General features: G+C 63.4%; 220 protein-coding genes, 2 tRNA genes, 1 other RNA gene and 4 pseudogenes (1 of these 227 only partly in view). 89 read left to right on the top strand and 138 right to left on the bottom strand.

What is annotated here, in order from left to right:
- From tolR to NKH41_RS06280, 9 genes are all read right to left on the bottom strand, one after another.
- Positions 1-143: the start of a protein TolR gene (gene tolR, locus NKH41_RS06320; protein ID WP_023677996.1), read on the bottom strand. It extends 316 nt beyond the left edge of the window; only the first 143 of its 459 coding nucleotides appear in the window; the start codon lies at positions 141-143; its stop codon lies off the left edge, out of view.
- A gap of 9 nt (positions 144-152) precedes the next feature.
- Positions 153-863, bottom strand: coding sequence for a protein TolQ (gene tolQ / locus NKH41_RS06315; RefSeq protein ID WP_023677997.1), 711 nt, complete (start codon positions 861-863; stop codon positions 153-155).
- A gap of 294 nt (positions 864-1,157) precedes the next feature.
- Entirely contained in the window at positions 1,158-1,628 is a 471-nt protein-coding gene (gene ybgC, locus NKH41_RS06310; protein ID WP_352767624.1) for a tol-pal system-associated acyl-CoA thioesterase, read from the bottom strand.
- Positions 1,629-1,756: 128 nt separating this feature from the next.
- The gene (gene ruvB, locus NKH41_RS06305; protein WP_352767622.1) at positions 1,757-2,797 is read right to left on the bottom strand and encodes a Holliday junction branch migration DNA helicase RuvB; all 1,041 of its coding nucleotides are present in this window, start codon (positions 2,795-2,797) and stop codon (positions 1,757-1,759) included.
- Positions 2,798-2,840: 43 nt separating this feature from the next.
- The gene (ruvA, locus tag NKH41_RS06300) at positions 2,841-3,461 is read right to left on the bottom strand and encodes a Holliday junction branch migration protein RuvA (protein WP_352767620.1); all 621 of its coding nucleotides are present in this window, start codon (positions 3,459-3,461) and stop codon (positions 2,841-2,843) included.
- A gap of 13 nt (positions 3,462-3,474) precedes the next feature.
- On the bottom strand, positions 3,475-3,897 hold the full coding sequence (locus NKH41_RS06295; RefSeq protein ID WP_352767618.1) for a type II toxin-antitoxin system VapC family toxin: 423 nt from the start codon (positions 3,895-3,897) through the stop codon (positions 3,475-3,477).
- Entirely contained in the window at positions 3,875-4,144 is a 270-nt protein-coding gene (locus tag NKH41_RS06290; protein ID WP_352767617.1) for an AbrB/MazE/SpoVT family DNA-binding domain-containing protein, read from the bottom strand. The genes NKH41_RS06295 and NKH41_RS06290 overlap by 23 nt, the downstream gene beginning before the upstream one ends.
- Positions 4,145-4,200: 56 nt before the next feature.
- The gene (gene ruvC, locus NKH41_RS06285) at positions 4,201-4,713 is read right to left on the bottom strand and encodes a crossover junction endodeoxyribonuclease RuvC (RefSeq protein WP_352767615.1); all 513 of its coding nucleotides are present in this window, start codon (positions 4,711-4,713) and stop codon (positions 4,201-4,203) included.
- 263 nt (positions 4,714-4,976) lie between these two features.
- A complete protein-coding gene (locus NKH41_RS06280) occupies positions 4,977-5,831 on the bottom strand; it encodes an SDR family oxidoreductase (protein WP_352767613.1) in 855 nt (284 codons plus the stop codon).
- 192 nt (positions 5,832-6,023) lie between these two features.
- On the opposite strand from NKH41_RS06280, the gene NKH41_RS06275 reads away from it, so the two are divergent.
- Positions 6,024-6,341 carry a winged helix-turn-helix transcriptional regulator gene (locus tag NKH41_RS06275; protein ID WP_352540307.1) on the top strand — a complete coding sequence of 106 codons (318 nt, stop codon included), beginning with the start codon at positions 6,024-6,026 and terminating at the stop codon, positions 6,339-6,341.
- Positions 6,342-6,379: 38 nt separating this feature from the next.
- Here NKH41_RS06275 and rcdA read toward each other — a convergent pair whose 3' ends face one another.
- On the bottom strand, positions 6,380-6,907 hold the full coding sequence (rcdA, locus tag NKH41_RS06270; RefSeq protein ID WP_352767611.1) for a protease adaptor protein RcdA: 528 nt from the start codon (positions 6,905-6,907) through the stop codon (positions 6,380-6,382).
- Positions 6,908-7,488: 581 nt separating this feature from the next.
- Between rcdA and NKH41_RS06265 the strand changes: the two genes are divergently transcribed.
- Positions 7,489-8,040 (top strand): DUF2269 family protein, encoded by a 552-nt coding sequence (locus tag NKH41_RS06265; protein WP_352767609.1) that lies wholly within the window; start codon positions 7,489-7,491, stop codon positions 8,038-8,040.
- 40 nt (positions 8,041-8,080) lie between these two features.
- Here the strand turns inward: NKH41_RS06265 and NKH41_RS06260 are convergent, their stop codons facing one another.
- Both NKH41_RS06260 and NKH41_RS06255 read right to left on the bottom strand, forming a co-directional pair.
- Positions 8,081-8,851: a sulfite exporter TauE/SafE family protein gene (locus NKH41_RS06260; RefSeq protein WP_352450835.1), complete on the bottom strand. Its 771-nt coding sequence runs from the start codon at positions 8,849-8,851 to the stop codon at positions 8,081-8,083.
- Between the two features lie 101 nt (positions 8,852-8,952).
- Positions 8,953-9,402 (bottom strand): Lrp/AsnC family transcriptional regulator, encoded by a 450-nt coding sequence (locus NKH41_RS06255; protein WP_023678010.1) that lies wholly within the window; start codon positions 9,400-9,402, stop codon positions 8,953-8,955.
- Between the two features lie 132 nt (positions 9,403-9,534).
- Between NKH41_RS06255 and NKH41_RS06250 the strand changes: the two genes are divergently transcribed.
- The 3 genes from NKH41_RS06250 to NKH41_RS06240 all read left to right on the top strand — a co-directional run bounded on the left by NKH41_RS06250 (position 9,535) and on the right by NKH41_RS06240 (position 12,276).
- Positions 9,535-10,419 carry a DMT family transporter gene (locus NKH41_RS06250; RefSeq protein WP_352767607.1) on the top strand — a complete coding sequence of 295 codons (885 nt, stop codon included), beginning with the start codon at positions 9,535-9,537 and terminating at the stop codon, positions 10,417-10,419.
- 176 nt (positions 10,420-10,595) lie between these two features.
- Positions 10,596-11,243, top strand: a complete 648-nt coding sequence (locus NKH41_RS06245; protein ID WP_352450837.1) for a thiamine phosphate synthase — start codon at positions 10,596-10,598, stop codon at positions 11,241-11,243.
- A gap of 1 nt (position 11,244) precedes the next feature.
- Positions 11,245-12,276 carry a tetratricopeptide repeat protein gene (locus tag NKH41_RS06240; protein ID WP_352767605.1) on the top strand — a complete coding sequence of 344 codons (1,032 nt, stop codon included), beginning with the start codon at positions 11,245-11,247 and terminating at the stop codon, positions 12,274-12,276.
- A gap of 42 nt (positions 12,277-12,318) precedes the next feature.
- Here NKH41_RS06240 and NKH41_RS06235 read toward each other — a convergent pair whose 3' ends face one another.
- On the bottom strand, positions 12,319-13,335 hold the full coding sequence (locus NKH41_RS06235) for a zinc-dependent alcohol dehydrogenase family protein (protein ID WP_352767603.1): 1,017 nt from the start codon (positions 13,333-13,335) through the stop codon (positions 12,319-12,321).
- 112 nt (positions 13,336-13,447) lie between these two features.
- Here NKH41_RS06235 and NKH41_RS06230 point away from each other — a divergent pair, with 112 nt between their 5' ends.
- From NKH41_RS06230 to NKH41_RS06200, 7 genes are all read left to right on the top strand, one after another.
- Positions 13,448-14,305 (top strand): LysR family transcriptional regulator, encoded by an 858-nt coding sequence (locus NKH41_RS06230; RefSeq protein ID WP_352767602.1) that lies wholly within the window; start codon positions 13,448-13,450, stop codon positions 14,303-14,305.
- A 138-nt stretch (positions 14,306-14,443) separates the two neighbouring features.
- Positions 14,444-15,010, top strand: coding sequence for an elongation factor P (gene efp / locus NKH41_RS06225; protein ID WP_023678016.1), 567 nt, complete (start codon positions 14,444-14,446; stop codon positions 15,008-15,010).
- Between the two features lie 81 nt (positions 15,011-15,091).
- The gene (locus NKH41_RS06220; protein ID WP_023678017.1) at positions 15,092-15,892 is read left to right on the top strand and encodes an inositol monophosphatase family protein; all 801 of its coding nucleotides are present in this window, start codon (positions 15,092-15,094) and stop codon (positions 15,890-15,892) included.
- Positions 15,893-15,991: 99 nt separating this feature from the next.
- Positions 15,992-16,699 (top strand): PAQR family membrane homeostasis protein TrhA, encoded by a 708-nt coding sequence (gene trhA / locus NKH41_RS06215; protein WP_023678018.1) that lies wholly within the window; start codon positions 15,992-15,994, stop codon positions 16,697-16,699.
- Positions 16,700-16,814: 115 nt separating this feature from the next.
- The gene (locus tag NKH41_RS06210; RefSeq protein WP_023678019.1) at positions 16,815-17,840 is read left to right on the top strand and encodes a MotA/TolQ/ExbB proton channel family protein; all 1,026 of its coding nucleotides are present in this window, start codon (positions 16,815-16,817) and stop codon (positions 17,838-17,840) included.
- 1 nt (position 17,841) lies between these two features.
- The gene (locus NKH41_RS06205; RefSeq protein WP_352683348.1) at positions 17,842-18,873 is read left to right on the top strand and encodes a peptidoglycan -binding protein; all 1,032 of its coding nucleotides are present in this window, start codon (positions 17,842-17,844) and stop codon (positions 18,871-18,873) included.
- Positions 18,874-19,148: 275 nt separating this feature from the next.
- Complete coding sequence (locus NKH41_RS06200) at positions 19,149-19,547, top strand: hypothetical protein (protein WP_352742969.1); 399 nt, start codon at positions 19,149-19,151, stop codon at positions 19,545-19,547.
- 85 nt (positions 19,548-19,632) lie between these two features.
- On the opposite strand, the pseudogene NKH41_RS06195 reads toward NKH41_RS06200, so the two are convergent.
- A pseudogene (locus NKH41_RS06195) lies at positions 19,633-19,971 on the bottom strand (DUF1304 domain-containing protein); the annotation flags it as partial.
- Positions 19,972-20,153: 182 nt separating this feature from the next.
- Between NKH41_RS06195 and NKH41_RS06190 the strand changes: the two are divergent.
- Positions 20,154-21,638, top strand: coding sequence for a carboxypeptidase M32 (locus tag NKH41_RS06190; protein ID WP_352767600.1), 1,485 nt, complete (start codon positions 20,154-20,156; stop codon positions 21,636-21,638).
- 206 nt (positions 21,639-21,844) lie between these two features.
- Positions 21,845-23,872, top strand: a complete 2,028-nt coding sequence (locus NKH41_RS06185; RefSeq protein WP_352767598.1) for a DUF3857 domain-containing protein — start codon at positions 21,845-21,847, stop codon at positions 23,870-23,872.
- A 117-nt stretch (positions 23,873-23,989) separates the two neighbouring features.
- Here the strand turns inward: NKH41_RS06185 and NKH41_RS06180 are convergent, their stop codons facing one another.
- A complete protein-coding gene (locus NKH41_RS06180) occupies positions 23,990-25,792 on the bottom strand; it encodes an ABC transporter transmembrane domain-containing protein (RefSeq protein ID WP_352767596.1) in 1,803 nt (600 codons plus the stop codon).
- A 204-nt stretch (positions 25,793-25,996) separates the two neighbouring features.
- On the opposite strand from NKH41_RS06180, the gene rpmE reads away from it, so the two are divergent.
- Entirely contained in the window at positions 25,997-26,218 is a 222-nt protein-coding gene (gene rpmE, locus NKH41_RS06175) for a 50S ribosomal protein L31 (RefSeq protein ID WP_006327661.1), read from the top strand.
- Between the two features lie 69 nt (positions 26,219-26,287).
- Here rpmE and NKH41_RS06170 read toward each other — a convergent pair whose 3' ends face one another.
- A complete protein-coding gene (locus NKH41_RS06170) occupies positions 26,288-26,929 on the bottom strand; it encodes a TetR family transcriptional regulator (protein ID WP_352767595.1) in 642 nt (213 codons plus the stop codon).
- A gap of 131 nt (positions 26,930-27,060) precedes the next feature.
- On the opposite strand from NKH41_RS06170, the gene NKH41_RS06165 reads away from it, so the two are divergent.
- Entirely contained in the window at positions 27,061-27,540 is a 480-nt protein-coding gene (locus tag NKH41_RS06165) for an anthrone oxygenase family protein (RefSeq protein WP_352767593.1), read from the top strand.
- 27 nt (positions 27,541-27,567) lie between these two features.
- Here the strand turns inward: NKH41_RS06165 and NKH41_RS06160 are convergent, their stop codons facing one another.
- From NKH41_RS06160 to NKH41_RS06145, 4 genes are all read right to left on the bottom strand, one after another.
- On the bottom strand, positions 27,568-27,876 hold the full coding sequence (locus NKH41_RS06160) for an Rdx family protein (RefSeq protein ID WP_352471220.1): 309 nt from the start codon (positions 27,874-27,876) through the stop codon (positions 27,568-27,570).
- Positions 27,873-28,667 carry an RDD family protein gene (locus tag NKH41_RS06155; RefSeq protein WP_352471221.1) on the bottom strand — a complete coding sequence of 265 codons (795 nt, stop codon included), beginning with the start codon at positions 28,665-28,667 and terminating at the stop codon, positions 27,873-27,875. Before NKH41_RS06155 ends, NKH41_RS06160 begins: the two co-directional genes overlap by 4 nt.
- A 66-nt stretch (positions 28,668-28,733) precedes the next feature.
- The gene (locus NKH41_RS06150) at positions 28,734-29,483 is read right to left on the bottom strand and encodes a YebC/PmpR family DNA-binding transcriptional regulator (protein WP_023678028.1); all 750 of its coding nucleotides are present in this window, start codon (positions 29,481-29,483) and stop codon (positions 28,734-28,736) included.
- A 237-nt stretch (positions 29,484-29,720) separates the two neighbouring features.
- Complete coding sequence (locus tag NKH41_RS06145) at positions 29,721-30,044, bottom strand: ArsR/SmtB family transcription factor (protein ID WP_352471223.1); 324 nt, start codon at positions 30,042-30,044, stop codon at positions 29,721-29,723.
- A 51-nt stretch (positions 30,045-30,095) separates the two neighbouring features.
- On the opposite strand from NKH41_RS06145, the gene NKH41_RS06140 reads away from it, so the two are divergent.
- Genes NKH41_RS06140 through NKH41_RS06130 form a run of 3 tightly spaced genes read left to right on the top strand, consistent with a single transcriptional unit; the run spans position 30,096 to position 31,455 of the window.
- Complete coding sequence (locus tag NKH41_RS06140; protein ID WP_352471224.1) at positions 30,096-30,578, top strand: SRPBCC domain-containing protein; 483 nt, start codon at positions 30,096-30,098, stop codon at positions 30,576-30,578.
- A gap of 17 nt (positions 30,579-30,595) precedes the next feature.
- Positions 30,596-30,958 carry a VOC family protein gene (locus tag NKH41_RS06135; RefSeq protein WP_352767591.1) on the top strand — a complete coding sequence of 121 codons (363 nt, stop codon included), beginning with the start codon at positions 30,596-30,598 and terminating at the stop codon, positions 30,956-30,958.
- Between the two features lie 29 nt (positions 30,959-30,987).
- The gene (locus NKH41_RS06130) at positions 30,988-31,455 is read left to right on the top strand and encodes an SRPBCC family protein (protein ID WP_352767590.1); all 468 of its coding nucleotides are present in this window, start codon (positions 30,988-30,990) and stop codon (positions 31,453-31,455) included.
- Between the two features lie 21 nt (positions 31,456-31,476).
- Here NKH41_RS06130 and NKH41_RS06125 read toward each other — a convergent pair whose 3' ends face one another.
- From NKH41_RS06125 to ssrS, 4 genes are all read right to left on the bottom strand, one after another.
- Complete coding sequence (locus NKH41_RS06125) at positions 31,477-32,241, bottom strand: TerC family protein (RefSeq protein ID WP_352767588.1); 765 nt, start codon at positions 32,239-32,241, stop codon at positions 31,477-31,479.
- A gap of 70 nt (positions 32,242-32,311) precedes the next feature.
- Complete coding sequence (locus NKH41_RS06120; RefSeq protein ID WP_023678036.1) at positions 32,312-33,136, bottom strand: TIGR00282 family metallophosphoesterase; 825 nt, start codon at positions 33,134-33,136, stop codon at positions 32,312-32,314.
- Positions 33,137-33,217: 81 nt separating this feature from the next.
- Positions 33,218-33,805 carry a 5-formyltetrahydrofolate cyclo-ligase gene (locus NKH41_RS06115; protein WP_352767586.1) on the bottom strand — a complete coding sequence of 196 codons (588 nt, stop codon included), beginning with the start codon at positions 33,803-33,805 and terminating at the stop codon, positions 33,218-33,220.
- A 141-nt stretch (positions 33,806-33,946) separates the two neighbouring features.
- Positions 33,947-34,102: non-coding RNA, 6S RNA (gene ssrS / locus NKH41_RS06110), on the bottom strand.
- Positions 34,103-34,278: 176 nt separating this feature from the next.
- Here ssrS and NKH41_RS06105 point away from each other — a divergent pair.
- The 7 genes from NKH41_RS06105 to msrB all read left to right on the top strand — a co-directional run bounded on the left by NKH41_RS06105 (position 34,279) and on the right by msrB (position 38,888).
- Positions 34,279-35,118 carry an AAA family ATPase gene (locus tag NKH41_RS06105; protein WP_352767584.1) on the top strand — a complete coding sequence of 280 codons (840 nt, stop codon included), beginning with the start codon at positions 34,279-34,281 and terminating at the stop codon, positions 35,116-35,118.
- Between the two features lie 117 nt (positions 35,119-35,235).
- Positions 35,236-35,682: a GNAT family N-acetyltransferase gene (locus tag NKH41_RS06100; RefSeq protein ID WP_352450857.1), complete on the top strand. Its 447-nt coding sequence runs from the start codon at positions 35,236-35,238 to the stop codon at positions 35,680-35,682.
- Positions 35,683-35,743: 61 nt separating this feature from the next.
- A complete protein-coding gene (locus NKH41_RS06095; RefSeq protein WP_126104508.1) occupies positions 35,744-35,938 on the top strand; it encodes a type II toxin-antitoxin system HicA family toxin in 195 nt (64 codons plus the stop codon).
- Positions 35,939-35,947: 9 nt separating this feature from the next.
- Complete coding sequence (locus NKH41_RS06090) at positions 35,948-36,352, top strand: type II toxin-antitoxin system HicB family antitoxin (RefSeq protein ID WP_254816428.1); 405 nt, start codon at positions 35,948-35,950, stop codon at positions 36,350-36,352.
- Between the two features lie 9 nt (positions 36,353-36,361).
- Complete coding sequence (locus NKH41_RS06085; protein WP_352767582.1) at positions 36,362-37,552, top strand: vWA domain-containing protein; 1,191 nt, start codon at positions 36,362-36,364, stop codon at positions 37,550-37,552.
- On the top strand, positions 37,553-38,374 hold the full coding sequence (locus NKH41_RS06080) for an MBL fold metallo-hydrolase (RefSeq protein ID WP_352450859.1): 822 nt from the start codon (positions 37,553-37,555) through the stop codon (positions 38,372-38,374).
- A gap of 109 nt (positions 38,375-38,483) precedes the next feature.
- Positions 38,484-38,888, top strand: a complete 405-nt coding sequence (gene msrB / locus NKH41_RS06075; protein WP_352767581.1) for a peptide-methionine (R)-S-oxide reductase MsrB — start codon at positions 38,484-38,486, stop codon at positions 38,886-38,888.
- A 3-nt stretch (positions 38,889-38,891) separates the two neighbouring features.
- On the opposite strand, the gene NKH41_RS06070 is transcribed toward msrB, so the two are convergent.
- The 13 genes from NKH41_RS06070 to NKH41_RS06010 all read right to left on the bottom strand — a co-directional run bounded on the left by NKH41_RS06070 (position 38,892) and on the right by NKH41_RS06010 (position 53,461).
- Complete coding sequence (locus tag NKH41_RS06070; protein ID WP_352471234.1) at positions 38,892-39,206, bottom strand: hypothetical protein; 315 nt, start codon at positions 39,204-39,206, stop codon at positions 38,892-38,894.
- A 69-nt stretch (positions 39,207-39,275) separates the two neighbouring features.
- The gene (locus NKH41_RS06065; RefSeq protein WP_352471235.1) at positions 39,276-39,716 is read right to left on the bottom strand and encodes a hypothetical protein; all 441 of its coding nucleotides are present in this window, start codon (positions 39,714-39,716) and stop codon (positions 39,276-39,278) included.
- 61 nt (positions 39,717-39,777) lie between these two features.
- A complete protein-coding gene (locus NKH41_RS06060) occupies positions 39,778-40,038 on the bottom strand; it encodes a DUF2312 domain-containing protein (protein WP_023719653.1) in 261 nt (86 codons plus the stop codon).
- A gap of 161 nt (positions 40,039-40,199) precedes the next feature.
- On the bottom strand, positions 40,200-43,658 hold the full coding sequence (pyc, locus tag NKH41_RS06055; protein ID WP_352767579.1) for a pyruvate carboxylase: 3,459 nt from the start codon (positions 43,656-43,658) through the stop codon (positions 40,200-40,202).
- A 191-nt stretch (positions 43,659-43,849) separates the two neighbouring features.
- Positions 43,850-44,968, bottom strand: a complete 1,119-nt coding sequence (locus NKH41_RS06050) for a branched-chain amino acid ABC transporter substrate-binding protein (protein WP_352471237.1) — start codon at positions 44,966-44,968, stop codon at positions 43,850-43,852.
- A gap of 138 nt (positions 44,969-45,106) precedes the next feature.
- Positions 45,107-45,454 (bottom strand): DUF6867 family protein, encoded by a 348-nt coding sequence (locus NKH41_RS06045; protein WP_352471238.1) that lies wholly within the window; start codon positions 45,452-45,454, stop codon positions 45,107-45,109.
- A 19-nt stretch (positions 45,455-45,473) separates the two neighbouring features.
- On the bottom strand, positions 45,474-46,202 hold the full coding sequence (locus NKH41_RS06040) for an ABC transporter ATP-binding protein (RefSeq protein WP_352471239.1): 729 nt from the start codon (positions 46,200-46,202) through the stop codon (positions 45,474-45,476).
- Complete coding sequence (locus tag NKH41_RS06035; protein ID WP_352540330.1) at positions 46,202-47,368, bottom strand: ABC transporter ATP-binding protein; 1,167 nt, start codon at positions 47,366-47,368, stop codon at positions 46,202-46,204. The genes NKH41_RS06040 and NKH41_RS06035 overlap by 1 nt, the downstream gene beginning before the upstream one ends.
- Positions 47,368-48,996, bottom strand: coding sequence for a high-affinity branched-chain amino acid ABC transporter permease LivM (livM, locus tag NKH41_RS06030; protein WP_352767577.1), 1,629 nt, complete (start codon positions 48,994-48,996; stop codon positions 47,368-47,370). Before livM ends, NKH41_RS06035 begins: the two co-directional genes overlap by 1 nt.
- A gap of 4 nt (positions 48,997-49,000) precedes the next feature.
- Positions 49,001-49,903, bottom strand: a complete 903-nt coding sequence (locus tag NKH41_RS06025) for a branched-chain amino acid ABC transporter permease (RefSeq protein ID WP_352454929.1) — start codon at positions 49,901-49,903, stop codon at positions 49,001-49,003.
- A gap of 335 nt (positions 49,904-50,238) precedes the next feature.
- Entirely contained in the window at positions 50,239-51,240 is a 1,002-nt protein-coding gene (locus NKH41_RS06020; RefSeq protein ID WP_352932270.1) for a 4-hydroxyproline epimerase, read from the bottom strand.
- Positions 51,241-51,268: 28 nt separating this feature from the next.
- Positions 51,269-52,519, bottom strand: coding sequence for an NAD(P)/FAD-dependent oxidoreductase (locus NKH41_RS06015; protein ID WP_352767574.1), 1,251 nt, complete (start codon positions 52,517-52,519; stop codon positions 51,269-51,271).
- A 48-nt stretch (positions 52,520-52,567) separates the two neighbouring features.
- Complete coding sequence (locus tag NKH41_RS06010) at positions 52,568-53,461, bottom strand: dihydrodipicolinate synthase family protein (RefSeq protein ID WP_352471244.1); 894 nt, start codon at positions 53,459-53,461, stop codon at positions 52,568-52,570.
- Between the two features lie 166 nt (positions 53,462-53,627).
- On the opposite strand from NKH41_RS06010, the gene NKH41_RS06005 reads away from it, so the two are divergent.
- A complete protein-coding gene (locus NKH41_RS06005) occupies positions 53,628-54,218 on the top strand; it encodes a GntR family transcriptional regulator (protein WP_502893709.1) in 591 nt (196 codons plus the stop codon).
- A 13-nt stretch (positions 54,219-54,231) separates the two neighbouring features.
- Here the strand turns inward: NKH41_RS06005 and NKH41_RS06000 are convergent, their stop codons facing one another.
- The 3 genes from NKH41_RS06000 to NKH41_RS05990 form a co-directional block, all read right to left on the bottom strand.
- A complete protein-coding gene (locus NKH41_RS06000; RefSeq protein ID WP_352471246.1) occupies positions 54,232-54,546 on the bottom strand; it encodes a hypothetical protein in 315 nt (104 codons plus the stop codon).
- A 303-nt stretch (positions 54,547-54,849) separates the two neighbouring features.
- Positions 54,850-55,146, bottom strand: a complete 297-nt coding sequence (locus NKH41_RS05995) for a hypothetical protein (protein ID WP_352471247.1) — start codon at positions 55,144-55,146, stop codon at positions 54,850-54,852.
- Positions 55,147-55,453: 307 nt separating this feature from the next.
- Positions 55,454-56,950, bottom strand: a complete 1,497-nt coding sequence (locus NKH41_RS05990) for a CoA-acylating methylmalonate-semialdehyde dehydrogenase (protein ID WP_352767571.1) — start codon at positions 56,948-56,950, stop codon at positions 55,454-55,456.
- 375 nt (positions 56,951-57,325) lie between these two features.
- Between NKH41_RS05990 and NKH41_RS05985 the strand changes: the two genes are divergently transcribed.
- Positions 57,326-58,207 (top strand): LysR family transcriptional regulator, encoded by an 882-nt coding sequence (locus tag NKH41_RS05985; protein WP_352613322.1) that lies wholly within the window; start codon positions 57,326-57,328, stop codon positions 58,205-58,207.
- A 37-nt stretch (positions 58,208-58,244) separates the two neighbouring features.
- On the opposite strand, the pseudogene NKH41_RS05980 reads toward NKH41_RS05985, so the two are convergent.
- The 8 genes and pseudogenes from NKH41_RS05980 to rsfS form a co-directional block, all read right to left on the bottom strand.
- Positions 58,245-59,522: pseudogene (locus NKH41_RS05980) on the bottom strand (D-amino acid dehydrogenase); the annotation flags it as partial.
- A gap of 117 nt (positions 59,523-59,639) precedes the next feature.
- Entirely contained in the window at positions 59,640-60,791 is a 1,152-nt protein-coding gene (gene alr / locus NKH41_RS05975) for an alanine racemase (protein ID WP_352767569.1), read from the bottom strand.
- 29 nt (positions 60,792-60,820) lie between these two features.
- Positions 60,821-61,342, bottom strand: a complete 522-nt coding sequence (locus NKH41_RS05970; RefSeq protein ID WP_352767568.1) for an RNA pyrophosphohydrolase — start codon at positions 61,340-61,342, stop codon at positions 60,821-60,823.
- A gap of 1 nt (position 61,343) precedes the next feature.
- Entirely contained in the window at positions 61,344-62,540 is a 1,197-nt protein-coding gene (locus NKH41_RS05965; protein ID WP_352767566.1) for a divergent polysaccharide deacetylase family protein, read from the bottom strand.
- A 203-nt stretch (positions 62,541-62,743) separates the two neighbouring features.
- A complete protein-coding gene (locus tag NKH41_RS05960; RefSeq protein WP_023678065.1) occupies positions 62,744-64,069 on the bottom strand; it encodes a S41 family peptidase in 1,326 nt (441 codons plus the stop codon).
- On the bottom strand, positions 64,070-65,413 hold the full coding sequence (locus NKH41_RS05955) for a murein hydrolase activator EnvC family protein (protein WP_352767565.1): 1,344 nt from the start codon (positions 65,411-65,413) through the stop codon (positions 64,070-64,072).
- Positions 65,414-65,564: 151 nt separating this feature from the next.
- On the bottom strand, positions 65,565-66,047 hold the full coding sequence (gene rlmH / locus NKH41_RS05950) for a 23S rRNA (pseudouridine(1915)-N(3))-methyltransferase RlmH (protein WP_023678067.1): 483 nt from the start codon (positions 66,045-66,047) through the stop codon (positions 65,565-65,567).
- A gap of 61 nt (positions 66,048-66,108) precedes the next feature.
- The gene (gene rsfS, locus NKH41_RS05945; protein WP_023678068.1) at positions 66,109-66,486 is read right to left on the bottom strand and encodes a ribosome silencing factor; all 378 of its coding nucleotides are present in this window, start codon (positions 66,484-66,486) and stop codon (positions 66,109-66,111) included.
- 240 nt (positions 66,487-66,726) lie between these two features.
- On the opposite strand from rsfS, the gene NKH41_RS05940 reads away from it, so the two are divergent.
- Entirely contained in the window at positions 66,727-67,584 is an 858-nt protein-coding gene (locus NKH41_RS05940; protein ID WP_352683305.1) for a mechanosensitive ion channel family protein, read from the top strand.
- A 26-nt stretch (positions 67,585-67,610) separates the two neighbouring features.
- Here NKH41_RS05940 and NKH41_RS05935 read toward each other — a convergent pair whose 3' ends face one another.
- The 5 genes from NKH41_RS05935 to obgE all read right to left on the bottom strand — a co-directional run bounded on the left by NKH41_RS05935 (position 67,611) and on the right by obgE (position 73,215).
- Entirely contained in the window at positions 67,611-68,900 is a 1,290-nt protein-coding gene (locus NKH41_RS05935; RefSeq protein ID WP_352767564.1) for an MFS transporter, read from the bottom strand.
- A gap of 74 nt (positions 68,901-68,974) precedes the next feature.
- The gene (locus tag NKH41_RS05930; protein ID WP_031212055.1) at positions 68,975-69,562 is read right to left on the bottom strand and encodes a nicotinate-nucleotide adenylyltransferase; all 588 of its coding nucleotides are present in this window, start codon (positions 69,560-69,562) and stop codon (positions 68,975-68,977) included.
- A 164-nt stretch (positions 69,563-69,726) separates the two neighbouring features.
- Positions 69,727-71,013, bottom strand: a complete 1,287-nt coding sequence (locus NKH41_RS05925) for a glutamate-5-semialdehyde dehydrogenase (protein WP_352767563.1) — start codon at positions 71,011-71,013, stop codon at positions 69,727-69,729.
- A gap of 13 nt (positions 71,014-71,026) precedes the next feature.
- Positions 71,027-72,181, bottom strand: a complete 1,155-nt coding sequence (gene proB, locus NKH41_RS05920) for a glutamate 5-kinase (RefSeq protein ID WP_352767562.1) — start codon at positions 72,179-72,181, stop codon at positions 71,027-71,029.
- Between the two features lie 2 nt (positions 72,182-72,183).
- On the bottom strand, positions 72,184-73,215 hold the full coding sequence (obgE, locus tag NKH41_RS05915) for a GTPase ObgE (protein WP_352767561.1): 1,032 nt from the start codon (positions 73,213-73,215) through the stop codon (positions 72,184-72,186).
- Between the two features lie 172 nt (positions 73,216-73,387).
- On the opposite strand from obgE, the gene NKH41_RS05910 reads away from it, so the two are divergent.
- A complete protein-coding gene (locus NKH41_RS05910; RefSeq protein ID WP_352767559.1) occupies positions 73,388-74,257 on the top strand; it encodes an endonuclease/exonuclease/phosphatase family protein in 870 nt (289 codons plus the stop codon).
- 10 nt (positions 74,258-74,267) lie between these two features.
- Here the strand turns inward: NKH41_RS05910 and NKH41_RS05905 are convergent, their stop codons facing one another.
- The 3 genes from NKH41_RS05905 to NKH41_RS05895 form a co-directional block, all read right to left on the bottom strand.
- Positions 74,268-74,855 (bottom strand): GNAT family N-acetyltransferase, encoded by a 588-nt coding sequence (locus NKH41_RS05905; protein ID WP_352613307.1) that lies wholly within the window; start codon positions 74,853-74,855, stop codon positions 74,268-74,270.
- A gap of 120 nt (positions 74,856-74,975) precedes the next feature.
- Complete coding sequence (gene rpmA / locus NKH41_RS05900) at positions 74,976-75,245, bottom strand: 50S ribosomal protein L27 (RefSeq protein ID WP_023678077.1); 270 nt, start codon at positions 75,243-75,245, stop codon at positions 74,976-74,978.
- Positions 75,246-75,343: 98 nt separating this feature from the next.
- On the bottom strand, positions 75,344-76,051 hold the full coding sequence (locus NKH41_RS05895; protein WP_352450883.1) for a 50S ribosomal protein L21: 708 nt from the start codon (positions 76,049-76,051) through the stop codon (positions 75,344-75,346).
- 338 nt (positions 76,052-76,389) lie between these two features.
- On the opposite strand from NKH41_RS05895, the gene NKH41_RS05890 reads away from it, so the two are divergent.
- Positions 76,390-76,479, top strand: a tRNA-Ser gene (locus NKH41_RS05890).
- Between the two features lie 76 nt (positions 76,480-76,555).
- Here the strand turns inward: NKH41_RS05890 and NKH41_RS05885 are convergent.
- Positions 76,556-77,131: a DUF308 domain-containing protein gene (locus tag NKH41_RS05885; RefSeq protein WP_352767557.1), complete on the bottom strand. Its 576-nt coding sequence runs from the start codon at positions 77,129-77,131 to the stop codon at positions 76,556-76,558.
- Positions 77,132-77,208: 77 nt separating this feature from the next.
- Complete coding sequence (locus tag NKH41_RS05880) at positions 77,209-77,805, bottom strand: TetR/AcrR family transcriptional regulator (RefSeq protein ID WP_352767555.1); 597 nt, start codon at positions 77,803-77,805, stop codon at positions 77,209-77,211.
- Positions 77,806-78,544: 739 nt separating this feature from the next.
- Between NKH41_RS05880 and NKH41_RS05875 the strand changes: the two genes are divergently transcribed.
- Both NKH41_RS05875 and NKH41_RS05870 read left to right on the top strand, forming a co-directional pair.
- Positions 78,545-79,462: an alpha/beta fold hydrolase gene (locus tag NKH41_RS05875; protein WP_352767553.1), complete on the top strand. Its 918-nt coding sequence runs from the start codon at positions 78,545-78,547 to the stop codon at positions 79,460-79,462.
- Positions 79,463-79,636: 174 nt separating this feature from the next.
- A complete protein-coding gene (locus tag NKH41_RS05870; protein WP_352500791.1) occupies positions 79,637-79,891 on the top strand; it encodes a hypothetical protein in 255 nt (84 codons plus the stop codon).
- A 21-nt stretch (positions 79,892-79,912) separates the two neighbouring features.
- On the opposite strand, the gene recQ is transcribed toward NKH41_RS05870, so the two are convergent.
- The 9 genes from recQ to uxaC form a co-directional block, all read right to left on the bottom strand.
- Positions 79,913-81,748, bottom strand: a complete 1,836-nt coding sequence (gene recQ, locus NKH41_RS05865; protein WP_352767551.1) for a DNA helicase RecQ — start codon at positions 81,746-81,748, stop codon at positions 79,913-79,915.
- 363 nt (positions 81,749-82,111) lie between these two features.
- Positions 82,112-82,450 (bottom strand): cupin domain-containing protein, encoded by a 339-nt coding sequence (locus NKH41_RS05860; protein ID WP_352767549.1) that lies wholly within the window; start codon positions 82,448-82,450, stop codon positions 82,112-82,114.
- Positions 82,451-82,474: 24 nt separating this feature from the next.
- Positions 82,475-83,242 (bottom strand): 2-dehydro-3-deoxy-D-gluconate 5-dehydrogenase KduD, encoded by a 768-nt coding sequence (kduD, locus tag NKH41_RS05855; protein WP_352767547.1) that lies wholly within the window; start codon positions 83,240-83,242, stop codon positions 82,475-82,477.
- The gene (gene kduI / locus NKH41_RS05850) at positions 83,239-84,096 is read right to left on the bottom strand and encodes a 5-dehydro-4-deoxy-D-glucuronate isomerase (RefSeq protein WP_352767545.1); all 858 of its coding nucleotides are present in this window, start codon (positions 84,094-84,096) and stop codon (positions 83,239-83,241) included. Before kduI ends, kduD begins: the two co-directional genes overlap by 4 nt.
- Positions 84,097-84,111: 15 nt before the next feature.
- On the bottom strand, positions 84,112-84,888 hold the full coding sequence (locus NKH41_RS05845) for a FadR/GntR family transcriptional regulator (protein ID WP_352618125.1): 777 nt from the start codon (positions 84,886-84,888) through the stop codon (positions 84,112-84,114).
- Between the two features lie 10 nt (positions 84,889-84,898).
- On the bottom strand, positions 84,899-86,179 hold the full coding sequence (locus NKH41_RS05840; protein ID WP_023678089.1) for a TRAP transporter large permease: 1,281 nt from the start codon (positions 86,177-86,179) through the stop codon (positions 84,899-84,901).
- Between the two features lie 4 nt (positions 86,180-86,183).
- Entirely contained in the window at positions 86,184-86,711 is a 528-nt protein-coding gene (locus NKH41_RS05835) for a TRAP transporter small permease (RefSeq protein ID WP_352767677.1), read from the bottom strand.
- A 103-nt stretch (positions 86,712-86,814) separates the two neighbouring features.
- A complete protein-coding gene (locus NKH41_RS05830) occupies positions 86,815-87,792 on the bottom strand; it encodes a TRAP transporter substrate-binding protein (protein WP_352613284.1) in 978 nt (325 codons plus the stop codon).
- Positions 87,793-87,829: 37 nt separating this feature from the next.
- Positions 87,830-89,239 (bottom strand): glucuronate isomerase, encoded by a 1,410-nt coding sequence (uxaC, locus tag NKH41_RS05825; RefSeq protein ID WP_352767543.1) that lies wholly within the window; start codon positions 89,237-89,239, stop codon positions 87,830-87,832.
- A 175-nt stretch (positions 89,240-89,414) separates the two neighbouring features.
- Between uxaC and NKH41_RS05820 the strand changes: the two genes are divergently transcribed.
- Positions 89,415-90,917, top strand: coding sequence for a mannitol dehydrogenase family protein (locus tag NKH41_RS05820; protein ID WP_352767541.1), 1,503 nt, complete (start codon positions 89,415-89,417; stop codon positions 90,915-90,917).
- On the top strand, positions 90,914-92,092 hold the full coding sequence (gene uxuA, locus NKH41_RS05815; protein ID WP_352778425.1) for a mannonate dehydratase: 1,179 nt from the start codon (positions 90,914-90,916) through the stop codon (positions 92,090-92,092). Before NKH41_RS05820 ends, uxuA begins: the two co-directional genes overlap by 4 nt.
- Before the next feature lie 168 nt (positions 92,093-92,260).
- Here the strand turns inward: uxuA and NKH41_RS05810 are convergent, their stop codons facing one another.
- The 6 genes from NKH41_RS05810 to NKH41_RS05785 all read right to left on the bottom strand — a co-directional run bounded on the left by NKH41_RS05810 (position 92,261) and on the right by NKH41_RS05785 (position 98,065).
- Positions 92,261-92,668, bottom strand: a complete 408-nt coding sequence (locus tag NKH41_RS05810) for a F0F1 ATP synthase subunit epsilon (protein ID WP_023678096.1) — start codon at positions 92,666-92,668, stop codon at positions 92,261-92,263.
- A 119-nt stretch (positions 92,669-92,787) separates the two neighbouring features.
- Positions 92,788-94,353, bottom strand: a complete 1,566-nt coding sequence (atpD, locus tag NKH41_RS05805; protein ID WP_352613276.1) for a F0F1 ATP synthase subunit beta — start codon at positions 94,351-94,353, stop codon at positions 92,788-92,790.
- 67 nt (positions 94,354-94,420) lie between these two features.
- Positions 94,421-95,305 carry a F0F1 ATP synthase subunit gamma gene (locus tag NKH41_RS05800; protein ID WP_352471280.1) on the bottom strand — a complete coding sequence of 295 codons (885 nt, stop codon included), beginning with the start codon at positions 95,303-95,305 and terminating at the stop codon, positions 94,421-94,423.
- Between the two features lie 28 nt (positions 95,306-95,333).
- A complete protein-coding gene (gene atpA, locus NKH41_RS05795) occupies positions 95,334-96,863 on the bottom strand; it encodes a F0F1 ATP synthase subunit alpha (protein WP_352471281.1) in 1,530 nt (509 codons plus the stop codon).
- Positions 96,863-97,423: a F0F1 ATP synthase subunit delta gene (locus NKH41_RS05790; RefSeq protein WP_352767534.1), complete on the bottom strand. Its 561-nt coding sequence runs from the start codon at positions 97,421-97,423 to the stop codon at positions 96,863-96,865. The genes atpA and NKH41_RS05790 overlap by 1 nt, the downstream gene beginning before the upstream one ends.
- Before the next feature lie 246 nt (positions 97,424-97,669).
- Complete coding sequence (locus NKH41_RS05785; RefSeq protein ID WP_352500793.1) at positions 97,670-98,065, bottom strand: AGROH133_08824 family phage infection protein; 396 nt, start codon at positions 98,063-98,065, stop codon at positions 97,670-97,672.
- 217 nt (positions 98,066-98,282) lie between these two features.
- Between NKH41_RS05785 and NKH41_RS05780 the strand changes: the two genes are divergently transcribed.
- Positions 98,283-98,525: a type II toxin-antitoxin system Phd/YefM family antitoxin gene (locus NKH41_RS05780; RefSeq protein ID WP_352479579.1), complete on the top strand. Its 243-nt coding sequence runs from the start codon at positions 98,283-98,285 to the stop codon at positions 98,523-98,525.
- Positions 98,522-98,977 carry a PIN domain-containing protein gene (locus NKH41_RS05775; protein ID WP_352767533.1) on the top strand — a complete coding sequence of 152 codons (456 nt, stop codon included), beginning with the start codon at positions 98,522-98,524 and terminating at the stop codon, positions 98,975-98,977. The genes NKH41_RS05780 and NKH41_RS05775 overlap by 4 nt, the downstream gene beginning before the upstream one ends.
- Positions 98,978-98,991: 14 nt before the next feature.
- Here the strand turns inward: NKH41_RS05775 and NKH41_RS05770 are convergent, their stop codons facing one another.
- Entirely contained in the window at positions 98,992-101,175 is a 2,184-nt protein-coding gene (locus NKH41_RS05770) for a primosomal protein N' (protein ID WP_352767532.1), read from the bottom strand.
- 90 nt (positions 101,176-101,265) lie between these two features.
- On the opposite strand from NKH41_RS05770, the gene fsa reads away from it, so the two are divergent.
- Positions 101,266-101,919 carry a fructose-6-phosphate aldolase gene (gene fsa / locus NKH41_RS05765; RefSeq protein ID WP_352767530.1) on the top strand — a complete coding sequence of 218 codons (654 nt, stop codon included), beginning with the start codon at positions 101,266-101,268 and terminating at the stop codon, positions 101,917-101,919.
- A 72-nt stretch (positions 101,920-101,991) separates the two neighbouring features.
- Here the strand turns inward: fsa and NKH41_RS05760 are convergent, their stop codons facing one another.
- Positions 101,992-102,573: an LPS assembly lipoprotein LptE gene (locus NKH41_RS05760; RefSeq protein WP_352489176.1), complete on the bottom strand. Its 582-nt coding sequence runs from the start codon at positions 102,571-102,573 to the stop codon at positions 101,992-101,994.
- Positions 102,560-105,184, bottom strand: coding sequence for a leucine--tRNA ligase (gene leuS, locus NKH41_RS05755; protein ID WP_352767528.1), 2,625 nt, complete (start codon positions 105,182-105,184; stop codon positions 102,560-102,562). The genes NKH41_RS05760 and leuS overlap by 14 nt, the downstream gene beginning before the upstream one ends.
- Before the next feature lie 146 nt (positions 105,185-105,330).
- Here leuS and NKH41_RS05750 point away from each other — a divergent pair, with 146 nt between their 5' ends.
- Together NKH41_RS05750 and NKH41_RS05745 are read left to right on the top strand one after the other, a co-directional pair.
- Positions 105,331-105,993, top strand: coding sequence for a YggS family pyridoxal phosphate-dependent enzyme (locus NKH41_RS05750; protein ID WP_352767527.1), 663 nt, complete (start codon positions 105,331-105,333; stop codon positions 105,991-105,993).
- A 109-nt stretch (positions 105,994-106,102) separates the two neighbouring features.
- Positions 106,103-107,152, top strand: a complete 1,050-nt coding sequence (locus NKH41_RS05745; protein WP_352767525.1) for an aldo/keto reductase — start codon at positions 106,103-106,105, stop codon at positions 107,150-107,152.
- 41 nt (positions 107,153-107,193) lie between these two features.
- Here NKH41_RS05745 and NKH41_RS05740 read toward each other — a convergent pair whose 3' ends face one another.
- Positions 107,194-108,102, bottom strand: coding sequence for a LysR family transcriptional regulator (locus NKH41_RS05740; RefSeq protein WP_352767523.1), 909 nt, complete (start codon positions 108,100-108,102; stop codon positions 107,194-107,196).
- 137 nt (positions 108,103-108,239) lie between these two features.
- Here NKH41_RS05740 and NKH41_RS05735 point away from each other — a divergent pair, with 137 nt between their 5' ends.
- Entirely contained in the window at positions 108,240-109,421 is a 1,182-nt protein-coding gene (locus NKH41_RS05735; RefSeq protein WP_352767521.1) for an MFS transporter, read from the top strand.
- Positions 109,422-109,477: 56 nt separating this feature from the next.
- Entirely contained in the window at positions 109,478-110,512 is a 1,035-nt protein-coding gene (locus NKH41_RS05730; protein WP_352767519.1) for an aldo/keto reductase, read from the top strand.
- 45 nt (positions 110,513-110,557) lie between these two features.
- On the opposite strand, the gene NKH41_RS05725 is transcribed toward NKH41_RS05730, so the two are convergent.
- The gene (locus NKH41_RS05725) at positions 110,558-110,830 is read right to left on the bottom strand and encodes an usg protein (protein ID WP_023678111.1); all 273 of its coding nucleotides are present in this window, start codon (positions 110,828-110,830) and stop codon (positions 110,558-110,560) included.
- A gap of 306 nt (positions 110,831-111,136) precedes the next feature.
- On the opposite strand from NKH41_RS05725, the gene acs reads away from it, so the two are divergent.
- Positions 111,137-113,092: an acetate--CoA ligase gene (acs, locus tag NKH41_RS05720; protein ID WP_352767517.1), complete on the top strand. Its 1,956-nt coding sequence runs from the start codon at positions 111,137-111,139 to the stop codon at positions 113,090-113,092.
- Positions 113,092-113,834, top strand: a pseudogene (locus NKH41_RS05715) (MOSC domain-containing protein). The gene acs and the pseudogene NKH41_RS05715 overlap by 1 nt, the downstream one beginning before the upstream one ends.
- On the opposite strand, the gene NKH41_RS05710 reads toward NKH41_RS05715, so the two are convergent.
- The 3 genes from NKH41_RS05710 to NKH41_RS05700 form a co-directional block, all read right to left on the bottom strand.
- Positions 113,835-115,103, bottom strand: coding sequence for a class I SAM-dependent methyltransferase (locus NKH41_RS05710; protein ID WP_352767515.1), 1,269 nt, complete (start codon positions 115,101-115,103; stop codon positions 113,835-113,837).
- A gap of 387 nt (positions 115,104-115,490) precedes the next feature.
- Entirely contained in the window at positions 115,491-116,852 is a 1,362-nt protein-coding gene (locus tag NKH41_RS05705) for a pilus assembly protein TadG-related protein (protein ID WP_352767513.1), read from the bottom strand.
- 328 nt (positions 116,853-117,180) lie between these two features.
- Entirely contained in the window at positions 117,181-118,050 is an 870-nt protein-coding gene (locus NKH41_RS05700; RefSeq protein ID WP_352767511.1) for a transglutaminase-like domain-containing protein, read from the bottom strand.
- Between the two features lie 178 nt (positions 118,051-118,228).
- Between NKH41_RS05700 and NKH41_RS05695 the strand changes: the two genes are divergently transcribed.
- A complete protein-coding gene (locus tag NKH41_RS05695) occupies positions 118,229-118,900 on the top strand; it encodes an HAD-IA family hydrolase (protein WP_352451228.1) in 672 nt (223 codons plus the stop codon).
- A 17-nt stretch (positions 118,901-118,917) separates the two neighbouring features.
- On the opposite strand, the gene NKH41_RS05690 is transcribed toward NKH41_RS05695, so the two are convergent.
- Entirely contained in the window at positions 118,918-119,130 is a 213-nt protein-coding gene (locus NKH41_RS05690) for a DUF1674 domain-containing protein (protein ID WP_352451229.1), read from the bottom strand.
- A gap of 116 nt (positions 119,131-119,246) precedes the next feature.
- Between NKH41_RS05690 and htpX the strand changes: the two genes are divergently transcribed.
- The 5 genes from htpX to purH all read left to right on the top strand — a co-directional run bounded on the left by htpX (position 119,247) and on the right by purH (position 125,525).
- A complete protein-coding gene (htpX, locus tag NKH41_RS05685; RefSeq protein ID WP_352767509.1) occupies positions 119,247-120,263 on the top strand; it encodes a zinc metalloprotease HtpX in 1,017 nt (338 codons plus the stop codon).
- On the top strand, positions 120,260-120,586 hold the full coding sequence (locus NKH41_RS05680; RefSeq protein WP_352451231.1) for a hypothetical protein: 327 nt from the start codon (positions 120,260-120,262) through the stop codon (positions 120,584-120,586). The genes htpX and NKH41_RS05680 overlap by 4 nt, the downstream gene beginning before the upstream one ends.
- Complete coding sequence (locus NKH41_RS05675; RefSeq protein ID WP_352767507.1) at positions 120,583-121,929, top strand: RsmB/NOP family class I SAM-dependent RNA methyltransferase; 1,347 nt, start codon at positions 120,583-120,585, stop codon at positions 121,927-121,929. Before NKH41_RS05680 ends, NKH41_RS05675 begins: the two co-directional genes overlap by 4 nt.
- A gap of 146 nt (positions 121,930-122,075) precedes the next feature.
- The gene (locus tag NKH41_RS05670; protein WP_352767505.1) at positions 122,076-123,824 is read left to right on the top strand and encodes a heparinase II/III family protein; all 1,749 of its coding nucleotides are present in this window, start codon (positions 122,076-122,078) and stop codon (positions 123,822-123,824) included.
- 84 nt (positions 123,825-123,908) lie between these two features.
- Entirely contained in the window at positions 123,909-125,525 is a 1,617-nt protein-coding gene (purH, locus tag NKH41_RS05665; RefSeq protein ID WP_352540907.1) for a bifunctional phosphoribosylaminoimidazolecarboxamide formyltransferase/IMP cyclohydrolase, read from the top strand.
- 37 nt (positions 125,526-125,562) lie between these two features.
- Here the strand turns inward: purH and NKH41_RS05660 are convergent, their stop codons facing one another.
- Both NKH41_RS05660 and NKH41_RS05655 read right to left on the bottom strand, forming a co-directional pair.
- Positions 125,563-126,939, bottom strand: coding sequence for an MFS transporter (locus NKH41_RS05660; RefSeq protein ID WP_352767503.1), 1,377 nt, complete (start codon positions 126,937-126,939; stop codon positions 125,563-125,565).
- A 189-nt stretch (positions 126,940-127,128) separates the two neighbouring features.
- Positions 127,129-131,949, bottom strand: coding sequence for an NAD-glutamate dehydrogenase (locus NKH41_RS05655; protein ID WP_352932247.1), 4,821 nt, complete (start codon positions 131,947-131,949; stop codon positions 127,129-127,131).
- 130 nt (positions 131,950-132,079) lie between these two features.
- Here NKH41_RS05655 and NKH41_RS05650 point away from each other — a divergent pair, with 130 nt between their 5' ends.
- Positions 132,080-132,643 carry a peroxidase-related enzyme gene (locus NKH41_RS05650; protein ID WP_352540904.1) on the top strand — a complete coding sequence of 188 codons (564 nt, stop codon included), beginning with the start codon at positions 132,080-132,082 and terminating at the stop codon, positions 132,641-132,643.
- 136 nt (positions 132,644-132,779) lie between these two features.
- On the top strand, positions 132,780-133,103 hold the full coding sequence (locus NKH41_RS05645; RefSeq protein WP_023678126.1) for a YciI family protein: 324 nt from the start codon (positions 132,780-132,782) through the stop codon (positions 133,101-133,103).
- Between the two features lie 9 nt (positions 133,104-133,112).
- Here the strand turns inward: NKH41_RS05645 and NKH41_RS05640 are convergent, their stop codons facing one another.
- Positions 133,113-133,727 (bottom strand): LysE family translocator, encoded by a 615-nt coding sequence (locus NKH41_RS05640; RefSeq protein WP_352540903.1) that lies wholly within the window; start codon positions 133,725-133,727, stop codon positions 133,113-133,115.
- Positions 133,728-134,120: 393 nt separating this feature from the next.
- On the opposite strand from NKH41_RS05640, the gene NKH41_RS05635 reads away from it, so the two are divergent.
- A complete protein-coding gene (locus NKH41_RS05635; protein WP_352767500.1) occupies positions 134,121-134,747 on the top strand; it encodes a DUF1062 domain-containing protein in 627 nt (208 codons plus the stop codon).
- Between the two features lie 110 nt (positions 134,748-134,857).
- On the opposite strand, the gene NKH41_RS05630 is transcribed toward NKH41_RS05635, so the two are convergent.
- Both NKH41_RS05630 and typA read right to left on the bottom strand, forming a co-directional pair.
- Positions 134,858-135,604: a M48 family metalloprotease gene (locus NKH41_RS05630; RefSeq protein WP_352767498.1), complete on the bottom strand. Its 747-nt coding sequence runs from the start codon at positions 135,602-135,604 to the stop codon at positions 134,858-134,860.
- Positions 135,605-135,845: 241 nt separating this feature from the next.
- Positions 135,846-137,675: a translational GTPase TypA gene (gene typA, locus NKH41_RS05625; protein ID WP_352451241.1), complete on the bottom strand. Its 1,830-nt coding sequence runs from the start codon at positions 137,673-137,675 to the stop codon at positions 135,846-135,848.
- 198 nt (positions 137,676-137,873) lie between these two features.
- Between typA and NKH41_RS05620 the strand changes: the two genes are divergently transcribed.
- Positions 137,874-138,155 carry a hypothetical protein gene (locus tag NKH41_RS05620; RefSeq protein ID WP_352451242.1) on the top strand — a complete coding sequence of 94 codons (282 nt, stop codon included), beginning with the start codon at positions 137,874-137,876 and terminating at the stop codon, positions 138,153-138,155.
- Between the two features lie 47 nt (positions 138,156-138,202).
- Here the strand turns inward: NKH41_RS05620 and NKH41_RS05615 are convergent, their stop codons facing one another.
- Both NKH41_RS05615 and NKH41_RS05610 read right to left on the bottom strand, forming a co-directional pair.
- The gene (locus tag NKH41_RS05615) at positions 138,203-139,570 is read right to left on the bottom strand and encodes an alkaline phosphatase D family protein (RefSeq protein ID WP_352932243.1); all 1,368 of its coding nucleotides are present in this window, start codon (positions 139,568-139,570) and stop codon (positions 138,203-138,205) included.
- A 279-nt stretch (positions 139,571-139,849) separates the two neighbouring features.
- Positions 139,850-141,133: an MFS transporter gene (locus NKH41_RS05610; protein ID WP_352767494.1), complete on the bottom strand. Its 1,284-nt coding sequence runs from the start codon at positions 141,131-141,133 to the stop codon at positions 139,850-139,852.
- 82 nt (positions 141,134-141,215) lie between these two features.
- On the opposite strand from NKH41_RS05610, the gene NKH41_RS05605 reads away from it, so the two are divergent.
- Together NKH41_RS05605 and NKH41_RS05600 are read left to right on the top strand one after the other, a co-directional pair.
- Entirely contained in the window at positions 141,216-141,821 is a 606-nt protein-coding gene (locus NKH41_RS05605; RefSeq protein WP_352767492.1) for a TetR/AcrR family transcriptional regulator, read from the top strand.
- Between the two features lie 98 nt (positions 141,822-141,919).
- A complete protein-coding gene (locus tag NKH41_RS05600) occupies positions 141,920-142,510 on the top strand; it encodes a hypothetical protein (RefSeq protein WP_352767490.1) in 591 nt (196 codons plus the stop codon).
- 17 nt (positions 142,511-142,527) lie between these two features.
- On the opposite strand, the gene ppa is transcribed toward NKH41_RS05600, so the two are convergent.
- From ppa to NKH41_RS05570, 6 genes are all read right to left on the bottom strand, one after another.
- Positions 142,528-143,058, bottom strand: a complete 531-nt coding sequence (gene ppa, locus NKH41_RS05595; protein ID WP_352451245.1) for an inorganic diphosphatase — start codon at positions 143,056-143,058, stop codon at positions 142,528-142,530.
- Positions 143,059-143,174: 116 nt separating this feature from the next.
- On the bottom strand, positions 143,175-143,681 hold the full coding sequence (locus NKH41_RS05590; protein WP_023678138.1) for a GNAT family N-acetyltransferase: 507 nt from the start codon (positions 143,679-143,681) through the stop codon (positions 143,175-143,177).
- Positions 143,682-143,798: 117 nt separating this feature from the next.
- Positions 143,799-144,437, bottom strand: a complete 639-nt coding sequence (locus NKH41_RS05585; protein ID WP_352767488.1) for a TPM domain-containing protein — start codon at positions 144,435-144,437, stop codon at positions 143,799-143,801.
- 10 nt (positions 144,438-144,447) lie between these two features.
- Positions 144,448-145,290, bottom strand: a complete 843-nt coding sequence (locus NKH41_RS05580; protein WP_352636960.1) for a TPM domain-containing protein — start codon at positions 145,288-145,290, stop codon at positions 144,448-144,450.
- 52 nt (positions 145,291-145,342) lie between these two features.
- Positions 145,343-146,185 (bottom strand): TPM domain-containing protein, encoded by an 843-nt coding sequence (locus NKH41_RS05575; RefSeq protein WP_352767486.1) that lies wholly within the window; start codon positions 146,183-146,185, stop codon positions 145,343-145,345.
- Positions 146,186-146,352: 167 nt separating this feature from the next.
- Positions 146,353-146,997 (bottom strand): LemA family protein, encoded by a 645-nt coding sequence (locus NKH41_RS05570; protein ID WP_352470713.1) that lies wholly within the window; start codon positions 146,995-146,997, stop codon positions 146,353-146,355.
- A 161-nt stretch (positions 146,998-147,158) separates the two neighbouring features.
- Between NKH41_RS05570 and NKH41_RS05565 the strand changes: the two genes are divergently transcribed.
- The 3 genes from NKH41_RS05565 to NKH41_RS05555 all read left to right on the top strand — a co-directional run bounded on the left by NKH41_RS05565 (position 147,159) and on the right by NKH41_RS05555 (position 149,134).
- Positions 147,159-147,410, top strand: coding sequence for a hypothetical protein (locus NKH41_RS05565; protein ID WP_352701295.1), 252 nt, complete (start codon positions 147,159-147,161; stop codon positions 147,408-147,410).
- A gap of 9 nt (positions 147,411-147,419) precedes the next feature.
- Positions 147,420-148,304 (top strand): pyridoxal kinase PdxY, encoded by an 885-nt coding sequence (pdxY, locus tag NKH41_RS05560; RefSeq protein WP_352470715.1) that lies wholly within the window; start codon positions 147,420-147,422, stop codon positions 148,302-148,304.
- A gap of 62 nt (positions 148,305-148,366) precedes the next feature.
- Complete coding sequence (locus NKH41_RS05555; protein WP_352767676.1) at positions 148,367-149,134, top strand: DUF429 domain-containing protein; 768 nt, start codon at positions 148,367-148,369, stop codon at positions 149,132-149,134.
- Positions 149,135-149,145: 11 nt separating this feature from the next.
- On the opposite strand, the gene NKH41_RS05550 is transcribed toward NKH41_RS05555, so the two are convergent.
- The gene (locus NKH41_RS05550; protein ID WP_352767484.1) at positions 149,146-150,348 is read right to left on the bottom strand and encodes an aromatic ring-hydroxylating oxygenase subunit alpha; all 1,203 of its coding nucleotides are present in this window, start codon (positions 150,346-150,348) and stop codon (positions 149,146-149,148) included.
- Positions 150,349-150,766: 418 nt separating this feature from the next.
- On the opposite strand from NKH41_RS05550, the gene NKH41_RS05545 reads away from it, so the two are divergent.
- Entirely contained in the window at positions 150,767-151,171 is a 405-nt protein-coding gene (locus NKH41_RS05545; RefSeq protein WP_352767482.1) for a hypothetical protein, read from the top strand.
- A gap of 88 nt (positions 151,172-151,259) precedes the next feature.
- On the opposite strand, the gene NKH41_RS05540 is transcribed toward NKH41_RS05545, so the two are convergent.
- Together NKH41_RS05540 and NKH41_RS05535 are read right to left on the bottom strand one after the other, a co-directional pair.
- Positions 151,260-153,347 carry a PAS domain S-box protein gene (locus tag NKH41_RS05540; RefSeq protein WP_352767480.1) on the bottom strand — a complete coding sequence of 696 codons (2,088 nt, stop codon included), beginning with the start codon at positions 153,345-153,347 and terminating at the stop codon, positions 151,260-151,262.
- Positions 153,348-153,386: 39 nt separating this feature from the next.
- A complete protein-coding gene (locus tag NKH41_RS05535; protein ID WP_352767478.1) occupies positions 153,387-154,166 on the bottom strand; it encodes a response regulator in 780 nt (259 codons plus the stop codon).
- A gap of 46 nt (positions 154,167-154,212) precedes the next feature.
- Here NKH41_RS05535 and NKH41_RS05530 point away from each other — a divergent pair, with 46 nt between their 5' ends.
- Positions 154,213-154,899 (top strand): response regulator transcription factor, encoded by a 687-nt coding sequence (locus tag NKH41_RS05530; protein WP_292663715.1) that lies wholly within the window; start codon positions 154,213-154,215, stop codon positions 154,897-154,899.
- A gap of 76 nt (positions 154,900-154,975) precedes the next feature.
- Here the strand turns inward: NKH41_RS05530 and NKH41_RS05525 are convergent, their stop codons facing one another.
- Complete coding sequence (locus NKH41_RS05525; protein ID WP_352767476.1) at positions 154,976-155,143, bottom strand: hypothetical protein; 168 nt, start codon at positions 155,141-155,143, stop codon at positions 154,976-154,978.
- Between the two features lie 601 nt (positions 155,144-155,744).
- Here NKH41_RS05525 and NKH41_RS05520 point away from each other — a divergent pair.
- On the top strand, positions 155,745-156,209 hold the full coding sequence (locus NKH41_RS05520) for a L,D-transpeptidase (RefSeq protein WP_352767475.1): 465 nt from the start codon (positions 155,745-155,747) through the stop codon (positions 156,207-156,209).
- Positions 156,210-156,257: 48 nt separating this feature from the next.
- Here NKH41_RS05520 and NKH41_RS05515 read toward each other — a convergent pair whose 3' ends face one another.
- Entirely contained in the window at positions 156,258-159,344 is a 3,087-nt protein-coding gene (locus tag NKH41_RS05515) for an efflux RND transporter permease subunit (RefSeq protein ID WP_352767473.1), read from the bottom strand.
- Positions 159,341-160,618, bottom strand: a complete 1,278-nt coding sequence (locus tag NKH41_RS05510) for an efflux RND transporter periplasmic adaptor subunit (protein WP_502895634.1) — start codon at positions 160,616-160,618, stop codon at positions 159,341-159,343. Before NKH41_RS05510 ends, NKH41_RS05515 begins: the two co-directional genes overlap by 4 nt.
- A 149-nt stretch (positions 160,619-160,767) precedes the next feature.
- Here NKH41_RS05510 and NKH41_RS05505 point away from each other — a divergent pair, with 149 nt between their 5' ends.
- From NKH41_RS05505 to NKH41_RS05490, 4 genes are all read left to right on the top strand, one after another.
- Positions 160,768-161,304, top strand: a complete 537-nt coding sequence (locus tag NKH41_RS05505; protein ID WP_352683701.1) for a TetR/AcrR family transcriptional regulator — start codon at positions 160,768-160,770, stop codon at positions 161,302-161,304.
- 194 nt (positions 161,305-161,498) lie between these two features.
- Positions 161,499-162,143, top strand: a complete 645-nt coding sequence (locus tag NKH41_RS05500; RefSeq protein WP_352451260.1) for a carbonic anhydrase — start codon at positions 161,499-161,501, stop codon at positions 162,141-162,143.
- A gap of 10 nt (positions 162,144-162,153) precedes the next feature.
- Positions 162,154-162,564 (top strand): nuclear transport factor 2 family protein, encoded by a 411-nt coding sequence (locus NKH41_RS05495; RefSeq protein ID WP_352470724.1) that lies wholly within the window; start codon positions 162,154-162,156, stop codon positions 162,562-162,564.
- A gap of 89 nt (positions 162,565-162,653) precedes the next feature.
- Positions 162,654-164,708, top strand: coding sequence for a M3 family metallopeptidase (locus NKH41_RS05490; protein ID WP_352767472.1), 2,055 nt, complete (start codon positions 162,654-162,656; stop codon positions 164,706-164,708).
- Positions 164,709-165,087: 379 nt separating this feature from the next.
- On the opposite strand, the gene NKH41_RS05485 is transcribed toward NKH41_RS05490, so the two are convergent.
- From NKH41_RS05485 to NKH41_RS05470, 4 genes are all read right to left on the bottom strand, one after another.
- Positions 165,088-166,425: an LGFP repeat-containing protein gene (locus NKH41_RS05485; RefSeq protein ID WP_352540887.1), complete on the bottom strand. Its 1,338-nt coding sequence runs from the start codon at positions 166,423-166,425 to the stop codon at positions 165,088-165,090.
- Between the two features lie 229 nt (positions 166,426-166,654).
- Positions 166,655-169,867 carry an AfsR/SARP family transcriptional regulator gene (locus tag NKH41_RS05480; RefSeq protein ID WP_352767470.1) on the bottom strand — a complete coding sequence of 1,071 codons (3,213 nt, stop codon included), beginning with the start codon at positions 169,865-169,867 and terminating at the stop codon, positions 166,655-166,657.
- A 120-nt stretch (positions 169,868-169,987) separates the two neighbouring features.
- Complete coding sequence (locus NKH41_RS05475; RefSeq protein ID WP_352767469.1) at positions 169,988-170,446, bottom strand: hypothetical protein; 459 nt, start codon at positions 170,444-170,446, stop codon at positions 169,988-169,990.
- Positions 170,447-170,689: 243 nt separating this feature from the next.
- Positions 170,690-170,765 (bottom strand) — tRNA-Ala (locus NKH41_RS05470).
- Between the two features lie 165 nt (positions 170,766-170,930).
- On the opposite strand from NKH41_RS05470, the gene NKH41_RS05465 reads away from it, so the two are divergent.
- From NKH41_RS05465 to NKH41_RS05455, 3 genes are all read left to right on the top strand, one after another.
- Complete coding sequence (locus NKH41_RS05465) at positions 170,931-171,221, top strand: YggT family protein (protein ID WP_023678162.1); 291 nt, start codon at positions 170,931-170,933, stop codon at positions 171,219-171,221.
- A gap of 13 nt (positions 171,222-171,234) precedes the next feature.
- Positions 171,235-171,555, top strand: a complete 321-nt coding sequence (locus tag NKH41_RS05460) for a DUF167 family protein (RefSeq protein WP_352470731.1) — start codon at positions 171,235-171,237, stop codon at positions 171,553-171,555.
- Positions 171,556-171,727: 172 nt separating this feature from the next.
- Positions 171,728-172,441: a haloacid dehalogenase type II gene (locus NKH41_RS05455; protein WP_352767467.1), complete on the top strand. Its 714-nt coding sequence runs from the start codon at positions 171,728-171,730 to the stop codon at positions 172,439-172,441.
- A gap of 16 nt (positions 172,442-172,457) precedes the next feature.
- Here NKH41_RS05455 and NKH41_RS05450 read toward each other — a convergent pair whose 3' ends face one another.
- The 7 genes from NKH41_RS05450 to NKH41_RS05420 all read right to left on the bottom strand — a co-directional run bounded on the left by NKH41_RS05450 (position 172,458) and on the right by NKH41_RS05420 (position 179,623).
- Entirely contained in the window at positions 172,458-173,426 is a 969-nt protein-coding gene (locus tag NKH41_RS05450; RefSeq protein WP_352767465.1) for an ABC transporter ATP-binding protein, read from the bottom strand.
- On the bottom strand, positions 173,426-174,436 hold the full coding sequence (locus NKH41_RS05445; RefSeq protein ID WP_352613542.1) for an ABC transporter ATP-binding protein: 1,011 nt from the start codon (positions 174,434-174,436) through the stop codon (positions 173,426-173,428). The genes NKH41_RS05450 and NKH41_RS05445 overlap by 1 nt, the downstream gene beginning before the upstream one ends.
- The gene (locus NKH41_RS05440) at positions 174,433-175,350 is read right to left on the bottom strand and encodes a dihydrodipicolinate synthase family protein (RefSeq protein ID WP_352767463.1); all 918 of its coding nucleotides are present in this window, start codon (positions 175,348-175,350) and stop codon (positions 174,433-174,435) included. Before NKH41_RS05440 ends, NKH41_RS05445 begins: the two co-directional genes overlap by 4 nt.
- A gap of 18 nt (positions 175,351-175,368) precedes the next feature.
- On the bottom strand, positions 175,369-176,271 hold the full coding sequence (locus NKH41_RS05435; protein ID WP_352767461.1) for an ABC transporter permease: 903 nt from the start codon (positions 176,269-176,271) through the stop codon (positions 175,369-175,371).
- Positions 176,271-177,230: an ABC transporter permease gene (locus tag NKH41_RS05430; RefSeq protein WP_352767459.1), complete on the bottom strand. Its 960-nt coding sequence runs from the start codon at positions 177,228-177,230 to the stop codon at positions 176,271-176,273. Before NKH41_RS05430 ends, NKH41_RS05435 begins: the two co-directional genes overlap by 1 nt.
- 66 nt (positions 177,231-177,296) lie before the next feature.
- Entirely contained in the window at positions 177,297-178,877 is a 1,581-nt protein-coding gene (locus NKH41_RS05425; protein ID WP_352767457.1) for an ABC transporter substrate-binding protein, read from the bottom strand.
- Positions 178,878-178,909: 32 nt separating this feature from the next.
- Entirely contained in the window at positions 178,910-179,623 is a 714-nt protein-coding gene (locus NKH41_RS05420; RefSeq protein WP_352767455.1) for a FadR/GntR family transcriptional regulator, read from the bottom strand.
- 97 nt (positions 179,624-179,720) lie between these two features.
- On the opposite strand from NKH41_RS05420, the gene NKH41_RS05415 reads away from it, so the two are divergent.
- Genes NKH41_RS05415 through NKH41_RS05405 form a run of 3 tightly spaced genes read left to right on the top strand, consistent with a single transcriptional unit; the run spans position 179,721 to position 182,624 of the window.
- Positions 179,721-180,692, top strand: a complete 972-nt coding sequence (locus tag NKH41_RS05415; RefSeq protein WP_352767453.1) for a Gfo/Idh/MocA family protein — start codon at positions 179,721-179,723, stop codon at positions 180,690-180,692.
- On the top strand, positions 180,689-181,684 hold the full coding sequence (locus tag NKH41_RS05410) for a Gfo/Idh/MocA family protein (RefSeq protein ID WP_352767451.1): 996 nt from the start codon (positions 180,689-180,691) through the stop codon (positions 181,682-181,684). Before NKH41_RS05415 ends, NKH41_RS05410 begins: the two co-directional genes overlap by 4 nt.
- Positions 181,674-182,624, top strand: coding sequence for a dihydrodipicolinate synthase family protein (locus NKH41_RS05405; protein WP_352767449.1), 951 nt, complete (start codon positions 181,674-181,676; stop codon positions 182,622-182,624). Before NKH41_RS05410 ends, NKH41_RS05405 begins: the two co-directional genes overlap by 11 nt.
- A gap of 28 nt (positions 182,625-182,652) precedes the next feature.
- On the opposite strand, the gene NKH41_RS05400 is transcribed toward NKH41_RS05405, so the two are convergent.
- The gene (locus NKH41_RS05400) at positions 182,653-183,600 is read right to left on the bottom strand and encodes an LLM class flavin-dependent oxidoreductase (protein ID WP_352767448.1); all 948 of its coding nucleotides are present in this window, start codon (positions 183,598-183,600) and stop codon (positions 182,653-182,655) included.
- Positions 183,601-183,730: 130 nt separating this feature from the next.
- Positions 183,731-183,886: a hypothetical protein gene (locus tag NKH41_RS05395; RefSeq protein WP_023678176.1), complete on the bottom strand. Its 156-nt coding sequence runs from the start codon at positions 183,884-183,886 to the stop codon at positions 183,731-183,733.
- A 266-nt stretch (positions 183,887-184,152) separates the two neighbouring features.
- Between NKH41_RS05395 and NKH41_RS05390 the strand changes: the two genes are divergently transcribed.
- Complete coding sequence (locus NKH41_RS05390; RefSeq protein WP_352767447.1) at positions 184,153-184,920, top strand: SDR family NAD(P)-dependent oxidoreductase; 768 nt, start codon at positions 184,153-184,155, stop codon at positions 184,918-184,920.
- A 14-nt stretch (positions 184,921-184,934) separates the two neighbouring features.
- Here the strand turns inward: NKH41_RS05390 and NKH41_RS05385 are convergent, their stop codons facing one another.
- The 10 genes from NKH41_RS05385 to NKH41_RS05340 all read right to left on the bottom strand — a co-directional run bounded on the left by NKH41_RS05385 (position 184,935) and on the right by NKH41_RS05340 (position 196,028).
- Entirely contained in the window at positions 184,935-185,879 is a 945-nt protein-coding gene (locus NKH41_RS05385) for an ABC transporter permease (RefSeq protein ID WP_023678177.1), read from the bottom strand.
- Positions 185,876-186,931 (bottom strand): ABC transporter permease, encoded by a 1,056-nt coding sequence (locus tag NKH41_RS05380; protein WP_352767446.1) that lies wholly within the window; start codon positions 186,929-186,931, stop codon positions 185,876-185,878. The genes NKH41_RS05385 and NKH41_RS05380 overlap by 4 nt, the downstream gene beginning before the upstream one ends.
- Positions 186,931-188,421, bottom strand: coding sequence for an ABC transporter ATP-binding protein (locus NKH41_RS05375; RefSeq protein ID WP_502895647.1), 1,491 nt, complete (start codon positions 188,419-188,421; stop codon positions 186,931-186,933). The genes NKH41_RS05380 and NKH41_RS05375 overlap by 1 nt, the downstream gene beginning before the upstream one ends.
- A gap of 274 nt (positions 188,422-188,695) precedes the next feature.
- On the bottom strand, positions 188,696-189,727 hold the full coding sequence (locus tag NKH41_RS05370; protein WP_352767445.1) for a BMP family protein: 1,032 nt from the start codon (positions 189,725-189,727) through the stop codon (positions 188,696-188,698).
- 152 nt (positions 189,728-189,879) lie between these two features.
- Entirely contained in the window at positions 189,880-191,085 is a 1,206-nt protein-coding gene (gene pcaF, locus NKH41_RS05365; protein ID WP_352767444.1) for a 3-oxoadipyl-CoA thiolase, read from the bottom strand.
- 142 nt (positions 191,086-191,227) lie between these two features.
- Positions 191,228-191,989: an SDR family NAD(P)-dependent oxidoreductase gene (locus tag NKH41_RS05360; RefSeq protein ID WP_352540870.1), complete on the bottom strand. Its 762-nt coding sequence runs from the start codon at positions 191,987-191,989 to the stop codon at positions 191,228-191,230.
- A gap of 12 nt (positions 191,990-192,001) precedes the next feature.
- On the bottom strand, positions 192,002-192,814 hold the full coding sequence (locus NKH41_RS05355) for an ABC transporter permease (RefSeq protein WP_352767442.1): 813 nt from the start codon (positions 192,812-192,814) through the stop codon (positions 192,002-192,004).
- Positions 192,814-193,677, bottom strand: a complete 864-nt coding sequence (locus NKH41_RS05350; protein ID WP_352767440.1) for an ABC transporter permease — start codon at positions 193,675-193,677, stop codon at positions 192,814-192,816. The genes NKH41_RS05355 and NKH41_RS05350 overlap by 1 nt, the downstream gene beginning before the upstream one ends.
- A 76-nt stretch (positions 193,678-193,753) precedes the next feature.
- Positions 193,754-194,917: an ABC transporter substrate-binding protein gene (locus tag NKH41_RS05345; RefSeq protein ID WP_352451301.1), complete on the bottom strand. Its 1,164-nt coding sequence runs from the start codon at positions 194,915-194,917 to the stop codon at positions 193,754-193,756.
- Positions 194,898-196,028, bottom strand: coding sequence for an ABC transporter ATP-binding protein (locus tag NKH41_RS05340; RefSeq protein WP_023678187.1), 1,131 nt, complete (start codon positions 196,026-196,028; stop codon positions 194,898-194,900). The genes NKH41_RS05345 and NKH41_RS05340 overlap by 20 nt, the downstream gene beginning before the upstream one ends.
- Before the next feature lie 114 nt (positions 196,029-196,142).
- Here NKH41_RS05340 and NKH41_RS05335 point away from each other — a divergent pair, with 114 nt between their 5' ends.
- Complete coding sequence (locus NKH41_RS05335; RefSeq protein WP_352767438.1) at positions 196,143-196,955, top strand: response regulator transcription factor; 813 nt, start codon at positions 196,143-196,145, stop codon at positions 196,953-196,955.
- 8 nt (positions 196,956-196,963) lie between these two features.
- Here NKH41_RS05335 and NKH41_RS05330 read toward each other — a convergent pair whose 3' ends face one another.
- The 5 genes from NKH41_RS05330 to NKH41_RS05310 form a co-directional block, all read right to left on the bottom strand.
- Positions 196,964-199,033 (bottom strand): 3-hydroxyacyl-CoA dehydrogenase NAD-binding domain-containing protein, encoded by a 2,070-nt coding sequence (locus NKH41_RS05330; protein WP_352767437.1) that lies wholly within the window; start codon positions 199,031-199,033, stop codon positions 196,964-196,966.
- A 121-nt stretch (positions 199,034-199,154) separates the two neighbouring features.
- Positions 199,155-200,102: an ABC transporter permease gene (locus NKH41_RS05325; protein WP_352456288.1), complete on the bottom strand. Its 948-nt coding sequence runs from the start codon at positions 200,100-200,102 to the stop codon at positions 199,155-199,157.
- A gap of 2 nt (positions 200,103-200,104) precedes the next feature.
- Entirely contained in the window at positions 200,105-201,079 is a 975-nt protein-coding gene (locus NKH41_RS05320) for an ABC transporter permease (protein WP_352767435.1), read from the bottom strand.
- A 1-nt stretch (position 201,080) separates the two neighbouring features.
- The gene (locus NKH41_RS05315; RefSeq protein WP_352767674.1) at positions 201,081-202,574 is read right to left on the bottom strand and encodes a sugar ABC transporter ATP-binding protein; all 1,494 of its coding nucleotides are present in this window, start codon (positions 202,572-202,574) and stop codon (positions 201,081-201,083) included.
- A 74-nt stretch (positions 202,575-202,648) separates the two neighbouring features.
- Entirely contained in the window at positions 202,649-203,662 is a 1,014-nt protein-coding gene (locus NKH41_RS05310; RefSeq protein ID WP_352767433.1) for an ABC transporter substrate-binding protein, read from the bottom strand.
- Positions 203,663-203,880: 218 nt separating this feature from the next.
- Here NKH41_RS05310 and NKH41_RS05305 point away from each other — a divergent pair, with 218 nt between their 5' ends.
- The 6 genes from NKH41_RS05305 (at position 203,881) to NKH41_RS05280 (ending at position 211,861) form a co-directional block, all read left to right on the top strand.
- Positions 203,881-206,292: a glucan 1,4-alpha-glucosidase gene (locus NKH41_RS05305; protein ID WP_352767432.1), complete on the top strand. Its 2,412-nt coding sequence runs from the start codon at positions 203,881-203,883 to the stop codon at positions 206,290-206,292.
- A gap of 100 nt (positions 206,293-206,392) precedes the next feature.
- Entirely contained in the window at positions 206,393-207,409 is a 1,017-nt protein-coding gene (gene gnd, locus NKH41_RS05300) for a phosphogluconate dehydrogenase (NAD(+)-dependent, decarboxylating) (protein ID WP_352767430.1), read from the top strand.
- Positions 207,410-207,431: 22 nt separating this feature from the next.
- A complete protein-coding gene (gene zwf, locus NKH41_RS05295) occupies positions 207,432-208,808 on the top strand; it encodes a glucose-6-phosphate dehydrogenase (RefSeq protein ID WP_352767428.1) in 1,377 nt (458 codons plus the stop codon).
- Between the two features lie 19 nt (positions 208,809-208,827).
- Positions 208,828-209,532 carry an ROK family protein gene (locus NKH41_RS05290; protein ID WP_352481009.1) on the top strand — a complete coding sequence of 235 codons (705 nt, stop codon included), beginning with the start codon at positions 208,828-208,830 and terminating at the stop codon, positions 209,530-209,532.
- A 164-nt stretch (positions 209,533-209,696) separates the two neighbouring features.
- On the top strand, positions 209,697-210,161 hold the full coding sequence (locus NKH41_RS05285) for a Ros/MucR family transcriptional regulator (RefSeq protein WP_352481010.1): 465 nt from the start codon (positions 209,697-209,699) through the stop codon (positions 210,159-210,161).
- Between the two features lie 458 nt (positions 210,162-210,619).
- On the top strand, positions 210,620-211,861 hold the full coding sequence (locus NKH41_RS05280; RefSeq protein ID WP_352767426.1) for an MFS transporter: 1,242 nt from the start codon (positions 210,620-210,622) through the stop codon (positions 211,859-211,861).
- On the opposite strand, the gene NKH41_RS05275 is transcribed toward NKH41_RS05280, so the two are convergent.
- The 6 genes and pseudogenes from NKH41_RS05275 to hemC all read right to left on the bottom strand — a co-directional run bounded on the left by NKH41_RS05275 (position 211,862) and on the right by hemC (position 218,185).
- Complete coding sequence (locus NKH41_RS05275) at positions 211,862-212,578, bottom strand: glutamine amidotransferase (protein WP_352767424.1); 717 nt, start codon at positions 212,576-212,578, stop codon at positions 211,862-211,864.
- Positions 212,579-212,596: 18 nt separating this feature from the next.
- Positions 212,597-213,076: a tellurite resistance TerB family protein gene (locus NKH41_RS05270; RefSeq protein WP_352470762.1), complete on the bottom strand. Its 480-nt coding sequence runs from the start codon at positions 213,074-213,076 to the stop codon at positions 212,597-212,599.
- Between the two features lie 39 nt (positions 213,077-213,115).
- Entirely contained in the window at positions 213,116-214,726 is a 1,611-nt protein-coding gene (locus NKH41_RS05265; protein ID WP_352613169.1) for a heme biosynthesis protein HemY, read from the bottom strand.
- An 8-nt stretch (positions 214,727-214,734) separates the two neighbouring features.
- Positions 214,735-216,225, bottom strand: coding sequence for a COG4223 family protein (locus tag NKH41_RS05260; RefSeq protein WP_352613167.1), 1,491 nt, complete (start codon positions 216,223-216,225; stop codon positions 214,735-214,737).
- Positions 216,226-216,549: 324 nt separating this feature from the next.
- Positions 216,550-217,257, bottom strand: a pseudogene (locus tag NKH41_RS05255) (uroporphyrinogen-III synthase).
- A gap of 1 nt (position 217,258) precedes the next feature.
- A complete protein-coding gene (gene hemC / locus NKH41_RS05250; protein ID WP_352767421.1) occupies positions 217,259-218,185 on the bottom strand; it encodes a hydroxymethylbilane synthase in 927 nt (308 codons plus the stop codon).
- 101 nt (positions 218,186-218,286) lie between these two features.
- On the opposite strand from hemC, the gene tsaD reads away from it, so the two are divergent.
- From tsaD to NKH41_RS05220, 6 genes are all read left to right on the top strand, one after another.
- Entirely contained in the window at positions 218,287-219,372 is a 1,086-nt protein-coding gene (gene tsaD / locus NKH41_RS05245; RefSeq protein WP_352767673.1) for a tRNA (adenosine(37)-N6)-threonylcarbamoyltransferase complex transferase subunit TsaD, read from the top strand.
- Positions 219,369-220,379, top strand: coding sequence for an NAD(P)H-dependent glycerol-3-phosphate dehydrogenase (locus NKH41_RS05240; protein ID WP_352767419.1), 1,011 nt, complete (start codon positions 219,369-219,371; stop codon positions 220,377-220,379). The genes tsaD and NKH41_RS05240 overlap by 4 nt, the downstream gene beginning before the upstream one ends.
- Before the next feature lie 26 nt (positions 220,380-220,405).
- Positions 220,406-220,702 (top strand): YciI-like protein, encoded by a 297-nt coding sequence (locus NKH41_RS05235; protein ID WP_352704972.1) that lies wholly within the window; start codon positions 220,406-220,408, stop codon positions 220,700-220,702.
- 180 nt (positions 220,703-220,882) lie between these two features.
- Positions 220,883-221,308, top strand: coding sequence for an EVE domain-containing protein (locus NKH41_RS05230; RefSeq protein ID WP_352470769.1), 426 nt, complete (start codon positions 220,883-220,885; stop codon positions 221,306-221,308).
- Positions 221,263-221,961 carry a class I SAM-dependent methyltransferase gene (locus NKH41_RS05225; RefSeq protein ID WP_352767417.1) on the top strand — a complete coding sequence of 233 codons (699 nt, stop codon included), beginning with the start codon at positions 221,263-221,265 and terminating at the stop codon, positions 221,959-221,961. The genes NKH41_RS05230 and NKH41_RS05225 overlap by 46 nt, the downstream gene beginning before the upstream one ends.
- A 48-nt stretch (positions 221,962-222,009) precedes the next feature.
- Positions 222,010-222,426, top strand: coding sequence for a DUF1761 domain-containing protein (locus NKH41_RS05220; protein WP_352509119.1), 417 nt, complete (start codon positions 222,010-222,012; stop codon positions 222,424-222,426).
- 3 nt (positions 222,427-222,429) lie between these two features.
- On the opposite strand, the gene gcvA is transcribed toward NKH41_RS05220, so the two are convergent.
- Positions 222,430-223,350, bottom strand: coding sequence for a transcriptional regulator GcvA (gcvA, locus tag NKH41_RS05215; RefSeq protein ID WP_352767415.1), 921 nt, complete (start codon positions 223,348-223,350; stop codon positions 222,430-222,432).
- A 174-nt stretch (positions 223,351-223,524) separates the two neighbouring features.
- On the opposite strand from gcvA, the gene NKH41_RS05210 reads away from it, so the two are divergent.
- Complete coding sequence (locus tag NKH41_RS05210) at positions 223,525-223,770, top strand: hypothetical protein (protein ID WP_352451326.1); 246 nt, start codon at positions 223,525-223,527, stop codon at positions 223,768-223,770.
- A gap of 124 nt (positions 223,771-223,894) precedes the next feature.
- Here the strand turns inward: NKH41_RS05210 and NKH41_RS05205 are convergent, their stop codons facing one another.
- Positions 223,895-224,431 (bottom strand): L,D-transpeptidase family protein, encoded by a 537-nt coding sequence (locus NKH41_RS05205; protein WP_245274862.1) that lies wholly within the window; start codon positions 224,429-224,431, stop codon positions 223,895-223,897.
- Positions 224,432-224,575: 144 nt separating this feature from the next.
- On the opposite strand from NKH41_RS05205, the gene NKH41_RS05200 reads away from it, so the two are divergent.
- Together NKH41_RS05200 and NKH41_RS05195 are read left to right on the top strand one after the other, a co-directional pair.
- Positions 224,576-225,259 carry a response regulator transcription factor gene (locus NKH41_RS05200; protein WP_023680479.1) on the top strand — a complete coding sequence of 228 codons (684 nt, stop codon included), beginning with the start codon at positions 224,576-224,578 and terminating at the stop codon, positions 225,257-225,259.
- Between the two features lie 125 nt (positions 225,260-225,384).
- Positions 225,385-225,840 (top strand): Crp/Fnr family transcriptional regulator, encoded by a 456-nt coding sequence (locus tag NKH41_RS05195; RefSeq protein WP_352470773.1) that lies wholly within the window; start codon positions 225,385-225,387, stop codon positions 225,838-225,840.
- Between the two features lie 46 nt (positions 225,841-225,886).
- On the opposite strand, the gene NKH41_RS05190 is transcribed toward NKH41_RS05195, so the two are convergent.
- Positions 225,887-226,780, bottom strand: coding sequence for a sugar phosphate isomerase/epimerase family protein (locus NKH41_RS05190; RefSeq protein WP_352767413.1), 894 nt, complete (start codon positions 226,778-226,780; stop codon positions 225,887-225,889).
- Positions 226,781-226,956 lie beyond the last annotated feature (176 nt).

Raw genomic sequence — 226,956 nt, 5'->3', positions numbered from 1 at the left:
ACCATGAAGATGATCAGCAGCACCAGCATCACGTCGACCATCGGCGTGACATTGATTTCCGATATCATCGCGTGATGGCGGCCGCGCCGCCTGTGGCCTCGACCACCGCGTCCTCCGCCACCCGCGCCTACAGACATTCCCATGATCGTTCCTCAGGCCTTCTGCGCGACTTTTTCATCGATTTGGCGCGAGAGTATGGCGGAGAACTCATCCGCGAACCCTTCCATGCGGACGGCGATCTTGCTCGCGTCGGACGACAGCTTGTTGTAGGCGATGACGGCGGGGATGGCGGCGAGCAGGCCGATGGCCGTCGCCAGCAGCGCTTCGGCGATACCGGGCGCGACCACCGACAGGCTGGTGTTCTTCGAAGCGGCGATCGCCTGGAACGAGGTCATGATGCCGATCACGGTGCCGAACAGGCCGATGAAGGGCGCCGCCGAGCCGGTGGTGGCGAGGAAGCCGAGCCGCCCTTCCAGCTTTTCCATCTCGCGGGTCAGCGCCAGATCCATAGCCTTGTCGATGCGGGTCTGCAGGCCGAGCGGCGATTTTGCGCCCTTCTCGAAGCTCTTCTTCCATTCGCGCATGGCGGCGACGAAGATCGCGCTCATGCCGGTCGTCTTGCGGTCGGCGAGCGTGCGGTAAAGCTCTTCCAGCGACTGCCCCGACCAGAACACCTGTTCGAAGCGGTTGAGCGCCAGCCGCATGCGGGCATAGGCGACGAGCTTGTCGACGATGATCGCCCAGGTCCAGATCGAGGCACCAAGCAGCCCGATCATGACCAGCTTGACCACCCAACCGGCCTGCATGAACAAGGCCCAAATCGATAAATGCGCGCCCGGTTCGGCGAGAGCGATGTTTTCCATGTTACGTCCTTAAAGATTTTCCGGGCGTGGCTGGCGGCTGGCCCATGGGCATCCCTTGTGGTCCGTTCGCGTTAAGCTTGCGGAATAACCCCAAATGCACCGTTGGCGGCCTTTTCGGGGCAAATATTGGTGAAAGGAAGGCGCTTGGATTCTTCCAATCTTAACCAATCCCTTCATGGACCGTTATGGTTAAGGATGGGTTAGGACGTACAGCGCGGCGCATTGCCGCGCCCCGACGAGCCGCCCGGTGATGCTGGCCCGGACGGGAGCTCCGGGATCGTTGCCTCTGAACCTTTATTTGCGCGTTCTGGGCATGAAGGCTGCGATCCAGTCCTTGGGAAAGCGCCGCGGCCGTCCATTCTCGCCGACGATCGCCGCTTCGACCCGCGCCTCGACCAGCACTTCGCTGCCGCGTTTCAACTGCTGCGCCATGACGATGCGGGCGCCGGAAATGTCTTCGGTGCGCGTATCGATGGTCAGGATGTCATCCATGCGGGCCGAACCGCGGAAATCGATCTCCATGCGCCGCACCACCCAGACTATTTTCTCGCCATGCTTGCCGTCGGCAAGCTCGGTGTGGTGGACGCCGGCCAGCCGCAGATAGTCGGACCGGCCGCGCTCGAAGAATTCGAGATAGCGCGCGTGGTAGACGACGCCGGAAAAATCGGTGTCTGCATAATAGACCCGCGCCATCAGTCGATGGCCGAATTCCGTCAGCGCGCCGGAAAGCCCGGCGGACAATGCCGATTCACCATGATCGTCCATTGCGCTGTCCTTTTGGCCCGACAGGCCCTGTTTCAAGCAACACCTGTTTTGCGCATAGACCGGCGATGATCAAGACCTGGAGGGCTGGGCCGGGAACTGCCCGCACCGAAGCCATAAGCAGCGGAACTTTACGGTTCTTCCTGGAACAGGCTGATCTGCTGCTGCGCCAGGTCCTTCGGGGCGTCGAGGCCGAGATGCCGCCAGGCATTGGCCGCCAGCACGCGGCCGCGCGGGGTACGCATGATGAAGCCTTGCTGGATCAGAAAGGGTTCGATGATGTCCTCGATGGCATCGCGTGGCTCGGAAAGCCCGGCAGCGATTGTCTCGATGCCGACCGGCCCGCCGCCGAAATTCTGGGCGATCATCGACAGATAACGGCGGTCGAGCGCGTCGAGGCCGAGCCCGTCGACCTCCAGCCGCGTCAGCGCCTCGTCGGCGACCTTGCGGTCGACATGACCGTCGCCGGCAACGCTGGCGAAGTCGCGCACCCGGCGCAACAGTCGGCCGGCGATGCGCGGCGTGCCGCGCGCCCGCCGGGCGATCTCCAAAGCACCGTCGTCGCCGAGCGGCATGGCAAGGATGCGGGCGCCGCGCCGCACGATCTGCTCGAGTTCCTCGACCGAGTAGAAATTGAGCCGCACCGGAATGCCGAACCGGTCGCGCAGCGGGTTGGTCAAAAGACCGAGCCGGGTGGTGGCGGCGACAAGCGTGAAGCGGGCCAGGTCGATCTTGACCGAGCGCGCCGCCGGCCCCTCGCCGATGATCAGGTCGAGCTGGAAATCCTCCATCGCCGGATAGAGGATTTCCTCGACCGCCGGGTTGAGCCGGTGGATCTCGTCGATGAACAGCACGTCGCGGTCTTCGAGGTTGGTGAGCAGCGCCGCGAGATCACCGGCCTTGGCGATGACCGGACCCGAGGTCGAGCGGAAATTCACGCCAAGCTCGCGCGCCATGATCTGCGCCAGCGTCGTCTTGCCGAGGCCGGGCGGCCCGACGAACAGCACATGGTCGAGCGCTTCGCTACGCCCCTTGGCGGCTTCGATGAACACTTTGAGATTGGCCCGCACCGCCGCCTGGCCGACGAAGTCGCCGAGCGTCTGCGGCCGCAAGGTCTGCTCGGCGTCCTCGCCGCGTCTGTCGGGAGCAATGAGGCGTGGCGAAAGGCTCATGCCGCCTTCCTTGCATATGGCAAGGGACCGGACAAGCAACGTCTCACCGTGCCAGCTCCTTCAGCCCGAAGCGGATCAGCTTCGAGGCGTCCGCCTCTTCGCCTGCCGTCTTCAGCGCCGCCGCCACTGCATTGGCGGCGGTGTCTCGCGAATAGCCGAGATTGACCAGCGCCGAGACGGCATCGGTGATCGGCGCCGAGGCGACGCCCTCGCCGAGCTCCTGCTTCAGGCCGATGGTGCCGGAGGCAGTGCCCGCATAGGCCGGCGCCTTGTTCTTCAATTCGGTGACGATGCGCTCGGCGACCTTCTTGCCAACGCCGGGCGCACGGCTGACCATGGCGATATCGCGCAGCGCAATCGCATTGGCGAGGTCGGCCGGCGCCAGCGTCGACAGGATGGCCAGCGCCACCTTGGCGCCGACGCCTTGCACATTGTTCATCAACAGCCGGAACCATTCGCGCTCCAGCACCGACTGGAACCCATAGAGCCGCAGCATGTCCTCGCGCACATAGGTCTCGATGAACAGCACCACCGCCTCGCCGGGCGGCGGCAACGCGGCAAGCGTGCGCGCCGAGCAATAGGCGACGTAGCCGACGCCATGCACGTCAACGACGCAGAAATCCTCGTCGATCTCGTCCAGCGTGCCTTTTAGCTTGCCGATCATTTGAGCTTGCCAATCATGCCGGGTGGGTTTCCGGAGAGATGATATCGAGGTCCGGGAAATAGCTGCGATAGCGCGCGGCATCGCGCGTCAGCAGCCGATGCCCGGCGACAACCGCATGGGCGCCGATAAAGAAATCCGGCAGCGTTCGTTCGCCAATGCCGCCGGCGCGGCGATAGCGCGAGTGCGTGAGACCAGCGAGGAAGGCTGCTTCCCACGGCAGGAATTCGCGATCCATCTTGAGCATGTCGACTGCTTGGCGAAGGGCCTGTTCGGTCGCAATCAACGGCGCGAGCTCGGACCAGACGATTGCATTGATTACGAGTGCGCCGTCGCGCCGGCATGCGGTAATCGCGGATGCCGACCATTTCGTCTCCCGTCCGGCAGGACCCCAAACGTCGATCAGGACATTTGTGTCAATCAATGTCGAGATCTTCACGTGGGCCCCTCAGCCATTCCATATATTCGTCCGTCGTCATGCCCCCCAGATCCAGCGTACCGGCCATGCGGCCGAGCATCTGGCTGAATCTGCGCGAGGCTTCCTCCTCCGACATGTTTTCGTCGACGGCTATGACACGAGCCCCGTCCTCGGTGGGGACGAACTCCACCTCCGAGCCCGGGCCGATACCCAGATGATCCCGTATCTCCTTCGGGATGGTCACTTGGCCCTTGGTGGTAACGCGCATGGTAATACCTCGAAGGTATTACTTATTGCCAACCGGAGAACAAGTCAAGAACAAACTTATCCGGCCAGCGCCGCCATCCTGTAGGCGATGCTCTGCCGGTGATGCGCGTGACAGATGGCGATGGCCAGCGCATCGGCGGCATCATCGCTGTCGAAAGTCGCCTTCGGCATCAGCACCTTGACCATCATGTGGATCTGCTTCTTGTCGCCATGGCCGACACCGATCACCGCCTTCTTGACGGCGTTTGGCGCATATTCGGCAACGACAAGGCCGGCGCGCGCCGGCACCAGCATCGCGATGCCGCGCGCCTGGCCGAGCTTGAGCGTCGCCGCGGCATCCTTGTTGACGAAAGTTTGCTCGACCGCCGCCTCCTGCGGCATCGCGGCATGCAGGACCTCGGCGAGCCCGTCATGCAACTGGCAAAGACGCACCGCCAGGGCGGCCTTGTCGTCGGACCGCACCGTGCCGGAAGCGACGAAGCGCAGCGAATTGCCGAGGCTCTCGACGATGCCCCAGCCGGTGCGCCTCAGCCCCGGATCGATGCCGATGATGCGAATCGCTTCCCCCATCCGTCAAGTCTACCTTCGGGGGACAGCGATGCCAGCGAAATGTGAACAAACCAGAAACAGCAAGCCGAGTCTGTTTAGAGAATGTTTGAGAATCGCTCTGGCGAGACAGATAGCGTGGTTTTCGAGAACCGGAGCGGAGCGTACATAAGTGCGCGAGCACCGGAAGCGCAGAAAGCTGCGCTAGTCTAGTCGTTTGAATAACTGTTGGCGCGAGCGACAGACGGTCCTCTGATCCTTTGGCGGATGTGACAGCCATCTCGGTTTCAACCGCGCAATGCTGCCGCAACGACGCTCTCCAGTGGCGTTGTCGGTCGACCGATCAGCCGGCTCATGGCGCCGCCGTCATCGAACAACGCTCCGCGTGAGGCTGCAATGTCGGCATCGGCCAGGATAGCGGCGAGATCGGCGGGCAGCCCGGCGCCCGTCAACATACCCTCATAGGCCGCCCCGGCAAGATCGTTGTAGGCGATCGCCTTGCCCGATTGCCGCGAGACCTTCGCCGCAAGCTCGGCGAGCGTGAAGGCTTGGTCCGCCGCGAGCTCGTAAATCCTCCCTGCTTGATCCTCGCTTGTCAGCACCACGGCCGCGGCCTCGGCATAATCCTGCCGCGCCGCGGACGAGAAGCGCCCCTCATTTGCGGCGCCGATGAAGGCGCCGTGCTCCAGAGCCGCCGGGAGCGCCATCAGATGGTTCTCGGTGTACCAGCCGTTGCGCAGGATGACGGCGGGTAGGCCGGAGGCCGCGATGACCTCCTCCGTCTGCCGATGTTCGACCGCGAGCCTCGCGGGAGACGTGTCCGCATGCAGCATGCTTGTGTAAGCGATCAGCGAAACCCCCACCCGTTGGGCGGCCTTGATTACTGACCGATGCTGCGGCAAGCGGCCGCTGACTTCGGTCGAGGAAATCAGCAGCAGTCTATCGACGCCGGCCAGCGCCATCGGGAGCGTGTCGGGACGATCATAGTCCGCCTCCCGCACGACTACGCCGCGTTGGACAAGATCGCTGGCCTTTGCCGGATCACGAACCGCCGCAACGATCCGGCTGGCCGGAACTGTCTTCAGCAGTGCGTCGATCACGAGACGGCCAAGCTGTCCTGTTGCTCCAGTTATTGCGTACATCGTTCTGTCCATTTCGTGGTTGGATGGATTGAGAGCCTCAGATAGCGGCTCTCGTTACCATCGGAAACCACGTATCTTGTAGTTACCATCATTTTCCGGTAACCAACTGGAAACTCTCATGGAAGATGCGCCATGGTCCTCAGGATGCGAACGAAGGTGAAGGCGCTTCCCGGCTGCCCCATGTCGAGGTGCATGGCGCTGCTTGGCGGGTGCTGGACACCCGAGGTGCTCTGGTCCTTGAGCGACGGCCCGCGCCGGTTCTCCGAATTGCGCCGCGATATCCCAGCCATTTCGGCGAAGGTGCTGACCGGCAGGTTGCGCGATCTCGAGGAGCGTGGCGTCCTCGCACGCCACGTGATGCCGACATCGCCGCCGACCGTGGAGTATGAGCTGACGTCATTGGGGCAGGAGCTGCTCCCAGCGATCAGGTCTATCGTGGAGGTCGGATCGCGCCTGCTGCTGCGTGATTCTCCCCGCCTGATGATCGCGGGCCCATCCCTTCGCGGTTAGTCTAGATGGCCGCCGGAGTAGAATTATGAAACGTTCTCTCAGCCGCGGGCGAAAGCCGTGTTGAGCAGCGTGATCTGGTCGGAGACCGGATTGAGGCGACGGCTCGACGGCGGCACCTCGGCAAGGCCGCCATAGATCTCCTCGTCCATCCGGCGCACCAGCGCCTGCAGCCGCAGCGAGCGGTTGACGAGATCGATGAAATCCGTCGGCAGCTCGGCCCAGCCGGGCGCCTCGTCATGCGCCGAGGCAGTGTCGAGACGCACCTTGGATTTTTCTGAGGCCACCTGATCGCGGGTCATCTCGCCGGAATTCGCCGCCCGCTGCAAAAGCAGCCACGAGGCGACCTGCATCAGCCTGGTGGTCAGCCGCATCGATTCGGCCGCATAAAGCGTCGCCGCCAGCCTCGACAGCTTCTTGGCCTCGGCGCGGCCCTTGCCGTCGAGATATTCGGCCGCCTGCTCGACCAGGCCCATGCCTTCCTGATAGAGCGGCTTGAAGGATTGGGAGAAAACCCGGCGCTCCGCCAGCTTGATGGTTTTCGCGCTCGCCTTCGAAGGCTCGTTCATCGCTACGCCCCTGCACTTGCCTGACAGCCGGCCGATTCGGCTCTTGGCCGCCATATCCGGCAGCCTAAACGACTGAAGCTTGAAAATGCGCTTCGCTGCCAGCGAAGGCAAGCACATGTTTAACAAACGGTTAACGGACGCATTTAGCCGGAAGGACGCCCATGCCGGCGCACAAAAAAAGAGCCGCGGATAAGGCGGCTCTCAGGAGTTTAACAGGGAGGCGTCAAACAAAGTGGCTCCAACCACTCGGTAAGAATCCAGATCACTGGATGGACATAGTAAACGCCTGTAAAGCTTAACGAAGCCTTAACGCGGGGCATATTTTTTGATCAAGCGCCCAGCATCTGTGCCGTAACAGCACAGCTGACTGGCCACGGCACCCGTTCACACCACCGGCTGGAAAGTCGGGGCGACGCGCTTGCGCCATGTTTCCTCCAGATCGTGACCGACATACCGAAACAGATCCACTCGCCGCGCGACATCGTTCCGAAACAGGCGCCGCGCTAAACGCCCGCTCCTCGCAACGAGGCGGAGCAAACCTTGCGCTCCGGCAAATCATCAAATCTCTCAAGGAGCGAATAATGGACTGGTACTCGGCCGTTAAATTTCTGCATATCGTCTCGGCGATCCTCTGGGTCGGCGGCGGCTTCACGCTGATGCTGCTCGCGGTACGCGCCGACCGCGCCGGGAACGTCGAAGGCATGCTGCAGGCGATGCGCGCTACCGGCGAGCTCGGCAACCGGTTCTTCGCGCCGATGTCGATGCTGACATTGCTTTTCGGCCTCATCATGTGCGGCTTCTGGGTCGGCTTTTCCGATCTGTGGGTGCTGATCGGCCTTGCCGGTTATGCGACGACCTTCTGCATCGGCATGTTCATCTTCAAGCCGACTGCCGACCGCATGACAGGCATGATCGCCAAGGATGGCGTGACGCCGGCAGTGCTTGCCCAGGGCCAGCGCGTCCTCAGCGCCGCGCGCTTCGACTATTCGGTGATGCTGGTGATCGTCGCGGACATGGTGCTGAAGCCGACGCTGCACGACATCACCATTCTGGGCTGCATGGCGCTCGTACTGGCAACCGGCATTGCCCTGGCGCTTGGCAGGACGCGGCAGCTGCTGCCGAGTGCCGCCTGAGGTGTAAGGAATCCGGCGGCGGCCGAATGGGGCCGCCGTCTTACAGGAGGCCGGCGATGCCGTCCCACAGAAGCTTGACCGCGACGACCGCCACGGTCGCATAGGTGAAGGGATAGAACAGCTCCGGCCGCATCCGCCGCACCAGCCAGGCACCGGCGATGGTCGACAGCGGCGCCAGTGGCATCAGCACCGCCGACGCCGTCAAATTGGTGGTGTCGAACTGGCCGAGCGCGAAATAAGGGATGAGCTTCAGCGCATTGGTGACGGCGAAAAAGATCGCCGCGGTGCCCGACAGCACCTTCGGATCGAGCCTGATCGGCAGCGCATAGACCTGAAAAGGCGGGCCGCCGACATGGGCGACGAAGCTGGTGAACCCGGCAACGGTACCCCAGAAGCCGGCGGCGACGCGGTTGGGCTCCGCTGCGTGGCCGGCACCGTGGCGGAGTTGCAAATAGAGCCAGCGCAGCACGAAGATCAGGGCAACCGCGCCGACGATCAGCCGCACCATCTCTTCGGTTACAAGTGCCGCCGTCAGCCAGCCAAGGGCAATGCCGATCACGGCGCCCGGCATCATGTCGGCCAGCATCTTGCGGTCGAAGATACCCCACCACGTCCACACCGAGACAATGTCCATCAGGCACAGAATTGGCAGAAGGATTGCGGCAGCCTGAACCGGCGGCATGGTCAGCGCCATCAACGGCACGCCGACAAAACCGACGGCGCCTCCGAACCCGCCTTTCGACAGGCCGACGAGGATGACGGCCGGAATGGCCGCGGCATAGAACCAGGGATCGACGAGCAGGCCTGACATGGGGAAGGGACGCTGGAGGGAAAGTTGAACTCTGGAATAGACCAGAAATGGCCAGACCGCGACCGCAAACGCAAATATGTGGGCCACGCCACCGAAATCCGTCACATGTTTGGCATGTCGAGCGGCGGCGGGCGTCTCCGGATCGGCTGCGCCTTGATGATGGCGGTGCTGGTTTCGGCCTTGTCGGCGATGCGGTCGAGAATCCCGTCGAGCTCGCCGATCGAGCGGACGAACAGCCGGGCAACGAAGCAGTCATCGCCCGTCACCTTGTCGCATTCGCCGAATTCCGGGATTTCCTCGATCAGCTTCTGGACGATGTGCAGCTTGCCCGGCAATGGCCGGATGCGAACGATCGCCTGCAAGGCGTAGCCGAGCGCCTGCGGATCGATGTCAATGGTGAACGCGCGGATGACGCCGCGATCCTCAAGCCGCCGAAGCCGCTCCGAAACGCTTGGCGACGACAACCCGACCTGCAGCGCCAGTTCCTTCAGCGAGGTCCGTGAATCCTTGACCAGGATATCGAGGAGCTTTCTGTCGAGCTCGTCCAGCATTTTACAATTCCAGGAAAAAGCCGATGTCTACCTAATTAAATGAGGTTCGTCCTGTATATCACCAGCTGCAAGTCATGGAAATACCCGATCCGCCGTGGGATTATAAAATCTCAACGGGTTTCAGGAGCATCCATGGACAACACGGTACGCGGCACGATCGAAATGACGGCGGCGATGGCGATCCTCGGCACGATCGGCTGGTTCGTCGTCCTTTCCGGCCAACCTATCATGGACGTGGTGTTCTGGCGCTGTGCTTTCGGGACGGTAACGCTGCTGATCATCTGCGCGGCGCTGGGACTGCTGCGTGGCAGGCTGTCGCTTCGCATTGTCGCGATCGCGGCTCTTGGCGGTGCTGCCATCGTTATCAACTGGCTGTTGCTGTTCAGCGCGTTTTCCCGCGCGTCGATCTCGATCGCCACGGCCGTTTACAACACGCAGCCCTTCATGCTGGTGGGTTTTGGCGCGCTCTTCTTCTCCGAACGGCTGACGATGACCAAGCTGACCTGGCTCGGCATCGCCTTTGCCGGCATGCTGCTGATCGTGCAGGCCGCGCCCGATGCAGGCGATCATGGTACGGATTACTTTACCGGCATTGCGATGGCGCTGGCCGCGGCTTTCTTCTGGGCCGTTGCGGCTATCGTCACCAAGAAGCTCAAAGGCACGCCGCCGCACCTGATCGCCCTGATCCAGGTCTGCGTCGGCGTTCTCATGCTGGCACCCTTCGCCAATCTCACCCACCTTCCCGTCGATGCGCGGAGCTGGGTCATGCTGGCGACACTCGGCATCGTCCATACCGGTCTGATGTACATCCTCATGTACGGCGCCATCCAGAAGCTGCCGACGCATCTGCAGGGATCGCTGTCCTTCATCTATCCCGTCGTCGCCATCCTCGTCGATGTCGTCGCCTTCGGCCATCGGCTGCATCCGGCGCAGATCGTCGGCGCCGCCGCCATCCTGGTCGCCGCCGCCGGCATGAATCTCGGCTGGTCGCTGTGGAAATCGAAGGTGCCTGCGTAGGGGCCGCAAGCGACCGGCGGGGAGAATTTCGGCCAACGGCAGCCATGCGCCGAGCCCCATAAAATCGTTGACGGCAAACGTGATCCCCCTGCCGCCTGTTCAACTCCCGCACTTTGCTCTATGCCGCAATGCAACCATCTTCGCCCGGCATAGGCGATAACCGGGACCGAACACCAATGAATGACGCAACGCCGCCCAACCGCTGCCGCATCGTGCTGATCGCGCCGCCGAACGTGCCGGCCGAGCGCATCGCCGCGGCCTTCGACGGCGGTGACGTCGCCTCGCTTATCCTGCCGGAAAACGGTATGGACGAGGCCTCTTTCCAAGCCTTTGCCGAGCAGATCGTGCCGGTGGCGCAAGCGGCCGGCATTGCGGTCATCATTGCCGGCGACACCCGCATCGCCGGCCGCGTCCAGGCCGACGGCATTCATGTCGAGGTCGGCAAGGACGAGCTCGCCGAAACGATCGAACACTTCCAGGCCAGGATGATGGTCGGCACCGGCGGCGCCAAGACCCGCGACGATGCGCTGGAACTCGGCGAGGTCAGGCCTGATTACATTTTCTTCGGCCGTTTCGGTTACGACAACAAGCCTGAGCCGCACCCCCGCAACCTGTCGCTCGGGCAATGGTGGGCGGACGTCATCCAGATCCCCTGCATCGTCATGGCCGGATCGGATCTTGCCTCGGTGGAAGCGGTCGCCGCCACCGGCGCCGAATTCGTGGCACTGTCCAGCGCCGTTTTCGCCGACGGCGTCGATCCGAAGATGGCGGTCGCCGCCGCCAACGCGCTGCTCGACGAAACCGCGCCGCGCTTCGAGGACTGACGTGCTCTCGCGGAAAATCCTTTTCAGCGCCTTTCTTGCAACGGCCGTGACGCAGGCGATAGCGGCGGAACCCGTTCCGCTGCCGCAGCCCAGGCCGGATTCCAGCGAACCTGCCGACAAGCCGATCGCCGCACAATTGCCGCAGCCTGCCACCACCACCCCGTTGCCGTCGGCCGACACCATCAACCCCGACCGCTTCGGCGCAAAGCCGTCCGATGCTGCCTACGGCGCCTTTCAGCGCGGGCTCTACAAGACGGCCTACAACCTTGCGCTCTCCCGCGCTCAAAACGGCGATCCGGCGGCACAGACGCTGGTGGCCGAGATATTGTCGCGCGGCCTCGGCGTGCCGGTCGACGCGGCAGGGGCGGCGAAGTGGTATGCGCTTGCCGCCGAGCAGGGCGTCCCGGAATCGCAATTCCAGTATGCGCTGATGCTGCTCGACGGCCGCTACGTCAAAAAGGACGAGAAGGAGGCCTATGCGCTGATGCAGGCCGCCGCCGAGGCCGGCAACCGCCTGGCGCAGTTCAATTTTGCGCAGCTGATGGTCGAACAAGAGCCCGGCGATGCCGGTATTGCCAAAGCCGTATCCTATTACGAGCGCGCTGCCGCGACCGGGCTTGCCGACGCACAATATGCGATGGCACAGGTCTACGCCAATGGCGCCGGCGGCAAGCCGCGCGACGATGTCCGCGCCCGCAGCCTGCTGGCACAGGCCGCGCGGCAGAACTACGACACGGCACAGATCGATCTCGCAACCTGGATGATCGAGGGGCGCGGCGGCGCCCGCGACCTGAAATCCGGCTTCAACTGGATGAAGCAGGCCGCAGAAGGCGGCAATGTCGCCGCCCAGAACCGTCTCGCCAAGCTCTACATGAACGGCATCGGCACCGACCCGGATCTGATTCTCGCCGGCGCCTGGTATGTTGTCGCCCGCCGCGCCGGGCTGATCGACCAAGAGATGGACGATTTCCTGCAGGGCCTGACCGACGAGCAGACGCAGCAGGCGCTGCAACGGGCCAACCGCCTGCCCTGACCGCGGTCTCGCGACTCATCGCACCGGGCTCGTCAGGCGGGCTCATTGCGTATGATCGAGCACGACCTTGCCGAAGGGCGAGCCGTGTTCAAGGTACCGAAAGGCTTCGGCGGCCCGGCTCCATGGCACGACCCGGTCGATCACCGGTCTCAACCGGTTGACGACAATGGCGCGGTTCATCGCCTCGAAGGATTCGCGTGAGCCGACCGGTATGCCTCGCGCCCTGACCTGCCGGCGGAAGATGTCGAGCGGGTTGATGGCGCCGTCACTGCCGCCGAGATAGCCGATGACGTTGATCTGGGCGCCGCGCGCCGCTGCCCTCAGCGATTGTGCAAAACTCTGCGGTCCGCCAACCTCGATGATATGGTCGGCGCCGCGGCCATCCGTCAATCCCAGCACGGCCGATGCCCAATCGGGGACGCTGCGATAGTTCACGCCATCCTGCGCGCCAAGTTGCTTTGCCCGCGCAAGCTTCTCATCGCTGCTCGACGTCACGATGACGCGCGCCCCGGCAGCGGCGGCGAACTGCACCGCAAACAGCGAAACGCCGCCGGTGCCGAGGCAAAGCACGGTGTCGCCGGGTTTGACGCTGCCTTCCGTAAACAGCGCGTGCCATGCCGTCACGCCGGCGCATGGCAGCGTCGCCGCCTCGAGGTCGCTCAGATTGGCCGGCGCCAGCACCGCCGCCTGTTCGTCGAGCCGGGCAAATTCGCTGAGCAGCCCGTCGATCGGGCCGCCACGTTGATAGGAGGGCTCGGCCATCGCGAAACTGCCGCCGACCCAGCGTTGCCAGAACGTGCCGCAGACCCGGTCGCCGATCTTGAACCGGCTGACCTCGGCGCCGATGGCAACGACTTCGCCGACGCCGTCCGACAGCGGCACCAGCGGCAATGCAAACTTCGTGTGATAGCCGCCGCGGACGATCTCGGCATCGCGGTAGTTCAGCGCCGTCGCCTTGACCTTCACAATCATCTCCTGGCGCCCCGGTTCAGGCATCGGCCGCTCGACCATTCTGAGGCTCTTGAGGCCGCCCGGGCTCTGCAATTCGATCGCTTTCATCGTCGTTCCTTTTCAGCTGGATCCTGCCAGAGGAAAATCGCTTGCCATCCATCGGATTTCAAATTCATAATGTTCAGGATAATTATGCTTATCTGACATGTTCGGGTGTGTCGTGCTTGAAGAACTGAAAACACTGGCGCTCTTTGCCGAGGAGGGTTCGATTCAGAAGGTGGCGCAACGCCTGCCATTGACGCAGCCGGCCGTCACCCGCCAGATCCAGCGGCTGGAGGAGATGCTCGGCACGGAATTGCTCGACCGCCGGCTAAAGCCGTCGCGACTGACCCCGGCCGGCGTAGAGGTGCTGGCACGCGGCAAGGACATTCTCGCCGCCGTCGACGCGCTGAGATCATTCGCCAAGGGCGACGAGCCGGGGGGCCTGCTGCGGCTCGGCCTCGCGCATGGACTTTGCGACAAAGCCGTGGCCGCCGCCATTGGTGATGCCGTGGCGCGGTTTCCGAAGGTCTCGCTGCGTCTGAAGAGCGGCTGGAGCCTTGAGCTGGCCGACCAGCACAAGCGCGGACAGCTTGACCTCGCCGTCATCCTGGACGGCAGCAATTCCAAAGCTGGCGACGGCGTTGTCGGAACCGAGGCCCTCGGCGTCATCGCTGCCGAAAGCACTGTCCGGCAAGCCGACGTCAAGACCATGCCCTGGATCCTCAGCCCTGAGCCTTGCGACGCGCGCCGGCGGCTGGCGGCTGCGCTGGCCGAGGGCGGCCACAGGTTGATGGTCGGCGCCGAGATTCAGGACGGCGCGCTGCAGATCGACTGGGTTCGTCGAGGCCAAGGCCTTGGCCTGCTGCCCAGGCGGCTGATGCGGGAAAAGCTGCCTGAGGGCATTGCCCTGGTCGACGCTCCCGGCCTCGAGCTGTCGCTGCGAATTGTCGTGCTGCGTTCGCCGCACCTGCATCTTTTGAGAGAGGTCGCCGACGCGGTGACCGAGGCCGTCACCGCGACTGTCAGGGCGGACTGAGGCCGCCACGCCGCGCTGCCGGGCCAGCTTTGTTCCCGCTTCATCGGAAGGCGCTCCTTGCCTCTGCTGGCGATTTGTGGTCTTGGAGGCGCCAAATTGCCCTTTGCGGCGATCATCTCATTTCCGGATCACCTCACCATGGCCAAGATCAATGGCAACGAAATCCGTCCCGGCAACGTCATCGAGCATGATGGCGGCCTTTGGGTGGCGGTCAGGACCAACACCGTCAAGCCCGGCAAGGGCGGCGCCTACAACCAGGTCGAACTCAAGAACCTGATCAACGGCACCAAGCTCAACGAGCGCTTCCGTTCGGCCGAGACGGTCGAGCAGATCCGGCTCGATCTGAAGGATTTTTCCTTCCTCTACGAGCAGGGCGACGCGCTGGTGTTCATGGACACCGAAAGCTACGAGCAGCTCGAATTGCAAAAGGAGTTCGTCGGCGATCGCGCCGCCTTCCTGCAGGACGGCATGATGGTGACGGTCCAGCTCTATGACGAAAGGCCGATCGGTATTTCGCTGCCCGACCAGGTGACGCTGACCATCACCGAGGCCGACCCGGTGGTGAGGGGCCAGACGGCAGCCTCGTCCTACAAGCCGGCGATACTCGAAAACGGCATCCGCGTGCTGGTGCCGCCGTTCATCGGCTCGGGCGAGCGCATCATCGTCGATACCAACGAAATCACTTACGTGCGCCGCGCCGACTGAGGCGTGATCCCAAAGAGTTGCAGACTTTTTGGATAAGATCATGCGTCAAGGCAGATAGGCGCAGCGACAGGAAGAACAGCAATGGCGCGTTCCGCGATCCTCAATGTCATGGTCCAGGCCGCAATGAAGGCCGGCCGCTCGCTGTCGCGTGACTTCGGCGAAGTGCAGAACCTGCAGGTCTCGATGAAGGGGCCGGGCGACTATGTCAGCCAGGCCGACCGCAAGGCCGAAGACATCGTCTTTGCCGAACTCTCCAAGGCGCGGCCCGGCTACGCCTTCCTGATGGAGGAACGCGGCGTGATCGAGGGCGACGACGGCCAGCACCGCTGGATCGTCGACCCGCTCGACGGCACCACCAATTTCCTGCACGGCATTCCGCTCTTTGCCGTTTCGATCGCGCTGGAGCGCCAGGGCCAGATCGTCGCCGGCGTCGTCTACAATCCGGCGATGGATGAGCTCTATACCGCCGAGCGCGGCGGCGGCGCTTTCATGAACGACCGCCGGCTGCGCGTCGCCGGCCGCACCAAGCTGGTCGATGCGGTGATCGGCTGCGGCATGCCGCATCTCGGGCGTGGCCAGCACGGCAATTTCCTCATCGAGTTGCGCAATGTCATGGCCGAGGTCTCTGGCGTCCGCCGTCTCGGCTCCGCCTCGCTCGATCTCGCCTACGTCGCCGCCGGCCGCATGGACGGGTTCTGGGAAACCGGCCTGTCGGCCTGGGATGTCGCCGCCGGCATTTTGCTGATCCGCGAGGCGGGCGGGTTCGTCTCCGATTTCGCCGGGGGACAGGATGTGCTGAACGCCGGTTCACTCGTCGCCGGCAACGAACTCATCCAGCGCGCGCTGTTGAAGACTATCAAAAGGCCACTCTCAGCCGGCTGATAGAGGCACACCGCGCTGAACCGCCGCAGTCGCAAAACCGCAACCAAAGCTTGAAATACTGTCCCGCGGCCGCCCAGATAAGGTGGCGCAGGATCATCGATGACGAACAGCCGGCCCCAACCCCAGAGCGAACTCTCCCAGCTCGACATTCCCTTTATGGGGCGCTGGCATTACTCGCGCGCCGAGATCATCGCCGACGGCATTGTCCACGCCGTGGGCATCGTGCTGGCGATCGCTGCCGGCTCGACGCTGCTGGCACTGGCCGCCTATCGAACCGGCCCCGGCGAATACGTCGCCGCCGCCTTCTATGTAGTCTCGCTGCTCACCGTGCTGTCGGTTTCGCTGGCCTACAATGTCTGGCCGGTGTCGTCGCCGGCAAAATGGATATTGCGGCGCTTCGACCATGCCGCGATCTATCTGCTGATCGCTGCCACCTACACGCCTTTCCTGGCCCAGCTCGGCGGCTCGCCGCTGGCCGTTTCCATGATCGTCCTGGTCTGGACCGCCGCGGCGGTCGGCATCGCCATCAAGGTCTTTCTTCCCGGCCGTTTCGACCGGCTGGCTATCGTCTTCTACCTAGCCATCGGCTGGAGCGGTATCGTTCTGGTGGAGCCGCTCGTGCGGACGCTGCCGGCGACATCGATCGCGCTCATCGTTGCCGGCGGCATCGTCTACTCCTGTGGCGTGATCTTCTTCGCCTGGAAGGGCCTGCGCTTCCACAATGCGCTGTGGCATGGCTTTGTCGTCACCGGCGCCGGCCTGCATCTGGCCGCCATGGTCGACTGCCTGGTCATCAACCGGCTTTGACCTCCGGTCGCGGACAGTGGCAATATTGCCAAGCGCCATTCAATTTCGTCACAATTCCGTTTAGAGTCGCAAACACAAATTGATCGGCGGCGACGGCATCGGAAACGGGGCACGGATGACTCTTCTCAGATCCTTCGGCATGGGCAGGCGCTCCGACGTTCTGATCTACGATCCGCACAAATTGTCGAGCCCGCAGGTGTTTCTGCTGACCATGGTGATCTTTCTGTTCATCGTGGCCTTTATCGCCGCCATCCTGACGCGCCAGATCTCGACCGCCTTCGTCACCAATCCCGGCCTCAACGGCCTGATCATCGGCGTGCTGGCGGTCGGCATCCTGCTGGCCTTCGTCCAGGTCGGCCGGCTGTTCCGCGAGGTGCGCTGGGTCAACTCGTTCCGCGCCGGCTCCGAAACCACCGAACCGGTGCTGCTGGCGCCGATGAAGGCGATGATCGGCCGCTCCTCGACGATTGCCTTCTCGACCAGTTCGATGCGCACCATGCTGGATTCGATCGCCACCCGGCTCGACGAAAGCCGCGACACGTCGCGCTATCTTGTCGGACTGCTGGTGTTCCTCGGCCTGCTCGGCACCTTCTGGGGCCTGCTCAACACGATCGGCTCGATCCGCGAAACCATCGAGTCGCTCGATCCCGGCACCGGCGATGCCGCGGCCGTGCTCGAATCCCTGAAGCAGGGGCTTTCCGCTCCGTTGGCCGGCATGGGCACCGCCTTCTCGTCCTCTCTGTTCGGCCTCTCCGGCTCGCTGGTGCTCGGCTTCCTCGACCTGCAGGCCGGCCGCGCCCAGACGCGCTTCTATACCGAACTCGAAAACTGGCTGTCCTCGGTCACCGACCTGTCCTCCGACATCGTCGTTGCCGACGCGGCCAAGACCGAACCTTCCGAGGAAATCCGGCTGTTGTCGGAAAAGCTGCGCACTCTGCAGGAGAATGGCGGCGGCTCCAATCCGCGCGTCGCCACCGCCATGGCCAATCTCGCCGACGGCATTTCCGGCCTGGTCAAGAACATGCGTTCGGAACAGCAGATCATGCGCGACTGGGTCGAGGCCCAGTCGGACGAGCAGAAGGCGATGCGCAACACCCTGGAGAAGATCGCCGACGCCTTGAAGAAGCCTGGAGTGCATTGACGTGGCGTTGGCACGAGGCCGGCGCTCCGACCGCCGCATCGATTACTGGCCGGGCTTCGTCGATGCGCTGTCGACGCTGCTGTTGGCGATCATGTTCCTGCTGACTGTTTTCGTGCTGGCGCAGTTCCTGCTCGGCCGCGAGATCTCCGGCAAGGACACGGTGCTCAACCGCCTCAATTCGCAGATCAATGAGTTGACCCAGCTTCTGGCGCTGGAACGCTCGACGACGCAGGACAAGGAGGACACCCTTGCCAATTTGCAGGCATCGCTGTCTGCATCGGAGGCGGAAAAGAGCCGGCTCGAGCAATTGCTGGCGCAAGGCGCCGGTGCCGGCGATGCCGCCAACCAGCGCGCGACGGCACTTTCCGGCGAGCTCGACAGCCAGCGCCAGATCAGCCAGCAGGCGCTGAGCCAGGTCGAGATCCTCAACCAGCAGATTTCGGCGCTGCGCAGGCAGATCGCAGCGCTCGAACAAGCGCTCGACGTGTCCGAAACGCGCGACCGCGAATCCAACACCAAGATCGCCGATCTCGGCCGCCGCCTCAACGTCGCACTGGCGCAACGCGTGCAGGAGCTAAACCGCTACCGCTCCGATTTCTTCGGCCGCTTACGTGAAATTCTTGCCGACCGCGAGAACATCCGCATCGTCGGCGACCGCTTCGTCTTCCAGTCGGAAGTGCTTTTCCCGACCGGCTCCGAGGTGATCAACGATGCCGGCAAGCTCGAGATGAAGAAGCTCGCCGATGCCATCATCGAATTGCAAAAGGAAATCCCGCCGGAGATCAACTGGGTGCTGCGCGTCGATGGCCACACCGACAACAAGCCGCTCTCCGGCACCGGCCGCTACCGCGACAATTGGGAATTGTCGACGGCGCGCTCGACATCGGTGGTCAAGTTCCTGATCGAGAACGGCGTGCCGGCCAACCGGCTGGTCGCGGCCGGCTTCGGCGAATTCCAGCCGCTCGACCCCGCCGATACCGAAGAGGCGCGCAACAAGAACCGCCGCATCGAGTTGAAGCTGACCGAGCGGTGATCTGCAGGCCTTTGGCTTGTATCATGCGCCAGGTCGAGCCGGCTCGAGCCGGCTCAAGTCGGCGGCATTTAGGGCATTGGTGCGGCAGCGGCAAGAGCTGAAAAAATTACCTTTTTTTAATTACACTTTGCCGCCATGGCCTTTTAGCCTTGGTCATGGGCCGAGAACCGCCGGCGGTGGAACCGCTCATCGCGACGCGACGGAACCTGACGGCCCCGCGGCCGGAAGGCAGGACCCTCCCAACCACCGCCTTCCCCAGTAAAGGAGACGCAACCATGCGCTTCTTCGCTCCCACGAATCTCAGGACTGCTACGCTCGCCACACTGCTCCTCGCCGTTCCGTTTGCTGGCGCTTACGCCGGCCCGCGTGCGACGGCCTTGATCAATCAGATCCAGAGTGTGGAGACGGGTATCCAGGGCGCCATCCGGGCGAACAAGCTCGAGCCGGGCGAGGCGCGCGACTTGCGCACGCAGGTCGCTCAACTCGATCGGGCCGCCCAGAGGGCCGCACGCGATGGAACCATGCCGAGCACGCAATATCAGCAGTTGCTGGCGCAGCTCGACGATGTCAGCCAAAAGCTGCGCGCTGACACCGGCAGTGCCTTCCTCATCGGCAACGGCGCCGATGGCGGATACTATCCCAACGGCTACGGCCCAACTTATCCAGGCGGCTGAAATCGGCCGCAGTGCCCGGCAGTGTGGCAATGGATTTTGCGCATGATCCTTTTCCAGCTTTCGGTTCGGGGATCATGCGGCTAGCCAACGCCAGTGCAATCAGCGCCAGCACTGCCGGCACTGTCTCGATGAACAGGATTTTGCGGCCCGCCGTTGCCGCCGTAAAGGCCGGCGACGGCGACGCAGAGCAGGAAGAAGACTACTGAAAACCGGCTTCGCCGAAGTAAAGCCCCCAGGTCAGGCCGGCTGCGAGAAAGCCGTTGTAAAGCCCCTGATTGGCAGCAAGCACTTTCGAGGCCCTGGCGAATTCCGGCGTCAGCCTGAATACCATATGGCCGCGCGGCGTGTCCTACAGCACCATCTCAAGATAGACGATGCAGAGGTGGATCACGGCCACCAGCCCGACCAGCACATTGGCGATCATTTTTCGTCTCCCCCATCGCGGTCTGCCGCCGCCGGACGACATTGATCACGCACGCCACCGCTTCCATAAGATGCTTTCGGCCGTTGCAGCCGGCAGTCGATGCGTCGATCGCGGACGGCTTCGGGGTTGCCAACAGTTTTGCATTGGTATCTTTTCCCGCCGTCAAATCAGCGGAACCCACAATGTCCTTTCAAAAACTCGACGACCTCGGCCACAAGCTCGAAGCGCTGGAACACGCCCTCGCCATCCTCGGCGCCGACGAGGCGACCCATATGGCGGTCGGCGGCGGCGAGAAGCGCGCAGAGGCAATGTCGGCGCTTGCCGGCATGCACCATGCCCGGGCGACTGCGCCGGAGATTGCCGACTGGATCGCGGCGGCCGAGCAGGAGGCGCTGAACGAAGAGCAGCAGGCCGCGGTCAGGGAATTCCGCCGGCAATACACCAACCTGACCTGCCTGCCGGTCGAGTTCGTCGAGCGCCTGACGACCGCGCGCATGCGCTCCGAGCAGCTCTGGCGCGACCTGCGCGCCAAGAACGACTGGGCGGGCTTCCTACCGGCGCTCGAAGGCGTCGTGGCGCTGGTCCGCGAGGAGGCGGCCCTTCGCGCCGAGGTGCTCGGGCTCGAGCCTTACGACGCGCTGATGGAGCAATATGACCCGGGCAATCGCGCCGCCGACATCACGCCTGTGTTTGTCGAGTTGAAGACCTTCCTGAAAGGCTTCGTGCCGGAGGCACTGGCCGTGCAGGAAGAGCGGCTGGCGAAACATCCGCTGAAGCCGCTTTCCGGCAGATACCCCTTGGACAAGCAGCGCGAGCTTGGCCTCGCCATGATGGCGGCGGTCGGCTTCGACCTCACCCACGGCTCGCTGTCGGTTTCGCACCATCCCTTCTGCGGCGGCGTGCCGAGCGACGTGCGCATCACCACCCGCTACAAGACCTCGGATTTCCTCTCGGCGCTGATGGGCGTGCTGCACGAGACCGGCCATGCGCTGTACGAGCAGAACCTGCCGAAGGCGTGGGCGCACTGGCCTCTGGGCAGAGCGCGCGGCATGGCGGTGCATGAAAGCCAGAGCCTGTTCGTCGAAAAGCAGATCGGCCGCAATCCAGAATTCTGGCGCTGGGCGCTGCCGGTGGTCGAAAGACACCTCGGCGAGAGCTGGACGATCGACGACATCCTGCCGCATGTGCACCGGGTCGAGCGCGGCCTGATCCGCGTCGATGCCGACGAGGTCACCTATCCGCTGCACGTCATCCTGCGCTACGAGCTGGAGCAGGAGCTTGTCTCGGGACGGCTGGAAGCAGCCGACCTGCCCGAAGCCTGGGATGCCAAGATGCGCGATTATCTCGGCCTGTCGACATCAGACAATCCGGCTGACGGTCCGATGCAGGACGTCCACTGGCCGGGTGCCGCCTTCGGCTATTTCCCCTCCTACACGCTGGGCGCCATGATGGCGGCGCAGCAATGGGCGGCGCTGACCAGGGATCATCCTTCAGCCGACGAAGACCTCGCCAAGGGAGATTTCGCCGCGATCAACGACTGGCGCCGCAAAAGGATCTGGTCGCAAGGCTCGCGCTGGTCGACACCGGAACTGCTCGAACGCGCTACCGGCGAAAAGCTCGATGCCGCACATTTCACTGACCATCTGAAGAAGCGGTACGGGAACTGAGCCGCTTCGTCTATTCCAGGTTCTTGCCGCGGTGACTGCAGAAATCCGCGAAACTGGCCTTTACTTTGGTGGGAAAGCCTCTGAAAAAGGAGTTCTTCCAAGTTGGGCGAGCGTAGATGTCTGTCTGTTACAGTTTTCATAGGATGAAGTCTTTCTGGCCCCGCTTGGTATTTTTCATCTTATTGATCGGCCTGAGTTCTCCGGCCATGTCCGACGACATGGTTCTCAAGGGTCCGGCAGAAAGCTGGGTAAAGCAGCTTGATATTCCGGCTGCCGATCCCACCCGATCGGATCAAATCAAGAATGGCGTTTCATGGCTGCTCTCGGACGACCAGATCAAGCATCGCGCCGGCGGCTATGTCGAGTACTCGCGCACCGTCTATAAGATCGTCGACCGTCCCGGCCTGGATCGTGGCGCGAGTATCGATCTGCAGTTCGATCCGTCCCGGCACAAGGTCACGCTCAACCATCTTCACATCATCCGCGATGGTGCCGTTCTGGACCGGCTGGAAGGCGTCGAATTCGACATCTTCCGCAGGGAAAGAGACGCCGAGAAGGGTGTCTTCGACGGCTGGCTGACAGCACATGTCAACATCGATGATGTGCGCACCGGCGACATCGTCGACTACGGGTCGACCTATGAGATAACGCCGCTGGTCGGCAAGGACCTTTTCTTCAAGAATTTCTCCACCGAATGGGAAGAGCCGGTAGCGCTTATCCGCACAAGCATCATTTGGCCTTCGGACCAGCCGCTCCAGATCAAGGCAAGGGGAACCCGACTCAAGCCCTCAATCTCCCCGACTGGGCCGGATACCACCTATCTGTGGGAGATTCCAAACCCGAAACCGGTCAATGTCGAGGACAACCTGCCCGTGACCTATCCAGGCTGGGGCTCCATCGATGTCGCGTCAACCGCGAATTGGCAAAGTGTGGTCGATGCCGTTGCGCCCTATTACAAGCCAGCGACCGTTTTTCCCCCGGCTTTTGCCGCAAAGCTCGACGACATCGCTCTGCGGCATCCGGTGCCCGAAGACCGGATGGTCGAGGCAATGCGGCTGGTGCAGGACCAGATCCGCTATGTAAGCCTGTCGATGGGTGCCGGTTCCTACGTTCCGCGTGATCCCGCGACGGTCATCCTGAGCGGGTTCGGTGACTGCAAGGACAAGGCCCTGCTGCTGGTTTCGTCGCTTGTGCGGCTTGGCATTGCTGCCGAGGTCGCCTTGGCCGATCTCGACGAGGGACGGGCCCTGGACCAGCATCTGCCGGCGCTCCGCGATTTCGACCATGCCATCGTCAAGGCAAGGATCGGAGCAAAGACATATTGGCTGGACGCCACGAACTATCTTCAGGGCGGCGGGGCGCACAATCTCGCACAGCCCGACTACGGCTTCGCGCTGCCGCTTTCCAGCACCGGCGGGTTGGAGAAGATGCCGAGCCCTGTGCTTACCAGCCCATCGATCCAGATCGCCGAGGAATTCGACTTTCCGCGGAAACCGGGCGATCCCCTCGTGCTGACGGTCTTCTCGACATATGAGGACGCCGATGCCGATTGGATGCGCGGCAATTTCGCCAGCCGGTCGCTGAGCGAGGTGTCGGACGCCTACCTGAAATACTACAACAAGCAATATCCGGGCATCCAAACCATCGACAAGCCGGAAATCGTGGATCGCCGCGACGGCAACATAGTGAGCGTGAAGGAAAGTTATCGCTTGCCGGCGGAAGCGCTGACGGCCAACGATCTGGCAAAGAATTTCCCGATCCGCGCGGCCGATCTCGGCAACAACTCTCTTCCAACCCCGACAATCGTCGACCGAACCGGGCCCGTCTCCCTCGGCCCCCAGTTCTACCGCCGCCACAAGGTGACCGTGCGCAACCTCAAGGCGAGGTTTTCCGGCGAGTCGATGAAAAACGTCGTGACGCCCTATCTGTCTCTCAAGGCATCCTGGTCCAACACGCCCACCGAATTTCAAGTTGAATGGAACTTTCAGACGCTGGCGACTGAAGTACCGGCCAAGGCGATTGCCGATTATCTGAAAACCGTCGATGACCTCGCAGACCAGGTTCGCTGGCAGTACGATTTTACCTATGAAGAGCCGCCTGCCGATGTGCAGCTCAGCGATCCGGCAAAGGAGCAGCGACAGACCGTCGCCAGCATGCTTTTGTTGTCGTTGCTTGTCGGCGTTCCCCTGTTCATCGCCTATCGACGCGGCAAACGCCGAGCTTTCGGTAGCTGAAGAATCTCGGCCGCCGCGGGGCACCATGATCCCGAAAAGTGGATGCCGGTTTTCGGAAAAGATCATGGTCAAACAAGAAGATGGAGCCTCATCCCGATTTCATCGGATGGAGCGATGCTACTCGGCCGCGCCCCTGAAAGCACTCGCCCCGGTGTCGAACTGCAGCTTGGCCAGCCGCGCATAGATGCCGCCCTTGGCGACCAGGCTCTGATGCGTGCCTTCCTCGACGATGCGGCCGCCATCCATGACCAGGATGCGATCGGCCTTCAGCACGGTTGCCAGCCGATGGGCGATGACGATCGTGGTGCGGCCCTGCATCAGCCGGTCCAGTGCCGTCTGCACCAGCGTCTCGCTTTCGGCATCTAGCGCCGAAGTCGCCTCGTCGAGCAGCAGGATGGGCGCATCGCGCAAAATGGCGCGGGCGATCGCCACGCGCTGGCGCTGGCCGCCCGACAGCGTCACGCCGCGCTCGCCGACCTGGCTGTCATAGCCCTTTTCGAGTTTCAGGATGAACTCGTCGGCAAGCGCGTCCTTCGCCGCCGCCTCGATCTCGGCCTGGCTGGCGCCAGGCCGGCCAAAGCCGATATTGTCGCGCGCGCTTGCGGCAAAGATGGTGACGTCCTGCGGCACGATGGCGATGCGCGCGCGGATCGCCGCCGGATCGGCCTCGCGCAGATCGACCCCGTCGATGACGATCCTGCCGGCCTCCGGATCGTAGAAGCGCAGAAGCAGCGAAAACACGGTGCTCTTGCCGGCGCCCGAGGGCCCGACGATCGCCACCGTCTCGCCGGGTTTGACCTGAAAGCTCAGGCCATGGACGGCGGCGCGGTCGGGCCGGGCCGGATAGGAGAAGGAGACATCGTCGAAGCTGATCGCACCTCTCGCCTTTGCCGGCAGCGGCTTCGGATCGGCGGGCGCCTGGATCGCGGGTTTCTCGGCCAGGATCTCGGTCAGCCGTTCGGCAGCGCCCGCTGCCTGGGACAGTTCGCCCCAGACCTCCGACAGGGCGCCGAGCGCGCCGGCGGCGAACACCGAATAGAGCAGGAATTGGCCAAGCGTGCCTGGCGACAGCGTGCCGTCGAGCACGTCGCGCGAACCGAACCACAGCACCGCCACGACCGAGGAAAAGATCATGAAGATGGCAAAGAAGGTGAGAAAGGAGCGGGCAAAGATCGAGGCCCGCGCCGCTTCGAACGCTGCTTCCACGGCGGATGAAAAATACCCGGTTACAAGCTTCTCGTTGGTGAAGGCCTGCAGGGTGCGCACCGCGCCGATCTGCTCGCTGGCGTAGGCGGTGGCATTGGCCAGAGTATCCTGCGCCAGCCGTGACTTGCGCCGCACCGAGCGGCCGAAGGCGACCAGCGGCAGCACGATCAGCGGAATGGCCGCGATGACCAGGCCGGACAGTTTTGGGCTGGTGAAGACCATCATCGCCACGGCGCCAAGGCCGAGGATGACGTTGCGCAAAGCCACCGAGGCGGTGGCACCGACGGCCGATTTGACCTGTGTCGTGTCGGCGGCGAGCCGCGAGACGATCTCGCCCGACTGGGCCGTGTCGAAAAAGGATGGCGACAGTCTTGTGACGTGGGCAAAGACATCGCGGCGGATATCGGCAACGACGCGCTCGCCGAGCGTGATGACGAAATAGTAGCGGCTGGCCGACGCCGCCGCCAGAACGGCGGCCATCACCACCAGCATGGCGAAATATTCGGCAATGAAGCTGGAATCGGAAGCGGAAAAACCGTGGTCGATCATCCGCCGCACGGCCAGCGGCAGCGCCAGCGTCGTCGCCGCAGCGACGGCCAGCGAGACGATCGCGCCGATGACCATTTTGCGGTAATGCGTAATGTAGGGAAACAGGCGCTGCAGCGGCCTCAGCGAGCGCCTGCGCTCGTCTGCATCGCCGCTGATGTTCGCCATGACCGTTTCCTTTGGCCCTTTGAGGCTTGCGCCATCAATATGCGCTTGCCGCGGCCTTGTGATTCAATTCCGGCTGATGTATAGGCTCGCCGACCGTTTTAGAAGCCGTGGCTCCTCAATAGCTGCGGCTTCGAGTTTTAAAAAGGGGCGCATCGACGCAGGCTTCAGCCCGTCGGCAGCACCCGGCAAGCCAGGAACAGACCCATGAAGACCGATATCCATCCCGACTACCACACCATCAAGGTCGTCATGACCGACGGCACCGAATACATGACCCGTTCGACCTGGGGCAAGGAAGGCGATACGATGAACCTCGATATCGACCCCACCACCCATCCGGCCTGGACTGGCGGCCAGCAGACCCTGCTCGACCGCGGTGGCCGCCTGTCGAAGTTCAAGAAGCGTTTCGAAGGCTTCGGCCTCTAGGCCGCATTGGCGTTTCGCAGATCGAGAAACCCGCCTTCGTGGCGGGTTTTTTGTTGGGAAAATACGGCCCTACCCGCCGAGCAACTCGCGCAGGGCCATCCGCTTGTAGGCCGCGACCAGCCTGTCGCCTTCTTGCCGCCCGACCGAGATCGCCAGCCGCATTGCGGCCTCGCCCATCTGCCAGATGAGGAACGCCGTCGTTTCGAGCGCTTCCGGATCGGCGGATGGCCGCAGCCGTTTCAGCACGGCTGTAAGGAATTCGGCGTTGGCCCGGCTGTCGGCAAGCTCGAGTTCGCGCAGCGCCTTGTCGGCCTGCGTGCCCGACCAGATGTCGCGCATCACCGGCTCCGCCAGGAACATTCCGTAGTAGATATCCACCAGTTCCGAAAATGCCCGGCGCAGGCCTTCGGCGTCATTGACCTCGGCTAGCGTTGCCGCAATGCAGGCCTGGCTTTCGGCGGTGTAGCGTTCGGCCAGCGCCCAGATGATCGCCCTCTTGTCGGGGAAGAACTGGTAGAGCGAGCCAATCGACACGCCGGCCCTCTCGGCCACCTCGCCCATGCGCATGGCGTCGCTGCCTTGCTCGGCGATCAGCGCCGAGGCGGCGGCCAGCATGCGCTCGACCCGCTCGCGGCTGCGCTGCTGGCTCGGTGCCCGGCGCGGCGATGCGATCTGCTCGTTGCGGGAACCCGGTGCAGCGGTGCCTTCCATGACTGTCTCCAGAAAAATGGCTTGACTGAGAAAATACGAGGGTTTATCACGTTTTGCAAATGTGAGGATCATTCATATTTTTAGACGACACACCAATCGAACTGCTCGAATCTGAAGCCGGAGGAACTGACATGATCATGAAACTGCTTCCCACCCTCACCTTCGTCGCTGCCATTGGCTCAGGCGTTGTCGGCGGCGTTTTCTTCGCCTTCTCCAACTTTATCATGCCGGCGCTCGCCCGCTTGCCTGCCGGAGGCGGCATCGCCGCCATGAATTCGATCAACATCACCGTGATTGCGCCGGCATTCATGACCGCGCTTTTCGGCACCGGGCTGGTCTGTCTTGTCCTTGCCGCCGGCGCTCTTATCGGCTGGAGCCAACCGGGTTCGTTCTGGCTCCTCGCCGGCGCCCTGATCTACCTCGTCGGCAACCCAATCGTGACGATGATGTTCAACGTGCCGCTTAACAACGCCCTGGCCGCGGTCGATCCGGCAAGCGCCAACGGCGCCGCGGTATGGGCCACCTATCTCAGGGACTGGGTGATGTGGAACCATGTCCGCACCATCACCGCCATCGTGGCGCTGGGCTGCTTCATCTTCGCATGGCGGTGAATGCAGGACGGAAGTCCTAAAAGGCCGTCAGGCAGGGTCTTTTGACTTATGGCCCTTGCGGTCGGCATGGCCCAGATCGCGATCCGGATCGATGACGTCGCGAACCAGTTGCTTGAGCTTTGCGGCGTCGGGAAAACCGCCGTCACGCTTGCGGTCCCAGACCAGCGTATCATTGCAGGAAATGGTGAAGATGCCGCCCGTGCCGGGCACCAGCGTCACTTCGCCCAGATCGGTGCCGAAGGTGGACAGCAGCTCCTGCGCCATCCAGCCGGCCCTGAGCAGCCACTGGCACTGGATGCAATAGGTGATGCGGACGGTGGGCGCCTGTTCGCTCATGTCTCGGTCTCATCTGCGCGGACTGTGGTTACGGCAAATCGATCGTGTATCGGGTCGTTGCCAAGGGCTATGGATATTGCAATCCAGATCGGCCAGACCATAACCAAGACCAACGCGGCGTATGCACCGACAATCTCCAGCTGGGAGAAGTCCTGCGCGACCCCAGGAGCGCTGCCCCAAGCCTGAAAAGCATACCACCCTCCTGTGAGCATTATAGGCAAAGCGCCGAGAAATTTCATTCCCTGCCGCCGAACAGCCTTTCGTACGGGTAGTCCGATTCTGTTTTTGTCATCCTGGTCATGCACTATGAGCGCCGCGAAGCGCTTGCCGATTGGCTGGCCGGAGGTCAACTCCATGACAAGGAGATAAGACGCGAGAACGATCAGCTCGAGGAAACCCAAATCCAACGCTGCCGGTCGGAAATTGCCCTGCGAATCCAAATCAAATGAGATGGAAGGATTTCCTTCAGACTGTGAGACCGAAGCCGTTCCCAGGGCCCATTCGGCGACCGTCAAACCGAACAGCGACGTTCTGCATACCTGCCAATCGTAACGGGCAAGTGATGGATCACTTGCTCCGTTTAACGAAGCCGCCTGACATATTCTCCAGTTCAACCAAAAGCTGCCTTTGACTCCGCCGTCAGTCAGCAGAAACAAACCCGCTACCAGTGCGTAAAGAGGTATCAGGACGATAAGATAGTCGATGATCGAAGCGAACAGCCGGCGCCATATGCCACCCTGGCGAGGCCAGGACATCGCGTCAGCAAAACGAGCCTCATCAGTGTCAGTCATCCGTCCCCCATCAGTAACTGACAGCTCTAGAAGAAAGATACGTGATCGGTGCGCGGCGTTCTGAACTTACGCCGCGCTGAGCTTTGCCAAGGTCTCCTCGTCGACCTCGAAATTGGCGTAGACGCTCTGCACGTCGTCGTCGTCCTCGAGCGTCGCGACCAGCTTCATCAGTGATTGTGCCCGCTCCTCGTCGACCGCGATATTGGTCTGCGGCTTCCAGATCGGCTTCACCGATTCAGCCTCGCCAAGCGCGCCTTCCAGTGCCTTCGACACTTCGCCGAGATTCTCGAAGGCGCAATAGATCGTGTGGCCTTCCTCGTCCGACTGGACGTCGTCGGCGCCGGCCTCGATCGCCGCGTCCATCACCTTCTCGGCGCTGCCGGCCGATGCCGGATAGTAGATCTCGCCGACGCGGTCCCACATGAACGATACCGAGCCGGTCTCGCCCATCGCTCCGCCCGCCTTGGTGAAGGCAGCGCGCACATTCGACGCCGAGCGGTTGCGGTTGTCGGTCAGCGCCTCGACGATCAGCGCGACGCCGCCTGGCCCGTAACCCTCGTAGCGCACGGCTTCGTAGGTCTCGGCATCGCCCATCGACGCCTTGTTGATGGCGCGCTGGATATTGTCCTTCGGCATCGACACCGCCTTGGCGTTCTGCACCGCAAGGCGCAGGCGCGGGTTCATCGATGGATCGGGCGTGCCGCTCTTGGCGGCGACGGTGATTTCGCGCGCCAGCTTGGAAAACATTTTCGACCGCACCGCATCCTGGCGGCCCTTGCGGTGCATGATGTTCTTGAACTGTGAATGGCCAGCCATGGCACCCTGTCATCTTCTCGGCTAGAGCATCTGCCGCCTGGTGAACCACCCGGCATCTTGCAAAAATGCTCGAATTCAAAATTTCAGAACGTCCTGCTGCGTCCCTGACGGACGGACGGCGCTCGCTGTCGGAATGGCCGGCTTATAGATAAATCGGCTCAATTCGTCCAGCCGCGCCATTGCTGCCGGCACGCAAGGCTTTCAAGATCCGAAAATCGGCAGGCTTCGGCAAACCTTTCATCCCTCAAGATCGGATTTCAGCCGGTCGAGGATGCCGATCGCGTGCGTGGCATATTGACTGATCCAGCGGTCGTGGATGTGCTTGATCGGCAGCGCGTTGAGATGGTTCCAGCGTTCGCGGCCCTCGCGCCGCGCCACGACCAGGTCGGCCTCCTCCAGCACCTTCAGGTGCAGCATGACCGTGCAGCGGTCCATGTCGGGGAAGGCATCGCACAACATGCCGGTGGTCTGCGGCGCATCCTTCAGCCGGTCCAGCAACGCACGCCGGCGCGGATGCGCCAGCGCCTTGAAAACATTGTCGTCTCGCGATTGGCTTGACATGTTATATTTCTATAACATATCCTTGAGCCATTCAAGTAAGGAGCTGTGGATATGTCTCTTGGATTCAGGGTTTCTGGCCGCATCGGCAAACCCGTCGCCGAAGTCTTCGATGCGGTCGTCAATCCGAAGAAACTTAGCGGCTACTTCACCACGATCGGCGGCGCCAGCGCACTGCTGGTGGCGGGCGCCACCGTCATCTGGTGGGGCAAGGTTCCCGTCGAGGTCGACGAGGTGAAGAAAGACAGCCGCATCGTGCTGCGCTGGGACGCCACCGACGCCGACGGCAAGCCAGCCTACAAGACCCGCATCGAGATGAATTTCGAGCCGCTCGACGATGGCGGCACCTTCGTCACCATCGCCGAAACCGGCTGGCACGAGGACGCGGTCGGCCTGAAGAAATCCTACCTCAATTGCGAGGGCTGGTCGCAGATGCTGGCCTGCATGAAGGCCTATGTCGAATACGGCATCAATCTGCGCGACGGCTATTACCGCAGCGAGATGAAGGGCGAGCCGGCCAACGAGAACAACATCTGAGAGCAAATGGAGTAAGAATGACAGCGAAGATCACCGGCGGCATCAACATCGCGATGAAGGTCCCGCCGCATCAATACCAGGCAACGATCGCCTTCTATCGCGACGTCATCGGCCTGAAGCCATTCACGGCCAAACCGCCGGCCGTCGGCTTCGAACTCGGTCCCAATCGGCTGTGGATCGACGAGGCGCCGATGATGAGCCAGGCCGAGACCTGGCTGGAACTGTTCACCGATGATTTTCCGGCCGCTGCGGAGCATCTCGCCAAGGCCGGCGTCGTGCGCTGCGACGCCATCGAGGCACTGGGTGAAGGCTTCCGCGGCGGCTGGATCACCAACCCGGCCAACATCATTCACCTGGTGCGCGAACCCGATGCCTGGTGAACAAGCGGCGCCGTGGAAAGGAGGACGCTATGAAAATCCGTGAAACACCGACCGCCGAAGCCGGCATGCTGATAAGGCGGCCGGTCGCCGACGTATTCGAAGCCTTCGTCGATCCGGCGATCACGACGAAGTTCTGGTTCACCCATGGCAGCGACAGGTTGGACAGCGGCAAGGAAATCAGTTGGGAATGGCGCATGTATGGCGTCTCGACGACGGTCAATGTCAGTGAGATCGTCGATAACAAGAAGATCGTCATGCAATGGAGCGATCCGCCGACCACGGTGGTGTTGACATTTACCGAGATGCCGGGCGGCACGACCTTTGTCGAGGTCCGCAATTTCGGCTTTGCCGGCAGCCCCGATGAGCAGGTCAAGCAGGCGATCGGCTCGACCGGCGGTTTTGCGCTGGTGCTCGCCGGCGCCAAGGCGTGGCTGGAGCAAGGCGTGATGCTCGGCCTGATCGGCGACCGCCATCCGAAGGGTGTGCCGGGGAATTAGGTCAGCCGCGGTGGGCCATCCTCAGTGCCCGCCGCCTTTTGCCTTCTTCCGCCGCCGCGCCAGCATGTTGAGCCCTTCGACCAGTGCTGAAAAACCCATGGCGGCGTAGATGTAGCCTTTCGGCACGTGGTAACCCATGCCGTCGGCGATCAGCGTCGTGCCGATCATCAGCAGGAAGCCGAGGGCCAGCATGACGATGCTGGGGTTCCTGGCGATAAAGTCGGCCAGCGGCCCGGCCGCCAGCATCATCACGCTCACCGCCACGATCACCGCGATGTACATGATCGCGATTTCGTCGGTCATGCCGACGGCGGTGATGATCGAGTCGATCGAGAAGACGAGGTCGAGCAGCAATATCTGGAAAATCGCGCCGGCCAGCGAAAGCTGCAGCGTCTCGCCCATCATGGTGTCCTGGTGATCATCGAGATCAACCGTGTGGTGGATCTCCTTGGTCGCCTTCCAGACGAGAAACAGGCCGCCTGCGATCAGGATCAGGTCGCGCCATGAAAACCCGTGGCCGAAGGCGGTGAATATCGGCGTCGTCAGTTGGACGATGATCGAGATGGTGGCCAGCAGGATCAGCCGCATCACCAGCGCGGCGGATATGCCGAGCCGCCGGGCGCGGGCCCGCTGCGCTAGCGGCAATTTGTTGGTCAAAATCGAGATGAAGATCAGATTGTCGATGCCGAGCACGACCTCCAGCACGACCAGCGTCAGCAGCGCGACCCATGCCGTCGGGTCGGAGACAAAGGCGAAATGCGGCGCCAGGAATTCGACTAGCTGCATGGAGGTCGTCCCCTCTACGATCTAGAGCAGTTTCGCCGGCAATTGGGTATTGCAAGCGTCCATATCAATGTCACGACCAGAAGGATGGCGCCGTTTCCTCCAGCCGCGGGCCGCGGCGAAACGGCGCGATCCGTTCGGTCAGGCCGCTACGGTCGGAAATGTCGACGCCGACGCCGCACAATGTCGCCGGTCCGGTCGACGCCTCGAAGCGGCCTTTCGGCACCTTGGACAAGAACCGGTTGAGCGGCTCCTCCTTGTCCATGCCGAGCGAGGAATCGTAATCGCCGCACATGCCGGCATCGGAAATATAACCGGTGCCGCCATTGAGGATCTGGTGATCGCCGGTCGGCTGATGCGTGTGGGTGCCGACAACAAGGCTGGCACGGCCGTCGACGAAGTGGGCGAAACACATTTTTTCCGAGGTCGCCTCGGCATGGAAATCAATGACGATTGCATCGGCCTGCTCACCAAGTGGACAAGCGGCAAGTTCGCGCTCGCCGGCCTGGAACGGATCGTCGAGCTCGGGATGCATGAACACCCGGCCCATGATGTTGGCGACCAGCACGCGCGCGCCGTTCCTGGCGATGTAGACGCCTGAGCCGCGCCCCGGCGTACCCTTGGGGAAATTGGACGGACGCAGGAAGCGCTCTTCGCGCGGCGCGAAAATCAGCGCATCGCGCTGGTCCCAGACATGGTTGCCGGTGGTGACGACATCGGCGCCGGCCGAGATCGTCTCGCGAAAAATCTCCTCGGTGATGCCGAAGCCGCCGGCGGCGTTCTCGCCATTCACGATGACGAAGTCGAGCTTGAAATCCGAGATCAGGCCGGGCAGTTGTTCCCACACCGCCGTACGTCCTGTCTTGCCGACCATGTCGCCGAGAAAGAGAAGTCTCATATAAACGTGATCCCGAACCGAAGGTCAGCGAAGCAAAAAGCTGCATGACTTTCGGAAAAGACCATGCGTCCAGGAACTTATCTACAATTTCGGCGCGAAGCGACGCAACCCGCTCTCGGTGAGTATTTCCGGAATGATCACGTCATGCGGCTCGTCAGGCACCACGGCCACCTCTTGGCAGTTGAAGGCAATGCCGATCAGCCGCGGCTGCTGCCCCTTGTCGGCCAGCCGCGCGATCGCCCGGTCATAATAGCCGGCGCCGTAGCCGATGCGGTGGCCGCGCGCATCGAAGGCGGCAAGCGGCACCAGCATCAGCTGGGGATCGAGCACCTCGGCTTCCTCGTGTGGCCCGACGGTGCCGAAGCCCATGTCGACCATCGGCGCGCCACGCACCAGTTCGCGAAAGACGATGATGGTTTTGTCGAGAATGGCCGGCAGGCAGAGCCTTGCCCCCTTTTCGCGCAAGGCAAACATCAGCGGCCGGACGTCGACTTCCGAGCGCATCGGCCAGAAGCCTGAGACGATCTGGCCCGGCGCGACGGTGATCCGGTCGCGCGCCGTCTCGGCCATTTCGAGTGCTGCCTCCACCCGCCAGAAAGGATCGAGCGCATCGCGGCGGCCGAGGGCTTGGTTGCGGAGATTCTTTTTCAGGTCTTTCGAGGAGTTCATGCGCCGACGGTAGAAAAGATCAGATTTGGATGGAGTTTTACGAGCGACGTTTTGGAGGAGCGGGGCGAACTTTTCGTTCGTGAGAGCACCGCACAAAGCGGCGCGACGACAAGATCCGCCAGACATGGCCTTTTCGATAGGTGACGATCCACACAACCGGTGGAGAGAGCGATCCCGGGAACCTACAAAGTAGGTGGGCGCCGTATGAGAAAACCCACGGGTCTTCCCAGGGACAGCTCCCTAGGGATCATTAAGGCCCCGGGGAAAATGTTCTCCTGCCGGGAAGCGCAGACCGTCTCCGCCAATATAGGCAGACGGCAGACCAAGCGCCAGAGAGACGACATGTTTCGAGTCTTAAATCGACGCAGAACCGCTCGACGAGGGTCGCGCCGGCAAGATCCCCGCTTTGCCAGCAGCGCCTTGCACAGCGAAGGCCGCCTCCTTAGGGTCGCGCGATGAACCCGGGAGCAAAAATGCGTTTTGAAGGCACGGCAGCCTATGTCGCCGACAAGGATCTGATGGTGGCGGTCAACGCGGCGATCGCGCTCGAGCGGCCGTTGCTGGTCAAGGGCGAGCCCGGTACCGGCAAGACCGAACTTGCCCGCCAGGTGGCGGCGGCGCTCGGCATCGATCTGATCGAATGGCATGTCAAATCGACCACGCGGGCGCAGCAGGGCCTCTATGAATATGATGCCGTCTCGCGGCTGCGCGACAGCCAGCTCGGCGACGAGCGCTTCAACGACATCCGCAATTACCTCAAGCGCGGCAAGCTGTGGGACGCCTTTGCTGCCGGCAAGAAAGTCGTGCTTCTGATCGACGAGATCGACAAGGCCGATATCGAGTTCCCCAACGATCTGTTGCAGGAACTGGATCGGATGGAGTTCTTCGTCTACGAGACCGGCGAGACCATCCGTGCCACCGTCCGGCCGATCGTCATCATCACCTCCAACAACGAAAAAGAGCTGCCGGACGCCTTCCTGCGCCGCTGCTTCTTCCACTACATCCGCTTTCCCGACGTCGAGACGCTGCACAAAATCGTCGACGTGCACTATCCCGGCATCAAGCAGAACCTGGTGCGCGCCGCACTCACGCAATTCTATGAAATCCGTGACGTGCCGGGCCTCAAGAAGAAGCCGTCGACCTCCGAGGCACTCGACTGGATCCGCCTGCTGGTCGCCGACGAGATCGCGCCCGAGGACCTGCGCGCCGACCCGAAGAACGTGCTGCCCAAGCTGCACGGCGCCTTGCTGAAGAACGAACAGGACGTGCACCTGTTCGAGCGCCTGGCCTTCATGGCGAGACGGCAGGGATGAGGGGCCGGTCGGCCGGAAGCCCACGAAGTCACCGGACAGCGCTTTCCCGGTGCTGGACCGTTGCCTCTAGCCGGGCACGGAGGCAGCTTCAGGTTGCCGACTTCAGAGGGAAACGAAATGACCGAGATCACCATCCGCCCATTGGCGCAATCTGACCACGCCGATTGGCGACGTCTTTGGACCGCCTATCTCACCTTCTACGAAACCAAGCTGCCGGAAGAGGTTTACGCCGTCACCTGGAAGCGGCTGTTCACGGCGGGCGAGTTCGAGCCGAAAGGCTTCATCGCCACCCTCGACGGCAAGGCCGTCGGCCTGACGCACTATCTCTACCATCGCTCCTGCTGGTCGCAGATAAACAACTGCTATCTGCAGGACCTGTTCGCCGACCCCGATGTACGCGGCAAGGGCGTCGGCGCCGCCCTGATCGAAGCGGTCAAGCAGGAAGCCGGCAAGATCGGCGTCAAGAACGTCTACTGGATGACCCACGAAACCAACACCACGGCACGCAAGCTCTACGACCACGTGGCGCGGCGGACCGGCTTCATCGAGTACGATCTGCTATGATGAAGCCAACGATTGAAATAATCACCTGTGCGCAATATATTGCGCATGATCAGGGGCGACAGTGCCGCTGATCGAGACCAACACGCGCAAGATTGTCACGAGGCTTTTACGTGACGGCTGGGTGAACGTAGGCGGCGGCAAACACGAGAAGTACGAGCATCCGGAAAGGCCGGAGATCATGATTATCGTGCCGCGGCATCGCGAACAATCTCTGGGTGTTGCGCGGTCGATCGCCCGGCTTGCTGGATGGATTTAAGGACGAATCATGACGCACTATGTCGGAATTCTTGACGGCGCAGATGAAGTCTGGGGAGTGCGGGTGCCTGATCTTCCCGGATGTCACGGCGGTGGCGCAAGTCCCGAAGAGGCGATAGCCGATGCGACTTCTGCCGTTCGCGAATGGGCAGAGACACGAATGGCGAAGAACTTGCCCTTGCCCGCGGCGCGCACTGTGGCAGATCTGCTCCGACTGGGCGAAGTCGATAGCGCTGCCGGTGAATCCGCCGTGATGATCCCTGTGCTGATCGATTCCGGACGGCCTGTCCGGGCCAATCTGTCGCTCGACGCAGGTCTTTTGGCGGCAATCGACGAAGAAGCGGGTCGGCGTGGTCTGACGCGTTCCGCCTTTATCGCCAGCGCCGCACGGGAGAAGATCGAGGGACACAGATAAAGTCGGACCATGTTCATCCCCTTCTTCCTCGAACTGAAGGCAGCGCGGGTTCCGGTCTCGCTCCGCGAATATCTGTCGCTGCTGGAGGGGCTGGAGGCCGGGCTGGTCGACTATGATGTCGAGGGCTTTTACTATCTCGCCCGCGCCGCTCTGGTGAAGGACGAGCGCCACATCGACCGCTTCGACCAGGTCTTTTCGCACATCTTCAAAGGTGTCGAGGCGCAAGCTGGCGAAAACGCGGTCGATGTCGCAAACATCCCGGAGGAATGGCTGCGGAGGCTCGCCGAAAAGCACCTGACCGACGAGGAGAAGAAGCTGATCGAGGCGCTGGGCGGCTTCGGAAAGCTGATGGAGACGCTGAAGAAGCGGTTGGAGGAGCAAAACGGCCGGCATCAGGGCGGTTCGAAATGGATCGGCACCGGCGGCACCTCGCCCTTCGGCGCCTATGGCTACAATCCCGAAGGCGTGCGCATCGGCCAGCACGAAAGCCGCAACCGCCGCGCGGTAAAAGTCTGGGACAAACGCGAGTTCAGGAATTTCGATGACGCCGTCGAACTCGGCACCCGCAACATCAAGGTCGCGCTGAAGCGCTTGCGCCGCTGGGTGCGCGAAGGCGCCGAACAGGAATTCGACCTGCCCGGCACCATCCACGCCACCGCCGAGCACGGTTATCTTGACGTTAAGACACAACCCGAACGTCGCAATGCCGTGAAGCTGCTGATGTTCTTCGATGTCGGCGGCTCGATGGACGACCATGTCAGGAGTGTCGAGGAGCTGTTTTCGGCCGCCCGCGCCGAGTTCCGCCATCTCGAATATTTCTATTTCCACAACTGCCTCTACGAGGGCGTGTGGAAGGACAATCGCCGCCGCCATGCCGAGGTGATTCCGACCTTCGATCTCCTCCATAAATATGGCCCCGACTACAAGGTGATCGTCGTCGGCGACGCCTCGATGAGCCCCTATGAGATCGCTCAACCCGGCGGCTCGGTCGAGCATTGGAACAAGGAGGCCGGCGCCGTCTGGCTCGGCAGGCTGCTGCAGCAATGGCCGAACGCCATTTGGCTCAATCCGGAAGACGCGAAGAACTGGGGTTTTACCCATTCGATTGCCATGATCCGCGATATTTTTGGCGGCCGCATGTTTCCGCTGACGCTCGCCGGCCTCGAAGCCGCGACGAAGCAACTTTCAAGGAAGCACTGAATGGATCCACGCAAAACAGGACGGTCGACCTGTTTCCTTTGCCTGCAATGCGGTGTCCAGTTCGCGGCGACAGCGACGCCGCCGCGACATTGCCCGATCTGCGAGGACGAGCGGCAATATGTGCGCTGGGAGGGCCAGGCCTGGACCACGCCGGAAGAGCTCGCCGCCGGCCATCGGGTCGTGATCAAGGATGATGCCGGCGTGCTCGCCTTCGGCATCGAGCCACGCTTCGCTATCGGCCAGCGCGCATTGCTGGCGCAAACGCCGCACAGCAATGTGCTGTGGGACTGCATCTCGATGGTCAGCGACGAGGCGGTGGCCGAGATCAACCGCCGGGGCGGCCTGGCCGCCATCGCCATTTCGCACTGCCATTATTATTCGGCAATGGTCGAGTGGAGCGAGGCGTTTGGCGGCGTGCCGATTTATCTGCACGCCGATGATCGTCAGTGGATCATGCGGCCGCATCCGGCAATCATCAGTTGGGAAGGCGAGATGCGCGCCATAAACCCGTCGCTGACGCTCATCCGCTGCGGCGGCCACTTTGCCGGTGGCCAGGTACTGCACTGGAAGCGCGACCGCGGCAATGCCATCCTGGCCGGCGACATCCTGCAGGTGGCGCCGACCCGCCGTCATGTCAGCTTCATGTACAGCTATCCGAACTATATCCCGCTCAACGCGACGAAAGTGCTCGGCATCAAGGCCGCGCTGGAGCCTTTCGCGTTCGACCATATCTACGGCGCATGGTGGAACCAGAACGTCATCGGAGACGCAAAGGCGGCATTTTCAGCATCGGTTGCGCGCTATCTCGCCGCCATCGCCTGAGGGATTCTTCGCGGCAGGATACGAAATACGAGCAAACGCCGTAACAAATGCCTATTTCAGGCGAAGTTGCGAAGGCAACCCAAATAGCGACATAAGCTAAGAGGAAAAAATGGACAGCCACACCTACCCCGTTACCCGCACCGATGCCGAATGGCGCGCCCGGCTGACGCCCGAGCAATATGCGGTGATGCGCAACCACGGCACCGAGCGGCCGGGAAGCTGCGCCCTGCTGCACGAGAAGCGCGCCGGCACCTTCTCCTGCGTCGGCTGCGACCAGCCCTTGTTTGAATCCAAGCTGAAATTCGAGAGCGGCACCGGCTGGCCGAGCTTCAACGACCCAGTGCCGGGTTCGGTCGAGACCACCGTCGACCGCAGCTACGGCATGGTCCGCACCGAATGCCATTGCGCCCGCTGCGGCAGCCATCTCGGCCATGTCTTCGAGGACGGCCCGCCACCGACCGGTCTGCGCTATTGCATCAACGGCGTGGCGCTCAAATTCGCGCCGGCCGCCTGATCGTCAGGCCACAACCACCAGGATCAGCCACAACGTGGCGCCAAGCGTCATCAGCGAGGCCATGACGCCACTCGATTTTCCGGCAGTTCGCCAAACGGCAAAGGTCAGGAAGATATTGTAGGGCACCGGCGCGAAATGCACCGCCAGGACGAGCGCAAGCGGCAGCTTCAATCCTAGCAGAATGAGCGCCCCCACCGACGACGCGACGTTGATCGCTGTGCCGACAACGACCAGGTCGCGCCAGAACAGCCGATCGAGCGGCACGCCGCCGAACCAGCGTGAGCGGAAGAAGGCGGCAACGCGCGACATGATCGTCATCGATCGATCGGCTCCCTGGCTGCGCACCAGAGCAACCCTTCCACAAGGATTGCGTCTGGAAACCCTGCTTTATTCCTGACCCAGAACGTCGGCAATCGCGCGCTCGAAACGTGAGGCTTCCGTCACCAGCCAGTCGGTCATCGCCGGCCAATTGTCCTCGGCAAAACAATTCACCCGCCACATCGAATTGATGCCGAGGCCGTCGCAACTTTGTTCTGGCCTGAGCTTCAGCCTGTCTTCGATGGCCGGCTGGAACGGCTTCAACCGCGACCAGGCTTGCGTGGCACCGAACTTCTCGTTGCGGCCGAAGAAGACGCCGACATGATTGTGCGCAGGCGCGACATACATGGAAAGGACCAATGCGAAATCGGGCAGCCCACGCTGCCAGAACCACGGTCCGCGCCTCGCCAACAGAGCCCTTTCATCCGGATGCCGTTCCGCGAACAGCGTCCAGAAGCTGCGTTGGCGGAATTCAGAGGCGCGGTGGGCGCCGAAGTCGAATTCACTCATGGCTGGATTCCATGGTCAGAACCGCTTCTCCCGCGATCGTCTCCGGCGCCGAGGCCGGCCTTTACACCATGCCGAGCGCAGCCTTGTACAGATCGAGGATGGACTCCTCTTCCTGCCGCTCGGCCTGGTCCTTCTTGCGCAGCCGGATGATCGACCGCATCGCCTTGGTGTCGAAGCCAGTGCCCTTGGCCTCGGCGAACACTTCCTTGATGTCGTCGGCAATCGTCTTCTTCTCTTCCTCGAGCCGCTCGATTCGTTCGATGAAGGCGCGCAGCTGGCCGGCGGCAACAGTCTGGCTGGTCTCGGTGATGTCGTCGGCCATATTCTTCTCTCCGCGTCGTTTCTCGCCGCGACTCGGGGTGACCCGAGCGGCGAATTGCAGCGGTTCGATGCCCGACCGGGCGCGGCGGGTCAAGGTACTATCGATGCGGCATGAAGGGCTGCTGCCAGGCGCCGACAAGGCCCTATCGATGCCGGCCTGTTTCACCCGAACGCGATCAGCAGATCCTTGGCATCGATCTGGTCGCCGGCCTTGACCAGCACCTCGGCTATGGTGCCGTCGCGTTCGGCATGCAACGCCGTTTCCATCTTCATCGCTTCGATCGACAGCAGCACGTCGCCGGCCTTCACCGCCTGGCCGGCAGCGACCGCAAGCGCCGAGACGACGCCAGGCATCGGCGCGCCGACATGCGCCTCATTGCCCGGCTCCGCCTTGCGCCGTGCCTTGGCAGCGGACGCGCCATGCGCCCGGTCCGGCACCTTCACCCGGCGCGGCTGCCCGTTGAGCTCGAAGAACACGGTGACCATGCCCTTTTCGTCGACATCGCCGATGGCAAGGCAGCGCACCACCAGCGTCTTGCCTTTTTCGATGTCGACGAAAATCTCGTCTTCCGGCTTCATGCCGTAGAAATAGGTCGGCGTCGGCAGCACGCTGACCGGCCCGTAGGTCTCCTGCGCGGCGGCAAAATCGGAAAACACCTTCGGATACATCAGCCACGACGCGAACTCGAACTCGCTGAGCTTGCGCTCGAGCTTTTCCTCGACCTCCGCGCGACTGGCCTTGAGGTCCGCCGGTTTGAGCAGCGAACCCGGCCGCACCGTGATCGGCTTTTCGCCCTTCAGCACCTTCTTCTGCAATGGCTTTGGCCAGCCGCCCGGCGACTGGCCGAGATCGCCGCGCAACATCGACACCACCGAATCCGGGAAGGCGATGTCCCTCGCCGGATTCTCGACGTCGGCGACGGTCAGGTCCTGGCTCACCATCATCAGCGCCATGTCGCCGACGACCTTGGACGACGGCGTCACCTTGACGATGTCGCCGAACATCAGATTGACGTCGTGATAGGTCTGCGCCACTTCGTGCCAGCGTGTCTCCAGCCCGAGCGAGCGCGCCTGTTCCTTGAGGTTGGTGAACTGACCGCCCGGCATTTCGTGCAGATAGACCTCCGATGCCGGCCCCTTCAGGTCGCTTTCGAAGGCTGAATACTGGTTGCGCACCGCCTCCCAGTAGAACGAGATGTTCCTGATCCACTGCGGGTCGAGGCCCGGATCGCGCTCGGTGCCCTTCAGCGCCTCCACGATCGAACCGAGGCACGGCTGCGAGGTGTTGCCCGATAGCGAATCCATCGCCGCGTCGATGGCATCGACGCCGCTCTCCACCGCCGCCAGCACGGTTGCCGCCGACAGGCCGGATGTGTCGTGGGTGTGGAAGTGGATCGGCAGGTCCGTCGCCTCGCGCAGTGCCTTGAACAGCGCGCGGGCAGCGCTCGGCTTTAGAAGCCCAGCCATGTCCTTGACGGCGATGATATGGGCGCCTGCCGCCTGCAATTCCCTGGCCAGGCCGACATAGTATTTCAGATCGTATTTCGCCCGCGCCGGATCGAGTATGTCGCCGGTATAACAGATCGCCGCTTCGATCAGTCTGCCCTCGGCGCCAACCGCATCCATGGCCACGCGCATGTTCTCGACCCAGTTCAGGCAGTCGAAGACCCGGAACAGGTCGATGCCGCCGGCAGCGGCCTGGCGGACGAAATGCTGGACGACATTGTCGGGATAGTTGGTATAGCCGACGCCGTTGGCACCGCGCAGGAGCATCTGCAGCAGAAGGTTGGGTGCTGCCTCGCGCACCAGCGACAGCCGCTCCCATGGGTCTTCGGTGAGAAAGCGCATGGCGACGTCGAATGTGGCGCCGCCCCAGCATTCGAGCGACAAAAGCTGCGGCAGAGCACGCGCATAGGTGCCGGCAATTCCGGCAATGTCATAGGTGCGCACACGCGTCGCGAGCAAGGATTGATGCCCGTCGCGCATTGTCGTGTCGGTGACCAGCACCTCTTTTTGCTCGCGCATCCACGCGGCGAATTTCTCCGGCCCGAGCACGTCGAGCTTCTGCTTGCTGCCTTGAGGCACATTGCCGTTGAGATATGGCACTACCGGTGGCGCCGCATCGGCCTTTGGCTGCGGCCGGCCGCGCGTCTCGGGATGACCATTGACCGAAACGTCGGCAAGGTAGTTGAGCAGCTTGGTCGCGCGGTCCTGCCGCTTCACACTGGCGAACAGTTCCGGCGTCGTGTCGATGAACTTGGTGGTGTAGGAATTGTCGGCGAAGCTCGGGTGATTGATGATCGCCTCGAGGAACGTGAGGTTGGTCGCCACGCCGCGGATGCGGAATTCGCGCAGCGCCCGGTTCATGCGGGCGATGGTCTCGGCCGGCGTCGGCGCCCACGCCGTTACCTTTTCCAGCAGCGGATCGTAGAAGCGGGTGATGACCGCGCCCGAATAGGCGGTGCCGCCATCAAGGCGGATACCGAAGCCGGTGGCACCGCGATAGGCGGTGATGCGGCCATAGTCGGGGATGAAATTATGCTCGGGATCTTCCGTGGTGATGCGGCACTGCAGCGCGTGGCCGTTGAGCCTGATGTCCTTCTGCGCCGGAACGCCCGATTCCGCCGTGCCGATGGCAAAGCCGTCGAGGATATGGATCTGCGCCTTGACGATGTCGATGCCGGTCACCTGTTCGGTGACCGTGTGCTCGACCTGGATACGCGGATTGACCTCGATGAAGTAGAATTTTCCGGTATCGGCATCCTGCAGGAACTCGACCGTGCCGGCGCCGATATAGCTGGTTTCGCGCGCGATCCTCAGCGCGTAGCCGCAAAGCTCCTCGCGCTGTGACATTTCGAGGTAGGGCGCCGGCGCCCGCTCGACCACTTTCTGGTTGCGGCGCTGGATCGAACAATCGCGCTCGAACAGGTGCACGGCGTTGCCATGAGTGTCGCCCAGCACCTGCACCTCGACATGGCGTGCGCGCTCGATCAGCTTTTCGAGATAGACCTCGTCCTTGCCGAAAGCCGCCTTCGCCTCACGCTTGCCTTCCATGACCTCGCGCGCGAGATCGGCCTCGGAGCGGATGGCGCGCATGCCGCGGCCGCCGCCGCCCCAGGATGCCTTGAGCATCACCGGGTAGCCGATCGTCTTGGCGAGTTCCCTTACCGCCGCCATGTCGTCCGGCAAGGGATCGGTGGCGGGAATTACCGGCACGCCGACTTCGATCGCGAGGTTGCGAGCGGCGACCTTGTTGCCTAGCCTGCGCATCGTATCCGGCTTTGGCCCGATGAAGATGATGCCGGCCGTGGCGCAGGCCTCGGCGAATTCCGGGCTTTCCGACAGCAGGCCGTAGCCTGGATGGATGGCATCGGCGCCCGATAGCCTGGCGACGCGGATAACCTCCTCGATCGACAGATAGCTTTCTATCGGCCCCATGTCCCTGGCCAAATGCGGCCCGCGCCCGACCTGGTAGCTTTCGTCGGCCTTGAAGCGATGCAGGGAGTATTTGTCCTCCTCTGCCCAGATCGCCACGGTTTTGAGGCCGAGCTCATTGGCCGCGCGGAAGACGCGGATGGCTATTTCGGAGCGGTTGGCGACAAGGATCTTCGAGATTGCCAAGGACAGGGCTCCGGACGCGGGAAAGGGAACTGTCGGACATGATTAGCGCGAAAATGCTGCAGTGCAAACAAAAATGGAGACGTCGGCTAAACCGATTTAAATCCTTGCGCCCATGCGATGAAGCAAAAGACAAATGAAAAATGCCCGGCGCGAGGCGCCGGGCATTTTTTGGGCTGCAGGCGTTTGCCGGCTTATTGTTCGAAGTAGGTGTACTTGCCGTCGTCACCCTTCTTCCAAGTGTAGATGACGTAGTCGGGACGGGTGATGTCGCCCTTTGCGTCATAGCCGATGTCGCCGATGGCGGTCTTCCACGGGCCACTCTTCTTGATCTCTTCCGCAACCTTCTGCGCGTCGTCGGAAGAGCCGACCTTGTTGGCGGCGGCGGCGACGATCTGCAGCGCGGCGTAGGAGTAGAGCGTATAGGCTTCAGGCTCGAAACCGGCGGCGCGGAACTTCTCCACGAGTTCCTTGGCGTTCGGGTTCTTGCGCGGATCGGGAGCGAACGTCATCAGCGTGCCGTCGACGGCATCGCCGGCGATGGAGGCCAATTCGTTCGACACGATGCCGTCGCCGGACATGAACTGGGCCTTGAGACCCTGATCGGCGAGCTGGCGCATAATCAGGCCGGCCTCGGTGTGCAGGCCGCCATAGTAGACGACGTTGACGCCGGCATCCTTCATCTTGGCGATCAACGCCGAGAAGTCCTTGTCGCCGACATTGATGCCCTCATACATGGCTTCGGTCACGCCATCAGCATTGAGTGCCTTCTTGGTTTCGTCGGCGAGACCCTGGCCGTAAGGCGTCTTGTCGTGGACGACGGCGATCTTGCCGTCCTTAAAGTGCGCGGCGAGGTAGTCGCCGGCAACCTTGCCCTGCTGATCGTCGCGTCCGCAGGTACGGAACGTGTTCCACAGGCCCCGCTCGGTCAGCTTCGGGTTGGTCGCGGAAGGCGTGATGACGAGAATGCCGTTCTCGGCATAGACCTCTGACGCCGGAATGGTGACGCCCGAATTGAAGTGGCCGACGACATATTTGACGCCATCGGCGACAAACTTGTTGGCGACCGAGATGCCCTGCTTCGGATCCGACACGTCGTCGCCGACCTCGATCTTGATCTGCTCGCCGTTAATGCCGCCAGCCGCGTTGATATCGGCGGCAGCCTGTTCGGCGCCCTTCTGCAACTGCGCGCCGAATGCTGCGTTCGGGCCAGTGATCGGACCGGCAACGCCGATCAGGATGTCAGCCCACGCGCTGCCGCTGAACGCGACAAGCGCGGTCAGGGCGACGGCGGACAAAAGTGACTTTTTCATTGAAACGCTCCCATTTACCGAGTGGGCGTGGATGTTGCTTTCATGCGATGCCCACTCTTGCTCGCAGAAAGAGTACTTTGCCGATTTTCAGGCACTTGTCACGCCGATTCATCCCTGAAGCGCCGTTAATGATAAATGTCAACCTTTTGGTTTCCAGCTCAAAAGAGAGGCTCTTTCGTAAAGCCAATTATACTGCGTTACCATCTGGTTGGTGCGCGTGTATTGGTAGCCAATGAAGCCCAATATCATCAGCACGATGGTGTCGACCACGTAGTAATGCAGCGAAAACATCGTTCCGCCGAACAGCGCATGATGGATGAATCTTACGCCGATGCCGAGCCCCAGCATGTAGGCGAACAACTGGGCGAAGCTGCGCCACGTCTGCGCACATGCCTTGCCCGTCATCCACGCCGCCCAGCCGCCGAGCAGGCAGGTGACGAAGAAGAACTGCCAGATCGAAGGTTCCTCATAGACAATGCCCTGCATGATTGATGTCTCCTGAAACTCAGTGATGGCCGCCTTCGAGATAGGCGGCGCGCACCTCCGGATTGGCGAGCAACTCCTTGCCGGTGCCGCTCATCGTCACGTTGCCGTTGACCATGACATAGCCGCGCGTGGCGAGCTTCAGAGCGCCGAAGGCGTTTTGCTCGACCAGGAACACCGTCAGTCCCTGCGTGCGGTTCAGCTCCCGGATAGCGTCGAATATCTGCTTGACGATCAGCGGCGCCAGGCCAAGCGACGGCTCGTCGAGCAAAAGCAGCTTCGGCCGCGCCATCAGCGCGCGCCCGATCGACAGCATCTGCTGCTCGCCGCCGGACAGCGTGCCACCACGCTGGGCAATGCGTTCCTTCAGGCGTGGAAACAGCGTGAACACCTTCTCGACGTCCTCGTCATAATGCTCGAGGTTGTCGAGGCTGGCGCCCATTTGCAGGTTTTCCATCACCGTCATGCGCGGGAAAATGCGGCGCCCTTCCGGCGACTGGGCGATGCGCATGCGCGCGATCTCGTGGGTCGGCATCTGGGTGATGTCGGTACCGGCGAATGTGATGGTACCCGCGCGGGCGCGGGGAGCACCGAAGATGGTCATCATCAGCGTCGACTTGCCGGCGCCGTTGGCACCGATCAGCGCTACGATCTCACCTTGCTTGACCGTGACATCGACGCCGTTCAGCGCCCTGATGTTGCCGTAGTAGGTCTGGACGCCCTTGATATCGAGCAGCGTTGTGCCGGCCATTATTTCCGCCCTCCACGCCGATTAGAGGTGCCGGGAGTTTTTGACTTCACCGGAGCCTTGGAGGCCGGCTTTGCAGTGGAAGATTTTGCGGCAGAAGATTTCGCGGCCGATTTGGCTTTGGCCGGCGATCCGGACTTTGCCGCGGCACTCGACCTTGCATCGATCTGCCCGGCTTTCGAAGCGCCCTTTGACACGGTGACGCGTTCGCCCTCGCTATGGCCGACCGTATCGGCCACCGGTCCGGCGAGATACGAAGACGATGTGCCCGGTCCATGCGCCGCATCCGGACCCGTATCCAGTTGCTCGATGACGTCCTCGTCGCCGACTTCGGTCAGCACCGTCTCGACGTCCTCGTCTTCGACGCCGAGGTAGGCAGCGATGACGCGCGGGTCGGTCCGCACCGATTGCGGGTTGCCGTCGGAGATCTTGCGCCCGTATTCGAGCACGACGACATGGTCTGAAATCTGCATAACCACCGCCATATCGTGTTCGATCAAAAGGATCGACGTGCCGGTGTTGTCCTTGATGTCCATCAGCAGTGCATTGAGCGCCGCCGATTCCTTCGGATTAAGGCCGGCGGCCGGCTCGTCGAGGCACAGAAGCTCAGGGCCGGTGCACATGGCGCGAGCAATTTCGAGTCGTCGCTGCGCGCCATAGGGCAGATCGCCGGCAGGATCGTCGGCGCGGTCGACGAGATCGGCCTTCTCCAGCCAGTGCTCGGCCAGTTCAACCGATTCCGCCGAAGCCTGTCTGTATCCGCTATAACCGAACAGGCCGAGAATGGTATAGCCGGACGCCTTCATCAGCTTGTTGTGCTGGGCGACCAGCAGGTTCTCCAGCAGCGTCATGCCCGAGAACAGGCGGATGTTCTGGAAGGTGCGCGCCACCTTGGCCCGCGCCGGGATTTCATGGTTCGGCAAACGTTCGAGCAGGAAGGTCGAGCCGTCGCGCCGATTGAGCGTGATCATGCCTTCCGACGGTTTGTAGAAACCGGTGATGCAATTGAACACGGTGGTCTTGCCGGCGCCGTTGGGACCGATCAGCGCGGTGATCTCGCCGCGTTTGGCCTGGAACGACAGGTCGCCGATGGCGACGAGACCGCCGAACTTCATCGACAAATGATCGACCTGCAGGATGGCATCGTTCACGGAGGGGCTCGCGTTCATCAGCCGTGTCCCTCCTTGGTGAAGGACCCCGACACCGCCCTGCGCACCTTGAGGAAGGCTGTCGGCTCGCGGCTGCCGACGAAGCCGCGCGGCTTCCACAGCATGACGATGACCATGGCCATGCCGAACAACAGCATGCGATAAAGCTCCGGCGTGAAGTCGGGGCCGAACCCGGGTATAACCTTGATGTTGCCCCAACTCAGGCCGGTCTTGAGGAAATCCAGTTCGCGCAGGATTTCGGTGCCGCCGATCATCACCATGGCGGCGACGGCAATGCCGACCAGCGAGCCCATGCCGCCAAGCACGACGATGGCAAGGATGATCGCGGATTCCAGGAAGACGAAGGATTCCGGGCTGACGAAGCCTTGCCGCGCGGCAAAGAACGAGCCGGCGAAGCCGCCAAACATCGCGCCCGTGGCAAAGGCCGTGAGCTTGGTGGTGGTGGTGTTGATACCGAGCGAGCGGCAGGCGATCTCGTCCTCGCGCAGCGCTTCCCAGGCGCGGCCGACCGGCAGGCGCCTGAGCCTCACGGTGACGAAGGCCGTCAGCAGGCAGAGCCCAAGGATCAAATAGTAGAGGAATATCTTGTAGTAGGCACCCGATTGGGCGATGCCGAGCACCTTCGAGATGTAGTTCGGATCGGAAACGTTGAACGACATCAGGCCGAAGAAAGACACCTTCGGGATGCCGGAAATGCCGGCCGAGCCGTTGGTCACCTCGCGCCAGTTGATGATCACCAGCCTTATGATTTCGCCGAAGGCGAGCGTCACGATCGCCAGATAGTCACCGCGCAGGCGCAGCACCGGGAAGCCGAGCATCACGCCCCAGAACGCAGCCATCAGGCCGGCGGCGGGCAGCAGGATCCAGAAGGAGAGGCCGAAATGCGTGCCGAGCAGCGCATAGGCGTAGGCACCGACGGCGTAGAAGGCGACATAGCCGAGATCGAGCAAGCCGGCCAAGCCGATAACGATATTCAGCCCCCAAGCCAGCATCACGTAGATCAGGATCTGGATGCCGTAATTGTCGACATATTTCAGCGAGCCCTGGAAACCGGCGGCCATCGACCCGGCATATAGAGCCAGCACCAACACCACGATAATCGGGTAGAGCGCCAGTGCGGTTATGCCCAATGCCGAGAAATGAGCGTGAATGAAGGCCCGGAACCGATATATCAGCCAAGCCAGCGCATAGATGATTGCGAGCGCCCGCAGGAACCGCACAAAATCGGAAAGTTCCGGCCCTAAGGCCTCGGTCAGAAAGCTGCTGAGCGCGAGCAGAATAACGGCGACGGCGAGCGCCACGATGAACGCGGGAAGGCGGAAGAATCGCGAAGCCAGGCTGACCGGCAGCAGGCCGGTGGCGACGTCGACGATCTTCTGGTTCGCCAGGAAGGGCTGGCCATAGGCGACATAGAGGAAGCGTCCTGCCATGGTGGCGATCACGACGCCGGCGAGCAAGCCCCAGCGTTGCACCAGGATCAGTTCGTTGGAGATATTCTGGTCGGTTTTCAGGCCGATAAACAGCACGAACAGGCCAAGCGAGATGGCGCCGGCATAGAGCGCTTCGCGAAAAGCGCGCTGGACCGGGGTGGCGACGACGGTGCTTTCCGGAGACACGGTAACCGCCATGATCTCAGACCTTTTCGACTTCTGGCCGGCCGAGAATGCCGGAAGGCAGGAAGATCAGCACGATCGCCAGGATGGAGAAGGCGGCGACGTCCTTGTAGTCGATCGAGAAATAAGCCGACCACATGCTTTCGATGAAGCCAATCATCAGCCCGCCGAGCACGGCGCCGGGCAGTGAGCCGATGCCGCCGAGCACCGCGGCAGTAAACGCCTTCACACCGGGTGTAAAGCCGTCGGAAAACACAACAACGCCGTAATACATCAGGAACAACGTGCCGGCGACAGCGGCAAGGGCGGCGCCCATAATGAAGGTGATCGAGATGGTGCGATCGACGTCGACGCCGAGCAGCGCGGCCATCTTGCGGTCCTGCTCGCAGGCGCGCTGCGCCCGGCCGAGCGAGGTCTTGTTGACCAGGTACCAGAACAGCGCGAGCAGGACTATGGTGACCAGGACAATGATGATCTGCTTCAGCGAGACGCTGATGCCTTCGATGTTGTAGACCTTGGACACCATTGGCGGGACCGGCTTGTTGCGCGGCCCTTGCGTCACCTGGACGAAATTGGACAGCGCAATCGACATGCCAATCGCGGTGATCAGCGGCGCCAGCCGGAATGAACCACGCAAAGGCCGGTAGGCCACCTTCTCGATCGTCCAGTTATACAGGCTGGTCAGCAGCATCGCGACGATCATCATGATCAGCAGCGCAACGACGATCGGCAGCGAATAGAACAACGCACCGAGGATAAGGAAAACGATGAGCGCGGTGAAAGCGCCGATCATGAAAATGTCGCCATGGGCGAAATTGATCATGCCGATGATGCCGTAGACCATCGTATAGCCGATCGCTATCAGCCCATAGATCGATCCCAGCGTCAGCCCGTTGATAAGCTGCTGGACAAAATACTGCATGCTGTCGTGGCTCCCCTGGAATGTCGCCCATGCAGACGCATTCCTTTTCGTATTTTCCCTAGTCGTAAAGTTTCGAGCCCGGATTGCAACGTGATTTTTCGATCATTACGCGTGTTTTCGCCGCACGTCGTCCGATTGCCCGTTTTGTTCCGGTGCGCCCCCTGGACCATCGCGGACCCTACCATTGGCCTAACGCAATGTCTTTGACGATTCAATCGCAGCATGCGACCCATTTCGAAGAAATCGCCGTCAAAATAAGTTGATGAGCGGGATCGTTGCGCCGTCGAAGGCAATCCGTTTGCGCTCTCTTTCTTTCGCTTGCGTCAGCGTTTTCTCTATTTGACGACGAAGCCGTGCGCGAACGGGTCGCGGTCGTCGATGAAGATCGTGTTCAATCCGGTCATCCGCGCCCACCCGCCGATCGACGGAATGATTGCCGGCTTGCCGGCGACGGTGACCTCTTTCTCCACCCTGCCCTTGAACAGCGACCCGATGATCGATTCGTGGACGAAGTCGTCGCCGACCCCAAGCTTGCCCTTGGCGTGAAGCTGCGCCATCCGCGCCGAGGTGCCGGTGCCGCAGGGCGAGCGGTCGATTGCCTTGTCGCCGTAGAAGACGGCGTTGCGGGCATCGGCTTGCGGGTTGGTCGGCGCCCCGGTCCACAATATGTGCGACAGCTTATCGATGCCGGGATTCTCCGGGTGGACGAAGGAATATTTCTCGTTGAGCCGCTGCCGCATCACCGGGCTCCAGGCGATCAGTTCGCCGGCCGAATGGTCGGCCATGTCGCGATAGGTTTTTTGCGGTTCGACGATGGCGTAGAAATTGCCGCCATAGGCGACATCGACGCTGATCTCGCCGAGCCCGGGGCATTCGACCGTCAGAGCCTCGGCATAGAGGAAGGAAGGCACATTGGTGATGCGCACCTCCTCCACATAGTCGCCGACTTGGCTGTACTCCGCTACGACCAAGCCCGCCGGCGTATCCAGCCTGAGCACGCCCGGTGTCTTCGGCTTGATCAGCCCATGCTCGACGGCAAAAGTTACCGTGCCGATGGTGCCGTGGCCGCACATCGGCAAGCAGCCCGAGGTTTCGATGAACAGGATGGCGATGTCGCAATCTTCACGCGTCGGCGGATAGAGGATCGAGCCGGACATCACGTCATGGCCGCGCGGCTCGAACATCAGCCCGATGCGGATCCAGTCATATTCGGCCAGGAAATGCGCTCGCCGCTCCATCATCGTCGAGCCCTTGAGCAAAGGCCCGCCGCCGGCGACCAGCCGCACCGGATTGCCGCAGGTGTGGCCGTCTATGCAGAAGAAGGAATTCTTGGCCATGCCGGCTCCCAACTGACTGTCTTCGAACTCAAAACCGTTGCGGGCTGAACGGGCCGAGATCGAGCGATGGATTCTGCCCGAGAACGAGCTCGCGGATCAAGCGCCCGGTCACCGCGGCCTGGGTCAGGCCGAGGTGACCGTGGCCGAAACCATACACCACCGACGGCGTTTGTTGCGACCGCCCGATCACCGGCAGCGAATCCGGCAGCGACGGCCGGAACCCCATCCATTCGCGTCCATTGGCCGGATCCAGTCCCGGCAGGAATTTCTGCGCCTTTTCGAGCAGCGCTCTCGAGCGCGCATAATTGGGCGGCCTCTCAAGGCCGCCGAGTTCGACCGCGCCGCCGACGCGCAGGCCCGTCTCGAGCGGCGTGATGACGAAGCCATGTCCGGAGAAGATCAATTGCCGCTTTACGTTGAAGGCAGTCTTCGGCAACGTCGTGTTGTAGCCACGCTCGGTCTCCAGCGGGATTCCGTCGCCGAGATGTCTCGCCAGCAGATGCGACCAGGCCCCGGCAGCGATGACGACGTGCTTCGCCCGTCGCCGCGTGCCGTCGGCCGTGGTCAGGATCGCGCCGTCCTGTCCCGCCTCGACACGCTCGATCCGGGCCCTTTCGAACCCGGCGCCCAACCTCTCGGCATAGGCCCACAAGGCCTTTCCAAGCAGCTTGGGATCGGCAACGGTTTTCCACCCAGGCACGAACGTTCCCTTGACGAAGCGCGGCGACAGACCGGGCTGCAGGGCTGTGAGAGCGCTCCCCTCGACATGGCTGAAGCCGATGCCGAAGCGCTGCCTTGCCGCCCAGCCGGGCAGTGAAGCCTTGAACTCGGTCTCGCTGTCGTAGAGTTCGAGCGAGCCGTCCTCACGCAGCATCGGCCGTGTGCCGGAACGGTCGAGCAAGCCCATCCATTCCGCCTCGGCGAGCTTCATCATCCCGGCCTGCGCGGCAAGGCCGCCTTCATAGCGGTCGCTTCGGCCGGCGCGCCAGAAGCGGACCAGCCAGGGCAGCAGCTTCGGCAGATACGCGGGTGGGATGCTGAGCGGGCCGAGCGGGTCGGCGAGCCATTTCGGCAACTGCTTGATCATGCCCTTGTGGGCGAGCGGCAGCACATCGGAGAAGGCAAAGGCAGCGGCATTGCCGGAGCTGGTTTCCTCACAGATCCCCGTCCGATCGAAGATCGTCACGTTTCGCCCCGCCTCTGCCAGAAAGGCGGCGGCGCAGATGCCGATGATGCCGCCACCAATGATGGCGACATCGAGCGTAGCATTATCATTCATTTCCATGCGCCGCGCTGCACATCTGCAAATGCCTTCAAAGCGACTGGATCAGAATGTCGGCAGCTCTGGCCGCACCGCCAGCGCATCCCTGACGATCTTTTCGACTGCCTTGCGCCGCTCGCCCGACAATGGCTGGCGCGGCATGCGCACGCGGTCGTTGGTGTTGATCGCCAGCACTTCGGCAAGCTTGATGTTCTGCACCAGATAGGTCGAAACGTCGAGGTCGAGCAGCGGCCGGAACCAGCGGTAGATCTTCAACGCCTCCTCGCGGCGGCCCTGTCGCATCAGCTGGTAGATGGCGACGGTCTCGCGCGGGAACGCGGTGACCAGGCCCGCCACCCAGCCGATGGCGCCGACCGACAGCGCCTCGAAGGCGAGATTGTCTACGCCGGTGAACAGGTCGTAGCGGTCGCCGAGGCGGTTGATGATCTCGGTCGAGCGGCGGATGTCGTCGGAGGACTCTTTTATGGCGACGAAGCGTTGGTCCTTCGCCAACTCCTCCATCTGGTCGACGGTAACGTCGACGCGGTAGGCAAGCCGGTTGGAGTAGATCATCACCGGCAGGTCGCCGGCCGCGGCGACGGCGCTGAGTGCCGCGACCGTCTCCTCGGCATTGGTATGGTAGATCGGGCTCGGCACCACCATCAAACCGTTGGCGCCTTCCTTGGCGGCGCGGCGCGCGATCGCCGCCGCCTCGCGTGTACCGGCCTCGTTGACCGTCAACAGCACCGGTTTCTTGCCGGCGATCTTCTGCGCGGTCTTCAGCACCGCGATCTTCTCGTCGTGCGACAGCATCGGGCCTTCGCCGAGCGACCCGCAGACGATGATGCCGTCACAGCCGGCCTCCATCTGCAGCGCAAAGCAGCGCTCCATCTCGGCATGGTCGAGGCCGTCGTCCTCGGTGAATTTGGTCGTAACGGCGGGGAAGACTCCGGCCCACATGTCGATCGCTCCATCTGATATATCAGTCGTATATTTCTTAAGAAGCCGGCTGTCAACGTTGAATCTGATATGATATATCAACAATATATCAGGAGATGCCGCATTGGTATATGACAGCCCGGGCTCCGAGCCGGCAACTGCGAAGGCCTACCGCAGGCTCGAGCACATGATCGTAACTCTCGAACTGGCGCCGGCGAGCTTCATCACCGAGGGGGCGCTGATTGACAGGCTCGGCCTCGGCCGCACCCCGGTTCGCGAAGCAATCCAGCGGCTGGCCTGGGAGGGCCTGCTCGAGGTCCGGCCGCGCGCCGGCATCGCCATCGCGCCGCTTCACCCCGGCGACTGGCTGCGTGTCCTCGACGCCCGCCGTGGCGTCGAGGTGGTGCTTGCCCGCTCGGCCGCCCGCTTCGTCACCCGCGAGGCCGCCGACCTGTTCCATGACGCTGCCCTTGCCATGCAAAAGGCGGTGATTTCGGAAAATGTGTTCTACTTTATCCAGGCCGACAAGGCGCTCGACGAGGCGCTGGCCCTGGCTGCCGACAACCCGTTCGCCGCGCGCCTGGCGGCACCCTTGCAAACCCATAGCCGTCGCTTCTGGTTCCGCTACAAGGCCGATACCGGCTTGGCCGAATCCGCCGAGCATCATGTCGCACTGATCCGTTCGATCCTCGCAGGCGACGAAGATGCCGCGGCCAAGGACGCCAAGCGCCTGATGGCGCTTTTGCGCGGCCATGCCGAGGCAGCTGCCACACGCTGAGCCTGCCATTTCGTCATGCGCCCTGGCCGGGCAGGGCCATCACGTTTTCCCAATTGTCGCCGGCCGCGACGATGCAGCTTCTGCCGGCGATATCGGTGACGACGATGGTCCAGGTTCCGGTCTCGGCGACAAAGACTTCCATGACCGCCTCATGACCGATCAGCCCCAAAGCAAACTGCCTTTCCTGGAACTTCTCGCTCAAATGGGCGACGAGCTCGCCATGTTCAACGCAGTGTTGATATTGCGCGCCTGCGGTGTTCGTACCCACCGCCAATGCGCCAGCAAGAACCAGGGTTTTCACCCATCTCAACAGCGATTTGCGTGCCATAGGGCACCTCCTTTGCCATCACGTTCCGGCAAAGGAGGGGTTTGACGGCCTCATTTTGCCGGAGCGATCCAGGCCGGTTCCGACGTCATCATCATCGCGTCGTTCCTTTCTGTGTTCCGGTCTGCCATTGGTGGGAACGATTTAAGATGTTCCCATTATGTTCTCGATATATGGTATCGATAATGGAAAAGCGCAAGCAGGCGCCCAAGCGGGCGCCTGCAGATCCGTTTTACGGCTGTCGCCGAAAGAATGAGCCACAGGCCGCGCGGCCATGCCGAGGCGCGCAGACCCGTGATAAATCGTTCAGGTGCCTGGCAGCGCCGCTTTCGTCATCGCGCTCTCCCAGCCTTCGCCGACTGAAATCACGCAGCTTTGACCTTTTGTGTCGCTGGCGAGGATGGTCCATGTGCCCTTGTCGGAAACGAAGACTTCAAGCACCACATTCGGATTGACGACGCCGACCGCGCTCGGGTTTTCATGAAACTTCTCGCCGAGCGCCTTGACCATATCGGCGCGTGCCGCACATTGCTCGGCAGCCATTGCCGGGACGGCGGAAAGGGCCATCGCAGCGCAAGCTATAGTCGCCATGAGACGTGCCATCTGACACCTCCTTTGCGCCGGACGATATCCCCCGGAGCCGTCACCAGCGCCGTTGGTTGATCTGCCAGCATCTCCTTCGCGGCAGGACTGCAACCTAAGAAGATTGCTGCCTTCTTGGTTCCATCACATTAGTGTTCATGCCGATGAAGACCGCGGCAAAAAGGCCCGAGCTTGGTGCCCGGGCCTTTTCTTGCTTTCTGCGATTTGGATCAGTTCATCGTCGGGGTGACGAATTCGGCGCCATCCTTCACGCCGGCCCGCGCGCCCGAAGCCGAAGGCGAGGACGCGCTGACAGGAAACCGTTCGGTCAGTTCATCGTCGGGATGACGAACTCGGCACCGTCCTTCACGCCGGACGGCCAGCGCGACGTTACCGTCTTGGTCTTGGTGTAGAAGCGGAACGCGTCCGGCCCGTGCTGGTTGAGGTCGCCGAAGGAGGACGCCTTCCAGCCGCCAAAGGTGTAGTAGGCGATCGGCACCGGGATCGGCACGTTGATGCCGACCATGCCGACCTGAACCCGCGAGGCGAAGTCGCGCGCCGCGTCGCCGTCGCGGGTGAAGATGGCGACGCCATTGCCCATCTCGTGCTCGTTGGCGAGCTTGATGGCGTTCTCGTAGGTCGGTGCGCGCACCACCGACAGCACCGGCCCGAAGATCTCTTCCTTGTAGATGCGCATGTCGGCGGTCACGTTGTCGAACAGGCAGCCACCCATATAGTAGCCGTTCTCGTAGCCCTGCATGGAAAAGCCGCGGCCGTCGACGACCAGCTTGGCGCCTTCCTTGACGCCGGTGTCGACATAGGACTTGACCCGTTCCAACGCCTGCGCCGTCACCAGCGGGCCGAAATCGGCGGAAGAATCCGTCGACGGACCGACCTTCAGGCTCTCGACGCGCGGTACCAGTCTTTCCATCAGCCGGTTGGCGGTGTCGTTGCCGACCGGGACGGCCACCGAGATCGCCATGCAGCGCTCGCCGGCCGAGCCGTAGCCGGCGCCGATCAGCGCGTCGACGGTCTGGTCCATGTCGGCATCCGGCATGATGATCATGTGATTCTTGGCACCGCCGAAGCACTGCACGCGCTTGCCGGCCGCGCAGCCGCGCGAATAAATGTACTGGGCGATCGGTGTCGAGCCGACGAAACCGATGGCCTTGATGTCGGCGTCGTCGAGGATAGCGTCGACCACTTCCTTGTCGCCATTGACGACATTGAGGATGCCCGCCGGCAGACCGGCCTCGATAAACAGTTCGGCAATGCGCATCGGCACGCCCGGGTCGCGTTCGGACGGCTTGAGAATGAAGGCATTGCCGCAGGCGATGGCCGGCGCGATCTTCCACAGCGGGATCATCGCCGGAAAATTGAACGGCGTGATGCCGGCGACGACGCCGAGCGGCTGGCGCATCGAATAGACGTCTATGCCGGGGCCGGCGCCATCGGTGAACTCGCCCTTCATCATATGCGGCGCACCGATACAGACCTCGACCACTTCGAGGCCGCGCTGGATGTCACCCTTGGCGTCGGCGATGGTCTTGCCGTGTTCGCGCGCCAATATCTCGGCCAGCGCGTCATACTCTTTGGCGACCAACTCGAGGAACCGCATCAGGACGCGTACGCGCCGCTGCGGATTGGTCGCCGCCCAGCCGGGCTGTGCGGCCCTGGCGTTTTCGACCGCCGCACGCAATTCCGCCTGCGAAGCCAGCGCCACCGTGCCGCGCACCGTGCCGTCCATCGGCTGCATGACGTCCTGCTTGCGGCCGCTGGTTCCGGCGACGCGCTTGCCGCCGATGAAATGACCGTATTCGATCATGGTCTCTCTCCCTGGTTCGTGATGAGGCATTGTCCGCCTTTGCGGGAGCGATGGCAACGCGAGCGAAAACGCAACCGTTGTGCAGAAAATAGATAGCGGTTGACGGCAGAGCATCAATTCTCGCAAATAGGAAGAATGCAGGTCCCCAGCAGCAAGGATTGAGATTGAGTTCCTTCACCGCCCCCCTCTGTCCTGCCGGACATCTCCCCCTCAAGGGGGGAGATTGGCTGTCACGCCCGCCTTCGGAAATCTTCACCGCGGCAAGAAAGACGCCTGCGGCGAAACTGCCAATCTCCCCCCTTGAGGGGGAGATGTCCGGCAGGAAAGAGGGGGGCGCGAAGGAACGCGGTTTTGATCGTTATCGCCAGGACCCTCATGAACTGGGATGATGCCCGTATCTTCCTTGCCGTAGCGCGGGCCGGCCAGATCCTCGGCGCCGCCAGGCGGCTGGAGCTTAATCACGCGACCGTCTCGCGCCGCATTGCCGCCCTCGAGGCAGCGCTCAGGACAAAACTGTTTCGCCGGCTTACCACCGGCAGTGAGCTGACGCCGGCGGGCGAGCGTTTCCTCGAGATTGCCGAACGCATGGAGGGCGACATGATCGCCGCGCGCTCGACCGTTTCAGGCGAAGGCGACGACATCTCGGGCACCGTGCGCATCGGCGCGCCGGACGGCTTTGGCGTCGCCTTCCTGGCCAGGCGCCTCGGCGCGCTGACCGCTCTGCACCGTGAGCTCACCATCCAGCTGGTGCCGGTGCCACGCTCCTTCTCTTTGTCCCGGCGCGAGGCCGACATTGCCATCACCGTCGAACGACCGACGGAAGGCCGCCTGGTGGCGGGAAAGCTGGTCGACTACACGCTCGGCCTGTTCGCGTCGCGTGCCTACGCCGATACCCATGGCCTGCCCGGAACCGCCGCCGAGCTAGGCCAGCATACGCTGATCGGCTACGTGCCGGACCTGATCGTCAGTCCCTCGCTCGACTACGCGGCCGAATTCAGCCCCGACTGGCGGACCAGCTTCGCCATTTCCTCCGCGCTCGGCCAGGCCGAAGCGGTGCGTTCCGGCGCCGGCATCGGCATCCTGCACACCTTCGTTGCCCGCTCGATGCCGGAGCTGGTGCCTCTCGATATCGTCGCACCCATCCGCCGCGCCTACTGGCTGGTCTATCATGAATCGGTCAGGCCGCTGCGCCGCGTCCAGGTCGTCGCGAGCTTCATTACCAAGGCCGTCGAACGGGACAGGGGTTTGTTCGCGTGAGCCTGCCGGCCGCTGGCTGTGTTAGCTGGTGGGCGTCTTACTTGGCGTATCGTCCGGGCCCGAGATCGCCGACGTCGATGTCGGGCACCCGGCTGGAGATGATGTCGGCCAGAACTTTGGCCGAGCCGCAGGCCATGGTCCAGCCGAGTGTGCCATGGCCGGTGTTGAGATAGAGATTGGAGAAATCGGTGCGGCCGATCAGCGGCGGCCCATCCGGTGTCATCGGCCGCAGGCCGCACCAGAAGGTCGCCGATCGCATGTCGCCGCTGCCCGGAAACAGGTCGCCGACCGAATGTTCGAGCGTGCGGCGCCGCGATTCATGCAGCCGCAGGTCGAAGCCGGAAATCTCCGCCGTGCCGCCGACCCGGATACGGTCGCCGAGCCGGGTGATCGCTACTTTGTAGCTCTCGTCCATCACGGTCGAGACCGGTGCAGCGGCGGCGTCCTTGATCGGCAGGGTGATCGAATAGCCCTTGACCGGGTAGACCGGGATGGGCCGCTTCAGCATGCGCATGAACCGTGCCGAATAGCTGCCCATCGCCATCACATAGGCATCGGCGACCATCAAGCCCTTGCTGGTGCTGATGTTGGTGATGCGATCGCGCTTCTTGACGACGCGCCATATCTCCGTGTCGTATTCGAAGGTGACGCCGCGTGCCGCGCAAAGCTCGGCAAGCCTGTCGGTGAACATCTTGCAGTCGCCGGTTTCGTCGCCGGGCAACCGCAGGCCACCGACGAATTTCTCGCGCACGCCGGCCAGCCCAGGCTCGGCTGCAATGCAGCCGTCGGGGTCGAGGACCTCGTAGGGGACGCCATAGGCCTTCAGCACCTCGACATCGCCGCCGAAGCCGTCGAGCTGCTTTTGCGTTCGGAAGAGCTGCAGCGTGCCCTTGGCGCGCTCGTCATAGGCGATGCCGGTCGCCTCGCGCAGCGCCTTCAGCGTGTCGCGGCTGTACTCGGCCAGCGGCACCATGCGCGCCTTGTTCAGCGCGTAGCGTTCAGCCGTGCAATTGCGCAGCATCTTGACCAGCCATATCCACATATGCGGATCGAGGGCCGGTCGCACCACCAGTGGACCGTGCTTCATCAAAAGCCATTTGATGGCCTTCAGCGGAACGCCGGGCCCGGCCCAGGGCGAGGCATAGCCGGGCGAGATCTCGCCGGCATTGGCAAAGCTGGTTTCCAGCGCCGGGCCTTTCTGGCGATCGATCACCGTCACCTGATGACCGGCCTCGGCAAGAAAATAGGCGGTGGTGACCCCGATCACGCCGCCGCCCAGCACGAAGATCTTCATCGTTTGGTTCTCCGCGGCGGCATCTCGTCGGGATTCGAGACCGGGATCATCGCCGCCTCATGTCTGCCGGATTCTGTGGCGTCAGCCAAGTGCCGATGCTTAGGGAAAAGACATGCGTGAGGACAACAACCTTGCGTCCTAGCCATTCACATAGCGCCGGTGGAAACGGTGGCCGAGGCTGGTCAAGACCTCATAGCCGATGGTGCCGGCCTGGCCGGCTACCTGATCCACCGTCTGCGACGACGGTCCGATCAGTTCGACGAGGTCGCCGGCCTTCAGCCTGCCGGGCGGCAGTGCGGAAATGTCGAGGATGATCGTATCCATCGAGACCCGGCCGACGAAGGGCAGCCGCACATTTTCGAGCCAGGCGGCGGAAGCGGCGCGACGATGCCAGCCATCGCCGTAGCCGAGCGAAATCGTCGCCGCAGCAAGCGGGGCCTTGGCGTGGAAAGTGTGACCGTAGCCGACACCGGCGCCGGCCTCCAATATCCGCGTCTGGATGACCTTGGCCTGCAATCGCACCACCGGCAGCATCGGGTTTTCCTTCGCCGGCGTCGGATTGATGCCATAGAGAGCGGCACCCGGACGAACGAGGTCGTAGTGATAGCGCTGCCCGAGAAAAATGCCTGATGAATTGGCAAACGAAGCCGGCGCTTCCGGCAGCATCCGGCGCAGCCGTTCGAATTCCAGCCGCTGCCGCTCGTTGGCCGGCTGCTCGGGTTCATCGGCGCAGGCGAGATGGCTCATCACGAACGTCAGTTCGACACCGTCGAAAGCCTGCGGATCCTGCGCGACTGCCTTCACCTCGGATGGCGTCATGCCGAGCCGCGACATGCCGCTGTCGACCTGGAGGGCGGCCGGCAACTTACGGCCCACCCGCCCGGCCATCTCGCGCCATGCCGCGAGTTGGCTGGCGCTGTTGAGTACTGGGCAAAGCCCTGCCGCAACCGCTTCCGTTTCCGCACCCGGCGGAATGCCGTTCAGCACATAAATGGCCGGGACTGAGCCGAGCGCCTTGCGCAGCAAGATGCCGCCGGCCAAATGCGCAACAAAGAAAGTATTACAGCCCTCACCCATCAGCGCCGCCGCCACCGGCGCCGCGCCAATCCCATAGCCGTCGGCCTTGACCACTCCAGCACAGCCGACGCCGCCCAGCCGCGCCTTCAGCCGCCGGTAGTTCTCACGGACGGCGCCGAGATCGATGGTCAGGATCGCCCCTGCCGCGGCTTCGCTGATCGGTTCGCCCAGGGTGACGGTCGGCGGAAGAGATTTGCTGGAGATGTCGTTCATGCCGACCTGTTTTAACGGAAGGCCGGCGGCTACGCCACCAGGTGCCGGAACGCCGCTACCACGTCTTCGTAGACCTTGCGCTTGAACGGCACGATCAGGCCCGGCAATTCCAGCATCGGCCGCCACGCCCACCGGTCGAACTCGGCCTTGTGGCCACCCGGCGGCGGATTGATCTCGATCTCGCTTTCGTCGCCGTGGAAACGGAAGGCAAACCATTTCTGCGTCTGGCCGCGATATCGTCCCTTGAAGGCGACGCCGACCAGATGCGCCGGCAGGTCGTATTTGATCCAGTGCGGCGCCTCGGCCAGCAGCGACACCGAGCGCATGCCGGTCTCTTCGTAAAGTTCACGCGCCGCCGCGGGCAGCGGCTCCTCACCATCATCGATGCCGCCCTGCGGCATCTGCCAGAGCTGCGTCGTTCCAGCGAATTCGCTGTCCGGCTCGGCAATGCGACGGCCGACCCAGACCAGGCCGGCCTCATTGAGGACCATCACCCCTACGCAGGGCCGGTAGGGCAGCGTCTCGGGCTCAACGAGCTTGTTCTTTGTCATCTCAGCCTTTTTCCGGATCTATGGCCACCGCCGAAACCGGCACGATCTCGATGCCACGCTTCTTGGCCTCGGTCACCCAGGAAGACACGGTATCCACCGTCAGGTCGAAAGCCGAGCCGATGCCGACGGCAAAGCCTTTCGCCCGTGCCGTGGCTTCCAGCCCATCCAGTTTCTTCAATATGGCGCCGCGGTCCTGCACCGCATCGATCGCCGTATCGCCGCCGACGAACGGCACGCCGTCCTTCAGCGCCAGTTCGGGTGCCAGGCTGCGCGCCGACGAACCGTCGTCGACATAGGCCAGACCACGCTTGCCAAGCTCGGCCATCAACGGCCCCATCGCCGTCGCGTCGGCCGAAAAGCGGGCGCCCATATAGTTCATGACGCCGGTGTAGTTGGTCGTTCGCGACAGCGCCCAGCGTAAATTCTTCAAATTCTCGTCCGGCGTTGCAGCCACGGTCAGCGTGTTACGGCCGGGATTGACGTTCGGATAGTCGAACGGCTCAAGCGGTACCTGCATGATGACCTCATGGCCGCTCTGCCGCGCCACCTGCATCCAGCGGCCGATGCTGTTGCCTTGCGGCGCGAAGGCCAGCGTCACTTCCGCCGGCAGCTTGGCGATGGCTGCCTGCGTGCCGGTCTGCGACACGGCAAGCCCGCCGATGACGAGCGCCACGCGTGCACCGCGAGCCCCGGACCACGGCCGCGCATAGACATCGAACGGGCGCCTGCCGTCGGCGGCGCGGATCGGCAACGGACCGGTTTCGCTGGCCTCGACCAGCGCCTTGTCGGGAATATGTGCGATCCTGAGGTTCTGGCCGATCGTCGAAGGGTCGCGAATGACTATGGCCGCATCGGGTAGAGCGGCGCCCCCCTCGGTCTGGACGTGGATGATCTGCGGACCGCCCGTCTTCGGCCCGCTTATGTTGGCCCCGCTTGCGTTGCTTGGCGCAGCCATTTCGGGCGTCGCCTTGGCGGGCGCGGCGGCGGTATCCGCCGCCGGCGTCTTCGGCGTCGAAACGGCTACTTCTTGCAGCTTCCGGAACGGCTTGTCTCGCAAGGCGATCGCGCTGGAGACGCCGACCACGGACAGCACGACAAGCGCGGCCGCGACCGTACCGGCGCTGATCTGGCTGCCTGAGCGCGGCAGCCGAATCGCCTGTCCGAGAGGTCGTTCTATGTCCTTGCCGATATCAGCCAAGCCCGCACCCTCCGGCGTGCATCCCCGAAGTAAACCTTCTCCGGAGGCGCAAAATCCAAAATGTCGGCGCGTCCCCTTGCATCACTGGACGCGCGGCATGCCGGCCGCGGCCCCCGAATCAAACTGCCGGAGCCTCGCGGCCCCGGCAGCATCGCATCGCTTCGCTCAGGCAGCCAGACCTGTTTGGCCCGGCTTGCCTGCCCTTACTGGTTCAACACGGCCTTTTGCGGATTCGGCGGGAACGCCGGATCCGTCTTCTGGCCGCGCAGCAGCTGCTCGGCATAGATGAGCTGCAAATCGTCCTTCGGTTCCGGCGGCACATAGGCTGCCGAACCCGAACCGGTCGTGCTTTCGTCGGCGCCCTTGATATGGCCCTTGAGGTCAGATTCGCCGCGCGTCAGGTCCCTGCCCTGCAGTTCCGCCGGCAGCGGCTGGTCGACCTTGATGTCGGGCGTGATGCCCTTGCCCTGGATCGACTTGCCGGACGGCGTGTAATAGAGCGCCGTCGTCAGCCGCAGCGCCCCGTTCTCGCCAAGCGGGATGATGGTCTGCACCGAACCCTTGCCGAAGGATTGCGTGCCGACCACCGTGGCGCGGCGCAGATCCTGCAGCGCGCCGGCGACGATTTCCGAGGCACTGGCCGAGCCGCCATTGACGAGCACGATCAGCGGCTTGCCGCCGATGTCGTCGCCGGCCCGCGCGTCGAAGCGGGTGACGTCCTTCGGATCGCGGCCGCGCGTCGAGACGATCTCGCCACGGTCGAGGAAGGCATCCGACACGCTCACCGCCTGGTCGAGCAAACCGCCCGGATTGAGGCGCAGGTCGAGCACGTAGCCCTTGAGCTTGTCGTTCGGCACCTGCTTCTTGATGGTGTCGATGGCATTCTCGAGGTCGTCATAGGTTTTTTCGGTAAAGGAGGTGATCTTCATGTAGCCGATGTCGTTTTCGACCCGGAACTTGACCGCCTTGACCTTGATGATATCGCGCACGACGGTCAGTTCGATCGGCTTGTCGGCGCCCTGGCGCAAGATGGTGAGCTTGATCGGCGTATTGACCAGCCCGCGCATCTTCTCGACGGCGTCGTTGAGCGTCAGGCCGCGGACCTCCTCGCCGTCGATCTTGGCGATATAGTCGCCGGCGAGCACGCCTGCCTTGGCGGCCGGCGTATCGTCGATCGGCGTGATCACCTTGACCAGGTCGTTCTCCATGGTGACCTCGATGCCGAGGCCGCCGAATTCGCCCTTGGTCTGCACGCGCATGTCCTGCGCTTCTTCGGCATTCATGTAGGAGGAGTGTGGGTCGAGCGACGACAGCATGCCGTTGATGGCATTTTCAACCAGCGACTTGTCGTCGGGCGGCGTCACATAATTCGCCCGCACCCGTTCGAAGATATCGCCGAAGATCGCCAGTTGCTTATAGGTCTCGGAGCCCGCAGCTTTCGCTGTCGAGCCGGGCGCGCCATAGACCAGGCTCATCGCCGATGCACCCATCAGCGCACCGGCAAACAGAAGCGACAGTTTCCGCATCATTCACGTCCTTCCAGAAAAACGGTCCGCCCACCATGGGGCCGGATCGACGGGTTTTCCATCCTTGCGGAACTCGACATAGAGCTCCGGCGTGGCATTTCCATTCTTCGATGCCGAGGTGCTCGCCACCCGGGCCTCTCCCATCGCGCCGACCGGCTCACCTGCGAGCACCGACTGGCCAGACGCGACGCTGATTCTGCTCATCCCCGCCAGGACGACATGATAGCCGTCACCCGCATTCAGGATCAAGAGTTGACCGTAAGAGCGGAAAGGCCCCGCATAAAGCACATTTCCATCCGCCGGCGCTGTGACGATGGCTCCCGATTGTGTCGCAACCATGTCACCGAGCATCATCGCGCCGTTACCGTCGTCGGCCCCGAAGCGCCGCTTGATCCTGCCGGTGACCGGCAGCGCGATCTGCCCTTGAAGCGCGGAAAACGGCGCGGCAGCGGTGAGCCTGTTGCTCTCCGGCACCGGCAGCGAGGCCAATTCCGTCGGCGCCGCAGCCGATGCCGGGCCCTTGTCGGCGTCGGCGGTCTTTTGCTCGGCTGCCTTGGCCGCATCCGCCGCCTTGCGGGCTCTGTCGGCCTCGAGCGAGGCGATCAGTTCTTTCAGGCTGCCGGCCTTGGCCGCCAGCGTCGCGGACCGCTGCTTTTCGGCGGCCAGCGCGGTTTGCGTATCGGCGGCGAGCTTCTGCTTGGCTTCGAGCAGCATGCCGAGCCGCTTTTTTTCCGCCGCCTGCTCGCCGACAGCTGCCGTCAGCCGCGCCCGCTCGGCCTCAATCGAGGCCGTCACCCGCGATTGCTCCTTGAGGTCGGCCAGCAACATGTCGGTCTGCTGGCGCAATTCCGGCACCACGGCACCGAGCAGGATGGCGCTGCGCACCGACGACAATGCGTCCTCCGGCTTGACCAGGATCGCCGGCGGCGGATTGAGCCCCATGCGCTGCAGCGCGCCGAGCACTTCGGCCAGAACGTCGCGTCTGGCGGCCAGTGAGGCGCGGATCTTCTGCCCCTGCGCCTTCAGCCCTTCCAGCTTGCCGCCAATGTCCTCGATGTCCTGGCCGAGCTTCTGCTCGGTCATCGCCGACTGGATCAGCGCCGCGGTGATCGAGGCGTGGTCCTTCTTGACAGCCGCTATGTCGGCGGCGAGCTTGGCCAGCCGCTCGGACGACAGCGTGATCTCTTTCGATACTTTTTCGTATTCGGCGCGGCTCTGGTCCGGGTCGGGCGTCAGGTCGAGCGTGTTCTCGGCCCGCGCGACGCCGAGCGAAAGCGCGATCGTCGCCACGGCGATGCCGTAGCGCACGCGCCAGGAGCCCGTTCGTGATTTCCAGTCTTCAGACATTGAAGCCCAACTCTATGCGCGGCTTCGTTAACGAACCATCAACCATGTTCGAGCCCCGGCCGTCATCGACAAACCCCATGAGCCCAAACTGTCGATGAGCATTGGGGCAAAAATCCGGGCGGCTGGCATCAATTCGCCGACGGAGCCGAGTTCATGAACGATGGTAGGGGTGACCGGAAAGGATCGTGGCCGCCCGGTAAAGCTGCTCGCCCAGCATCACGCGGACCAGCTGATGCGGCCAGGTCAGCGCGCCGAGCGACACCGTCAGATCAGCCAGGTCGCGCAGTGACTGGTCATGGCCGTCGGCGCCGCCAATGGCGATCACCAGCGCCTTGCGCCCGCCATCGCGCAGCGAACCTATGCGGCCGGCGAAATCCTCGGAGGAAAGGTTCTTGCCGCGCTCATCGAGCAGCATCAGCGCCGTGCCCGGTTGCAAGTGCGTCTGCAGCTTCTGGCCTTCCTCGCGCCGGCGCTCATTGGCCGTCTGCGCGCGACCTTCGGCAATCTCGACGATCCCAGCGAATTCGAGGCCTACGGCAGGACCGCTCCTGGCAAAACGCTCGAAATAGCGGTCGGCCAACTGCTTCTCGGGGCCGGCTTTCATTCGGCCCACGGCATGAACCGTAATCTTCATCCCTGCCTCGAAGAGCCGCTGATGCATGTCGGACGACGACATGCATCAAGACGAGTACGGCTCAGTGGAGGGTCTCCTCCTCGAGATCAGGCGCCTGCCACATCTTTTCGAGATTGTAGAAGTCGCGGACCTCGGGACGGAAGACATGGACGATGATGTCGCCCGAATCGATCAGGACCCAGTCGGCGCCAGCCAGCCCCTCGACGCGCGCCGTGCCGAGCCCGGCATCCTTCAGCGCCTTGAGGAGATGATCGGCAACAGCCGAGACATGACGGTGCGATCGGCCCGATGCGACGACCATGTAGTCGCCGAGGCTCGATTTCCCCTGAATGTCGATTGAGACGATATTTTCGGCCTTGGAGTCTTCCAGACTGGCAAGGACTGTCTTGATGGCGCGGGACACGGCGTCGTTTACGCTGATCCCGGCCGGCGAAGGCACGATGTCGGCCTTCTTCCGCAGTGCTGTTCTCAGTGTATTTCCTTTCGCAGCAAGAACAACCAAATCACCTCTGAAATCAGGTGACACTGCTTAGATAGGCAGAGTTAGGTTGCAGTTTCAAGACACCGCTCACAAGCAGACGTCCGGTAACGGCCGAATTTGCGGCTTTTCCGGGCCAGAAATTCGGAACCGCCTCGCCCCGCAGCGGTTATCGGCTCATCCACGAACCGGAATCCCGACATGCCGATCGATCCCCAGAACGCCCTCCTCACCGTGCAATCCGGCCTTGCGCAACTCAGCACGCTGATCGTCTCCTACTCGCTTTCGGCGGTCGGCGCCGTCATCCTGCTGGTCATCGGCTACATCGTCGCCGGCCTCGCCGAGCGTTCGATCTATGCCGGCCTCGGCCATATCAGCGGCTTCGACGAAACGCTCCGCCATTTCTTCTCGCAGGTCGTCCGCTACGCCATCCTGGGACTGGTCGTGATCATGGTTCTCGGCCAGTTCGGCGTGCAGACGGCTTCGATCATTGCCGCTATCGGTGCCGCCGGCCTGGCCATCGGCCTGGCGCTGCAAGGCACGCTGCAGAACATTGCCGCCGGCATCATGCTGCTGGCGCTGCGGCCGTTCCGCATCGGCGAATATGTCGAGGTCGGCGCCATATCCGGTACCGTCGAGGAGATCGGGCTGTTTGCTACAACGCTGAGGACGGTCGAAGGCGTCTACGTGCTTGCACCCAACTCGACCCTGTGGAACCAGCCGGTCCGCAATTTCACCCGCAACGGTGTGCGTCGCGGCGACATCACGCTCAGCATCGGCTCCTGGAACGACATCGATTTTGCGCAGAAGACCATGCTTGGCGTTGCCGCCGCCGACCGGCGCGTCAGGCGGCAGCCTGCGCCGATCGCCTTTGTCGCGACCGTCGGCGACAGCACCGTCGCCATCAGCTTGCGCTACTGGACGGCGGCTGCCGACTTCTTCGCCACCCAGATCGACCTCACCAAGAGTGTCAAGCAGGCGTTCGATGCCGAGGGCCTTTCGGTCCCGGCGCCGGCGCCGAAAGCGCCTCAGCCGGATGCCTCAGCCACGCGGCAATAGAGCATTTGAAACCAGCTGGAGGGTGTTCAAAGTCCTTCGCGCCGGCGCTGATCTTCAGGCGCGAAGGCGAGATCGACAGGCAACGGCGCCTGCGCCGTCATTGGCGCGAAACTGCCGGTCTCGGTGGCGGGCACCGGCCGCACCATGACGACGCGCCAGAGAACGAACAGGCAGTAGGCGGCGGCAATGACGATTGCCACATAGATGAAGGCCTGCGTGCCGTAGACGGCGGAAAGCCCGGTCACAATGCCGGGTACGACGAAGCCGGACAGCGACCAGGCAAACAAAAGCGAGCTCGACAGCGCCACCATATCGTCCTTGCCGGCGCGGTCGCCGGCATGGGCGCTGGCCAGCGAGTAGATCGATTCCGAGGCGCCGTCCCAGACCACATAGATGACAAGCAGCGCCGCCAGCGCGCCGCCGTCGAAACCGAGGGCAAACAGGCCCGCCGCGGCGGCAAGCGCCGACGCCGCGATCAGCACAAAGCGCCGGTCGGTGCGGTCGGAAATCCAGCCGAGCGGAATCTGCAGGATCAGCGTGCCGACCGGCATTGCCGAAAGCAGCAAGGCGACATCGGCCTGGCTATAGCCCTTGGCCGTGGCATGGATCGGCGCAAAGCCCGAGATCGTCATCGACAGGCCGCCGACGGCAAGCATGCCGGCAACGCCGACCGGGGAGATCCGCCAGGCGCGGCCGAGCGCCACGGACGCCGCTTGCGGCGCCGGTGGCTGCGCAAGCCGCGTCAGCCCGACGGGAAGGATCGACAGCGCGGTGAAGGCAATGCCGATCAGCGGCGCGTCGGCCGTGCGGATATCGATCAACGCCAGCGTCGAATAACCGACGCCGAGCCCGGCGACATAGGCAACGTAGAAGATGGCCATGACCCGGCCGCGGATGGCGTTGGCGACGACATCGTTCAGCCAGCTCTGCGCGACGATGAACAGGCCGCATATGGCAAAGCCGTAGAGTGCCCGTGCAGCGATCCATGGCAAGGGGTGCGGCCCGGCGCCGACCGCGGCGTTGGACAGCACGATCAGTGCCGACAGCACCATGAACACGCGGGCATGGCCGACACGCCGCACCAGCGGCCCGGTCAGGATGCAGCCGGCAAGGCCGCCGGCCGAAAGGCCGGTGACGATCAGCCCCGCCCATGTCGGATCGAAGCCCTCGGCGCCGAGCCGGACTGGGATATAGGCGAACATCAGCCCATTGCCGACGGCGATCAGCGCCATCGACAAAAGGATGCTGGCAATGGCGATCGACGGCGCCGGCTGCCCTAGACCGTTCTTGTCCTGGTCGCGCTCGAGAATCGTCATGACCGAGGATCGCCCATCAAGCAGGTCAAGGCAGCGGCAAAAGCGACATCACCGGACTTGCCTTCCGCGCCGGTTCAGCCCTTTGCCACCTTGCGGATCGCGCTCGACGACAGCGACGAACGCGGGCCGTGGATGAAGGTCCAGGCCGGCGCCGTCATACGGGCGAGCCGCGGTGCGTCGCCTTCGTCGACGCGGGCATAGTCGAACGTCTTGGCGACCACTGACGACAGGAACGACAGCGTCGCGCCTGGCCGGTCGACCACCGCGATCGGGAACGTCATCACGATGCGGCGCCAGCGCTGCCAGCGGTGGAAGTCGCGAAGCGAGTCGGCGCCCATGATCCAGACAAAATCGACGCCCGGGTTACGCGCCTTGACCAGCGCCAGCGTGTCGGCGGTGAAGCGGACGCGGTGGGCCGCCTCGAATGCAGTGACCTTGATCTTCGGGTTCTTGGCGATCTTTTCGGATAGCTGCAGCCGCTCGGCCAGCGGCGCCAGGTCTCCGGCATTCTTGAGCGGATTGCCGGGCGTCACCATCCACCACAGCTGATCGAGCGCAAGGCGTCTGAGTGCGATCTCGGCGACCAGCGCATGGCCGGCATGCGGCGGGTTGAACGAACCGCCGAACAGCCCGACCGCCACGCCTTTCCCGGCATGCGGCATGTGCAGATAGTGGGAGGATACGGATTCCTTACCCTCCCCCTTGTGGGGAGGGTCGATCCGCGAAGCGGAGCGGGGTGGGGGTGTTGCAGAGTTCAGCGTCGCACCCCCACCCGGCTCGCGATGCTCGCCACCCTCCCCCACAAGGGAGAGGGTAAGACCGGCGCTCAAGGCCTCACCTGTCCCGACCCGCGTACGCGGTATTTGAACGAGGTCAGTTGCTCGACGCCGACCGGCCCGCGTGCATGCATCTTGCCGGTGGCGATGCCGATCTCGGCGCCCATGCCGAACTCGCCGCCATCGGCAAACTGGGTCGAGGCGTTGTGCAGAAGGATCGCCGAATCGATCTCGTTGAAGAACCGTTCGACGGCCTTTGCATCCTCGGCGATAATCGCCTCGGTGTGATGCGAGGAGAACGTCTCGATATGCTCGATGGCGCCGGCGACGCCCTCGACCAGTCTCACCGCAATGATCGCGTCCAGATACTCGGTCACCCAGTCGGCATCGGTCGCGGGCTGGGCATCGGCATAAAGCCTCAGCGCCTCGACATCGGCATGGATCTCGCAGCCTGCCGCCCGCAAGGCCTCGAGTATCGGCACCAGATGCGTGCCGGCGACCGCACGGTCGACCAGCAGCGTCTCGGCAGCACCGCACACCCCGGTGCGCCGCATCTTGGCATTGACCGCGATCTTGACCGCCATGTCGAGATCGGCCGATCGGTCGATATAGAGATGGCAGATGCCCTCGAGATGCGCGAAGACCGGCACCCGCGCCTCGTTCTGCACACGCTCGACCAGGCTGCGGCCGCCGCGTGGAATGATGACCTCGAGATTGCCTGAAAGCCCTTTCAGCATTTCGCCGACGGCGGCGCGATCGGTAGTCGGCACCAGCTGGATGGCATCTTCCGGCAGCCCGGCTGCCTTCAACCCCTCGACCAGGCAGGCATGGATAGCGGCGGAAGAGTTGAGCGAATCCGAGCCGCCGCGAAGGATTACTGGATTGCCCGCCTTGAGGCACAGCGCGCCGGCATCCGCGGTAACGTTCGGCCGGCTCTCGTAAATGACGCCGACGACGCCGAGCGGCGTGCGCACCCGTTCGATATGCAACCCGTTCGGCCGGTCCCATGCGGCAATGACATCGCCGACCGGATCGCGAAACCCGGCGATCTCGCTGATACCGTCTGCCATGGCGCGGATGCGCGCCGGATCGAGCTTCAGCCGATCCATCGACGCTGCCGATAGGCCAGCCTCCCTGCCATTTCTGATGTCGATGGCATTGGCGTCGAGGATGTCCTGCTCATGCCGAAGGATCGTCTGAGCCATGCCGATCAGCGCCGCGTGCTTGCGCTCGGCCGCAGCGGTGGCCAGCGGGCGGGCCGCGGCACGCGCGCGGCGGCCGATATCGGCCATCAGCGCCACGGTATCATCCCGGGATTTTTCATGCAGCGTCAGCATGGCTCATCCTCCGCTATGTAACCTGGTCACCGACTACTTGCTCGCCACCGGCATGGCTCACCACAAGGTCGTCGCGGTGGATCATCGCCGAACGCGCCTCGTAGCCGAGCACCGTTTCGATCTCGGTCGTCTTCAGGCCAGCGATCCTTACGGCATCGGCGGCATCATAGGCAACCAGCCCGCGCGCGATCTCGCGGCCCTCGGGCGACAGGATCGCCACCGTGTCGCCACGCGCAAAATTGCCGCTGACCAGTTTGACGCCGGCCGGCAGCAGCGACTTGCCGGAGAGCAGCGCGCCGATGGCGCCGGCATCGACGGTCAGCCGTCCTGCAGGTTCGAGCTGCCCGGCGATCCAGGTCTTGTAGCCCTTGACCGGATTGGCGCTCGGCCGGAAGAAGGTGGCACGCTCGCCGCGCTCGATTGCCAGCAGCGGCGACAGCCGCGTGCCCGATGTGATGATCATGGCGGTGCCGGCGGTGGTCGCGATCTTGCCGGCGTCGAGCTTGGTGCGCATGCCGCCGCGCGACAATTCCGAAGCAGCGGCACCCGCCATCGCTTCGATGTCGGGAGTGATGCGGTCGACGACCTGAATGAATCGAGCTTGCGGGTCACGCGCCGGCGGTGCCGTGTAGAGCCCGTCAACGTCGGAGAGCAGCACCAAAAGGTCGGCGCCCATCATAGTGGCGACGCGCGCCGCCAGCCGGTCGTTATCGCCATAGCGGATTTCGGAGGTGGCCACCGTATCGTTCTCGTTGATGACCGGCACCGCCTTCATCTTGAGCAGTGTCGAGATCGTCGCCCGCGCGTTGAGATAGCGGCGGCGCTCTTCGGTGTCGCCGAGCGTCAGCAGGATCTGGCCCGATTTCAAGCCATTCTTGCCGAGCGCATCCGACCAGGCGCCGGCTAAGGCGATCTGCCCGACGGCAGCAGCAGCCTGGCTCTCCTCGAGCTTCAGCGCCCGCTTGCCGAGGCCGAGGATGGTGCGGCCGAGTGCAATCGCCCCGGAAGACACGACGAGAATTTCGGCGCCGCCACTGGCCAGCACGGCGATGTCGTCGGCAAGCGAGGCCAGCCAGTCGCGCTTCAGGCCCGTCGTGCGGTCGACAAGCAGCGCCGAGCCGATCTTGACGGCAATGCGCCGATAATTTTTCAGCGATTGCGCGGCCATGGCTATGCGTTCCAGCGCGTCTCGACCGGCGCGGCGACGGCTTCGCGTGCCTCCGCCACCACCCCCATCAGCGCGCGCAGCACCGCCTCGACGCCCTCGCCGGTGACGGCGGAAAGCAGCATCGGCGCGCGGCCGGCGGCGCGTTTCAGCGAGGCGGCTTTCGCCTTGCGCGCGGCGGCATCGAGTATGTCGACCTGGGAAAGCGCGACGATTTCGACCTTGTCGGTCAGCCCATTGCCGTAGGCTTCGAGCTCGGCACGCACGGTCTTGTAGGCATTGGCCGGATTTTCTTCCTGCGCCGAGACAAGATGCAGAAGGACACGCGTGCGCTCGACATGGCCAAGGAAGCGGTCGCCGATGCCGACACCTTCATGCGCGCCTTCGATCAGGCCCGGGATATCGGCAATGACGAATTCGCGACCGTCGATGCGGGCCACGCCAAGGCCGGGATGCAGCGTGGTGAAGGGATAGTCGGCGATCTTCGGCTTGGCCGCGGTGACCGCCGCCAAGAAGGTCGACTTGCCGGCGTTGGGCAGCCCGACAAGGCCGGCATCGGCGATCAGCTTCAGCCTGAGCCAGATGTTGAGCTCTTCGCCCGGCAGTCCGGGATTGGCGCGGCGCGGCGCCTGGTTGGTCGAGGTCTTGAAGTGCTGGTTGCCGAAACCGCCATTGCCGCCCTTGGCCAACAGAAAGCGCTGGCCGACGACCGTCAGATCGCAGATCAGCGTCTCATTGTCCTCGGCAAAGACCTGTGTTCCGGCCGGCACTTTCAGCGTTACGTCGGCACCCTTGGCGCCGGTCATGTTGCGGCCCATGCCGTGCGTCCCGGTCTTGGCCTTGAAATGCTGCTGGTAGCGATAGTCGATCAGCGTGTTCAGCCCATCGACCGCCTCGACCCAGACATCGCCGCCGCGACCGCCGTCGCCGCCGTCCGGGCCGCCGAACTCGATGAACTTTTCGCGCCGGAACGACACCGAACCGGCGCCGCCGTCGCCGGAGCGGATGTAGACCTTGGCTTGATCGAGAAATTTCATCGGATTGTATGGTTTCTGTTATTGGCTTTGCGGGATTGCTCTAAAGCAAGGCGGGACGAAGGGCGAGGGCCGTTTTTGCTACTGTAACGTCGCGCGTAGCTCTGGACGCGTACCATTTGGTTGACCCTTGCCGAAAAATCGATCCTCGGCTTTCCAAGCGCGAGATGTCGGAATGAAGCTGGTAACTTACAATATCCACTACGGCGTCGGCCTCGACGCCCGCTATGATATCGGCCGTATCGCCGATGCCGTGCGCGGCGCCGACGTGATCGCGCTGCAGGAGGTCACCCGCGCTAACCCGAAGAATGGCGGCCGCGACATGGTGGCCGACCTCGGCGAGGCGCTGCCCGACTATTTTGCCGTCTACGGCAGCAATTTCGAAGCCGACGCTGGCTCGCGCCTGGAGAACGGCCGCGCCATCACGACCACCTTCCAGCTCGGCAACATGGTGCTGTCGAGGACGCCGATCCATCTGTCGCGCAATCTCCTTTTGCCGCGCAGCCGCAGTGTCGAGGCGATGAACTTCCAGCGCGGCGCGCTGGAAGCGCTGATCGAAACGCCGCTTGGTCCGATCCGCTTCTATTCCACCCATCTCGACCACCGCAGCCCGGTTGAACGGCTGAGCCAGATCCGCTTTCTGCGCCAGCGCCTGTTGAACTACCCGCTCGAGGGCGGCGGGCTCTCCGGCGTCGCCGAGGTCGGCTTGCCGGACCTGCCTTGTCCCGAAGCTTTCGTCGTCATGGGCGACTTCAACATGCTGGCCGGATCGCCGGAACATGTCGAACTCGCCGGCCAGCCTGACCATGAATTCGGCATGCCGGTGACCGCCGACCTCGCCATCGATGCTGCCACGCGCCTCGGCGCCGCCGGCGCCGATCTCGTCACCTGGGTCGACCCCAAGCGGCCGGGCGATACCAGCCGCTACAAGCGCATCGACTACGTCTTCACCAGCGCCTCGCTTGCCAAATCGCTGAGGCGCCTGTGGGTCGACCGGCAAGCGGCCGGTTCGGATCACTTGCCGGTCTGGCTCGAGATGACGTGAGCCGCATCCATCAAAAATGCACCCAGTTCCGCAGGCTGGTCCAGGTCTTGCGATCGAGGCGGTAGCGCTCGACCGGCACCTGGCCGGCAACGATCGAGTTCAGCATGCCCTGGCCGGCATACTGGAAGCCGCATTTGTGGATGACCCGGCGCGAGGCCGGATTGATAACCCGCGTCGAGGCGTGCAGCACCTGGATCGTGGTTCTCTGGAAGGCAAGGTCGACCAGTGCGTGCGCTGCCTCCGTCGCGTAGCCGCGTTTCCAGTACGGCTCGCCGATCCAGTAGCCGAGCTCCAGCCCACGATCCGTGGTGTTGAGCCCGGCACAGCCGACGAAGGTCTCGGTGCCGGCCAGCGTCAACGCATAGGCGATTCCGGCCCGGCGCGATGCAGTCATGGCCAGGAAAGCGCGTGCCTCCGCCTCGCCATAGGGATGCGGCATGCGAGCCAGCATTTCCGCGACATGGCGGTTGTCGGCGAGCGCCACCAATTGCTCGATGTCGCTCTCACGCGGGGGCCGCATGACTAGCCGCTCGGTGATCAGGACCGGGCAATCTATCGCGTAACTTTCGTCGTCTGTCGCTTCCGCTTCGGCAACCATATCAAAGTCCTCCAGGCACAAGAAAAAGGGGAGATGGAAACCCATCTCCCCTGATCCATTTCCTGGCTTGGCCAGACACCGGTTCCCGAGATGGGTGCCGGTGTTCTCGTGCGGAACCGGCTACTCCGCTGCCTTCGTCATCGGGTTCACCGATACGTAGGTTCGGCCATTGGCTTTTTTGTTGAAGGTGACTGCGCCAGCTTCGAGCGCAAACAGCGTGTGGTCCGTGCCAATGCCGACATTGGTGCCGGGATGCCACGTCGTGCCACGCTGACGAATGATGATGTTGCCCGGAATCACGGCTTCGCCGCCGAACTTCTTCACGCCGAGCCGCTTGGAATGGGAGTCGCGACCATTGCGCGACGATCCGCCAGCTTTCTTGTGTGCCATCTAACTACTCCGATGCGCCGCGAGGCGCCTAAACGATCTTATGAACGCGTTCGCGTTCCGTTTCAAGTCCGATCCGGCGACGATTGCGCCGGTTCGTTCTACTTCTTCGCCAATTCCTTGGCCTGCTCGCGCCAGTCCTTGATCTGGTCGGCGCTGAACGGCATGTGCTCGTCGATCTTGGCGACGTCCTTGTCGGACAGCTTGGCGATCTGGGCAAAGGTGGTGATGCCCTGTTCGTTGAGCTGGCCGGCGGCGACCGGGCCGATGCCCTTGATCACGGTCAGGTCGTCCGGCTCGCCTTTCGGCGCCTTGAACAACGGCGCGGCGGCTTCGGCAGCCTTGTCCTCGGTCGTCTCGGCTTTGGCTTCCTTCTTCGGCGCAGCCTCTGCCTTCGCTGCTGCCTTCGGCGCGGCTTCAGCCTTCGCCTCGGTCTTGGCGGCGACCTCGGCCTTGGCTTCGGTCTTGGCGGCGGCCTTCTTCGCCGGCTTGGCGCCACCCAGCAGGATTTCGGCGATCCTGACGGTGGTCAAAAGCTGGCGATGGCCGATCTTGCGGCGCGAATTCTGCCGACGGCGCTTCTTGAAGGCGATGACGGTGCGGTTCTTGCCTTGCTCGACGACTTCGGCGGTGACCATCGCACCATCCACGAACGGCGCACCGAACGTGACGTTTTCGCCTTCGCCATGCGCGAGCACATTACCGATCTCGACGATGTCGCCGACATTGGCTTCGAGTTTTTCGATCTTCAGGAGATCGTTGGCGGCAACGCGATACTGCTTGCCGCCCGTTTTGATGACTGCGAACATTTTTTGCCTTTCGCTGTTCGGTCGGCCTTGATGAACCGCTTCAGGCGGTTCGGCCGTCTTTTTGTCAGTCTGCGGGTTCAAAAAACAAGCGGCGCGGAAGACCCCTCCACGCCGATTGCGCGCTGTCCCTAACCGAAGGTTCGGCTTGAGTCAAGGCAAGCGCCGCGGGCAAGCTGCGAATGGGTTAAGCCCAGACCTTGCAAATATCGAGCAACGGCCACCGGAGCCTCGAAGGAAGCACGGACAGAAGCTGCGGTGCCGGGGCAGATTGGCCCTTGTAACCTGCCTGTCCAGCCGTTATCTAGTGCGCCGCGCCGGCAACGGCGGACCATGACCGCGGAGAGGTGGCAGAGTGGTCGAATGCACCGCACTCGAAATGCGGCATGGGTGCAAGCCCATCGGGGGTTCGAATCCCTCCCTCTCCGCCACTTCGGAATGTGTCCATTCCGGACCCATAGGTAACAGCATCTCTCATCGCGCCGGCAATGGCTTAAGATCGCGGGCCTATGCAGCCTTCCGCCGCAATTGGCTCACGCTCAGCCACACCGCCGAAACCAGGAAGTAGAGGGCGCCTACTGCGGCATAGCCGGCCACGTTGGTGATGGATGGCGGCATCGGCATCCGCGCCTGCGCGATGAAAAACGTGCCTGCCAGTGCTGATTGCCCTCCGCTCAGGACCATCGCCCACTGCGCACCAGAGCTCTTCCAACGGCGGACAGCGGTGCCGAGTTGAAGCAGGCCGGACAGGATCGCCCATAGGCCGAACACGCCCAGCACCCGGTTCATGCTCATCTTCTGCGCAACAACGACCGCGAGCGTTGTCGCTACACTGACCACGACGTTGATGGTCTGGGTGCGATTCTGTCCCAATCCTCCGCTGCGCGATGCGTCGACAAAATTGGCCAGGGCATCCCATGCAGGATAAGCCACGAGCAAAACCGCCGCGACCACCCCGGAATGCTGTCCCACCGTAAAGGCAGCCGCCACCCAGACAGCCGAGAACGCCGTCCGAGCGAAGAAATAAAGCTTGAGCCATTGTTCCTGGCTGGCGCGGGAAAGATCGCCACTGTGAACCGTCATTGGATTGTCCTTTCGACTAGTAGGTAGGGACTCTCGACGAACGTCGCAGAGTGATTGCTATTATGGTTAGTTGAGATCTAGGCCCGCATCCGGGGGGAAGCGCGGAGCCGCTCCAGGAGCGGGCCCGTCACGACGGCGAATGCCTTCGGATCGCCATAGGCCCGTGCTGAAAGCATCGCGCCGTGAACGGTCGCCATGAACGCTTCAGCCTCGGCACGAGGGGTACTCATCAGTCGAAATTGGCCGTGCCGCGCACCGCGCTCCATCACCGATGTCAGCCAAGCCGACAGCGAGCGGAAATGCGCCCGGACCTCAAGGCTAACTTCCTCGGGCAGCACGGGGAGCTCGCTTGCCAACAGCGCGCAGATACAAAACGGGGCGCTGGCGTTCGCGATGCAGGCTTCCCAATACCCGGCATAGATCCGCAACTGTTCGAGCGGATCGGATTCGTGAAGTTCGACATTTGCCATCCCCGCTTCAGTTTCTTCGCGATACCGCGCAACCAGCGTTCGAACCAGATCGACCTTGCTTGGGAAATGGTGATGGATGCTCGCTTTACGGATCCCGACCACATCAGCAATGTCGGCATAACTGAAACCGTTGTAGCCGCCAGCGACGATCAGCGAACGTGCACAAGCCAGGATGTCATCAGAGGTGGTAGACAAGTTGCTCATGGTTTTACCTACCTTCTGGTAGGATGGCAGTCAAGCCTTATTGCAACGCGAGCGACAAACAGAGAGCAGTAGCGTGGAATTAGGTAGCTATGGCGTAGACGTAGGTCCCATCTTCGTCGTTCACGGCCCTCCAATTCAAAAAGCTCCGGGTGTTTGTCGATCGAGGTAGCCATCCCACTTAGAGGACGAGGTAACACCCTCCGGCCGACCGGACCACCGCTAGTCGCCGTGCGGCACTAGGCGTTTGCACCGACTGCGCTATTTCCCCATCGTCAGCTTGTTCTATCGCTGGTTGAAGACTGGGAGGTTTCCATGGATCGGCGACTATTTTTGACAGGAATGTTTGGCATTGCCGGGGCCGCGGCCCTTGCAAGCACGGTTCGGCCAATCAATGCGGTGGCCGGCGTTCCAACTGCCAGAAGGGGCATTCTCGATGAACTCGAGGCGCCGGATGTCGAGACCTTCGACGACGACGAAACTCAAGCAGAGTTGCAACCAGTCTATCATCGCCGGTGGCACATGCCGCGCCGGCGCCGCCGGCGCGCCTGGAGAAGGGTCTGTCGCGTTTACTGGCGAAACGGCTATCGGCGCAGGCGGTGCTTCCGCAGGCGCGTCTGGGTCTGGTTTCGATTCTAGCAACTGGCCGGCTTGAACCCCGGCCATCGCGGCCGGGGTTTACGCCCCAGGCGGCCGTTAGCGCCCTTAGGGAGCTTTCCTAAGGGCGCGGAGGAGGCTGACAGTGTTTGCAGGTTTCAGAGCCACCAGCCTACGACTGGACGATACGACGATTTTCGCAAGGGTCGGAGGCACCGGTCCGCCGCTGCTGCTTCTTCACGGTTTTCCAGAAACGCATCTGATGTGGAGGGATATCGCCGCAGCCTTGGCGCCCCGCTTCACGGTCGTCGCCGCCGACCTTCGAGGCTATGGCCAAAGCGGATGTCCGGTTTCCTCTGCCGATCATAGCCCATACGCCAAGCGCGCCATGGCCGGCGACATGGTTCAAGCCATGAAGCAACTAGGGTTTGAGCGGTTCATGGTTGCCGGGCATGATCGTGGCGGGCGGGTTGCCTATCGCCTGGCGCTGGACCATCCCGACAACGTGCTCAAAATCGCCGTCCTCGACATCATCCCAACCGCCGCAACGTGGGATCGGGCGGATGCCAGACTGGCGCTCGGCTTCTGGCCCTGGAGCCTTCTTGCCCAGCCGGAGCCCCTGCCGGAGCGTCTGATCGGCGCGGCTCCCGATGCTGTCGTCGACGATGCAATTACGCAGTGGGGATCGTCGGCGAAAATGGTCTCCAAAGAGGTCAGGAACGCCTATGTTGATGCGCTTCGCGATCCCGCGCATATTCATGCCATCTGCGAAGAGTATCGCGCCGCTGCGACGATCGATCGTGAACATGACGCGTTGGACCGCGCAAACGGTCGTCGCATCGACAGTCCGCTACTGGCGCTATGGAGTGGCGAAGGCGCCCTGGAGAACTGGTATGCGCAAGAAGGCGGGCCGCTGGCCATCTGGAGGAAATGGGCCGACAGAGTGGCAGGACGCGCTGTCCAAGGCGGGCACTTTTTCCCGGAAGAGCACCCCGACAAGACGGCAGCGGCTCTCTCGGAATTCTTTGACGACAAACAGGTCGGTCAGCACAGAGTATTGTAGAGGTCACATGCTTCAGTTACGCGGAACCTCGGGAGCGCTTCGCGGCCTGAGATCGAGAACCCTCCGAAAATCCGCCCGTCCGGCATCAACGTGCTTGATAAGGGAATGAAGGCGATCTCCACGGCCACGCCTCTGATATGCAGCCTCATGTTTGTCGGAAGTTGCGCATCGCCTTTGCCGGCATCCTTTGATGCTGCGAAATACGACAAGATGAGTTGCGTCGAGCTCAACGTGGCGATGGGCGCTGTCGCCGACGAAATGTCGGCGACAGCCATCGCTCGTGGCAAAGTCGTCCACACCAACATTCCGGGCTGGCTGTTGGGAGGGCAGCGTGTCGCCTCGACCGTGGCTGCCCGCCAGAGTGCGAAGATCGAGCGCTTGCGGCAGCAGGAGGCTGCGATTGCCGCGGCGAGACGAAGCCGGTGCTGATTGCGTCACTGAAGTGGGTCTTCAGCCCGCCACACCGGATTGATGCGCAGCGATCGCGCCGAGGAATATCTCGCCGAAATCCTTGAGCTTGGCGGCGCCGACGCCGTTGACCGCGGCGAAGGCGTCCAGATCACGCGGGCAGCGTTCGGCCATATCGATCAGCGTACGATCCGAAAAGATCACGAAGGCCGGCACCTGGCGTTCCCGGGCAAGACGCAGCCGCACAGCCTTGAGCGCGGCCAGCAGCGCCGAATCCAGACCTTCCGTGCCTGCTGCGGTATCCTCAGGACGTATCTTGCCTCGCGATGACTGGCGCGCGTCCACGCGATACCGGAACGAGGCCTCGCCCCGGGCCAGCGCACGGCCATTCTCGGCAATGGCGAGGCCGCCATGGCCGGCTGGGTCCAAAATCAGGAACCCTCCCGCGACGAGCTGGCGGAGCAGCGACAGCAAGAAACTCCTTTTATGCGCCACACCGGTGCCGAAGCTGGCAAGCCTGTGGTGGTTCCTGTCCAGGACCTTCTCGGTCTCATGGCCGAGCAGGACATCGACGACATGGGCGGCGCCGAAGCGCTCGCCGGTCTGTGCGATCGCCGCCAGGATGAGCCGTGCCTCCGCCTCACCATCCGCATGCGGCGCCTGGTCGAGGCAGTTGTCGCAATTGCCGCAAGGCGAAGCACTTTCGCCGAAATAGCCAAGCAGGATCTGGCGCCGGCACTGCGTCGTCTCGCAATAACCGATCAGCGTATCGAGTCGGCCATGCGCGCGCCTTTTGTGCTCGGCCGGCGCGTCCTCGTCTTCGATGAAAAGCCGGCGCATGCGTATATCGCCGAGACCGAACAGCATATGTGCCTCGGCCGCCCGCCCGTCGCGGCCCGCGCGCCCGATTTCCTGGTAATAGGCCTCCAAGCTGCCCGGCAGGTCGGTATGGAAGACATAGGCGACGTCCGGCTTGTCGATCCCCATGCCGAAGGCGATGGTCGCCACCATCACCACGCCGGACAAGGTCATGAAGGCATTTTGATTCGCTTCACGCGTGTCCTTGCTCATGCCGGCATGATAGGCGAGCGCGCGTACGCCGTTCCGCTCGAGGAACGCCGCCACCTCTTCGGTCTTTTTGCGTGACAGGCAATAGACGATCCCGCTGCGGCCGGCATGGCGCTGCACGAAGTTTAGCAATTGGCGTTTGCTGTCATGCTTGGGCTCAATGCCTAGCTTGATATTCGGCCGGTCGAAGCCGAGCACCACCGTATCGACGCGCCCGTCGAACAGCTGCGCGGCAATGTCGGTACGCGTCGTCTCGTCCGCCGTCGCCGTCAGCGCAATAATCGGCACTTTCGGGAAGATATCACGTAGTCTCGACAATTCTTCGTATTCGCGCCGGAACGCCGGTCCCCATTGCGAGATGCAATGTGCCTCGTCGATGGCGATCAGCCGGACATCGAGCTTGGTCAACGCCTCGAGCATTCGCACGGTCATCAGCCGCTCCGGTGCAAGATAGAGCAGGCGCGTCTGGCCTGCCGCGACACGGCGCCATGCAGCGACATTGGCATCGCGGTCGAGCGAGGAATTGATCGTATCAGCCGCCACGCCGGCAAGGCGCAATGCGGCGACCTGATCCTGCATCAGGGCCACCAGCGGCGAAACGACAATGGTGAGCCCGCCCAGTACCAGCGCCGGGACCTGGTAGCAGAGCGATTTGCCGGCGCCGGTCGGCATGACGGCCAGCACATGATGCCCGGCCAGCAGCGCCTCCATCACGGCCGCCTGGCCGAGACGAAAATCATCGAAGCCGAATACATCCCTGAGGACGCGCCGCTTGGAATCCTCTGTCGGGACGCTCGCTGCTGCCTGCATTACAGAACTTTCGGGGATACGACCTGCCGAAATTCCCCGGCGAATCGCCAGGTGATTGCCTGGACAGCAGATTCGAACATTTATCGACCCCTCTGGTCCTGTCCGGGGCACCGCCTGAGGCGAACTTTTCTCTCATTGGCCGATATCGGACCGTCGTTCCAGCCCCTATTCGCTTTGGCTGTGAATATCGCAACGCCTCGGAGCGGTTAATCCTATCTTCACCATCATTCGGCAGGTTCAGGTTCTGCGGTGATGTTTTGAGTACCGCGGCGCCACAAGCGCCCAGGCAACACGCCCGCGTCTCTCCGGAGGCGCGGGTTTTTTCGTTCCGAGAGCCGGCTGCCTGAACTTCGGGCCCGCAGCTCAGTCGAGGAAATCGGCGCGGTGCGGCGTGAAGCTGTCGACCAGTCGTCCCGCCTCCAGCGCCCTGACACCATGGACCAGATTGGACGGAACGATGAAACTGCTTCCCGTCTCCAGGATTTCGGTCCTGCCGTCGATGGTGACTTCGAAGCGGCCTTCGGCGACGTAGCTTGCCTGGACATGCGGGTGCGAGTGCAGCGCGCCGACGCCGCCCTTGTCGAAACGGAACTCGACCATCATCAGTTCGTCCGTGTGCAGGAGCACGCGCCTGCGGTTGCCATCCGGCGTCGGCGTCCACGCAGCCTCGCCGGCATGCGAGAAGATTTTGGTTCCGGTCATCGCCAAACTCTCACCTTTTGTTGTTCATCGTGCCAGCCAGCCGCCGTCCACCGGCACCACCGCGCCGTGCATGTAGTTGGACGCTGGCGCCAGCAGGAAGACGGCTGCGTCGCCGATGTCTTCCGGCGCGCCCCAGCGGCCGGCCGGAATGCGCGCCAGGATCGAAGCGCTGCGGTCGGGATCGGTGCGCAGCGCCTCGGTGTTGTTGGTCTCGATATAGCCCGGCGCAATGCCGTTGACGTTGATGCCCTTTGCCGCCCATTCACATGCCAGCAGGCGGGTGATGCCGAGCACGCCGTGTTTGGAGGCTGTGTAGGAGGCGACACGGATGCCGCCCTGAAAGCTCAGCACCGAAGCGATGTTGACGATCTTGCCACGCCGTCCAGATTCGGCAAGCACGCGCCTGGCAAAACTCTGGCTGAGGAAGAACACCGTCTTCAGATTGACGCCCAGGACGTCATCCCAGTCGGCTTCGGTCAGGTCGACCGCATCGGCACGCCGGATGATGCCCGCATTGTTGACCAAGCCATCGAGCGGTCCGGTGCCGTCCCAGACGCGGTCAAGCATCGCCTGGGCAGCTGCATCATCACCAAGATCGCAGCGGACCGCCTCGAAGCGGCCGCCGACAGCCGCAATCTTCTCCGCCGTCTCGTCCATCGCCGACCGGCCGACGCCGACCACCGCGCCGCCGGCGCGCGCGATCGACACGGCGATGCCCTGGCCGATGCCGGTATTGGCGCCGGTGACGAGGATGCGCTTGCCGGCAAGGCTGAAGGCCGAGAGCTCGCTCACTTGAGCTCCTCCATCGCCACCAGGTCGACATCGGTATAGTCGACATTATCGCCGGCCATCGCCCAGATGAAGGCGTAGTTCGAGGTGCCGGCGCCCGAATGGATCGACCATCCCGGCGACAGCACCGCCTCCTCGTTGCGCATGACGAGATGGCGCGTTTCGTCCGGCTCGCCCATGAAATGGAACACCCGCGCCGCCTCCGGCAGATCGAAATAGAGATAGGCCTCCATGCGCCGGTCATGCACATGGCATGGCATGGTGTTCCAGACGGAACCGGGGGCAAGCTGCGTCATGCCGACGACAAGCTGACAGGTCTTTACGCCATCGGCATGGATGAACTGGAAGATCGAGCGCTCGTTGGAGGTTGCCTGGCTGCCGAGATCGAGCCGCTTGGCATCGCCGATGCGGATCAGCCGGTTGAGATGGCTCTGATGCGCCGGCGCGCTGAGCAGGTAGAACTTAGCCGGCTCAGCCGGATTGGTCGCAGCGAACGACACCTCATCGGTGCCCATGCCGAGATAGAGCATGTCGCGCCCCTGCAGCTCGTAGGATTGGCCGCCGGCTTTGACGACGCCTGCACCGGCGATGTTGACGATGATCATCTCACGGCGGTCGAGAAAATTCTTGGTCCCGGTCGGCTTGATCGCCTGCAGCGGCAGCGGTGCGCCGGCGGGCATGGCGCCGCCGATGATCATGCGGTCGTAATGGGTGTAGGTCAGGCTGATGCTGCCGGGCCGGAACAGGCCTTCGATGAGAAAATTGTGACGGAGCTCGTCCGTGCCCATCGCCGCGGCAGAAACAGGGTCGATGGCGAAGCGGGAGGTGAAATCCGTGTGATCATCAGATTGAATCATTGCTGCCTCAATTGCTCATTCGGTTGCCGCGGCCTTGACCGAGTCGGCATAAAAAATCTGGCGCGCGTGCAGGCGCTCGCGATAGCGCTGCTGGCTGGCACCGAGATGCGCGCGCATCGCCTCCCGCGCCGCTTCGGCATCGCCTGCCGAGATGGCGTTGAGGATCATCAGGTGTTCGCGCTGCAGGCCGCGCTGGTAGGCGTCGGACTGTGCGAACTCCGTCGACCAGGGCGAGGTCACGTCGCAAGGAATGGCGCGCCGGCCGAGCACGTCGAGCATCTCGACATAGAACGGATTGTTGGTGGCGCTGGCGATTGCGCGGTGGAAGGCAAGGTCGGCCGGTCCAGTCGGCTCGCTGTTGAGGAGCAGCCGTTCGAACTCGAAGAAGGCTTCCTGGATTGCCGCTTCCTGCGCGGCGTTGCGCCGGATGGCGGCGAGCCCGGCGGATTCGATCTCGATCGCCAACCTGACTTCGAGCACGTTGAGGGCAATCGAATCCTTGCTGCCCATCTCCGCTGCCAGAGCACCGAACGCTGTCGAGATATGTTCGGTGACGAAAACGCCGGCGCCTTGGCGCGGCTCGACCAGGCCGTCCGCGGCAAGCTTGGCCAGCGCCTCGCGTATCACGGTGCGGCTGACCCCGAAGGTTTCCGTCAGTTGGCCCTCGGTCGGCAGCTTTTGCCCAGGCTGGATCTCGCCCGCCTGCAGCTGCTTGCGGATCGCCGCGACGACGGTTTCCGAAAGCTTCGGTCTTCGTTCGACGCGGAGCCCGACGGCAGTGTCCGAGGCCATGTCGCACCCCCTATTTGAAGACGCTCGGCAGCCATAGCGAAATGGCCGGAATGTAAGTGACGAGCGCCAGCACCACGAGGCCTGCGCCATAGAACGGCCAGATCGAGCGCATCGATTCCCAGACGGATATCTTGCCCACTGCGCATGCCACGAACTGCACTGCGCCCACCGGCGGCGTGTTCAGCCCAATGCCGAAATTGAGGATCATGATGACGCCGAAATGCACCGGATCGACGCCGTAGGCCTGCGCCACGGGCAGGAAGATCGGCGTGCAAATGATGATCGTCGGCCCCATGTCCATGAACGTGCCGAGGAACAGCATCAAGAGGTTGAGCAGGAGAAGCACGACCAGCGGATCGTCCGAGATCGCGTTCATGGAGGCGATGAGCGCTGCCGGCACTTTCAGGAAGGCCATCAGCCACGAGAACGCCGCCGCCATGCCGATGATGAGCAGCACCATGGCCGTGGTGCGCACGGCGCCATGGGTGGCATGAACGAACCCTTCCCAGGTCATCTGCCGGTAAACGAAGACGGTCACGAGCAGCGCATAGATGACGGCGATACAGGAACTCTCGGTGGCGGTGAAGACGCCCGATCGCACGCCGCCGAAGATGATCGCGATCAGCAGCAGGCCGGGCACGGCGACGGCGAAAAGATGCGCGACCGCGGTGAAGCCCGGAAACGCCTCGGTCGGATAGCCGCGGGAGCGCGCCACGATATAGGCGGTGACCATCAGCGACAGGGCCAGTAGCAGGCCCGGGATGATACCGGCCGTGAACAGATCGGCGATGGAGATCTTTCCGCCTGCCGAGATCGAGTAGATGATCATGTTGTGCGACGGCGGCAGCAGCAGCGCGATCAGTGCCGCCATCGACGTGACGTTGACGGCGTAGTCCGCTCCATATCCACGCGCCTTCATCTGCGGGATCATCAGGCCGCCTACCGCCGCTGCCTCCGCCACCGCTGAGCCGGAAATGCCGCCGAACAGTGTAGCGGTTGCAATGTTGACCTGCCCGAGGCCGCCGCGCAAATGGCCGACGAGCGAGCCGGCGAAGGCAACGATCTTGCTGGCGATGCCGCCGCGCACCATCAAGTCGCCGGCGTAGATGAAAAACGGAATGGCCAGCAGTGAAAAGACGCTCATGCCGGAATTCAGGCGCTGGAACACGATCAGCGGCGGCAGGCCCATATAGAGGACGGTGGCGAGGCTTGCGACGCCGAGGCAGAAAGCGATCGGCGTGCCGATAAGCATCAGCAGGGTGAAGACGCCGAAGAGAATCCACAGTTCCATGGCGTCAGACCTTCACGTTGGCGGTGTCGAGTTCGGCCGCGACTTCGGCCGGCGGCAGTTCATCGAGGGCATTGTCGATCGGCGCGCCGGAGAGGCGAAGCACAATGCGCTCCAGCGTGAAGAGCACGATGAGCGCGCCTCCCGCGACAAGCGGGACGTAGTCCCAACCCCCCGATATGCCGAGCGACGGCAAGACAGAGCCCCAGGTCAATGCGACCAGCTGACTGCCGTACCAGATCATGCCGATGCCGAAGGCGAGCGCGACGAGGTCCGAAATCATCCGCAGCCAGCGCTTGCCGCCTTTCGGCAGCACGTAGAGCAGGACGTCAAAGCCGAGGTGATAGTTCTCGCGCACGCCGACGGCAGCGCCGAGGAAAATGAACCAGCTCATCAGCATCACCGAGCCCGGCTCGGTCCAGCTCGGCGAACGGTTCAGAACATAACGGCCGAATACCTGCCAGGCGACGAAGGCGGTCATCAGCACCAGCCCGATGCCGGCGATCGACAGCGCCGCCGTGCTGACGCGCGACATCACTTGCGCGACGCCGGACAGGAGCGGTGTTGGTCTTGGGCTGGAAGTCACCGGTTTTCTCCCCAGGAGGATGGCGGCACGGAATGTCCGCGCCGCCGCTTGATCACTGCACGGCCTTGATGGCTTCGACCATGGCCTTCAGCTTGTCGTCCTTGACGTGCTTCTCGTAGACCGGCCCCATCGCGTCGATGAAGGGCTGCTTGTCCGGCGTCGTGATCTGCGAACCGGCCGCCTCGACCTTGGCGCGCGATTCCTTGACCTTGGCGGTCCACAGCTCGCGCTGCTTGGCGACGCTTTCCTTGGCGGCCGCCTTGAAGATCGCCTGGTCTTCCGGCGTCAGCTTGTCCCAGCTCGACTTCGCCATGACGAAGGCTTCCGGCACCATCGTGTGCTCGTCAAGCGAATAGTACTTGGCGACTTCCGCATGCTTGGCGGTGTCGTAGCTCGGAAAATTGTTCTCCGCGCCGTCGATGACTCCGGTCTCGATCGCCGAATACACCTCGCCATACGGCATCGGCGTCGCGTTGGCGCCGAGTGCCGCCACCATGTCGACGAAGATGTCGGACTGGATGACGCGGAACTTCATCCCGGCCATGTCGGCTACGGTGTTGATCGGCTTCTTCGAATTATAGAAGGAGCGCGAGCCGCCGTCGTAAAAGGCGAGCAACACCAGCCCGACTTGGTCGAACGCCGCCGCGATCTGGTCGCCGATCGCCCCGTCCATGACCTTGTGCATATGCTCTTCCGAACGGAAGATGTAGGGCAGCGAGGGCACGGTGGTCTCGGGGATGAGCCCGTTGAACGGCGCCATCGAGACGCGGTTGAGATCGATCACGCCGGTGCGCACCTGCTCGATCGTGTCCTTTTCCTCGCCAAGTTGCGCGGAAGGATAGATCTCGACCACATAGCGGCCGGCCGTGCGCTCCTTCACCAGCTTGCCGAAATATTTGACCGCCTCGACCGTCGGATAGCCGTCCGGGTGCGTGTCGGACGAGCGCAGGACCGTCTGGGCGCTTGCCGATCCGGCCAGCAGTGCGGCGGCAAGTAGCGTAGCTCCCGCCAGTCTTGAAAAATGCAGCATTGGTTTCCTCCCGTTTGAACGATGGCGGCAAGCGCCGTTAGAGCCGGTACGCCTTTTTCGCGAGCGTATAGGCAAGTTCCTGCGCCAGCTCATGCGCCTCGTCTTCGCCGAGCCGATGCTCGGCGACGAGACGCGCCAGAAAAGCGCAATCGACCCGGCGCGCCACATCATGGCGGGCCGGTATGGATGGAAAGGCGCGGGTGTCGTCGTTGAAACCGACGGTGTTGTAGAAACCGGCCGTTTCGGTGGTCATCTCGCGGAACCGGCGCATGCCTTCGGGGCTGTCGTGGAACCACCAGGCCGGCCCGAGCTTCAATGCCGGGTAGACGCCGGCGAGCGGCGCCAGCTCGCGCGCATAGCTGGTCTCGTCGAGCGTGAAGAGGATGACGGTGAGGTCGCGCTCCAGCCCGACGCAGTCGAGCAGCGGCTTCAGCGCCGTCACATAGTCGGTTCGGGTCGGGATATCGAAGCCTTTGTCCCTGCCGAACTTGTGAAAGACAGCCGGCGAATGATTGCGCCAGGAGCCGGGATGGATCTGCAGGACCAGCCCGTCGTCGCGGCTCATCTTGGCCATCTCGGTCAGCATCTGGGCGCGGAACAGCTTTCGCTCGCGCTCGTCGTTCGAGCCCCGGCGGATGCGGTTGAACAGCTCCTGCGCGGCGGCATCTGAGAGATTGGCGGTTTCGGCCGTCGGATGGCCGTGATCGGAGGAAGTCGCGCCAAAGCTCTTGAAGAAGGCGCGCCGCTGGCGATGCGCATCGAGATAGCCGGCCCAATTGCCGGTGTCGCAGCCGGTGATCTCGCCAAGCCGGTCGAGATTGGCCGAGAAGCCTTCGAAGTCGGGATCGACGATCGCATCCGGCCGATAGGCGGTGACGACGCGGCCCTCCCAGCCGCTGTCGCGGATCATCTGGTGCCATCGGAGATCGTCGAGCGCGCCTTCGGTCGTTGCGATGACTTCAATATTGAAGCGCTCGAACAGCGCTCGCGGGCGAAAATTCTCCCACTGCAGCAAGGTCGAGATCATATCGTAATGGCGGTCGGCGGTTGCGGCCGTCAGCGGCTCGTCGATGCCGAACAGATGGGCAAGCACATGGTCGAACCACAGCCGGGTCGGCGTGCCGCGGAACAGGTAATAATGCTCGGCGAAGCGCCGCCAGATCGTTCTGCCGTCGGTTTCTACCGGCGAGCCGTCAAGCGTCGGCACCCCAAGCTCCTCAAGCCGAACGCCCTGGCTGAACAGCATGCGGAAAATGTAGTGGTCCGGCACGATCAGCAACTGCGCCGGATCGGGAAACGCCTCGTTGAGCGCATACCAGCGCGGATCGGTGTGGCCGTGCGGGCTGACGATCGGCAGGTCTTTGACCGCTGCATAGAGATCGCGGGCCAGCGAACGCGGGCGCGCCTCGGCGGCAAACAGCAAGTCCGGATCCGTCAATGCGGCCACGTGAATCCTCCCAATCCGGACATCGGTAGGGTCGCAAAGAAATAATGTCAACATACAAAAACTGGGTTGTTGTATGATGACTTTTCGTCGGCCATTGCCCATTGTGCGTGACGGCATCGGGTGTTACGCCGCCTGCCAGCAGTGACCCAACAATCTCGATCAGACACGTGGCGCAATGATCAGTAGACGCCTTTCCAACAGCACGCTGAAGGCACTGCCGGCTTCGGTCGCGGTCCCGCGCTACGCCCGCGGCGGCGTCGCACCGGGCATCGTCCATCTCGGCGTCGGTGCCTTCCATCGCGCCCACCAGGCGGCCTATGTCGACGACTGCCTGGCGGCGGGCGAGGCGGACTGGGGCATTGTCGGCGTGTCCTTGCGCAGTCCTGACACGCGCGACGCACTGGCGCCGCAGGATGGCCTCTATACGCTGGCGATCAGGAGCAGCGTCGGCGAAGAGCTGCGCGTCGTCGGCTCGATCCTGTCGCTGCTGGTGGCGCCGGAAGATCCGGCTGCGGTGCTCGCCGCCCTGACCGATCCGCGCACCCGCATCGTCACGCTGACGATCACCGAAAAGGCCTATTTGAGGGCAGCCGGCGGCGGCCTCGACAATACCCACCCCGACATCGTCCATGATCTGGCCAAGCCGCAAATGCCACGGACGGCGCATGGTTTCCTGACCGAGGCGCTGTCGCGCCGCCGTGCCGCCGGCATCCAGCCTTTCACCGTGCTCTGCTGCGACAACCTTCCGGCCAATGGTGCCACGCTGCACCGCCTGCTTGTCGAATTCGCCGCACTGCGCGATGCCAGGCTCGCCACTTCGGGCGATGCCAGGCTCGCCGCACACATCGCCGACGGCGTCGCCTTCCCGTCGAGCATGGTCGACCGCATCGTGCCGGCGACCACCGATGCCGACCGGGCGCGTATCGCCGTCGAGCTCGGCGTCGAGGATGCCTGGCCGGTGATGACCGAGCCGTTCTGCCAATGGGTGGTCGAGGATGATTTCCCGGCAGGCAGGCCGGCCTGGGAAAAGTTCGGCGTCACCATGGTCGGCGACGTCGGGCCCTTCGAGGACATGAAGCTGCGGCTGCTCAACGGCTCGCATTCGGCAATCGCTTATCTTGGCCTGCTCAGCGGCTACGACACGGTCGATCGCGCCTTTGCCGATCCGGCAATCCGGCAATTCGTCGATGGACTATGGGCCGAGGCCGTCCCGACGCTGCCGCAGGACGCCGGGCTCGATACGGCCAGCTACACGGCCCAGCTCGCCGAACGCTACTCGAACACCGCGCTCGCCCATCGCACCGCGCAGATCGCCAATGACGGCAGCCAGAAGCTGCCGCAGCGCATCGTCGCCTCGGCCCTCGATCGGCTGGGTGCCGGTGACCCGCCCGCGTATCTCATGCTGGTGGTGGCGGCCTGGATCGCCGCTTGCGAGGCGCGCGGCAAAACTTTGCCGGAAGCCCATTTTACCGACCCGATCGACACTCGGCTTATGGCGCTCGGCAGCCGGCCGGCTGATGAAACGGTGACAGCGATATTCGATCTCGCCGGCTTCGCCAAGGACCATGCCCACCGCATGACACTGATCGATCTGACGGCAGCCCATCTCGAGCGCCTGCGGCGGGGCGGACCTGCCGCTGCCTTCGCGGCGCTTGGCATAGGGAGTGAGAAGCCATGAGACAAACCTGGCGCTGGTTCGGGCCGGACGATCCGGTGACGCTTGCCCATGTCCGTCAAGCCGGCGCCGTCGGCATCGTCAGCGCGCTGCATCACCTCAATGACGGCCGCGCCTGGCCGGCGGACGAGATCGCCAGGCGCAAGGCCGACATCGAGGCAGCAGGCCTGACCTGGGATGTGGTCGAGAGCATCGTCGTCCATGAGGACATCAAGACCCGCAGCGGCAACTGGCGCACCCTGATCGACAATTACAAGGCGTCGGTCCGCTCCGTCGCCGCCGCCGGGATCAATACCGTCTGCTATAATTTCATGGCGATCACCGATTGGACGCGCACCGACCTTGATTATCCCATGCCGCATGGCGGCACGGCGCTGCGCTTCGATGTCGTCGAGCTCTGCGCCTATGACGTCTTCATCCTTGAGCGAGAAGGGGCGGAGGCCGATCACCCACCGGCCCGTGTCGAGGCCGCGCGTGTGCGACTGCAAGGGATGAGCGACAGCGACAAGGCAAGGCTGGAGCGCAACCTGATCGGCTGGATCCCGGCGCGCGAATTCATCTTCGATCGGGCAAGCTTCCGCCGCGCCCTCGACCTCTACAAGGACGTCTCCACCGAAGGCCTGCGCGAAAACCTGTTTGCCTTCCTGCGCGAGATCGTGCCGGTGGCCGGAGAGGCCGGAGTCAGGATGGCGATCCACCCCGACGATCCGCCCTTTTCGTTGTTTGGCCTGCCGCGCATCGTTTCCAGCGCCAATGATGCCCGCGCGCTGCTCGACGCGGTCGCTTCGCCGGCTAACGGGCTGACCCTGTGCACCGGCTCCTACGGCGCGGGCGCGCAGAACGATCTGCCGACGATGGCCGAGGCCTTCGCCGAAAACATCCATTTCGCCCATCTGCGCAATGTCACCAAGGAGCCAGACGGCTCCTTCCACGAAGCCGAGCACCTCGACGGCGACACCGACATGGTGGCGGTCGTGTCGGCGCTGATTGGCGAAGAGCGGCGGCGCAAGGCGGCAGGCAGGGCGGACTGGCAGATCCCGATGCGTCCGGACCATGGCCATGCCATCGTCGACGACATCGGCAAGAAGGTGAACCCCGGCTATTCCTGCATCGGCCGGCTGAAGGGCCTCGCCGAACTGCGCGGCGTCATGCGCGCAGTAGAGGCACTGACGGTGTGACCAGCCCCCCTTCTCCCCTTGTGGGAGAAGGTGGCCGAGCGAAGCTCGGTCGGATGAGGGGTGTTCCAGGGAACGCCGACGTCTCGTTTCTTCCAACACCCCTCAACCGTCTCGGCGCTGTGCGCCGATCCACCTTCTCCCACAAGGGGAGAAGGCAAGGGGCGCCTGTTAAGCCGGCAACAGCGCGCCTTCGAGCGTGGTGAGCTGGTTGAGGAACTGCTCGGCCTTGCTGCGGGTCTGGTCGTCCTTGGCGTCGGCGGCGTCTTCCCTGGCCTCCTGGATGCGGCGGGCAAGGTCGGCGCGGTCGATGTCGCCGACGGCCACAGCCGATTCCGCCAGCAGCGTGCAGCCGGCCGGAACGATGTCGGCAAAGCCGCCGAACACCACGTAGCGCTCTTCCTTGCCTTGCGCGGTCTTTAGCGTGACGACGCCCGGCTTGATCGTCGTCATGACCGGCGCGTGATGCGCCATGACAGTCATTTCGCCCTCGGCGCCCGGAATGACGACGGATTCGACCTGCTCGGAAACCAAGAGGCGCTCCGGCGAGACCAGTTCGAATTTGAAAGCTTCAGGCATGATCAATTTAGCGACTGGTGAATGGTGAATGGTGAATGGTCAGAAAGAATGACCTTCACTCAGCCCCCGATTTCCTATCCGCTACTCCCCATTCACAATTCACTATTGACCATTCACCATCAGGCCGCTTCAGCGGCCAGGCGCTGTGCCTTCTCGACCGCTTCCTCGATGCCGCCGACCATGTAGAAGGCGGCCTCCGGCAGATGGTCGTAATCGCCGTTGCAAAGGCCCTTGAAGCCCTTGATGGTGTCGGCGAGGTCGACCAGCTTGCCCGGTGCGCCGGTGAACACTTCGGCGACGAAGAAGGGCTGCGACAGGAAGCGCTCGATCTTGCGGGCGCGGGCCACGGTCTGCTTATCCTCTTCCGACAGCTCGTCCATGCCCAGGATGGCGATGATGTCCTGCAGCGACTTGTAGCGCTGAAGGATCGACTGCACCTGGCGGGCGACCTGGTAATGCTCTTCGCCGACAACCATCGGGTCGAGCATGCGCGAGGTCGAATCGAGCGGATCGACCGCCGGATAGATGCCCTTTTCCGAAATCGCGCGGTTGAGCACGGTCGTCGCGTCGAGGTGGGCGAACGAGGTCGCCGGTGCAGGGTCGGTCAGGTCGTCGGCCGGCACATAGATCGCCTGCACCGAGGTGATCGAACCCTTGGTCGTCGTGGTGATACGCTCCTGCAGCGCACCCATGTCGGTGGCCAGCGTCGGCTGGTAGCCCACGGCCGAAGGAATGCGGCCGAGCAGCGCCGACACTTCCGAGCCCGCCTGCGTGAAACGGAAGATGTTGTCTACGAAGAACAGCACGTCCTGGCCCTGATCGCGGAAATATTCGGCAACCGTCAGCCCGGTCAGGCCGACGCGCGCGCGGGCGCCCGGCGGCTCGTTCATCTGGCCATAGACGAGCGCGGCCTTGGAGCCTTCGCCGCCGCCCTTCTTGTTGACGCCAGACTCGATGAACTCGTGATAGAGGTCGTTGCCTTCGCGGGTGCGCTCGCCGACGCCGGCGAACACCGAGAAGCCGCCATGCGCCTTGGCGACGTTGTTGATCAGTTCCTGGATCAGCACCGTCTTGCCGACGCCGGCGCCGCCGAACAGGCCGATCTTGCCGCCGCGGGCATAGGGGGCCAGCAGGTCGAGCACCTTGATGCCGGTGACCAGGATCTGCGCTTCCGTCGACTGCTCGACATAGGTCGGCGCCGGCTGATGGATCGAGCGCATCTCGATGCCGTCGACCGGGCCTGCCTCGTCGACCGGCTCGCCGATGACGTTGATGATGCGGCCGAGCATGCCCGGGCCGACCGGCACGGTGATCGGAGCGCCGGTATCATAGACGTCCTGGCCGCGGACCAGACCTTCGGTCGAGTCCATGGCGATGCAGCGCACGGTGTTTTCGCCCAGATGCTGGGCCACCTCTAGCACCAGGCGATTGCCGACGTTGATCGTCTCAAGCGCGTTCAGGATCGCCGGTAGATGTTCGCCGAACTGGACGTCGACAACGGCGCCGATGACCTGGCGAACCTTGCCTGCCAGGCCGGTTTTCTTGATGGTGGCGGCCGGCGCATTCACAGCGGCGACCTTGGTTGCTGCCGCTTTCTTGGCCGGAGCGGCCTTTGCTGCTGCCGGAGCCTTCGCTGGTGCCGCGGCCTTCGGGGCTGCCGTCTTCGGGGTCGCTGCTTTCGCCATCGTCCTTACCCTTTTCGTCTCTTTGTTTCTCACACGCTTGAGGTCGATGACCTCCTTGTGAGCGTGCCTAGAGCGCCTCGGCGCCCGAAATGATTTCGATCAATTCCTTGGTGATCTGCGCCTGCCGCTGGCGGTTGTAGGTGATCGACAATTTGTTGATCATGTCGCCGGCGTTGCGCGTCGCATTGTCCATGGCGCTCATCTTGGCGCCCATCTCGCCGGCAGCATTCTCGAGCAGCGCGCGAAAAACCTGCACGGAAATGTTGCGCGGGATGAGATCGGAGAGGATCTCGCCCGGCTCCGGCTCGTATTCGTAGACGGCGCTGCCGCCATCCCTCACTTCCGCGCCAGCCGCAGGCGCGCCCGCCGGGATAATTTGCTGCGCCGTCGGGATCTGGCTGATCACCGACTTGAACTGCGAATAGAACAGCGTGCAGATATCGAAGCCGCCTTCGTTGAACAGGTGGATCACCTTCTTGGCGATGGCATCGGCATTGACGAAGCCCAGCGTCTTGACCTCGCGCAGGTCGACACGCTCGATGATCAGCGCGCCGTAGTCGCGGCGCAATATGTCAAACCCCTTCTTGCCGACGCAGATGATCTTGACCTGCTTGCCGTCGGCCAGAAGCTTGCGGATGTGGTCGCGGGCAAAACGGGCGATCTGCGAATTGAAGCCGCCGCACAGGCCGCGTTCGGCCGTGCAGACAACAAGCAGATGCACGTCGTCCTTGCCGGTGCCGGTCATCAGCGCCGGGGCATCGCCGCCGCCGCCGATCGCCTGGGTGATATTGGCCAGCACCGCGCCCATGCGCTCCGAATAGGGACGCGCCGCTTCCGCCGCTTCCTGCGCGCGACGCAGCTTCGCCGCGGCGACCATCTGCATCGCCTTGGTGATCTTCTGCGTCGCCTTGACCGAGGCGATACGGTTACGAAGGTCTTTTAACGAAGGCATGCTTCAAACCTGATCCCGTCCGTCCTGCTCAAGCAAAGGTCTTGGCGAAGGCGTCGATTTCTGCCTTCAGCCTGGCGCGCAGATCGTCGGACAGCGCCTTCTCCTTGCGGATGCCGTCGAGCACGTCCTTGCCGGCCGAGCGCATATGCGACAACAGGCCATGCTCGAACTTGCCGACCTGGTTGATCGTCAGCTTGTCGAGATAGCCGTTGACGCCGGCGAAGATCACCGCGACCTGCTCCTCGACTTTGAGCGGCGAGAATTGCGGCTGCTTCAACAGCTCGGTCAGGCGCGAGCCGCGGTTGAGCAGGCGTTGCGTGGCGGCATCGAGGTCGGAGCCGAACTGCGCGAAAGCAGCCATTTCGCGGTACTGCGCGAGCTCGCCCTTGATCGATCCGGCAACCTGCTTCATCGCCTTGATCTGCGCCGAGGAGCCGACGCGCGACACCGAAAGGCCGACATTGACCGCCGGGCGCACGCCCTGGAAGAACAGATTGGTTTCCAGGAAGATCTGGCCGTCGGTGATCGAGATGACGTTGGTCGGGATATAGGCCGACACGTCGTTGGCCTGCGTTTCGATGATCGGCAGCGCAGTCAGAGACCCACCGCCATTTTCGTCATTGAGCTTGGCGGCGCGCTCGAGCAGGCGCGAGTGCAGGTAGAAGACGTCGCCGGGATAGGCCTCGCGGCCCGGCGGACGGCGCAGCAGCAGCGACATCTGGCGATAGGCGACGGCCTGCTTCGATAGGTCGTCGTAGCTGATCAGCGCGTGCATGCCGTTGTCGCGGAAATATTCGCCCATGGTGCAGGCGGTGAACGGCGCCAGGAACTGCATCGGCGCCGGATCGGAGGCGGTCGCGGCGATGATGATCGAATAGTCGAGCGCGCCGCGCTCTTCCAGGACCTTGACGAACTGCGCCACAGTCGAGCGCTTCTGGCCGACGGCGACATAGACGCAGTACAGCTTTTCCTTCTCAGGGCCGTTGTCGTGCACCGATTTCTGGTTGAGCATGGTGTCGAGGATGATCGCGGTCTTGCCGGTCTGGCGGTCGCCGATGACCAGCTCGCGCTGGCCGCGGCCGACCGGGATCAGCGCGTCGATGGCCTTGAGGCCGGTCGACATCGGCTCGTTCACCGATTTGCGCGGGATGATGCCGGGCGCCTTGACGTCGACGCGCTTGCGTTCGGTGGCCTGGATCGGGCCTTTGCCGTCGATCGGGTTGCCGAGCGCGTCGACGACGCGGCCGAGCAGGCCCATGCCGACGGGCGCATCGACGATGGCGCCGGTGCGCTTGACGGTGTCGCCTTCCTTGATGTCGCGGTCGGCGCCGAAGATGACGACGCCGACATTGTCGGCTTCGAGGTTGAGCGCCATGCCGCGAATGCCGCCGGGGAACTCGACCATCTCGCCGGCCTGGACATTGTCGAGGCCGTAGACGCGGGCGATACCGTCACCGACGGACAGCACCTGGCCGACTTCGGAGACCTCGGCTTCCTTGCCGAAATTCTTGATCTGGTCTTTCAGAATTGCGGAAATTTCCGCGGCGCGGATGTCCATCAGCCGACCTCTTTCAGTGCAAGCTTGAGCGAATTGAGTTTGGTTTTGAGCGACGTATCGATCTGGCGCGAGCCGATCTTGACCACCAGTCCGCCGAGCAGCGATGGATCGACGGTGACCGTGATCGCCACGTCCTTGCCGGCGACGCTTTTCAGCGCAGCTTTCAGCTCGGTTTCCTGGGCAGGCGTCAGCGCATGCGCCGAGGTGACCTCGGCAGCGGTCTCGCCGCGGTGTTCGGCGGCGATCTGGCGGAACGCCTTGATCATGCCGGGCACGGCGAACAGCCGGCGATTCTGGGCAACGACGCGCAGGAAATTGCCGGTGAGGCCGGTAATCCCTGCTCTGTCGGCGATCGCGGCGATCGCCTTGGCCTGGTCCTCGCTGGAGAAGACAGGGCTCCTGATCAGCCGCGAAAGGTCAGCGCTGCCTTCGAGCATCGTTTCGAACCTGTTGAGGTCGGCCTCGACGCTGGCGACCGAATTGGCCTGCAGCGCGAGTTCGAACAGCGAACCCGCATAGCGTTCTGCGACACCTGAGATTAGCGATGACGATTGGGCCACGGACCGTCTTTTCTCTTGTCTGACAGGCCGCAGATTGTTGGCGCGAGCAAAAACTCTGGCTAAATCTTTGACCTTACTGCATTTTTCCAAGCACGGAGGCGCGGCTTCCGCTATCCCCGGTCGAAAGTCGATTGCCGTCTAGCACAGGCATTTTCAGACCGCAATGCGTCGTCCGGCATGGTTTTCAGGCACTATTGTCGCATCCGCCGGGCGAGTTCAGCAACCAACCCCGGATTGATCCCTGATTCAGGGCAAAAAGCCGAAGGCGAAGGCAAGCGGCAGCGCCGCCAGCACCAGCTCGACGACGATGGAAGCCCAGTTGAACGGCGTGTTGGCGCCGTCCGACATCATCGATAGCAGCCGGCCGAAGGCGGTGAACAGCCAGGAGAAGCCGAGCGCCATATAGAGCAGCGGCTGCGCCAAGAGGATGCAGCACAGGCTGACACCGAGATAGAAGCCCGACATCCTGCCGCGACCTTCGGCGATCGCCGCCGCCTTCTCGGGCTTGACCTGCAGCCTGAGAATCCGGAAGGCCAGCCCTGGCGCCAGGAACAGCAGCAGCCCGAAAAGCAAGGTCACGACGGCGCTTGACCATGCCAGCCACTCGCCCTGGCTCATCGGCCATGGAAACGCAAATTCCATCTTGTCCCCCTCGTAGATGCATCCCTGAAATCTCGGGCAGTTTAGCGAAGCAAGAGACATTCGCCAGATAGATATTGGACACTCACGCACGATCTCTTTCAGCGGGCGATAAGAGGTCGCCGCCGATTCCAGCTCATCCCGTCGAGCAAGCTAGGCCTGTTCCTTTCCTGTATAGTTGCTATATATTATGACCACATGAGACCACAGGAGAGCGGTTGTGAAAACGATGCAGGTTCGGGATGCCAAGGCAGGATTCTCGGCGCTCGTCGAGGCCGCGGAGAACGGCGAACCAACCATCATTACGAAGCATGGTAAACCAGCGGCGGCGATCGTCTCGATCGAGGACGTTCAAAAGCTGTATCCCGTCAAGCGCCGGAACTTCGGGGAATTTCTTTTGACCTATCCCGGAGGGATAGAACTTGAGAGGAACGAAGCACCCTCGCGGGATGTCGATCTTTGAATGGCTATCTCATCGATACATCGATTCTATCCGCCTTCGCGCCCGGAAAGCCGGAGCTTGCAAAAGATGTTTCCACATGGATTGTAACGCAAGGCGAAAAGCAGACGCTGTTCGTACCTGTAATAGCAATCGTTGAAATCGAGAAGGGCATACGCAAGCTCGATCGTGCGGGTGCTACAAAACGGGTGGAGAGTCTTACTACTTGGCTCAATGATATCATCGAAGGGTTTGCTGGTCAGATTCTGGAGGTCGATACCGATATTGCGCGAAGAGCAGGCCAAATGGAGGAAGCAGCCTCTGCGCAGGGGAGAAATCCAGGCTTAGCTGACATACTCATCGGCGCCACGGCAGCAATCAAAGAGCTTACTGTGATAACAGCCAATATCCGACACTTTGAAGCGCTCGACGTGTGGTGCTGGAACATACTGCAAGACCCGCCTGCGGCCGATTAATACACTCAAGCGAGTTACAAAAAGCTCTGCGGGTCGATGTCGACCTGGACTCGCACCGAGCCCCTTATCCTCGGTCCCTCAGCCAGCATGGTGCGAATGAACCCTTGCATGTCGGCGCGCCGTTCGCCTTGGATCAGCAGGCGAAAGCGATGGCGGCCGCCGATCAATGACAGCGGCGCCTCGGCCGGGCCGAGCACGAACAGGTCGGTGGCTTGCGGCGCGGCGCGACGCAGGCCACGGGCGTGCGCTTCGGCTTCGGCCCGTGTCACCGCGCTGACGATGACGCCGGCGAGCCTGCCGAAGGGCGGCAGCCCCGCCCGCTCACGCTCGGCGATCTCGCGCTCGTAGAAGGCCTCGGCATCGCCTGAGACGATCGCGCGCATCACCGGGTGGTCGGGTTGGAAGGTCTGCAGCAGGCCGAGGCTTTTCTTGCCGGTGCGACCGGCGCGGCCGGTCACCTGGCTGAGCAGTTGGAAGGTGCGCTCGGCGGCGCGCGGGTCGCCATTGGCAAGGCCGAGATCGGCATCGACCACACCGACCAGCGTCATATTGGGGAAGTTGTGGCCCTTGGCGACGAGTTGCGTGCCGATGACGATGTCGGCCTCGCCATTGGCGATGGCTTCAAGCTCGAGCCGCAGCCGCCGCACGCCGCCCATCAGGTCCGACGACAAGACGATGGTGCGGGCATCGGGGAAATGCGCGACGACCTCCTCGGCGATGCGCTCGACGCCTGGCCCGCAGGCGACCAGATGATCGAGCGTGCCGCATTCCGGACAGGCTTCGGGCCGGCGTTCATTGTGCCCGCAGTGGTGGCAGACGAGCTGGCCGCGAAAGCGGTGCTCGACCAGCCAGGCCGAGCAGACCGGACAGCCGAAGCGGTGGCCGCAGACCCGGCAGAGCGTCAGCGGCGCATAGCCGCGCCGGTTGAGGAACAGCAGCGACTGTTCCTTTCTTTCCAGCGTCTGCCGCATATGGCCGAGCAGCACCGGCGACAGGAAGCCGCCGCGTGCCGGCGGCGCGCGGCGCATGTCGACCGTCTTGAGATCGGGAAGTGCCGCCTCGGCAAAGCGCGCCGAAAGCACCGCCCTGCTATAGCGGCCCTGGCTGGCATTGACCCGGCTTTCGACCGACGGTGTCGCCGAGGCGAGCACGACCGGAAAGCCGCCGATATGGCCGCGCACCACGGCCATGTCGCGCGCGTTGTAAAAGACGCGATCCTCCTGCTTGTAGGCGGGATCGTGCTCTTCGTCGACGACGATCAATCCAAGCTCCCTGAATGGCAGGAATAGCGCCGAGCGCGCGCCTGCGACGACCCGCACGCCGCCTTCCGCTACCTGCCGCCAGACCTTTTCGCGCATCCTTGGCGGCAGGTCCGAGTGCCATTCCGCCGGCTTGGCACCGAACCGCTCCTGGAAGCGTTCGAGGAAGGCATGGGTCAGCGCAATTTCCGGCAGCAGGATCAGCACCTGCTTGCCGCGATCGAGCGCGGCCGCAACCGCCTCGAAATAGACCTCCGTCTTGCCGGATCCGGTTACACCATCGAGCAGGGTGACGCCGAATGTGCCGGTCGCGACATTGGCGCGCAGCATCTCGGCGGCATCGCTCTGGTCAGGCATCAGTGAAGGCACGGTGTAGCCGGGATCGGGTGCTGCGACCACCGGCCGCGGGGGTATCATCACCGTCTCGAATACGCCCTGCGCCCTCAGCCCGTCCACCACCGTCGACGACACGCCTGCCGCATGCGCCAGGCCGGATCGCGTCCAGGCAAGTCCGCCTTCGGCCGTTTCCAGCACGCGCGTCCTCGCCTCCGTCATCCGGTCGGGCTTGGCGAAGGTGCGCTGCAGCCCTTCGATCCACGGCTCCGGGTCGAACGCCTCCGGCGCCCTGAGCAGCATGCGCGCCACCATGCCGGGCGGCGACAGCGTGTACTGCGCCACCCAATCGACAAAACGCCGCATCGCGCGGTCGATCGGCGGGCAGTCGAAAACCTGCTCGATCGGCCGCAATTTCTTCGCGTCGACCTTTTCGACGGCGCCGTCCCAGACGATGCCGGCGACCTGGCGGGGCCCAAGCGGAACGCGCACGATCGAGCCCGGCACCACGCGCATGCCAGCCGGCACGGCATAGGTGTAGGGGCGCTCGGCGGGCATCGGCACCAGCACCGGTGCGGCCGCGACAAAGGGCGAATCTTCGATCATGAGGCGTGACCTTGCCCCGACTCTGGTCTAGATCAAAGTCCGACCCCAAATGTGCATGACGTGCACATGAAAAATCTTCAGGAGACCGCCATGAAATTTTTTGTCGACACCGCCGATGTCAAGGAAATCCGCGAGCTGAACGATTTGGGGCTGCTCGACGGCGTAACCACCAATCCGTCGCTGATCCTGAAATCCGGCGGCAAGATCGCCGACGTCACAAGGGAGATCTGCGAGATCGTCAAGGGCCCGGTCTCGGCCGAAGTCGTCGCCACCGAATACAAGGACATGATAGCGGAGGCCAAGATCCTGGCCAGGATCGCCGACAATGTCTGCATCAAGGTGCCGCTGACGCTCGATGGCCTGAGAGCCTGCAAGGACATCCGGTCGGACGGCCGCATGGTCAACGTCACGCTGTGCTTCTCGGCCACCCAGGCGCTGCTCGCCGCCAAGGCCGGCGCCTCCTTCATCTCGCCCTTCGTCGGCCGCATCGACGACAGCGGCTGGGACGGCATGGAGCTGATTGCCGATATCCGCACCATCTACGACAATTATGACTTCCAGACCGAGATCCTGACCGCTTCTGTGCGCACCGTGAACCATGTCAAGCAGGCGGCGCTGATCGGTGCCGATGTCATCACCGCGCCGCCGGCGACGCTCAAGGCACTGGTCAAACACCCGCTGACCGACAAGGGCCTGGAACTGTTCCTCGCCGACTGGGCAAAGACTGGGCAGAAGATCGGCTGAAGCGACTATCCTACGAACAAAAAAAGGCCGAGCAATCGGCCTTTTTTTGCAGATTGCGCACTCCGGAAAGACCTAGCTTGCCGCCGGCTTGCCGTGCTTGATCAGATCCTGAGCGATCGACAGCCGCAGCACATCTGCCAGCTCGCGCGCCGCACGGTTCTCGGCGTCGATCTGGGCTCGGTATGACGCGAATTCCTGGCGCGGCCTGTCGTATGACGACGGAATCGAGCGCTTGCCCCTCGCTATGACCGTGCCCGTCTTGGCATCGCTGAGCACATAGTTGGCGGTCAGCGTTACAGTGCCGGCGGTCGGCTCGTCCTCGTCTGTCGTGACCTGCTCGATTGCCGCCGATTCGACGAGTTCGGAGACGCCGAGATCAAGCGAATAGACCGGCGAAGCCGGCTCGCCGGCGCCCTGGCCGAGCGCGAAGATCAAATTGTTGCGGACCTGCTGGGCGTAGCGGGTCTTGACCGGCTTGACCGAGATCGATGCCAGCTCGGCAGCGGCGCCGACCTGCGAGCCGGCGACCAGCGGCGCGCTCGAATAGAGCGGCCGCACCGTGCAGGCGGAAACCAGCGCCACCGAGGCGAGCAGCCCGCAAAGCACGACGCGGCGCAGCGTCAGCTCTGTCTTTCGCGGCTCAGGCAACGACATTGACGATCCTCTGCGGCACGATGATCACCTTGCGCGGCGCCTTACCTTCGAGCGCTTTCTGCACGAAGTCGAGGGCCAGAACCGCTTTTTCGACCGCACCTTGGTCCGCGTCGCGGGCAATTGTCAAATCGCCGCGCTTCTTGCCGTTGACCTGGACGGGCAGCACGATCTCGGCGTCGACGACAAGCGAGGGATCGTAGTCCGGCCAGGGCCGTTCGGCGACAAGGTCGGTGCCGCCGAGCGTCTGCCAGCACTCCTCGGCCAGATGCGGCATGACCGGCGCGATCAGGTGCGCCAGGATCTCGACGGCCTCACGGCAGGCCGCTTGCAGCGCCGGATCGGCCTTGCCCGCTGCCGTTTCGTTGAGCGGCACGGTCAAGGCATTGGCGAGCTCATAGATGCGGGCGATGGCGCGGTTGAAGGCGAGCTTTTCGATATCCTCGCCGACCGACTTCAAGATCTTGTGCGCGGCCTTGGACACTGTCCCGGCCTCGCCGTCCTTTGCCGCCTCTGGCCGGACTCCGGCGAGCGATTCGGCAGCCGTCGACACCAGGCGCCAGATGCGCTGGATGAAGCGGTGCGCGCCGGCCGCGCCCTCGTCGGTCCATTCGACATCGCGTTCGGGCGGCGAGTCCGACAGCATGAACCAGCGCGCCGTATCGGCGCCGTAGCCGTCGGTGATCTCTTCCGGACTCACCGTATTCTTCTTCGACTTCGACATTTTTTCGAGCGGACCGATCACCGCCTCTTCGCCGGTGGCGATTTCGAAGGCGCGGCGCTTTCCGTCGGCGTCTTCCAGCCTGACCTCGCTTGGCGCAAGCCAGCGGCCGTTCGAGGCGCCGCCAACCCGATAGGTCTCGTGCACCACCATGCCTTGCGTGAACAGGCCCCTGAACGGCTCGGCGAGATCGACATGGCCGGTCTCGCGCATGGCGCGGGTGAAAAAGCGCGAATAGAGCAAATGCAGGATCGCATGCTCAATACCGCCAATATACTGGTCAACCGGCAGCCATTCAGTCGCGGCCTCGGGATCGGTCGGATCATTTGCCCACGGCGCGGTGAAGCGAGCGAAATACCACGAAGAATCGACAAATGTGTCCATCGTGTCGGTTTCTCGCCGCGCATCCTTGCCGCAACGCGGGCATTTGACGCGCCGCCATGTCGGATGGCGATCGAGCGGATTGCCCGGCCGGTCGAACTCGATGTCGTCCGGCAGCTTGACCGGCAGGTCGGCTTTCGGCACCGGCACCACGCCGCAATCCTCGCAATGGATCATCGGGATCGGGCAGCCCCAATAGCGCTGGCGCGAAATGCCCCAGTCGCGCAGGCGGAAATTCACCTTGCGCTCTGCCATCGGCCGGTTGCCGATGGTCCTTTGTTCCAGCAGCTTCGCCACCTCGTCGAATGCCTGATCCGGCTTCATGCCGTCGAGGAAGCGCGAATTGATCATCGCGCCATCATCGACGTAAGCCTCGTCGATGACCTGGAAGCTTCCTTGATTCTCGCCTTCCGGCATCACCACCGGAATGACCGGAAGGCCGTATCTGTTGGCGAAGTCGAGGTCGCGCTGGTCATGTGCCGGGCAGCCGAAGATGGCGCCGGTGCCATAGTCCATCAGCACGAAATTGGCGACGTAGACGGGTAGCGTCCACCTCTCGTCGAACGGATGGACGACGCGAATGCCGGTATCGAAACCCTTCTTCTCGGCCGTCTCCAATGCCGCCGCCGAAGTGCCCATATGGCGGACTTCGTCGATGAACTTTGCCAGTGCCGGATTGTCTTCGGCGGCCTTTTTGGCCAGCGGATGGTCGGCCGCAATCGCCATGAAGGACGCGCCGAAGATGGTGTCGGGCCTGGTCGTATAGACTTCGAGCTCATGCTCGCCGGCGATTGGCTTGGCCAGCGGCCAGCGGATCAGCAGCCCTTCTGAACGGCCGATCCAGTTCGCCTGCATCAGCTTCACTTTTTCCGGCCAGTCGTCGAGCTGATCGAGCGAATCCAGCAGATCCTGCGCATAATCGGTGATCTTGAAGAACCACTGCGTCAGCTCGCGCTGTTCCACCAGCGCGCCTGAGCGCCAGCCGCGTCCGTCGATGACCTGCTCGTTGGCAAGCACCGTCATGTCCTCCGGATCCCAGTTGACCTTGGAGGATTTGCGCGTCACCAGCCCCTTCTCGACGAAATCGAGGAACAGCATCTGCTGGCGGTGATAGTAGTCGACATCGCAGGTGGCGAACTCGCGCGCCCAATCGAGCGACAGGCCCATGACCTTGAGCTGCTCGCGCATGGCGGCAATGTTCTGATAGGTCCAGTCCTTGGGATGGACCTTGTTCTGCATCGCCGCGTTTTCGGCTGGCATGCCAAAGGCGTCCCAGCCCATCGGGTGCAGCACGTTGAAACCCTTGGCCCGCTTGTAGCGCGCCACCACGTCGCCCATCGTATAGTTGCGGGTATGGCCGATATGGATGCGCCCCGACGGATAGGGGAACATCTCCAGCACGTAGTATTTCGGGCGCGGGTCGTCATTGTCGGCTTCGAACAGCTTCTTGGCGTCCCAGGCCTTCTGCCATTTGGGCTCTGACGCGCGCGGATTGTATCGTTCGGTTGCCATCGGGTGTTTTTCACTTAAAAGCATGCGCGAGCCGCCGGACAATGCCCGGGCGGCTCAGGAAATGTCGTCGCGGTGTTCATCATGGATTGCCGGACCCGTCAACTGCGGCGATCCGGCGAAAAGCCAAACACAGGCAGGATATAGGCATGGCGAGCGCCGCCGAACAGCTTTTCACGGTCAAGGCAAGGATCGCTGCCGCCGAGCGCGAGGCAGGCCGTGAGGCCGGAGCGGTGACGCTGGTCGCGGTCTCGAAAACCTTCGACGCCGCCGATATCCGCCCCGTCATCGAGGCCGGCCAGCGCATCTTCGGCGAAAACCGCGTCCAGGAAGCACAAGCCAAATGGCCGGCACTGCGGACGGCGTTTCCCGATATCGAGCTGCATCTGATCGGTCCGCTGCAATCGAACAAGGCCAAGGAAGCGGTGGCATTGTTCGACGTCATCGAAACCATCGATCGTGAAAAGATCGCCGCAGAGCTGGCCAAGGAAATCGCCAGGCAGGGCAGGACGCCAAGGCTCTATGTCCAGGTCAACACCGGCTCCGAGCCGCAAAAGGCCGGCATCGAGCCGCGCGAGGCTGTCGCCTTCGTCGCCCGCTGCCGCTCGGTTCACGCCCTCGCCATCGAAGGGCTGATGTGCATTCCGCCGGCCGACGAGAACCCCGGTCCGCATTTCGCGCTGCTGGAAAAGCTTGGGCTCGAGGCCGGCGTCGACAAGCTCTCCATGGGCATGTCCGGCGACTACGAAACCGCGATCGCCTTCGGCGCGACCAGTGTCAGGGTTGGATCGGCGATTTTCGGCGCCAGATGAGGCGCAGCCGACCTTAGGCCACAGGCTGACATTGACTAAGCCAGCGTATAGAAACGGAACGTTTCGTTCCTATATCGGTCGAGTTATTCTCAACCCGTCTGGAGCCACCATGCGTTACAATCAACTTGGAAATACGGGGATGTTCGTCTCCGAACTTTGCCTCGGCACGATGACGTTCGGCGCGGCCGGCGAGAATGCCCAATGGGGCCTGATCGCCAGCCTCGACCAGAAGGGCGTCGACGAGATCGTTGCCCGCTCCCTCGCCGCCGGCGTCAATTTCTTCGACACGGCGGATGTCTATTCCTTCGGCGCCTCGGAACGGCTTCTCGGCCAGTCGCTCAGGAACCTTGGCGTCAACCGTCAGGACGTGATCATCGCCACCAAGGTTCACGGCGCCATGGGCGGCGGCCCGAACCAGCGCGGTTCCTCGCGCGGCCACATCATGGATTCGGTCGAGAGCAGCCTCGAGCGGCTACAGCTCGATCACATCGATCTCTACCAGCTGCACGGCACCGACACGGTGACGCCGATCGACGAAACGCTGCGGGCGCTCGACGACCTGGTTGCCGCCGGCAAGGTCCGCTATGTCGGCGTCTCGAACTGGCAGGCTTGGCGCATTGCCAAGGCGCTGGGTATTGCCGAGCGCAAAGGCTTTGCCCGCTTCGAGACCGTGCAGTCGTATTATTCGATCGCCGGCCGCGATCTCGAGCGCGAAATCGTGCCGCTGATCAACGAGGAGAAGCTCGGGCTGATGGTCTGGTCGCCGATGGCTGGCGGCCTGCTCTCCGGCAAATACGGACCGGGCGCCCCCGGCAATGGCGAGGGCCGTCGCGCCAGCTTCAATTTCCCGCCGGTCAATGAGGACCGTGCCTGGGCAGCGGTCGCCGTCATGCGCGAGATCGCCGTCAAGCACGGCGTCAGCGTCGCCACGGTGGCGCTCGGCTATGTCCTGGCCAAGCCATTCGTGATGAGCGTCATCATCGGCGCCAGCCGCATGGAGCAGCTGGAACAGAACCTTGCAGCCACCGAGTTGCAGCTCGATGCCGATGATCTTGTTCGCCTCGACGAAGTCAGTGCCCTGCCCGCCGAATACCCCGGCTGGATGCTGGAGCGTCAGGCGGCCGGCCGGCGTCCGGCGCCCTTCGTGCCGAACAAGTAGTTCAATTTACCTTCGATTCGATGCTTCGGGAGCCAGCAGGCTCAGGTCAGCCGGACAGTCTCGACCAAAAAGTCCAAAAACGCCCGCACCCGCGCCGGCAGATACTTGCCTTGGCCGACATAGACGGCGTGGGTGAGTTCCTCGTCGCCGGGGTTGAACTCTTCCAGCAGCGGCAGCAGCCGGCCGGCGGCAATGTCGGCCTCCACATGCCAGCGTGCCAGCCGGGCGATGCCCGCCCCCGAGAGCGCCATCAGCCGCATCGCCTCACCGTCGCTGACCAGCGTATTTCCTATGATCGACAGGGTGATCGGCTTGCCGGCCGCGTCGATAAAAGGCCAGCCCTCGAGGTGACGAACGAAACGGAAGCCCATCCGGTTGTGACGATCGAGATCGGCGGGCGTCTTGGGCGTGCCACGCGCTTCGAGATACGATGGCGCCGCAACGACGACCACCCGGCTCTGCCCGAGCTTGCGCGCCACCAGCCGTGATTCGCCGAGCGGCCCGGCGCGGATGGCGACGTCAGCGCGCTCCTCCATCAGGTCGATGACATCGTCGGTCAACACCAGATCGACCGAGATTTCGGGGTAGCGCTCTAGGAAACGCGGCAAAAGCGGGATCAGCCGATGCTGCCCGAAAGGCACGTAGCTGTTGATCCGCAGCCGGCCACGCGGCGCGGCACCCGCCGCTGCCTCGCGCTCGGCCGCCGCCATGTCGGCAAGGACGCGCACGCCGCTGTCGAAGAACGCCGCCCCCTCCGGTGTCAGTTGCAGCTTGCGCGTCGAACGGCTGACCAGCCGCGCACCAAGCCGCGCCTCCAGCCGCGCGATCAGCTTGCTCACCGCCGACGGCGTCATCCGCAACGCGCGGGCAGCGGCTGAAAAGCTGCCCGCCTCGACGACGCGAACGAACACTTCGATCTCGCCGGAGCGATTGATGTCGGGCCTGGCCATTGGTGAATCTATTTCACAGACGATGTGCCCGATGCAAGGCTGGTTCACAGCACATCGCGGCACGATCTTCCGGATCGGGGCGTGGGAGGACACGGCGCCCGTCATCAAAACTGGTCGTCATCGAAGTGGGAACCGCCATGCCCCTTGCTCTTTACGCTCTTGCCGCCGGTGCCTTTGGCATCGGCGTCACCGAATTCGTCATCATGGGCCTGCTGCTCGACGTCAGCACCGATCTCGGCGTCTCGATCTCAGCTTCCGGCCAGCTGATTTCTGGCTATGCGCTGGGCGTCGTCGTCGGCGCGCCGCTGCTGACGATCGCGACCGGCCGTTGGCCGCGCAAGACCGTGCTTCTGGCGCTGATGGCGATCTTCACGCTGGGCAACCTCGCTTGTGCGCTTGCCCCAGACTACTGGACGCTGATGGGTGCGCGCGTACTGACCGCCTTCGCCCACGGTACCTTCTTCGGCGTCGGCTCGGTCGTGGCGACCGGACTGGTGGCGCCCAACAAGAAAGCCTCGGCGATCGCCCTGATGTTCACCGGCCTGACCATCGCCAACATCCTCGGCGTGCCCTTCGGCACATGGCTCGGCCAAGCCTTCGGCTGGCGCGCGACCTTCTGGGCGGTGACCCTGGTCGGCATCGCCGCCTTTACCATCATTCTGCTGCTGGTGCCGCGCAGCCGAACAGAGCCTGAGAAGAGCAATTTGCGCGCCGATCTCGCCTTGCTCGGCCGCGCGCCGGTCCTGCTTGGCTTTGCCACCACCGTGCTTGGCTATGCCGGCGTCTTCGCCGTCTTCACCTACATCGCCCCGTTGCTGACCGAGATCACCGGTTTTGACGAGGCAGCGGTGTCGCCGATCCTGCTGGTCTTCGGCGGCGGCCTCATCGCCGGCAACCTCGCCGGCGGCAAGTTCGCCGACCGCTGGTTGGTACCGTCCGTTCTCGGCAGTCTCGTCGTCCTGGCGATGGTGCTCGGCACCATGACCTTCGCCCTGCACAGCCAGGTCATGGCCGTTATCTATGTCGGCCTGCTCGGCGCCGCCGCCTTCGCCACCGTGGCGCCGCTGCAGATGTGGGTACTGGAAAAGGCACAAGGCGCCGGCCAGAGCCTCGCCTCATCCTTCAACATCGCCGCCTTCAACCTCGGCAATGCTGCCGGCGCCTGGCTCGGCGGCGTGGTCATCGCCCATGGTCCCGGCCTCGATGCCGTCACCTGGGTCGCGGCCCTGTTGCCGCTTTCAGCGCTTGCCGTGGCGGCGTTTGCGCTGCGCCTCGACCGAGATCCTGTCCTCGCCACACCGGAAATCGCGCGGTCATAGAACGGCAAACCTCAACCAATCTTTGAAACAGCCATCCTTCCACAAGGAGCAAACCCATGGATTATCGAAATCTTGGCGCATCAGGCCTGAAGGTCCCGGTGCTCTCGTTCGGCGCTGGAACCTTCGGCGGTTCAGGCCCGCTGTTCGGTGCCTGGGGCAACAGCGATGCGGCGGAAGCACGGCGGCTGGTCGACATCTGCCTTGAGGCCGGCGTCAACCTGTTCGACACCGCCGATGTCTATTCGAATGGCGCTTCCGAACAAGTGCTCGGCGCTGCCATCAAGGGCCGCCGCGACGCCGTGCTGATCTCGACCAAGACCTCGCTGCCGATGGGCGACGGTCCCAACGATGCCGGCTCGTCACGTTCACGCCTGATCAAGGCCGTCGAAGACGCGCTGAAGCGTCTTGGCACCGATTACATCGACCTGCTGCAACTGCACGCCTTCGACGCCGCAACACCGATCGAGGAGGTGCTGTCGACGCTGGACAGTCTCGTGCGCGCCGGCAAGCTGCGTTATGTCGGCGTCTCCAATTTTTCCGGCTGGCAAGTGATGAAGTCGCTCGGCCTGGCGGATAGACATGGCTATCCCCAATACGTCGCCCATCAGGTCTATTACTCGCTGGTCGGACGCGATTATGAATGGGAGTTGATGCCGCTCGGCCTCGACCAGGGCGTCGGTGCGCTGGTGTGGAGCCCACTCGGCTGGGGCCGCCTGACCGGCAAGATCCGCCGTGGCCAGAAGCTGCCTGAGAAAAGCCGGCTGCACGACACGGCAAGCTTCGGACCGCCCGTCGAGGATGAGCATCTCTATCGGGTCGTCGACGCGCTTGATGTTGTCGCCGAGGAAACCGGCAAGACCATACCGCAGATCGCCATCAATTGGCTGCTGCAGCGGCCGACCGTCGCCTCCGTCATCATTGGCGCGCGCAACGAGGAGCAGTTGCGCCAGAATCTCGGCGCCGTCGGCTGGTCCTTGACAGCCGAGCAGATGAAGAAGCTCGACACGGCAAGTGAGGTCACCGCACCCTATCCGTATTTTCCCTATCGCCGGCAGGAGGGTTTTGCCCGGCTGAACCCGCCCGCAGTCTGACGCTCCAAAAGCTGGGCGGCGGCTCCCAGACTGCCGCCCGCCCGGCTAATGCAGAACGAACTCGCCGTCGACCTTGCGCCATTCGTTCGGCGCGATCAGCTTCTGGTGCGTGTAGCTGACCGAATGCAGCGGGCCTTCGAGCTTGGCCTTCCAGAACTCGATGAAGCGGATCAGCACGGGAAATTTCGGGGCGATGTCGTAATCCTGCCAGATGAAGCTCTGCAGCAGATGCGGATGATCTGGGAAGTGATAAAGAATCTTGGCCGTGGTCAAGCCATAGCCCTTGAGCATCAGGTCCATTTCTGAATGGTCGCGCATTGCCGGTCCCCTGGTTGATTCTCCTTCCTCCCAGCCTGAAATTGTGCACCCCATTTGCTTATTCGTCTATTGATATTTCTGCGATCAAACCAGATTCCTCCCGCAAAAACATGCGCTTAGCAGCCGCCTCACGAGAGTGCTGACACCGCCCGGCAAGGCACCTGCGGCATCCCGCCGCGCGAATCCAACGTCTAATGTTGCCGTCACCGCCGAACTGTTAATAATGCGCGCGAATTCGCGGCCGCATCGCCGCGATCCTGCCGGCGGTCAAGCCGGCGGTTTGGTTTTGGGGAGGAAGGCGAAGAAATGTCCGATGTTCATGTCCATCGCGTCCAGCCGGCGTGGAAGAAGAACGCGCTGATTGACAATGACACCTACCTGAAATGGTACGCCGACAGCGTCAAGAACCCGGACAAGTTCTGGGGCAAGCACGGCAAGCGCATCGACTGGTTCAAGCCCTACAGCAAGGTCAAGAACACGTCCTTCGACGGCAAGGTTTCGATCAAATGGTTCGAGGATGGCCAGACAAACGTTTCGTGGAACTGCATCGACCGGCATCTGAAGAAGCGCGGCGAACAGACCGCCATCATCTGGGAAGGCGACAATCCCTACGACGACAGGAAGATCACCTATAACGAACTTCACGCACGTGTCTGCCGCCTCGCCAATGTGATGAAGAAGCACGGCGTCAAGAAGGGCGACCGCGTCACCATCTACATGCCGATGATCCCGGAGGCCGCTTATGCGATGCTCGCCTGCACGCGCATCGGCGCCATTCATTCGGTTGTCTTCGGCGGCTTTTCGCCGGATGCGCTGGCCGGACGCATCGACGACTGCAAGTCGACCTTCGTCATCACCGCCGACGAAGGCCTGCGCGGCGGCAAGACTATCCCGCTGAAGGAGAACACCGACAAGGCGATCGAGATCGCCGCCAAGGCCGGAACGAAAGTCGAAAAGGTCTTGGTCGTGCGCCGCACCGGCGGCAAGACCGGCTGGGCCGCCGGGCGCGACGTCTGGTACCATGACGAGGTCGCCACGGTTAAGGCCGAATGCAAGCCCGAGAAGATGAACGCCGAGGACCCGCTGTTCATCCTCTACACATCCGGCTCGACCGGCAAGCCGAAGGGCGTGCTGCACACCACCGGCGGCTATCTCGTCTATGTCTCGATGACCCACCAATATGTCTTCGCCTATCATGAGGGCGATATCTACTGGTGCACCGCCGATGTCGGCTGGGTCACCGGCCACAGCTATATCGTCTACGGGCCGCTCGCCAACGGCGCCACCACGCTGATGTTCGAAGGCGTGCCGAACTACCCGTCGCAGTCGCGTTTCTGGGACGTGATCGACAAGCACAAGGTCAACATCTTCTACACGGCGCCGACGGCGCTGCGCGCGCTGATGGGCGCCGGCAATGCCCATGTCACCAAAACGTCGCGCAAGTCGCTGCGCGTGCTCGGCACCGTCGGCGAGCCGATCAATCCGGAAGCCTGGGAGTGGTATTTCAACGTCGTCGGCAACGGCAAGGTGCCGATCGTCGACACCTGGTGGCAGACCGAGACCGGCGGCATCATGATCACGCCGGTTCCGGGCGCCACCCACCTCAAGGCGGGTTCGGCGACGCGGCCCTTCTTTGGCGTCAAGCCGCAGCTGGTCGACGCCGACGGCAAGGTACTGGAAGGCGAAGCCAGCGGCAATCTTTGCATTGCCGACTCATGGCCGGGCCAGATGCGCACCGTCTATGGCGATCACGACCGCTTCGTGCAGACCTATTTCTCGACCTACAAGGGCAGGTACTTCACCGGCGACGGCTGCCGCCGCGATGCTGACGGCTACTACTGGATCACCGGCCGCGTCGATGACGTCATCAACGTCTCCGGCCACCGCATGGGCACCGCCGAGGTCGAATCGGCGCTGGTTTCGCATGAGAAGGTCTCGGAGGCCGCCGTCGTCGGCTACCCGCACGATATCAAGGGCCAGGGCATCTACTGCTATGTCACGCTGATGGCCGGCGAGACGCCAAGCGAGGAATTGCGCCAGGAGCTCGTCGCCCATGTCCGCAAGGAGATCGGCGCCATCGCTTCGCCCGACAAGATCCAGTTCGCGCCCGGCCTGCCGAAGACCCGTTCCGGCAAGATTATGCGGCGCATCCTGCGCAAGATCGCCGAGGATGATTTTGCCGCGCTCGGCGACACCTCGACGCTCGCCGACCCGGCAGTCGTCGACGACCTGATCGCCAACCGGCAAAACAAGAAGGGCTGATGCAACCCGCATTGGGCGCCGTCACCGAGCTTTGGCGCTATCCCGCGAGCTCGCTCGCCGGCGAGTTTCAGGAGGCGATCTCCGTCGACTGGTATACCGTCGAAGGCGACCGCCTGTTTGGTCTTGTCGATACCTCGACCGATGAAATCGCGCGGCCCGACCGCGAAGCGAAATGGCACAAGGTGCCCTGCATCCGCACCCGGCTGTCGCAGGCCGGCAGGCTGGAGGTCGCCATCCCCGACGGACGCTGGCTTTCGGCACCTGGCGCGCAAAGTGATCGCGCGATTTCCGCGTATCTCGGCTTTGCGGCTTCCATCCGGCCGTTCAGCCGGGAAAATGCGGCTCCGGATTACCTCGGCCCCCTGCTGACGGAACGCTACGTCAAAACCCCTATTCATCTGCTGACCACCGCCTCACTGGCGCGTTTGAAAGTGCTGCATCCAGCGGGCACCGCCGACGCGCGCCGCTTCCGCCCCAACATCGTCGTCGATATGCCAGAGGTCGAGGGGTCGTTTCCCGAGACGGAATGGATCGGGTGCAAGCTGGCAATCGGCGACCTGCTCCTGACCATCTCCGAGCCGTGCCGCCGCTGCGGCTCACCATCATTGGCCAGAACGGGTTCGACCACGACCCGGCAATCCTGCGCAGCCTGGTCCGCCACAACGCCCATAACCTCGGCGTCTACTGCACCGTCGACCGACCGGCCCGCGTCGAGATCGGCGCCACGATGCGCCTCCTGTAGCTATCGATACAAATCCGCCCGCGTCGGCGGCAGGCCGCTCGGGCCGCGCGCGCGCCTGGTGACAACGGTCTGGAATATCTGCGCCGAGGCGCGTTCGAAGGTGATCGAGCAACCGGTCAGATAAAGCAGCCAGAGCCGCGCCTTGGCTTCGCCGACCTCGGCGATGGCTTCGTCGAAGCGTGCGTGGAGACGCTCTGCCCATAGCCTGCAGGTGCGCGCATAGTGCTCGCGCAAGTTTTCGACGTCGTAGACGAGGAAGCCGTGCGCCTCGAGATTGCCGAGCGTCATGCCGATCGTATCGAGTTCGCCGCCCGGAAAAATGTATTTGATCAGCGCCTTGAATTCCGGCCCCTTGCGCAGCGTCTTCTTCAAGCTGCCCTTGTCGCGCCGGGTGATGGCGTGGTGCAGATAGATGCCGCCGGGCTTGAGCAGGCGATGGATCCTCGAGAAATAGGCCGCATGGTTGGCAAGCCCCAGATGCTCGAACATGCCGATCGAGGAGATCTTGTCGAAGGAGCCGGACAGCTCGGCATAGGACTTGATCTCGATGGTGATGCGGTCCTCCAGCCCGGCGGCGCGGATGCGTTCACGGGCGAGTTCGGTCTGTGCTTCCGATAGCGAAACGCCGTGGCCGACGACGCCATAATTCTTCACCGCATGGATGAGCATCGCTCCCCAGCCGCAGCCGATGTCGAGCAATCTGTCGCCGGGCTTCAGGCGAAGCTTGCGGCAGATATGGTCGAGCTTGTCTCTCTGGGCCTGATCGATATCGTTGGCGAAATCCTTGAAGTAGCCGCAGCTATAGACCATGCGCTCGTCGAGGAAGAGCCGGTAGAATGCGTTGGAAATGTCGTAATGATGCTGGATCGCCTCCTTGCTCGAACCGCTGACGAAAGGATTGCGGCCGGAAAGATCGGCTCGCGTGGTCATCTGTTTTCGCGAAAACAGCACCGCCGGCAGGTCGCGCAGGATCGCCAGCTTCGGCAATGTCTTGAGCTTCGTCCTGAGCTTGCCGTGCGTGGGCAAGGCGTAGAAATCGAACAGCGATCCGTCCTCGACGTCGACCGCCTTGGCAATCCACATCTCGATCAGCGTCGATAAAGAGGGCCGACGTACGATCTGCCAGACGATGTCCTGGTCGTTGATAGTGAGCACCGGGCCGGTAGCCGGGCCGATCCGCTCGCCTGTCCACAGCCTCACCGCGAAACCCGGCTTAAGCGTCTCGATGACCGTCCGAACAATCCGGGCCGCTCTCTCGGCTGCCTCCATCCCCGTCCTCCCTTACCCGGCAAATAACGGCCCGGAACAATCGCGGCTCGATCTTGCCTGCCCGATCGGCCGGCCGCAAGCCGCCCGAGTGCACAAGCACGCTTGTTCAGGATTTTCGAGTGCCGCGCCTTGCCATTTGCCGGATGACACCCCATCATGAGGAAGTGTTCAACAAATCGAAAGGAGGTGATCCGATGTCGAGTGATTTCGTTTTCCAGAACGTGGCCTCAGCGGATCGCACTTTCGGGAAGCAGTCTTCCCGTTAAGGCGCGAGATGCGCGGCTGGCGACCAACCGTCGCCGCCAGGAGCCGCGCCATGGACGGAAACACGGAAGGCCGCCGACTTCGCGAGAAGCGGCGGCCTTTTCCTTTTTGGGCTGTTGTCCCTTATTTAGTTACGGTCAACATCTCGACGTTGCGCGCTATGTCCTGGAAAGCCTGGTTGAGTTCGGTTCCATTGGCAGCTTGGTAGAAGTGCTTGATCTTGGCGGTGTCCGGGCTCGCGCAATCCTGGAGCGTCGCCTTGGCATTCGTTTCGTTTAGGTCAAACCCAATAGTGAAGATCTCGATGCCGTTGTCGCGCATGGCAGCGCAAAGTTTTTTGGCGGCCGTGCGGGTCGGCTCCTTGCCGGCGTCATTGTAGACGTCGCTCACCGTGCTCGCATCGAAGTAGGACAGGTTGAATTCGCCGTCGGTCATCAGGATCGCGATTTTGGCGACCTTTTTTGGATCCATCTTGGCCGGCCGCTGCGAAGTCCTCATTATGCTCCCCCAGTTCTCCGAGAGCATGTACCAGGTCCACTGTACGCCGATATGGCCGGCAGTGCCGCCGGAGGCGATGAAATTCTTGATGACCGTCTTGAGCGCCGTCGCATCCGCCGTCAGCGGCATCAGCGTGGCGGCCGGGCAGGCGGCGGTGCCGGTTTGCCAGGCGAAGGACGACAGCAGGTAGTCGCGGTTGACCATGCTGGCGTCGGGGCCTGCGTCCGAATATTGGTAGGTCCCCTTGCGTTCGGTGGCGCAATTGTCAGGACGGATGAGGCCCGAGACATACTGCACAGCGTCATTGGCCGGCGCCTGTTTGCGTTGGCTGGCGGTGGTTTCCACATAGACGCTGCTGGCGGCAAGTGTACCGGCATTCACCGAATTGGCATAAGGCACGATGGCAACCCGCACGCGCGGTTTGGAGGTGTCCTGACCGCCCAGAAAACTGTCGACGGCATTCGCCGCAGCCGTCCGCAGATCGATGATTTTCTGGCCTGCCATCGAGCCGGTCACATCGAGCATCATCGCGACTTCGATCTGCTTGTCCGAATAGAGAGCCGTCGTCGATGCGGGAACGCGCTGCATGCTACCCGTGCTGAAAAGCGGGAAATAATAGCTGACATTGACATGAACGTCCGCCTGAACGGTCCTGGCGGTCTGGTCGACGGTCAGTTTGTCGAGAACGATCTGATTGTCCTGCAGGATACCCGCCGTGCTGTTGGCATCGAGAAAGGCCTGCACCGATTTGCTGGCTTCGGCCTCGCTGATAACGCCGGTCGTCAGGTCGCGGGCCGTCGAGGTGACCGCCGCATCGACGACGCCTTGCAGGCTCGATTTCACATTGTAGAGTTGGGATACGTTGACGGCAAAGCCGACACTCAGCGCCAGTACTGAGCCGATTATACCAAACAGGACCGCGAAATTTCCGCTGCGATCCCCGGCAAAGCCGCCGATCGCCTGAACAAGACCCCCGAAACGCCGCATCCCTTCCGCCTCCATTCGCTACAGCCTGCAGCTGTCCGAACGCGCATTGCAGGAATCCGGCCGGATCGCGCCGCCGGGCGCGGGAAAGCGAGCGGCCCCCGCTCAGGCCATTGTTTCCAAACGGTTTCGAGCGGCGACAAGGTAAACAGCGGGTAAACGAAAGCCGCGTCGGCACGGCTTTGTTCAAAAAGCGCTTACCAAGATTCGGGCTCGCAATTCGAGACGGCTGGACTGCGTCCCAATCCGGTACAGACGAGATGTATCGAACAGGATCAGTGCTGCCGCAGTGGCGGCAGGTGGAAATCCGGACTGCGAATGTGTCCGAAGATCAGGCCAGCATCCGTGCGCTGACGGTCTTGTCGACGCCGCGATAGGGCGGCTTGAACAGATTGCCTTCCTGCTCGTGGGTCCAGACCTTGAACAGGCTGAGCCGATGCGGGCCGAAACTGTGCAGCAGCGGCACGTCGGTGGCGTCGCGGCCGCGGGCTATGACGACGCGGCCGATCCTCGGCACATTGTGGCGAGGATCGAAGGTGTACCATCTGCCGTCGAGGAACACTTCCACCCAGGCCGAGAAATCCATCGGCGCCGGATCGGCGGGCACGCCGATATCGCCGAGATAGCCGTTCACGTAGCGGGCCGGGATGTTCATGCAGCGGCAGAGCGTGATCGCCAGATGGGCAAAGTCGCGGCAGACGCCGACGCGCTCCTCATGCGCCTGCGCCGCCGTGCGGGTCGAGCGCGCATAGCCGTAGCCGAAGGACAGGCGGTTGTGGACATAGTCGACGATCGCCTGCACCCGCGCCCAGCCCGGCGGAAGCTGGCCGAAAAGTTGCCAGGCCAGGTCGCCGAGATGGTCGGTCTCGCAGTAACGGCTGCCGAGCAGATAGCCGAGCACCTCGTCCGGCAATTCGGCAACCGGGACTTCCCCGGCCAGCGTGTTGACTTCGTCCGTCTCGCCGCTGTCCTCGACCACCGCGTCATAAAGGATGCGAAAGCTTCCGGCCGGCGCCGTGAAGCGGCGGCAGCTATTGCCGAAAAGATCGTGGTAGACCCTGGTCGGAACCGACGGCGACGTCAGCACGCGCGTCTGCCGCTTGATGTCGGCCTGGCGATCCCGATGGATCTCGAGCAGCGAAACAATCGGCGTGGCTGCAGCGCATTCAATGGCAATTTCATAGCCGAGCCTGATCAGCATCGCCGTCCCCCTACGATCGTCATGGAAGATAGTGCTGGTCAACGCAGCAGAGTGTGCGGCGGTTCCTTGTGGTCGTCAAAAACGGCGCCTCGCGGCTTCCCATACGGACGCGGCAACGTTACGGTCGATCGACACGCGTCTTTCGAAATAATTCCTCCAAAATGACCCCGGGAAACCGATGTTTGCAGGCAGAAAATTCGCGGCCTTCCTGTTCGATATGGACGGCACGATTCTCAATTCGATCGCCGCGGCGGAAAGGGTCTGGGCAGCGTGGGCGCATCGGCAAGGTCTTGACGTCGCCGCATTCCTGCCGACCATCCACGGCGTGCGGGCGATCGAGACCATCGGCCGGCTGGCGCTCCCAGGCGTCGATCCTGCCCGCGAAGCCGAATCGCTTTTGCAGGCCGAGGCGGCCGATGTCGAGGGCATTCGCCCGATTGCCGGCGCCGCGGCCTTCTTGGCGTCGCTGCCGCCTGGAAGCTGGGCGATCGCCACTTCGGCACCGCGCGAACTTGCCTTGCTGCGCCTGCAGGCCGCCGGCATTCCGGCTCCCGCCGTGATCGTCGCGGCGGAGGACGTGGCTCGCGGCAAGCCGGCACCCGACTGCTTCCGGCTGGCGGCCGCACGGCTCGGCGTCGATGTGCGCGACTGCCTCGTCTTCGAGGACGCGCCGGCCGGCATAGCGGCAGCCGAAGCCGCGGGCGCTGCAATCGTGGTGATCAGCGCCACGCACCGGCATCCGTTGCAGACGCCGCATGCCGCCATCACCGGCTATGGCGCGATCGGCATCGCTGTCGATGACAACGGCTGGATTGCCATCGAAGCGGAACGGACCGCACAGCCTGCTTAACTAGCATCCTGCTTGCGCTAAAAGTCGCTGGTCAGGCCCTTGACCTCCCAGTCGCCATAGCGGCCAGGCTCCTTGCCGCCGCGCCCGCCGATCTCCCTCGGCAGCGTGGCTTCCTGCTCGCGATATTTCTCCCGCCGGGCCTCGGCCTCGACCAAGGCGCGCCTGGCTGCCGGGGTCAGCGGCTTTTGCGGCGAGCCGTTAGCATGCGTTTGGCTGGTTTTGTCGATCATGCGATCTTCCGCTAGATTGAAACAGGCCCCGATTGAAACGGGAACCGCTGTTTCCCATCATATAGCGATGGGCCCACAAGGATCGACCCCTTTGTTGGGCCCAAATGGAGCAGACGATGAACACCCTTCGCACCGCCATGCTTTTGGCCGCAATGACGGCCCTGTTCATGGGCGTCGGCTATCTGGTCGGCGGATCCGGCGGCATGATGATCGCCTTGCTGATCGCCGCCGGCACCAATTTGTTCAGCTATTGGAACGCCGACAAGATGGTGCTGTCGATGCACCGTGCGATCGAAGTCGACGAACGCAACGCGCCTGAATATTACGCCATCGTGCAGGGTCTCGCGCAACGTGCCGGCCTGCCGATGCCGAGAACCTATCTCATCGACAATCCGCAGCCCAATGCCTTCGCCACCGGCCGCAATCCGCAAAATGCCGCTGTCGCCGCCAGCACCGGCCTGCTCGAGCGGCTATCGCATGAAGAAGTCGCGGCGGTGATGGCGCACGAGCTCGCCCATGTGCAGCACCGCGACACGCTGACCATGACGATCGTCGCCACCTTTGCCGGCGCAATTTCGATGCTCGGCAATTTCGCCTTCTTTTTCGGCGGCAACCGCGACAACAACAATTCCTTCGGCATCGTCGGCGTGCTGGTGGCAATGATCGTCGCGCCTTTGGCCGCCATGATCGTGCAGATGGCGGTGAGCCGCACCCGCGAATATGAGGCCGACCGGCGCGGTGCCGAAATCTGTGGACACCCGCTGTGGCTCGCCTCGGCGCTTGACAAGATCGCGCGGGGCGCCGAACGCATCCGCAACCCGGATGCCGAGCGCAATCCGGCAACCGCCCATCTCTTCATCATCAATCCTCTTTCCGGCGAGCGCATGGACAGTTTGTTTTCCACTCACCCGAGCACAGAAAACCGCATCGCCGCGTTGCAGAGGATGGCGAGCGAAATGGCCGGCGCACCCGAAGCGGCCGCGATGCCAAAGCCGGCGCCGGAAGGGACCGGGCAGCAGCCGTCTGGTCCGTGGGACAGGGCCGCGCGGCCCGAGAGGCCGCCTGAGCCGGCCAAGCCGAGACCCAATCCCTGGGGACGCAATCCGACCGGACCCAAAGGTCCGTGGTCGTGACGAGCGCGACAGACAAAAAAGGCGGGATCTCGCTGGCGGAAATGCGCGATCTTTGTGCAAGGCACTGGAACCCTATCGGCATACCGATGGCGAGCATAGCAACATCAAGTGACCTGGGCTTTCGCCCACTTCCTGAAGATGAATATGACACCTATCTCCGCCACATCGTCCGACTTGTCGGGGATGGTGCATCTCCAAAGCAAGTCGCGGACTATGTCGGCACGGTTGAGAAAGACTACATTCAGGTGATCTCCCCCCTAGGAAGCAAAGAAGATTTTGTCAGCGCCATATTTAAACTAGTCAACCGATCGCCGACACAATGAGGCCAACTCACAGTGAGGCTTCAGAAGCTCGCGGTCTCGCCGCGCGCAAGGCAGCCGCGCGCCTGCTTGCCGCCGTCATTGACGCGAAAACGCCGCTCGACGGGCTGACCGACCATGAAAACGGCCATCCACAATACAAGGCGCTCGACCTGCGCGACCGCGCTTTGGTGCGCGCCATTCTGGTCACCGCCCTGCGCTACCGCATGACCATATCAGGCCTTTTGGCCCGCCGCCTGGAAAAGCCGCTGCCGCCCAACGCCACGGCGCTTTCGCACATTTTGCATGTGGCGGCAGCGCAGATCCTGTTCCTCGATGTTCCCGACAGCGCCGCCGTCGACCTCGCCGTGACACACGCCAAGTCCGATCCGCGCACGGCGCGCTTTTCCGGCCTCGTCAACGGCGTGCTGCGCACGCTGGCGCGGGCCAAGCAGGACGAGTTCGCGGCAGCACTTGCCGCTACCGACGAGGCGCCAAAATGGTTTTCCGACCGTTTGAAAACGGTCTACGGCCTCGACAAGGCCAGGCAGATACTGCTCGCCCATCGCCATGAGGCACCGGTCGATTTCTCGGTCAAGTCGGACCCGGCGCTGTGGGCCGAACGGCTCGGCGGCTTTGTCTTGCCGACCGGCACGGTGCGGGTGGAAAAGCTCAGCGCTTCCGTGACCGAACTGCCCGGCTTTGGGGAAGGCGCCTGGTGGGTTCAGGATGCAGCGGCCAGCCTGCCGGCCCGGCTGTTCGGCGATATCGATGGTTTGCGAATCGTCGACCTCTGTGCCGCGCCGGGCGGCAAGACCGCCCAGCTGATCCTCGCCGGCGCCCACGTCACCGCGCTCGACATGTCCAAAACGCGGCTGGCACGGCTGACGCAGAACCTCGAACGGCTCGGTTTGGCCGCCGAGATCGTCCAGGCCGATCTGCTCAAATACGAGCCGAAGGACCTCTTCGATGCGGTCCTCCTCGACGCACCTTGCTCTTCGACCGGCACGGTGCGGCGGCATCCCGACGTCCCCTGGACGAAGACGGCGGCCGACGTCGAAAAACTGGCCAACCTGCAACGCCGGCTGCTTGCCCGCGCCGTCACCCTGGTCAAGCCTGGTGGACGCATCGTCTTTTCCAACTGTTCGCTCGATCCGCTGGAAGGCGAAGAGCTCTATCGCGACTTTCTCGCCGGCAATGCGGAGATTGTCGACGACCCGCTTCGGCCGGGTGAGATCGCCGGCATCGACCCGTTTCTGACGCCGCAAGGCACGTTGCGCACCACGCCTGCCGATCTGGAGCTAGGCTCGCCGGGCCGCTCCGGGCTGGACGGCTTCTTCGCCGCCCGCATGCGCAGAGCCGGCTAAGGGCCGATCTTGAAGCGCCGTCCGGCTTCTTGGGGCGAGGAGGCATGGAAAACAGGCTGAACGGCCCCACTGCCGCGGAATTCGCCTTCGCACAAGTTCTTGAATCATATAAACTTGTGCCTGGGTGAGGACGATCAGGAGGGGTTTTGGCAATCGCTGCCGGTAACACGACGCGTCTGTGGACGCTTGTCGCGAGGGAGTTCTGGCGCAAGACGCGCCGGCGCTTGCGCGCCGGGCCACTCTATCGCTGGCGCTACTCAGGCCGCACGCCGGAGCGCGTCCTGATCGCCCCACCGGACCTGCGGCTCGCCGATCCTCAGATCGCGCTCGAGATCTATTACGGCCGCTATCCGCTTTCGGGGCATCTGGTCGAGACCGGCGGCAAATCGCCCTTCCAGATCGACGTGCCCAATCCCGGCTGGCAAAAAACGCTGCATGGCTTTCGCTGGCTGCGGCATATGCGTGCCGCCGGCACCGAGCTAGCCGCCGCCAACGCGCGGGCGTTGGTTTCCGACTGGATTGCAATCCATGGCAGCCATATTTCCGGCATCGCCTGGGAGCCCGGCACGACGGCCAAGCGTGTCATTGCCTGGCTGCAGCATTCCTCGATCGTGTTGCAGGGCGCCGAATTTCCGTTCTACCGCGCGTTCTTGAAATCGCTCGCCGTCCAGATCCGCTATCTGCGCGCCATGGTGCGCGAGATGCCGGACGGCAAGGACCGGCTGCGCGCCCGCATTGCGCTGGCCTTTGCCGCTTTGTCGCTGCCGGCGCCGGCCTCGGCGCTACGCGGTGCTACCCGCAATCTCGCCGAGGAGCTCGACCGCCAGATCCTGCCTGACGGCGGCCATATCTCGCGCAATCCGATGGCCGTGCTTGAAATCCTCGCCGACCTTCTGCCGTTGCGCCAGACATACGCCAATCAGGCCGAGACACCGCCGGCCGCCCTGATCGGCGCCATCGACCGGATGCTGCCGGCATTGCGCTTCTTTCGCCATCAGGACGGCAGCCTTGCCCGCTTCAACGGCATGGGTGCCACCATTCACGACCGTATCGCCAGCATCCTGCATCACGACGACACCGCCGGTGCACCGTTGCTGCACGCGCCGCATTCGGGTTATGAGCGCCTGTCGATGGGCGGTGTCACTGTGATCGCCGATACCGGCCCGCCGCCCCCTGTCGACGTATCCAATGCCGCTCACGCCGGATGCCTCGCCTTCGAATTGTCGTCGGGCCGCCAGCACTATATCGTCAACGCCGGAATAGACACTTATGGCGCCGCCGAGTTCCGGCCGCTTGCCCGCGCCACCGCCGCCCACTCGACCGCCACCATCAACGACACGTCGTCGGCGCGCTTCAATCACTCCTTGCGCGTCAACGACCTGCTCGGCACGCCTTTGATCGGCGGGCCGCAGCATGTGCCTTGCAAGCGCACCGACCAGAAGGGCAGCCAGGGCTTCATCGCCCGCCATGACGGCTATGCAGCGCGCTTCGGCTTCCTGCATGAGCGCGAGCTGAAATTATCGACCGAAGGCAATGTGCTTGCCGGCAAGGAACGTTTCCTGCGCCCGGGCGGCGCTTCTATCCGCAACAATGGCCGTGACTTCGTCACGGTGCGTTTCCATGTCCATCCCGATATAAGCCTGCTCCAGGATGAGCATGACCGTCTGGTGCTGGCCGCCGACCATGCCGACACCTGGGTGTTTACCTCTACCGAAGTGGTGCCCGAGGTCGAGGAATCGATCTATTTCGCAGGGCTTGGCGGCCCGCGCCGCAGCCGCCAGATCGTGCTTGCGTTCAAGGCCTCGGAAATTGCCGAGGTCCACTGGCAATTGACGCGCACCATCATCGCCGGCCGTCCGGAAAAAGCTGAAGCCGGTGGCAACGGCAGACACTGATCAAGTCTTGCGGCTTGATTTCCGGGCCTCATATGCTACGGCCCGCGGACGCTCTCCAACCAGAACTGGAAAGGCCGCCAGCCCATGGCCGTCGCCGCCAAGAACATTCCCGCGCCCGACCTTGTACCCATCCGTCGCGCGCTCCTTTCCGTCTTTGATAAGACCGGCCTGATCGATTTCGCCAGGGCGCTGGCTTCGGCCGGCGTCGAGCTAGTCTCGACCGGCGGCACCGCAAGGGCGCTTGCCGAGGCAGGCATGGCGGTGCGCGACGTGTCCGAACTCACCGGCTTTCCCGAGATCATGGACGGCCGCGTCAAGACGCTGCACCCGTCGGTGCATGGCGCACTGCTTGGCGTGCGCGACGATCCCGAGCACGCCGCAGCGATGCGCGACCACGGCATCGAGCCGATCGATCTCGTCGTCTCCAATCTCTATCCGTTCGAAGAGGTGCGTCGCTCCGGCGCCGACTACGCGGCGATCGTCGAGAACATCGACATCGGCGGCCCGGCGATGATCCGTGCCTCGGCCAAGAACCACGCCTATGTCGGCATCGTCACCGATCCCGATGACTATGCCTCGGTGCTCAACGCGCTGGAGATGAATTTCGGCTCGTTGTCGCTGGATTTCCGCAAGAAGCTGGCAGCCAAGGCCTTTGCCCGCACCGCCACCTACGATGCGGCGATCTCGGGATGGTTCGCCGAGGCGCTTGAGATCGAGCATCCGACATGGCGCGCCTTCGGCGGCAAGCTGCAGTCGGTGATGCGCTATGGCGAAAACCCGCATCAGGGCGCCGGCTTCTATGTCAACGGCGACAGGCGGCCGGGCGTCGCCACGGCGCGCCAGCTTCAGGGCAAGCAGCTTTCCTACAACAACATCAACGACACCGACGCTGCCTTCGAGCTGGTCGGCGAGTTCGACCCGTCGCGCTCCGCAGCAATTGCCATCATCAAGCACGCCAACCCGTGCGGCGTCGCTGAGGACGCTTCGCTGCAGGCGGCCTATGCCAAGGCGCTGGCCTGCGATCCGGTCTCGGCCTTCGGCGGCATCGTCGCCATGAACCGCATCCTCGATGCCGGAACCGCCGAAGAGATCGTCAAGACCTTTACCGAAGTGATCATCGCACCGGAGGCGTCCGAAGAAGCAGTGCGCATCATTGCCGCCAAGAAGAACCTACGCCTGCTGGTCACCGGCGGCCTGCCCGACCCGCGCGCAGCGGGCCTTGGCTTGAAATCGGTTGCTGGCGGTTTGCTGGTTCAGGGCCGCGACAACGCGGTGGTGGATGACCTCGAGCTGAAAGTGGTGACCAGGCGCGCTCCGACTCCGGCCGAATTGGCCGATCTGAAATTCGCTTTTCGCGTGGCAAAGCACGTCAAGTCGAACGCCATCGTCTATGCCAGGGATGGCGCTACAGTCGGCATCGGCGCCGGCCAGATGAGCCGGGTCGATTCCTCGCGCATCGCGGCGCGCAAGGCGCTCGACGCGGCCGAAGCTGCCGGCCTGACGGAGCCCTTGACCGGGGGCTCGGTCGTCGCCTCGGATGCCTTTTTCCCGTTCGCGGATGGGCTTTTGTCGGCAATCGAAGCCGGCGCCACAGCCGTCATCCAGCCCGGCGGCTCGATGCGCGACGACGATGTCATCGCCGCCGCCGACGCTCACGGCATTGCCATGGTCTTCACCGGAGTGAGGCATTTCCGGCATTGAACGCGTTACCCCCGCTGCGGGAGAAGGCAAGAGCAGCTCACTCCGCCGGCCGATCCGCCGGATAGGGCGTGCCGATCAGGATCGCCATGCCGGCGCCAAGGAACAGCACGATCGCCGCCATGCCGAGTCGCGCCGAGCCGCTGGCCAGGGTGATCGTGGCCACAATGAAGGGTGCGGCAAAACTGGTTGCCCGGCCGGCCAGCGCATAGATGCCGAAATAGCGGCCCGATTCGGCAGCGGAGACGCTGCGCGCCATATAGGAGCGCGACGATGCCTGCACCGGCCCGAAAGCAAGCCCGATCAGCAGGCCGTAGAAAATGTAGGCTTTTTCCGCCGCCGTGCCGAACAATCCGCCGCCGTCCAGTCCGGGCATCACCCAGGCGCCGAACAGCGTATAGCCCGGGCCGGTCGAGACGATGCCGAGCGTAGCGATGCTTAGCATGACCAGCGAAATCATCACTATGGTCTTGGAACCCAGTGCTGTGTCGAGGCGTGCGGCAACCAGGCAGCCGACGATGGCAACGACGTTGAGGATGATGCCGAACAGGCCGATCTCGGTAATCGACCAATGGAACATTGCCGCCGCAAACGTTCCGCCCAGCGCCAGCAGTGCATTGACGCCGTCCTGATAGATCATGCGGGCGACGAGAAAGCGAAAAATGCCGCTGCGCTTGCGCACTTCGGCCAGCGTCGACTTCAGTTCCGACAGGCCTTCGCGCACCGCCGGCCCGATTGGAATGCCTTTGATCGCATCAGGCGTGAAGAAGAACATCGGCAGGATGAACAGGAAATACCAGGCCGCCGACAACGGTCCGGTGGCGCGCGCGTCCTCGCCGAGCCTGGGGTCGAGGCCGAAGATCGGGTCGAGCCCAACGACGGTCTTGCCGGTTTCAGGCGAGCCGGCCATGACGGTAACGACGAAGATCAGTGCGATCATGCCGCCGAGATAGCCGAGTCCCCAGGCCATGTTCGAGATCCTGCCGATGTCGCTCTTCGGCACCAGGCGGGGCATCATCGAATCGTTGAACACAGTCGAGAATTCCGCCGCGACCGACGCCAGCGAGAACAACGCCACGACCAGAAAAAGATTAGAGCCGGGCGCGGCGAACCACAGCAGGGTGAGGCAGGTGATTTTAACCGCGGCGAAGAAGGCTATCCACGGTTTGCGTGGTCCAGTCTGATCGGCGATCGAGCCGAGGACCGGCGACAAAACGGCAATGACGACGCCGGCGGCGGCAATGCCGTAGCCCCAGGCTGCTTGCCCGGTCTCTGGATTGCTGGCCATGCGCGAGACGAAATAAGGACCGAAGATGAAGGTGGTAACGACCGTGAAAAACGGCTGTGCCGCCCAGTCGAACAGCATCCATCCCCAGATGCCGCGTCCCGATGCCCGCTGCACTGCCATCTCAGCCATGTCCCCTCCGCTGGAGCTTGCTCCATGCCGATCGAATCGGAATGATGCTCCGTCTTGTTGTTGAGCACGATCTTGTCCAAAAGCCGATCGTCACTTTTTGGGATCATGCTCCGGCGCCCCCCAACGCAGGGCGCCGTTCGCTCAATAGCGCAGTTCTTCCCGGCAATCCCGCGCGATGTGGACGACGTCTCACAGCTGCGTCAGATCACTCATCAGGCCGGACGCCACCGACAGCCGCGACACGGTGATGTCGCCGCCCTCGGTCAGAGCCTGCAGCCGCTCGCGGATGCGTCCGACCCGTTCGCCGCCCGCCTCCAACCATGCTGTCACCGGATCCGCCGCCTCGGCATGACTGGTGAGTGCCGCCACCGCGATGCCGCGCCTGGCGGCGCCGATCGTGTCGGTGGCGCGCGAAAGCGCCAGTTGATCGTAATAATCCGAGGGCGTGATCGAGCGCGCCGCATCTTCGACGCGCGGTATGCGGAAGACATCGCTGACTGCAAAAAACGCCTTGGCGGCAGCGACGATGCCGGCATTTGCCGTCCGCGCCGTCAGCGCAATGTCGGGGATGAGTTCCGCCACATCGGTCAACGCCAGTTGCTGGGCCAGGCTCTCGGGCGCGCCGCCCTTCGACAGGCTGTGCTGCCGCTCCTCGATCCGCTCGCGCGAGAAGGCCGGCAACAGCGCAACGAGCTTCGGCTCCAGCGCCTTGCGCGCATCCTGCAACTCGGTGATCCGCTGCCCGAGCGGTGCGGTGCCGGCATCGTTCTTCAGGTACCAGCCGCTGGTCACATAGATCAGCCGGCTGACCGCCTGATAGAGGTCGAGCTGGATCTGTCCGTCGATCCGGTTGTCGAGCGCGTCGATCTGGCGATAGAGCGCCGGCAGCGCAAAGCCATCCCGCACCACGGCGAAGGTGCGCACGACATCGGCGGCACTGCGCCCGGTCGCTTCCTGCAGCCTGTTGACGAAGGACGGGCCGCCGCGATTGACCAGGTCATTGGCGACGGCACGGGCGATGATCTCGCGGCGCAGGCGATGGCCGTGGATTTCCGCCGCATATTTCTTTGCCATGCGGTCGGGAAAGTAACCCATCAGGTCGCGGTCGAAATGCGGATCGTCCGGCACGTCGCTGGCGACGATATCGGAAAACAGCACGATCTTGGCATAGGCAAGCAGCACGCCGAGCTCGGCCCGGGTGAGCGGCTCGCCGCGCCCATAGCGCAAGGCAACAGCCCCCCGCGCCCGCAGCCTATCCCCGGCCCGGTCCCGCAGCCCGCGCGCCACGAGCGCCACCCAGCAGCCGCTCTGGAGGGCAAAGTACGGAAGGCCGCGCTTGCGAGCAAGGGACAGCGCCAGCGTCTGCTGGTAATTGTTGGACAGCACCAGGGCGCTGACCTCGTCGGTCATCTCGGCCAGCAATTTGTTGCGCGACGGCCGCGTCAGCGAACCCTTCCGCATGGCGGAAGCCAGCGCGATCTTGATGTTGACCTCGACGTCTGAGCAGTTCACGCCGCCCGAATTGTCGATCGCATCTGAGTTGCAGCGGCCGCCATTCAATCCGAATTCGATGCGCGCCCGCTGTGTGACGCCGAGATTGGCGCCTTCACCGATGACCTTGGCACGCAGGTCGAGCGCGGCGATGCGGATCGCGTCATTGGCACGGTCGCCGACGTCCTGGTTGGTCTCGCCCGATGCCCTGACATAGGTGCCGATGCCGCCGAACCACAAAAGATCTGCCGGCGCCTTGAGGATGGCACTCATGATCTCGACCGGCGTGGCCGTTGTCTTGCCGAGGCCGATAGCTGCAGCCGCGGCGGCCGGCAAGGTGATCGACTTCTGGCTGCGCGAGACGATGATGCCGCCTTCGGACAGCTTCGTCTTGTCGTAATCCTGCCAGCTTGAGCGAGCGAGAGCGAACATACGCCGGCGCTCGGCCATCGAAGCGGCCATGTCGGGATCGGGATCGATGAAGATGTCGCGATGATCGAAGGCGGCGATCAGCCGGGTCTGCTCCGACAGCAGCATGCCGTTGCCGAACACGTCGCCCGACATGTCGCCAACGCCGACGACGGTGAACGGCGTGGTTTGGATGTCGCGGTTCATCTCGCGGAAATGCCGCTTGACCGCTTCCCAGGCGCCCTTGGCGGTGATGCCCATCTTCTTGTGGTCGTAGCCGGCCGAACCGCCGCTGGCGAAAGCGTCGTCGAGCCAGAAGCCGTGCCTTTCGCTGATGGCGTTGGCGATGTCCGAGAAGGTCGCCGTGCCCTTGTCCGCGGCGACGACGAAATACGGATCATCCTGATCGCGCCGCACGACGCCGGCTGGCGGGATGACGCCATCCAGCCCGATATTGTCGGTGATCGACAACAGGCTGGAAACGTAATTCTTGTAGGCGGCCGTGCCGGCCTCGAAAATTGCGTCGCGCCCGGCGCTCATCGGCAGCTTTTTCGGGTAGAAGCCGCCCTTGGCGCCAACCGGCACGATCACCGCATTCTTGACCTGCTGTGCCTTGACCAGGCCGAGCACCTCGGTGCGATAGTCCTGCGCACGGTCCGACCAGCGCAGGCCGCCGCGCGCGACCGGGCCGAAGCGCAGATGCACACCCTCGACCTCGGAGCCGTAGACGAAGATCTCCCGCCATGGCCGCGGCGCCGGCAGCCCGTCGACCGATTGCGAATCGAGCTTGATCGCCAGCGATTGGCCTTTCTGTTTCGTATCGGCAACGAAATGATTGGTGCGCAGCGAGGCTTCGATCAGGTTCAGATAACGGCGGATGATGGTGTCGTCGTCAATGTTGGGAACGTCTTCCAGCGCATCCGTGATCTTGGCTTTCAGATGTTTGGCCTGAACGACGCCTTCCGTCTCGGCCGTCGCGCCGAGGCGGGCGACAAACAGCGCATGCAGGTCGCGGGCGATCTCGGGATAACGGTTGAGCGCGGCGGCGATGAAATCCTGGCTCTGCGGGATGCCGGCCTGCTGCAGATAGCGGCCATAGGCGCGCAGGACGGTGATCTCGCCCGACCACAGGCCGGCGGTCTGGGCAAGGCCGTTATAGCCGTCATTGTCGACATCACCGCGCCAGACGGAAAGGAACGCATCCTCGAACAGCGCGCCGCCATTGCCGAGGTCGATCGGCCTGCCGTAGCTGTTCTCGAGTTCCATGTCGTGGATGAAGACCATGCCGGGCTGATCACTATTGATCATGCCGGATTGATTGTCGCCGACCTCGAAAGTGCGCTCGCTGATGACGCGGAAACCGATGTTTTCCAGCACGGGAACGCGCCGCGACAGCGCCACCGGGCTGCCATGGTGATAGATCTTCAGCGCCGCCTGATGCGGCTTCTGGTCGGCGTGACGGTAATAGTCGATGGCGATCGGATTTGACGCATCGAGCTTGGCGATGCGCCCGGCATCGGCCAGCGCCACGCCCGGCCGAAAACTGTCGCGATAGCTTTCCGAAAAACGCGAGGCGATGGCCGTGAGTCTCGCATCGGCGCCGGTCTCGGTCGCGGTCTCGCGCAGGGCATCGTCCCAGGTCCGTACGATGTCGCGGATCGCCGCCTCGATCGTTGCCTGCTCGACCTTCGGCGTCTTGCCGCCGGAGCGGCCGATGATGAAATGGACGCGCGCCAGCCCGCCTTCCGGGAAGGCCGGGTAATAGGCGGACAGCCGGCCTTCGAAGACGGTCTTCAGATAGGTGCCGATCTTCTCGCGCACGACGCTGTCGTAGCGGTCGCGCGGCACGAAGACGAGCACGGAGACGAAGCGGTCGAACTGGTCGACACGCACCAATGCCCTGACGCGCGGCCGCTCGATCAAGCCCAGTATGGCTTCGGCATGCTTGCGCAGGATCGGCACCGGAACCTGGAACAGCTCGTCGCGCGGATAGCTCTCCAGCACGTTGATCAATGCCTTGCCGGAATGGTCGCTTGGATTGAAGCCGGATTTGGCGATGACGGTTTCCGCCTTCGAGCGCAGATAGGGGATTTTCATCACCGAGCGCGTATAGGCAGTCGAGGTGAACAGGCCGACGATACGGAGCTCGCCCGAAAGCACGCCTTTGCCGGTGTAGGTCTTGACGCCGATGTAGTCGAGGTAGATACGGCGGTGCACCGACGACTTGGCGTTGGCCTTGGTGACGATCAGCGGTTCCGGCCCATGCAGGAAGGCACGGATTTCCGGCGTCGTGCTTACCGCTTCGGTGCCGCGCCTGAGCACCAGCACGTCGGGATCGGAAAGGATGCCGAGGCCGGGCTTTTCGGCGCGCTCTAGCATGCCGCTCGTCTCGCCGCCGGTGTAGTTGAATTCGCGCATGCCGAGAAAGGTGAAATTGTCGTCGCGCAGCCATTCGAGGAAGGCGATCGCCTCGGTGACATGGGCCTTGTCGAGCGGCACTGGGGAGTAGCGGAATTCCGAGATCGCCTGGTCGAGGCGGGCAAGCATCGGCTTCCAGTCGGTGACGGCGGCTCGCACCTGGCCGAGCAGCTTCGTCAGGCGTGCGGCCAGGCCTTCGGCCTGCTCGGCCGAAAGGCGGCCGATATGGACATGGATGACGCTCAGTCGGTCATGGCTGTGGTCGCCCTTGGCATAACCGCCATCGCCGAGGATTTCCTCGACGCCGTTCTTGCCGTGCCTGACGACTATGACTGGATGGGTAACCAGCAGCGGCTCGCCGGCGCTTTCTGTAATCTCGCCGAGGACGGAATCGAACAGGAACGGCATGTTGTCGTTGACGACAGTGATCACCGTCATCGGCCGGCCCTGGCGGACGACACCGGAATCGACGTCTATGGCAACGACGCAGTCGTCCTTCTTGTGCCTGGCCACTGCGCGGCCGGCGAGTTCGGCAGCGCGTTCGAGATCGATGACGTCGTAGGCGGCGACATCTTCGGCCGGAGCTCGGGCCAGCAGGTAGTCGGCAAGCCTGCCGGGCTTTTCACCACCCGCGGCTTCACCCCTCGTCAGGCCGGCTTTTTTCAACCGGCTCGCTGACTTTACGCTGGCCATGAGTCCCTCCCGTCACATGTTTTTGCGGCTATGCTAACAGATGACGGGTATTTGGCGACAAAGGTTTGACGGCTTGCGACGAAATGTCGGAATTCACCGGCAGCCTGGCGAAAAAGAGGAGAGATCCGCCATGACGGACAAAATCACCGCGCTTGACCTGGCACCGGCGGAGCTGAGCGACGCGACCAAGGCCTATTTCACCAAGTGCCGGGAGAAGCTCGGCCTCGTTCCCAACGTGCTGCTCGCCTATGCCTTCGACGAGAAGAAGCTGCGCGCTTTCACCGACATGTACAATGATTTGATGCTGGGTGAATCCGGCCTGTCGAAACTCGAGCGCGAGATGATCGCGGTGGCCGTCTCATCGGTCAACCATTGCTACTATTGCCTGGCCGCGCATGGCGCGGCGGTGCGCCAGCTTTCCGGCGACCCAGCCTTCGGCGAGATGATGGTGATGAATTTTCGCGCCGCCAAGCTGTCGGACAGGCAACGCGCCATGCTCGAATTCGCGGTGAAGCTGACCGGGCAGCCGGCAAAGATCGTCGAAGCGGACCGGGCGGCGTTGCGGCAAGTCGGCTTTTCCGACCGCGACATCTGGGACATCGCCTCGACCGCGGCGTTCTTCAACATGTCGAACCGGCTGGCATCGGCAATCGATATGCGGCCGAACGATGAATACCATGCGATGGCGCGATAGGGCACCGGCGTTGCGAGTCAACGGCATATTATATTAGCTACTTCGCATTCTCGTTGCTTGTTTGCCGGTTTGGTCCGATGATCGGCATGCGGCATGCCGCATGCCGGTTCGATGCCGCCGATCAGAGGAGGAGAACATGGCGAAATTTCTCTACGTCTATCACGGCTCGGGCAAGATGCCGACCGAGGAGGCCGAACGGAAGGCAGCGATGGATGCCTGGAACGGCTGGTACGGCAAGCTTGGCTCAGCGGTGGTCGACGGCGGCAATCCAGTCGGCATGTCGAAGACCCTGCTGCCTGGCGGCAAGGTCGAGAACAATGGCGGCAGCAATCCGACCGCCGGTTACACCATCATCGAAGCGAAAGACATCGACGATGCCGTCGGCAAGGCCAAGGATTGTCCTATCCTGACGGACCCGGGTTTCAGCGTCGAGATTGCGCCGATAATCGAAATGGGTTGACGCGCCGGCTCAAGACCGCGCGGCGATCGCCGCCGCAGCGCCGGCCATGGTACCGGCGCTGATGCGGTTGGCGATTTTCATCGCCCGCTTGCTCCTCAAGAGCTTGCGCGCCTGCGATGCGGCGAGCACCCATGTCAAATCGATGGCGACCAGGACCACTGCCATGGTCGCCGTCAATTCGATCCAGCCGACCATGCTGACCGAACCGAGGTCGATGATGGTCGGCAGCAGCGCCAGATAGAACATCATGATCTTGGGGTTGCCGAGCGTCACGGCCATGCCGGCAAAGAACAGTCTGACGGGCGAATCTTCGCGCGGCAGCGCGCCTTCCTTGGCCTCGACCGGTGCCGTCCACATCTTCCAGGCAAGCCAGCCGAGATAGGCGACGCCGACCCACTTCACGACGACAAAGGCAAAGTGGAACGTCTGCGCCACCACGGCGAGGCCAAACACCGCCAGCGACAGCCAGATCGCTTCGCCGATCCACATCGCAAGCAGGAACGGGAACACGTCGCGAAACCCTTTTACGATGACCCGTGCCACAAGAGCGGCGATCGATGGGCCGGGCGAGCCGGCGGCAACAAGCAGGGCGCCGGCAAAAATCAGAAGCGATGTGAAATGCATGACGCGGATCCCGTTTGAAATGTTTGGGTCGTTCAAGATAACCCAACTGGTCCGACGACAGTAGCGTCCACCGAAAGAAGGCTTGTCGGCCAGACACCTCGCGGTTAGAAATGTCGTCCCGACATCATTTCGAGCTTCACTTTGCCTTCGTAACCGCCGGTCTCGTCAACTCCCCCAACACAGAGCAGGGCGTCGCAGTCGCGATGCCTGTTTTCACATCATGTGTTCCTCGGGTGGCGGTTCGAGACCGGTTTGGCACTGCTGAACCGCTGTCGCGCATAACCACCCGCGACACCTGATTTCCAACTGCCGCAGTCTCTCGCCACGCCGTCCCCGCATGGGTTCTCGATATCGCCGATCTGACGAACTTCCCGACGGGAAGGGCTTTTCGGCATGCCTTCGATACTGCGTATCCGCTGGACGATCACACCCAAGACCGCACCTCGACCTCACCTCAACTGCAATCGCTGCGGCGGCCTGAAAGCCTATCGCTGCAGCGGCAAATTCCGGGTCAATGCCAACGGCAAGCGCATTGACGCCTGGTTGATCTACCGCTGCATCGACTGCGACAATTCCTGGAATTTCGGCATTCTGGAGCGCTGCAGCCGCCGCGATATCGAACCGGCAATATTGCAGGCGCTCGAAAGCAATAATCCGGTCCTGGCGCGGCGCCATGCCTTCGATGTTGCCGCATTGCGAAGCAGTATCGGGCGCGTCGAGGAGTTTCCCGAAGCCGCCGTTCATAAGCAGGTGCTCGGGGATAGACCGGAAAATACCAACGCGCTCGAACTTCGGCTCTGGCTCGAAATGCCGACAGCGCTGCGGCTCGACCGGTTGCTCGCCAACGAACTCGGTGTCTCGCGATCGCGGCTACAGGTTTGGGAAGAGAAACGATTGCTGGTGGTTGGTCCGGACGGAGCCAAAGCCTTGCGCCGGCCAGCGCGGGCGGGAACGGCGATCCGCGTCTATCTCGTCGGCGAGCCCGACCGGGAAGCCATCATCTCGGCTGCCGGCGGATGAAACAACGAGGGAAGGGAGCACACGAGTGCTCCCTTCCCTCGTTGTTGCAGACTACAAGAAAGAAACTTGCGCCGCGCCGACCACTTTCGCCGATTTCCCGAAACGCAATCCTAAGCTGTTTCCAAATCCTTGGCATTTTTCCTTCGGTGAAACGCGCCAAGGAATCGCAAGGGAAGAGTAAGCATCGATAGATTGGGATGTGCCTTGCGCATCATTTTCCATGCGTAACGGTCTGCCTGCCGTTCCTGATCAGGATCCTGTCCAGATTCGACATGCTGCAGCGCGTGGTGTCCTACCTCATGATAGAGCGTTTTCTCGATCATGAATCTCCGAACTGCGTTCCCAATCCTGTGCTCGGATGGGCGTCGCCAGACAATCTCGATGACCGATACCGCCTGGAGGTAGGTACCGGCGAATTCGGGCTCGGGAGGTTCCGGGATTATGTAGATTCGCGAAATGCCAACCAGATCGGCTTCAGGTACATTTGCGAGCCAGCGGCCAACGTGCCGAGAGGCTTCAAAGCGACTGTCGAGCTTGCCATGCTCCAGAACAATGATGCCGCCGACCGAAGACCGCCGCCAGTCGTCCATTGTAAAGCGGACGATGCTGCGGAGCGCAGCTCGCATGAGGGGAGTTATCGGTCTTGCGAGCGAAGCCGACATATATCGTCGGGATGCATCTTCGTTGATATCGTGCAGAGCAGTAGCGAGGCCCGCCACAAGCGTTGCGATTTCGTGATGGGAAACCTTGCCTAGATCGATCCTTGCAAGTTCGTGCTCGATCGCTGGCAATACTGCATTGCCAAATCCAACAAGATTCTTGTGAGCAACGAGCCTTCGCCGCATGTCATCTTGCATAAGGCTCCGGACGAAAGCCTGAACGGCATTTCCCACACCCGTTTCCCCGCCTTTACCCACAGCTAAACTACCGTGACAAAGAAGGAGAGAGCGAAAATATCATGGTATTGCGACGACTCCGCTGTAGCCTCTGAAGAGACACTGAGCGGCCGGCGCCACATTCCTTCTGGCGACAAGCCGTGTCCGCTCAGCGGGAAGGAACGCGTGTTTCGCCCCTCCATTCCGCCCAGAATAAAAGCTCTTACGCCGCGCCGACCACTTTCGCCGACTTCTCAAAACGCTTGCGCTCATTCGGATCGAGATAGAGCTTGCGCAGGCGGATGGTCTTCGGCGTCACTTCGACCAACTCGTCGTCCTGGATCCAGGCCAGCGCGCGTTCCAGCGTCATGCGGATCGGCGGTGTCAGCTTTACCGCCTCGTCCTTGCCGGCGGCGCGGATGTTGGTCAGCTTCTTGCCCTTGAGCACGTTGACTTCGAGGTCGTTGTCCCTGGAATGGATGCCGATGATCATGCCCTGATAGACCTTGACGCCCGGGTCGATGACCATCGGGCCACGGTCTTCCAGGTTCCACATGGCGTACGCCACCGATTCACCCTGTTCGTTGGAGATCAGCACGCCGTTGGTACGGCCTGGCAGCTCACCCTTGTAAGGTTCATAGGCATGGAACAGCCGGTTCATCACAGCGGTGCCTCGCGTGTCGGTCAACAGTTCCGACTGGTAGCCGATCAGCCCGCGCGTCGGTGCGTGGAAGACGATGCGCTGGCGATTGCCGCCCGAAGGGCGAAGCTCGACCATCTCGGCCTTGCGCTCCGACATCTTCTGCACGACGACGCCGGCATGCTCCTCGTCGACGTCGATGACGACTTCCTCGACCGGCTCCAGCAATTCGCCGCTATCGCCCTTCTGCATGACGACGCGCGGCCGCGACACGGCGATCTCAAAACCTTCGCGGCGCATCGTCTCGATCAGCACGGCCAGCTGCAATTCGCCGCGGCCGGAAACGAAGAACGAATCCTTGTCAGGTGATTCCTCGATCTTCAGCGCGACATTGCCTTCGGCCTCGCGCAGCAGGCGGTCGCGGATGACGCGGCTGGTCACCTTGTCGCCTTCGGTACCGGCCAGCGGCGAATCGTTGACGAGGAAAGACATCGTCACAGTCGGCGGATCGATCGGCTGCGCGTGCAGCGGCTCGGTCACCGACAGGTCGCAGAAGGTGTCGGCGACAGTGCCTTTCGACAGGCCGGCGATGGCGACGATGTCGCCCGCCTGCGCCTCGTCAATGGGCTGGCGCTCGAGCCCGCGGAAAGCAAGGATTTTCGAGATTCGGCCGGTTTCGACCTGGGTGCCGTCATGGTGCAGCACCTTGACCGCCTGGTTGGATTTCAGCGTGCCGGATTCGATACGGCCGGTGATGATGCGGCCGAGGAAAGGATTGGCTTCCAGGATGGTGCCGATCATGCGGAATGGGCCGGGATGAACGGTCGGGGCCGGCACGTGCTTGATGACGAGGTCGAACAGCGGCGCCAGAGCCTGGTCCTTCGGACCTTCGGGGTTTTCCGAGACCCAGCCGTCGCGGCCTGAACCGTAAAGGATAGGGAAGTCGAGCTGCTCGTCGGTAGCGTCAAGTGCTGCAAAAAGATCGAACACCTCGTTCACCACTTCGACGTGGCGGGCATCTGGCCGGTCGATCTTGTTGATGACGACGATCGGCTTCAGTCCAACCTTGAGTGCCTTGCCGACCACGAATTTGGTCTGCGGCATCGGCCCCTCGGCGGCGTCGACCAGCACGATGGCCGAATCCACCATCGACAGAATGCGCTCGACCTCGCCGCCGAAGTCGGCGTGGCCGGGCGTGTCGACGATGTTGATGCGGGTGTCCTTCCAGTCGACCGAGGTCGCCTTGGCCAGGATGGTGATGCCGCGTTCCTTTTCGAGGTCGTTCGAATCCATGGCGCGCTCGGCGACGCGCTGGTTGTCGCGGAACGAGCCGGACTGTTTCAGAAGCTGGTCGACGAGGGTGGTTTTTCCATGGTCGACGTGCGCGATGATCGCGATATTGCGGATTTTCATGTTTCGGTCTCGGGAGCGTTGCAGGCAGCAGGCCAAAAGGCGCTGCCTCTTTCGGTTGGGCGGCTCATACAGGGTTTTTCGCAATTGCGAAAGAGGAGGCGAGCCACCAAATAAAGTCACCAAATCTTAAATGTCTTGGTGTGAAGTGGAATTATTAACCAAGGCGGAACCTTTCATGGTCCGGACAGTTCGAATTTCATGATCGAGATAGGCATCAAACTCCGGCCGATTTTGGCATGTACCGCGCTCGCCGTCCTCCTCGCGGCCGGCGCGGCGCAATCGGCGGCGTCGTTCAAGGAGACGCGGTCTGCTTTGCCGTCCGACAAGCCGTCGGCGGAGCAGCTTTTTGCCGATGCTCCCGATGGCGTCGATCCGGTGGTGACCGGGCCGGTCAGCGCCGCCTTCAAGCAGCGGCAGCAAAATGCCGGATGCGACAGCGCCGTCTGGCCCAACATTCCCGTCGTCTGCTATCCCGATTGATATACGTTCCTACCCTCGGGCTGGCCCGAGGGTAGTGGCGCCGTCGCTCACGCCGACCGCACCGGATCAAGCGTGACCTTGTAGAGTTCGCTGTCGTCGCGATCCATCAGCCGCACCGTCAACTGTTCGGTGGCGCCATCGATCTCGACGAGCCCGAAGAACTGCAGGCCGGCCGAAGGCGCCAGGTTTTGACCCTGTTCGGCAGTTGGTGCCTTTATGAACTTCAGCTCCGGGCCGAATGTCATGGCCGGGCCATTGTCGCCATTGCTGACCGCCTCGGCCCCTACCTTCTTGGTGCCGTCGTTCCAGACGACGAGGCCGAGCGGCATGTCGGCGGCAATGATTTTCCAGGTTGCGTTGGAATTCGCCAGTTCACGCTTCAGCCACTTGATCTGCTGTTCACCGAGGATGCGCGATTGCGGCGTCATCGTCTCCTGCATATCCGGACCGTTGGGGCCGCGGTAGGAACGCATGTCGAGGAAGAACACGTCGAGCAGCGGACCATAGGCGATCTTGCGGTAGACGCGGCCGGGCTCCGACGGCTCGTAACGGATCGTCGTCATTTCGTGGAAGGCGCGCGCCGCACGTGCCGCCAGCACATGGATGGATTTTTCAGTGTAGCGATCGTCGGCGCTCAGGTCCTTCGAGTCCGACCAGTTGTTCAGCACCTCGTGGTCATCCCACTGATAGAAGGTCGGACAGATGGCGCTGAGCGCCAGCACATGCCTGTCCATCATGTTGTATTTCCACTGCGCCCGGTATTCGTCCAGCGTCTCGGCAACCTTGCGCTTCTCGTCGATCAGCACTTTGTTTTTCCACTTGCCGCCGTTGGGCAGGTCGACCTCGTCCTTCATCGCACCATCGGCATAGATCGTATCGCCCGAATGCAGGAAGAAGTCGGGCGTGTGCTTGGCAATGGCGGCGTAGGTCTTCATGCCGGTCTCGTCGATGCCCCAACCTTGGCCGGCGGTGTCGCCCGACCAGGCAAAGCGAATGTCGCGCTTCGAGGCAGGTGCCGTGCGGAAGCGGCCGACGACCGGCTCGGAAACGGCGTTGATGTCGGCAAGATCGGCCGCGACCATGCGGTAGAAGATGTCCTGGTCGGAGGCGAGATCGGTAAGCAGCCGCTTCACCGTATAGTCGCTGGCCGGCGAGGTATCGAGCGGCGCCAGGCGGACGGCATTGGTGAAGCTTTCGGTCGACGACACCTCGAACATGACGCGCGACGGCCGGTCGGTGCGTGTCCAGACCATGCCGCTGGTGGCGTCGACGTCGCCGGATTGGATGCCATGGGTGAACGCCGGGCGCTGATTGGCGCGCGAGTAATAGGGAAGGGCGAGGCCCGAGGCGCCGACCAGGCCAACGGCGCTGGCCGACGTGACGAAAGCGCGCCGCGTCATCGAAATCTTGTTCATGGCTGTCTCCTGGATGGCATTGAACGTCGCCGCCAAGCTCCAGCTTCAATGTTTCAGGCACATTTCGAAACGATGAAGGTTTGATAACAGTGAACAGGCTGGCGAATCTCCCCCCTCGAGGGGGAGATGTCGCCGAAGGCGACAGAGGGGGTCGTCTCGGATGGAGCACCGACCTCTTGCGCCTGCGATAAGGGGCCGAGCCCCGTTGGACCGACCCCCTCTGGCCGCTTCGCGGCCATCTCCCCCTCAAGGGGGGAGATTAGCACGGCCGATTGCGCCCTACGCCGCCTGCGGTTCCGGATCAAACGCCGGGCGGCTGGTGTTGATCAACAGCGAGATGCAGGCGGCGGCTATTGCCGTCATACCGGCGATCAGGAAGGCAAGCTCGTAATTGCCTTGCAGCTCGCGCATGGTGCCGCCGAAGAAGGCCGCTGTCGCGGCGCCAACCTGATGGCCGGCGACGATCCAGCCGAAGACGATCGGCCCGCTGCGGTCGCCGAACGCCTCGTTGGAAAGCCTGAGCGTCGGCGGCACCGTGGCGATCCAGTCCAGTCCGTAAAACACCGCGAAGATGATCAGGCTGGTCGCCGAGAAGCCGGAATAGGGCAGATAGATCAGCGACAGGCCGCGAATGCCGTAATAGACGCCGAGCAGCTTGCGCGGGTCGAAACGGTCGGTGAGCCAGCCCGACAGCGTCGTGCCGATCAGGTCGAAGATGCCCATCATCGACAGCAGGCCTGCGGCCTGCACTTCGCCGATGCCCATATCGCCGCAAAAGGCGATCAGATGCGTGCCGACCAACCCATTGGTGGTGAAGCCGCAAACGAAGAAGGTGGCGAACAGATACCAGAACACGCGCGTGCCGGCGGCGCGGCGCAGCGTGCTCAATGTATGCGAAAGGAAATTGCCTTGCGAGGCTGGCGGCACCGGCGGCACGTCGTCGGCATCGGCGCCATAGCGGACCATGCCGATCGACGCCGGGCGCTCCGGCACCAGCATATAGACCAGCGGCACCAGGCAGGCGGTGGCCACGGCAATGGCGATGGCGACCGGCTTCCAGCCGCCCGACTGGGCGAGCGAGGCGAGCAGCGGCAGGAAGACCAGCAGCCCGGTGGCACTGGACGCCGACATCAGTCCCATCACCAAGCCGCGATTGGTCTTGAACCAGCGGTTGACGATGGTCGCGCCGAGCACGGTGGCGACGGCGCCCGAGCTGACGCCGGAAAACACGCCCCAGGTGAGGAGCAGATGCCACGGTTTGGTCATCAACAGGCTGAGCGCGGTCGATCCCGACATCAAGAGCAGCGCGGCAAGCAAGGTGCGGCGCAGCCCGATCCGCTCCATCAGCGCCGCGGCAAACGGCCCGGTCAGGCCATAGAGGAAGATGCCGGTGGCCGCCGCCAGCGACACCACGTCGCGCCGCCAGCCGAAACTGTTCTCCAGCGGCAGCATCATGACTGCCGGCGCCGAACGCAGGCCCGCTGCGATCAGCAGGCAAAGGAAGATGACGGCGACCACGACGAAAGCGTAGCGCTGGCCAAACGGGCGGGATTGAGTTATCATGTTACTGACCGGTACGTTGCAGGAGCGCGAAACATACGTACCGACCGGTAACATTGTCAACCAGCTAATCGGCAGGCCAGGCATGAAAAGCATTGAACCAACGATCAAGGCCAATGACGCACCGCCGCCTCGCGCCGCCGAACGGATTCTCCAGGTGGCGCGAGACCTGTTCTACCGGCAAGGCATCAGGGCGATCGGCGTCGACGAGATCGTGCGGCGTGCCGGCGTCACCAAGCCCAGCCTCTACCGCAGCTTTCCGTCCAAGGATGAGCTGGCCGCATCCTACCTCCGGCACTATGACCTCGAATTCTGGGAGCGTTTCGACGAGGCGGTGAATGCCCATCCCGGCGATCCGCGCGCGCAGATCGTCGCCTTCCTGACGCGTGTCGGCAAGCGTACGCAAAGGCCCGACTATCGCGGCTGCGGCATGACCAATGCCGCGGTCGAATATCCCGAACATGGCCATCCGGCCCGCGTCGTGAGCGAGGCCAACAAGCAGGAACTGCGCCGCCGCCTGCGTGCCATGGCGGCAGAGATGGGCGCCGGCGACGCCAACACGCTGGGCGACGGGCTGCTGCTCCTGATCGAGGGCGCCTATATCAGCGGCCAGCTGTTCGGTGCCGGCGGGCCGGCGAAGTCGGTGGCCCGCAACGCCGATCTTCTGATAGAGGCAAGCTTGAAGAAATAGTGGTCCGTTTTACAAGACCACTGTGCGCAGCCTGACTTCCTCTAGGCTGCCGCTAAATTTGACGGTACGCTGCGCCCCCCGAACTGAGTTGTTCCGCCATGCGCGCTCTCTTGATCCCGCTTGCCCTCGCCGGTTTCTGCCAGGCGGCCCGGGCCGGCGACATATCCAGCGTCTATACCGATCTCGATTGGGAGAAGGACTGCGTCACCTATGCCCAAGCGGAAGAAGGCAACGGCGACTGGGCCGATCTCGCCTGTTCGGGCTACCGCGGCTACCCGGTGCTGGTTTCCTACGACGATGCGCGGGAATCGCTGTTCTACGGCTTTCCACCTGGCGATATGACCACGGTCTGGGAAAGCTTTTCCGGCCTCAATTCGGCTGGACCCAAGGTCGAGTGGCGGATCGAAACCAACGGCAAAACTGCCATTCCGTTCGCCGTCATTCATCGTCGCTCGATCAGCGATACCGAGGGCGAGAACAAGTCGACGGAAGTGCTGATTGTGGCCAAGGTTGCCCAGCCTGACGCCCACGAAGGCTGCACGATCGGCCTTGTGCTCGCCACCGGCAATCCCGCCGCCAACGATCAGGCGCGCAAGCTTGCCGACGAGAAGGCACGCACCTTCGCCTGCGGCAAGGACAAGCGTGAGGTGCTGGGCGACGCGCCCGCTTTCGGCCGCGTCGACAACTGATTATTTGCGCCCGATAATTACTTGCGCCTGGCCCGCTCGATTGCCTCGACGATCATCTTCTTGGCATAGGCCGCATCGTACCAGCCTTCGATCTTGACCCATTTGCCGGGTTCGAGATCCTTGTAGTGCTCGAAAAAGTGCTGCACTTGCTGGCGGGTGATGTCGGGCAATTGCGTGTATTCGTGGACGTCCTCGTAGCGCAAGGTCAGCTTGGGCGAAGGCACAGCGATGACCTTCTCGTCCTGGCCCGCATTGTCCTCCATCACCAGCACGCCGATCGGCCGCACATTGATGACGCAGCCTGGCACCAGCGCGCGCGTGTTGCAGACCAATACGTCGATCGGGTCACCGTCGCCCGACAGCGTGTGTGGTACGAAACCGTAATTGCCGGGATAGCGCATCGAAGTGTGCAGGAAGCGGTCGACGAACAGCGTGCCGGCCTCCTTGTCCATCTCGTACTTGATCGGCTCGCCGCCGATCGGCACCTCGATTATGACGTTGACGTCCTCGGGCGGGTTCTTTCCGCTGGCAATCGCTTCGATACGCATCGCTTTATCCCTCTCTCGATTGCAGATCGATAGCGGGCGACGGCGAATGGTGCAATGCGGCGAATGGTACGGGGAGACCGTCCTAACCGAAAACCGGCCGGATCATGCGCTGGCCGTCATTCCCAGACGAAAGCGACCTTCTTCAGCGCCTTCTGCTCGAAGATCTCGACGCCTTCGGCAACATCGCGGCCACCGGCGCCGGCATAGAAGGCAAGTGCGTTCTGATTGTCTTCCAGCGCCCAGACCACCATGCCTTTCAGGCCATGGTCGGCCAGCCGTGCCCGCGCGGCCGAGAACAGCCGGCTGCCGAGCCCGATGCCTTGATATTCCGGCCGCAGGTAAAGTTCGTAGATCTCGCCCTGCTGCCTGAGTTCGCGGGCGCGGTTCTTGCCGATCGTCGCATAGCCGGCAATTTTGCCGCCGATTTCGACGACCAAAACGGTGGCGGCGCGGCGAATGGCATTCGCCCACCAGTCGGCGCCGCGGCGGTTGATCATCGATGTCAGCGTGCGGTGCGGGATGATGCCCGAATAGGCGCCGCGCCAGGCCTCGAGATGCACGTCGGCGATGGCGGCTGCATCGCGCGGTTCGGCTTTCCTGATGTCGATGCTCAGCGTATTCATGATTGGTTAACCATAAACCCGCCGCGCCCGATTGCAAGAGTCCGGTCAACCGCCGCGATGCTTTCACACAGCCGGACGGTGCGTTCTTGAGACGCTGCGAAACCGCTTTTGGCGAGATCAAATCTCGACCAGATGGTCGTCCAGTTCGTTGCTGTCGCCGGTCGAGACCGGAAAATGCTCGGCCAGTACCGCACCGACTGCTTGGATCGCCTTGACGAACCCGTCGGCAAGCCGATCGTCGCCGGCATGCGCCGTAAGGTCGCGGACGACACCGTCCCAGACATGCTGGCCGACACGAGAATCGATGCCGCTGTCGGCGACCACCTCGGCATAGCGCTCGGCAATCGAGACGAACACCAGCACGCCGGTGCGCGCCGTGGTGCGGTGGACGTTGCGGGCGAGGAACTGCTTCATCGCATTGGCGTGGGCGGCCTGGTAGCGCAGCCGCCTCGGCACCAAATGGATGCGCAATGCCGGCAAAGCCCACAACAGGATGAGCACACTGGCAAGCGCCAGAAGCTCTGCGATGACGAAATGCGGCAAGCGGATCGACAGCCACCAGGCTTCCAGCCCATAACCGACGGCGAGGCTGACGACGAGCATGCCGAGCATCGCCATGAAAGCGGCCGGGAAGAAATAGCCGTCGCTGGCATGCGCCACGACGCAGTAGATCTCGCCGTCGGTCTTTGATTCGGCAGCGCGGATCGCACCGGCGATGCGCTCATGATCCTCGGGGCTGATCGGTCGTGTTGCCATGATTGATGTCTCACCAGCTTCCTGAAGAACCGCCGCCGCCGGACGAGCCGCCGCCGCCTGAAAACCCGCCGCCCGAACTTCCGGACGACCAACTGCTGCCGGAACTTCCAGACGACCAGCCACTGCCAGACGAGGTCCCGGACGTCCAGCCACCGCCGCCGGAGGATGACGAAGCTGGCCCACGGCCGTAGCGGAACGTCATGCCCAGCCACTTGTACACGCCCGGCGACAGCTTCGTGCCGAAGATCGGCGGCAGGAACGCCATTGCCAAGCCGCCGAAGAACATCGTCGCCCACAGGACAATGAACAGCATGAAGATGGGATCGACAGGATTGTCATTCGCCGGATTGCGCTTGCCGCGCGCCTCCAGCTCTTCGGGATTGCCTTCCAGCACCATGATCATGTCGTCGACGGCCTTGCTGATGCCGCCTGAGAAATCGCCGGCACGGAAGGCCGGCACCATGTCGTTTTCGATGATCAGCTTGGTATGCAGGTCGGTCAGCGTGCCTTCCAGCCCATAGCCGACCTCGATGCGCATCTTGCGGTCGTTCGGCGCCACCAGAAGCAGGACGCCGTTGTTCTCCTTCGCCTGGCCCAGTTTCCAGGCGCGGAACAGCCGGTTGGCGTAAGGCTCGATCTCCTCGCCGTCGAGGCTGGGGATGGTCGCGACGACGATCTGGTCGGACCCTTTGGTCTCGAACTCGGCAAGCTTCTGCGTCAGCGCCGCCTCGGTCGCGGCATCGATGATGCCGGCATTGTCGACGACCCGTCCGGTCAGCGCCGGCAGTGCGGCGGCGAAGGCCGCGAAGCCGACCAGCAGCACCGCCATGGCCAACAGCGCGGTGCCGATCATTTTGGTGAAACGGCCGGATTCCACCGGGCTGATGGCGTGTCTTGTCATCTCGTCACCAACTTCCCGAGGAGCCGCCGCCGCCGGACGAACCGCCGCCGCCGGAAAACCCGCCACCGCTTGAACCCGACGACCATCCCCCGCCGGAACCTCCCGACCAGCCGCCGGACGACCGCCGGTTTGGCTCGAAGGTCATGCCCAGCCAGCGATAGCGGCCGGGACCGATCTTCTGGCCGAAGATCGGCGGCAGGATGGAGGCTGCGAGGCCGCCGAAAAAGATGATTGCCCAGATGGCTATGAAGATCGTGAAGAACAGATCGTCGCTGTTGAACGGCGGCTGCTGGTTGCGTTCGCCGCGCGCCTCCAGTTCTTCGGGATTGCCCTCCAGCACCATGATCATGTCGTCGACGGCCTTGCTGATGCCGCCGGAGAAATCGCCGGCACGGAAGGCCGGCACCATGTCGTTTTCGATGATCAGCTTGGTGTGCAGGTCGGTCAGCGTGCCTTCCAGCCCATAGCCGACTTCGATGCGCATCTTGCGGTCGTTCGGCGCCACCAGAAGCAGGACGCCGTTGTTCTCCTTCGCCTGGCCCAGTTTCCAGGCGCGGAACAGCCGGTTGGCGTAAGGCTCGATCTCCTCGCCGTCGAGGCTGGGAATGGTCGCGACGACGATCTGGTCGGACCCTTTGGTCTCGAACTCGGCAAGCTTCTGCGTCAGCGCCGCCTCGGTCGCGGCATCGATGATGCCGGCATTGTCGACGACCCGTCCGGTCAGCGCCGGCAGTGCGGCGGCGAAGGCGATGAGAGGGAGGAGGAGAAGGCTTTGGAAGACGAGCAGGAAGGCCAGGCTGGCGTTCTGTCGCGCCCCCCTCTGTCCTGCCGGACATCTCCCCCTCAAGGGGGGAGATCGGCTGTCAGGGCTGTTTTCGCCAATCTCCAACGATGCAGGATGGGCGGTGAAGCCAAAGCTGCCAATCTCCCCCCTGGAGGGGGAGATGCCCGGTAGGGCAGAGGGGGGCGCTACGGAGTGCAAGGCCAATAGGGCCCACGCTCACCGGCTGTTCTTCACCCGCCTTGCGTGGTGTTGGTGCCGAAATCGACCTTCGGCGGCTGCATCTTATCCTCCTCGATGGTGAAATTCGCAAACGGCTGGTTGCCGCGGAACCACAAGGTCGCCCAGATCACCGACGGGAAGGTCCTCAGCGTCAGATTGTACTCTCTCACTGCCTGGATATAGTCGCGGCGGGCGACCGTGATCCGGTTCTCGGTGCCTTCGAGTTGTGCTTGCAGCGCCAGAAAGTTCTGGTTGGCCTTGAGATCGGGATAGTTCTCCACCACCGCCAGCAGGCGCGACAGCGCGCTGGTCAGGCCGGCCTGGCTGTCCTGGAATTTCTTGAAGGCTTCCGGATTGTTCAGCGTTTCCGGCGTCACGGTCACCTGCGTCGCCTTGGCCCGCGCTTCGACCACGGCATCGAGCGTGTCCTTCTCGTGCGCGGCGTAGCCCTTGACCGTGTTGACCAGATTGGGGATGAGATCGGCGCGGCGCTGGTATTGATTCAACACCTCGCTCCATGCGGCCTTGGCGTTTTCCTCAGCTGTTGGAATGGTGTTGTAGCCGCAGCCGGCAAGCAGCGGCAGCATGACGGCCATGACCAGGAACGCAGCTAAATTACGAAAGATTGGCGGCGAAGAAAGGCGCTGGGCAAGCATGATAAGTCCCCTCGATAGCATTGGCAGGCGAAGCATTAGCACAATCCTTGCGTAAGAAAATGACTTCGGCAGAGAAGTGTTACTGGTTTCTGCCATTCGCCGTCGGGCCCTGTGACAGACGAGGCGAACGGGTTAAGCTCGGCATAAAACGGGACATCACCATGGCGAAACGCCACGACAGCGACGCGGAATCGCGCCGCATCATCGAACGGGTGGCGCGCGAGACCGAGCCGGGGGGCACCTCGTTCCTTGCACGAACGACTAAAGGCGCGCGCGACCACGTCACTGCGGCCGATGCCGACCGGTCGGACCCGATCGAATATTGGGGCACCCGCATCGGTCGGGCAGCGGGCTTGCTTATTGCCATCGGCCTGTTGATCTGGCTCGTGCTTTTCGTCACCAGGGGCAGTTAGGAAAAATCAATGAGTGCCGAAAAAACCGACGCGCCGCGCGCGGTCATCGTCGTCTCCAGCCATGTCGCCCGTGGCTCGGTCGGCAACCGTGCCGCTGTCTTTGCGCTGGAGACGCTCGGCTTTCCGGTTTGGGCGGTGCCGACCGTCATCCTGCCCTGGCATCCGGGCCATGGCCGGGCCACCCGCATTGTGCCGCCGCTGGACCAGTTCAAGGCGCTGATGGCCGACCTCGAGCGCGCGCCGTGGCTGGGCGAGGTCGGCGCCGTGCTGTCCGGCTATCTCGGCGAGGCTGGCCAGGCCGAAGCCGTCGCTTCGCTGGTCGGCGCGGTCAAGGCGAAGACGCCGGACGCCCTCTATATCTGCGATCCGGTGATGGGCGATTCGGGCGGGCTCTACGTACCTGAGCCGACCGCAATCGCCATGCGCGACCGGCTGATGCCGATCGCCGATATCGCCACGCCCAACCGCTACGAGCTGGAATGGATGGCCGGAGCGCCGCTGCCCGACTTGAAATCGGCAATGGCTGCAGCCCTGCAGGCCGGCCCACCGGCCATGCTGGTCACATCGGCGCCGGCGATGATGGCCGGCGGCACCGGCAATTTGCTGCTCGCCGGCAGAGAGGCACTGCTTGCCGAACACCGGCTCATCGACAAGCCGCCGAATGGGCTCGGCGACCTGACGGCTGCCGTCTACCTGGCGCGGATCCTGTCCGGCCAGCCGGCCGCCAAGGCGCTGCAATCGACCACGGCGGCGGTCTACGAGATCCTGGCGCGGACCGCCAAGCGCGGCGGCGACGAGTTGCAGCTCGAGACCGATGCCCAGAGCCTGTCGCACCCGATGGCGATGGTGCAGCTTCGCCATCTGCTGCATCCGGAACGGGACCGCCGGGCGTGACGCAGGCCGAAGACGCCGTGCCCCAGGATGATGCGCCCGAGGATGTTGCGCCCGACGATGTTATGCCCTGGGGTGTTGTGCTTGTCGGCGTCGACGGTTGCAAGGCCGGCTGGATAGCCGTCCGCCGCGATCCTGGTGCGGCACCGTCGACAGCCGTTTTCCCGAGCTTCGCGGCGTTGCTCGACCGACTGCCCGCCGACTCGTTGGTAGCGGTCGATATGCCAATCGGCCTGCCCGATTTCTCGCAACGAGGCGGTCGCGGCCCGGAGGCGCTGGTGCGGCCGCTGCTCGGGGCGCGGCAGTCCAGTGTCTTTGCCATCCCCTCCCGCGCCGCGCTCTACGCGGAGATCGAAGCCTTCACCACGGTCGATGCCTGGTACGCCGCACATCGCAAGGCAAGCGAGGTGGCCAGGACAACCTCAGATCCGCCGCGCGGTGTCTCGATCCAGGCCTTCGGCATCTTCGCCAAGATCCGCGAGATCGATTCGCTGCTGATCGCGCGGCCCGAACTGCGCAGCCGCGTCTTCGAATCGCATCCGGAAGTTGCCTTCTGCAAACTGAACGGCGACCGCGCTATGCGCCTGCCGAAGAAGATCAGGGGCAACATCAATCCGGCCGGCATGGCCGAACGCAAGGCGCTGCTTGCCCAGCATGGTTATAGCCAAAATTTTCTCGACCAGACGCCGCCGCGCGGCGCGGCCGCCGACGATTTCCTCGACGCCGCGGCGATGATGGTGGTTGCCGGACGCATCGTCAGAGGCAAGGCAATGCCATTTCCGGATCCGCCGCTCGCCGATCGTTTCGGCATTCCGGTCGCCATTTGGGCCTGAGGACCGGGGCGTCAGGAGCGTGATCTGAGCGCCTCGTTGAGTGCCCACATATCCTTTTCCTCGGGCGCGGTCTCCAATCCGAGCACGGGAACTTGCTTACGCAAATGGTCGTGGTGGGTGCGCACGCCATATTCGAGATCGGAGAGGTAAAAACCTCCGAAGGCTTCGGACAGCATGGATTCGTTGGACCATATCGAAAGCTGCACGTCCTCGGCCAGCGTGTCGCGGTCGATGCGGTAGGATAGGTAGCGGGCTGCCGCCTGTTCCCTGGTCTCGTCGCGATAGCGGTAGATGGCGCCGCGCAGCAGCGTCTCACCCGTCGACAGCGGAAATTCCTGATAGAACTGCACCGATTCCGGCATGATCGACAGCACGTTGTTCGGGAAGATGCCGTAGTAGATCCAGGCCTTGCGCAGGTGTTCCGGCAGGTGCTTCGCCTCGGGTGCGAGCTTGATGTACTGCGCGACGCTCCAGCGCCGTCCGGCATGCGGATTGTAGGTGGCGAACGAGCGCGACACGCCGTTGACGAACGGCTCGTCGAAATATGTCGCACCGTAAAGGTCCTGCAGCGCCGGATGCGCCATGGCGACGTGGTAGCCTTCATTGTCGACATCGCGCACCGACTTCCAGTTGACCGGCGTCCTTTGGGTCCAGATGCCCCAGGATGGCACCATCTCGGCGACGCCGTAATGGGCAATCTCGGCTTCGATCGGCTTCAACAGCTCGGCAACCGATGGCTGCGGCCCACCCTTGCGGAAACGGATGAAGATGAAGCCCATCCAGATTTCGAGCTCGAGCGGCATCAGGCCGAAATCGGTCTTGTCGAGGTCGGGGAATGAACGGGGGCGGGCAGCACCGCGCAGCGTGCCGTCGAGATTGTAGACCCAGCCATGAAAGGGGCAGACCAGCGCATTCTTGCAAGTGCCCTGGCTGTCGGCAACGACGCGACTGCCGCGGTGGCGGCACATATTGTTGAAGGCGCGCACAACGCCATCCTTGCCGCGCACGATCAGCGCCCGCTCGCCGACCACATCCATCGTCAGATAGTCGCCGGCGTTCGGCACGTCGCAGACATGGCCGGCGATCTGCCAATGGTTGCGGAAGACGTGCGCTTTCTCGAGTTCGAGCAAGGCGTCGGAATGATAGCTCCAGCCCGGCAGCCCCCGCCGATCCCAATCGTTGGGGATTGCCACGTCACGCAGATGCGGGTTCATAAAGGCTCTTTATTTATTGAATGGTCGTTCAATAAAAGCATATTTTCCATTGAAATGCAATGGCTTGGAAAAATGGGGCGAAGTCTTGACGGGAAATCGAACGGGATTCGAGAGCCCAGTCCGAACGATCGAAGCCGGGAAAATCCCGGGAATTCCAGACGTTAATCCCCTTACACTTGTTGAGCGCCCGACGCTCCGTGGGCCTGGAAAGGCGACGTGGATCTGGTGCCGTGGGTAGCGGAAAACGAGCAGAGAATGCCACCGGTGCTGCCAGCTACGCCGGATCGGTTTGCCAGGAATGGCCGCGGGCTTGGTTTCATGCCGGTTACACAATCGTTAATTCATCATCGTTGGCCGGTTACAAGGTGCGATTAGGTTCGTTTCAACAGAGAAAAGAAGAAGACCGAAGGAAACGACGATGCGTACGAAAATCCAGATCACCGATACCGACCTTCGCCAGCAGGGTCCCCAGCGTAACCACCGGCGCCCGAAGCTGGCGCTGCGCCAGCGCGCCAGTGATCATCCAATGGCGATGTTCATGCTGCTGGCGGCTGCCGCATTTGCCGGCATGGCGTTGACGCCGACCGTCGGTCCGGCCTTCGCCTCACTGAACCCGCCGGCCAACCTCATCGATGGCGCGACGACCACCACCAAGACGGCGCGCCTGCCGATTCCGGAGATCGATTTTGCCTGCAAGGGGCAGGCCTGGGGCGCCGAGAGCCTGGACTGCCTGCGCGTCATCGCCGCCCAGTCGGGCAAGGCACGGCCGGTCCGCATGATCGCCAACGCCGCACCACTGGCCGATACGCCGAACGTTTTTTGATTTTTTGCGAGCGCCCTCCAGCACTCCAGTCAGGCTCCCGCCGCAATGTCGGCCGGGAGCCTTTTTCTTCCGGGAGAGATCTCGGAGTCTAGCCGCCCAGAGCCGCCTGCTCGGCAATGGCCGAGAGCACGCCGCGCACATCCAGCGTGCTGAACGGCTTTTCGAGGATTGGCGGCCGCTGCGGCGCCGGCAGCGCCTCGATCTCGCCTTTCGCGCCGATCAGATCGCCGGTGACAAGCACGAAGCGCTGCGCCAGACCCGGCAATTCGGCGAGTAGCTCGCGATAGGCGGCTATGCCGCTGGTGCCGGGCATGCGCAAATCGGAAAACACGATGTCCGGCGGCACATGGCCGCTCAGCGTCGCGCCGGCCGAGACCCAGGCCGGCACGATCCGCGACTTGATGCCCATCAACTCCAGAATGTCGGACAGCGACGCGGCGACATCCGGCTCATCGTCTATGATCAGCGCGTGACGCAAGCCGCTCGACCGCGACGGAGCTTCGCCGGCGGCGGCCGCGCCGGCCGCGATCGCCGGCAGCTGCACGACAAAACGCACACCTCTCGGCGAAACCTCCTCGAACCAGATATTGCCATTGTGCCGCTCGATGATCGATTTCGAGATCGACAGGCCGATGCCGGTACCGACACCGACCGGCTTGGTGGTGAAATAGGATTCGAATATGCGTGAACGTATCGCTTCCGGCACGCCTGGTCCGTTGTCCTCGACCGAGAATCCGGGATTGCCGCGGTCGCTGCGAAACGTCCGGACCTTGATCCGGCGGTCGCCGGCAACGCCGGCCAAGGCGTGCTGGCTGTTGATGAGGAAGTTGGCCGCCACCTGCGTCACGTGGTCGGCATCGGCCATGGCCAGCAACGGGCCGCTGGCGAAATCGGTGTCGATGATGATGCCGCTCGACCGTGCGCCATAGGCGGTCACCTCGAGTGCGGCGCGGATCACCTGGTTGAGGTCGGTTTCGGCCTGTGCGGCCGGGTGCAGGCGGACCATCGACAGGAAGCTCTTGACGATACGGCCGCAGCGCTCGGCAGCGGCACGCACCTTTTCGGCGCGCACCTTGGTCTGCGGATCGGCGGCAAATTCATGCAGCAGCGTCGACTGGGCGACGACCACGGCCAGCGGGTTGTTGAGCTCGTGCGAAACGCCGGCAAGCAGCGAGCCCATCGCCGCCATTTTCTCGTTCTGGTGCAGTTTTTCGCGCTGGCGGTTGATTTCCTCCTCGGCGCGCAATCTGTCGCGCAGGTCGCGGATAGAGCCGAAGATCAGCTGGCGATCGGCGACCCGCATCTCGGTTGCCGTCAGCTCGATCGGAAAAACCTCGCCGGCGGCGTTCTGGGTGACCGTTTCGAGCCGCTGGCCGACCATCGGCGCGCCGCGGCCCGACATATATTCGGCGCCGGACGCATAGCCCTTGCGGTAATATTCCGGCACGACAGTGTCGAGCAGGTCCTTGCCGAGGATATCGCTGCGCCGATAGCCGAACATCTTCTCGGCGGCCGGATTGAATTCGATGATCGAGCCGGTCTCGTCGATGACGATGATGGCGTCGAGCGAGGCCTGCAGCATGGTGCGGCGAATGACGTCGCTGGCATGCGCGTCGGAGGGCGATCGTTCGATGGCATCGCCGATGGCGAGTGCCACCATGTGCAGCGCCGCCTCTTCCTGGTCGGTCCATTCGCGTTCGTTGACGCAGTCGTTGACCGCCAGCGTGCCCCACAAATTGCCGTGCGAAAAGACCGACACCGACAGGAACGACTTGATGTTCTGCTTTTCGAAATCGGTCCGCAGAAAGCCTTCGAGATCGCGTGTGTGCCCGGCGAATATCTTGCCTTGGCGCTCGTCCTCCGCCAGCCGTTCCAGCAATGGGTCCGAATCGACGACCGACTGCACGATGACGGTAGGTGACGCCAGCTCGCCGCCAAACCGGGGGGCGATCCAATAAGCGGCGACCGACTGGGCGAAACCCTGGCCGGGCAGTTCGCGCAGGCGAAACAGGATGCCGCGGTGACAATCCATGGCTTCGCAAAGCGTCTGGAGGATACCTTCCATCTCGCGCTGCCAATCGCCGGCTTCGCGCAGCCGGCGAACCACATGCACGGCCACCATCGCCGCGCCCTGCCTGGCGCCCTGCATGTCCGCGCGTGCTGTTTCAGCCGTCATGGTCATTTCCTGGCCTTGGGTTGCTCAAGCCGCCAGGCCTCAGTTATTTTCACCGGCCGGCAGCGAGAAGATATAGCCTTCGCCGCGCACCGTGCGCAGGAATTTCGGGTTGGCCGGGTCCGCTTCGATCTTCTTTCTCAGCCGCATGATGCGGATGTCGACCGCGCGGGACGATTCCGGGTCCTCGACGAAACCGATCGCCTCGGAGATCGCTGCCCGCGTCAACAGCCGGTTGGCGCGCGTCAGGAACACCTCCAGGACGTCGAACTCGCTCTTGGCCATGTCGATGACCGCGCCGTTGGCGCCGGTGACGAGCCTGCCGTCGAGATCGGCGTGAAAGGGTCCGAAGCTCACGGACCGGCGGCCGCCGGATGTCTCAGCCTTGGCCTTTTGTGGCTCGGTCGGCTCAGGAACGCGACGCAGCACGCTGCGCACCCTGGCCAGCACTTCGCGCAATTCGTAAGGCTTGACGATGTAGTCGTCAGCGCCGAGCTCCAGTCCGACGATGCGGTCGAGCGCGGTACCGGCGGCCGTCGCATAGATGATGCCGATCGGCATTTTCGACCGCATCCAGCGGCCGAGCGACAGGCCGTCCTCGCCCGGCATGGCGATGTCGAGAATGGCCAGATGGAAGGACTGGGTTTCCAGAAGGTCGCGCGCCGCTGCCGCACTTTCGGCCGTGGCCACATCATAGCCGCTGGCGCCGAGATACTCGGCGACCGCATCCCTCAGGTCGGGCTCGTCCTCGACGATGACAATTCGTGCCCGCACGATGCTTTCGCTCCCGTTTTCAGTGGAAAGTAGATTGGGTATAAACATGATGTCCAGCACTCTTCTTGGGTTGTCGTATGCGGGGTAGAAAAACATGGCTGCACGATCCGTTATCGCGCTTGTTTCCGTCGCTGAAGTAATTGCGACCGATCTCGCCGATCATCTCGAGCGGCGCGGTCATGACGTCCGCGCGGCGCGACAGCCGTGGGAGGCCGAATCGCTGCTTTCGGAAAAGGGTATCGATGTCGTGGTTGTCGGCGACAGCGTCAGCCAGGCGGAGGGGCGCGACCTGCTCAGGCGACATGGCGGCGAAGGTGGACCGGATTTCATCCTGATCTGCCGCCCGGCCGATCTGGTCGACAAGGTTCTGGCGCTCGAACTCGGCGCCGCCGACGTCGTCGAAAGCCCGCTCAATGTCAGGGAGCTTGCCGCTCGCGTCGGCGGCCTTCTGGCTCGGCGCGGCAGGAGCGCCGGGGAACTGATCGTGCTGGAGAACGCGACCGTCGATCTCCGATCGGCCATCGTCATGCACCGCTCGGGCACGGAAGAACAGCTGTCCCCCGGGCAGGTGGCGCTGCTCAGGCTGTTCCTGGCCAGCCCGCGCAAGGTGCTGACGCGGGACGACATCATCGCCGCCGCGCCCGCCGAAAATGCCGAAGCCTTCGATCGGTCGATCGATTCGCGCATCGTGCGGCTGCGCCGCAAGCTCGATACCGAAACCATCACCACCATACGGGGTGCGGGCTACCGGTTCGATCCGCCGACGCAATTCGCCGATTGAAGGCAGGACGGCCACCCTTTTGTCTTGAGCATCGGATTTTCCCAAAACCGGTTTCCACTTTGGAGTCCGATGCTCTTCAGCGCACCACGAGAAGCGACGGGCCGAACGGCATGTCACTGTTCGTGCTGACCTCGCCGGCATGGGCACGTTCCTTCAGCAGCACGGTGGCGAGGCCGGCAATGCCGAGCAGCCCCTGGACGTAGAGCAGGGCGGAAAGCACGGAAGCGGCGAATTTCGTTTTCATCCTGTTCGTTCCTCAAAATTGGAATTTTCGGGCACTTCAGGGGAACCCCCCGAAGCGCCCGCGCCGCCAGCGGAGCCCCCCGTTGCGGCGCGGGCCTTCGGTCCTCTCGGCTGCAAGTTGCCGGAGGCGCCGCGCATCCTCAACGGCCCTAAGCCGCCCCCGCCAGAGGGGCTTGAGCCGGTCGACGCGCAGGCTGGAAACTGTCCAGACCAATCCAGACCGTAGCGAAAACAGTGTCGGCTTCCGATCGTTCGTTGCCCGCTGTTTTCGTTAGGTCAACTTTGCCTGTTCGCTGTATCCGGATCATGCCGCCGAGGCTGCGCTTTGTTGCAGCTCGGTTTCGGAGTCAGGTGAATTCCTATCAAACGAAAGGCAATCGCGTATTCGTGCCGCGGTTTGGCCGATCCGCCTAGGCAAACACGCCACCGTCATGACGACGTTGTGCAACTGCAAGCTGCTTTGTACGGACCTTTTCTGTTAACCAGGGGAAACAGAATCGAAACACAAACGAGCATCTAGCGAAATCGGCTTGAAACATGACGCCCCGATAAGCCGGTCATCGAATTGAGCCGGCCCCGACCGGCAGAATAGGGGAGACATCATGTACACTGCCATTTCCGCCAAGCTCATCAACATTGCCGCCGCCGTCATCACCGGTACTGCCTTGCTTGTCAGTGCCGGCAACGGCGCAGCCCACGCCGCCGCCAACAAGATCGTCGCGCGTGTATCACTGTCACAGCAGACCATGGAAATCCTGGTCGACGGCCGGCCGACATTCGCCTGGAAGGTCTCGACCGGCGACAGGACGCACGTCACGCCGACCGGTTCGTTCAAGCCGACCCGCATGCATGAAATTTGGTATTCGAAGAAATACGACAACGCCCCGATGCCGCATTCGGTGTTCTTCAGCGGCGGCTACGCCGTACATGCGACAAGCGCCATCAAGCGCCTCGGCCAGCCAGCCTCGCATGGCTGCGTGCGTCTGCATCCGGACAACGCCGCCGATTTCTACCAGCTCGTCGAGGTCTTCGGCCCAGCCAACTCCAGCATCGTCATCGTTAAATGAGCGATGCTGCTCTCGTCGCTCTCAAAAAAGGCCGGAAATTAGCGCAGCCTAATCCGGCATTACCGGCATCAGCTTCGGATCCGGCTTTTCGGCGTGATGCGGCAGGTCCTTGCTGGCGATGAAGGTGTAGAACATCGGCACCACGAACAGCGTGAACATGGTTCCGACCAGGATGCCGGTGAAGATCACCAGGCCCATCGAATAGCGTGCCGCGGCACCCGCGCCGCTGGAGATGATCAGCGGCACCACGCCGAGCGCCATCGCCGCCGTCGTCATCAGGATCGGCCGCAGCCGCACCCTGGCCGACGCGATGATCGCATCGCGCCGCCGCATGCCGTGCATTTCACGCTGCTGGTTGGCGAACTCGACCAGAAGGATGCCGTGCTTGGTGATCAGGCCGATCAGCGTGATCAAGCCGACCTGGGTGTAGATGTTGAGCGTGCCGAGCCCGACATTAAGCGGCACGATCGCGCCGAAGATCGACAGCGGCACCGCCATCATGATGATCAGCGGATCGCGGAAACTTTCGAATTGCGCCGCCAGCACCAGATAGATGACGAGCACCGCCGCCGCGAAGGCGATGATGATCGTGTAGCCCTGTTCCTTCTCCTGCCGCGATTGACCGGTATAGTCGATGAAGAAGGTGTCGGGCAGGCTTTGCTTGGCAATGTCCTCGATCGCCTGTAGCCCATCCCCGGTGGTGATGCCGGGCCGCGGCAAGGCAGAGATCGTCGCCGAGTTGAGCTGGTTGAACTGCTCGATGGCGGCCGGCGACGCGTTGGTCGAGATCTTCACCACCGCCGAGAGCGGCACCATCTCGCCCGATACGCTGCGCACGAAATACTCGCCCAGTTTTTCAGGGTTGTCGCGAAAGCTCTGCGGCACCTGCGGGATGATGTCGTAGCTGTTGGATTCGCGGTCGAATTGCGCCACTTCGGCGCCACCGACCAGGAGCGTCAGCGTCCGGCCGATGTCGGCTATCGGCAGGTTGAGCGCGGCGGCGCGGTCGCGGTCGATCGTCACCGTCACTTGCGGCGCGTCGAAGGTCATCGAATTCTGCACGACGATGAAGCGGCCGGAGGCCTGCGCCTTGTTCTTGATGTCTTCGGCCGCCTCGTACACCTGCGAGGCGTCGCCGGTCGAGCGCACGACCATCGTTATCGGCAGGCCGCCGCCGGAGCCGGGCAGCGTCGGCGGCGCGAAGACGAAAGCTTCGACGCCCGCCACCTTGCTCAGGCGGCCCGTAATGTCTTGCTGGATTTCCTTCGAGTTGCGCGTGCGGTCAGCCCAGTCCTTGAACGCAAAGCCGACGAAAGCGCTGTTCGTCTGGCCACCACCGAAGGCGACCGCCGAGAACTGTGCCCGCGTCTCAGGCAGATCCTTGACCAGGCCGAGTATCTGATTGACGTAGGTTTCGGTATAGTCCGACGTCGCGTACCGCGGCGCGGTCACCAGCGAAAGCAGGAAACCCTGGTCCTCTTCCGGCGCCAGTTCGCTCGCGGTCTTGGTGAACATGAAACCGGTCGTGGCGACCAGCGCGAGGACGATCATCAGCGTCACCGGGCGATAGTTCAACGAACCGGTGACGAGCCGCTCATAGATGTGTTCGACGCGCCCGAACGTATTGTCGACAATGCGCTGGAAGCGGCTGTGCGAGCCGGACCTCAGGATACGTGCCGACATCATCGGTGTGATGGTGAGGGCGACGACACCCGAAAGCACCACCGAGCCGGCAAGCGTCACCGCGAATTCGCGAAATAGTGCGCCTGTCAGGCCGCCGGTGAAGGCCAGCGGCGCGAACACGGCGGCCAATGTTATCGTCATGGCGACGACGGCGGACGAGATCTCGCGCATGCCGTTGAACGCCGCCTGCATCGGTGACAAGCCGTCTTCCTCCATGTGGCGGTGGATGTTTTCCACCACCACGATGGCATCGTCGACGACAAGTCCGATCGCCAGCACCATGGCCAGCAGCGACAAAAGATTGATCGAATAGCCCACCGAAAACAGCAGGAAACAGACACCGATCAGCGACAGCGGAATGGTCACGATCGGCATCAGCACCGAGCGGAACGAGCCGAGGAAGAGCAGGATAACAACGATGACGATGGCGACCGCCTCGCCGATGGTCTTGAACACCTCTTCGATCGACGCACTGATCTGCTCGGTTGAATCGTAGACGATCTCCATCGTCATGCCGAGCGGCAGCGTCTCCTGGATGGTCGGCACAATCTTGTGGATTGCCGCCGCGGTGGTCAGCGGATTGGCGGCCGGCGTCGGAAAGATAGCGAGAAAGATGCCGGGCTTGCCGTTGAAGCTGACCCTGGTGTCGGTGTTCGCCGCGGCGAGTTCGACGCGGGCCACGTCGCGCAATCTCACCACATTGCCGTCCTTCGACCGGAGTGGAAGGGCGGCGAAAGCCTCCGGGGTCTGCAGCGTAGAGCGAACGGTGATCGAAGAAACCACATATTCGTTTTCGGTGTCGCCGGGCGCGGAAAGGAAATTCGATTCGTTGATGGCGGCCAGCACTTCCGCCGCGGTCACGCCGCGCGCCGCCAGTTTGATCGGGTCGATCCAGACCCGCATCGAATATTCGGCTGCGCCGAAGATCTGCACGTCGGCGACGCCTTCGACCGTCGAGATACGCGGCCGCACGACGCGCTCGATATATTCGGTGAGCTGTTCCGGCGTCATGTTCGGGTTCTGCATCGAGATGTACATCATCGCGAACTGCTGGCCGGTGCCCTTGACGATCACCGGGTCTTTGGTTTCGTCCGGTAGATCGCCGCGAACGCTCTGAACCTTCGACAAGACTTCGTTCAGCGCGACGTCGGGGTCGGAGCCGAGCTTCATCTGCACTGTCACGGTGCTGGAGGACGGCCGGCTCGACGACGTGACATAATCGATGTTTTCGGTCGAAGCGACGGCACGCGCGATCGGCGCGGAAATGAACCCCTGGATCAGGTCGGCACTGGCGCCGGGATAGGCCGTGGTGATGGTGATGGCCGTTTCTTCAACCTCTGGATACTGCCGGATCGAAAGGTTGAAGATTCCCTGAAAACCCAGAAGCAGGATCATGCAGGCAAGCACGGTCGAAAGGACCGGGCGGCGGATGAAGAGGTCGGAAAAGCTCATTGCTGGGCTGCCTGCTGGTTCCCTGGCTTGCTCGGATCGATCGTGTTGTCGACGGCAACGGACATTCCGTTGGAGAGCCGGTTCTGGCCGGCGGTAACGACTTCGTCGCCGGGCGCGATGCCCTCCAGAATCTCGACCAGGCCGGCGTTGCGGCGGCCTGGCTTGACGAACACCTGGGCTAGCACGAGCTGCGGCTTCTGTTTTTCCGCTGCCGGCTTGGCTTCCTCTGCCGGTTTGGCTGGGGTAGCAGCCGGCTTTTCGTCGGGTTTTGCCGCGGGTGCTTCGGCTGCGGGCTTGGCAGCATCTGCAGCCGGCTTTTCTTCCGGCTTTGCCTCGGGCGCCGCGCCGTTGGCTTCGGCGGATTTGGCCGGCCGCACCACGAAGACGAAGTCGCCGTACAGGCTGGAAGTCAGCGCTGTCTGCGGCAGCGCCAGCACGTCGTTCTCCTCGGGCAGTTCGACGCGCACCTGGACGAACTGGCCGGGCGTCAGCTTGCCTTCGGGATTGCCGACCTCCGCCCTCACGGTCACCAGCCGGCTGGTCGGGTCGATCTTCGGATCGATGCCGCGGATGCTGCCGGTGAACGGCATGTCGCCGCCGCCGACGCCCAACCGCACCGTCTGTCCGATCTTCAGCTGCGGAAGCTGCTGCTCCGGCACGGTGAAATCGACACGCATCGTGTCCATGTCCTGCAAGGTCACCACGGCGGTGCCGGGTGTGAGATACTGGCCAAGGTCGATTTTCGGAATGCCGACGGTACCCTTGAAAGGGGCCGTCAACTGCTTTTGGTCGAGCACCGCTTGTAGCTTGTTTACCTGCGCGGCGGAGACCGATGCTGCTGCCTGCGCCGTGTCGAGCGTAGCGTCGGTGCCGACCCCGCGCTTCTGCAGCTCAAGAGCGCGCATCAGCGTGGTCTGGTCGGATGTGGCTTGCGCCTTCGACGCCACGAGGTCGGCTCGCTCGACTTCATCGTCGAGCTGCAGCAGCACGGCGTTGGCGGCGACCTTTTGATTGGCATGGAACAGGATGTCCTTGACGATGCCCGCGGTTTCGACGGTGAGGTCGACACCGCGTACGGCACTGACAGTGCCGATCGCCTCGATGCCGGGCGTCCATGACATCGGTTTGACGATGACCGTCGACACGGTCGCGGCCGGCGGCTTCATGGTGGCGAAGAACTGTTTGATCGCATTGTCGCGAAACAGGTTGAAGCCGACGATGCCGCCGCACACCAGCACGAGCAGAATGAAGGCGATGATGAAGCGCTTGATCACGAACAGTCCCTCGGCCACGGCCCAGCATAACGGTCGGATGACCGGAACACATACCTGTGCCTGGTCCCAATTTCAAATGACGGCGATCTTACTGTACCGTCTGGACGGTCTTGTCAATTCCGCCTAAGCTAATGAATGGGGAACGCTTGATGAAGGCCCGCAGAGCAAATTCGCGCGAGAAGATCCTCGCCGCCGCCGCCGCCGTGGCGCGCGAGACGGGTCCTGGCAGCCTGTCGCTGGATGCGGTCGCCAGCCGTGCCGGCGTGTCGAAGGGCGGTCTTCTCTACAATTTCCCGACCAAGGCGAAATTGATGCAGGCGCTGGTGGAGGATTACCTGCGCGCCTTCGAGCAGGCCCTGGAGTCCGCCCGCACGGCCGGCGTCAACGGCGAAAGCCCGCTTGCAACTTACATCAAGCTGTCGGCCGAGCATGCCGAGGAATCGAAACCGTCGGCATCCTGGATATTTTCGGCGATTGCCGAGGATCCCGATTTCCTGACGCCGATAAAATCGTTCAGGCGGCAGCTGTTCGAGCGGCTGAAGCAGGAGACGCCGAACCTCAAAGCGCTACTGGTCTGCTATCTCGCCATCGAAGGGCTTCGCAGCATGAACCTGTTCGATTCGGACATTCTCTCCGCCGAAGAGCGCCGGCTGCTGATATCGACCCTGCTGGACATCGCGGAATAGTCGAACCGCCAATCTGCGGTTCTGAGGCCGATTAATGGCGGCGTTCGTTCACCCGTGTCAAAACACGGGCTGGCACGTCGAAACCACGCCATCCCGCTTTCCGAAAATCGGTTCCGATTTTCGGGCCGATGCGCTAGAGCCTTTCGGGATTGAACCGAGCTGCCTTCAACCCGGAAAGGCTCCCACCGCTGCCCATGCCCCATCTTCCCGAGCATCTTCTCACCGGCTACCGCAGTTTCATGAGCGGCCGCTATCTCACCGAAAGCGGCCGTTATCGCTCGCTGGCGCGAGAGGGCCAGGCACCGGAAACGATGATCGTCGCCTGCTGCGATTCGCGGGCCGCGCCCGAAGCGATCTTCGATGCCGGGCCGGGCGAGCTGTTCGTGCTGCGCAATGTCGGCAATCTGGTGCCACCCTATGCGCCAGACGATCAGTTCCACTCGACATCGGCGGCGCTCGAATTTGCCGTGCAGAGCCTCAAGGTCAAGAACATCGTGGTGATGGGCCACGGCCGCTGCGGCGGCATCCGCGCGGCACTCGACACCACGGCCGCACCCTTGTCGCCGGGCGATTTCATCGGCAAGTGGATGAGCCTGATCGCGCCCGCGGCCGAGACCGTATCGTCCAGCACCTTCATGACCGCGACCGAGCGCCAGACGGCGCTGGAGCGCATCTCGATCCGGTATTCCATCGCCAATCTGCGTACCTTCCCTTGTGTTTCGATCCTCGAAGGCAAGGGGCGACTGTCGCTGCACGGTGCCTGGTTCGATATTTCGACCGGCGAGCTTTGGGTGATGAACAAGGAAACCGGCGATTTCGAGCGGCCGGAGACGGAGTAGGAGACGAGGCATGGTGCGAGCTCGGATCGCGTTCGCGGCGGCGGCACTGCTGTGCCCGATAACTGTCGCCCGCGCCGATGATAGCGCGATCATCGACCGCTGGTATTCGGCACTACTGATCGCCGACCGCACCGAATTGTCGGACCTGCTCGCCGACAACGTCCGCATCAAGCTCGACGACCTCGGCGTCGTGCAAAGCAAGCAGGAATTCATCGCCTCGATCGCCGAGTGGCAGGGCGCCGTCGCCGGGGCCGAAATCCGCCACCGGATCGAGAAGACGGAGGGCGGCGTCACCACTGTGATCGCCTGCTATGATTTTCCCAGCAACGACATGCTGATGCAGGAGACCTTTGCAGTCGCCAACGACCAGATCACCGCCAGTTCGCAAGCCGCGATCGCCGAAAACTGCGACGGCTACTGACGGAACCATGAACGGGACCCGCTGTTGCGCGCAACCGGCCGGCGCCTTACATCGGTGACGATCCGCTTCTCCCGCCACTCAGCGAAAGTTTGCCCATGCCGTCCACCGTCGACCTCGCCGCCCATCCGCTGACCGCATGGCAAGGGCCGCTCGGCCTGCCCGATTTCACGCGCATCGGCGACGGCGATTTTTCTCCGGTCTTCGACGCGGCCCTGAAGGCGCATGAGGCCGAGATCGAGGCGATTGCCGGCAACACCGGGACGCCGACCATCGACAATACACTTGCCGCGCTCGAACTCGCCGGCGAGGCTCTCGACCATGTCTCGTCGATCTTCTGGTGCCGCGCTGGCGCCCACACCAACGAGGCAATCCAGGCGCTGGAGCGCGACATTTCGCCGAAGATGTCGCGGCATTTCTCGGCGATCTCGATGAACGAGCGCCTCTTTGCCCGCATCGACGATCTCTATCAACGCCGCGAGACTCTGAAGCTCGATGCCGAAACGCTGCGCGTACTGGAAAAGACCTGGAAAAACTTCGTCCGCTCCGGCGCCAGGCTCGACGCCGAAGGCAAGAAGCGGCTCGCCTCGATCAACGAGGAATTGTCGTCGCTCGGCACCAATTTCGGCCAGAACGTGCTTGCCGACGAGCGCGACTGGGCGCTGTTCCTCGACGAGGCCGATCTTGCCGGCCTGCCGGAATTCCTGAAAAGCTCGATGGCGGAAGCCGCCGAGATGCGCGGCCAGAAGGGCCACTACGCCGTCACTTTGTCGCGTTCGATCTACGAGCCGTTCTCGACCTTCTCAGAACGCCGCGACCTGCGCGAGACAGCGTTCCGCGCCTTCATCATGCGAGGCCAGAATGGCGGCGCTACCGACAACACGGAAGTGGTGCGCGACATGCTGCGCCTGCGCGCCGAGAAGGCGAAGCTGCTCGGCTATCCTTCCTATGCCGCATTGAAGCTCGACGATACCATGGCCAAGACGCCGGAGGCGGTGCACGCGCTGCTCGATCCGGTCTGGGAAAAGGCGGTGGAAAAGGCCGCAAGCGACCAGGCCGAATTGCAGCGGCTGGCGGCCGAGGCCGGCAGCAACGAGAAATTCGCTGCCTGGGACTGGCGCTTCTATCAGGAGAAGCTGCGCGCAGAGAAATTCGCCTTCGACGAGGCCGAGCTGAAGCCGTATCTGCAGCTAGACCGCATCATCGACGCCTGTTTCGACGTGGCAACACGATTGTTCGGCATTTCTTTCGAAGAAAAGAAGGGCATTGCCACCTGGCATCCGGACGCCCGTGTTTTCGTGGTGAAGAATGCCGACGGCAGCGAGCGCGGCCTGTTCCTCGCCGATTATTTCGCGCGACCCTCGAAGCGCTCCGGCGCATGGATGAGCGCGCTGAAATCCGGCTACAAGCTTGGTCCTGGCTCCAAGCCGGTCATCTACAACATCATGAATTTCGCCAAGCCGCCGGCCGGCGAGGCAGCCTTGCTGTCGGTCGACGAGGCCAAGACCCTGTTCCACGAATTCGGTCACGCGCTGCACGGCATGCTGACCGACGTTACCTGGCCATCGGTCGCTGGCACCTCGGTCAGCCGCGATTTCGTCGAGCTGCCGTCGCAGCTCTATGAACACTGGCTGACGGTGCCGGCGGTGCTGGAAAAGCATGCGCTGCATATTAAGACCGGCAAGCCGATGCCAAAGGCGCTGGTCGACAAGATGCTGGCGGCACGCACCTTCGGCGCCGGCTTCGCCACCGTCGAGTTCACCGCCTCGGCGTTGGTCGACATGGCCTACCACGCCCGGCCGGATGCACCGGAACAGGCGCTTCGTTTCGAAGCCGAGACGCTCGAAAAGCTCGACATGCCTGACACCATTGCCATGCGTCACCGCACCCCGCATTTCGGCCATATCTTCGCCGGCGATGGCTATTCTGCCGGCTATTACTCCTACATGTGGTCGGAAGTGCTCGACGCCGACGCGTTCGCCGCCTTCGAGGAAACAGGCGATCCCTTCAATCCGGCGCTGGCCGAGCGGCTGCGCAAGAACATCTACGCCGCCGGCGGTTCAAAGGACCCGGAAGAACTCTACACCGCCTTCCGCGGCAAGATGCCTTCCCCGGAAGCGATGATGGCCAAGCGCGGGCTGGTGTGATGCATGCCCGCTCTTGTCACCGTTCTCTTTCCATCCTGATTGATCTCGGCTGTCATGGCGGCGGGTTGCGCACCGCCTGATCCGGTTTCCGCCGGTCCCGTTCGGCCTCGTTGGCTGCGGCCGCGTCGTTGAGGTGACCGCACTTAATGCGGTCTCCATCGTTCCGGCCGAAGGAGCCGCGTTCATGGCGGCGCTACGGGCTGTGCGGGGTTAGGCAACGACAGCTTGCCCGCTATGCTGATCGGCCGCTGCCGCATCCGGACCGCACCTTGCGACGACCGCTACGGAAACTCTCTGTCGCGAACTGGCAGCCCCGCCAACGGAAGGCGGGGCTGGTAAGTTGATTGTCCCGGCAAGCTTTTTTGCCAGGGCGATTGGCCTAGGCAGGCACAAAGCCAAAATAGGCTTTGTAGGAAGCCCCATCGCCGGAAATCAGGGGCGTTTCCACCTTGAACCCAATCCCGCTGAAGGTGGTATTGTTCGTGCGTGCCGCGAGCAACACCATCTGTTTTGCGGAGATGGTTACTGTCGCGCTCCCGATCCTGTCATCGCCCCAATCGAAGAGATCGCTGATGGCGCCGCCGATCGACGGCATCAAGGATCCCAGGGCCGGGCCGGCTATCGCGGCAATGATAGGTCCTGCCACCGGAATGAGGCCCAAAGCGAGCGTGCCCGCCGTATGGACGCCCATGACGATCTTCTGCACCTCGTCCTTGTATTTGTTGGGGTCGCCAAAATCGTTTTCCATCAGCACCGTGCCGATATTGATGCCGTAAGGCTTGCCTCGATAGATTTCCATAAGGTCGGGTCTTGTATCTCCGGCATCGACGTCGCCATAGACCTGGCTGCGCTTGGTGTCGGCGATCTGCGGCGTTGTCACGCTGACGATGACATAGGGTTCGTCCGCACTCGATCCCTGATCCCAGTCGGTCTCGCCGAAGCAATGGAGGCCGGTATAGTGGACGACGACATCTCGAAGGTCGATCGCGCCGGTGTCGGGCCACCAGTATATGCCGCCGTTTTCAAACAGATTGGCACGGCCACCATCGGCAAATTCGGTCTCGTCGGTCGTGGGATATCCCAGATATGACTGTTCCCAGCCCAGGCTCTCCCACTTCTTGCGGATGTCACCGTACACCACGTTGGCTCCTGTGTTCGGTGTCCAGTAGATCGAGCCGGCATTGGCAAAATGGTTGTAGCGCCCGACGCCGTCGGGAGTTCCGGTTTCGTCGGTGACCGGATAGCCGAGAACCGAGCGCTCCCAGCCCATTGCTGCCCATTTGCCGCGAATTGCCCCCCAAATCGCTTGAGCACCGGTATTCGGTGTCCAGTAGATCGAAGCGGTATTGTTGTTGAAGTGATTGTATCGGCCGACGCCGTCGGGAGTTCCGGTTTCGTCGGTGCAGGGAATGCCCCACGCGAGACCGCCAAGCGCAATCCACTTCCTGTAGATTTCGCCATGGATCTCAAAGGCGTCGTGCATGGCATCGTTGTAACAAATGCATGAGCCGTTCTTGAGATACCAGGCTTTTCCAGTGTCCTTCCTGTCGATCTCGGCGAAGCCGGCGCCTCCAAGGGAGTTGTACTTTTGCTGTATGACAGCTTCGGGCGAGAGGAGCGACCAAGGCCCGATCCTGAGCTGGTCGGAAAGTCTTGTGGCTCCAGCCCGGATGGTACCGGCACGCACTCTCGAAGTTGCTCTGGCAGTATACGGCATGACCTTTTCCTTCCTGTGAGTGTTGGTATCGGGGGCTTCAGGCCTCCGGCGATCGGTTTTGATCGACGAGCCGAGGTTCCCAGACCGCGACTTACGGACGGCTTACAGAGTTCCGAGCTGCGCCAGAGCAATTCCAGGAAAAGTGTGGAACGGTTTTCCGTCCGGAATTGCGCAAAAATAAAAATAAAGAGATAGAGCGGTTCGGCGTTTCGGTGAAACGATGACCGGTCTAGAGAAACGGGCGCACGAGCGAACGCAGCAAAGGCGAGGGCTCGTCATCGCCGGTCGAAGCGAGCGCGCGTTCATAGCGCCGGTAATCCTCGATGGCGCCGGCATGGTCGTTTCTGGAGAGGCTCTCCTGGATGAGCGTGCCATGGAGTTTGGCCGATTCCGGGTAGAAATCGAGCGCACGCCGGCACGCCTGGCGTGCCCGATCTGCGTTGCCTTGGCTCTGCCAGTGTTTGGCGACCCGCACGGCAAGCTCGACCAACCCGTCCCGCACCCGGTCGGCCGCGGCGTTCGACCAGGCGGGCGTCGGGCCATTCGAGAAAAGCGGGCCGACAAAGCCTTCCAGCAGTCTCTCCTGCTCCTCGATTGCGCTGTCTCTTTGGCCCGACAGAACGGGTTTCAGCCGGTCTTCCCAATCCTGCAGATCGATCCAGACCTTGTCGGCAGCGAGCCGCAAACGGCCCTCTCTCAGCGTTACGAGCTCGCCTTGCCCGAGCAATTTGCGCAGACGATGCAGCGCCTGCTCCAAGGCCGCTTTGGCCTGGTCGCCGTCGAGGTCGGGCCAGAGCCAATCCTGCAGGGTTTCCACCGAACAGACCTGATCCCTCGACAGGCAGATAATGCGCAATATGTCGAGAGCGCGGGTAGGTTTGGCACCGGGCGCGACCTCGGCACCATCGATCTCGAGGCGGAAGCCTCCCATCAAGTGGATCCTGAGCGGCCAAGGCCACTGGACGGGTCGGCCAGCGGGCGGGACCAGATATCGCGCCCGAACGACGCGGCGGCAGAGATCGACGTCGATCTTTCGCTCCAGCGCATCGGCGACCAGATCGGCCAATAGGTCCGGCAGGTTGAGCAGGATTGCGGAGGGGTTGACCTGGCGCAACACCTCCATGAATTCAGCCAGACGAGTGCCATAGGACGCGCCGCCTTTCCACTTCTGCTCCAGGGCCCGAGCGGCCAGAATGTTGAGTTCGACCCGCTGGCGAGGGCCGCCGCTCAGCCTTTCGACGATCTCCTGGAGTAGCGCAATGGCCTCCGCTGGACGCCGATCGGCCAGCAGGACCTGGTATTTGGTGACGTAATGCGGCCAGCGTTCGATCATCGGCTCATTCGCCCGCTCGATCGCATCCATGAAGGCATCGCAGTCGAGATAAGCCTTGACGAAGTCGCCGTTGCGCGTGTGCATCGCCGCGTGGCAGTCGGCGACTACAGCGACCTGGGTTGTGAACCTGCTGTCCGCGATCTCGCCCAGCCGGGAGACGAGCGCATTGAATTCCGAGAACCTGTTGTGAAGCTTCATCAGCAATTGAAGCTGATAGAGCGCGCTGAACTCGACGCCCCGTAAGGCGTGCTGCTCGCCTATCGCCGTTGCGCGTCGCAACGCATCCTCGGCCGAGGCATAGACAAAACCGCGCCGCGAATAGGGGAAGTAACGGCCGCTGGCCGAGCCAAAGGACACCAGCCACATGCCGAGCACCAGCGGCGGGATATCCGGATGTTCGAGATCGGCGGCAACGCTGTCCACGGCATTGGCAAAAATGTCGCGCTGCCCCGACGAGGTCGCGTAGTCGATGAGCGCTTCGCTTGCCAGCAGGCGCAACTCGACCGAATCCTCGATCGGCAGATGTGTCAGGCGCTGCTGGATATCATTCACGAGGCGCTTCGCGTCATGGGCGTCGAATTCGCCAGGTTCGGCGAAATCGACGGCCCGCAGGATGCCGAGCCTGACCATCATGAGTTCCTCCGGATCCAACTCCGGCAATCCCCTGGCAAGAAGCTGTGAGGCTCGGCGCGTCCAATCCGCCAGCCCCTCATGCGTACGCCAACTGGCGGTCTTGACTACGACCGCTCGCGCGACCGTCAGGCATTGGCCGCGCATGTCGGTGTTCTCGAATGCTTGCCATGCCTTGGAGAAGTGCGGTTCGGCCTTCGCATCGTCCGATGCGAAGGCGACGCCCAGCCAATAATGGACCCACCCGTCCATCTGCTCGGGGGGCAGCCTGTTGCACCATTCGACGAAGCTGGCCCTGCGCCCTTGCGTGAGAACGCCGTTAGCGCACTCCAGAATGAGCTGGCGTGCCAGCGGCCAGGCGCCCGCCTGCAACGCCAGCACGATTGCCGCGTCGGTTTTGTCTGCCTCGTGCAGGACCTTTGCTGCCTGCTCGCGCAGCCTGGAACGGTCCGCTTCCGTCACGCGCCGGTCCAGTAGGCCGGCAAGGTATTCGCGCAACAAGTCATGCAGCTGGAAGGCGGCGCCGCCCGGACCGTCGCGCGTGATCAGCAGCTGGCGATGCTGCAGCCGCACCAGCAGGCGAGCAGCCTGCGGCGAGCCCAGAAACGCATCGGCAAGCTCCGTGCTGATCTCCGGCAGAACGTTGAGCCTGATAAGCAGATCCTGGTCCTCCGGCGCGATGTCGCGCAGGAAATAACGTCCGACAATCTCCCGAAGGCCGGCGCCCCCGGCAAGGCCGGTCTGCGAAAGCGGGTAGTACATTCCGGCGTTGGCCAGCAGGAGAAGGCCCACCGCCCAGCCGCGCGCCTCCGAAATGTCGCCGACCTCGGACGGCGATTGCGAGCGGGCGGTGACGAGGTTGCGAGCCTCCCCAGGCGAAAACTCCAGCAGCGTTTGGTTGAGCACCGGCAACTGTCCCGACAGCACGAGGTCGGCGACGTCGCCCTCAGGCAGCATCCGCGATGTGCAGATGCAGCGGACAGTGTTGGGGCGTTCGCGCAACAGGATCGCCAGCGTCCGGCGAAAGCCTGGCGCATCGGCACGATGCAGATCGTCGAGGACCAGGATCGTGCCCGGATCAAGCCGCGAGAAATAGGTGCGGAAGAACAGCCGCGCGAAATCGTCGGAATTGTCGGCATATTCCGGACCAAAGACCGGCATGCCGGCATGCCTGCCGTCGAGCGACAGCGTCAGATAGTGGAAAAGGCGCGCAACGTCCTGGTCCTCGGTGTCGACCCGATACCAGTTGTACGCCGATTCGCCTTGCTTCAGGCCGCCTTGTTCCAGCCCGCCGTGTTCCAGAAAGTCGATCACCGCGGTCGTCTTGCCGTATCCACCAGGCGCCGCCAGCCAGCATGCACCGCTGTCGAGGGCCTGCGAAAGCAGCGCCACTACGCGCGGACGGCTGACAATTCCCACTGGCCGGGGTGCCGAGAGCTTTGCTATCTCGCGCGGCGCGTCCCGGAAGTATTTATCCATTGTGAGGACTCTCGCAGCGCAGTCGCCTCGCCAAAACAGGTAATCGGTTCGCCCGCAACAACAAATCGCCGGCCGGCGTTGTGCTCGCCTGACGTGCCGTTCTCGCCGGCAAGGTCGCGGTTATCCCTTGTGCGACATGATATGCGAAACCCCGACACTTACGTCGGCGGTGTGTCTTGCCATCACTGCGTTCATTCGCATTGCAATCGTCGCATAGCCGTTTCGTTCGTGGTCGGTAACTTCCGAGGGCTTGAAGAGCCAAGGAAGGGGTGCAACCTGCGCGTCGGCGAAATTGGCCGGCAGGTTCGATGGCAAGGCCTTTTTCCCTAAAGGCAGCTCTAGCCCAAGGTCGCTAAATTCCTCCTCGAGACTGGCGTGCAGGTGAGAAAGCACCACATAGATCGCCAGCTTTGATCTAGTCCTTTCTGTGTTGTTTTGATTGTACTCTTGAAGAACCTCATCGAACGATGGCGATACGTCGCTTTCCGCAGCGGTAGCTCGTGTTGCAACAGCACCGGCCAGGGTAGTCGCTGCCATTCCTGTAAGACCTACAAAATCACGCCTTGTCGTGCTGGTCATGGTGAATTCCCCTCGGTTTTGAAGACGGACCAAGTCTGGCAAGGACGAGGCGCAGTGGCAATAGGCCGCATACGCTACTGGTGTAGAGGGTCTTTACGTCGCCGATGTGAATCCACCCGGCAACGATAAGTGCCAAGCCGGCAGAGGCCTGCAATGCGTTCGCGAGCTTCGTCTGAGAGACGCCGCGAATCCAAGGAGGATTTCCTTGGAATTCATCCAGGCAAAGGGTCCGAAAAAATCCGCTGGTGGAGCTGAGGAGGATCGAACTCCTGACCTCGTCATTGCGAACGACGCGCTCTCCCAGCTGAGCTACAGCCCCGTCCAGCGGATGGGGCTTTTATCGGCCGCTGCGGTTTCCTGTCAAGGCTGCGCTTGCTGCCGAAATGCCGCTCGGCCGTTCGTGCGCCCTCGCCCATGCGGCAGAAGGCGGCTCTTGCCGCTTTCACCTACAGTGGCTACATGTCGGCAACAATCGGAGACCGGCATGATCGCCCTCATTCAGACCATTGTCATGGCGCTTGACCTTTACTGGTGGATCATCATCGCCTCGGCGATATTTTCCTGGCTCTACGCCTTCAACGTCGTCAACTCCCGCAACCAGTTCGTCGACACCATCAGCAACATGCTCTATCGGCTGACCGAGCCGGCGCTGCGGCCGATCCGCCGCTTCATGCCCGACCTCGGCGGCATCGACATCTCGCCGATCATCCTGCTGCTGATCCTGTTCTTCATCCGGCAGTTCCTGCTCACCACCGTGCTTTCGCTGGTCGTCTGAGCCCAGGGCGTCGATGAGTGCGCCGTTCCGCACGCGCGCCGACGGCATCGACCTGTTTGTCCGGCTGACGCCGAAATCAGCGATGGACAGGCTGGAAGGCATCGAAACATCGGCGGATGGACGAAGCCATCTGAAGGCTCGCGTCCGCGCCGTGCCGGAAAACGGAGCCGCCAATCGAGCGCTGGAAAGGCTGGTAGCCAAGGCGCTTGGCGTGCCGGCATCGGGCGTCTCGATCGCTGCCGGCGGCACAGCTCGGCTGAAGACGCTGCGCGTGCTTGGCGATCCCGCGGCGCTGGCGAAACGCATCGATACGCTGGGCACACCTGCGCCATGATCTCGGCTGGCTCACTTACCCGCAAAAAAAGGCCGGGCTGCAAAGCCCGGCCAGATGTGAAGGTCGAAAACCTTCAGAGGGGAACGCGCCGGACGAATGGGAGGAAACATCCGACGCGCATTGCATATGGGTTGGCGTCGGCGACGTTTCAATGAGGTCGGAGGAAAGCTCAATGACCACTACTCGAGTCCTATTCTTCGATGTTCTGGGAACCGTCGTTGATTGGCGCAGCGGTATCGCAAGGGAGGCCGGCGCCTTCCTCGCGCGAGTTGGTGCAGAGCAGGTCGATCCCGGTGAATTCGCCGATGCGTGGGCGTCGCGCTATGACGCCTCGACCGAGGCGGTGCGGACGGGGCAGCGGCCTTTCGTGTCACTTGACGTAATCAACAGGGAGAATCTGGACGCCACCCTCGTCCAGTTCGGGCTGGCCCCATCCGAGCTGCCGACCGCCGAACTTGAGGAACTCAACCTCGCCTGGCACCGGCTGGAGCCGTGGCCCGATTCGCTGAAAGGCCTTGCGAGGCTAAAGGAACGCTTCATCATCGTGCCCTTATCAGGGGCCAATACCCGGCTGTTGCTGGATATGGCCAAGCGCGCCGGCCTGCCTTGGGACACCGTCCTTGGCTCGGATGTGTTCGGCACCTACAAGCCTGCGCCGCAGGCTTATCTCCGCGCAGTGGAGATCCTGGGGGTGCGACCTGCGGAGGCCGTGTTAATCGCCGCGCACAATGACGACCTGGCCGCGGCACGAAAATGCGGTATCGGAACCGCCTTTGTTGCTCGGCCAAAAGAGCATGGCCCGGCGCAGACGACCGATCTCTCGCCTCTTGAGAGCTGGGACTTTGTGGCCGACGACCTTGTCCATCTCGCCCAAGTTCTCCCGTAGGCCGAGGGCAGAAAACCTAAGCGATGTCGTCGCGAATGCAGGCCTTCAGATGGCCCTCGGCTGTCGCCCTCAGCGGCGGTACAGCCCCGGCGCAAGCTTCCAGCGCGAACGGGCAACGGGTTCGGAAAACGCAGCCCGACGGCGGGTTTGCCGGGCTTGGAATATCGCCTTTGAGCACCTGCCGGCTTTGCCTGGCCAGCGGGTCGAGCGACGGAATGGCCGACAGCAGCGCGCGCGTGTAGGGATGCTGCGGCCGGGCATAAAGCTCGGCCGCCGGCGCAACCTCCATGATGCGCCCGAGATAGAGCACGATGACCGTATCGCAGATGTACTCGACGACAGCCAGATCGTGCGAAATGAACAGCATGGTCAGGCCGAGCCGGAGCTGCAGGTCGCGCAACAAATTGATGATTTGCGCCTGGATCGAGACGTCGAGTGCCGAGACCGGCTCGTCGGCAACGATGAATTCCGGCTCGAGCGTCAGCGCCCGGGCGATGCCGATGCGCTGGCGCTGGCCGCCCGAAAATTCATGGGCGTAGCGGTCATAGGCGTCGACCGGCAACTCGACCGCGGCAAGTGCCTTCTCGGCCTTCGCCCGCCGCTCGGACTTCTTGCCGATGCCTTGAATGTCCAGGCCCTCGGTGAGGATCTGCCCGATCGTCATGCGCGGCGACAGGCTGGCGAAGGGATCCTGGAAAATATACTGCATCTTGCGGCGCTGGCGGCGCAACTGGGCGGCACCCAGCCTGGTGATGTCGGTGCCGTCATAGCTGATTTGGCCGGATGTCGGCTCGATCAGACGCAGCACCGAGCGGCCGATCGTCGTCTTGCCGGAGCCGGATTCGCCGACCAGGCCGACCACCTGGCCACGCCCGATATCGAAAGAAATATCCTCCAACGCCCTTACGACGGGTCCGCGCGAGAACGCTGTCGGCGCAAAATGCTTGGTCAGGTTTTTGACAGCGAGGAAAGGGGCGTCGGCCATCAGAGCTCCTCCCAGCGCAGGCAGCGGCTTTGCTGGGTCGGCGTCGCCGCAAACAATGGAGGGACCGCGGCGCGGCAGGCAGGGATAGCCATCGGGCAACGCGGCGCGAAGGAACAGCCCATGGGCAGCAAGGCGAGCGACGGAACATTTCCGGCAATGGTCGGCAGCGGCGTTCCCGCCGCCTTCAGCGCCGTGGCCTGGCCGAGCCGCGGCACCGAGCGCATCAACCCTGCCGTATAGGGATGACGCGGACGGGTGAACACTTCGCTCACCGGACCTGTTTCGACGATACGCCCGGCATACATCACCGCCACCCGGTCGGCGATTTCGGCGACGACGCCGAGATTGTGGGTGACGAACAGGATGCCCATGCCGCGCTGCGCCTGCAGGTCGGCCAAAAGATCGAGGATCTGGGCCTGGATGGTGACGTCCAATGCGGTTGTCGGCTCGTCGGCGATCAGCAAACCAGGATCGCAGGACAGGGCCATGGCAATGGTGGCACGCTGGCGCATCCCGCCCGAAAGTTCGTGTGGATATTGCCGCGCCCGCCGCTTCGGATCGGGAATGCCGACCTGTTCCAGCAGCCGCACCGCGTCTGCTTCTGCCTCGCGGTGCGATTTGCCGAGATGGATGCGGATCGGTTCGGCGATCTGCTCGCCGATCGTGTAGACCGGGTTGAGGCTGGTCATCGGCTCCTGGAACACCATGCCGATCTCATTGCCGCGTATCTTGCGCAGCGACTCGGCATCGAGGCTGGTCAGCTCGGTAACCGTGCCGTTCTTGCGCCGCAGCGCGATCGACCCCTCGGCGATATGTCCGACCCTCTTTGGCAACAGGCCGATGATCGACAGGCTGGTGACAGATTTGCCGGACCCGGATTCGCCGACAAGCGCCACCGTCTCGCCGGAGCCGATCGTCAGGTCGACATCCCTTACCGCCGCGATGTCGCGCCCCGCGATGCGGAACACCGCGCGCAGGCCGGAAATCGAGAGGATCGGCATGGCGCTCAGCGGAGCAGCCCCACATCGCGAAGGATCATGTCGATCTTTGCGGTTTCCTCGTCGTTCAGGCTGCGCTGCGGCCGCGCCATGGTGTTCGACGCGATGATGCCGAGGCTCTTCATCGCCGCCTTGAAGGCGCCGACGCCGGCCGAGCCGGCGCTGGTCCTGCCGAGCGAGATCCAGACGATCTCGAACAGTTTCAGCAACCGTTCCTGCTCCAGGCGGGCTTCGGCATGCTGGCCCGCCTGCGTCAGCTTCCACAGCCTGACATAACCATGCGGGTCGACATTGGCGAGCCCCGGCACGACGCCGTGCGCACCCATCGCCAGCACGCTGTCGACCAGGATCTCGGAGCCGGTCATGCCGAAGAAGCCGGGGTCGTCGGCCATGTCCTTGAGCACGTAACGCAGATTGCCGTCATCGCCGCTGGAATCCTTGATGCCCGCGATGGCGCCTTCCCTGGCGAGGCCGACCGTGGTCTTGCGCTCCAGCTTGACGTGGACGCAGACCGGGATGTCGTAGGCGATGACCGGAATGTCGATCGCATCCTTGATATAGCGGAAGTGGTCGCCGATCTCCGGCTGGCTGGTGCGGGTATAAAACGGCGCGGTGACGACGATGGCGTCGGCGCCGGCCGATCTGGCGATCCGGGCGTGGTTGATGACGCGGTCGGTCGTCGGGTCGATGACCCCGGCGAAGATCGGAACCCGGCCGTTATTGACCTTAACCGCGTGCTCGAGGATGGCCCTGCGGCCCGCCTCGTCGTGGAAGACCACCTCGCTGGTCGAGCCGAGCACGAACAGCCCGTGAACACCGCCGTCGAGCAGGTTCTCGATGGTGCGGGTGAACGACGGAAAGTCGATGCTGAAATCCGCATTGAGCGGGGTGACGACAGGTGGCACGACGCCGGTAAACAGGGGCATTTTGATAAACCTTTGAGGTCAGTTGAGATCGGAGCGGGGGTCGAATGCGTCGCGCAGGCCGTCGCCGATGAAATTGATGGCGAGCACGGTGAGCACCAGTGCGGCGCCCGGGAACATCCATTGCCAGGGGTAATTTTCAAGCACCACGGTGGAGCGGGCGAGATTGAGCATGTTGCCCCAGCTGGCTTCGGGCGGTGCGATGCCGAGGCCGAGGAAGGACAGGCCGGCCTCGAGCAGGATGGCGTTGGCGATCTGCAAGGTGGCGTAGACGACCAGGATATCGATGCAATTGGGCAGGCCATGCCGGAACAGCAGATGCGGCAGCCCTGCCCCCATGCCGCGGGCGGCGACGACAAAGTCGCGCTCGCGCAGTTCGAGCAGCCGGGCACGCACCATGCGCGACAGCACCGGCCAGGAGAGCAGCGAGATCACCAGGATGGTCGGGGCGATGCCGGTGCCGGCGATCGAAGCCAGCACCAGCAGGAAGATCACCGGCGGCAGCGTCATCGCCAGGTCGACCAGGCGCATCACCGTGCCGTCGACAAGACGCCCGCCGAAGCTGGCGACGGCGCCGACCAGGAAGCCGATGACGGTCGATATGGCGACCGAGCAGACGGCGACCAGCAGTGAGATCCGTCCGCCTTGCAGCAGCCGGGCCATGACGTCGCGCCCGACGCCGTCGCTGCCCAGCCAATGAATGGCCGACGGCGCCTTGTTCATTGCTCGGAGGTCGATGGTGTTAGGACCGAACGGCCACCACAAAGGATACGTCGAAACCGCCAGCAGGATCGGGATGACGATCAAAAGCCCGGCACGCGCCGCGCGGTTTTCAAAAAAGCGGTCGAGCGCGCGGCGAAGCGGGCCTTTGGTTTGCGGCACGGCTGCCGGGTCAACTGTAGGATCTGGCGCCGTGATTGCCATCATGCCACCTGAATGCGCGGGTCGACGACGGCATAAACGACGTCGGTCAAGAGGTTGACCAGGATGACGCAAACGCCGATCACCAGGGTAGCGCCCATGATCACCGGGTAATCGCGGGTGCCGACGGCGTTGACCAGAAGCAGTCCCATGCCCGGCCAGTTGAACACGCTTTCCAGGAAGATAGCGCCGCCGATGGCGATGCCGACAGTCGAGCCGATCAAGGTAATGACCGGCAAGAGCGCGTTGCGGGTTGCATGCTTGATGATAACCCAGAACTCGCGCACGCCCTTGGCACGCGCCGTCCGCACGTAATCCTGGTTGAGCACTTCCAGCAGCGAGGCGCGCATGTAACGCATGATCAGCGCGGCATGGCCGACGGACAGCAGGCAGGCGGGCAGGACGAGGTGCGCAAGCACATCCGTCGCCGAGAACGGCGCACCCGCGGTCTGCATGCCGCCGGACGGCGCCCAGCGCAGCAGCACCGAGAAGAAATAGAGACCGAGCAGCGCTGTCAGAAAAGCCGGGCTGGAGATACCGATAAACGACAGCACCGACAGCGCGATGTCGGATGGTTCGTTACGGCGCACCGCGCTGAAAATGCCGGCGGAAATGCCGAGCACGATGGCGATCGCCAGGCCCGTACCCATCAGCAGCGCCGTCGGGCCGACGCGTTCCATGACCAGTGGCAGCACGGCAACGCCGCTGCGCTGGATCGAATAGCCGAAGTCACCGCTCAGCGCCGCGCGCAGCCAGGCGAGATATTGCACGGGAAGCGGCCGATCGAGCCCGAGCCGTTCGCGCAGGCCCTCGAGGTCGGAAGCCGACATGGGGACCGATGGGTTGATATAGGCGTCGATCGGATCGCCCGGCGCCAGCCGCAACAGGATGAAGATGAGGACGCTGAGCGCGACCAGCATCAGCAATCCTGTGGCGCTGCGGCGGGCAATGAAGCTCAACATCGGCTATCCGTGACGGTGGCAGGCGGCGCCAAAGTGGTCCCGCCTGCTCGCTTGCTTGCGGGTTTCTTACTGGATGTCCCAGCGCTCGGGGTGAGCTGCGTAGGGGCCGCCGCCCGGCGCCGGCGTCCAGACGAAGTCATGCAGCTTGTTGGAGGCTACGCCATAGCGGTTGGCCACCCACAACGTCGCCCAGGGCAGGTCCTTGTTCATCACCTTGCAGACCCCCTGCCAGGATTGATCGAGCTTGGCCGGATCGGTTTGGCCTAGCGCGGCGTCCAATGCGGTGCTCAGATCGTCGAACCCGATGCGCATGGTGTTGAAGCCTGCCGGCGGGATCTGCGACTTATTGAGGCCGGGATTGAGGCCGGCCGGGTTGGGGCCGTTCTGCAGGCCGGCATAGACCATCGGAAAGGCGTTCCAGTCCGGCGTGCCTTGCTTGTAGACGATGCCGTTGTAGGTCGGCGTATCGACGACCCGCGGCACCACATTGATGCCGACCTCGGCCAGCATCGACTGGACAGCGGCCATCACGTTGGCCGCTTGCGGCGAGCCGTAATAGGTCAGCAGGGTGATCGGTTTGTCGCCGTTGATCTTGTCCCAGCCCGCCTCGCTCAGCAGCGCCTTGGCCTTTGCCGGATCGTAGGCATAGGATTCGAGGCCTGCGGGAACAAGGTGCGGCGCGACATAGCCGCAATTGGCTGGCTCGGCGGCACCGCCGTAGAGGCTGTCGATGATGGCGTTGCGATCGATCGCGTACATGATCGCCTGGCGGACACGGATATCCCTAAACAGGTCGACCTTCTGGTTCAGGCCGATATAGTTGACCACGTACGAGGCACCTTCGATCACCTTGAAATTGCTGTCGCTCTTGAACGATGCCGCATCGTCGGGCTCGACATAGGTGAACTGGATTTCGCCGGCACGGAGCGCGGCAACGGCCGCCGCCGGCGACTCGAAATAGCGGTTGATGAGCACGTCTACCTTCGGCTTGCCGCCGCGATAATCGTCATCGGCTGCCAGCTCGACATATTGGTCGCTCACGTAGCGCTTGAACTTGAACGGGCCGGTGCCGACCGGAGTGGTCGACCACCAGGTGCTGGTCGCCAGCGATTCCGGCGACAGTGCGGCCAGGGCATGCTCCGGCAGGATCATCAGCTGCGACAGGATCGATAGAAACGATCCGTTCGGTTTCGATAGCTTCACCACTGCGGTGTGGTCATCCGGCGCATCGACCGAGGCGATGTTGGCGAGGCGGGCGGCAAACAGGCTGCCGGAAGCCTTGTTCCTGGCAAGCTCGAGGGTGAACTTGACGTCCTTCGAGGTGAACGGCTTGCCGTCGTGCCAAGTCTCGTTGACCAGGTTGAACGTATAGCTCAGCTGGTCGTCGCTGATCTTGTAGTCCTTGGCGAGGTCGCCTTCGATCTCGGTCAGTCCGGCATTGTAGATGACCAGCGGTTCAAAATAGGTGCTGAGCCAGGTGTAGCCGCCGGTCGCGACCAGCGGGTTGAAGTTCTTGGGAAAACCGCCCGGGCCGACGTCGAAGCCGCCCGCAATGGTCTTGGCGCTTTGTGCCTGGACACTGGTCAATGGGGCAATGCTGGCGAGCAGTAGCCCGGCGACTGAGAATGCGATGGTCCTGATGCGCATGGTTTCCTCCCTTGGCATAGTCAGGTTGTTCTTCAGCTTGTTCGGTTTTTGGCGATAACCTGCTGGATCCCCCGGTAATGGTCGTCGAGCCGCCGACGCGCCTGGTCGACATCCTTGGCGGCGACAGCCTCGACGATCTCGTGATGGTCGCGCCATGTCGCCAGCGGCGTCGGATTGTCGAGATTGGTGAAATTCGAGGCCTTGTTGAACGCCATCCAGAAGATGTCGATCAGCGCGCTCAGCATGCGATTGTTCTGGCAGCGGAACAGCAGCTGATGGAATTGCTGGTCCTCTTCGGCGAAGCTCTCATGGCGCTCGGCACGTTGCCGCATGCGCTCGGTCAACTGGCGCAGCGCTTCGATATGTTCGGCGCTGATCATCTCGATCGTCTTGGCGATGAGGCCGGTTTCCAGCACGCGACGGATTTCGCGCAGCTCTTCGACGTCGCGCAGCGAATCCTGCAAACCGTAGGCCAGGTTGTCCAGCAGCGGCTTGAACGAGAACTCCTTGACGAACACGCCGATGCCGCGCCGTGTCTCCAGGATGCCGATCGATTCCAGCGCCTTGATGGCCTCCCGCACGGAGTTGCGGCCGACGCCGAGCCGCTGCGCCAGAAACGTCTCCGGCGGCAAGGGATCGCCGGCCTTGAGCTGGTTGCTTTCGATATAGGCCCTGAGGCTTTCCTGCACGGTGACGTGCAGCAGCGGTGGTCTGCTCAACGGTTCGATCGACTTCAGTTCCGCCATCCCACTGCTTTCATCATCCGCTGAAGCTTGCCCGCCGCTTGTCGTATAGCCACTTGTAGGATATCCTGCAAGCCCATAGCAAACGTGCTGCCTCCGAATGAAGATTATCCTCGCCGGCTCGAGCCACTGGCACGCCGAAATGCACCTCGACGCCGCACGCTTTCACGGTGCGGAGATCGCCGGTATCTGGGACGAGAATCCTGGCCAAGCGCATGCGTTCGCCGCGCACCACGACCTGCCGTTTATCGAAGATTTCAAGGAGATACTCTCCAGCCCGCCGGATGTGATCCTGTTGATGGGGCACCCTTCGATGGTGCCGGCGCGGGCACGTGCGATCATCGCGGCAAGGGTACCGCTGATCCTGGAGAAGCCGGCGGCCAGCCATACGAGGGAACTGATGGCGCTGCGCGACCTCGCCAGGCAGTACCAGGCTTTTGTCGCTGTTCCCCTGCCCAACCGTTTCGGGCCGGCCGTTGCCGGCCTTGAACGGCTGCGCCGGCAAGGTCGCGCCGGCCCCGTGGCGCATTGCCAGTTCCGGCTGGTCAACGGCCCGCCGCAACGCTACATCGCCGACGGTGTCGCCTGGGTGCTCGACCCGGCGGTTGGTGGCGGGGGTGCGTTGAGGAATCTCGGCATACACGGCGTCGACGCGGCACTCAGCCTCGCAACCGGCAAGCTCGGCCTGAAAAGCGTTTCGATCGCGAACCGCATCCATCCCGGCCCGGTCGAGGATCACGCACTTCTGGTGCTGGAAGACGAGGCCGGCGCGCTGTTCATCGTCGAGGCCGGTTACACCTTTGCTTCGATGCGCCCCGGCGGTGACTTCGAGTGGCGCATCGTCAGTGCCAATGCCACCCTCATCGATCATGGCGACCATGTTATCTGCGCAACGCTCGACGACGCGGCAATCGTCGACTTGCCGGTCGAACTGCCGGCGACGCGCTATCGTCTGTTCATGCGCGATACGCTTGACCGGCTGGCCAGAAAGGCGCCTCCGCCGGTGTCCATCGAAGATTATGTTGCGGCGATGTCGCTGATCGACGCCGCCTATCAAAAGGCAGGACCATGATTGGAATAGGAATTATCGGCGCCGGCGATTTCGGCGCAGCCCATGCGCGGGCAATCCCTGAGGCTGGCGGCATTCGCCTCGTCGCCGCCTCTCGAGGAAATGCCGACGCACTGCAGCAATTCACCGCTGAACATGGCGGCCGCGGCTACGCGGACTGGCGAAGGCTGCTGGACGACAAGGAGGTCGATGCGGTCCTCATTGCCAGCCCGCACCATCTCCATGCCGAAATGGCCATCGGCGCGGCAAAGGCCGGCAAGCATATCCTGCTCGAAAAACCGATGGCGCCGACGGTGGCTGCCTGCGATGCGATCAACGCCGCCGTGGCCAAGGGTGGCGTCAAGCTGATGGTCGCCCACCTCATGCATTTCGCCCTGCCCTGCATGGCGGCCAGGCAAATTCTGGAGGAAGGCGAGCTCGGCCGGCCGCTCGCCGGATCGAGCTGGATCATCAAGCTGTGGATGGAGCACAATCGCCGCGACTGGCATCTGCGCAAGGCGACCGGCGGCGGCATGCTGTTGACGGCCGGCATCCACGCGGTCGATCGCCTGGTCTGGCTGATGGATGACGATGTCGTGTCGGTGAGCGGCATGCTCGGCGCCAAGTTCCATGACCAGGAAGCAGACGACAGCGCTCTGCTCGGATTGCGCTTCGCCGGCGGCGGCATCGGCCAGGTGCAGAGCGTCGGCTATCGCACCGGCGCCACCACCTATGCCATGGATCTGGTCTGCGAGCGGGGAACGCTGCGCATCGACATGGACCGCGGCACCATGCTTGGCCGCGAGACGGTCTGGACCGAGCTGCCCGGGTCCTTTGAGCCGAACTGGATGCATAACGCGCTGGTGCGCGAATGGAGCGCAATGCGCGATGCCATTGCCGATGACACGCCGGTGCCGGTCGACGGCATCTATGCGCGCAAGATCATCGCCATTATCGAGGCTGCCTTCGCGTCGAACGAAACCCGCCGCGAACACGAGATCGCCGGTGGACGCTGACCTCGACGACCATCTGGCCCGCTTGCCCGCACACGCACCGCGAAGCATCTGGGGCGCGGTGATGCTGGCCATCGACGATCGCGGAGCGATCGACTGGCAGGCGACGGAAGAGACGATCGCCCGGCTCTGCGCCTCAGGCGTCGACGGCGTCTATTCCAATGGCACGGCCTGCGAATTCCATTGCCAGACCGAGCCCGAATTCGACCGGCTTTGTGAGTTGGTCGCAACCATAGCCGGCCGCGCGCGCCTTCCTTTCCAGATCGGCATCAGCCAGTCCAATCCGCGCGTCGCGCTGGAGCGACTGACGCGGGTCGCCGGACTTCGCCCGACGGCGGCTCAATTCACCTTGCCCGACTGGTGGCCGCCCAGTGACGACGAGATCATGCGTTTTGCCGGCGGCCTCTGCGAGGCCGCGCCCGAAACGCCGCTGGTGCTCTACAACCCGCCGCACGCCAAGCGCCGCCTGACGCTCGACGGCATCGCCAGTCTGCGTGCGGCCGTGCCATCGCTGGTCGGCGCCAAGCTGCCGGGCGGCGACGCCGGCTGGTATGCCGACACGCGCCGCAGACTGGACGGATTTTCCGTCTTCGTCCCCGGCCACACGCTGGCAACAGGCTATGCCGGGGGAGCCCATGGCAGCTACTCCAACGTTGCCTGCCTCAACCCGAAGGGCGCGGTGCAGTGGTGGCAGATGATCCGCACCGACATGGCCGCAGCTGCCGAACTCGAGGCCCGCATACAGGCCTTCCTGGCCGTACATGTCCTACCGTTTCGCACCCGTTACAATGTCGGTGATGCAGCACTCGATAAGGCGATGGCGGCGGCTGGCGGCTGGGCGCCGCTCGGGCCGCGATTGCTCTGGCCCTACAGCTCCGTTCCCGATCAGGAAATACCGACGCTGGCCAGGGCGGCTCACGCGGCTTTCCCGGAATGGTGGTAGACCCGTCACCAAGGCGCGGGACGACGGTTCAGCAGCCGGCTCGCGCGCCCTGCGTTGCGCGTGACACAAACGCCCCCGGCTGAGGGACATCGGCCTCGCGCCGTGCCAGTGAATTGCGCAAGAGCGCGATCGCATCGCGGCCGGCGGTCGCAATCTCGCGTGGCCTGTCGACGCCGACGATCATGAACTCCTTGATCCCCAAAGCGGCGTAGGAAAGCAGCGACAGCGCGACCTGCGCCGGCGGCCCGGCAAGTTCGAGCGCCTTCTGGCAGGAAGCGGCCGATTTGTCTTCCGAACGGATTCGGACGGGAAGCGCGAAACGCAGCTTGCCGGCCCGGCCGTGTTCGGCAGCAGCGCCGCGTACGCGCTCCATTGACTGGTGAATTTCTGCAAGCGAGCCAGGCGCCAGCTCGAACACGTCCGCATGCCTGCCCGCGACCCTGAGCGCAGTGCCCGACTGCCCGCCCATGCGGATGGTCACATCGGCACCATGCGGCCCCTTGCGCGGCACATAGCCGCCTTTGATGCTGTAAAAGGTGCCTTCATGGTCGAACGGCCTGTCGTTCGACCACAACCGCTTCAGCAGCACCAGATATTCATCAATGCGTTGCCAGACCACTGTGTGGCCGGCCGGACGTGCCTCGGCATCGTCGTCGCTCAGCGGCTCGCTGAGCATCCTGAGCGACAGCCGGCCACCGCTTCTCGCGTCGAGGGCAGCGAGCTGCCGCGCCGCCACGGTTGGTTCGATCACGCCTGCCCAATGCGTGAGCACGACCTCCAGGGACGAGGTCCGGTCCAGCGTCTGGGCGGCAAGGTCCATATTGGTCAGCAGCCCGGCCTGGTCGTCGATGACGATCCTCTGGAATCCAGCATCCTCGATCAGTGACAGCTTCGTCGCGGTCTCGACAAAGTCATAGAAAAAGCTGGCGTCGGCAGCGTGGATCTTACCGGGAACATGCGTGAACTCGATCGGCATTGCCATCTCCTCCATCACGGTGGAATCAGGGCGCGCAAATGCGCACCGGCATTCGGTTCATCAACTCCGGAATTTCTGCAAACGGCAGGCCGCTATCCCGAGGTAGCCTCGATGATCAGAGCCTTGACAATCAGGGGATCAGCCCCAGTACCACTGCCCCGGTGAATACAAACGCAAGGGCAAAGACGAGATAGGCGAAAGCACCGGCATAGGCCGGCCGCCACACCTGGTCGGAACCCAGCCTTTGGCCTTTGCGGGCAGTCTGAGCGTTCTGGCTATAGGACATATCGACCTCCGTCTCGGCGCTTAATCTATAAAATCAGTAGACTTTGTCGAGTGCTATTTTCGCGCGATCCTTAGAACAATTTTCTTCAAACGGCGGACAAGTTAGTGCTTTTACTGCTTAGCACTGCCTTTTGCGGCATGCCGGGGTGACGGCAGGAAACGTCAGGTCCATGTGTGTCTGTGGCTCCTTGGCCATCCAATGGATGAGGGATAGCATCGCTTCAGCGGAAAGCCGCGACGTCACGGCAAGGCAGCAGGGAGCAAACCATGGGGACAAGACTGGCCGGCAAGGTCGCCATCATTTCGGGTGGCGCGACAGGAATGGGCGGTGCGGCCTCGGAGCTTTTCGCGGCCGAGGGCGCCAAGGTGGCGATCGTCGACCGCAACGGCGAAGCGGCGGCGGCTACCGCGGCGGCAATCAGGCAACGCGGCCATGTCGCCGAGCACTGGGTCGCTGACGTATCGGATGAGGCGCAGGTCGAAACGGCGGTGAAGGGCGCGACGGAAAAATTCGGCCCGGTCACGGTTCTGTTCAACCATGCCGGCACCCTCGTCATCAAACCCTTCCTGGAGACCACGCTGCAGGAATGGGACTGGCTGCATGCCGTCAATGTGCGTTCGATGTTCCTGATGACGCGTGCTGTGCTGCCCGGCATGATCGCCGCCGGCGGCGGTTCCATCGTCTGCACCTCGTCGATCTCGGCGGTGGCGGCGACGCCGATGGAGGTGCTTTACGGCACCACCAAGGGCGCCTGCCATATGTTCGCGCGTGCCATCGCCGTCGAGTTCCGCGACCGCAACATCCGCTGCAATGCGGTCTGTCCAGGCTTCATCAGGACACCGCATGGCCTGCGCGAGGTCGCCGATCTCGACAAACTCGGCGTCGATGTCTCCGACGCGGCAATGGCGGCGCAGCAAGGGCGGATCGGCGAGCCGGAAGAGGTCGCGAAGGCAGCCCTGTTACTGGCCAGCGACGAGGCCAGCTTCGTCAACGGCGCCCATCTGTTCGTCGATAACGGCTTCACCGCGATGTGAAAGGCGAAGCGCCGCTACCGCTCTTCGCGCCGGAACGGCTTGAGCAGCGCCGACGGGGCCACCGCATTGCGCGACATCACCGCCATAGCGACGATGGTGAAGATGAACGGCAGCATCAGGAAGGCCTCGTAGGGGATATGGCCAAGCCCGCTCGCCTGCATGCGCAACTGCAAGGCGTCGACGAAGGCAAACAGCAGTGCAGCACCTGCCGATCGCCACGGATCCCAGCGGCCGAAAACGACGAGCGCGATTGCCACCCAGCCACGCCCCGAAACCACGCCGAAGGTGAAGGCGTTGAATTGCGCCATCGACAGGAAGGCACCGGCCAGTCCCATCAAGGCACCGCCGAGGATCACCGCCTGGAAGCGTGTTGCAATGACGCTGACGCCGGCAGAATCGGCGGCACGCGGGTTTTCGCCGACCATGCGCACCGCTAGGCCCCAAGGCGTGCGGTAGAGCACGAAGGCGGCCAGCGGTATGGCCAGCATCGCCATGTAGACCAGCGAAAACTGGTTGAACACCGCCGGCCCAAGCACCGGTATGTCGGACAGGATCGGGATCGGCAGCGTCTCGAACCCCTTGATGTTCGGTGGCACCGATTGCTGTCCGAAGATCAGCCGGTAGAGGAAATAGGCAAGGCCCGACGAGAACAGCGTCACGCCGATGCCGCAGACATGCTGGCTGAGGCCGAGCGCTACAGTGAACAGCGCGTGCACGGCGCCCATCAGCGCCCCGGTCAGCACCGCCGCGAGCACGCCAAGCCAAAGGCTGCCGCTGAGGCTCGCCGCGGTGAAGCCGGTCATCGCCGACAAAAGCATGATGCCTTCGATGCCGAGATTGAGCACCCCGGCGCGCTCGGAGAACATTTCGCCCAGCGTTGCGAAGGCCAGGGGCGTGGCAATGCGGATGATGGCGGCCAGGAAGCCGACCTGGAATATCTGCTCCAGCACCACGCTCATTTGGCTATTCCCACGCGACGGAGGCGATAGGCGGTGAACAGCAGCGCCACCAGCATGGCAAGCAATGCGGTTCCCTGAATAACATCGCTGAGGAAGGCCGGAACGCCGGTGGCCCTCGACATCGCCTCGGCGCCGGTCATGACGGCGGCAAGGAAGATCGCCGCCGGCACGACGCCGAGCGGATTGAGCCTCGCCAGCATGGCGACGACGATGCCGGAATAGCCATAGCCCGGCGAGATGTCGCTCATCACCTGGAAATGCACGCCGCCGACCTCGCCGACGCCGGCAAGGCCGGCCAATGCGCCAGACAGCAGCGCCGTCGAAATCAGCACCCGCTCGACATTGATGCCGCCATAGCGCGCCGCCTCGGGGTTTTCGCCGGTGACCCTGATGCGGAAGCCGAGCGTGGTGCGCGCGACCACGAACCAGATGACCGGTGCGGCGACCAGCGCCGCGACAACGCCGAGATGCAGCCGTGTGCCTTCGAGCAGCACCGGAAAATTGGCCGTATCCTCGATCGGCGGCGAGATCGGGTAGCCGCTGAAACTGTCCTTCCATGGCCCCTCGATCAGCGCCATCAGTGCATAGAAAATGACCGAGTTGAGCAGCAGTGAGCTGACCACGTCATCGACCCTGAATTTTACCCTCAGCGTGGCGGGGATCAGGGCGACGGCCGCGCCGGCGGCAGCGCCCGCCAGCGCCATCAGCAGCATGGCGAGCGGCCCCGGCATCGGGATTGCACCGACGCCACAGCTCGCCGCCGCACCAGCCAGCAATTGCCCTTCGGCGCCGATGTTCCAGAATTTGGCGCGGAAGGCGACTGCCACGGCCAGCCCGGTGAAGATCATCGGCGCGGCACGCACCAGCGTTTCGGTGATGGCGTAGCTGTCGCCCAAAGACGCCGAAAACATAACGCCATAAGCCTCGACGACGCCGGCGCCGGCCAGTGCGATGAGGCCGCTGCACAGGATCAGCGTCGCGCCGATGGCGAGCAGCGGCAGCGCCAGATTGAACCAGGCGGGCGTTGAGGTGCGGGCCTCGAGACGGAACATCAGGCATGGCCCTCCGCGCCGGTCATCATCAACCCGAGTCTGGCGATGCTGGCGTCGGCGCTGTTCAGCGTGCCGACGATGCGGCCTTCATACATCACCGCGATACGATCCGAGAGCATCAGCAACTCTTCCAGATCCTCGCCGATGACGACGATGCCGCAGCCCTTGGCGCGCATGTCGAGGAATTTTTCGTGGATGAAGCGCGCGGCGCCGATATCGAGGCCGCGAGTCGGCTGCGAAACGATCAGCACCTTCGGATCGAAAGCGAGTTCGCGCGCCAGAAGGGCCTTCTGCAGATTGCCGCCGGACAGCGCCCCGGCGCGCGTCATCGGCCCGGGGCAACGTATATCGTAGGCCTTGATCTGCGCCTCGGCGAAGACGCGGATCGCATCCGGCTTGAGCAGGCCGTTGCGGCTGAACGCCGCCGTGCCGATGCGCGGCAGCACCATCGAATCGGCAAGCGGCAGATTGGTGACCAGCCCTGTCGTCATGCGGTCTTCCGGGATGCGGCCGAGGCCGAGCGCCTGGACTGTGCTCGGCGAGAACCGCGAAACCGTTTTGCCGGCTATGGTCATCTTCCCGGCATCGGGCGCACGCACGCCGGAGATGACCTCGGCAAGCGCGCGCTGGCCATTGCCGGAGACGCCGGCGATGCCGAGGATCTCGCCGCCACGAACCGACAGCGAAACATCGCGCAGCGCCATGCCGGAATGATGCGATGTCGAGATACCGTCGAGGGTCAGCACGGCCGCACCCGGCATCGACGGTCCTCTGGCCGGAGGCACGATCTCGTGGCCGCACATCAGCCGCGCCATCTCCGAGGACGTGGTGCTGGCCGGCGCATCGACGCGGCCGGCAACGCGCCCATGCCGGAGCACGACGCAGCGATGCGTCAGCGCTCGCACCTCGTTGAGCTTATGCGAGATGAAAATGATGCCGAGCCCTTGTGCCGCCATCGAGCGCAGCGCCGAAAACAGCCCGTCGACCTCGGTTGGTGCCAACACCGCCGTCGGCTCGTCGAGGATCAGCAGCCTTGCGCCGCGAAACAGCGCCTTGACGATTTCGAGCCGCTGTTGCTCGCCGACCGACAGCGCCGAGACGGGGAGGTCCGGGTCGAGCGTCAGCCCGTGCTGGCGGCCGATCTCGGCGAGCCGCGCCAGCCCGCCGGCGCGGTTGATCCGGCCCGATCTGCCGGGAATGCCGATCAAGAGGTTCTCCAGCACCGAAAGCCGCGGTGCGAGATGAAAATGCTGGTGCACCATGCCGATGCCGGCGGCCAGCGCATCGGCCGAACTGTTGATCGCCACCGACCGGCCCTGCACCAGGATCTCGCCGGCATCGGGCGCATAGGCGCCGAACAGCACGTTCATCAGCGTCGTCTTGCCGGCGCCGTTTTCGCCGAGCAGCCCGAGGATTTCACCCGGCGCGACGCTGAGATCGACGGCCTCGTTCGCCTGGACGGCGCCAAAGCTCTTGGAGATGCCGCGCATTTCAATAAGAGGGGCAGGCGTTGACAAGGGTGCTCCCGATCGGAATTGGCTTTACGGTTCAGGTTTGATCGACGGGAATGCGCTGCACCCCCCTCTGGCCTGCCGGCCATCTCCCCCTCAAGGGAGGAGATCGGATGTCACTTCGGCTTTCGCAAATCGTCAGCGCTGAAGAAGAGGTGCTGTCGGCGAAGCTGCTAATCTCCCCCCTTGACGGGGAGATGGCCGGCAGGCCAGAGGGGGGTGCGACAAGCGCCAGACCCCCAAAAGACATCGCTCAGTCCGAGACCGGCGTATTCTCATCGACGTCGACGCGGAAATTGCCATCGAGTATCTCGGCCTTCTTCTTCTCGACCAGTTCCTTGACCTCGGCCGGCAGCGTCTTGTCGAACTTGTGGTAGGGCGCGAGATAGGAGCCGCCCTTGGCCATGCGCGAGAAATCGCCGTAATCCTGCGCGGTGAAGACGCCGGCCTTGACCAGCTTGATCGCCTGCTCGACGGTCGGATACATGTCCCAGACCGGCCCGGTGATCACGGTGTCGGGGCCGAGGCTCGACTGGTCCGACATGTTGGAGATAGCGAGGATCTTCTTCTCCGCCGCCGCTTCGATGACGCCGAAGCGCTCGGCATAGATGACGTCGACGCCGGCGTCGATCTGGGCGACCGCCGCTTCCTTTGCCTTTGGCGGATCGAAGAACGAGCCGATGAAGGCGACCTTCTTCTTGATGTTGGGATTGACCTCCCTGGCGCCGGCAAAGAAAGCGTTGACCAGCCGGTTCACTTCCGGAATGCCCATCGCCGCGACGGCGCCGATCGTGCCCGATTTCGACATTTTTCCGGCGATCATGCCGGACAGATAGGCCGGCTCGTGGATCCAGTTGTCGAAGACGCCGAAATTCGGCTCGGCCGGCCCGGCGCCGGAGCCGAACAGGAAGGCGGTCTTCGGGAACTGCTTGGCGGTCCTGCGCGATTCGCGCTCGGCGGCGAAGGCATCGCCCAGCACCAGCTCATAGCCGCCCTGCGCATATTCGCGCATGACGCGGCTGAAATCGGCCGTCTGCACCTTCTCCGACCATTTGTATTCGATGCCGAGTTCCTTCTCGGCCTTCTGCAGGGCAACATGGATCTGGTTGTCCCACGGCTCCTCGATCGGGGTGGCGAAGATCGCCGCCACTTTCAGCTTCTTGGTCTTGGCGAAGGCCCTGCCCGGCAGCATCGCCGCCGCCAGGCCCAGCGCGCCCAGCTCCAGCACATTGCGGCGCGAAAGCCCTTCGCGTTTCGACTGGATTCTGCTCTTCCCGTTGTCCATTGCATGCCCCTCTGATTGGCGCCGTGTCGAGCCGGCTCTCTTCTCTGGAATATCGGCGAAGGAACTATGGAGCGGTGCCCGGCTTTTGTCCACATGGTCAAATTTGAGTGGGCGGAACGCGCCATTAAATGGCCCGGCAAATCGACGCTTGCTCACAATCTCTCCAGCGCCACCGCGATCCCCTGGCCGACCCCGATGCACATGGTGGCAAGTGCATAGCGGGCGCTACGTTCGCGCAGCTCCAGCGCCGCCGTGCCTGATATGCGCGCGCCGGACATGCCGAGCGGATGGCCGAGCGCGACGGCACCGCCATTCGGGTTGACGTGCTCCGCATCCTCGGCAATGCCGAGCTGGCGCAGCACGGCGATGCCTTGCGAGGCGAAGGCCTCGTTGAGTTCGACGACATCGAACTGTTGTGGCTTCAGGCCGAGCCGGGCACACAGCTTCTGCGTGGCCGGCACCGGACCGATGCCCATGATGCGCGGAGCGACGCCGGCGGTGGCACCGCCGAGGATACGGGCGATCGGCGTCAACCCGTATCTTTTCGCGGCTGCTTCCGAGGCGACGATCAGCGCCGCCGCGCCGTCATTGACGCCCGAGGCATTGCCGGCCGTAACCGTGCCGCCTTGCCGGAACGGCGTCGGCAACTTGGCCAACGCTTCGATCGACGTGCCGCCGCGGGGATGCTCATCTCTGTCGACAACGACCGGATCGCCCTTGCGCTGCGCGATCGTCACCGGCGTGATTTCCTTTGCCAGCCGGCCATTGGCTTGTGCGGCTACAGCCTTGTCCTGGCTGCGCACGGCAAATGCGTCCTGGTCGGCGCGGGAGACAGCGAACTCTTCCGCCACGTTCTCGCCGGTCTCCGGCATCGAATCGACGCCGTATTGCTTCTTCATCAGCGGATTGATGAAGCGCCAGCCGATCGTGGTGTCGTAAATCTCGGCATTGCGCGAAAAGGCGGTCTCTGCCTTCGGCAGCACGAACGGAGCGCGGCTCATCGATTCGACGCCGCCTGATATCATCAGCTCCGCCTCGCCGGCCTTGATGGCGCGGGCAGCAATCATCACCGCATCCATGCCCGAACCGCAGAGACGGTTGACGGTCGAGCCCGAAACCTCCTTCGGCAGGCCGGCCAGCAGCAGCGCCATGCGCGCCACATTGCGGTTGTCCTCGCCGGCCTGGTTGGCGCAGCCATAGACGATGTCGTCGATGGCAGCCCAGTCGATGTTTGGATTGCGCTCGACCAGCGCCTTCAGAGGTATAGCGCCGAGATCGTCGGCACGGACCGCCGACAACGAACCGCCGAAGCGTCCGATCGGCGTGCGGATGTAGTCGCAGATATAGGCCTCGGCCATTATACAGCCTTCCCGGTTGCGCTGATGATTTCTGCTCCCGACCCAGCCATGTTGGCCGCATTCTCCTTGAGACGAAAGCACATCTCGCCGCCGGCCGTTAGGCCAAAGAGAATTTCAGCTGCCGCCCGCCGGGAGCGGCGGATCAGCCGATGCTTTCTCCACCGTCGATCACCAGCGCCTGGCCGGTCATGAAGGACGAGCGGTCGGAGACGAGGAACAGGATCGCTTCGGCGATTTCCTCCGCGCTGGCCCAGCGCTGCATGGGAATTTTGGTGCGGACATAGTTCTCGATCGCCGCCCGCCCGCCCATCTGCGCGATGAACGGCTCGTTGAAGGGCGTATCGACCCAGCCGGGGCACAGCGCGTTGATGCGGACATTGTGTTTGGCATAGTCGAGCGACATCTGCCGGGTCATCGCCACCACTGCATGTTTTGACGTTGCGTAGGCGATCATTTCGCGGTCGTAGAACACACCCGAATTTGAGGCGGTATTCAGGATCACCCCGCCGCCTTGCGCGATCATCGACGGCATGACCAGCCTGGCCGCCAGGAACTGCGCCCGCACATTGATCCGCCAGGAGGCATCCATGCCGTCGGCGCCGACTTCGGTCAGCGTGCCGCCGACCTGGATCCCGGCATGATTGTGCAGGATGTCGATCCGCCGATGCCGGCCCAGCGTTCTCGCAATGAGCTGCTCGACCGCCGCATCCTCGCCGACGTCGGTGGCGACGGCCTCGGCCCGACCGCCCGCCGCACGAATGTCGGAGGCGGTTGCTTCCCCCGCCGCCTGGTCCCTGTCGGCGATCACCACGAGCGCACCTTCCCTGGCCATCATCATGGCGCCGGCACGCCCGATCCCCGACCCGGCACCCGTCACCACGGCGATGCGATCTCTCAGAATCATGTTTTTTATCTTTCAGTGTGATGGTTTTCGTTGCCGCAGTTGCCATTGGGCAAGCACCACGAGCAGAACGGAGGCGACGAGCACGATCGTCGCGATGGCATTGATCTCCGGCGTGACCCCGCGCCGGATCGAGGCGAAGACATAGATCGGCAACGTCGTCTGTGCGCCGGCGACGAAGAACGCGACGATGAAATCGTCGAAGGAGAATGTGAAGGCGAGCAGGAAGCCGGCGATCACCGCCGGCATGATCTGCGGCAACACGATGCTGCGGAACGTCGTCAGCGGGGTGGCGTAAAGATCGCTCGAGGCCTCGACCAGATTGCGGTCGAGGCTGCCGAGGCGCGTGCCGACAATCATCGCCACCAGCGCCATCGAAAACAGCCCGTGCGCGGCGATGATCGAGCCATAGCCGAGCGCCAGGCGCGGTGGCTGGTCGTTCGGCCACAGCGAAGCGACAAACGGGTTGACCACCCCGAATAGCTGGACCAGCGCGACCAGCGTCGAGATGCCGATGACGACACCAGGAACGACGATCGCAGCACCCAAAAGCGCATCGAACACGGCTCGCGTCCGCGCCCCGACACGCGCCAGGCCAACCGCGGCGGCCGTGCCGCACAGCGCCGCCAGCAAGGCGCTGGTCGTGGCGATGAACAGGCTGTTCTTCATTGCTTCGACCAGGAACGGGTTTGCTAGTGCCTTGCCGTACCATTGCACCGAGAAGCCAGTGAACTCGCTGGCGTGGTGGCCGGCGTTGAACGAAAACAGCACTACCAGCGCGATCGGCAGGTAGAGAAAGGCAAAGACCGCAACGACGAAGGCACGCATCAGATCAGGTCCACCCGGCGGGCACCCGAAAGCCGGATCGAAATGCGGTTCGCGGCAAGCAGCACGACCACTGAAACCGCCACAAGTGTGATGGCGATTGCCGATCCGAATGGCCAATTGCGCGATTGCAGGAACAGATCGACCAGCGCGTTGCCGATGAAGAAGACCTTGCCGCCGCCGAGTAGCGTCGGGATCAGATATTCGCCGAGCAGCAGGATCATGACCAGCGAGAAGCCGGTCATCACACCTGGCAGCGACAGCCGCAGCGTCACGCCGAGGAATGTCGAGATCGGCGTCGCGCCGAGATCGGCGGAGGCCTCCAGCAGCCGGCGGTCGAGCCGCTCGAGGCTGACATAGATCGGCAGGATCGTCAGCGGCAGATAACCATAGACGATGCCGAGCAGAACCGCTCCCGGCGTGTTGATCAGCCGCACGTCCTCCATCCCGACATAGGCCAGCAGAGCTGGGATGCCGCGCCCGCCAAGCACATACATCCAGGCATAGGTTCGCATCAGCAGGCTGGTCCAGAACGGGATGACGACAAGCGCCAGCAGGATCAGCCGCCACCGTTCGGGTGCGCGCAAAGCGAGGTAATAGGCGACCGGATAGGCAACGAGAAGACAGGCCAGTGCGCCCGCCGGCGCCAGCACCATGGTGTTCCAGAAGGCGGTCGCCCGCGCCGGAAGATTGGCAAACTGCGCCAAGGTGAAAGCGGCCTGATAGCCGCCTTCCGGCGCCCGCTCGCCGACGCTGAAAACGGCAATCGCCACGAACGGCAAAACTAAAAACACCACCAGCCACGCCGTTGCTGGACCGAGCAGCAGGGCGGTCAGGAGATTGTGACGGAGGACGTTGCTGCGCATTGAAAAAACCGCCCGGGTGCCGGCGGACATCTGTCCGCCGGGGAGTTGCCTGCATCGAGCCTGTGGCCTGCCCGGTTCAAGCCGACTTGAAGCGTGCCATCAATTCGGCCCGGCCCGGATCGGTTAGCGTCGCAGCCGCACCGAATTCGAGCGGCTTCAGCAGATCCGCCGCCGGATAGAGGATCGGATTGTCCAGCACCTCCTTGGGCAGCAGCGCATTGACCCGCGCATCGGTGGAAGGCGCACCGTTGGCCAGGTGCTCCTTGACCGCGACTTTCGGGTTCATCAAATAGTTGAGCAAGGCATAGCCGGCAGGCTTGTTCGGCGCATCCTTGGGTATTGCGTAGAAGTCGGTCCAGATCTCGCCGCCTTCCTTGCCAAGCACGTAGGCGATTTCGGGGATGTCGCGGTGGAGCTGCGCCCCGTCATTGGTCCAGCACATCGTCATCCACGCGTCGCCGGCACGCATCGACGGCTGGTAGTCGCTAGAGACCGCGAACAGATGCGGCTTGACCTTCAGTAGCAATTCCTCCGCCTTGGCGAGTTCCTCCGGCCTCAGCGAGTTGAACGAGAAGCCGAAATATTTCAGCGCGTTGCCGATCGTGGTCAGCTGGTAATCATGAACCATGGTCCGGCCGTCGCCCTCCGCCATGGCCGTGTCCCAGAATTCCTTCCAGCTCGTCATCGGCTTGGTCAGTTTCTTGGTGTTGACGGCAAATCCGGTGGTGCCCCAATTCTTCGGCACAGCGTAGGTCACCCCGTCGATGGTGCCTTCCCCAGTGAAGCGCGGGTCTTCTTGCGAGCCGTCATAATTGGCAAGCTTGGCCATATCCAGCGCTTCGATGATGCCAAGCTTCTTGTAAGTCGAGATCGTGTAGTTGGTCGGAACGAAAAGGCTCCAGCCCGAGGCGCCGGCCTGCAGCTTGGCCAGCATCTCCTCGTTTGACCCGAACACGTTCACCTCGACGGCAACGCCGGTTTCGGCCTTGAAATTCTCGAACGTCGCCGGGTCGTGATAATTGGGCCAGGTGGCAATCGACATGCGGTCGCCAAGCCCCTCCTGGGCGAAGGCTGGCGACGGCATGATGCCGAGTTCGCGGGCCATTACTGCCGTTGCGATGCCTAGGCCGGTGAGGCCAAGGAACTCGCGGCGGCCGATGGAACCGCGCTTGAGGCGCATCAACTGGTCGACGAATTTTTCAGGGCTTATCGGCAGTCCGTCACGATACGATTTCGACATTTTTGTTTTCCCTCTGGTTGGTCCCGTTATTCTCCGGAAACGCCAGCGGCGTTCCGGCTGTAAAGCCGACGGCGACGGGTTCACCCGGCTTGAAGAGATTTCCACCGCCAACCAGATGATCGGCCTTGGCGAGCAGCGTCCCGATGCCTTGGACCTCGATTGCATATTCCGCGGTGGAACCGAGAAAGATCCGGTTGCGGACAAGCCCGTTCAGCCGGCCGCTTCCGGGCGCGCCGAGACTTAAGGATTCAGGACGCAGGCTTACCGAGACGGCTTCGCCCTGGGCTAGCGAAGTGCGCTTGCGCGCGGCGATGACGGTGCCGTCGGCAAGCGCTACCTCGACGAGCTTGCCCGAGAGCCCGACGACCTTGCCGCTCAAGAGATTGGTCTTGCCGACGAAATCGGCGACGAAGAGGTCGGCGGGTTCGTCGTAGATTTCGCTCGGCTGCCCAAGCTGGACGATGCGCCCGCCATTCATGACGCAGACGAAATCGCTCATCGACAGTGCCTCTTCCTGATCGTGGGTGACCAGGACGAAGGTGATGCCGATCTCGCGCTGCAGGTTCTGCAGCTCTATCTGCATGTCGGTGCGCAGCTTCTTGTCGAGCGCCGCCAGGGGCTCGTCGAGCAGCAGCACCGCCGGCTTGTTGACCAGCGCCCGCGCCAGGGCGACACGCTGCTGCTGGCCGCCGGAAAGCTCATGGATCTTGCGGCGTCCATAGCCGGCAAGCCGAACCATGGCGAGCGCCTCGCCTGCCTTCAGGCTGATCTCCCGCGACGACAGGCGCGGCCGCGCCTGGCGTAGGCCATAGGCGACGTTGTCCGCCACATCCAGATGCGGAAACAACGCATATTGCTGGAACACCATGTTGACCGGCCGCCGATAGGGCGGCGTGCCGGCCATGTCGCGGCCACGGATGAATACCACACCTTCGCTTGGCTGTTCGAAACCGCCGATCATGCGCAAACAGGTTGTCTTGCCGCAGCCGGACGGCCCGAGCAACGCGACAAAGGCAGACGGCGGGATGGCAAGATCGATGCCGCTGACCGCGATCACGCTGCCGTAGCGTTTGGTGACCCCGCGAAACTCGATGTCGGGCACTGCGGTCAAAGCTGCGGGCTCCAGCGGCTAGTTGGTCTCGAAACGCTATCAGAGCCAATGGCGGCTAGTATATACCTCCCAGGTGGTATATTTCGTCTATTTTCTCGTCTGGAGGGGTATGAATTGGGCGTTTCACGCAGCGATGAATACAGCCGGCTCGCTGCGCTCATCGCAGCGACGCGGGAGACGAGCGGCGAGCTTTTCGGCAAGGCGATGGTCGCCTGGCTCCGCCAGCATGTCAGCTTCGATCATTGCGTGATCTTCGGCTATCGCGGCGCCTCACGCCCGCCGCTGCTGTTCGAGACATTCTCGCCGGCCGAAAGCCACGTCTTCGTCGCGCTCTATCAGGAAGGGCCTTATCTGCTCGATCCGTTCCACCATGCGGCAGTCGAGCGCAAGGAAGGCTTTTGGCGCATGCGCGAATTGGCGCCGGATCGCTTCTATGCCAGCGAATATTACCGCTCCTATTACAGCCAGACCAGGCTTGCGGAGGAGGTCGGCTTTTTCGTGCCGCTGTCGGGAAAGGACGCGCTGGTGGTCTCGCTAATGCGATTGCGCGCTTCGGGGCCGTTCGGAACCGCCGATGCCAGGTTGCTGCGCGACATGGCGCCTGCGGTGATCAGCCTCGTCAGGCTACGCTGGCCTACCCTTCCGGCTGACGGACCGGTTGGGACGAAGCAAGACGAGGCGATTACTCCGGTCAGTGAGTTCGAACGTGCTCACATCTGGAAGAGCCTTTCGCTCACGCCGCGCGAACAGCATGTCGTCGATCTGGTGCTTCAGGGCCATTCCACGGAATCGATTGCCAGGGCGATGCGCATCGTGCCGGGAACCGTAAAAGTTCATCGCCGCAACATTTACCGCAAGCTCAAGATAAAGTCGCAGGCGGGTCTGTTCGCGCGTTTTGTCGAGATCATGGACGCACGGATTCGGTAGTCCCAAGTTCAGCCGGCAGCGCCGTCCCAGGAACCGGTTTCGGCCATTTGCCTGAGCCGGGGTGCCACTCGAAAGACATCCTTGCCGGTCTGCTGGTGCCAGTGATCCAGCCGCTGGATGATCTTGTCCACGCCTTCGAGGCTCGCCCAGAACATCGGCCCGCCCTTGCCGACCGGGAAGCCGTAGCCGTTGACCCAGACGACGTCGATATCGGAGGCGCGGGCGGCAATCTTTTCCTTGAGGATTTTGGCGCCCTCGTTGATCATCGGATAGAGCGTCCGCTCGATGATCTCCTCGGCGCCGATCGCGCGCGGTGCAACACCGCGCCCGGCAGCCTTGTTGCGGATCAGCGCCTCGACATCGGGATCGGGCAGCGGCGTGCGCGAACCGCCTTCGTAGCGATAGAAGCCACTCCCGGTCTTCTGGCCGAAATGTCCCTGTTCGCACAACGCATCGGCGATCACGGCCGTCTGGCCACGCGCCTTGCGGTTGCGCCAGCCTATGTCGAGGCCGGCGAGATCGCTCATCTCGAACGGCCCCATCGGCCAGCCGAAATCGGTGAACACCTGGTCGACCTGGCGCGGCATTGCGCCTTCCAGCAGAAGCGTCTCCAGTTCCGCACCGCGCGCCGCCAGCATGCGGTTGCCGACGAAGCCGTGGCAGACGCCGACGACGACCGGCACCTTGCCGATCCGCCGTGCCAGATCGACGATGGTCGCCAGCACGTCGGGCGAAGTCTTGTCAGCGCGGACGATTTCCAAAAGCTTCATGACGTTAGCCGGCGAAAAGAAATGCATGCCGAGGAGATCTTGCGGCCGCGACGTCGAAGCGGCGATTTCGCTGACGTCGAGATAGGAGGTGTTGGTGGCGAGGATCGCGTCCGGTTTGGCCACGGCATCGAGCCTGCCGAAGACCTCCTTCTTGACCGCCATCTCCTCGAACACGGCCTCGACGATCAGGTCGCAATCGGCAAGATCGGCATAGTCGGTGGAAGCCTTGAACAACCCAAGCCGTTGGCGCTTGGCGTCTTCGCTCAGCGAGCCGCGGATGACGGAAACGGCATAATTCTTGTTGATCGTCGCCAGCCCGCGCTGCAAGGCCTCGTGTGTCGCTTCCAGCAAGGTCACGGGGACGCCGCCGTTGGCGAACGCCATGGCGATGCCGCCGCCCATTGTGCCGGCGCCGATGACGCCGACCCGGGCGATCTTGCGCCTGGCGACGTCCTTGCCGGTAATCTTTGCCGCCTCACGTTCAGCGAAGAACAGATGCCGCTGCGCGCGTGATTGGTCCCCGGCGACAAGCTTGACGAACAGGTCGCGCTCCGCCGCCAGCGCTTCGTCGCAGGGCAGCGTCAGGGCGTTGCGGACCGACTGCGCACAGGCGATCGGCGCCTCGAGGCCGCGTGCTTTGCCGGCAAGCACTGCCGCTTCCTTGTCGAACGCCGGCAAGTCGGCCTGGTCGAGGCGATCATTGCGGTCGCGCACCGGCGTGAACGGACCGCCTTTCGCGGCCGTTTCGTTGGCGAAACTCACCGCTTGCGCGGTCAGGTCGCCATCGAAGACGGCATCCACCAGGCCGGCGGCGAGCGCCTCGGCCGCACCGATCGGCGTTCCCGAAACGATCATGCTGAGTGCCTTCAGCGGACCAACCAGGCGCGGCAGGCGAACCGTGCCGCCGCCGCCCGGCAGCAGGCCGAGCTTGACTTCCGGCAGGCCGAGCCTTGCCGTTCGGTCGGCAACACGGAAATGGCAGCCGAGCGCCAGTTCCAGGCCGCCGCCGAGCGCAGTGCCGTGAATGGCCGCGACCGTCGGCTTGGCGATGGTTTCCAGCATGGCGACTAGGGCGCCCAGGTCCGGTTGCCGCGCCGGCTTGCCGAATTCGGTGATGTCGGCGCCGGCGACGAAGGTCCGCCCGGCGCATGCTATCACGATTGCTCCGACCGACGGCTCGTCGCGCAGGGAAAAGAGCGCCTGCATCAGCGGCTCGCGCACATGGAAGCTCAGCGCGTTGACCGGCGGATTGTCGATGCTCACCACCGCGACGTTGCCGTGCCTTGTAGTGCTGACGAAATCGGACACGCAAACCTCACGCAATGATGTTGGCCAATAGCGCGACGGGATTTACAGCGCTGGCATGCGGATGGGAACCACGTGTTTTGCGGGCCGCATCGATATCCCCTCGCCGCCGGGTGGCCTTGCCTTAGCGCAGCGCCTTCTGCCCACCGGCGGCGGTGATGACGCCGACGATGATCAGCCCGGTCAGCACCAGGCGGACGCCGACGCTGACGCCGAACGTGTTGAGCATGGTCAACAGCAGCACCAGGAACAGCGCCGCGCCCCAGACCCCCGGCACATTAGCCTTGCCGCCCGCCACCGACGTGCCGCCGATGACGACGACGGCGATCGAGGCCAGCAGATACTCATTGCCGATATCGACATTGGCGCCGCGGAAATAGCCGGCGAGCAGTGCGCCGTCGAGGCCGCCGAGCGCGCCCGACAGCGTGTAGGTGAGGAAGCGGGTGCGGCCGACATTGACGCCGGCCAGCCAGGCAGCGCGGATGTTCTGGCCGATCGCCAGCACCGAGCGTCCGTAGATCATGCGCTGCAAAACGATGCCGGCGCCGATGGTGAACAGCACGGTGAGGATCGCCAGCACCGGAATGCCGAAGATCTGCCAGTTGGTGAAATCGGCAAAGCCCGGCGGCGGCTTGATCTGCAGGCCCCGCCCATAGCTGATATCGACCGACTGGATGACGAAGCTGGCCGACAGCGTCGCGATGATCGGCGGAATGCGCAGCGCCCAGATCAGCAGATAGTTGACGGCGCCGATCGCCATGCCGCAGGCAAGCGCTGCCAGCAGGCCGACCGCGATCATCGCATCATTGCCGTCCATGACCTTCATGGCGACGGCGCTGGCAAGGCCGATATTGGCCGGCAGCGACAGGTCGACATTGCCCGGCCCGAGCGTGATGACGAACATCTGCCCGACGCCGACGATGACCGTGAAGACGGCGAGCGACAGCGCCGCCGTGATCATGCCGCCGCCGCCATAGCCGCCGGTGAAGGCGATGGTCGCCAGCCACACTAGCAGCGCCCCGAAGAACGACCAGATCCAGGGCCTGGCGAGCAGCGTCCGCAGCGAGGCCATGCTCACCTCTCCCTGCGGCTGATCAGCACCCGCGCCGCCAGCACGATGATCAGGATGGCGCCGTTGGCGGCGACCTGCCAGTCGGGCGGAATGTGCATGAACGTCAAGAGGGGCGATGCCGCCAGCGCCAGCGTCAGCGCGCCGATGACGGCGCCGATCGGCGACACCCGGCCGCCGACGAACTCGCCGCCGCCGAGGATGACGCCGGCGATCGAAAGCAGCGTGTAGCCATTGCCGATATTGGCATCGGCCGAGGTGGTGATGCCGATCAGCGCCATGCCGGACAAAACGCCGAACAGGCCGGTCAGCGCAAACAGCGCGATCTTGGTGCGCAGGAGCGACCAGCCGGCGCGCTTGAGTGCGGCTGAATTGCCGCCCGATCCACGCAGGATGACGCCGTAGGAGGTGCGCATCAGGCCAAAATGGACGACGGCTGCGATCAGCAATGCCGCGATGATCGGGAACGGAATGAAGGGTGGCTTGAAGGCCATCAGCGCCAGCAGCCAGTCCGGCGCCTTGCCGCCGGGCTTGGGCAGGATGAGGATGGCCATGCCCTGCCAGACAAAACTCATGCCGAGCGTCACCACGATAGAGGGCAGGTTGCGCAGATGGATCAGCGCGCCGAGCAGCGCGTAGACGCCGATCGACCCGAGCAGGATCACGACGCCGAGCAGCGGCGCGTCCTTCAGCCATGTCGCCGTCACGCAGCCGACGAAGCCGACAAAGGTGCCGATCGACAGATCGAGCTCGTTGCCGGCGATGACGAACATCTGCGCGATCGTCGCCAGAGCGATCGGGATCGCCAGATTGAGCATCAGGCTGAAACCGAAATAGCTGATGGCGCGCGGGTTGAGCCAAGCGATGGCGATGAGCACCAGCGCCAGCGACAGTGCCGGCAGCAGGCTGCGCAGCATGCGCGCCCGCCTGGTGGCGCGAGCCGAAGATTTTAGCCCATTCTCGACGGATACCGTTGTCATCTCAGGCCGCATCGCCGAACGACGACTGGATGATCTTTTCCTCCGTCAGTTCGTCGCGACGAAGGTTGGCGACGATCCGGCCGTTCTTGAACACATAGATGTGGTCGCAATTGTCGAGCTCTTCGGTTTCGGTGGTGTACCAGAGGAAAGTGCGGCCATGGCGAGCCTCCTCGCGCACCAGGTCGTAGACTTCGAGCTTGGTGCCGATGTCGACGCCGCGCATCGGATCGTCCATCAGCACGATCTTGGCGTCGGAGCCGAGCGCCCGCGCGAACAGCGCCTTCTGCTGGTTGCCGCCGGACAGCGAGAAGATGTTGTTGTTCATGTCGGGCGTACGGATGCCGATTTTCCGCTGCCACAACTCGGCGAGCTCGGCTTCGCGCTGCGGCGAGATCAGGAGGCCGTTGCGCAATCGCGCCAGCGAACGGATGCCAATGTTCTCGGCAATCGACCATTGCGGAAAAATCCCGTCCGACTGGCGGTCGCCGGCAACCAGCGCCACCGGCGCGGTGACCTCGATGCCGGTCTTGGCACGGGAAGCCGCAGCAAAGATAGCCAGCAAAAGATCGGTCTGCCCATGCCCGGCAAGTCCGGCGAGGCCGATGATCTCACCTGCACGGGCGACGAGCTCGTTGCCGTCCTGCTGTCGCGCCGGGCGCGCCCGGACCCGCAGCGGACCGGGCTCCGGCTTGCCGCTCGCAATCTCTGCGGCGGTCTTCTCGCGCGCCTCCGCTCCGCCCATCGCCGTCACCAGCCTGTCGCGGTTGAAGGCGTCGGCCTGCCCGGCGGCGACCACCTTGCCGTCGCGCATCACCACGATCCGGTCGGCATTTCCGAGCACTTCGCCCAACACATGCGAGATCAGGATGCAGCTCTTGCCGGCGGCGATGAAGCGGCGCACGAACGCCAGCAGCTGGCCGGCGGTATGCGCGTCGAGCGAGGATGTCGGCTCGTCGAGGATAACCAGCTCAAGCGGCTCCTGCGTGACCGTGAAGGCGCGCGCCACCTCCACCATCTGCCGGCTGGTGATGGAAAGATCACCGACGATGTCGGATGCCGAGATGCTGTGGCCGGGGAAGATCTCGTCGAGCTTGGCGGCGATCAAATCGGCCGCCTTGCGCCGCCAGCCGAAGCCATGCAGCGACGCGTGGTTGATCCGCGTGTTCTCGGCGACGCTGAGGTTCGGGCAGAGCGACAGCTCCTGGAACACACAGCGTATGCCGAGCTGCTGCGCGCGCGGCACCGAATAACTTGCCTCGACACCGCCGCGGACCGCGATCTGCCCGCTGTCGGGGGCAAGCGTGCCCGCCACCATATGCATGAGCGTCGATTTTCCGGCGCCGTTATGGCCGACGAGACCGACGCATTCTCCGGCACGAACGCTGAAATCGACACCGGCGAGCGCCCTGACGGCGCCGAAATGTTTTTCGGCTCCGTCCAGTCTTATGATGTCCAAACTGACGGCGCCGAAAAGCTTTTCGGCGCCGTCCGGCATGATGATGTCTGCATTGGCCTCGGGCATCCCTCAACAATACCCGGTTATCCGTGGCGGCAACAATAGTGCCATGCTCACTTGATGTTGGCCTTGATCGCCGCGACGGCGTCTTCCTGCGTGTATTCGTGGCTGGCGACGCCGCCCTTCGGAATCTTCGGCAGCGCGGCTTCGAAATCGTTCTGGGTGAAGGCAAGATAGGGCACCAGCAGGTCGTGCGGCACGTCGGTGCGGCCGTCGAGCACCTGCTGCGCGACCCAGAAGGCAAGCGTCGATACGCCCGGTGCGATCGATGCCGACCAGGTCTGGTAACCGTCCTTTTCCTTCTGCTCCTTCCACCACTGCAACTCGTCCTGGCGATTGCCCATGATGATGGTCGGGCGTGGCTTGCCGGCGGCGGCGAAAGCCTGCGCCGCGCCGTAGCCGTCACCGCCCTGGTCGACGACCCCGACAACATCCGGCAGCGAAGGCAGGATCGTCGCTACGGCTTTCTGTGCCGTGGTCTGGTCCCAGTCGCCGGTCACCGAGCCGACGATCTTGAACTCGGGATGGGCAGCGACGCCTTCGAGGATGCCGGCATGGATGGCATCGTCGATCGAGGTGCCGGCGAGGCCGCGGATTTCCAGCAGGTTGCCGCCCTTGGGCTGGAACTTGGCCATCTGCTCGACTTCCTGCTTGCCCATGTCCTTGAAGTCGACGACGACGCGGTAGGCGCAGGGTTCGGTGACGATACCGTCGAAGGAAACGACGACGATGCCGGCGTCGCAGGCCTGCTTGATGGCGCCGTTGAGCGCATCCGGAGACGCCGCGTTGATGACGATCGCGTCATAGCCCTGCAGGATCAGGTTCTGCACCTGGGCTGCCTGCGTCGGCACTTCCTTGTCGGCCGTCGTGAAGACGTCCGCGGCGCCGACCACCTTGTCGGCAACCGCCTTCTTGGTAACGATGGCGTAGCTGTCCAGCATCGCCTGCCGCCAGGAATTGCCGGCGTAATTGTTGGAGAAGGCGATTTTCTTGCCGCTGGTGTCGGCAAGCGCGGTACCTGCGGCGAGCATCGCCGCAAGAGCCCCCAAAGCGAATATTTTCCTCATGTCATACTCCTCCCGTGAGTTGCTGTCTTGCTGGTGGTTAATGGCTGGCTGGTGGGTATTGGCTGATACGCTCACAATCTTGTTTTTTATCTATTATCAGACAAATGCAGATAGGCGGCAAGCTGTCAACAGCAATCCATGGCCGGCGATCAACTTGCGGTGCAATCATTGAAACCGGTTCGACTCCTGGTCTAGGGATGGCACTGGAGACCGATTGAATGGCGACGAACCTTGCCCCGGGTGCACCCGGCATTCCGGCGCGCTGGACCTCGAGCGCCAAGAGCGGCGTCGGCACCGCGCTCTCGCCGGCCTGCCCGATCTGGTTCACCATCAGCCACGGTATCCTCAACGAGATCTACTACCCGCGCCTCGATAGCGCCTGCACCCGCGATCTGGGGCTGATCGTCACCGGACCCGACGGCTATTTCTCGGAAGAAAAACGCGATGCCGAACACAGTATAGAACCCCTGGCGGACGGGGTGCCTGCCTACCAGCTGGTCAACACCGCAAGCGATGGAACCTACAGGATCGAAAAGCGCATCCTGACGGATCCGGAACGTCCCGTCTTGCTGCAGGAGATTATGTTCACGCCGCTCAAAGGCGCGGCCGCCGACTACCGCGTCTACGCGCTGCTGGCACCGCACCTCGTCAACGCCGGCATGGGCAACACCGCCTGGATCGACGACCATGAAGGACAGCCTGTCCTGTTTGCATCGGGACGCGGCACCTGCCTGGCGCTCGCCTCGTCGGTGCCGTGGAAGGCGTGCTCGGCCGGCTATGTCGGCGTCTCCGACGGCTGGCAGCAGCTTGGTCAAGGCGGCCGGCTCGATCCGGCCTGCCGCAGGGCCGAGGACGGCAATGTCGCGCTGACCGGCGAGATCGCCTTTTCGGCTGCGAACCCAAAAATATTGCTGGCACTGGGCTTCGGCGCGACGCCGCAACAGGCGGCGAAAACTGCTTTCGCCAGCCTGAGGCAAGGTTTTGAGCCCGCAGCCGGATCCTACATCGAAAAATGGCGCAAATGGCAGGCCGGCCTGCTGCCGCTGGACCGGCACGCGGCGTCCGGCCTCAATCCCTACCGCCTCAGCACGGCGGTGCTGGCGACCCATCGGTCGTCTGCCGGAGCAGCCGTCGCCAGCCTGTCGATCCCGTGGGGCTTCAACAAGGGCGACGACGACCTCGGCGGCTATCACCTGGTCTGGCCGCGCGATCTGGTCGAAACCGCCGGCGGCTTCCTCGCCGCCGGCGACCCGGCGGAAGCCTTGCGCATCCTTGGCTATCTGCGCTCGATCCAGCAGCCGGACGGCCATTGGCCGCAGAACGCCTGGCTCGACGGATCGGACTATTGGCCGGGCATCCAGATGGACGAATGCGCCTTCCCGCTGCTGCTTGCCGACGCACTGCGCCGCGCCGGCCATTTGCCGCCTGCCGCACTCTCCTCCTTCATGCCGATGATCGAGCGCGCTACCGCCTATGTCGTGCGCAACGGCCCGGTCACCGGCGAGGACCGTTGGGAAGAAGACGCCGGCTACAGCCCGTTCACGCTTGCCGTCGAGATCGCCGCATTGCTGGCGGCTGCCGACATCTTCGATACCGCCGGCAAAACAGAGCCGGCAAACTATCTGCGCGAAACCGCCGATGTCTGGAACGATCAGATCGAGCGCTGGACCTACGTCGCCGGCACCGCCGCATGCGAGCAAGCCAGCGTCGAAGGCTACTATGTCCGCATCGCCCCGCCCGACAAAGCCGGCGCGGCATCGCCGAAAGACGGCTACGTCCCGATCAAGAACCGCCCGCCGGCCGATACGGACCGGCCGGCCAAGGCGATCGTCAGCCCGGATGCGCTGGCGCTGGTCCGCTTCGGCCTCAGGGCGGCCGACGATCCGCGCATCCTCGACACGGTCAAGGTCATCGACGCGCAATTGCGCTGCGAGCTGCCGCAGGGCCCGCTCTGGTACCGCTACAATGGCGACGGCTATGGCGAGCATGCCGACGGCGCGCCCTTCGATGGAACCGGCCGGGGCCGGCCCTGGCCGCTGCTGGTCGGCGAGCGCGCTCATTACGAGTTGGCGGCAGGCCGCAGGGATAGTGCGGCAAGCCTGCTCAGGACGTTCGAGAACTCTGCCGGACCGGGCGGCCTGCTACCGGAGCAGGTCTGGGACGGTCCCGACATGCCGGAGCGCGAATTGCGGCATGGCGGGCCCTCCGGCAGCGCCAAGCCGCTGGTCTGGGCGCATTCCGAGCACATCAAGCTGCTGCGGTCGCTGCGCGACGGCACGGTGTTCGACATGCCGCCGCAAGGCGTCAAGCGCTATATCGAGGGCAGGACGGTGTCGCGCTTCAGGGCATGGCGCTTCAACCACAAGATCCGTACCATCCCGGCAGGCAAGGCGCTGCGCATCGAACTTCTGGCCCGGGCGGTGGTTCATTGGAGCAGCGACAATTGGGCAACCGTCCATGACACCGAGACCACCGCGAATGCTTTCGGCATCCATCTTGCGGAATTGCAGGTTGCCGAGATTGCTCCAGGCAATAGCCCGGGCAATAGCATTGTCTTCACTTTCTTCTGGCCCGATAGCGGCCATTGGGAGAATGCTGACTTTTCTGTCGGCATCGGCGATACAGGATAGAGCATGACCCCGCAAAGTGGAGACCGGTTTTCGGACAAGATCATGCTTCAATCACGGCGCCACTAGATCATCGATCCCTCAAGTAAGGCAGGACGAGACCATGCAGATAGGAATGATGGGACTGGGCCGGATGGGCGCCAACATGGTTCGGCGCCTGCTGCGCGATGGCCACGAATGCGTCGTCTACGATATTAACCCGGCGAGCGTCGCCGCGCTTGTGAGCGCCGGCGCGGTCGGAGCCGCCTCGATGGAGGAGTTCGTCGGCAAGCTGGCGAAGCCGCGCAGCGCCTGGCTGATGCTGCCTGCGGCGATCACCGGCAAGATCGTCGACCAGGTGGCTGCCCTGATGGAGCCGGGCGACATCATCATAGACGGCGGCAATTCCTATTATCACGAGGCCGTCGACCACGCCGCGCGCCTCGCCTTGAAAGGCTTGAGCTATGTCGATGTCGGCACCAGCGGCGGCGTCTGGGGCCTCGAGCGCGGCTACTGCCTGATGATCGGCGGCCCCGACAGCGCGGTCCAGCATCTCGATCCGGTCTTCGCAACGCTGGCGCCGGGCGCCGACGCCGCTTCGCCCGCTCCTGCCAAGGATGCCGGAACCTCGCCCTTCGGCTATCTTCACTGCGGACCAAGCGGCGCCGGCCATTTCGTCAAGATGGTCCATAACGGTATCGAATATGGCGTTATGGCCGCCTATGCCGAAGGCATGAACATCCTGAAGTCGGCGAATGTCGGCAAACGGCAGCGCACCGCCGATGCCGAAACCAGCCCGCTGGAAAACCCGCAATATTACCAGTTCGACATCGACATCGCTGAAGTGGCCGAGGTCTGGCGGCACGGCAGCGTCATCGGCTCGTGGCTGCTCGACCTGACGGCCGGCGTACTGAAGGCCGATTCGTCGTTGACGCAGTTCGGCGGGCGGGTCTCGGATTCCGGCGAAGGCCGCTGGACGCTGAAGGCGGCGATCGACACCGGCGTGCCGGCGCCGGTGCTGTCCTCGGCGCTGTTCGACAGGTTCTCCTCGCAAGGCGAATCCGAATTCGCCGACAAGCTTCTGTCCGCCATGCGCTATGCCTTTGGCGGCCATGTCGAAAAACCCAAGGCCGGCTCGTGACGGGCGACAGGGAGGCACGCCCATGAGCCAGGAACGATCGGACACGCTGGTGCTTTTCGGCGCCACCGGCGATCTCGCCCACAAGAAGATCTTCCCCGCCCTTTACGCCATGGTGGCCAAAGGGACGCTGAACGAGCCGGTGATCGGCGTCGCCTTCGATCCGTGGGACCTCGCCAAGCTGCAGGCGCGCGCCCGCGACGGCATCGTCAACGCCTTGGGCAGCATCGACGACAAGATCTTTGCCAGGCTTGCATCGCTGCTGCGCTATGTCAGTGGCGACTATCGGGCGCCTGCGACCTTCGAGAAGCTGAAGACCGCGCTCGGCAGCGCTGAGCGGCCGCTGCACTATCTGGCGGTGCCGCCGGCGATGTTCGAGGTGGTCGTCCAGGGGCTGGAGCAGTCGGGCGCCGCCCAGGGCGCGCGCCTGATGGTGGAAAAGCCGTTCGGCCACGATCTGCAATCGGCGCGCTGGCTGAACCGGGTGCTGCATCTGGTCTTCGACGAAAAGTCGATCTTCCGCATCGACCATTATCTCGGCAAGGAGGCGATCCAGAACCTGCTCTATTTCCGCTTCGCCAATTCCTTCCTCGAGCCGATCTGGAACCGCAATTACGTCGAGAGCGTGCAGATCACCATGGCCGAGGATTTCGGCGTCGAGGGCCGCGGCCGCTTCTATGACGAGGTCGGCTGCATTCGCGACGTCGTCGAAAACCATCTGCTCAACATCCTCTTGCTGCTCGCCATGGAACCGCCGGTCGGCCGCTCGGCCGACGATCTCATCGACGAGAAGGTGCAGGTCCTGCGGGCGATCCGGACGCTGACCAGGGACGATGTGGTGCGCGGCCAGTTCGACGGCTATCTCAACGAGCCGGGCGTGGCGCCGAACTCGCCGGTCGAGACCTTCGCGGCGGTGCGCTTTTTCGTCGATACCTGGCGCTGGCAGGATGTGCCGTTCTTCATTCGCGCCGGCAAATCCCTGCCGGTGCACGCCACCGAGGTCATCGTGCAACTGAAGCGACCGCCGCTCGACGTCTTCGATCCGATCAAGCCCGGCGACTGCAATCACGTGCGCTTCCGCATCGATCCTCAGGTGGCGATCTCGATCGGCGCCCGTCGCAAGGCGCCCGGCGATGACATGGTCGGTGAGCAGGTCGAGCTCACCGCGCTGGACGATTCGAAGGGCGACATGCCGCCGTACGAGCGGTTGATCGGCGACGCCATGAACGGCAACGGCCAGCTTTTCACCCGCCAGGACGCCAGCGAGCTCGCCTGGCGCATCGTCGGCCCGGTGCTCGGCGACACCACGCCGCCCCCTGTCTACGCGCCAAAGACGTGGGGGCCGGCCGAAGCCATGGCTGGATTCGGGCCGCCGAACGGCTGGATCAATCCAGCGAAATGATTTCTGGAAGGTGAAAGCGATGGCCAAGGCGGTGAAGCAACCGGCATCGGAGGAAGAAAAGATCGTGCTTGCGATCGATATCGGCGGCTCGCACGTCAAGATCCGCACCAGTGCCGGCGGCGACGAGCGCAAGACCGCTTCCGGACCGGAGCTTACGCCGCAGCAGATGGTCGCGGCGGTGAAGACGCTCGCCGAAGGGCTGCGCTACGATGTCGTCTCGATGGGCTATCCGGGCCCGGTGCACCACAACCGGCCGCTGACCGAACCCGCCAATCTCGGCAAGGGCTGGGTCGGCTGCGATTTCGCCGCCGAGTTCGGCAAACCGGTCAAGGTCGTTAACGATGCGCTCATGCAGGCCATCGGCAGTTATGAGGGCGGCCGCATGCTGTTCCTTGGCCTCGGCACCGGCCTTGGGGCCGCGATGATCGTCGATAACGTTGCCCAGCCGATGGAGCTTGCCCATCTTCCCTACAAGAAGCGCGGCAGTTTCGAAGACTATGTCGGCGAACGCGGCCTGCAAAAGCGCGGCAAGAAGAAATGGCGCAAACACGTCTTCGACGTGGTCGACCGGCTTCGCGCCGCCATGCAGCCGGACTACGTGGTCATCGGCGGCGGCAATGTCGACGAACTCACCGACTTGCCCGCCGATTGCAGACGCGGCGACAACACACGCGCCTTCGAGGGCGGATTTCGACTATGGCGCGACAAATCCCTGATTATTTGATATTGCTGATTGTCTGATATTATCGAGCACCGGCTCAGGGTTGTTAATCCCGCGCTGCCGTTAGTATTATTATTCAAAATAATGTGTGACGTGGTGCGGCGTCATTGCATTGCGCAGATTTGCCGACTAGGAATTTCTGCGACCCCCATGGACGGAGAGATAGATTGACCGACGACAACAACAACGCTCGCAAAAATATCGACCTGCTCGAGCTGACCGCCCATATCGTGTCCGCCTATGTCGAGAAGAACCGCTTGCCGGCTTCCGGCCTCGGCGATCTCATCGCCAGCGTCAGCGCTTCCATAGGCGGCCTCGGGCAACCGGCTGTGCCGGTCGCCGCGCCGCTGACGCCTGCCGTCAATCCCAAGAAATCGGTGACGCCGGACTACATCATCTGTCTCGAGGACGGCAAGAAGTTCAAATCCTTGAAGCGCCATATCGGCGTTCATTTCGGGCTGACGCCCGACGCCTATCGCGCCAAATGGGGCCTGCCGTCGGACTACCCGATGGTCGCCCCCAACTACGCGGCCTCGCGTTCGCAGCTGGCCAAGGCGATCGGTCTCGGCCGCAAAGCCCCCCCGCCCGCGCCCGTCAAGGGCAGGGGCAGGAAGGCCAAGGCGACGGCCTAAAGCATCGTTCGAAGCCCTGCAAACGCAAGCCTCGAAGATTGGCGGGACAGCGCCCCCCTCTGTCCTGCCGGACATCTCCCCCTCAAGGGGGGAGATCAGCTGCCTCGCCGATGGCGCTACGCTTTAAACGTACAAATCTTTGAACGTACAAATTGCCTTCGAAGCCGGAGACTGGCGAAGGACGTCGCGACGTCCAATCTCCCCCCTTGAGGGGGAGATGTCCGGCAGGACAGAGGGGGGGCGCGAAGGAACTCGACCTGCGCGCCAAATAACCCTCTCCATCTCCGCCGAGCGTGGTTGCCGCCTGCAATTGGTATGGCAGCCTGAAAAAAGCTGGAGCCACGCCGGATTTTTGCGCGCGCCCTGCGCCGAACTGCGCTAAAGGCTTTTTTGGCCGGACCAGCGCCCATCGAGGAAGTGCCCCGCCGGCCGACATAGCCGCCACGGGGCCTTATTCCATGACCACAGAATCCCAAGTACCATCCGACCAGCGCTATGCCGCCTTTCGCCATCGGCCGTTCCTGAGCTACTGGGCGGCGCGCTTCCTCTCGACATTCTCCACCCAGATCGTGTCGGTCGCCGTCGGCTGGCAGATCTACGATCTCACCCGCGACCCGTTCGACCTCGGCCTTGTCGGCATCGTCCAGTTCCTGCCTTCTCTGCTGCTGGTGCTGGTCACCGGCGACGTTGCCGATCGTTTCGGGCGCCGGCTGATCATGGCGCTGGCGGTGCTGGTCGAGGCGGGCTGCGCCTTGGCCCTGCTGCTGCTGACGCTACGCGGCCTCTCCGGGCCGATGCCGGTCTTCATCGTGCTCGCCATGTTCGGCATCGCGCGCGCCTTCTTCGGGCCGGCCTCCTCATCGCTGTTCGCCAATCTGGTGCCGCCCGAGGATTTTGCCAACGCCATCGCCTGGAACTCGTCCGCCTGGCAGACGGCAACCATCGTCGGGCCGGTCGCCGGCGGCCTGCTCTACGGGCTTTCAGCCGAAGCCGCCTACACCACCGCCGCTGTGCTGATGCTGGTTGCCGCCGTGCTGATCTTCACCATCCCGAAGCCTGCCCAGCGCAGCCGGACCGACAGGCCGACGGTACAGACCCTGTTCGCCGGCTTCGGCTATATCTGGAGCGAAAAGATCGTGCTCGGTGCGATTTCGCTCGATCTGTTTGCGGTGCTCCTGTCCGGCGCCTCGGCGCTGCTGCCGGTCTACGCGCGCGATATCCTCGAACTCGGCCCATGGGGGCTCGGCCTGTTGCGCTCGGCGCCCGGCGTCGGCGCCATCTGCGTCGCCATCTGGCTGGCCGGACACCCGATCCGCAACCATGCCGGCCTTGTCATGCTCGGCTTCGTCGCGCTGTTCGGCGCGTTCACGGTTCTGTTCGGCCTCTCGACCATCACCTGGCTGTCGATTGCGGCCCTTGCGCTGCTCGGCGCCACTGACATGTTCAGCGTCTATATCCGCGAGACGCTGATCCAGCTGTGGACGCCGGACGCCGTTCGCGGCCGCGTCAACGCCGTCAACCAGGTGTTTGTCGGCGCTTCCAATGAGCTCGGCGAATTCCGCGCCGGTACCATGGCGGCGTTGATCGGCACGGTTCCGGCCGTGGTGGTCGGGGGTGTCGGGGCGATCGCTGTTGCCGGCCTATGGGCGGTGCTGTTCCCGCAGCTGCGCAAGGTGCGTCATCTCAGGGGGCAAAACTGATTACCGCAGCGCCGGCTTGCCGAAAATCATCGGCAGGAACTCGCCGAGCCAGCGCTTGAGGTGCATGTCCCAGATCAGCCGGCCGCCGAGATGATCGCGGCCGGGCTGCGCGCCGGGCAGTTCGAAGCGGTGCGCGCCGCGCACCACCCAGCGCTGCATCATCGCCCGGGTCAATTCGCCATGGAACTGAATGCCCCAGGCATTGTCGCCATAGCGGAAGGCCTGGTTGGGATAGGTTTCGGCCGTCGCCAAAAGCGTCGCGTCCTTCGGCAGCGAAAACCCTTCGCGATGGAACTGATAGACCATCTCCGGCCAATGCATCAGCCTGCTGCCCGCTTCGGTCGCCTTCAGCGGATACCAGCCGATTTCGACGAGGCCCTCGCCATGGCCCTCGACCCTGCCGCCAAGATGCTTGACCAGCATTTGCGCGCCGAGGCAGATGCCAAGCAGCGGCCGGTTCTCGTTGAGCGGAATTTTGAGCCAGTCGGTCTCGCGGCGGACGAACTCGTCGCCGTCATTGGCGCTCATCGGCCCGCCGAACACCACGGCGCCGACATGGCCATCCAGCGTCTGCGGCAAGGCCTCGCCGAGCGGCGGTCGGCGGATGTCGAGGTCGAAGCCTTCCTCGATAAGCATATGGCCGACCCGTCCGGGGCTCGAATGCTCCTGATGCAGCACGATCAGGATCTTTGGTCTCGGACTTGGCTTGGGCGGCATTGGAAGGCGGGATCCTGTCTATTCGTCGCTTGAGGTTCCGGCAGCACCAGGCGCCGCGGCGGCCGCCTTGAGACGCGCCTCGACACGGTCGCGACGTTCGACGCCGATCAGCTCGGCGACCCGCCACACGGTATTGTCCTCGAGCTCGTGCAGCTCGCCATCGGCATAGACGATCTCCCACATCAGGCCGATGAAGGCCTTTCGCGCCTCGGCGTCGAGATGGCGCTTGAGCACGCTGGTGAAGGCGTAGAGGTCGATCGCCTCATTGTCGGCCCGCTCGCCGGCAGCCGCCAACGCGTCGAGTTCGTCACCGCTGATCGAGTAGCTTTCCGCCAGCACCTTCTTGAACCGTTCCCATTCGCTATCCTGGCGCACCCCGTCGGCGTTCATCACGTGGAAAAGCAGGGCGGACGCGGCAATGCGCGGATCGTCGGCGCTGGGGCTGGCGCCACCACCGGACGGCAGATCCCTTAGAAACGACAAAACGCGTTCGAACATCAAATCATTCCCAATAAGCCGGGGTCCACTCGACCCTGATCAGAATAAACGAAACCGGCGCGTCGATTTATCCGCCGCGTCGTCTGGATCGACGCCGGGGTCGTCGGGCAGCCGCGTCAGCTCCTGCGCCGGCTCGACGGCCTCGGCATCTTCCGGCACTTGGGCAAACGCCGCCGCGGTGATTGGTGTCACATGATCCTCGCCGGCGCGGTCGTCCGTCTTCTCCTCGGTCGCTGTGCCCGGTGTCTCCGCCGTGTGCTCGATCGACCCGGCCCTTTCCTGTACCGGCCTGGCTGGAGCCGCCGCGATGGCCGGCACCTGCACCTCCGGCGTATCCTCATGACCGTCGATCAACTGCCCGAGCCGCTCCATCGGCGCCCGCCATTCGAATGCATCGAGCCTGCCGGTGATCGGCGATACCGGAGCCCAGCGGTCGGAGACGACGCCGTCGGCAACCCAGGCCGGGTCGCGCGGCGCTCTCACCGCCTTCGACAGCAACTGCCGCACCTTGCCCTGGTCGCCGGTCTCGGCCTCCTCGATATCGGCCAGCAGCAGATAGGCGCCTTCGCGGCGATCGATGCGGATGGCGGCTTCCGCCTCGCGGCGGGCGGTTGAAAAATCCTGCGCATCTAGCGCGGCGCGCGCCACGGCAAGCGAGGACTCGGCATGGTTCTTCTTCAGCTCCTGCAGCTTCTTTGCCCGGTTCAGCCGGTCGAGCACGGCATCGCCCGGCCTGGCATGGGTGTAGAGCTCGGCGATCTCCGGATGGGGCTCGGCCTTCCACGCCGCCTCGAGGATTTTCGAGCCTTTGCGCACGTCGTTCTGTCTAAACAGCAATTTCGCCGCGACGACCGCCGCCGGTGCAAAATCCGGCCGCAGCCGATTGGCTTCGAGCGCCGCCGTCCTTGCGGCATTGGCATCGCTGTCGATCAGCGCCTGCGCCTTGGCGGTCAGCAGCACGACGCGGCGCCGGTTGGCGGCGTCACGCTCGATCTGCCGGGTCGACTTCTGGGCGTCGACCAGTTTCAGCGCGCCATCCCAGTCGCCGCGTTCGGTCAGGTCTTCCAGCGTCGATTCGGCCGCCCAGGCCAGTTGCGGCGCTACCGCCGCGGCACGGCCGGCATAGTGGCGGGCTGCGTTGCGGTCGCCGAGCCGCTCGGCCTCGAGATAAAGCCCGCGCAGGCCGAGCAGCCGCATTTCGGGATCATCGAGCATGGTCTCGAACTTTTCGCGGGCGCCTTCATGGTCGCCTTCGAGCAGCGAGGCCTGCGCGTCGAGCAGCTGGATCAGTGGCTCCTGATCGGAGCGGATCAGCTTTGCCGCTTCCTTGGTCTTCTTGCGGGCGAGCGCGCCGTCACCGGCGCCGGCGGCGATCATCCCGGTCGACAGCGCCTGGTAGCCGCGGTCGCGGCGACGCACGCGGAAATAGCGCGAGATCGTATAGGGGCTGTTCCACAGCGCCTTGACCAGCCACCAGACGATCATTACCGCGGCAACCACGGCAACGACCGCCACCGCCGCGACCATCAGGCTGACCTGGTATTGATAGCCGTTGAAGGTGACGAGCATTTCGCCCGGCCGGTCGGCCAGCCAGGCGAAGCCGAGCCCGAGCGCAAAGACGACGGCAAGGAAGGCGAGGATGCGGATCATCGGGTTCCTCACGCCTTCATCGCGCCTGCGATGAGCGAATCGATCTGCGTCTCGACCTCCATCCGCGCTTTCAACTTGCCGGCAAAGTCGGCGCCGGCGGCCTTGGCCGCCTCAGGCAGGGTTTCATATTCGCTGAGCGCCTTGGCGTAGTCGCCCTGGCTGACCGCGACCTCCATGCGAGCGACGGTTTCCGGGACGCCGGTGCCTTCGACGGCGCCGATCGGCCTGACCTTGACCAGCGATTCGGCGCTGGACAGCAGCTTCTGCAGGATGCCGGCATTCTGGTCGATGGGCGTCGCGGCAGCGACCATCGCGTTGGCGGCGGCGTCCGCTTCGGCGGCGATCTCGGAGCGCATCGAGACGCCCTTTTCGGCATAGGTGCGCAACGTCGCGATCTCGGGTGCATCGGGTGAGATCGCGGCAAAGGTTTCCAGCTCGGCGGCGAACGGTGCACCACGGTCGAGCGCTGCCTTGAGCGCCGAAGCGGCAATGGCCAGTGCGATCTTCGGCTGCGAAGCCTGTGCATCGACCTTGCCGGAGATCTGTGAAACCGACTGTTCCAGGGCCGCAAGCCGGCTGTCCTGCGCCTTTGTCGTCTCGCCGGCCGATTTCACCAGCGCATCGAGCGCGGCCAGCCTTTCGTTGAGCGGGCCGAGATCGACCGGCGCCGTACCGCCGGCTTTGCCGAGGGCCGCAACCGCCGTCTCGATCTGCCTTACCTTGTCGCCAAGTGCTGCCAGGCCGGCATTGTCGCCGGCACCGCCTTGCTCGACCGCCGACTTCAACGCCGCGACGTCCGCCCTGACCTGATCCAGCGCCGACGACAGCCCGTCCACCTTGGCCGATGCGTCATTGTTGGCGCCGGCCTGTCTGAGGTCCGCGACCTCGCGTTTCAGCGAAACGATCTCACCATTGATCGCGTCGAGCGACACGCCGCCCGTCCCCGGCGCACCGAGCAGGCCGGCAAATTGCAGCCCGCCGGCCGCGGCGAGGGCGATGACGCCGCCGATAATACCGGCGGCGATGCCGTTGATGCCGCTTCGCTTCGGCTGCGCTGCCATATGGTCGTCCCTCGTCTCAGCTGTCTTCTCGCCGGAACCTGGGATCCTCGGTTCGTTGGCCCCGGTTCCGCTGGATGCATCTTCGAAGCTGTAATCGGAAACCGCGGAGCGCCCGGCCGGCGCATCCGAACCGGCGGGATAGGGGGTTTCCGCTTCCCTGGCAGAATCGTCGCCGGCGTCCGCCGGCTCTTGCGTGCCGGCCGGCGCGGCTGCGTCGGCATGTTCCCATGGCTCGAGATCGGTCTGGTCCGCATGCACCGGCTCTTCAGGTGGCTCCGGCTGCGAGGCGTTCGCCGCTTCCTCGGCCCGCGCCTCGTCGGTCTGCGAGGTCACGGCATCCTGTTTGTCGGCGACTCGCGAGACGGCGCCAGGCTCAAGCTCGATGGTCACCGGCTCACGGCGGCTCTTGGAATGCCGCATCTTCGGCGTCTTGACCATGCTCGGGCTCCGCAAAATTCGCTTCGGGATGGTTGAAAGGGTCTAGCACATCACCAAGCGGTGAAAAGGGGCGGCGTGATGACGCCACGGCTTGGAGTTCAGTTTTGGCAAAACGCCGCAGGGCCGAATCCACGTTTCAAGCCAAGGCCCATGCTCGGCACACAAAAAACCCGCCTCGGCGGGCGGGTCGTTGGAGCCAATTGGCACCATAGCCAAATTAGTAGCATAGCTGCCGGCACAAAGCAAGAACAAAATGTGCCCGAGAGCAATCGCCTGAGTTTGGCGCCGCCCCTCGAGGACGGCACAGAGCCGCCGCTAATGCCATCAGCGCGGCGCCTGCAAAAGTCCCAGCAGCGCGTCCTCGCTGGGCTCAGGCGCAATCCGGATCTCGGCTACATCGCCCAAGGCCGCGGCGATGCGCCCCGATAATCCGAAAAAGCGCGTTTTTTCAAAAACACCGCGCAGCACCGGCCGGCTAGCCAGGGCCTGCATAGCGGTGGCCGCCTTGGCCGAGTAGAGCAGCACCGCCTCGACCGGCCGGGCGGACAGGCGCGCAAGAACGGCCTCGTCGGAGTAATCCAGGACAACGGTGTCGTAGGTCTCGACGGCGCGGATCTGAACGCCCGACGCCAACAGCCCTTCCTCGAAGCCGGGAAATCTTACCCGCCCGCAGAGATAGACGATCGTCTGCCCCGCGTAACCGCCAGCAAGCGCATCGGCCAGCGCCTCGGCATTGCCCGGGCCTTCGCTGACCGACAGAAACCCGGCAGCGCGGGCGGCTTCCGCCGTCTTCCTGCCGACGGCGTGGCACGGCAAGCCGGCGAGCGCCGCGATGACCTCTTACGGCGCATGGCGAACGGCATTGGCGCTGGTGACCGCGACCGCCGCGGCGTCAGCGAGCGCGCCGGCATCGACCGGCAGCGTCACGGTTCCGGTCAATGGCAGCAGGATCGGCTGAAAGCCGGCATCCGCAAGCCGGCGCCCCGTGCGCGACGCGCCCGGTTCGGGCCTCGTCACCAGGACGCGGAGCATGTCAGGTCCAGCCATCGAAGAATGTTTCGCCGGCCTTGGCCCGAACGGTCGCCGCGGCTTCCGCGCCAATGCGCGCCGCCTCCTGCGCCGGCCCTTGCAGCCTGACTTCATGCGACTGCGTGCCATCGGGCGAGATGATCAGCCCGGCAAAGGAAACCGTTCCGCCCGATATCGTCGCATGTCCGGCGATCGGCGTGCGGCAGGACCCGTCGAGCGCCGCCAGGAAGGCGCGCTCGCAGGCCAGCGCCTCGCCGGTCGGCCGGTCGTCGATCGCTGCCAGCATCTGTTCCACGTCGCGGTCTCCGATGCGGCTTTCGATGCAGATCGCGCCTTGCCCCGGCGCCGGCGGAAAGACCTCGAGCGGCATCAGGTCGGTGACGACGTCTTCGAGGCCGAGCCGCTTCAGCCCGGCATAAGCGAGGATGGTGCCGTCGGCGATGCCGTCGTCGAGCTTGCGCAGCCGCGTCTGCACATTGCCGCGAAACATCACCACTTCGAGGTCCGGCCGCATCCGCCGGATCAGCGCCTGGCGCCGCAGCGACGACGAACCGACCCTGGCGCCTTGCGGCAGGCCGGCAATCGTTCGCGCCGCCTTGCCGATGAAGGCATCGCGCGCGTCTTCGCGCGGCAGGAACGCGGACAGTTCCAGCCCCTCGGGCAACAGCGTCGGCATGTCCTTCGACGAATGCACGGCGATGTCGATGCGGCGCGCCAGCAGCGCCTCCTCGATCTCCTTGGTGAACAGGCCCTTGCCGCCGGCTTCCGACAGCGGCCGGTCCTGGATGCGGTCGCCGCTGGTCGAGATGACGACCACCTCGAAAGCTTCCGCCGGCATGCCATGCGCCGCCATCAGCCGCGCCTGCGTTTCATGCGCCTGCGCCAGCGCCAGCGGGCTGCCGCGTGTTCCGATTTTCAAGGTTGTTTGCATGACGCGCCGTCCGTGATAACCCCCGGCAGGTTTTCGGGTGTTCTCCTATCGGGGAAAGGCCGACAGTACAATCTGTACGATTTTTGGACAGCGACGAATTGATCCGCGTTCTGGGCATCGAGACGAGTTGCGACGAGACCGCCGCCAGCGTGGTGGCGCTGGACGGTCGCAGCACGCCGCAAATCCTGTCGAACATCGTGCTCAGCCAGATCGAGGAGCATGCTGCTTTCGGCGGCGTCGTGCCGGAGATCGCCGCGCGCGCCCATGTCGAGGCGCTCGACGGCATCATCGAGGCAGCGCTGGCCGATTCCGGCGTCGAGCTCGCCGACATCGATGCGATTGCCGCCACCGCCGGCCCCGGTCTTGTCGGCGGGCTGATCGTCGGCCTGATGACGGCCAAAGCAATCGCCGCGGCAGCAAAAAAACCGCTGATCGCCATCAACCATCTCGAAGGCCACGCGCTGACGGCCAGGCTGACCGACGGGCTCGACTTTCCCTACCTCTTGCTGCTGGTCTCCGGCGGCCATACCCAGATCGTCGCCGTGCGCGGCGTCGGCGACTACCAGCGCTGGGCGACGACGATCGACGACGCGCTTGGCGAAGCCTTCGACAAGACGGCCAAGATGCTCGGCCTGCCCTATCCGGGCGGACCGAATGTCGAGAAGGCGGCGGCAACCGGTGACGCGACGCGTTTCGCCTTTCCGCGCCCGATGAAGGGCTCCGTGCAGCCCGATTTTTCCTTCTCCGGCCTCAAGACCGCGGTGCGCCAGGCGGCAACCGCGATTGCCCCGCTGAGCGACCAGGATGTCGCCGATATCTGCGCCTCGTTCCAGGCGGCGGTCGCGGATGCGCTGGGCGACCGTGTTGCGCGGGCGCTGACCCGGTTCCGTCAGCAATTCCCGGACAAGGCCGAGCCTGCATTGGTTGTCGCCGGCGGCGTCGCCGCCAATCGGACCATCAAGGCGACATTGCAGGGCCGGTGCGAGCAGGCCGGGTTCAGCTTCGTCGCGCCGCCGCTCAACCTCTGCACCGACAATGCGGCGATGATCGCCTGGGCCGGCATCGAGCGCTTGCGCGCCGGCATATCAGGTGAAAACGCCGCCGATTTCGTGCCGCGCTCGCGCTGGCCGCTGGACAGCGTCTCGGCCCCGATGGTCGGCTCGGGCCGGCGTGGGGCCAAGGCATGACCGGCAGCGAGCACAAGGCGCCAAGCGGCTGGCGCGTCGCCGTGCTCGGCGGCGGCGCCTGGGGCACGGCGCTGGCGCTGGCCACGCTGCGCGCCGGTCATTTCGTCCGCCTCTATGCGCGCGACCCGGAGACCGTCGCGGCGATCGACCGTGGCGAAAATCCGCGCTATCTGCCGGGCATCGCGCTCGATCCCGGCATCGTGGCGACGAGCGACATCGAGGCGGCGCTCGACGGTGCAGACTGCGTTCTGGCGGTAGCGCCGGCGCAATCGTTACGGATTATGCTGACGGCCGCGTCCAGCCAAATGCCGGAAGGCGTCCCGCTGGTCCTCTGCGCCAAGGGCATCGAGCGCGACACCGGCGCGCTGCTATCGTCCATCACCGAGGAAATACTGCCGGCAAATCCGGTCGCCGCTTTGTCCGGCCCAAGCTTTGCCACCGATGTCGCCAGGGGCCTGCCGACGGCCGTCGTGGTCGCCGCCCGCGACGAGGCTCTGGCCACCGAGCTTGCCGCCCGCTTTTCGGCGGAAAATCTGCGCTGTTATTCGAGCGACGACCTGATCGGCGTCGAGATCGGCGGCGCGCTGAAGAACGTCTTTGCCATTGCCGCGGGTGCCGTCACCGGCGCCGGGCTCGGTGCCAGCGCCCAGGCGGCGATGGTGACGCGCGGCTTCGTCGAATTGCGCCGCATCGGCGCCGCCTTTGGCGCCAAGCCGGAGACGCTGATGGGGCTTTCCGGCCTCGGCGACCTGCTGCTCACCTGCTCGTCCGCGCAGTCGCGCAATTTCGCCTATGGGCTGGCGCTGGGGCAAGGCAAGCCGCTTGCCGGCCTGCCTTTGGCCGAAGGCGTGCCGACGGCGGCAATCGCCGCCCGCATCGCCGGCGAGCGCCGGATCGACGCGCCGATCATCGCCGCCGTCGCCGCCATACTGGACGGCACCATAACCATAGACCAGGCTGTGTCGGCGTTGATGACAAGGCCACTCAAGACCGAAACCGACATGTAATCGCGAACGATTGCGGAGATGGAAAGATGCTGTTTGCGTTGATTTGCAAGGACAAGCCCGGAAGGCTGCAGGTGCGGCTCGATACGCGGCCCAAGCACCTTGCCTTCCTGGAAGGGCTGAACGGCGACAAGAAATTGGCCTTCGCCGGCCCGTTCCTCGACGCCGACGGCAAGCCGAACGGCACTCTCGCCGTTGTCGAGGCGCCCGATCTGGCTGCGGCAAGAGCCCTGTCGGCGGCCGATCCCTATACCAAGGCAGGGCTGTTCGAAAGCGTCGAAATCCGGCAGTGGAACTGGAGCTTCAACAAACCTGTGAGTGAATGATCGTTCGTTCGCGCTGCCCCTCATCCGCCTGCCGGCACCTTCTCCCCGTGAAGAACGGGGAGAAGGGAGAAGCTCCAGCGCTGGCGACCCCTCTCCCCGTCCTTACGGGGAGAGGGTAAGGGTGAGGGCAGCGCCAACGCTGGATAGCGACAAACCGACAACGGCAACGGGACAACTGAGATGAACTACTGGCTGTTCAAATCCGAACCTTCGGTCTTCTCCTTCGAGGACCTCAAGGCCAAGGGCAAGGCCGGCACGCAATGGGACGGCGTGCGCAATTATGCGGCGCGCAACAACATGAAGGCGATGCAGATCGGCGATCTCGGCTTCTTCTACCATTCCAATGACGGGCTCGACATCGTCGGCATCGCCGAAGTCTGCGCTCTGGCCCATCAGGACAGCACCACCGACGATCCCCGCTGGGAGTGCGTCGACATCCGCGCCTTCAAGGCCATGCCGAAGCCGGTGACGCTGGAGCAGGCCAAGGCCAATCCAAAGCTGGCCGACATGGCGCTGGTGCGGCTCGGGCGGCTGTCCGTGCAGCCGGTGACGCCGGCCGAATGGCAAGAGGTTTGCCGCATGGGCGAACTGACGCCGGCGCCATGACGGCGCTGACGCCGGACAGCGCCAGGAAATTCATCCTCGACAACACGGCGCTGATGGCGCCGCCGCATGTGCCGGAGATCCGCCTGCACCTGGCCGACGAGGCGCACGAACTGTGGCAGCGGACCGAGGACGAGCTGACCGAAATCGGCCTGCCGCCGCCCTTCTGGGCTTTTGCCTGGGCCGGCGGCCAAGGCCTTGCCCGCTACATCCTCGACAATCCGGCGGCGGTGCGCGGCAAGCGCGTGCTGGACTTCGCCTCCGGCTCCGGCCTTGTCGCCATTGCCGCGGTGAAGGCCGGAGCTGCCGAGGTGATCGCCGCCGATATCGACCCATTCTGCGCGACCGCGATCCGCCTCAATGCCGAGGCAAATGGGACCGAGATAAAATTCCTCGCCGGCGATCCCATCGGCAGCGATGCCGGCTGGGACGTCGTGCTGGCCGGCGATGTGTTCTACGACAAGTCCTTTGCCGACGGGCTGATGCCGTGGTTCGCCCGGCTGAGGGCGCGCGGTGCCGACATTCTCGTCGGCGATCCCGGCCGCTCCTATCTGCCGAAGACCGGGCTGGAGCCGCTTGCCGTCTACGAAGTGGCGGTGACCCGGGCGCTGGAGGACGCCGAGGTCAAGCGCACCACCGTCTGGCGCCTTGCTTGACTGCATCGCCGAACAGGCGTTCCATCGCGCAATCGACCGGAGGGAACCATGGATTTTTCAGCAATCAATTGGCTGGCGGTAATCGTCGCCGCCGTCGTGGCGTGGTTGTTCGGCGGGGCCTGGTACATGGGCTTGAGCAAGCCGTGGCTGAAGGCCGCCAAGCTTGATCCGGCGACGATGAGCAAATCGATGCTGCCCTTCGTCGTCTCCTTCATCGCGGAGCTCGTCATGGCACTGGTCATGTCGCTGATCATCGGCGCCGTGACCGGCGGCGAACCGAGCCTGCTTGCCGGGGTGATCTTCGGCTTCGTTCTCTGGCTGGGGTTCGTCGCCACCACGCTTTCGGTCAACCATCGCTACGAAGGTTTCGGCTGGGATCTGACGCTCATCGATGTTGGTCACTGGCTCGGCGTGCTGCTTCTCATCGGCGCGGTGATCGGCTGGTTCGGCGCGGCGGCGGGCTGACCGTCAGCTCGGGGTCCTGGCGATTTCCTCAAGAAGCCAATCGCGAAAGGCGACGATGCGCGGATCATTCGCCGCGGTCTCCGGATAGACCAGGAAATAGGCGAATTCAGGCGCGACCTTGATGCCGAGTTCGAACGGCCGGATCAGCCTGCCTTCCGAAAGATCGTTTGCCACCATGGCGAAATCGGCGAGCGCGACCGCGTTGCCGTCGAGCGCGGCCTGGACGGCATCCGTCGAATTGCCGAACACGATGGTCCGGCTGTCGTCGAAATCGTCGACGCCCGCCGCCGCCATCCACATGCTCCAGTTGGGCCAGGTGACGCCCTGGCGCGACCACTCGATATGGGCCAGCGTATGATGGAACAGGTCGCGCGGCTCCTTGAGCGGCGGCCCTGACCGCAGCAAGGCCGGGCTGCAGACGGGGATGATGACGTTTTCGAACAGCCGGTGCGAGCGAAGCCCCGGATATTTGCCGGTGCCGAAACGGATGCCGAGATCGACGTCGTCGCGATCGAAGTCGCGCACCTCGTAACTGATGTCGAAACGCAGCTCGATTGCCGGATGCTGCTTGCGAAAATCGTCGACGCGCCGCATCAGCCACTTCGTCGCGAATTGCGCATCGAGGGTGACCTTCAGCAGCGCCGATCCGCGCGCCGTCTTCTGCGCCCGTGAGACGGCCCGGCCAAGCAGGTCGAGCGCATCGGTCGAAGCTTCGAACAGCACCGCGCCCGCCTCGGTCAGCCGGATCGTGCGGCTGGTGCGTGTGAACAGCACGATGCCGAGCTGATCCTCGATTTCCTTGATCTGATGGCTGACCGCTGCCGGCGTCAGGCCGAGCTCGTCGGCGGCGCGGGTGAAATTGAGGTGCCGCGCCGCTGCCTCCAGCGTCCGCAGCGCACGGGTTCCAGGCAGCAGGCGCGCCATCAGTGCCAGACGAGGAGGGTTCGGTCGAGGGTTCGGTCGAGCATTCCAATCATCAAATAGAACTTGAAGATGCAGAAAAAACTACTCGTTTCCCGTTTGAATTTCAATCCGCCATGCTCTGAGCATCGAAGAAACATCAAACCGGATTTGATGTCCGGAGAAGCGGATTGCACCATGTCTGACATCGCCTTGCGCTCGGTAACCCTCCGCCCGGCCTGGCTGCGCGCCGTGCTTGACTGGCTTCGGCACGCAAAAATCGCGGTCAATCTTCCCTACCAAAATGTCGAGGATCTCTCCGATCGCCAGCTTCGCGACATCGGCGGCGAACGCAAGGACATCGCACGCGCCATGGACCGCGAACTCGGCCGGCTCGGCCTTCTCGACATAGGGTGGCAAAGGAGTAGGGGAGTAGGGGAGTAGGGGAGTAGGGGAGTAGGGGAGTAGGAAAGCTAAGCGGCGCGCCCGCCCCTGTCTCTACTCTTACTGCCCTATTCCCCTACTCCCCTACTCCCCTATTCCCCTACTCCCTTATTCCCCTACTCCCTTACCTTACCACCCTTACCACCGTCCGCTCCGACAGCAGCGGCAGCAGCCGTGCCATGGTGCGGGCCGTTACCGCGACGCAGCCTTGCGTCGGCGTGAAGCCGGGGCGCGCCAGGTGGAAGAAGATGGCGCTGCCGCGCCCGCGCCGGCGCGGCACAATGTTCCAGTCCAGCACCAGGCAGGCGTCATAGAGATCGTCGGTGCGCAGCATCCGCTCATGGCTGGCGCCATAGGGGATTTTGACCGGGCGGTTGTAGTTGCGGTCCCCAGGCACTTCGCACCAGCCGAGGTCGCGGCCGATCGGCGTCATCGCCAGCCGCGTCCGGCGGCCGCCGGCAAAACGGTCGCCGCGAAAATATCCCGACAATATCCGCATCGAGGCAAGCGGCGTGGCGCCGTCGCCCTCGCGCTTGCCGGCCGAGATGCCGCCATGCCCCAGCGCACATGGAAACACCAGTTTGCCGGCCTGCAGAAAGCCCTGGCTGGGTTGGCCGGGGCGCGCGCGCACGGTGAGCACGGTGAGCCCTTTCGGCAAAATTGCGCCGACTGCATTGCGATCGTGTTTTTTCTTGTATGATCGTGCCACGGAACAAATCACTGTGAACGGCTGTTGTGCCGGTCAGCTTCCGCATAAACAGGCAGCGGTCAACTGAAATCTCTTTTCAAAACAACGGATTGATCCATGACTTCACGCACCATTCTGATCGTCGACGACGATGACGACCTGCGCGGCACCCTTGTCGAGCAATTGTCGCTTTATGAGGAATTCGATGTCCTGCAGGAAGCGACCGCCGCCAAAGGCGTCGCCACGGCGCGTGGCGGGCTCATCGACCTGCTCATCATGGATGTCGGCCTGCCCGACATGGATGGCCGCGAGGCGGTAAAGATATTGCGCAAGGGCGGCTACAAGGCGCCGATCATCATGCTGACCGGCCATGATACCGATTCCGACACCATCCTTGGCCTCGAGGCCGGCGCCAACGACTATGTGACGAAGCCGTTCCGTTTTGCCGTGCTGCTGGCCCGCATCCGCGCGCAGTTGCGCCAGCACGAACAGAGCGAGGACGCCACTTTCTCGGTCGGCCCCTACACGTTCAAGCCCAGCCAGAAGCTTCTGATCGACCCGCGCGGCGCCAAGGTGCGGCTGACCGAAAAGGAAGCCTCGATCATCAAATATCTCTATCGTGCCGACCAGAAGGTGGTGACCCGCGACGTGCTGCTGGAGGAAGTCTGGGGCTACAATTCCGGCGTCACCACGCATACGCTCGAAACTCACGTCTACCGGCTGCGCCAGAAGATCGAGCGCGATCCTTCCAACGCGGAAATTCTCGTGACAGAAAGCGGCGGCTACAAGCTGGTTCCTTAAACATTTCATTATTCAAATAAGCGATCCGGGCGGGGCGCTTTTCGGGTACGGTCCTGAGGCTGGAGGTGGTTTTGGATCGGCCTCGTAGGGGAGGAGTCGGACTGACGGTTCGGGGACATAGCTAGATGGCGCTGGATGACGACATCCGCATCCTGTCCACCGTGAGGCTCTTCGAGGGCTTTACGCAGGAACAGCTGCGTCTGCTCGCCTTCGGCGCCGAAACCACCATGTTGAAAGCCGACCACAAGCTTTACCGCGAGGACGACGAGGCTGATTCGGCCTACATCGTGGTCAGCGGCCGCATCGTCCTCTACCGCGAGCACGACGGCGAGCGCATCCCGATCGGCACCGTCGGCCCCGGCACCATGCTCAGCGAACTGGCGCTGATCGCCGACACCAACCGGCTGACCAGCGCCTCCGCCGAAATCGATTCGGAAGTGCTGCGGCTCAGCCGCAAGATGTTCCGCCGCATCCTCGAGGAATACCCGGAACTGGCGGTTCACCTGCACCAGCGCATTTTGGAGGATTTCCAGGCGATGATCCGCCGCATCGAGGAACTTGGGCCGCGTTTTGCCGGCTAATATAGCGCCTCTGGCCTAACCAGATCGACTTCGGAACTGCGAGGGCTCAGGGCCGGTGCGTTGCGGAAACAAGCTCGGCCTTGCGCCGTGCCGTCTCCAGTCCGAGCGCAATGAAGCGGCGCGCATGTTTGGCCAGCTCGATGTTGTCGGTCCACAGATTGCGCCAGATCGCGGTTTTCCGCGACAGGTTCGCGTCGACGATTTCCGAGGAGAAGGATTCGAAGCTGAGGTCGTCGCTGTAGCCGATGGCGGTCAGCGCATCGAATATCGCGGCAAAATCGATATTGCCGGTGCCGAGGAAACCGCGATGGCTCTCGCCGATATGGACATAGCCGATCTTCCCGACCGCATTGCGAATGGCCAAGCCGACATCGGCCTCCTCGATGTTCATGTGGAAGCTGTCGAGATGCAGGAAGATATTGTCGGAGCCGCTGTCCGCGATGAAGGCCATGCCTTGCGCGGCGGTGTTGAGCAGATTGCTTTCGAAGCGGTTGACGATTTCGAGGTTGAGGGTGACGCCGGCTGATTTTGCCGTGTCCGCCACCTTGGCCAGCGTGCCGGCGCTGCGGTCCCACTGGTCACGCGTTGGCGCCTCGCTCTGCAAGCCGTGGCTGGTGCTGAGGATGCCGGCAACCTTCTGGCCGCCGAGATCGCGGGTCAGCGCGATCGTACGTTCCAGGATTTCGACGCCGTGCGCGGCAATCGTTTTGTCGGCGCTCGAAATATCGCCGTCGGCCGGCAGTCCGATGCTGATCGCAACGCCGAGGCCGAGATCGGCGATCCGCTTGGCCAAGCCGTCAATGTCGACATTGGCGGGGTCGAGATAGGAGAATTCGATCAGGTCGAAGCCGGCTTCCCTGGTGTTGGCCAGCGTCCGCTCGAGGTCGCCCTGCGCCGAGCTCGCCGACCAGACGAATGAATGGATTCCGATTCGCGACATGATCGTCTCCGGTTATTTCCAGCTGACCCAAGTCCAAAGCGGTTTTGGCAATCCGATGCTCGGACAAAAAGGTGGGGGCGGGCCTACCCCCCGCCCCCCCCGAGCGGGGGGGGAACCCGCCCGGGGACCGCCCGGTAATAAAGATAAATTATGGACCGCTGCAAAAGACCGGCGGG

This window comes from Mesorhizobium sp. M1169, from assembly GCF_040318345.1.
Taxonomy (GTDB): Bacteria; Pseudomonadota; Alphaproteobacteria; order Rhizobiales; family Rhizobiaceae; genus Mesorhizobium.
Note: the sequence above shows the minus strand (reverse complement) of the source record. Positions and strands in the feature narration are given on the sequence as shown.

Coding starts and splice junctions, on each gene's coding strand:
- tolQ (WP_023677997.1), bottom strand. CDS start 863: ATGGAAAACATCGCTCTCGCCGAACCGGGCGCGCATTTATCGATTTGG.
- ybgC (WP_352767624.1), bottom strand. CDS start 1,628: ATGGACGATCATGGTGAATCGGCATTGTCCGCCGGGCTTTCCGGCGCG.
- ruvB (WP_352767622.1), bottom strand. CDS start 2,797: ATGAGCCTTTCGCCACGCCTCATTGCTCCCGACAGACGCGGCGAGGAC.
- ruvA (WP_352767620.1), bottom strand. CDS start 3,461: ATGATCGGCAAGCTAAAAGGCACGCTGGACGAGATCGACGAGGATTTC.
- NKH41_RS06290 (WP_352767617.1), bottom strand. CDS start 4,144: ATGCGCGTTACCACCAAGGGCCAAGTGACCATCCCGAAGGAGATACGG.
- ruvC (WP_352767615.1), bottom strand. CDS start 4,713: ATGGGGGAAGCGATTCGCATCATCGGCATCGATCCGGGGCTGAGGCGC.
- NKH41_RS06280 (WP_352767613.1), bottom strand. CDS start 5,831: ATGTACGCAATAACTGGAGCAACAGGACAGCTTGGCCGTCTCGTGATC.
- NKH41_RS06275 (WP_352540307.1), top strand. CDS start 6,024: ATGGCGCTGCTTGGCGGGTGCTGGACACCCGAGGTGCTCTGGTCCTTG.
- rcdA (WP_352767611.1), bottom strand. CDS start 6,907: ATGAACGAGCCTTCGAAGGCGAGCGCGAAAACCATCAAGCTGGCGGAG.
- NKH41_RS06265 (WP_352767609.1), top strand. CDS start 7,489: ATGGACTGGTACTCGGCCGTTAAATTTCTGCATATCGTCTCGGCGATC.
- NKH41_RS06260 (WP_352450835.1), bottom strand. CDS start 8,851: ATGTCAGGCCTGCTCGTCGATCCCTGGTTCTATGCCGCGGCCATTCCG.
- NKH41_RS06255 (WP_023678010.1), bottom strand. CDS start 9,402: ATGCTGGACGAGCTCGACAGAAAGCTCCTCGATATCCTGGTCAAGGAT.
- NKH41_RS06250 (WP_352767607.1), top strand. CDS start 9,535: ATGGACAACACGGTACGCGGCACGATCGAAATGACGGCGGCGATGGCG.
- NKH41_RS06245 (WP_352450837.1), top strand. CDS start 10,596: ATGAATGACGCAACGCCGCCCAACCGCTGCCGCATCGTGCTGATCGCG.
- NKH41_RS06235 (WP_352767603.1), bottom strand. CDS start 13,335: ATGAAAGCGATCGAATTGCAGAGCCCGGGCGGCCTCAAGAGCCTCAGA.
- efp (WP_023678016.1), top strand. CDS start 14,444: ATGGCCAAGATCAATGGCAACGAAATCCGTCCCGGCAACGTCATCGAG.
- NKH41_RS06220 (WP_023678017.1), top strand. CDS start 15,092: ATGGCGCGTTCCGCGATCCTCAATGTCATGGTCCAGGCCGCAATGAAG.
- trhA (WP_023678018.1), top strand. CDS start 15,992: ATGACGAACAGCCGGCCCCAACCCCAGAGCGAACTCTCCCAGCTCGAC.
- NKH41_RS06210 (WP_023678019.1), top strand. CDS start 16,815: ATGACTCTTCTCAGATCCTTCGGCATGGGCAGGCGCTCCGACGTTCTG.
- NKH41_RS06200 (WP_352742969.1), top strand. CDS start 19,149: ATGCGCTTCTTCGCTCCCACGAATCTCAGGACTGCTACGCTCGCCACA.
- NKH41_RS06190 (WP_352767600.1), top strand. CDS start 20,154: ATGTCCTTTCAAAAACTCGACGACCTCGGCCACAAGCTCGAAGCGCTG.
- NKH41_RS06185 (WP_352767598.1), top strand. CDS start 21,845: ATGTCCGACGACATGGTTCTCAAGGGTCCGGCAGAAAGCTGGGTAAAG.
- NKH41_RS06180 (WP_352767596.1), bottom strand. CDS start 25,792: ATGGCGAACATCAGCGGCGATGCAGACGAGCGCAGGCGCTCGCTGAGG.
- rpmE (WP_006327661.1), top strand. CDS start 25,997: ATGAAGACCGATATCCATCCCGACTACCACACCATCAAGGTCGTCATG.
- NKH41_RS06170 (WP_352767595.1), bottom strand. CDS start 26,929: ATGGAAGGCACCGCTGCACCGGGTTCCCGCAACGAGCAGATCGCATCG.
- NKH41_RS06165 (WP_352767593.1), top strand. CDS start 27,061: ATGATCATGAAACTGCTTCCCACCCTCACCTTCGTCGCTGCCATTGGC.
- NKH41_RS06160 (WP_352471220.1), bottom strand. CDS start 27,876: ATGAGCGAACAGGCGCCCACCGTCCGCATCACCTATTGCATCCAGTGC.
- NKH41_RS06155 (WP_352471221.1), bottom strand. CDS start 28,667: ATGACTGACACTGATGAGGCTCGTTTTGCTGACGCGATGTCCTGGCCT.
- NKH41_RS06150 (WP_023678028.1), bottom strand. CDS start 29,483: ATGGCTGGCCATTCACAGTTCAAGAACATCATGCACCGCAAGGGCCGC.
- NKH41_RS06145 (WP_352471223.1), bottom strand. CDS start 30,044: ATGTCAAGCCAATCGCGAGACGACAATGTTTTCAAGGCGCTGGCGCAT.
- NKH41_RS06140 (WP_352471224.1), top strand. CDS start 30,096: ATGTCTCTTGGATTCAGGGTTTCTGGCCGCATCGGCAAACCCGTCGCC.
- NKH41_RS06135 (WP_352767591.1), top strand. CDS start 30,596: ATGACAGCGAAGATCACCGGCGGCATCAACATCGCGATGAAGGTCCCG.
- NKH41_RS06130 (WP_352767590.1), top strand. CDS start 30,988: ATGAAAATCCGTGAAACACCGACCGCCGAAGCCGGCATGCTGATAAGG.
- NKH41_RS06125 (WP_352767588.1), bottom strand. CDS start 32,241: ATGCAGCTAGTCGAATTCCTGGCGCCGCATTTCGCCTTTGTCTCCGAC.
- NKH41_RS06120 (WP_023678036.1), bottom strand. CDS start 33,136: ATGAGACTTCTCTTTCTCGGCGACATGGTCGGCAAGACAGGACGTACG.
- NKH41_RS06115 (WP_352767586.1), bottom strand. CDS start 33,805: ATGAACTCCTCGAAAGACCTGAAAAAGAATCTCCGCAACCAAGCCCTC.
- NKH41_RS06105 (WP_352767584.1), top strand. CDS start 34,279: ATGCGTTTTGAAGGCACGGCAGCCTATGTCGCCGACAAGGATCTGATG.
- NKH41_RS06100 (WP_352450857.1), top strand. CDS start 35,236: ATGACCGAGATCACCATCCGCCCATTGGCGCAATCTGACCACGCCGAT.
- NKH41_RS06090 (WP_254816428.1), top strand. CDS start 35,948: ATGACGCACTATGTCGGAATTCTTGACGGCGCAGATGAAGTCTGGGGA.
- NKH41_RS06085 (WP_352767582.1), top strand. CDS start 36,362: ATGTTCATCCCCTTCTTCCTCGAACTGAAGGCAGCGCGGGTTCCGGTC.
- NKH41_RS06080 (WP_352450859.1), top strand. CDS start 37,553: ATGGATCCACGCAAAACAGGACGGTCGACCTGTTTCCTTTGCCTGCAA.
- msrB (WP_352767581.1), top strand. CDS start 38,484: ATGGACAGCCACACCTACCCCGTTACCCGCACCGATGCCGAATGGCGC.
- NKH41_RS06070 (WP_352471234.1), bottom strand. CDS start 39,206: ATGACGATCATGTCGCGCGTTGCCGCCTTCTTCCGCTCACGCTGGTTC.
- NKH41_RS06065 (WP_352471235.1), bottom strand. CDS start 39,716: ATGAGTGAATTCGACTTCGGCGCCCACCGCGCCTCTGAATTCCGCCAA.
- NKH41_RS06060 (WP_023719653.1), bottom strand. CDS start 40,038: ATGGCCGACGACATCACCGAGACCAGCCAGACTGTTGCCGCCGGCCAG.
- NKH41_RS06050 (WP_352471237.1), bottom strand. CDS start 44,968: ATGAAAAAGTCACTTTTGTCCGCCGTCGCCCTGACCGCGCTTGTCGCG.
- NKH41_RS06045 (WP_352471238.1), bottom strand. CDS start 45,454: ATGCAGGGCATTGTCTATGAGGAACCTTCGATCTGGCAGTTCTTCTTC.
- NKH41_RS06040 (WP_352471239.1), bottom strand. CDS start 46,202: ATGGCCGGCACAACGCTGCTCGATATCAAGGGCGTCCAGACCTACTAC.
- NKH41_RS06035 (WP_352540330.1), bottom strand. CDS start 47,368: ATGAACGCGAGCCCCTCCGTGAACGATGCCATCCTGCAGGTCGATCAT.
- livM (WP_352767577.1), bottom strand. CDS start 48,996: ATGGCGGTTACCGTGTCTCCGGAAAGCACCGTCGTCGCCACCCCGGTC.
- NKH41_RS06025 (WP_352454929.1), bottom strand. CDS start 49,903: ATGCAGTATTTTGTCCAGCAGCTTATCAACGGGCTGACGCTGGGATCG.
- NKH41_RS06020 (WP_352932270.1), bottom strand. CDS start 51,240: ATGGCCAAGAATTCCTTCTTCTGCATAGACGGCCACACCTGCGGCAAT.
- NKH41_RS06015 (WP_352767574.1), bottom strand. CDS start 52,519: ATGAATGATAATGCTACGCTCGATGTCGCCATCATTGGTGGCGGCATC.
- NKH41_RS06010 (WP_352471244.1), bottom strand. CDS start 53,461: ATGTGGGCCGGAGTCTTCCCCGCCGTTACGACCAAATTCACCGAGGAC.
- NKH41_RS06005 (WP_502893709.1), top strand. CDS start 53,628: ATGATCGTAACTCTCGAACTGGCGCCGGCGAGCTTCATCACCGAGGGG.
- NKH41_RS06000 (WP_352471246.1), bottom strand. CDS start 54,546: ATGGCACGCAAATCGCTGTTGAGATGGGTGAAAACCCTGGTTCTTGCT.
- NKH41_RS05995 (WP_352471247.1), bottom strand. CDS start 55,146: ATGGCACGTCTCATGGCGACTATAGCTTGCGCTGCGATGGCCCTTTCC.
- NKH41_RS05990 (WP_352767571.1), bottom strand. CDS start 56,950: ATGATCGAATACGGTCATTTCATCGGCGGCAAGCGCGTCGCCGGAACC.
- NKH41_RS05985 (WP_352613322.1), top strand. CDS start 57,326: ATGAACTGGGATGATGCCCGTATCTTCCTTGCCGTAGCGCGGGCCGGC.
- alr (WP_352767569.1), bottom strand. CDS start 60,791: ATGAACGACATCTCCAGCAAATCTCTTCCGCCGACCGTCACCCTGGGC.
- NKH41_RS05970 (WP_352767568.1), bottom strand. CDS start 61,342: ATGACAAAGAACAAGCTCGTTGAGCCCGAGACGCTGCCCTACCGGCCC.
- NKH41_RS05960 (WP_023678065.1), bottom strand. CDS start 64,069: ATGATGCGGAAACTGTCGCTTCTGTTTGCCGGTGCGCTGATGGGTGCA.
- NKH41_RS05955 (WP_352767565.1), bottom strand. CDS start 65,413: ATGTCTGAAGACTGGAAATCACGAACGGGCTCCTGGCGCGTGCGCTAC.
- rlmH (WP_023678067.1), bottom strand. CDS start 66,047: ATGAAGATTACGGTTCATGCCGTGGGCCGAATGAAAGCCGGCCCCGAG.
- NKH41_RS05940 (WP_352683305.1), top strand. CDS start 66,727: ATGCCGATCGATCCCCAGAACGCCCTCCTCACCGTGCAATCCGGCCTT.
- NKH41_RS05935 (WP_352767564.1), bottom strand. CDS start 68,900: ATGACGATTCTCGAGCGCGACCAGGACAAGAACGGTCTAGGGCAGCCG.
- NKH41_RS05930 (WP_031212055.1), bottom strand. CDS start 69,562: ATGCCGCATGCCGGGAAAGGCGTGGCGGTCGGGCTGTTCGGCGGTTCG.
- NKH41_RS05925 (WP_352767563.1), bottom strand. CDS start 71,013: ATGCTGACGCTGCATGAAAAATCCCGGGATGATACCGTGGCGCTGATG.
- proB (WP_352767562.1), bottom strand. CDS start 72,181: ATGGCCGCGCAATCGCTGAAAAATTATCGGCGCATTGCCGTCAAGATC.
- obgE (WP_352767561.1), bottom strand. CDS start 73,215: ATGAAATTTCTCGATCAAGCCAAGGTCTACATCCGCTCCGGCGACGGC.
- NKH41_RS05910 (WP_352767559.1), top strand. CDS start 73,388: ATGAAGCTGGTAACTTACAATATCCACTACGGCGTCGGCCTCGACGCC.
- NKH41_RS05905 (WP_352613307.1), bottom strand. CDS start 74,855: ATGGTTGCCGAAGCGGAAGCGACAGACGACGAAAGTTACGCGATAGAT.
- rpmA (WP_023678077.1), bottom strand. CDS start 75,245: ATGGCACACAAGAAAGCTGGCGGATCGTCGCGCAATGGTCGCGACTCC.
- NKH41_RS05895 (WP_352450883.1), bottom strand. CDS start 76,051: ATGTTCGCAGTCATCAAAACGGGCGGCAAGCAGTATCGCGTTGCCGCC.
- NKH41_RS05885 (WP_352767557.1), bottom strand. CDS start 77,131: ATGACGGTTCACAGTGGCGATCTTTCCCGCGCCAGCCAGGAACAATGG.
- NKH41_RS05880 (WP_352767555.1), bottom strand. CDS start 77,805: ATGAGCAACTTGTCTACCACCTCTGATGACATCCTGGCTTGTGCACGT.
- recQ (WP_352767551.1), bottom strand. CDS start 81,748: ATGCAGGCAGCAGCGAGCGTCCCGACAGAGGATTCCAAGCGGCGCGTC.
- NKH41_RS05860 (WP_352767549.1), bottom strand. CDS start 82,450: ATGACCGGAACCAAAATCTTCTCGCATGCCGGCGAGGCTGCGTGGACG.
- kduI (WP_352767545.1), bottom strand. CDS start 84,096: ATGATTCAATCTGATGATCACACGGATTTCACCTCCCGCTTCGCCATC.
- NKH41_RS05845 (WP_352618125.1), bottom strand. CDS start 84,888: ATGGCCTCGGACACTGCCGTCGGGCTCCGCGTCGAACGAAGACCGAAG.
- NKH41_RS05840 (WP_023678089.1), bottom strand. CDS start 86,179: ATGGAACTGTGGATTCTCTTCGGCGTCTTCACCCTGCTGATGCTTATC.
- NKH41_RS05835 (WP_352767677.1), bottom strand. CDS start 86,711: ATGTCGCGCGTCAGCACGGCGGCGCTGTCGATCGCCGGCATCGGGCTG.
- NKH41_RS05830 (WP_352613284.1), bottom strand. CDS start 87,792: ATGCTGCATTTTTCAAGACTGGCGGGAGCTACGCTACTTGCCGCCGCA.
- NKH41_RS05820 (WP_352767541.1), top strand. CDS start 89,415: ATGATCAGTAGACGCCTTTCCAACAGCACGCTGAAGGCACTGCCGGCT.
- uxuA (WP_352778425.1), top strand. CDS start 90,914: ATGAGACAAACCTGGCGCTGGTTCGGGCCGGACGATCCGGTGACGCTT.
- NKH41_RS05810 (WP_023678096.1), bottom strand. CDS start 92,668: ATGCCTGAAGCTTTCAAATTCGAACTGGTCTCGCCGGAGCGCCTCTTG.
- atpD (WP_352613276.1), bottom strand. CDS start 94,353: ATGGCGAAAGCAGCGACCCCGAAGACGGCAGCCCCGAAGGCCGCGGCA.
- NKH41_RS05800 (WP_352471280.1), bottom strand. CDS start 95,305: ATGCCTTCGTTAAAAGACCTTCGTAACCGTATCGCCTCGGTCAAGGCG.
- atpA (WP_352471281.1), bottom strand. CDS start 96,863: ATGGACATCCGCGCCGCGGAAATTTCCGCAATTCTGAAAGACCAGATC.
- NKH41_RS05785 (WP_352500793.1), bottom strand. CDS start 98,065: ATGGAATTTGCGTTTCCATGGCCGATGAGCCAGGGCGAGTGGCTGGCA.
- NKH41_RS05770 (WP_352767532.1), bottom strand. CDS start 101,175: ATGATCGAAGATTCGCCCTTTGTCGCGGCCGCACCGGTGCTGGTGCCG.
- fsa (WP_352767530.1), top strand. CDS start 101,266: ATGAAATTTTTTGTCGACACCGCCGATGTCAAGGAAATCCGCGAGCTG.
- NKH41_RS05760 (WP_352489176.1), bottom strand. CDS start 102,573: ATGTCGTTGCCTGAGCCGCGAAAGACAGAGCTGACGCTGCGCCGCGTC.
- leuS (WP_352767528.1), bottom strand. CDS start 105,184: ATGGCAACCGAACGATACAATCCGCGCGCGTCAGAGCCCAAATGGCAG.
- NKH41_RS05750 (WP_352767527.1), top strand. CDS start 105,331: ATGGCGAGCGCCGCCGAACAGCTTTTCACGGTCAAGGCAAGGATCGCT.
- NKH41_RS05745 (WP_352767525.1), top strand. CDS start 106,103: ATGCGTTACAATCAACTTGGAAATACGGGGATGTTCGTCTCCGAACTT.
- NKH41_RS05740 (WP_352767523.1), bottom strand. CDS start 108,102: ATGGCCAGGCCCGACATCAATCGCTCCGGCGAGATCGAAGTGTTCGTT.
- NKH41_RS05735 (WP_352767521.1), top strand. CDS start 108,240: ATGCCCCTTGCTCTTTACGCTCTTGCCGCCGGTGCCTTTGGCATCGGC.
- NKH41_RS05730 (WP_352767519.1), top strand. CDS start 109,478: ATGGATTATCGAAATCTTGGCGCATCAGGCCTGAAGGTCCCGGTGCTC.
- NKH41_RS05725 (WP_023678111.1), bottom strand. CDS start 110,830: ATGCGCGACCATTCAGAAATGGACCTGATGCTCAAGGGCTATGGCTTG.
- acs (WP_352767517.1), top strand. CDS start 111,137: ATGTCCGATGTTCATGTCCATCGCGTCCAGCCGGCGTGGAAGAAGAAC.
- NKH41_RS05710 (WP_352767515.1), bottom strand. CDS start 115,103: ATGGAGGCAGCCGAGAGAGCGGCCCGGATTGTTCGGACGGTCATCGAG.
- NKH41_RS05705 (WP_352767513.1), bottom strand. CDS start 116,852: ATGCGGCGTTTCGGGGGTCTTGTTCAGGCGATCGGCGGCTTTGCCGGG.
- NKH41_RS05700 (WP_352767511.1), bottom strand. CDS start 118,050: ATGCTGATCAGGCTCGGCTATGAAATTGCCATTGAATGCGCTGCAGCC.
- NKH41_RS05695 (WP_352451228.1), top strand. CDS start 118,229: ATGTTTGCAGGCAGAAAATTCGCGGCCTTCCTGTTCGATATGGACGGC.
- NKH41_RS05690 (WP_352451229.1), bottom strand. CDS start 119,130: ATGATCGACAAAACCAGCCAAACGCATGCTAACGGCTCGCCGCAAAAG.
- htpX (WP_352767509.1), top strand. CDS start 119,247: ATGAACACCCTTCGCACCGCCATGCTTTTGGCCGCAATGACGGCCCTG.
- NKH41_RS05675 (WP_352767507.1), top strand. CDS start 120,583: ATGAGGCCAACTCACAGTGAGGCTTCAGAAGCTCGCGGTCTCGCCGCG.
- purH (WP_352540907.1), top strand. CDS start 123,909: ATGGCCGTCGCCGCCAAGAACATTCCCGCGCCCGACCTTGTACCCATC.
- NKH41_RS05660 (WP_352767503.1), bottom strand. CDS start 126,939: ATGGCTGAGATGGCAGTGCAGCGGGCATCGGGACGCGGCATCTGGGGA.
- NKH41_RS05655 (WP_352932247.1), bottom strand. CDS start 131,949: ATGGCCAGCGTAAAGTCAGCGAGCCGGTTGAAAAAAGCCGGCCTGACG.
- NKH41_RS05650 (WP_352540904.1), top strand. CDS start 132,080: ATGACGGACAAAATCACCGCGCTTGACCTGGCACCGGCGGAGCTGAGC.
- NKH41_RS05645 (WP_023678126.1), top strand. CDS start 132,780: ATGGCGAAATTTCTCTACGTCTATCACGGCTCGGGCAAGATGCCGACC.
- NKH41_RS05640 (WP_352540903.1), bottom strand. CDS start 133,727: ATGCATTTCACATCGCTTCTGATTTTTGCCGGCGCCCTGCTTGTTGCC.
- NKH41_RS05635 (WP_352767500.1), top strand. CDS start 134,121: ATGCCTTCGATACTGCGTATCCGCTGGACGATCACACCCAAGACCGCA.
- NKH41_RS05630 (WP_352767498.1), bottom strand. CDS start 135,604: ATGCAAGATGACATGCGGCGAAGGCTCGTTGCTCACAAGAATCTTGTT.
- typA (WP_352451241.1), bottom strand. CDS start 137,675: ATGAAAATCCGCAATATCGCGATCATCGCGCACGTCGACCATGGAAAA.
- NKH41_RS05620 (WP_352451242.1), top strand. CDS start 137,874: ATGATCGAGATAGGCATCAAACTCCGGCCGATTTTGGCATGTACCGCG.
- NKH41_RS05615 (WP_352932243.1), bottom strand. CDS start 139,570: ATGAACAAGATTTCGATGACGCGGCGCGCTTTCGTCACGTCGGCCAGC.
- NKH41_RS05610 (WP_352767494.1), bottom strand. CDS start 141,133: ATGATAACTCAATCCCGCCCGTTTGGCCAGCGCTACGCTTTCGTCGTG.
- NKH41_RS05605 (WP_352767492.1), top strand. CDS start 141,216: ATGAAAAGCATTGAACCAACGATCAAGGCCAATGACGCACCGCCGCCT.
- NKH41_RS05600 (WP_352767490.1), top strand. CDS start 141,920: ATGCGCGCTCTCTTGATCCCGCTTGCCCTCGCCGGTTTCTGCCAGGCG.
- ppa (WP_352451245.1), bottom strand. CDS start 143,058: ATGCGTATCGAAGCGATTGCCAGCGGAAAGAACCCGCCCGAGGACGTC.
- NKH41_RS05590 (WP_023678138.1), bottom strand. CDS start 143,681: ATGAATACGCTGAGCATCGACATCAGGAAAGCCGAACCGCGCGATGCA.
- NKH41_RS05585 (WP_352767488.1), bottom strand. CDS start 144,437: ATGGCAACACGACCGATCAGCCCCGAGGATCATGAGCGCATCGCCGGT.
- NKH41_RS05580 (WP_352636960.1), bottom strand. CDS start 145,290: ATGATCGGCACCGCGCTGTTGGCCATGGCGGTGCTGCTGGTCGGCTTC.
- NKH41_RS05570 (WP_352470713.1), bottom strand. CDS start 146,997: ATGCTTGCCCAGCGCCTTTCTTCGCCGCCAATCTTTCGTAATTTAGCT.
- NKH41_RS05565 (WP_352701295.1), top strand. CDS start 147,159: ATGGCGAAACGCCACGACAGCGACGCGGAATCGCGCCGCATCATCGAA.
- pdxY (WP_352470715.1), top strand. CDS start 147,420: ATGAGTGCCGAAAAAACCGACGCGCCGCGCGCGGTCATCGTCGTCTCC.
- NKH41_RS05555 (WP_352767676.1), top strand. CDS start 148,367: ATGCCCTGGGGTGTTGTGCTTGTCGGCGTCGACGGTTGCAAGGCCGGC.
- NKH41_RS05550 (WP_352767484.1), bottom strand. CDS start 150,348: ATGAACCCGCATCTGCGTGACGTGGCAATCCCCAACGATTGGGATCGG.
- NKH41_RS05545 (WP_352767482.1), top strand. CDS start 150,767: ATGCGTACGAAAATCCAGATCACCGATACCGACCTTCGCCAGCAGGGT.
- NKH41_RS05540 (WP_352767480.1), bottom strand. CDS start 153,347: ATGACGGCTGAAACAGCACGCGCGGACATGCAGGGCGCCAGGCAGGGC.
- NKH41_RS05535 (WP_352767478.1), bottom strand. CDS start 154,166: ATGTTTATACCCAATCTACTTTCCACTGAAAACGGGAGCGAAAGCATC.
- NKH41_RS05530 (WP_292663715.1), top strand. CDS start 154,213: ATGGCTGCACGATCCGTTATCGCGCTTGTTTCCGTCGCTGAAGTAATT.
- NKH41_RS05525 (WP_352767476.1), bottom strand. CDS start 155,143: ATGAAAACGAAATTCGCCGCTTCCGTGCTTTCCGCCCTGCTCTACGTC.
- NKH41_RS05520 (WP_352767475.1), top strand. CDS start 155,745: ATGTACACTGCCATTTCCGCCAAGCTCATCAACATTGCCGCCGCCGTC.
- NKH41_RS05515 (WP_352767473.1), bottom strand. CDS start 159,344: ATGAGCTTTTCCGACCTCTTCATCCGCCGCCCGGTCCTTTCGACCGTG.
- NKH41_RS05505 (WP_352683701.1), top strand. CDS start 160,768: ATGAAGGCCCGCAGAGCAAATTCGCGCGAGAAGATCCTCGCCGCCGCC.
- NKH41_RS05500 (WP_352451260.1), top strand. CDS start 161,499: ATGCCCCATCTTCCCGAGCATCTTCTCACCGGCTACCGCAGTTTCATG.
- NKH41_RS05495 (WP_352470724.1), top strand. CDS start 162,154: ATGGTGCGAGCTCGGATCGCGTTCGCGGCGGCGGCACTGCTGTGCCCG.
- NKH41_RS05485 (WP_352540887.1), bottom strand. CDS start 166,425: ATGCCGTATACTGCCAGAGCAACTTCGAGAGTGCGTGCCGGTACCATC.
- NKH41_RS05480 (WP_352767470.1), bottom strand. CDS start 169,867: ATGGATAAATACTTCCGGGACGCGCCGCGCGAGATAGCAAAGCTCTCG.
- NKH41_RS05475 (WP_352767469.1), bottom strand. CDS start 170,446: ATGACCAGCACGACAAGGCGTGATTTTGTAGGTCTTACAGGAATGGCA.
- NKH41_RS05465 (WP_023678162.1), top strand. CDS start 170,931: ATGATCGCCCTCATTCAGACCATTGTCATGGCGCTTGACCTTTACTGG.
- NKH41_RS05460 (WP_352470731.1), top strand. CDS start 171,235: ATGAGTGCGCCGTTCCGCACGCGCGCCGACGGCATCGACCTGTTTGTC.
- NKH41_RS05455 (WP_352767467.1), top strand. CDS start 171,728: ATGACCACTACTCGAGTCCTATTCTTCGATGTTCTGGGAACCGTCGTT.
- NKH41_RS05450 (WP_352767465.1), bottom strand. CDS start 173,426: ATGGCCGACGCCCCTTTCCTCGCTGTCAAAAACCTGACCAAGCATTTT.
- NKH41_RS05440 (WP_352767463.1), bottom strand. CDS start 175,350: ATGCCCCTGTTTACCGGCGTCGTGCCACCTGTCGTCACCCCGCTCAAT.
- NKH41_RS05435 (WP_352767461.1), bottom strand. CDS start 176,271: ATGGCAATCACGGCGCCAGATCCTACAGTTGACCCGGCAGCCGTGCCG.
- NKH41_RS05430 (WP_352767459.1), bottom strand. CDS start 177,230: ATGTTGAGCTTCATTGCCCGCCGCAGCGCCACAGGATTGCTGATGCTG.
- NKH41_RS05425 (WP_352767457.1), bottom strand. CDS start 178,877: ATGCGCATCAGGACCATCGCATTCTCAGTCGCCGGGCTACTGCTCGCC.
- NKH41_RS05420 (WP_352767455.1), bottom strand. CDS start 179,623: ATGGCGGAACTGAAGTCGATCGAACCGTTGAGCAGACCACCGCTGCTG.
- NKH41_RS05415 (WP_352767453.1), top strand. CDS start 179,721: ATGAAGATTATCCTCGCCGGCTCGAGCCACTGGCACGCCGAAATGCAC.
- NKH41_RS05410 (WP_352767451.1), top strand. CDS start 180,689: ATGATTGGAATAGGAATTATCGGCGCCGGCGATTTCGGCGCAGCCCAT.
- NKH41_RS05400 (WP_352767448.1), bottom strand. CDS start 183,600: ATGCCGATCGAGTTCACGCATGTTCCCGGTAAGATCCACGCTGCCGAC.
- NKH41_RS05395 (WP_023678176.1), bottom strand. CDS start 183,886: ATGTCCTATAGCCAGAACGCTCAGACTGCCCGCAAAGGCCAAAGGCTG.
- NKH41_RS05390 (WP_352767447.1), top strand. CDS start 184,153: ATGGGGACAAGACTGGCCGGCAAGGTCGCCATCATTTCGGGTGGCGCG.
- NKH41_RS05385 (WP_023678177.1), bottom strand. CDS start 185,879: ATGAGCGTGGTGCTGGAGCAGATATTCCAGGTCGGCTTCCTGGCCGCC.
- NKH41_RS05380 (WP_352767446.1), bottom strand. CDS start 186,931: ATGTTCCGTCTCGAGGCCCGCACCTCAACGCCCGCCTGGTTCAATCTG.
- NKH41_RS05375 (WP_502895647.1), bottom strand. CDS start 188,421: ATGCGCGGCATCTCCAAGAGCTTTGGCGCCGTCCAGGCGAACGAGGCC.
- NKH41_RS05370 (WP_352767445.1), bottom strand. CDS start 189,727: ATGGACAACGGGAAGAGCAGAATCCAGTCGAAACGCGAAGGGCTTTCG.
- pcaF (WP_352767444.1), bottom strand. CDS start 191,085: ATGGCCGAGGCCTATATCTGCGACTACATCCGCACGCCGATCGGACGC.
- NKH41_RS05360 (WP_352540870.1), bottom strand. CDS start 191,989: ATGATTCTGAGAGATCGCATCGCCGTGGTGACGGGTGCCGGGTCGGGG.
- NKH41_RS05355 (WP_352767442.1), bottom strand. CDS start 192,814: ATGCGTGCCTTCGTCGTTGCGGTCTTTGCCTTTCTCTACCTGCCGATC.
- NKH41_RS05350 (WP_352767440.1), bottom strand. CDS start 193,677: ATGCGCAGCAACGTCCTCCGTCACAATCTCCTGACCGCCCTGCTGCTC.
- NKH41_RS05345 (WP_352451301.1), bottom strand. CDS start 194,917: ATGTCGAAATCGTATCGTGACGGACTGCCGATAAGCCCTGAAAAATTC.
- NKH41_RS05325 (WP_352456288.1), bottom strand. CDS start 200,102: ATGGCCTCGCTGCGGACGCTGCTCGCCAGGCCCTGGATCTGGTCGTTC.
- NKH41_RS05320 (WP_352767435.1), bottom strand. CDS start 201,079: ATGACAACGGTATCCGTCGAGAATGGGCTAAAATCTTCGGCTCGCGCC.
- NKH41_RS05315 (WP_352767674.1), bottom strand. CDS start 202,574: ATGCCGGACGGCGCCGAAAAGCTTTTCGGCGCCGTCAGTTTGGACATC.
- NKH41_RS05310 (WP_352767433.1), bottom strand. CDS start 203,662: ATGAGGAAAATATTCGCTTTGGGGGCTCTTGCGGCGATGCTCGCCGCA.
- NKH41_RS05305 (WP_352767432.1), top strand. CDS start 203,881: ATGGCGACGAACCTTGCCCCGGGTGCACCCGGCATTCCGGCGCGCTGG.
- gnd (WP_352767430.1), top strand. CDS start 206,393: ATGCAGATAGGAATGATGGGACTGGGCCGGATGGGCGCCAACATGGTT.
- zwf (WP_352767428.1), top strand. CDS start 207,432: ATGAGCCAGGAACGATCGGACACGCTGGTGCTTTTCGGCGCCACCGGC.
- NKH41_RS05290 (WP_352481009.1), top strand. CDS start 208,828: ATGGCCAAGGCGGTGAAGCAACCGGCATCGGAGGAAGAAAAGATCGTG.
- NKH41_RS05280 (WP_352767426.1), top strand. CDS start 210,620: ATGACCACAGAATCCCAAGTACCATCCGACCAGCGCTATGCCGCCTTT.
- NKH41_RS05275 (WP_352767424.1), bottom strand. CDS start 212,578: ATGCCGCCCAAGCCAAGTCCGAGACCAAAGATCCTGATCGTGCTGCAT.
- NKH41_RS05270 (WP_352470762.1), bottom strand. CDS start 213,076: ATGTTCGAACGCGTTTTGTCGTTTCTAAGGGATCTGCCGTCCGGTGGT.
- NKH41_RS05265 (WP_352613169.1), bottom strand. CDS start 214,726: ATGATCCGCATCCTCGCCTTCCTTGCCGTCGTCTTTGCGCTCGGGCTC.
- NKH41_RS05260 (WP_352613167.1), bottom strand. CDS start 216,225: ATGGTCAAGACGCCGAAGATGCGGCATTCCAAGAGCCGCCGTGAGCCG.
- hemC (WP_352767421.1), bottom strand. CDS start 218,185: ATGCAAACAACCTTGAAAATCGGAACACGCGGCAGCCCGCTGGCGCTG.
- NKH41_RS05240 (WP_352767419.1), top strand. CDS start 219,369: ATGACCGGCAGCGAGCACAAGGCGCCAAGCGGCTGGCGCGTCGCCGTG.
- NKH41_RS05235 (WP_352704972.1), top strand. CDS start 220,406: ATGCTGTTTGCGTTGATTTGCAAGGACAAGCCCGGAAGGCTGCAGGTG.
- NKH41_RS05230 (WP_352470769.1), top strand. CDS start 220,883: ATGAACTACTGGCTGTTCAAATCCGAACCTTCGGTCTTCTCCTTCGAG.
- NKH41_RS05225 (WP_352767417.1), top strand. CDS start 221,263: ATGGCAAGAGGTTTGCCGCATGGGCGAACTGACGCCGGCGCCATGACG.
- NKH41_RS05220 (WP_352509119.1), top strand. CDS start 222,010: ATGGATTTTTCAGCAATCAATTGGCTGGCGGTAATCGTCGCCGCCGTC.
- gcvA (WP_352767415.1), bottom strand. CDS start 223,350: ATGGCGCGCCTGCTGCCTGGAACCCGTGCGCTGCGGACGCTGGAGGCA.
- NKH41_RS05210 (WP_352451326.1), top strand. CDS start 223,525: ATGTCTGACATCGCCTTGCGCTCGGTAACCCTCCGCCCGGCCTGGCTG.
- NKH41_RS05200 (WP_023680479.1), top strand. CDS start 224,576: ATGACTTCACGCACCATTCTGATCGTCGACGACGATGACGACCTGCGC.
- NKH41_RS05195 (WP_352470773.1), top strand. CDS start 225,385: ATGGCGCTGGATGACGACATCCGCATCCTGTCCACCGTGAGGCTCTTC.
- NKH41_RS05190 (WP_352767413.1), bottom strand. CDS start 226,780: ATGTCGCGAATCGGAATCCATTCATTCGTCTGGTCGGCGAGCTCGGCG.